At 50.9% G+C, this 230,686-nt stretch carries 195 protein-coding genes, 2 tRNA genes, 3 rRNA genes and 2 pseudogenes (2 of these 202 cut by a window edge); 97 read left to right on the top strand and 105 right to left on the bottom strand.

Annotated elements, in window-relative coordinates; genetic code table 11:
- From atpD to asnC, 12 genes are all read right to left on the bottom strand, one after another.
- Window positions 1-167 carry the start of a F0F1 ATP synthase subunit beta gene (atpD, locus tag DUT67_RS22060; RefSeq protein WP_010681463.1) on the bottom strand. Its footprint begins 1,216 nt before the window's first position, so 167 of the gene's 1,383 nt are visible here — the first part of the coding sequence; its start codon is at window positions 165-167; its stop codon lies off the left edge, out of view.
- A 47-nt stretch (window positions 168-214) separates the two neighbouring features.
- Entirely contained in the window at window positions 215-1,078 is an 864-nt protein-coding gene (gene atpG / locus DUT67_RS22055) for a F0F1 ATP synthase subunit gamma (RefSeq protein ID WP_039307671.1), read from the bottom strand.
- A gap of 52 nt (window positions 1,079-1,130) precedes the next feature.
- Window positions 1,131-2,672, bottom strand: a complete 1,542-nt coding sequence (gene atpA, locus DUT67_RS22050) for a F0F1 ATP synthase subunit alpha (RefSeq protein ID WP_005976551.1) — start codon at window positions 2,670-2,672, stop codon at window positions 1,131-1,133.
- A gap of 12 nt (window positions 2,673-2,684) precedes the next feature.
- On the bottom strand, window positions 2,685-3,218 hold the full coding sequence (gene atpH / locus DUT67_RS22045) for a F0F1 ATP synthase subunit delta (RefSeq protein ID WP_048263437.1): 534 nt from the start codon (window positions 3,216-3,218) through the stop codon (window positions 2,685-2,687).
- Between the two features lie 14 nt (window positions 3,219-3,232).
- Window positions 3,233-3,703: a F0F1 ATP synthase subunit B gene (atpF, locus tag DUT67_RS22040; protein ID WP_010681466.1), complete on the bottom strand. Its 471-nt coding sequence runs from the start codon at window positions 3,701-3,703 to the stop codon at window positions 3,233-3,235.
- Window positions 3,704-3,766: 63 nt separating this feature from the next.
- Window positions 3,767-4,006 (bottom strand): F0F1 ATP synthase subunit C, encoded by a 240-nt coding sequence (gene atpE / locus DUT67_RS22035; protein WP_005976545.1) that lies wholly within the window; start codon window positions 4,004-4,006, stop codon window positions 3,767-3,769.
- A 49-nt stretch (window positions 4,007-4,055) separates the two neighbouring features.
- Window positions 4,056-4,856, bottom strand: coding sequence for a F0F1 ATP synthase subunit A (atpB, locus tag DUT67_RS22030; protein WP_011095970.1), 801 nt, complete (start codon window positions 4,854-4,856; stop codon window positions 4,056-4,058).
- 22 nt (window positions 4,857-4,878) lie between these two features.
- Window positions 4,879-5,262, bottom strand: coding sequence for a F0F1 ATP synthase subunit I (gene atpI / locus DUT67_RS22025; RefSeq protein ID WP_113627205.1), 384 nt, complete (start codon window positions 5,260-5,262; stop codon window positions 4,879-4,881).
- Between the two features lie 622 nt (window positions 5,263-5,884).
- On the bottom strand, window positions 5,885-6,505 hold the full coding sequence (gene rsmG / locus DUT67_RS22020; protein WP_113627206.1) for a 16S rRNA (guanine(527)-N(7))-methyltransferase RsmG: 621 nt from the start codon (window positions 6,503-6,505) through the stop codon (window positions 5,885-5,887).
- 82 nt (window positions 6,506-6,587) lie between these two features.
- Window positions 6,588-8,477 (bottom strand): tRNA uridine-5-carboxymethylaminomethyl(34) synthesis enzyme MnmG, encoded by a 1,890-nt coding sequence (gene mnmG / locus DUT67_RS22015; protein ID WP_113627207.1) that lies wholly within the window; start codon window positions 8,475-8,477, stop codon window positions 6,588-6,590.
- Between the two features lie 391 nt (window positions 8,478-8,868).
- Window positions 8,869-9,312, bottom strand: a complete 444-nt coding sequence (gene mioC / locus DUT67_RS22010) for an FMN-binding protein MioC (RefSeq protein WP_113627208.1) — start codon at window positions 9,310-9,312, stop codon at window positions 8,869-8,871.
- An 88-nt stretch (window positions 9,313-9,400) separates the two neighbouring features.
- Entirely contained in the window at window positions 9,401-9,808 is a 408-nt protein-coding gene (asnC, locus tag DUT67_RS22005) for a transcriptional regulator AsnC (protein WP_231566893.1), read from the bottom strand.
- A gap of 206 nt (window positions 9,809-10,014) precedes the next feature.
- Here asnC and asnA point away from each other — a divergent pair, with 206 nt between their 5' ends.
- Window positions 10,015-11,007, top strand: a complete 993-nt coding sequence (gene asnA / locus DUT67_RS22000) for an aspartate--ammonia ligase (protein WP_039289264.1) — start codon at window positions 10,015-10,017, stop codon at window positions 11,005-11,007.
- On the opposite strand, the gene viaA is transcribed toward asnA, so the two are convergent.
- Both viaA and ravA read right to left on the bottom strand, forming a co-directional pair.
- Window positions 11,004-12,482 carry an ATPase RavA stimulator ViaA gene (viaA, locus tag DUT67_RS21995; RefSeq protein WP_113631821.1) on the bottom strand — a complete coding sequence of 493 codons (1,479 nt, stop codon included), beginning with the start codon at window positions 12,480-12,482 and terminating at the stop codon, window positions 11,004-11,006. The genes asnA and viaA overlap by 4 nt on opposite strands.
- A 5-nt stretch (window positions 12,483-12,487) precedes the next feature.
- The gene (ravA, locus tag DUT67_RS21990; RefSeq protein ID WP_039297256.1) at window positions 12,488-13,987 is read right to left on the bottom strand and encodes an ATPase RavA; all 1,500 of its coding nucleotides are present in this window, start codon (window positions 13,985-13,987) and stop codon (window positions 12,488-12,490) included.
- Window positions 13,988-14,322: 335 nt separating this feature from the next.
- Here ravA and kup point away from each other — a divergent pair, with 335 nt between their 5' ends.
- Window positions 14,323-16,191 carry a low affinity potassium transporter Kup gene (kup, locus tag DUT67_RS21985; protein WP_047710005.1) on the top strand — a complete coding sequence of 623 codons (1,869 nt, stop codon included), beginning with the start codon at window positions 14,323-14,325 and terminating at the stop codon, window positions 16,189-16,191.
- A gap of 173 nt (window positions 16,192-16,364) precedes the next feature.
- On the opposite strand, the gene qseC is transcribed toward kup, so the two are convergent.
- Both qseC and qseB read right to left on the bottom strand, forming a co-directional pair.
- A complete protein-coding gene (gene qseC, locus DUT67_RS21980) occupies window positions 16,365-17,714 on the bottom strand; it encodes a quorum sensing histidine kinase QseC (RefSeq protein WP_113631820.1) in 1,350 nt (449 codons plus the stop codon).
- Window positions 17,711-18,373, bottom strand: coding sequence for a quorum sensing response regulator transcription factor QseB (gene qseB, locus DUT67_RS21975; RefSeq protein ID WP_113627213.1), 663 nt, complete (start codon window positions 18,371-18,373; stop codon window positions 17,711-17,713). The genes qseC and qseB overlap by 4 nt, the downstream gene beginning before the upstream one ends.
- Window positions 18,374-18,617: 244 nt before the next feature.
- Here qseB and DUT67_RS21970 point away from each other — a divergent pair, with 244 nt between their 5' ends.
- The 11 genes from DUT67_RS21970 (at window position 18,618) to rrf (ending at window position 30,728) form a co-directional block, all read left to right on the top strand.
- The gene (locus DUT67_RS21970) at window positions 18,618-19,013 is read left to right on the top strand and encodes a YgiW/YdeI family stress tolerance OB fold protein (RefSeq protein ID WP_113627214.1); all 396 of its coding nucleotides are present in this window, start codon (window positions 18,618-18,620) and stop codon (window positions 19,011-19,013) included.
- A gap of 328 nt (window positions 19,014-19,341) precedes the next feature.
- On the top strand, window positions 19,342-19,761 hold the full coding sequence (rbsD, locus tag DUT67_RS21965) for a D-ribose pyranase (protein WP_113627215.1): 420 nt from the start codon (window positions 19,342-19,344) through the stop codon (window positions 19,759-19,761).
- 7 nt (window positions 19,762-19,768) lie between these two features.
- Window positions 19,769-21,274, top strand: a complete 1,506-nt coding sequence (gene rbsA, locus DUT67_RS21960; RefSeq protein WP_048263462.1) for a ribose ABC transporter ATP-binding protein RbsA — start codon at window positions 19,769-19,771, stop codon at window positions 21,272-21,274.
- A 7-nt stretch (window positions 21,275-21,281) separates the two neighbouring features.
- The gene (rbsC, locus tag DUT67_RS21955) at window positions 21,282-22,250 is read left to right on the top strand and encodes a ribose ABC transporter permease (RefSeq protein ID WP_113627216.1); all 969 of its coding nucleotides are present in this window, start codon (window positions 21,282-21,284) and stop codon (window positions 22,248-22,250) included.
- Window positions 22,251-22,275: 25 nt separating this feature from the next.
- Window positions 22,276-23,163: a ribose ABC transporter substrate-binding protein RbsB gene (gene rbsB, locus DUT67_RS21950; protein ID WP_005976509.1), complete on the top strand. Its 888-nt coding sequence runs from the start codon at window positions 22,276-22,278 to the stop codon at window positions 23,161-23,163.
- A gap of 71 nt (window positions 23,164-23,234) precedes the next feature.
- A complete protein-coding gene (gene rbsK / locus DUT67_RS21945; protein ID WP_113627217.1) occupies window positions 23,235-24,161 on the top strand; it encodes a ribokinase in 927 nt (308 codons plus the stop codon).
- A gap of 3 nt (window positions 24,162-24,164) precedes the next feature.
- On the top strand, window positions 24,165-25,160 hold the full coding sequence (rbsR, locus tag DUT67_RS21940; protein WP_189339477.1) for a ribose operon transcriptional repressor RbsR: 996 nt from the start codon (window positions 24,165-24,167) through the stop codon (window positions 25,158-25,160).
- Window positions 25,161-25,588: 428 nt separating this feature from the next.
- A 16S ribosomal RNA gene (locus DUT67_RS21935) occupies window positions 25,589-27,131 on the top strand.
- A 142-nt stretch (window positions 27,132-27,273) separates the two neighbouring features.
- A tRNA-Glu gene (locus DUT67_RS21930) sits at window positions 27,274-27,349 on the top strand.
- 228 nt (window positions 27,350-27,577) lie between these two features.
- Window positions 27,578-30,483: ribosomal RNA gene (locus tag DUT67_RS21925) — 23S ribosomal RNA — on the top strand.
- 129 nt (window positions 30,484-30,612) lie between these two features.
- Window positions 30,613-30,728: ribosomal RNA gene (rrf, locus tag DUT67_RS21920) — 5S ribosomal RNA — on the top strand.
- Together the 16S, 23S and 5S rRNA genes with 1 tRNA gene alongside form the textbook arrangement of a ribosomal RNA operon.
- Before the next feature lie 208 nt (window positions 30,729-30,936).
- Here the strand turns inward: rrf and mobB are convergent.
- Both mobB and mobA read right to left on the bottom strand, forming a co-directional pair.
- Window positions 30,937-31,458, bottom strand: a complete 522-nt coding sequence (mobB, locus tag DUT67_RS21915; protein WP_113626046.1) for a molybdopterin-guanine dinucleotide biosynthesis protein MobB — start codon at window positions 31,456-31,458, stop codon at window positions 30,937-30,939.
- Window positions 31,448-32,026 carry a molybdenum cofactor guanylyltransferase MobA gene (gene mobA, locus DUT67_RS21910; RefSeq protein WP_113626045.1) on the bottom strand — a complete coding sequence of 193 codons (579 nt, stop codon included), beginning with the start codon at window positions 32,024-32,026 and terminating at the stop codon, window positions 31,448-31,450. Before mobA ends, mobB begins: the two co-directional genes overlap by 11 nt.
- A gap of 213 nt (window positions 32,027-32,239) precedes the next feature.
- Between mobA and DUT67_RS21905 the strand changes: the two genes are divergently transcribed.
- The 4 genes from DUT67_RS21905 (at window position 32,240) to polA (ending at window position 37,390) form a co-directional block, all read left to right on the top strand.
- Window positions 32,240-32,509 (top strand): YihD family protein, encoded by a 270-nt coding sequence (locus DUT67_RS21905; protein ID WP_048258094.1) that lies wholly within the window; start codon window positions 32,240-32,242, stop codon window positions 32,507-32,509.
- Window positions 32,510-32,587: 78 nt separating this feature from the next.
- Entirely contained in the window at window positions 32,588-33,574 is a 987-nt protein-coding gene (locus DUT67_RS21900) for a serine/threonine protein kinase (protein ID WP_113626044.1), read from the top strand.
- Window positions 33,575-33,598: 24 nt separating this feature from the next.
- Entirely contained in the window at window positions 33,599-34,222 is a 624-nt protein-coding gene (gene dsbA / locus DUT67_RS21895) for a thiol:disulfide interchange protein DsbA (protein ID WP_048258096.1), read from the top strand.
- Between the two features lie 378 nt (window positions 34,223-34,600).
- Window positions 34,601-37,390, top strand: a complete 2,790-nt coding sequence (gene polA / locus DUT67_RS21890) for a DNA polymerase I (RefSeq protein ID WP_113626043.1) — start codon at window positions 34,601-34,603, stop codon at window positions 37,388-37,390.
- Between the two features lie 418 nt (window positions 37,391-37,808).
- Here the strand turns inward: polA and yihA are convergent, their stop codons facing one another.
- On the bottom strand, window positions 37,809-38,444 hold the full coding sequence (gene yihA / locus DUT67_RS21885; RefSeq protein ID WP_072061979.1) for a ribosome biogenesis GTP-binding protein YihA/YsxC: 636 nt from the start codon (window positions 38,442-38,444) through the stop codon (window positions 37,809-37,811).
- Window positions 38,445-38,647: 203 nt separating this feature from the next.
- Here yihA and yihI point away from each other — a divergent pair, with 203 nt between their 5' ends.
- Complete coding sequence (gene yihI / locus DUT67_RS21880) at window positions 38,648-39,202, top strand: Der GTPase-activating protein YihI (protein ID WP_113626042.1); 555 nt, start codon at window positions 38,648-38,650, stop codon at window positions 39,200-39,202.
- Window positions 39,203-39,524: 322 nt separating this feature from the next.
- On the top strand, window positions 39,525-40,898 hold the full coding sequence (gene hemN / locus DUT67_RS21875; RefSeq protein WP_113626041.1) for an oxygen-independent coproporphyrinogen III oxidase: 1,374 nt from the start codon (window positions 39,525-39,527) through the stop codon (window positions 40,896-40,898).
- Window positions 40,899-40,956: 58 nt separating this feature from the next.
- Here hemN and DUT67_RS21870 read toward each other — a convergent pair whose 3' ends face one another.
- The 4 genes from DUT67_RS21870 to glnA all read right to left on the bottom strand — a co-directional run bounded on the left by DUT67_RS21870 (window position 40,957) and on the right by glnA (window position 45,307).
- Window positions 40,957-41,079, bottom strand: a complete 123-nt coding sequence (locus DUT67_RS21870) for a YshB family small membrane protein (protein WP_010298130.1) — start codon at window positions 41,077-41,079, stop codon at window positions 40,957-40,959.
- 143 nt (window positions 41,080-41,222) lie between these two features.
- Complete coding sequence (gene glnG / locus DUT67_RS21865; protein ID WP_048258102.1) at window positions 41,223-42,635, bottom strand: nitrogen regulation protein NR(I); 1,413 nt, start codon at window positions 42,633-42,635, stop codon at window positions 41,223-41,225.
- An 8-nt stretch (window positions 42,636-42,643) separates the two neighbouring features.
- Window positions 42,644-43,693 carry a nitrogen regulation protein NR(II) gene (glnL, locus tag DUT67_RS21860; RefSeq protein ID WP_010281649.1) on the bottom strand — a complete coding sequence of 350 codons (1,050 nt, stop codon included), beginning with the start codon at window positions 43,691-43,693 and terminating at the stop codon, window positions 42,644-42,646.
- Between the two features lie 204 nt (window positions 43,694-43,897).
- Window positions 43,898-45,307: a glutamate--ammonia ligase gene (gene glnA / locus DUT67_RS21855; RefSeq protein ID WP_048258103.1), complete on the bottom strand. Its 1,410-nt coding sequence runs from the start codon at window positions 45,305-45,307 to the stop codon at window positions 43,898-43,900.
- A 369-nt stretch (window positions 45,308-45,676) separates the two neighbouring features.
- Between glnA and typA the strand changes: the two genes are divergently transcribed.
- The 4 genes from typA to fabY all read left to right on the top strand — a co-directional run bounded on the left by typA (window position 45,677) and on the right by fabY (window position 49,855).
- Complete coding sequence (gene typA / locus DUT67_RS21850) at window positions 45,677-47,500, top strand: ribosome-dependent GTPase TypA (protein WP_048258105.1); 1,824 nt, start codon at window positions 45,677-45,679, stop codon at window positions 47,498-47,500.
- A 161-nt stretch (window positions 47,501-47,661) separates the two neighbouring features.
- On the top strand, window positions 47,662-48,273 hold the full coding sequence (gene yihX, locus DUT67_RS21845) for a glucose-1-phosphatase (protein ID WP_113626040.1): 612 nt from the start codon (window positions 47,662-47,664) through the stop codon (window positions 48,271-48,273).
- Window positions 48,274-48,337: 64 nt separating this feature from the next.
- Window positions 48,338-48,775: a D-aminoacyl-tRNA deacylase gene (gene dtd, locus DUT67_RS21840; protein WP_113626039.1), complete on the top strand. Its 438-nt coding sequence runs from the start codon at window positions 48,338-48,340 to the stop codon at window positions 48,773-48,775.
- Window positions 48,776-48,913: 138 nt separating this feature from the next.
- Window positions 48,914-49,855 carry a fatty acid biosynthesis protein FabY gene (gene fabY / locus DUT67_RS21835; protein WP_113626038.1) on the top strand — a complete coding sequence of 314 codons (942 nt, stop codon included), beginning with the start codon at window positions 48,914-48,916 and terminating at the stop codon, window positions 49,853-49,855.
- Between the two features lie 309 nt (window positions 49,856-50,164).
- On the opposite strand, the gene DUT67_RS21830 is transcribed toward fabY, so the two are convergent.
- The 7 genes from DUT67_RS21830 to gmk form a co-directional block, all read right to left on the bottom strand.
- Window positions 50,165-51,856, bottom strand: a complete 1,692-nt coding sequence (locus DUT67_RS21830; RefSeq protein ID WP_113626037.1) for an AsmA family protein — start codon at window positions 51,854-51,856, stop codon at window positions 50,165-50,167.
- Window positions 51,857-52,013: 157 nt separating this feature from the next.
- Window positions 52,014-53,402: an NCS2 family protein gene (locus DUT67_RS21825; protein ID WP_113632077.1), complete on the bottom strand. Its 1,389-nt coding sequence runs from the start codon at window positions 53,400-53,402 to the stop codon at window positions 52,014-52,016.
- Between the two features lie 166 nt (window positions 53,403-53,568).
- A complete protein-coding gene (gene recG, locus DUT67_RS21820; RefSeq protein ID WP_113626049.1) occupies window positions 53,569-55,650 on the bottom strand; it encodes an ATP-dependent DNA helicase RecG in 2,082 nt (693 codons plus the stop codon).
- Complete coding sequence (gene trmH, locus DUT67_RS21815) at window positions 55,650-56,342, bottom strand: tRNA (guanosine(18)-2'-O)-methyltransferase TrmH (RefSeq protein ID WP_113626035.1); 693 nt, start codon at window positions 56,340-56,342, stop codon at window positions 55,650-55,652. The genes recG and trmH overlap by 1 nt, the downstream gene beginning before the upstream one ends.
- A 5-nt stretch (window positions 56,343-56,347) precedes the next feature.
- Window positions 56,348-58,447 (bottom strand): bifunctional GTP diphosphokinase/guanosine-3',5'-bis pyrophosphate 3'-pyrophosphohydrolase, encoded by a 2,100-nt coding sequence (gene spoT, locus DUT67_RS21810; RefSeq protein ID WP_048258114.1) that lies wholly within the window; start codon window positions 58,445-58,447, stop codon window positions 56,348-56,350.
- An 18-nt stretch (window positions 58,448-58,465) separates the two neighbouring features.
- A complete protein-coding gene (rpoZ, locus tag DUT67_RS21805; RefSeq protein WP_011091685.1) occupies window positions 58,466-58,741 on the bottom strand; it encodes a DNA-directed RNA polymerase subunit omega in 276 nt (91 codons plus the stop codon).
- A gap of 53 nt (window positions 58,742-58,794) precedes the next feature.
- Window positions 58,795-59,418 carry a guanylate kinase gene (gene gmk, locus DUT67_RS21800; protein WP_048258116.1) on the bottom strand — a complete coding sequence of 208 codons (624 nt, stop codon included), beginning with the start codon at window positions 59,416-59,418 and terminating at the stop codon, window positions 58,795-58,797.
- A gap of 443 nt (window positions 59,419-59,861) precedes the next feature.
- Between gmk and ligB the strand changes: the two genes are divergently transcribed.
- From ligB to DUT67_RS21780, 4 genes are all read left to right on the top strand, one after another.
- On the top strand, window positions 59,862-61,553 hold the full coding sequence (ligB, locus tag DUT67_RS21795; RefSeq protein WP_113626034.1) for an NAD-dependent DNA ligase LigB: 1,692 nt from the start codon (window positions 59,862-59,864) through the stop codon (window positions 61,551-61,553).
- Window positions 61,554-61,809: 256 nt separating this feature from the next.
- Window positions 61,810-63,492, top strand: coding sequence for a kdo(2)-lipid A phosphoethanolamine 7''-transferase (gene eptB, locus DUT67_RS21790; RefSeq protein WP_113626033.1), 1,683 nt, complete (start codon window positions 61,810-61,812; stop codon window positions 63,490-63,492).
- A gap of 254 nt (window positions 63,493-63,746) precedes the next feature.
- Window positions 63,747-63,823 (top strand) — tRNA-Pro (locus DUT67_RS21785).
- Window positions 63,824-64,239: 416 nt separating this feature from the next.
- Window positions 64,240-64,764 carry an Ail/Lom family outer membrane beta-barrel protein gene (locus tag DUT67_RS21780; protein ID WP_048258290.1) on the top strand — a complete coding sequence of 175 codons (525 nt, stop codon included), beginning with the start codon at window positions 64,240-64,242 and terminating at the stop codon, window positions 64,762-64,764.
- 43 nt (window positions 64,765-64,807) lie between these two features.
- Here the strand turns inward: DUT67_RS21780 and DUT67_RS21775 are convergent, their stop codons facing one another.
- Window positions 64,808-66,412, bottom strand: coding sequence for an EAL domain-containing protein (locus DUT67_RS21775; protein WP_048258120.1), 1,605 nt, complete (start codon window positions 66,410-66,412; stop codon window positions 64,808-64,810).
- 92 nt (window positions 66,413-66,504) lie between these two features.
- On the bottom strand, window positions 66,505-67,704 hold the full coding sequence (locus DUT67_RS21770; RefSeq protein WP_048258122.1) for an NAD(P)/FAD-dependent oxidoreductase: 1,200 nt from the start codon (window positions 67,702-67,704) through the stop codon (window positions 66,505-66,507).
- A gap of 278 nt (window positions 67,705-67,982) precedes the next feature.
- On the opposite strand from DUT67_RS21770, the gene pitA reads away from it, so the two are divergent.
- Window positions 67,983-69,488 carry an inorganic phosphate transporter PitA gene (gene pitA / locus DUT67_RS21765; RefSeq protein ID WP_048258124.1) on the top strand — a complete coding sequence of 502 codons (1,506 nt, stop codon included), beginning with the start codon at window positions 67,983-67,985 and terminating at the stop codon, window positions 69,486-69,488.
- Between the two features lie 78 nt (window positions 69,489-69,566).
- On the opposite strand, the gene uspB is transcribed toward pitA, so the two are convergent.
- The gene (uspB, locus tag DUT67_RS21760) at window positions 69,567-69,902 is read right to left on the bottom strand and encodes a universal stress protein UspB (protein ID WP_048258126.1); all 336 of its coding nucleotides are present in this window, start codon (window positions 69,900-69,902) and stop codon (window positions 69,567-69,569) included.
- A 529-nt stretch (window positions 69,903-70,431) separates the two neighbouring features.
- Here uspB and uspA point away from each other — a divergent pair.
- The 3 genes from uspA to DUT67_RS21745 all read left to right on the top strand — a co-directional run bounded on the left by uspA (window position 70,432) and on the right by DUT67_RS21745 (window position 74,050).
- Complete coding sequence (uspA, locus tag DUT67_RS21755) at window positions 70,432-70,869, top strand: universal stress protein UspA (RefSeq protein WP_011091695.1); 438 nt, start codon at window positions 70,432-70,434, stop codon at window positions 70,867-70,869.
- 292 nt (window positions 70,870-71,161) lie between these two features.
- Window positions 71,162-72,505: an NADP-specific glutamate dehydrogenase gene (gene gdhA / locus DUT67_RS21750; protein ID WP_048258129.1), complete on the top strand. Its 1,344-nt coding sequence runs from the start codon at window positions 71,162-71,164 to the stop codon at window positions 72,503-72,505.
- Window positions 72,506-72,736: 231 nt separating this feature from the next.
- On the top strand, window positions 72,737-74,050 hold the full coding sequence (locus DUT67_RS21745; protein ID WP_113626032.1) for an FAD-binding oxidoreductase: 1,314 nt from the start codon (window positions 72,737-72,739) through the stop codon (window positions 74,048-74,050).
- Window positions 74,051-74,056: 6 nt separating this feature from the next.
- On the opposite strand, the gene DUT67_RS21740 is transcribed toward DUT67_RS21745, so the two are convergent.
- The 3 genes from DUT67_RS21740 to prlC form a co-directional block, all read right to left on the bottom strand.
- On the bottom strand, window positions 74,057-75,952 hold the full coding sequence (locus DUT67_RS21740; protein ID WP_048258131.1) for a bifunctional UDP-sugar hydrolase/5'-nucleotidase: 1,896 nt from the start codon (window positions 75,950-75,952) through the stop codon (window positions 74,057-74,059).
- Between the two features lie 141 nt (window positions 75,953-76,093).
- A complete protein-coding gene (gene rsmJ, locus DUT67_RS21735; RefSeq protein ID WP_113626030.1) occupies window positions 76,094-76,840 on the bottom strand; it encodes a 16S rRNA (guanine(1516)-N(2))-methyltransferase RsmJ in 747 nt (248 codons plus the stop codon).
- The gene (gene prlC / locus DUT67_RS21730) at window positions 76,837-78,879 is read right to left on the bottom strand and encodes an oligopeptidase A (protein ID WP_113626029.1); all 2,043 of its coding nucleotides are present in this window, start codon (window positions 78,877-78,879) and stop codon (window positions 76,837-76,839) included. The genes rsmJ and prlC overlap by 4 nt, the downstream gene beginning before the upstream one ends.
- Before the next feature lie 321 nt (window positions 78,880-79,200).
- Here prlC and DUT67_RS21725 point away from each other — a divergent pair, with 321 nt between their 5' ends.
- The 4 genes from DUT67_RS21725 (at window position 79,201) to DUT67_RS21710 (ending at window position 84,453) form a co-directional block, all read left to right on the top strand.
- Entirely contained in the window at window positions 79,201-81,750 is a 2,550-nt protein-coding gene (locus tag DUT67_RS21725) for a TonB-dependent hemoglobin/transferrin/lactoferrin family receptor (protein WP_113626028.1), read from the top strand.
- 181 nt (window positions 81,751-81,931) lie between these two features.
- On the top strand, window positions 81,932-82,444 hold the full coding sequence (locus tag DUT67_RS21720) for a sigma-70 family RNA polymerase sigma factor (protein WP_113626027.1): 513 nt from the start codon (window positions 81,932-81,934) through the stop codon (window positions 82,442-82,444).
- Window positions 82,441-83,430, top strand: a complete 990-nt coding sequence (locus DUT67_RS21715; protein WP_113626026.1) for a FecR domain-containing protein — start codon at window positions 82,441-82,443, stop codon at window positions 83,428-83,430. Before DUT67_RS21720 ends, DUT67_RS21715 begins: the two co-directional genes overlap by 4 nt.
- A gap of 201 nt (window positions 83,431-83,631) precedes the next feature.
- A complete protein-coding gene (locus tag DUT67_RS21710; RefSeq protein ID WP_113632462.1) occupies window positions 83,632-84,453 on the top strand; it encodes an energy transducer TonB in 822 nt (273 codons plus the stop codon).
- A 10-nt stretch (window positions 84,454-84,463) separates the two neighbouring features.
- On the opposite strand, the gene DUT67_RS21705 is transcribed toward DUT67_RS21710, so the two are convergent.
- On the bottom strand, window positions 84,464-84,757 hold the full coding sequence (locus tag DUT67_RS21705) for a DUF2623 domain-containing protein (protein WP_005968196.1): 294 nt from the start codon (window positions 84,755-84,757) through the stop codon (window positions 84,464-84,466).
- 208 nt (window positions 84,758-84,965) lie between these two features.
- Between DUT67_RS21705 and DUT67_RS21700 the strand changes: the two genes are divergently transcribed.
- Window positions 84,966-86,657 carry a molecular chaperone HscC gene (locus DUT67_RS21700; RefSeq protein ID WP_113626024.1) on the top strand — a complete coding sequence of 564 codons (1,692 nt, stop codon included), beginning with the start codon at window positions 84,966-84,968 and terminating at the stop codon, window positions 86,655-86,657.
- Between the two features lie 167 nt (window positions 86,658-86,824).
- Here DUT67_RS21700 and DUT67_RS21695 read toward each other — a convergent pair whose 3' ends face one another.
- Together DUT67_RS21695 and DUT67_RS21690 are read right to left on the bottom strand one after the other, a co-directional pair.
- On the bottom strand, window positions 86,825-89,554 hold the full coding sequence (locus DUT67_RS21695; RefSeq protein WP_113626022.1) for a J domain-containing protein: 2,730 nt from the start codon (window positions 89,552-89,554) through the stop codon (window positions 86,825-86,827).
- Window positions 89,554-90,258 carry a DUF1266 domain-containing protein gene (locus DUT67_RS21690; protein ID WP_223254620.1) on the bottom strand — a complete coding sequence of 235 codons (705 nt, stop codon included), beginning with the start codon at window positions 90,256-90,258 and terminating at the stop codon, window positions 89,554-89,556. Before DUT67_RS21690 ends, DUT67_RS21695 begins: the two co-directional genes overlap by 1 nt.
- Window positions 90,259-90,500: 242 nt before the next feature.
- Here DUT67_RS21690 and DUT67_RS21685 point away from each other — a divergent pair, with 242 nt between their 5' ends.
- Both DUT67_RS21685 and gorA read left to right on the top strand, forming a co-directional pair.
- The gene (locus DUT67_RS21685) at window positions 90,501-91,343 is read left to right on the top strand and encodes a 23S rRNA (adenine(2030)-N(6))-methyltransferase RlmJ (protein ID WP_113626020.1); all 843 of its coding nucleotides are present in this window, start codon (window positions 90,501-90,503) and stop codon (window positions 91,341-91,343) included.
- 128 nt (window positions 91,344-91,471) lie between these two features.
- A complete protein-coding gene (gene gorA, locus DUT67_RS21680; RefSeq protein ID WP_113632461.1) occupies window positions 91,472-92,824 on the top strand; it encodes a glutathione-disulfide reductase in 1,353 nt (450 codons plus the stop codon).
- Window positions 92,825-92,926: 102 nt separating this feature from the next.
- On the opposite strand, the gene DUT67_RS21675 is transcribed toward gorA, so the two are convergent.
- Both DUT67_RS21675 and DUT67_RS21670 read right to left on the bottom strand, forming a co-directional pair.
- Window positions 92,927-93,214, bottom strand: coding sequence for a type II toxin-antitoxin system RelE/ParE family toxin (locus DUT67_RS21675; RefSeq protein ID WP_011091708.1), 288 nt, complete (start codon window positions 93,212-93,214; stop codon window positions 92,927-92,929).
- A complete protein-coding gene (locus tag DUT67_RS21670; RefSeq protein WP_048258146.1) occupies window positions 93,211-93,462 on the bottom strand; it encodes a type II toxin-antitoxin system Phd/YefM family antitoxin in 252 nt (83 codons plus the stop codon). The genes DUT67_RS21675 and DUT67_RS21670 overlap by 4 nt, the downstream gene beginning before the upstream one ends.
- A gap of 255 nt (window positions 93,463-93,717) precedes the next feature.
- Here DUT67_RS21670 and DUT67_RS21665 point away from each other — a divergent pair, with 255 nt between their 5' ends.
- Window positions 93,718-94,623: a siderophore-interacting protein gene (locus tag DUT67_RS21665; RefSeq protein WP_113632460.1), complete on the top strand. Its 906-nt coding sequence runs from the start codon at window positions 93,718-93,720 to the stop codon at window positions 94,621-94,623.
- A 34-nt stretch (window positions 94,624-94,657) separates the two neighbouring features.
- Here the strand turns inward: DUT67_RS21665 and dsbG are convergent, their stop codons facing one another.
- Window positions 94,658-95,413, bottom strand: coding sequence for a thiol:disulfide interchange protein DsbG (dsbG, locus tag DUT67_RS21660; RefSeq protein ID WP_113632459.1), 756 nt, complete (start codon window positions 95,411-95,413; stop codon window positions 94,658-94,660).
- Between the two features lie 219 nt (window positions 95,414-95,632).
- Between dsbG and DUT67_RS21655 the strand changes: the two genes are divergently transcribed.
- Entirely contained in the window at window positions 95,633-96,256 is a 624-nt protein-coding gene (locus tag DUT67_RS21655; RefSeq protein ID WP_113632458.1) for a LysE family translocator, read from the top strand.
- 60 nt (window positions 96,257-96,316) lie between these two features.
- On the opposite strand, the gene DUT67_RS21650 is transcribed toward DUT67_RS21655, so the two are convergent.
- The 4 genes from DUT67_RS21650 to DUT67_RS21635 all read right to left on the bottom strand — a co-directional run bounded on the left by DUT67_RS21650 (window position 96,317) and on the right by DUT67_RS21635 (window position 98,985).
- Window positions 96,317-97,357: a type II toxin-antitoxin system HipA family toxin gene (locus DUT67_RS21650; RefSeq protein ID WP_113632457.1), complete on the bottom strand. Its 1,041-nt coding sequence runs from the start codon at window positions 97,355-97,357 to the stop codon at window positions 96,317-96,319.
- The gene (locus tag DUT67_RS21645; protein ID WP_113632456.1) at window positions 97,354-97,668 is read right to left on the bottom strand and encodes a HipA N-terminal domain-containing protein; all 315 of its coding nucleotides are present in this window, start codon (window positions 97,666-97,668) and stop codon (window positions 97,354-97,356) included. The genes DUT67_RS21650 and DUT67_RS21645 overlap by 4 nt, the downstream gene beginning before the upstream one ends.
- A complete protein-coding gene (locus DUT67_RS21640; RefSeq protein WP_048258153.1) occupies window positions 97,653-97,979 on the bottom strand; it encodes a helix-turn-helix domain-containing protein in 327 nt (108 codons plus the stop codon). Before DUT67_RS21640 ends, DUT67_RS21645 begins: the two co-directional genes overlap by 16 nt.
- A 133-nt stretch (window positions 97,980-98,112) precedes the next feature.
- A complete protein-coding gene (locus DUT67_RS21635; RefSeq protein ID WP_113632455.1) occupies window positions 98,113-98,985 on the bottom strand; it encodes a LysR family transcriptional regulator in 873 nt (290 codons plus the stop codon).
- A 99-nt stretch (window positions 98,986-99,084) separates the two neighbouring features.
- Between DUT67_RS21635 and DUT67_RS21630 the strand changes: the two genes are divergently transcribed.
- On the top strand, window positions 99,085-99,597 hold the full coding sequence (locus tag DUT67_RS21630) for a phenolic acid decarboxylase (protein ID WP_189339523.1): 513 nt from the start codon (window positions 99,085-99,087) through the stop codon (window positions 99,595-99,597).
- A 56-nt stretch (window positions 99,598-99,653) separates the two neighbouring features.
- Here the strand turns inward: DUT67_RS21630 and DUT67_RS21625 are convergent, their stop codons facing one another.
- The 7 genes from DUT67_RS21625 to ghrB all read right to left on the bottom strand — a co-directional run bounded on the left by DUT67_RS21625 (window position 99,654) and on the right by ghrB (window position 108,230).
- A complete protein-coding gene (locus tag DUT67_RS21625; protein ID WP_113632453.1) occupies window positions 99,654-100,787 on the bottom strand; it encodes an alkylhydroperoxidase domain protein in 1,134 nt (377 codons plus the stop codon).
- On the bottom strand, window positions 100,784-101,818 hold the full coding sequence (locus DUT67_RS21620) for a putative FMN-dependent luciferase-like monooxygenase (RefSeq protein WP_113632452.1): 1,035 nt from the start codon (window positions 101,816-101,818) through the stop codon (window positions 100,784-100,786). The genes DUT67_RS21625 and DUT67_RS21620 overlap by 4 nt, the downstream gene beginning before the upstream one ends.
- A 1-nt stretch (window position 101,819) precedes the next feature.
- A complete protein-coding gene (locus DUT67_RS21615; protein ID WP_113632451.1) occupies window positions 101,820-103,517 on the bottom strand; it encodes an ABC transporter ATP-binding protein in 1,698 nt (565 codons plus the stop codon).
- The gene (locus DUT67_RS21610; RefSeq protein ID WP_113632450.1) at window positions 103,514-104,374 is read right to left on the bottom strand and encodes an ABC transporter permease; all 861 of its coding nucleotides are present in this window, start codon (window positions 104,372-104,374) and stop codon (window positions 103,514-103,516) included. The genes DUT67_RS21615 and DUT67_RS21610 overlap by 4 nt, the downstream gene beginning before the upstream one ends.
- Window positions 104,371-105,315: an ABC transporter permease gene (locus tag DUT67_RS21605; RefSeq protein WP_113632449.1), complete on the bottom strand. Its 945-nt coding sequence runs from the start codon at window positions 105,313-105,315 to the stop codon at window positions 104,371-104,373. The genes DUT67_RS21610 and DUT67_RS21605 overlap by 4 nt, the downstream gene beginning before the upstream one ends.
- A gap of 22 nt (window positions 105,316-105,337) precedes the next feature.
- A complete protein-coding gene (locus DUT67_RS21600; protein WP_113632448.1) occupies window positions 105,338-106,975 on the bottom strand; it encodes a TIGR04028 family ABC transporter substrate-binding protein in 1,638 nt (545 codons plus the stop codon).
- 292 nt (window positions 106,976-107,267) lie between these two features.
- Window positions 107,268-108,230, bottom strand: coding sequence for a glyoxylate/hydroxypyruvate reductase GhrB (ghrB, locus tag DUT67_RS21595; RefSeq protein ID WP_113632465.1), 963 nt, complete (start codon window positions 108,228-108,230; stop codon window positions 107,268-107,270).
- A gap of 352 nt (window positions 108,231-108,582) precedes the next feature.
- On the opposite strand from ghrB, the gene DUT67_RS21590 reads away from it, so the two are divergent.
- A complete protein-coding gene (locus DUT67_RS21590) occupies window positions 108,583-110,544 on the top strand; it encodes a methyl-accepting chemotaxis protein (protein ID WP_113632447.1) in 1,962 nt (653 codons plus the stop codon).
- A 55-nt stretch (window positions 110,545-110,599) separates the two neighbouring features.
- Here the strand turns inward: DUT67_RS21590 and DUT67_RS21585 are convergent, their stop codons facing one another.
- Together DUT67_RS21585 and DUT67_RS21580 are read right to left on the bottom strand one after the other, a co-directional pair.
- Window positions 110,600-111,043, bottom strand: coding sequence for an N-acetyltransferase (locus DUT67_RS21585; protein ID WP_048258164.1), 444 nt, complete (start codon window positions 111,041-111,043; stop codon window positions 110,600-110,602).
- Window positions 111,040-111,603 carry a DNA-3-methyladenine glycosylase I gene (locus DUT67_RS21580; RefSeq protein WP_048258165.1) on the bottom strand — a complete coding sequence of 188 codons (564 nt, stop codon included), beginning with the start codon at window positions 111,601-111,603 and terminating at the stop codon, window positions 111,040-111,042. The genes DUT67_RS21585 and DUT67_RS21580 overlap by 4 nt, the downstream gene beginning before the upstream one ends.
- Before the next feature lie 290 nt (window positions 111,604-111,893).
- On the opposite strand from DUT67_RS21580, the gene DUT67_RS21575 reads away from it, so the two are divergent.
- The 8 genes from DUT67_RS21575 (at window position 111,894) to DUT67_RS21540 (ending at window position 121,560) form a co-directional block, all read left to right on the top strand.
- Window positions 111,894-112,700: a sulfite exporter TauE/SafE family protein gene (locus tag DUT67_RS21575; protein ID WP_113632446.1), complete on the top strand. Its 807-nt coding sequence runs from the start codon at window positions 111,894-111,896 to the stop codon at window positions 112,698-112,700.
- A 126-nt stretch (window positions 112,701-112,826) separates the two neighbouring features.
- The gene (gene glyQ / locus DUT67_RS21570) at window positions 112,827-113,741 is read left to right on the top strand and encodes a glycine--tRNA ligase subunit alpha (RefSeq protein ID WP_048258168.1); all 915 of its coding nucleotides are present in this window, start codon (window positions 112,827-112,829) and stop codon (window positions 113,739-113,741) included.
- Window positions 113,742-113,750: 9 nt separating this feature from the next.
- On the top strand, window positions 113,751-115,820 hold the full coding sequence (gene glyS / locus DUT67_RS21565; protein WP_113632445.1) for a glycine--tRNA ligase subunit beta: 2,070 nt from the start codon (window positions 113,751-113,753) through the stop codon (window positions 115,818-115,820).
- Window positions 115,821-116,113: 293 nt separating this feature from the next.
- Window positions 116,114-116,818, top strand: coding sequence for a DUF3053 domain-containing protein (locus DUT67_RS21560; protein ID WP_113632444.1), 705 nt, complete (start codon window positions 116,114-116,116; stop codon window positions 116,816-116,818).
- Window positions 116,819-117,243: 425 nt separating this feature from the next.
- On the top strand, window positions 117,244-119,151 hold the full coding sequence (locus DUT67_RS21555) for a PTS mannitol transporter subunit IICBA (RefSeq protein WP_113632443.1): 1,908 nt from the start codon (window positions 117,244-117,246) through the stop codon (window positions 119,149-119,151).
- Between the two features lie 61 nt (window positions 119,152-119,212).
- A complete protein-coding gene (locus DUT67_RS21550; RefSeq protein WP_113632442.1) occupies window positions 119,213-120,361 on the top strand; it encodes a mannitol-1-phosphate 5-dehydrogenase in 1,149 nt (382 codons plus the stop codon).
- 99 nt (window positions 120,362-120,460) lie between these two features.
- Window positions 120,461-121,039: an MltR family transcriptional regulator gene (locus DUT67_RS21545; RefSeq protein ID WP_086935234.1), complete on the top strand. Its 579-nt coding sequence runs from the start codon at window positions 120,461-120,463 to the stop codon at window positions 121,037-121,039.
- Between the two features lie 158 nt (window positions 121,040-121,197).
- On the top strand, window positions 121,198-121,560 hold the full coding sequence (locus DUT67_RS21540) for a YibL family ribosome-associated protein (RefSeq protein WP_011091733.1): 363 nt from the start codon (window positions 121,198-121,200) through the stop codon (window positions 121,558-121,560).
- 109 nt (window positions 121,561-121,669) lie between these two features.
- On the opposite strand, the gene DUT67_RS21535 is transcribed toward DUT67_RS21540, so the two are convergent.
- The 3 genes from DUT67_RS21535 to fdhD all read right to left on the bottom strand — a co-directional run bounded on the left by DUT67_RS21535 (window position 121,670) and on the right by fdhD (window position 125,659).
- On the bottom strand, window positions 121,670-123,562 hold the full coding sequence (locus DUT67_RS21535) for a methyl-accepting chemotaxis protein (RefSeq protein WP_011091734.1): 1,893 nt from the start codon (window positions 123,560-123,562) through the stop codon (window positions 121,670-121,672).
- 377 nt (window positions 123,563-123,939) lie between these two features.
- Window positions 123,940-124,566 (bottom strand): superoxide dismutase [Mn], encoded by a 627-nt coding sequence (gene sodA, locus DUT67_RS21530; protein ID WP_039296485.1) that lies wholly within the window; start codon window positions 124,564-124,566, stop codon window positions 123,940-123,942.
- A gap of 259 nt (window positions 124,567-124,825) precedes the next feature.
- On the bottom strand, window positions 124,826-125,659 hold the full coding sequence (fdhD, locus tag DUT67_RS21525; protein WP_039294607.1) for a formate dehydrogenase accessory sulfurtransferase FdhD: 834 nt from the start codon (window positions 125,657-125,659) through the stop codon (window positions 124,826-124,828).
- A gap of 270 nt (window positions 125,660-125,929) precedes the next feature.
- On the opposite strand from fdhD, the gene DUT67_RS21520 reads away from it, so the two are divergent.
- Complete coding sequence (locus DUT67_RS21520; protein ID WP_113632441.1) at window positions 125,930-127,465, top strand: aldehyde dehydrogenase family protein; 1,536 nt, start codon at window positions 125,930-125,932, stop codon at window positions 127,463-127,465.
- 207 nt (window positions 127,466-127,672) lie between these two features.
- Window positions 127,673-128,665: an acyltransferase gene (locus tag DUT67_RS21515; RefSeq protein WP_113632440.1), complete on the top strand. Its 993-nt coding sequence runs from the start codon at window positions 127,673-127,675 to the stop codon at window positions 128,663-128,665.
- Between the two features lie 30 nt (window positions 128,666-128,695).
- On the opposite strand, the gene xylB is transcribed toward DUT67_RS21515, so the two are convergent.
- Complete coding sequence (gene xylB, locus DUT67_RS21510; protein ID WP_113632439.1) at window positions 128,696-130,153, bottom strand: xylulokinase; 1,458 nt, start codon at window positions 130,151-130,153, stop codon at window positions 128,696-128,698.
- A gap of 66 nt (window positions 130,154-130,219) precedes the next feature.
- Entirely contained in the window at window positions 130,220-131,539 is a 1,320-nt protein-coding gene (gene xylA / locus DUT67_RS21505) for a xylose isomerase (protein WP_113625996.1), read from the bottom strand.
- 476 nt (window positions 131,540-132,015) lie between these two features.
- Here xylA and xylF point away from each other — a divergent pair, with 476 nt between their 5' ends.
- The 4 genes from xylF (at window position 132,016) to xylR (ending at window position 137,160) form a co-directional block, all read left to right on the top strand.
- Window positions 132,016-133,011: a D-xylose ABC transporter substrate-binding protein gene (gene xylF / locus DUT67_RS21500; protein WP_048258294.1), complete on the top strand. Its 996-nt coding sequence runs from the start codon at window positions 132,016-132,018 to the stop codon at window positions 133,009-133,011.
- 135 nt (window positions 133,012-133,146) lie between these two features.
- A complete protein-coding gene (locus tag DUT67_RS21495) occupies window positions 133,147-134,688 on the top strand; it encodes a xylose ABC transporter ATP-binding protein (protein ID WP_048258185.1) in 1,542 nt (513 codons plus the stop codon).
- Window positions 134,689-134,716: 28 nt separating this feature from the next.
- Window positions 134,717-135,847, top strand: coding sequence for a xylose ABC transporter permease XylH (xylH, locus tag DUT67_RS21490; RefSeq protein WP_086935235.1), 1,131 nt, complete (start codon window positions 134,717-134,719; stop codon window positions 135,845-135,847).
- 134 nt (window positions 135,848-135,981) lie between these two features.
- Complete coding sequence (gene xylR / locus DUT67_RS21485; RefSeq protein WP_048258186.1) at window positions 135,982-137,160, top strand: D-xylose utilization transcriptional activator XylR; 1,179 nt, start codon at window positions 135,982-135,984, stop codon at window positions 137,158-137,160.
- An 83-nt stretch (window positions 137,161-137,243) separates the two neighbouring features.
- Here the strand turns inward: xylR and DUT67_RS21480 are convergent, their stop codons facing one another.
- Window positions 137,244-137,819, bottom strand: a complete 576-nt coding sequence (locus tag DUT67_RS21480) for a DJ-1/PfpI family protein (protein WP_048258187.1) — start codon at window positions 137,817-137,819, stop codon at window positions 137,244-137,246.
- A gap of 537 nt (window positions 137,820-138,356) precedes the next feature.
- Here DUT67_RS21480 and argG point away from each other — a divergent pair.
- Together argG and DUT67_RS21470 are read left to right on the top strand one after the other, a co-directional pair.
- A complete protein-coding gene (argG, locus tag DUT67_RS21475; RefSeq protein ID WP_048258188.1) occupies window positions 138,357-139,703 on the top strand; it encodes an argininosuccinate synthase in 1,347 nt (448 codons plus the stop codon).
- A gap of 256 nt (window positions 139,704-139,959) precedes the next feature.
- Window positions 139,960-140,613: an acyl-homoserine-lactone synthase gene (locus tag DUT67_RS21470; RefSeq protein WP_113625991.1), complete on the top strand. Its 654-nt coding sequence runs from the start codon at window positions 139,960-139,962 to the stop codon at window positions 140,611-140,613.
- Here the strand turns inward: DUT67_RS21470 and DUT67_RS21465 are convergent.
- The 3 genes from DUT67_RS21465 to DUT67_RS21455 all read right to left on the bottom strand — a co-directional run bounded on the left by DUT67_RS21465 (window position 140,591) and on the right by DUT67_RS21455 (window position 143,282).
- Window positions 140,591-141,328: a LuxR family transcriptional regulator gene (locus DUT67_RS21465; protein ID WP_113625990.1), complete on the bottom strand. Its 738-nt coding sequence runs from the start codon at window positions 141,326-141,328 to the stop codon at window positions 140,591-140,593. The two genes, DUT67_RS21470 and DUT67_RS21465, sit on opposite strands and share 23 nt — an antisense overlap.
- A gap of 353 nt (window positions 141,329-141,681) precedes the next feature.
- Window positions 141,682-142,911, bottom strand: a complete 1,230-nt coding sequence (gene pemB / locus DUT67_RS21460; RefSeq protein ID WP_113632438.1) for a pectinesterase PemB — start codon at window positions 142,909-142,911, stop codon at window positions 141,682-141,684.
- 29 nt (window positions 142,912-142,940) lie between these two features.
- The gene (locus DUT67_RS21455) at window positions 142,941-143,282 is read right to left on the bottom strand and encodes a GlpM family protein (protein ID WP_048258194.1); all 342 of its coding nucleotides are present in this window, start codon (window positions 143,280-143,282) and stop codon (window positions 142,941-142,943) included.
- A 326-nt stretch (window positions 143,283-143,608) separates the two neighbouring features.
- On the opposite strand from DUT67_RS21455, the gene DUT67_RS21450 reads away from it, so the two are divergent.
- From DUT67_RS21450 to DUT67_RS21390, 13 genes and pseudogenes are all read left to right on the top strand, one after another.
- The gene (locus DUT67_RS21450) at window positions 143,609-144,622 is read left to right on the top strand and encodes a 3-oxoacyl-[acyl-carrier-protein] synthase III C-terminal domain-containing protein (RefSeq protein ID WP_048258195.1); all 1,014 of its coding nucleotides are present in this window, start codon (window positions 143,609-143,611) and stop codon (window positions 144,620-144,622) included.
- Window positions 144,619-145,647 (top strand): NAD(P)-dependent oxidoreductase, encoded by a 1,029-nt coding sequence (locus DUT67_RS21445; RefSeq protein WP_101781595.1) that lies wholly within the window; start codon window positions 144,619-144,621, stop codon window positions 145,645-145,647. Before DUT67_RS21450 ends, DUT67_RS21445 begins: the two co-directional genes overlap by 4 nt.
- Window positions 145,640-146,446: an MBL fold metallo-hydrolase gene (locus DUT67_RS21440; RefSeq protein WP_048258198.1), complete on the top strand. Its 807-nt coding sequence runs from the start codon at window positions 145,640-145,642 to the stop codon at window positions 146,444-146,446. Before DUT67_RS21445 ends, DUT67_RS21440 begins: the two co-directional genes overlap by 8 nt.
- Complete coding sequence (locus DUT67_RS21435) at window positions 146,443-147,729, top strand: F390 synthetase-related protein (RefSeq protein ID WP_113632437.1); 1,287 nt, start codon at window positions 146,443-146,445, stop codon at window positions 147,727-147,729. Before DUT67_RS21440 ends, DUT67_RS21435 begins: the two co-directional genes overlap by 4 nt.
- Complete coding sequence (locus DUT67_RS21430) at window positions 147,729-148,382, top strand: phosphatase PAP2 family protein (RefSeq protein ID WP_113632464.1); 654 nt, start codon at window positions 147,729-147,731, stop codon at window positions 148,380-148,382. The genes DUT67_RS21435 and DUT67_RS21430 overlap by 1 nt, the downstream gene beginning before the upstream one ends.
- 4 nt (window positions 148,383-148,386) lie before the next feature.
- The gene (locus DUT67_RS21425) at window positions 148,387-149,502 is read left to right on the top strand and encodes a sterol desaturase family protein (protein WP_113632436.1); all 1,116 of its coding nucleotides are present in this window, start codon (window positions 148,387-148,389) and stop codon (window positions 149,500-149,502) included.
- A 2-nt stretch (window positions 149,503-149,504) separates the two neighbouring features.
- Complete coding sequence (locus DUT67_RS21420; protein ID WP_113632435.1) at window positions 149,505-150,644, top strand: acyl-CoA desaturase; 1,140 nt, start codon at window positions 149,505-149,507, stop codon at window positions 150,642-150,644.
- Window positions 150,644-151,735, top strand: a complete 1,092-nt coding sequence (locus DUT67_RS21415) for an acyl-CoA desaturase (protein WP_113632434.1) — start codon at window positions 150,644-150,646, stop codon at window positions 151,733-151,735. The genes DUT67_RS21420 and DUT67_RS21415 overlap by 1 nt, the downstream gene beginning before the upstream one ends.
- A 66-nt stretch (window positions 151,736-151,801) precedes the next feature.
- Window positions 151,802-152,731: a lysozyme inhibitor LprI family protein gene (locus DUT67_RS21410; protein ID WP_048258206.1), complete on the top strand. Its 930-nt coding sequence runs from the start codon at window positions 151,802-151,804 to the stop codon at window positions 152,729-152,731.
- 289 nt (window positions 152,732-153,020) lie between these two features.
- Window positions 153,021-154,460, top strand: a complete 1,440-nt coding sequence (aldA, locus tag DUT67_RS21405; RefSeq protein ID WP_048258207.1) for an aldehyde dehydrogenase — start codon at window positions 153,021-153,023, stop codon at window positions 154,458-154,460.
- Window positions 154,461-154,533: 73 nt separating this feature from the next.
- Entirely contained in the window at window positions 154,534-155,694 is a 1,161-nt protein-coding gene (gene lldD, locus DUT67_RS21400; RefSeq protein ID WP_048258208.1) for an FMN-dependent L-lactate dehydrogenase LldD, read from the top strand.
- 112 nt (window positions 155,695-155,806) lie between these two features.
- Window positions 155,807-156,296, top strand: a pseudogene (locus DUT67_RS21395) (GrpB family protein).
- Between the two features lie 93 nt (window positions 156,297-156,389).
- Complete coding sequence (locus DUT67_RS21390) at window positions 156,390-157,589, top strand: AI-2E family transporter (protein ID WP_048258209.1); 1,200 nt, start codon at window positions 156,390-156,392, stop codon at window positions 157,587-157,589.
- 64 nt (window positions 157,590-157,653) lie between these two features.
- Here the strand turns inward: DUT67_RS21390 and DUT67_RS21385 are convergent, their stop codons facing one another.
- Entirely contained in the window at window positions 157,654-158,016 is a 363-nt protein-coding gene (locus DUT67_RS21385; protein ID WP_048258211.1) for a DUF596 domain-containing protein, read from the bottom strand.
- A gap of 31 nt (window positions 158,017-158,047) precedes the next feature.
- Window positions 158,048-158,434, bottom strand: a complete 387-nt coding sequence (locus DUT67_RS21380; RefSeq protein WP_189339521.1) for a hypothetical protein — start codon at window positions 158,432-158,434, stop codon at window positions 158,048-158,050.
- 239 nt (window positions 158,435-158,673) lie between these two features.
- On the opposite strand from DUT67_RS21380, the gene DUT67_RS21375 reads away from it, so the two are divergent.
- The gene (locus DUT67_RS21375; RefSeq protein WP_189339520.1) at window positions 158,674-159,219 is read left to right on the top strand and encodes a hypothetical protein; all 546 of its coding nucleotides are present in this window, start codon (window positions 158,674-158,676) and stop codon (window positions 159,217-159,219) included.
- A 51-nt stretch (window positions 159,220-159,270) separates the two neighbouring features.
- Here DUT67_RS21375 and DUT67_RS21370 read toward each other — a convergent pair whose 3' ends face one another.
- Both DUT67_RS21370 and DUT67_RS21365 read right to left on the bottom strand, forming a co-directional pair.
- A complete protein-coding gene (locus DUT67_RS21370; RefSeq protein WP_048258213.1) occupies window positions 159,271-159,828 on the bottom strand; it encodes a hypothetical protein in 558 nt (185 codons plus the stop codon).
- A 182-nt stretch (window positions 159,829-160,010) separates the two neighbouring features.
- Window positions 160,011-160,334: a hypothetical protein gene (locus DUT67_RS21365; RefSeq protein WP_113625977.1), complete on the bottom strand. Its 324-nt coding sequence runs from the start codon at window positions 160,332-160,334 to the stop codon at window positions 160,011-160,013.
- Between the two features lie 518 nt (window positions 160,335-160,852).
- Between DUT67_RS21365 and DUT67_RS21360 the strand changes: the two genes are divergently transcribed.
- A complete protein-coding gene (locus DUT67_RS21360) occupies window positions 160,853-162,460 on the top strand; it encodes a TIGR04141 family sporadically distributed protein (protein ID WP_113632432.1) in 1,608 nt (535 codons plus the stop codon).
- Window positions 162,461-162,895: 435 nt separating this feature from the next.
- Here the strand turns inward: DUT67_RS21360 and DUT67_RS21355 are convergent, their stop codons facing one another.
- The 10 genes from DUT67_RS21355 to ycjG all read right to left on the bottom strand — a co-directional run bounded on the left by DUT67_RS21355 (window position 162,896) and on the right by ycjG (window position 174,249).
- Window positions 162,896-163,759: a YicC/YloC family endoribonuclease gene (locus DUT67_RS21355; RefSeq protein ID WP_048258218.1), complete on the bottom strand. Its 864-nt coding sequence runs from the start codon at window positions 163,757-163,759 to the stop codon at window positions 162,896-162,898.
- A gap of 98 nt (window positions 163,760-163,857) precedes the next feature.
- Window positions 163,858-164,766 carry a LysR family transcriptional regulator gene (locus tag DUT67_RS21350; protein ID WP_011091774.1) on the bottom strand — a complete coding sequence of 303 codons (909 nt, stop codon included), beginning with the start codon at window positions 164,764-164,766 and terminating at the stop codon, window positions 163,858-163,860.
- Window positions 164,767-164,970: 204 nt separating this feature from the next.
- Window positions 164,971-165,918: an isoaspartyl peptidase/L-asparaginase family protein gene (locus tag DUT67_RS21345; protein WP_113632431.1), complete on the bottom strand. Its 948-nt coding sequence runs from the start codon at window positions 165,916-165,918 to the stop codon at window positions 164,971-164,973.
- Between the two features lie 59 nt (window positions 165,919-165,977).
- Window positions 165,978-166,799, bottom strand: coding sequence for a M55 family metallopeptidase (locus tag DUT67_RS21340; protein WP_113632430.1), 822 nt, complete (start codon window positions 166,797-166,799; stop codon window positions 165,978-165,980).
- Between the two features lie 2 nt (window positions 166,800-166,801).
- A complete protein-coding gene (locus DUT67_RS21335) occupies window positions 166,802-167,884 on the bottom strand; it encodes a P1 family peptidase (RefSeq protein WP_113632429.1) in 1,083 nt (360 codons plus the stop codon).
- An 8-nt stretch (window positions 167,885-167,892) separates the two neighbouring features.
- A complete protein-coding gene (locus tag DUT67_RS21330) occupies window positions 167,893-168,792 on the bottom strand; it encodes an ABC transporter permease subunit (protein WP_113632428.1) in 900 nt (299 codons plus the stop codon).
- An 8-nt stretch (window positions 168,793-168,800) separates the two neighbouring features.
- Window positions 168,801-169,721, bottom strand: coding sequence for an ABC transporter permease (locus tag DUT67_RS21325; RefSeq protein WP_113632427.1), 921 nt, complete (start codon window positions 169,719-169,721; stop codon window positions 168,801-168,803).
- Between the two features lie 18 nt (window positions 169,722-169,739).
- The gene (locus tag DUT67_RS21320) at window positions 169,740-171,281 is read right to left on the bottom strand and encodes a glutathione ABC transporter substrate-binding protein (protein ID WP_048258223.1); all 1,542 of its coding nucleotides are present in this window, start codon (window positions 171,279-171,281) and stop codon (window positions 169,740-169,742) included.
- Between the two features lie 86 nt (window positions 171,282-171,367).
- Complete coding sequence (locus DUT67_RS21315) at window positions 171,368-173,239, bottom strand: ABC transporter ATP-binding protein (protein WP_048258297.1); 1,872 nt, start codon at window positions 173,237-173,239, stop codon at window positions 171,368-171,370.
- Between the two features lie 44 nt (window positions 173,240-173,283).
- Window positions 173,284-174,249: an L-Ala-D/L-Glu epimerase gene (gene ycjG / locus DUT67_RS21310; protein WP_173361615.1), complete on the bottom strand. Its 966-nt coding sequence runs from the start codon at window positions 174,247-174,249 to the stop codon at window positions 173,284-173,286.
- A 245-nt stretch (window positions 174,250-174,494) separates the two neighbouring features.
- On the opposite strand from ycjG, the gene rph reads away from it, so the two are divergent.
- Together rph and pyrE are read left to right on the top strand one after the other, a co-directional pair.
- A complete protein-coding gene (rph, locus tag DUT67_RS21305; RefSeq protein ID WP_113632426.1) occupies window positions 174,495-175,211 on the top strand; it encodes a ribonuclease PH in 717 nt (238 codons plus the stop codon).
- Window positions 175,212-175,556: 345 nt separating this feature from the next.
- Window positions 175,557-176,198 carry an orotate phosphoribosyltransferase gene (pyrE, locus tag DUT67_RS21300; protein ID WP_113632424.1) on the top strand — a complete coding sequence of 214 codons (642 nt, stop codon included), beginning with the start codon at window positions 175,557-175,559 and terminating at the stop codon, window positions 176,196-176,198.
- Between the two features lie 401 nt (window positions 176,199-176,599).
- Here the strand turns inward: pyrE and slmA are convergent, their stop codons facing one another.
- From slmA to coaBC, 3 genes are all read right to left on the bottom strand, one after another.
- Window positions 176,600-177,196 (bottom strand): nucleoid occlusion factor SlmA, encoded by a 597-nt coding sequence (gene slmA / locus DUT67_RS21295; protein ID WP_005967978.1) that lies wholly within the window; start codon window positions 177,194-177,196, stop codon window positions 176,600-176,602.
- Between the two features lie 125 nt (window positions 177,197-177,321).
- Window positions 177,322-177,780, bottom strand: coding sequence for a dUTP diphosphatase (gene dut, locus DUT67_RS21290; protein ID WP_010285710.1), 459 nt, complete (start codon window positions 177,778-177,780; stop codon window positions 177,322-177,324).
- Window positions 177,758-179,002, bottom strand: coding sequence for a bifunctional phosphopantothenoylcysteine decarboxylase/phosphopantothenate--cysteine ligase CoaBC (coaBC, locus tag DUT67_RS21285; RefSeq protein ID WP_189339522.1), 1,245 nt, complete (start codon window positions 179,000-179,002; stop codon window positions 177,758-177,760). Before coaBC ends, dut begins: the two co-directional genes overlap by 23 nt.
- 186 nt (window positions 179,003-179,188) lie before the next feature.
- Here coaBC and radC point away from each other — a divergent pair, with 186 nt between their 5' ends.
- The 5 genes from radC to DUT67_RS21260 all read left to right on the top strand — a co-directional run bounded on the left by radC (window position 179,189) and on the right by DUT67_RS21260 (window position 182,577).
- Window positions 179,189-179,854: a DNA repair protein RadC gene (radC, locus tag DUT67_RS21280; RefSeq protein WP_048258224.1), complete on the top strand. Its 666-nt coding sequence runs from the start codon at window positions 179,189-179,191 to the stop codon at window positions 179,852-179,854.
- Between the two features lie 237 nt (window positions 179,855-180,091).
- Entirely contained in the window at window positions 180,092-180,328 is a 237-nt protein-coding gene (gene rpmB / locus DUT67_RS21275; protein WP_005967968.1) for a 50S ribosomal protein L28, read from the top strand.
- Between the two features lie 11 nt (window positions 180,329-180,339).
- Window positions 180,340-180,507 (top strand): 50S ribosomal protein L33, encoded by a 168-nt coding sequence (gene rpmG, locus DUT67_RS21270; protein WP_002208990.1) that lies wholly within the window; start codon window positions 180,340-180,342, stop codon window positions 180,505-180,507.
- 219 nt (window positions 180,508-180,726) lie between these two features.
- Window positions 180,727-181,536 (top strand): bifunctional DNA-formamidopyrimidine glycosylase/DNA-(apurinic or apyrimidinic site) lyase, encoded by an 810-nt coding sequence (gene mutM, locus DUT67_RS21265; protein ID WP_113632423.1) that lies wholly within the window; start codon window positions 180,727-180,729, stop codon window positions 181,534-181,536.
- A 51-nt stretch (window positions 181,537-181,587) separates the two neighbouring features.
- Window positions 181,588-182,577 carry a glycosyltransferase gene (locus tag DUT67_RS21260; protein ID WP_113625969.1) on the top strand — a complete coding sequence of 330 codons (990 nt, stop codon included), beginning with the start codon at window positions 181,588-181,590 and terminating at the stop codon, window positions 182,575-182,577.
- A 5-nt stretch (window positions 182,578-182,582) separates the two neighbouring features.
- Here DUT67_RS21260 and coaD read toward each other — a convergent pair whose 3' ends face one another.
- The 16 genes and pseudogenes from coaD to rfaD all read right to left on the bottom strand — a co-directional run bounded on the left by coaD (window position 182,583) and on the right by rfaD (window position 199,328).
- Window positions 182,583-183,071, bottom strand: coding sequence for a pantetheine-phosphate adenylyltransferase (gene coaD / locus DUT67_RS21255; RefSeq protein WP_113625968.1), 489 nt, complete (start codon window positions 183,069-183,071; stop codon window positions 182,583-182,585).
- Window positions 183,072-183,107: 36 nt separating this feature from the next.
- Window positions 183,108-184,385 carry a lipid IV(A) 3-deoxy-D-manno-octulosonic acid transferase gene (gene waaA / locus DUT67_RS21250; protein WP_048258228.1) on the bottom strand — a complete coding sequence of 426 codons (1,278 nt, stop codon included), beginning with the start codon at window positions 184,383-184,385 and terminating at the stop codon, window positions 183,108-183,110.
- A gap of 226 nt (window positions 184,386-184,611) precedes the next feature.
- Window positions 184,612-185,478, bottom strand: coding sequence for a glycosyltransferase family 32 protein (locus tag DUT67_RS21245; protein WP_113625966.1), 867 nt, complete (start codon window positions 185,476-185,478; stop codon window positions 184,612-184,614).
- A gap of 71 nt (window positions 185,479-185,549) precedes the next feature.
- Complete coding sequence (locus DUT67_RS21240) at window positions 185,550-186,314, bottom strand: glycosyltransferase family 2 protein (protein WP_113625965.1); 765 nt, start codon at window positions 186,312-186,314, stop codon at window positions 185,550-185,552.
- Window positions 186,315-186,835: 521 nt separating this feature from the next.
- On the bottom strand, window positions 186,836-187,957 hold the full coding sequence (locus tag DUT67_RS21235) for a DegT/DnrJ/EryC1/StrS aminotransferase family protein (RefSeq protein WP_113625964.1): 1,122 nt from the start codon (window positions 187,955-187,957) through the stop codon (window positions 186,836-186,838).
- Between the two features lie 139 nt (window positions 187,958-188,096).
- Window positions 188,097-188,398, bottom strand: a pseudogene (locus DUT67_RS21230) (helix-turn-helix domain-containing protein); the annotation flags it as partial.
- A gap of 50 nt (window positions 188,399-188,448) precedes the next feature.
- Entirely contained in the window at window positions 188,449-189,369 is a 921-nt protein-coding gene (locus tag DUT67_RS21225) for a WavQ (protein ID WP_113625963.1), read from the bottom strand.
- Window positions 189,370-189,399: 30 nt separating this feature from the next.
- The gene (locus DUT67_RS21220; protein WP_145962307.1) at window positions 189,400-190,281 is read right to left on the bottom strand and encodes a hypothetical protein; all 882 of its coding nucleotides are present in this window, start codon (window positions 190,279-190,281) and stop codon (window positions 189,400-189,402) included.
- A gap of 108 nt (window positions 190,282-190,389) precedes the next feature.
- Entirely contained in the window at window positions 190,390-191,391 is a 1,002-nt protein-coding gene (locus DUT67_RS21215) for a glycosyltransferase (RefSeq protein ID WP_189339519.1), read from the bottom strand.
- 44 nt (window positions 191,392-191,435) lie between these two features.
- Complete coding sequence (gene waaO, locus DUT67_RS21210) at window positions 191,436-192,455, bottom strand: lipopolysaccharide 3-alpha-galactosyltransferase (protein WP_113625960.1); 1,020 nt, start codon at window positions 192,453-192,455, stop codon at window positions 191,436-191,438.
- Between the two features lie 73 nt (window positions 192,456-192,528).
- Window positions 192,529-193,653, bottom strand: a complete 1,125-nt coding sequence (locus DUT67_RS21205) for a glycosyltransferase family 4 protein (RefSeq protein WP_113632422.1) — start codon at window positions 193,651-193,653, stop codon at window positions 192,529-192,531.
- Complete coding sequence (gene rfaQ, locus DUT67_RS21200; RefSeq protein ID WP_113632421.1) at window positions 193,650-194,720, bottom strand: lipopolysaccharide core heptosyltransferase RfaQ; 1,071 nt, start codon at window positions 194,718-194,720, stop codon at window positions 193,650-193,652. The genes DUT67_RS21205 and rfaQ overlap by 4 nt, the downstream gene beginning before the upstream one ends.
- 216 nt (window positions 194,721-194,936) lie before the next feature.
- A complete protein-coding gene (locus DUT67_RS21195; protein WP_189339518.1) occupies window positions 194,937-196,190 on the bottom strand; it encodes an O-antigen ligase in 1,254 nt (417 codons plus the stop codon).
- Window positions 196,191-196,354: 164 nt separating this feature from the next.
- Window positions 196,355-197,326: a lipopolysaccharide heptosyltransferase RfaC gene (gene rfaC, locus DUT67_RS21190; protein WP_113632419.1), complete on the bottom strand. Its 972-nt coding sequence runs from the start codon at window positions 197,324-197,326 to the stop codon at window positions 196,355-196,357.
- Window positions 197,323-198,372 carry an ADP-heptose--LPS heptosyltransferase RfaF gene (rfaF, locus tag DUT67_RS21185; RefSeq protein WP_113632418.1) on the bottom strand — a complete coding sequence of 350 codons (1,050 nt, stop codon included), beginning with the start codon at window positions 198,370-198,372 and terminating at the stop codon, window positions 197,323-197,325. The genes rfaC and rfaF overlap by 4 nt, the downstream gene beginning before the upstream one ends.
- 23 nt (window positions 198,373-198,395) lie before the next feature.
- The gene (rfaD, locus tag DUT67_RS21180) at window positions 198,396-199,328 is read right to left on the bottom strand and encodes an ADP-glyceromanno-heptose 6-epimerase (RefSeq protein WP_113632417.1); all 933 of its coding nucleotides are present in this window, start codon (window positions 199,326-199,328) and stop codon (window positions 198,396-198,398) included.
- Window positions 199,329-199,570: 242 nt separating this feature from the next.
- On the opposite strand from rfaD, the gene DUT67_RS21175 reads away from it, so the two are divergent.
- Both DUT67_RS21175 and tdh read left to right on the top strand, forming a co-directional pair.
- Window positions 199,571-200,767, top strand: coding sequence for a glycine C-acetyltransferase (locus DUT67_RS21175; protein ID WP_113632416.1), 1,197 nt, complete (start codon window positions 199,571-199,573; stop codon window positions 200,765-200,767).
- 10 nt (window positions 200,768-200,777) lie between these two features.
- Complete coding sequence (tdh, locus tag DUT67_RS21170) at window positions 200,778-201,809, top strand: L-threonine 3-dehydrogenase (protein ID WP_113625952.1); 1,032 nt, start codon at window positions 200,778-200,780, stop codon at window positions 201,807-201,809.
- Between the two features lie 38 nt (window positions 201,810-201,847).
- On the opposite strand, the gene DUT67_RS21165 is transcribed toward tdh, so the two are convergent.
- On the bottom strand, window positions 201,848-202,795 hold the full coding sequence (locus DUT67_RS21165; RefSeq protein ID WP_113625951.1) for a divergent polysaccharide deacetylase family protein: 948 nt from the start codon (window positions 202,793-202,795) through the stop codon (window positions 201,848-201,850).
- A gap of 2 nt (window positions 202,796-202,797) precedes the next feature.
- Entirely contained in the window at window positions 202,798-204,099 is a 1,302-nt protein-coding gene (envC, locus tag DUT67_RS21160) for a murein hydrolase activator EnvC (RefSeq protein ID WP_113625950.1), read from the bottom strand.
- Between the two features lie 244 nt (window positions 204,100-204,343).
- Here envC and DUT67_RS21155 point away from each other — a divergent pair, with 244 nt between their 5' ends.
- The 6 genes from DUT67_RS21155 to DUT67_RS21130 all read left to right on the top strand — a co-directional run bounded on the left by DUT67_RS21155 (window position 204,344) and on the right by DUT67_RS21130 (window position 209,524).
- The gene (locus tag DUT67_RS21155) at window positions 204,344-204,775 is read left to right on the top strand and encodes a rhodanese-like domain-containing protein (protein WP_048258245.1); all 432 of its coding nucleotides are present in this window, start codon (window positions 204,344-204,346) and stop codon (window positions 204,773-204,775) included.
- Window positions 204,776-204,962: 187 nt separating this feature from the next.
- Window positions 204,963-205,439 (top strand): protein-export chaperone SecB, encoded by a 477-nt coding sequence (secB, locus tag DUT67_RS21150; RefSeq protein WP_011091811.1) that lies wholly within the window; start codon window positions 204,963-204,965, stop codon window positions 205,437-205,439.
- Window positions 205,439-206,458, top strand: a complete 1,020-nt coding sequence (gene gpsA, locus DUT67_RS21145) for an NAD(P)H-dependent glycerol-3-phosphate dehydrogenase (RefSeq protein WP_048258246.1) — start codon at window positions 205,439-205,441, stop codon at window positions 206,456-206,458. The genes secB and gpsA overlap by 1 nt, the downstream gene beginning before the upstream one ends.
- 140 nt (window positions 206,459-206,598) lie before the next feature.
- The gene (cysE, locus tag DUT67_RS21140) at window positions 206,599-207,420 is read left to right on the top strand and encodes a serine O-acetyltransferase (protein WP_048258247.1); all 822 of its coding nucleotides are present in this window, start codon (window positions 206,599-206,601) and stop codon (window positions 207,418-207,420) included.
- A gap of 314 nt (window positions 207,421-207,734) precedes the next feature.
- The gene (gene pagP, locus DUT67_RS21135; protein WP_113632415.1) at window positions 207,735-208,388 is read left to right on the top strand and encodes a lipid IV(A) palmitoyltransferase PagP; all 654 of its coding nucleotides are present in this window, start codon (window positions 207,735-207,737) and stop codon (window positions 208,386-208,388) included.
- Between the two features lie 236 nt (window positions 208,389-208,624).
- Window positions 208,625-209,524, top strand: coding sequence for a carboxylate/amino acid/amine transporter (locus DUT67_RS21130; protein ID WP_113632463.1), 900 nt, complete (start codon window positions 208,625-208,627; stop codon window positions 209,522-209,524).
- Here the strand turns inward: DUT67_RS21130 and metR are convergent.
- Entirely contained in the window at window positions 209,430-210,365 is a 936-nt protein-coding gene (metR, locus tag DUT67_RS21125) for an HTH-type transcriptional regulator MetR (protein ID WP_113625947.1), read from the bottom strand. The two genes, DUT67_RS21130 and metR, sit on opposite strands and share 95 nt — an antisense overlap.
- 104 nt (window positions 210,366-210,469) lie before the next feature.
- Between metR and metE the strand changes: the two genes are divergently transcribed.
- The 3 genes from metE to DUT67_RS21110 all read left to right on the top strand — a co-directional run bounded on the left by metE (window position 210,470) and on the right by DUT67_RS21110 (window position 217,264).
- Entirely contained in the window at window positions 210,470-212,734 is a 2,265-nt protein-coding gene (gene metE, locus DUT67_RS21120; protein ID WP_113632414.1) for a 5-methyltetrahydropteroyltriglutamate--homocysteine S-methyltransferase, read from the top strand.
- A gap of 547 nt (window positions 212,735-213,281) precedes the next feature.
- A complete protein-coding gene (locus DUT67_RS21115; protein ID WP_048258252.1) occupies window positions 213,282-214,916 on the top strand; it encodes a methyl-accepting chemotaxis protein in 1,635 nt (544 codons plus the stop codon).
- Between the two features lie 686 nt (window positions 214,917-215,602).
- Window positions 215,603-217,264 (top strand): methyl-accepting chemotaxis protein, encoded by a 1,662-nt coding sequence (locus DUT67_RS21110; RefSeq protein WP_113632413.1) that lies wholly within the window; start codon window positions 215,603-215,605, stop codon window positions 217,262-217,264.
- Window positions 217,265-217,353: 89 nt separating this feature from the next.
- Here the strand turns inward: DUT67_RS21110 and DUT67_RS21105 are convergent, their stop codons facing one another.
- On the bottom strand, window positions 217,354-218,181 hold the full coding sequence (locus DUT67_RS21105; protein WP_113625944.1) for a dienelactone hydrolase family protein: 828 nt from the start codon (window positions 218,179-218,181) through the stop codon (window positions 217,354-217,356).
- A 334-nt stretch (window positions 218,182-218,515) separates the two neighbouring features.
- Here DUT67_RS21105 and udp point away from each other — a divergent pair, with 334 nt between their 5' ends.
- Window positions 218,516-219,286, top strand: a complete 771-nt coding sequence (udp, locus tag DUT67_RS21100; RefSeq protein WP_015842159.1) for a uridine phosphorylase — start codon at window positions 218,516-218,518, stop codon at window positions 219,284-219,286.
- A 149-nt stretch (window positions 219,287-219,435) separates the two neighbouring features.
- Window positions 219,436-220,218: a tyrosine-protein phosphatase gene (locus DUT67_RS21095; RefSeq protein ID WP_113632412.1), complete on the top strand. Its 783-nt coding sequence runs from the start codon at window positions 219,436-219,438 to the stop codon at window positions 220,216-220,218.
- A gap of 69 nt (window positions 220,219-220,287) precedes the next feature.
- Here the strand turns inward: DUT67_RS21095 and ppc are convergent, their stop codons facing one another.
- Both ppc and DUT67_RS21085 read right to left on the bottom strand, forming a co-directional pair.
- Entirely contained in the window at window positions 220,288-222,927 is a 2,640-nt protein-coding gene (gene ppc / locus DUT67_RS21090) for a phosphoenolpyruvate carboxylase (RefSeq protein WP_113632411.1), read from the bottom strand.
- 368 nt (window positions 222,928-223,295) lie between these two features.
- On the bottom strand, window positions 223,296-224,669 hold the full coding sequence (locus DUT67_RS21085) for a PTS transporter subunit EIIC (protein ID WP_048258261.1): 1,374 nt from the start codon (window positions 224,667-224,669) through the stop codon (window positions 223,296-223,298).
- Between the two features lie 321 nt (window positions 224,670-224,990).
- On the opposite strand from DUT67_RS21085, the gene DUT67_RS21080 reads away from it, so the two are divergent.
- The gene (locus DUT67_RS21080; RefSeq protein WP_048258262.1) at window positions 224,991-226,190 is read left to right on the top strand and encodes a starvation-sensing protein RspA; all 1,200 of its coding nucleotides are present in this window, start codon (window positions 224,991-224,993) and stop codon (window positions 226,188-226,190) included.
- A 5-nt stretch (window positions 226,191-226,195) separates the two neighbouring features.
- Here DUT67_RS21080 and DUT67_RS21075 read toward each other — a convergent pair whose 3' ends face one another.
- Together DUT67_RS21075 and argE are read right to left on the bottom strand one after the other, a co-directional pair.
- Window positions 226,196-226,909 (bottom strand): GntR family transcriptional regulator, encoded by a 714-nt coding sequence (locus DUT67_RS21075; protein WP_048258267.1) that lies wholly within the window; start codon window positions 226,907-226,909, stop codon window positions 226,196-226,198.
- A gap of 54 nt (window positions 226,910-226,963) precedes the next feature.
- Complete coding sequence (gene argE / locus DUT67_RS21070) at window positions 226,964-228,115, bottom strand: acetylornithine deacetylase (protein WP_131701677.1); 1,152 nt, start codon at window positions 228,113-228,115, stop codon at window positions 226,964-226,966.
- A 202-nt stretch (window positions 228,116-228,317) separates the two neighbouring features.
- On the opposite strand from argE, the gene argC reads away from it, so the two are divergent.
- The 3 genes from argC to argH form a co-directional block, all read left to right on the top strand.
- Complete coding sequence (gene argC, locus DUT67_RS21065; RefSeq protein ID WP_113632410.1) at window positions 228,318-229,322, top strand: N-acetyl-gamma-glutamyl-phosphate reductase; 1,005 nt, start codon at window positions 228,318-228,320, stop codon at window positions 229,320-229,322.
- A gap of 37 nt (window positions 229,323-229,359) precedes the next feature.
- Complete coding sequence (gene argB / locus DUT67_RS21060) at window positions 229,360-230,133, top strand: acetylglutamate kinase (RefSeq protein ID WP_048258270.1); 774 nt, start codon at window positions 229,360-229,362, stop codon at window positions 230,131-230,133.
- 62 nt (window positions 230,134-230,195) lie between these two features.
- A protein-coding gene (argH, locus tag DUT67_RS21055) for an argininosuccinate lyase (RefSeq protein ID WP_113632409.1) crosses the window boundary here: on the top strand, window positions 230,196-230,686 show its 5' end (the start). It continues 883 nt past the right edge of the window; only the first 491 of its 1,374 coding nucleotides appear in the window; its start codon is at window positions 230,196-230,198; its stop codon lies beyond the right edge, outside the window.

Raw genomic sequence — 230,686 nt, 5'->3', positions numbered from 1 at the left:
GCGATACAACGAACAATGCCGCCGCCCAACTGCTGCTGTACTTCCAGCACCAGTTTCTCAGCGCCGTTCTCTACCTCAAGCGCATCGTACACCTTCGGTACGGCATCTTGCGGGAACTCGACGTCCACCACGGCGCCGATTACCTGGATAATCTTTCCAGTAGCCATCTTGAATCCTCTACGTAATTCGACAATACGTAATTCGTAAACCTGCTTTAAACCGCGGAGGCTCCCCCGACGATTTCGGTGAGTTCCTGGGTAATGCTGGCCTGACGAGCCTTGTTGTATACCAACTGAAGCTCTTTGATCAGGCTACCGCCGTTATCAGTCGCGGCTTTCATCGCAACCATTCGCGCGGCCTGTTCACTAGCCAGATTTTCTACGACGCCCTGATAAACCTGAGATTCTACATAACGGCGCAGCAGGGTATCCAGCAGCGACTTAGGATCGGGTTCATACAGGTAATCCCAGGCTTTCTTCTTCAACTCACTGTCATCTGAAGGCGGTAACGGTAACACTTGAACAACAAGCGGTTCCTGAGACATGGTATTGATAAACTTGTTGCTTACGATATACAGCTTGTCCAGACGACCTTCGTCATAGGCTTGCAGCATAACTTTAACCGGGCCGATCAATTCTGATACGGAAGGGTTATCCCCCATACCGGTAACCTGAGCAACAATATTTCCGCCTACCGAACCGAAGAAAGAAGCCGCTTTGGAACCAATGAGCGCTAAATCAGTTTCAACGCCTTTGTCGCTCCAGGATTTCATATCAGCCAGCAGTTTTTTGAACAGGTTAATGTTCAAACCACCACACAAGCCACGGTCAGTAGACACCACCAAATACCCAACGCGCTTAACGTCGCGTTCTTCCAGGTACGGGTGTTTATATTCCAGATTTCCTAACGCAAGGTGACCAATCACATTGCGTATGGTTTCAGCATAAGGACGGCTGGCCGCCATACGATCCTGCGATTTACGCATTTTGGAAGCGGCGACCATTTCCATTGCTTTGGTGATCTTCTGCGTATTTTGGACGCTTGCGATCTTACTACGTATCTCTTTTGCGCCGGCCATCTTTGCTTCTCCTCAAAGCCTTGCGGCCTGCTTTACAGCAGGCCACCGGGCGTTACCAGGACTGGGTTGCCTTAAAAGTATCGAGGATGCCTTTAAACTTGCCCTCGATCTCATCGTTATAAGCGCCAGTCTGGTCGATTTGTTGCAGAAGTTCGCCATGCTCACGGTCAGCGTAAGCCAGCAGAGCCGCTTCAAAGCTACCGACTTTCGACAGCTCAACATCTTCCAGATAACCACGTTCCGCCGCAAACAGAACCAGAGACTGCTGTGCGACAGACATCGGCGCATACTGTTTCTGTTTCAACAGCTCGGTCACTTTCTGACCGTGGCTCAATTGCTTACGGGTTGCATCATCAAGATCGGAAGCGAACTGAGAGAACGCTGCCAGCTCACGGTACTGTGCCAGCGCGGTACGAATACCACCGGACAGTTTTTTCATGATCTTGGTCTGTGCTGCACCACCCACACGGGATACGGAGATCCCTGGGTTAACCGCAGGACGAATACCGGCGTTAAACAGGTTGGATTCCAGGAAGATCTGACCATCGGTAATCGAAATTACGTTAGTCGGAACGAACGCAGAAACGTCACCTGCTTGCGTTTCGATGATTGGCAGAGCCGTCAACGAACCGGTTTTCCCTTTCACTTCACCCTTGGTGAATGCTTCAACGTAATCGGCGTTAACGCGCGATGCACGCTCCAGCAAACGGGAGTGGAGGTAGAAAACGTCACCAGGATAGGCTTCACGACCTGGTGGACGACGAAGCAGCAGAGAAATCTGACGATAAGCAACGGCCTGTTTGGACAGGTCATCATAAATAATCAGTGCATCTTCACCACGGTCACGGAAATACTCACCCATCGCACAACCGGCATACGGTGCCAGATATTGCAGAGCAGCAGATTCAGACGCAGTAGCGACGACGACTATGGTATTTTCCAGTGCACCATGCTCTTCCAGTTTACGCACCACGTTAGAAATAGTGGAGGCTTTCTGGCCGATAGCAACGTACACACATTTGATACCGGAATCACGCTGGTTGATGATGGCATCGATGGCCAGCGCGGTTTTACCCGTCTGACGGTCACCGATAATCAGCTCACGCTGACCACGACCAATTGGAATCATGGCGTCAACAGACTTATAGCCCGTCTGTACCGGCTCATCAACGGACTGACGTTCGATAACGCCAGGCGCAATCGCTTCAACCGCAGAGAAACCGTCGTGATCCAGTGCGCCTTTACCGTCAATCGGTGCGCCCAGCGTGTTGACCACACGACCAAGCAGGCCGCGGCCAACTGGAACTTCAAGAATACGGCCGGTGCATTTTACTTTCATGCCTTCAGCCAGATCCGCATACGGCCCCATTACTACCGCACCAACGGAGTCGCGCTCCAGGTTCAGTGCGATTGCATAACGGTTACCCGGCAGAGAGATCATCTCCCCCTGCATCACGTCTGCCAGACCGTGGACGCGGATGATTCCGTCACTGACGGAAACAATAGTACCTTCATTGTGAGCTTCGCTCACCACATTGAACTGAGCAATGCGCTGCTTGATCAGTTCGCTGATTTCGGTGGAATTCAGTTGCATGCTCCAGTCCCCTTAAGACTGCAAGACGTCTGCCAGACGTTCCAGACGACCGCGAATGCTGCCATCTATCACCATATCGCCCGCGCGAATAACCACACCGGCCATGACAGACTTATCAATTTTGCAATTCAGCTTCACTTTGCGTGACAGACGTTTTTCCATAGCAGCAGCGATCTTAGATAGCTGCTGCTCATTCAACGTGTTGGCAGAAATCACATCGACGTCAACCGTCGATTCTAATGCTGCCCGCAGTTGAATAAATTGTTCCAGTACTTCAGTAAGTACCGGTAAACGTCCGTTCTCGGCCATCACCTTAATCAGGTTCTGACCGGCTTCATCAAGTTGATCACCACAAACGGCAATAAACGTTTTCGCCAGCTCAATCGGCGCTACCGCACCAGAAAGCAATTCGGCAATTTGCTCATTGCGCGCTACTTCGGCCGAAAACGCCAGCATGTTATGCCAGCGATCCAAGGCCTGATTCTCAACCGCAAAGTCAAAAGCTGCTTTGGCGTAGGGGCGAGCTACCGTGACAAATTCAGACATCAGCCCCTCCCTCCTTACAGTTCAGCGACCAGTTTATCAACGATGTCGCTGTTAGCAGCTTCATCCACGGAACGTTCAATAATTTTCTCGGCACCGGCAATTGCCAATACGGCAACTTGCTTACGCAGCTCTTCACGAGCACGTTTACGTTCGGCTTCGATTTCAGCCTGCGCCTGCGCCACAATCTTGTTACGTTCAGCTTCCGCTTCAGCTTTCGCCTCATCCAGGATCTGAGCACGGCGTTTGTTCGCCTGCTCAATGATAACCTGAGCATCCGCTTTGGCTTTCTTCAGTTGATCTGTCGCATTGGCCTGAGCCAAGTTCAAATCTTTTTTGGCACGTTCAGCAGAAGCCAGACCGTCAGCAATTTCTTTCTGACGTTTCTCGATGGCTGCCATCATCGGCGGCCATACATACTTCATGCAGAACCAGACAAACAGGACGAACGCAATGGCCTGGCCGAGGATTGTTGCATTAATATTCACAGCACAATGCCTCTTTCAAAGTTAAATAAGTTGATGTTTTAACCTCAGCAGAAAACATTCTGCTTAGGCCACCGCAAACATCACATACAGCCCCAGACCAACAGCGATCATCGGGATGGCGTCAACCAGACCCATGACGATAAAGAACTGTGTACGCAGTAAAGGAATCAGGTCAGGCTGACGAGCAGCACCTTCCAAGAATTTACCACCCAGAATGCCGATACCGATCGCAGCACCGATCGCCGCCAAACCCATCATTAACGCGGCAGCCATGTACAGCAGATCCACACTCAGGTTTTCCATGACAGTCTCCAGTTTGTTTCAGTTAAAAACGTTATTTGTTGAAAGAAAATCAATGCTCTTCAGATGCCATCGAGAGATAAACAACCGTCAGAACCATGAAAATAAAAGCCTGAAGCGTAATAATCAAAATGTGGAAAATAGCCCAAGGCACATTTAACAGCCATTGTGACCACCACGGCAACAGACCGGCAATCAGGATGAAGATCAACTCACCCGCATACATATTGCCAAACAGTCGCAAGCCTAAGGAAATAGGTTTGGACAGCAGGCTGACACCTTCAAGAATCAGGTTGATAGGAATAAATACTGGATGGTTGAACGGCTGCATGGTCAGTTCTTTAACAAAACCGCCGAGACCTTTCATTTTGATGCTGTAGAACAGAACCAGGATAAACACCCCAAGCGCCATCGACAACGTGATGTTCACGTCAGCCGTCGGCACAGCACGCAGATAAGCATGCGCTGGGTCGTACCCTAGCAGGCTGTAGACGCCCGCCCAGAGTTGTGGCAACAGATCGATAGGCAGCAGGTCCATCATATTCATCAGGAAAACCCAGACGAAAATGGTCAGCGCCAGAGGAGCAATCAGTTTACTTTTGCCATGGAACATATCGCGTACAGTGCCATCAACGAAACCGATAAGCAGTTCGACGGCAGTTTGCAATTTACCTGGCACACCGCTAGTCGCACGTTTAGCTACGCGGTGAAAGATAACCAGAAAGAGGATCCCAAGAGCGATGGAGAAAAACATCGAATCGACGTTGATCGACCAAAAACCCGTCCCTACCTGCAAATGGTGCAAGTGGTGACTGATATACTCTTGCGGAGTAGAGATTTCTCCAGCAGCCATGATGTCTCTTACCCTTTTGTTGTTAATTACGGTAACGATTAATTACGGCCGGTGCCACGATCTGCATAACCAGCACCGATAAATAAGTCAGGCCAAGCGGAAAGAATGCCGCTTTAAACACGCCTAACGCCACCACTAACAGTGCAATGGTGATAAATACCTTAAGCGCCTCGCCAATCGCGAACGACCAGGCTACACGTCCATCAGCAGGCTTGTGTGACTGATGACGCAAGGCAAACAGCACAAACAAGACATTCGGCAACCAGGCTGCCAATCCTCCGCCTAATGCAGAAGCAGCAGCGTTGGCGCTATTGAGGCTGAAAACAGCACTCAACAAAGCAAAAGTCACTAACTGTAGCAACAGCAGCCTTAAGGCTACTTTTCCGCTGTAAAGGGATACAGGCATGACGTTTGCTCTCTCCGTACCTTTTCAGAGGTATACCGAATGACGTATAAAACTGCCTTTACACCACTGAGTCAAGCAGCAAAAAACGAGCAAATTATACGGGTCATACCTGCGAATTCAATCGATAAGTAGCGAAAAGGTGAACAATTATTTAAATTTCTTTCTGAAGCCCCATTTTTGCTAACAATCATTCTTGTTCATACCTAGTGTAATTAATTTCTAAAGCCCTCTAATCTGTGATACGCCTCACACAAAAGGCTTTACGACTATTTATAACAGAACGTGTTTTTTTTTGTCTTTAGCAAAATAAGCTATTTATTTTATTTAACTTCAATAAGTTATAAAAAAAACCATTCAAAAAATGCAACAAACAACCTTTCAACTACCTATTGACATTATTGATATCGTTTTTTTACTCAATTAACACAAAAATAACTAATTTTTGATGCCGATGATTTATTTTCGCTCGTTATTATTCAGCGCGAAAGTAAAAGAACAGTGCTGAAAAAACCAAGATGTAAAATTTCAGTGATCGCAATGCGATCTGAAACGATGCCCCCCATAATGGGGCGGCAGGCTGACACGCAATATTTAGTTATAATTTTTTTGATAAAAAACAAAATTAGTTTGGTTTAAGCACGACCAAATGACGTTCACCTTCCAGATCGGGAACAGATAAACGGACAACCTGATCCAATAAAACACCTTGTGGCAAGGATGACAATTCATCCTGTGGAAGGACACCTTTGAGGGCATAAAACCGCCCTGTCGTCTTAGCGGGAAGATGATTACACCAGCTAATCATCTCCTGCAACGAGGCGAATGCTCGGCTGATCACGCCATCAAAAGGGGGCTCTGCCGGAAACGCTTCAACGCGACTCTGTACCGGCATGATGTTCTCAAGTTGCAGTTCATGCTGAACCTGACGCAGGAAGCGCACACGCTTACCTAAGCTATCCAGCAAAGTAAAATGCGATTCAGGGCGGACAATCGCCAACGGAATTCCCGGCAATCCAGGCCCCGTTCCCACATCGATAAAACGCTGTCCGTGTAAATGTGGCTCAACCACGATACTGTCCATGATATGGCGGACAAGCATTTGCTGTGGATCGCGTACAGACGTCAGGTTATAAGCTTTGTTCCACTTATTCAGCATATCAACATACTGTATCAGAAGATTTTTTTGCTTATCTGAAATCACAATGCCAGCCGCATTTAGCAGATTATCGAGTGTGTTGCGCACAATAAGATCCCGATGAAAAAGATGAGGTTAATAATAAAAATAGCCGGATAACCGACTATTTAGGGGATGATTTTATCTTAAATCAGGCGCTGCGGCGCAGCAGACCCTGTTTTTTAAGCCAGATCAGTAGAATTGAGATTGCTGCTGGTGTAATGCCAGAAATACGCGAGGCCTGGCCGATAGACGACGGTTTGTGATCGTTCAGCTTGGCAATAACCTCGTTGGACAGCCCATTCACCTGCTTGTAATCCAAATCGGCAGGCAGCAGCGCATTTTCATTACGCAACTGTTTCTCAATTTCATCCTGCTGACGGGCAATATACCCTTCGTATTTGACCTGAATTTCAACCTGTTCAGCAGCCTGCTCGTCGGTTAATCCCGGGGCAAACAGTGGTAGCGCAGTGAGCTGAACGTAATCCACTTCAGGGCGACGTAGCAGCTCTTCACCGTTAGCTTCACGCGACAACGGCGTTTTCAGCAATGAATTGACCTGATCTAGCTGCTCAGACTGCGGGTGAACGTGAATGTCACGCAGGCGCTGACGCTCTTTCTCAATGTTCTCGAGCTTCTCGTTGAAACGTGCCCAGCGATTATCGTCGACCATCCCCAGCTCACGACCCATTTCTGTCAAACGCAGATCGGCGTTATCTTCGCGTAGCATCAGACGGTATTCAGCACGTGACGTAAACATGCGGTAGGGTTCTTTCGTACCCAACGTACAAAGATCGTCAACCAGCACGCCGAGATAGGCTTGATCGCGGCGCGGTGACCAGCCTTCCTTGTCGGCAGACAGGCGAGCTGCATTCAGGCCAGCCAGCATGCCCTGTGCGGCCGCTTCCTCATACCCCGTAGTGCCGTTGATTTGCCCGGCAAAGAACAGGCCATGAATAAATTTGTTTTCCAGCGTAGGTTTCAGATCGCGAGGATCGAAGAAATCGTACTCAATTGCATATCCAGGGCGAACGATACGCGCATTTTCCATTCCTGCCATTGAGCGAACAATTTGCCACTGGACGTCAAACGGCAAACTTGTCGAGATCCCGTTTGGATAAATTTCGTTACTGGTCAGTCCTTCAGGTTCGAGAAAGATCTGATGCGTGTTTCGATCGGCAAAACGCATGACTTTGTCTTCGATCGAGGGGCAATAACGCGGCCCGATCCCTTCGATGATCCCGGCATACATCGGGCTACGATCCAGATTATTTCGGATCACATCATGCGTTTTCTCATTGGTATGCGTGATGTAGCACGGCATCTGTGCAGGATGCTGGCCTGCATTCCCCAGGAATGAGAAAACTGGCATTGGGTTATCACCGTGCTGTTGTGCCAGCACGCTAAAATCAATCGTTCTGGCATCAATACGTGGTGGTGTACCCGTTTTCAGGCGGTTGACGCGTAGAGGCAGTTCACGCAGGCGACGGGCTAGCGGAATGGAAGGCGGATCGCCTGCACGCCCACCGCTGTAGTTATCCAGCCCGATGTGAATTTTTCCGTCAAGGAAAGTGCCTACCGTTAACACCACGGCTTTCGCACGAAATTTTAGTCCCATCTGGGTAACCGCGCCGACGACACGATCGTTTTCCACAATCAGATCGTCAACGGCCTGCTGGAAGATCGTTAAATTTGGCTGATTCTCCAGTGCGGTGCGAATAGCCTGACGATAGAGCACGCGATCCGCTTGTGCGCGTGTCGCTCTGACAGCTGGGCCTTTACTGCTGTTTAGTATCCTAAACTGTATACCTGCCTGATCGACGGCACGTGCCATCAACCCTCCCATGGCATCGATCTCTTTAACCAGATGGCCTTTTCCAATACCGCCGATCGCCGGGTTACAAGACATTTGTCCCAGCGTATCAATATTGTGCGTGAGTAAAAGCGTCTGTTGGCCCATTCGGGCAGAAGCCATCGCCGCTTCTGTTCCGGCATGACCGCCACCGATCACGATGACGTCAAATGGATCTGGATAAAACATGGTACTGCTCCTCGCATTATTGCGAATGATTAGTGGCGAACGATCGTTATTTGCCCTGGGGTGGGGGATTCTACTCAACTTTGAGCCAACGACCAAGTCCGTTGGATCCTCGTTAATTAAAGAAAGATCTTTTTATTTAAAGATCTCTTTATTAGATCTCTTATTAGGATCGTCATTTTGTGTGGATAAGTGATTATTCATATTAAAGATCAAGAGAATGGAGCTGATCCTTACCTGTGAATGATCGGTGATCCTAGCCAGTATAAGCTGGGATCATAATGCGGAGTTATACACAGGACAAAAAACATACTTGGGTTGTTATTGGGATAACTACTGGTTTTACACCTGAATTAAGCATAGTTATCCACATTCAACTGCCGAATATTTAATCTTATTTGAGTAAATTAACCCACGATCCTAGCCATTCTTCTGCTGGATCTTCTGGAATCTGATGCTGCGTGATGTCGATCTCAAGGATTTCACCGATCCTTTTAGCCCCCAATTGGGCTAGTAGACGATCCGCTGTTTGGATCGCGCCACAGAACGTGTCGTACTCTTTACTACCGATCCCTATCGCACCAAAATTCACCTGAGAAAGATCGGGCTTTTGCTGTTCCAACTGTTCAAACAGCGCTTTTAGGTTGTCAGGGAACTCCCCTGCGCCGTGTGTCGATGTTACCACCAGCCATATACCGCTTTCGGGAAGTGCATCGAGCGTAGGACCATGCAGAATTTCAGTGGAGAAATCATCCTTTTCTAGCAGTTCAGCCAAATGCTCTGCTACATATTCGGCGCTGCCAAGGGTACTGCCACTGATTAAGGTAATGTCTGCCATAGTGATCCATCCGATAAAAGACGGGACATTGTACGCTGTGATCTGGCTGGGATCTACCTGTGGATAATATGGGTATAGGAAAAAAGCATTACGGTGCGATCGTCCGCATAATGGGGTTTTGCAGGGAGATCAGTGTTTCGGTGGACTGAATTTCATCAATTGTTTGGATCTTGTTGATAAGTACGTGTTGCAGCGCCTCGATCGAACGACACATGACCTTAATAAAAATACTGTAATGCCCGGTGGTGTAGTAGGCCTCGACCACTTCTTCCAGATTGTTTAGCTTTTCCAGCGCGGAGGGATAATCTTTGGCGCTTTTCAGAATGATGCCGATAAAGCAGCACACGTCATAGCCCAACTGTTTTGGATTCACGTCCAGACGCGTGCCGATAATGATGCCCGCCTGTTTCATTTTTTCCACCCGAACGTGGATCGTTCCTGGACTGACGGAAAACTGTTTCGCCAGTTCGGCATAAGGGGTGCGCGCATTTTCCATTAAGGCGGAAAGAATGCCGCGATCGAGATTATCGATCTGATAAATTTCTGCCACTTTGAGCCTCCTATTTTATCGAATAATGATTTTATACCGCTATAAAATGACGGATTAAAAGCACAAGTGCAATTTATCCATAAGATTATTGAATGACTAGCGGTTTTTATTGCTTAATGAACAACTAAATACGATGAATAAGAGACGCGGCAATGAAAAAGCAGTACATCGAAAAGCAACAGCAAATCAGCTTCGTTAAATCTTTCTTCTCCAGTCAACTGGAGCAGCTTCTGGGATTGATTGAAGTCCAGGCACCGATTCTCAGCCGTATCGGCGATGGCACACAGGATAACTTGTCTGGTACAGAAAAAGCGGTGCAGGTTAAGGTTAAAGCCCTACCGGATGCCACATTTGAAGTGGTGCACTCACTGGCAAAATGGAAGCGTAAAACGCTGGGCGCGTATGATTTTAGCTTCGGTGAAGGCATTTATACCCACATGAAGGCGCTGCGTCCGGACGAAGATCGCCTGAGCCCGATCCACTCGGTTTATGTCGATCAGTGGGATTGGGAGCGCGTGATGGGGGATGGTGAGCGCAATGCCGAGTATCTGAAATCGACGGTCACGCGTATTTATCAGGGTATTAAAGCGACTGAGGCTGCGGTACATCAGGCGTTTGGCATTCAGCCTTTCCTGCCGGAACAAATTCATTTTGTGCATACCGAAACGTTGCTAAAGCGCTATCCCGATCTGGATGCTAAAGGGCGTGAGCGAGCTATCGCTAAAGAGCTGGGCGCCGTCTTCCTGATTGGTATTGGCGGTAAGCTGTCCAGCGGACACTCTCACGATGTACGTGCACCTGATTATGATGACTGGACGACGCCAGGTGAGCAGGAATTAGCAGGTTTGAACGGTGATATCGTCGTGTGGAACCCGGTTCTTAACGATGCGTTTGAGATTTCATCCATGGGGATCCGCGTGGATGCCGAAGCGCTGACACGCCAACTGGCACTGACGCAAGATGAAGAACGTCTGAAGCTGGAATGGCATCAGGCGCTGCTGCGCGGTGAGATGCCACAAACGATCGGTGGGGGAATCGGTCAGTCTCGCCTTGTCATGCTGTTGCTGCAATTGCCGCACATTGGTCAGGTTCAGTGCGGTGTATGGCCACAGCCGCTGCGTGAGTCAGTTTCCGGCCTGCTTTAATAAGCCTTGCCGTGCTGCCAGCGGCGCATTAAACGGCTTTTTAACCCGGTATCAAAGCGCCAGATATGGTCAAAGATGTGCATGATGCCGGGTTTGCCATGATCGGACATCGCTACAGCATGAAAACGATGCTGTAGCTGCTTCTGACGGCTTTTCACCTTATTCACCACTTCATCCGGCAATCGCTGGGCAATAAAATCCGAAATTACCACGGCATCGGCATCATGCCAGAGTGAATCGTCCATCTTATCCAACAACGCTGACAGACAGGCGCTCATATCCGTGCCACCGCGGAAGGACTGGCTGAGAAAACGTATTGCCTGCTCTAATCCGTCCTCAGACGTCAGCTCATACTTCACCACGCCGGTAGAAAACAGCATGATGTAGCAACGGCGGTTATCAGCGAGCGCGATACGCATTAGCGCCAGACAGAAGGCTTTGGCGCAGCGTTCATTAAAACCACCCATAGAACCTGACGTATCAACGCAGACAATAAACGGGCCACGCGGCTGCTGTTCGTTTTGTTGATGAACAACAGGGCGCTCGGTGACTTTCTCGCGCCAGCTCTCACCCTGTAAACGATAGGTCAGCAATCGATGTTCCAGCAGGCGGCGATAAAATTCGAATTCCAGTTCGCTGATGCCCAGAGTCACCAGCTCCGTCGGCATCAAACGCAAGATATCGTCGCTCTGATGCACGCCGCTCACCTGCTCAGGTACGGTGGCCGGTTCTCGTACCCTTACCCTGAAAGCTTCTTGTGGTGCTTCCTGCGTAAGGATGGATTTGGTCTCCCGGCTGCGCCCCAGACGTTCCGCCAACTTCTGTAATGCAGGCTGGCGTTGCAGGAAAGCGCCGAAATCCAGTAATGGACGGGGATCGGTGTGAATACGCTGTGCAGCGCTAAGATCCCATAACCGACCTGCCGCGTTTTCATTTTCGGCCAAAATCGGTTCGAGTTTGCCACTCAGTGTCAGGCGTTGTTGCAGTTCATCCAGCAGGATTTCCCGCTCTTGATCCATCAATTGCTGATGCAGAGAAACGGTTTGCAGTGTCAGGCTCAGCCGCCAGCGCTGAAGAAAGAGCGCATGGAGCCCACTTGTTATCTTCTGCCCTAAAGTGCTCTCTGGAGAGGTAATAAGCTGTGACGCCTGCGTCAGAAACGGCGATTCCACGTTGTTTAGCGTATCCATAATCGCAGGAAGGCGTGTCTGAAAGGCCTGATTGTCGACCGATTGTGAACGTTGGTAGCAGCTAAATTCCCTTTCCAGCTCTGGCGGTACCTGCGTGGTGCGCAGGCGCTGCTTTAAAGTTTCTTTCCAGTGAGGGAGATCGTTGAGTAACGCGGATTTCAGGCTGGGATATTTTTCAAAGAAGAAAGCGAGCTGCGGTGTCGCCAGCAGCGTGACGACAAGATCGTCCAGCAGCTCGTTTTCATCGATAGACAGCAGCATTTCCAGTGATTCCAGCGTGATCATCGGCGTTAGTCCTGTTGCTCTGATTGCTGAATCTGCTCGGCGACCTGTTGCAGGCTGGCTTCTATTTTAGCTAGCCATTCACCAGGGACGAACAGGCAAGGCTGATGCTGGCTGAATAAGCGACGCTGTTCGCGAAGCTGCATATTTAGCTTTTCATATTCATCGGTAATTTCGGCAGGAAGCGCACAGTCGCGTTTTTCTGGCAGAGAAAGAATCGAGGATTGCAGGCTGATGTCGCGAATAGCCAGATGCTGTCTATCATCCACCAGCAGATCGAGACGTTGGGTAAAGCCAATGCCGTTGAGCTTACCTCGGATTTCCCCACCTTTTTGCAGCCAGCCTTGCAGGGCATTTTTCTCAATGATCAGGTGGTTGACTTCGATATCGTGCAGGATCAGCGGGCGTTGCAGCACCAGATCCAATGTTTCAGCGGCGATCGTGTCAGGCAAGCTGTAGTGAAATTTTCGGCCCAGGAAGTGCCCTTGTTTCTCTACTGAAAATGCCTGCAATTCACTTTGTTCACGCTGGTATTGCTGACGTTTGGTATTCACCTGCTGAAGACGGAACAGCAGGCTTTTTTGCTGATAAGCATGCTCGGTAATCAACAGCTCAAGCTGGCGTTCGATGAGCGTCAACGTGCTTTGGTCATGCCAGAGGCAGTCTTTCAGCAAAATAATATCAACAGGCGTGATGGCATCCCGACCGCAAAAAAATGCGCTGGCCTGAAGCAGACGCAGGGCTTTTTTCCAGCGTCGATCGGAAATGTAGGGCGCTTGTTCCAGCGCATCTAACTGTTGGCGCAGCGTGTAAATTAGCTCGAAGCCCACTTCTGGCAGCGCGACGTGCTCAATGTCTTTCTGCCACTGTTGGTACTCTTCATTGCTGACGCTGAGAGCGGGTGGAACGGGGTTATCGCGATCGCTACTGTTATTCACGAGCAGCGCCCGAAAATTCTGTTTTTCCTGTACCCGATCGAGCCATAGACGGATGAGCATCCGGTCATAGAGTGCTTCCAGACCACCATCTGCCTCCGGTAGTTCATTCGAGGCCGCGACCAGCAGGCGCATGGGGATGGTGTCTTCGCTGTTGCCATTACGGAAACGTCGTTCGTTAATGGCCGTCAGCAGGGTGTTCAAAATAGCGGGGCCTGCTTTCCAGATTTCATCCAGAAACACGATCTCGGCTTCCGGCAGATAACCGGCGGTCAGGCGCTGGTAGCGGCCTTCATCTTTCAGTGCCTGAATAGAAAGGGGACCGAAGACTTCTTCCGGAGTGGAGAAGCGGGTCATCAGGTACTCGAATGCGTTCGCATGACTAAAAGCGAACTTAAGGCGCCGGGCGATCATACTTTTGGCTATACCTGGTGGCCCTAGCAGAAAAACGCTTTCTCCACTTAGTGCTGCCAGCAGACAGAGGCGAATAGCGTGCTGTCTTTCGTAGAGCCCATGTTCTAGCGCATGGCTGAGACGAGAAATTCTTTCAGCCAATGCCGCAGTTTGACGCATAATTAATCCGTTAGTCCCATGATGTGATGTACTGAAATCGTTTATTTTTGAACCTGACTGCTTTACTGAAAGCGGTGCCTAAGAAAAACCCTACTTTCAGAAAGACAATAGTAATAATAAACGGCAGATCACAGATTTTTATTAGAATACTTTTACGGATTATTACACCCTAACGGGGTCGGTAAGCAATAAACGACCTTTTACAGGATGTTTCGTGTACGGGGCTCGCACGATAAAAATGGGTTTTCATCCTGATTTGTGCATACTGTGCGCTTTTGGACGAGTTGCTGTGAATGACGCACTTCGCGGACTGATTAATAACAGAAGATAGGTTTATGAGCTCAGAACATAAACGTTCGCTTCCGGCTGTCACGCTGGCGGCCATCGGGGTGGTTTATGGAGATATAGGAACCAGCCCTCTTTATACGCTAAGGGAATGTTTATCCGGGCAGTTTGGTTTTGGGGTCGAGCCTGATTCGGTCTTTGGCTTTCTTTCACTGATCTTTTGGCTATTGGTCCTCGTTGTTTCGCTGAAATACCTGACCTACGTGATGCGTGCAGACAACGCCGGTGAAGGTGGCATTCTCACATTAATGTCGCTGGCTGGGCGTCATACCTCCGACCGCATGACGTCCGTGCTGGTCATCATGGGGTTGATCGGCGGCAGCTTCTTTTATGGGGAAGTGGTCATCACGCCGGCTATCTCGGTGATGTCGGCGATGGAAGGGCTGGAAATCGCTGCGCCGTCGATGGACAGCTATATCGTTCCGCTATCGATTGTCGTTCTGACTTTACTGTTTATCATTCAAAAGCACGGTACCGGCAGCGTCGGCAAGCTGTTTGCGCCCGTGATGCTGATTTGGTTTTTGACGCTCGGCATACTGGGTGCGCGCAGTATTATCGCTAACCCCGAAGTCTTGCAGGCGTTGAATCCGATGTACGCCGTTCGCTTCTTTATCGAATATAAAGCGGTGTCGTTCTTCGCTTTGGGGGCGGTGGTGCTTGCCATTACCGGGGTCGAAGCGCTGTATGCCGATATGGGTCACTTCGGTAAATTCCCGATTCGTCTGGCCTGGTTTACGGTGGTGCTGCCGTCGCTGGTATTAAATTACTTCGGACAGGGCGCGCTGTTATTAAAGAACCCCGAGGCGATCAAAAACCCGTTCTTCCTGCTGGCGCCAGATTGGGCGCTGATTCCACTGATGGTGCTGGCCACGCTGGCGACAATTATTGCCTCGCAGGCCGTCATTTCAGGCGTTTTCTCCCTGACGCGTCAGGCGGTGCGGCTGGGCTATTTGCCGCCGATGCGTATCGTACACACGTCAGATATGGAATCTGGTCAGATTTATATTCCCGCCATTAACTGGATGCTTTATATCGCGGTTGTCATCGTGATTGTCAGCTTTGAGCATTCGAGTAATTTGGCTGCGGCTTACGGTATTGCGGTAACGGGCACGATGGTGATTACCAGCATTCTGTTCTGTACGGTTGCGGTGAAGAATTGGCTTTGGCATCGCTATCTGGCGTGGGTTTTGCTGGCTGGCCTGTTGATTATCGACGTGCCGATGTTTTTGGCAAACGTGGTCAAGATTCTGTCCGGTGGCTGGCTGCCGCTGGCGCTTGGCATGGTGATGTTTATTATCATGACGACGTGGAAAAGTGAACGTTTCAGGCTGCTGCGTCGGTTGCATGAGCATGGCAATTCGCTGGATGCCATGATTGCATCATTGGAGAAATCGCCGCCGACGCGAGTTCCAGGCACGGCAGTGTATTTCTCACGTGCCACTCGTGTGATCCCGTTCGCGCTGCTGCATAACCTCAAACATAACAAGATCCTGCACGAACGCGTGGTGCTGTTGACCATGCGAACGGAGGATGCACCTTATGTGCTGAATGCCCGGCGAGTGACGGTTGAGCAGCTTTCTCCGACGTTCTGGCGCGTGATCGCCAACTATGGCTGGCGTGAGACGCCGGATGTAGAAGAGGTCTTTCAGCGTTGTTGGCAGGAAGGATTAACCTGCCAGATGATGGAAACGTCTTTCTTTATGTCCAATGAGTCGCTGATTATCGGTGAACGGCCGTGGTATCTGCGCTTGCGCGGTAAGCTGTTTATGATGCTCAGCCGCAATGCGCTGCGGGCAGCGGATCAGTTTGAAATACCGCCGAACAGGCTGATTGAGTTGGGGATTCAGGTCGAGATTTAAGCGAATCCAATATATGAAGTTATGTTGGGATGAGATCGAGATATACGGTCGACCACGGGGCGAGGTGTCCCTGCGGGAACCTCATCCCCGTGTTTCCCTAATAACAAGCAGCGATTCGCTGTCTATTGGGAAAGCCGTATCGTCTAGTGATTTAACGATAGAGAGAATAATCGTTACCAGCTAACCGATACAATCAGCCCGCCTTCGGGCTGATTGGTGAACGTAACCCGCATGTTATGCAGCGTGGCGATGTTGTTCACGATGGAAATTCCCAGACCGCTGCCGGATTTTTCCTGCCCCGGTGGGCGATAAAAACGCTCGCCGATTCTTGCCAACGCTTCATCGCTGATGCCCGATCCGTTATCGGTGACCTTAAAGCCTCGCTCTGTCAGCGTCAGGCTTACTGTTCCCCCTTCATGGCTGTAACGAATGGCGTTATCTAGCAGATTACGTATCAGCAGGGCGAGCAGCAGCGGATGGCCCTGCCGGATGACGGGGATATCTGGTAAGTCCAGCGTCAGCTCGATACCTGCGGTTTGTGCCGTGTGGTAATGCGCGATCACCGCCTGTTGCAGTAATTCATTGAACTGAACGGGCTGCATCCCCTCGGGATGCGATTCGGCATCCAGCCGCGACAGCGTCAAGAGCTGATCCACCAGTCGGGTGGCGCGATCGATACTTTTATCCAGATTCATTAATGCATGGCGACGCATGGCCTCATCGTCATGCGCTAACTGCGCGACTTCGGTTTGAACTTTCAATGCTGCCAGCGGGCTACGCAGTTCGTGAGCGGCATCGGAGGTAAAGCGACGCTCGCGAGTTAACATATCGCTTATGCGGGAAAACAAGATATTCAGCGCATTGACCAGCGGGCGCACTTCCTGTGGGATGTGCTGCGTCGCCAGCGGTGTGCTGTCGTCGGGGGAGCGTAACTGAAGCTCAGCGGCAATACGTTTTAGTGGCGAGAGCTCACGTGTCACTAGCCAGAAAAGCAGTGCCAGCATGATAGGCAGCGCAAACAACCAGGGCATCAGGTTGGTTTTTACAATATCCAGCGTCATATCCTGACGGTATTCCCATTCCTGACCCACAGCAATCACGTAACGATCATCCTGCGTCGTCAGCCAGACGATACGCCACGCGTCGTTATCATCGCGCAGTTTTCCGTCGGTGAAGCCGTTGCGTTTATAGTCAAAAATGAAATCTTTGCCGTTATCGCCATCGTTCAACACCATTTTCCCGTCGTGGGTAAAAATGGCGAAGGCCAGCGCATCATCATCCTGCTTGCCTCGGTTTTTATGTACCAGATTTTTGGTTTTGGGCAGAGAAGCTGATGGGATCCGCAATTCATCGGGACTCATGGTGGCAAGACGCTTGGCAAACAGCATTTGCTGAGTATCAAACAACTCATTGATGTTATGACGTGTCTGATACCACGAAAGCAGACTGGCGACACTCCAGCAAATTAATGTCAGCAGCGCAAAGCCCGCAATCAGGCGTAAGCGCAGACTGAGTCGGTTCATGGTGCATCTCCCAGAATATAGCCAACGCCATGCACGGTACGGATAAACCCGCTGCCCAGTTTTTTGCGCAAGTGGTGGATATGGACTTCTACCGCATTGCTGGAGACATCATCATCCCAGCCGTAGAGCTTTTCTTCCAACTGCGCCCGCGTGAGCACGCGGCTCGGATTGAGCAAGAACAATTCCAACAGCGCCAGCTCGCGGGATTTTAGTATCAACGGCTCACCGTTAAGCGTGACGCTTCGTGAGCCAGGCTCAAGGGAAACCGCGCCATGCGTTAATGCGGGCTGGAGTTGACCGTGACGGCGACGAATCAGCGCCTGCAGGCGAGCGGCCACTTCAGTTAGCGCAAAAGGCTTACATAAATAATCATCCGCTCCCTGCTGCAACCCTTCCACGCGTTGTTCCAGCGCATCGCGTGCGGTCAGAATCAGTACCGGTTCGTCATGTCCAGCCTGACGCCACTGGCGCAGGATATCCATGCCGTCCATACCCGGCAGGCTGAGATCGAGCACCACTGCATCATAAGGGGCGGCCTTCAACGCGGCGGCGCCTGCTTTACCTTCCGTAAACCAGTCAATATTAAAGCCCAGTTTGATCAACCCAACTTTTAGGCCATCACCGATCAGGCGATCGTCTTCGATTAACAATACTCTCATGGCTGCCTCGCAAGGGATGTGCCGCTGTCGCGTTTGCGCCTTTTCAGGTTTTATACGAAATCGGGGGACGACGTGTACAGGACAAATCGCTGAAACCGGACGATTTCGGCAATATAAAAAAATAAAAAGGTAAAAGCTGAGTCCTTAAGATTCTGTTAAGAACGGTTTGTTTTAATCCTTCCCGAAGACCGATTACTCCCGCAGGTTGACTGCGAAACGACAGGCAAAATAAGGAAGGAATACTATGAAAAAAGCAGCTGCGTTATTTGCCATTACCGCTCTGGTTTCTGCACCCGTGTTTGCCGCACAAAGCGGCGGTGGTTTCGTCAATCCAGAAACGCCTGCGGTTGCCACACATAAAGGGGGATTCATCGATCCGCAGAACTCCCTCACGACGGTAGATAAGGCGAAAGATCTGCGTGACGATAGTTGGGTTACGCTGAGTGGTAATATTGAAAAACGGATCGGTGATGAGAACTATCTGTTCCGTGATTCCACAGGCACGATGGAAGTTGAAATCGATCATAAGCGCTGGAATGGTCAGATGGTTTCGCCCACGGATAAAGTAGAAATTCAGGGTGAGTTGGATAAAGACTTCAATTCTGTCGAACTGGATGTGAAGCAGGTCCGTAAACTCTAATACGCTATCTTCAATTCTCTCGTGGCGGGCGATTGCCCGCCCTTTCTCTATTTATCACCCTTCTCTCTCTGTCATTCTTTACGGCTACCTGTGCGTTGGCTACGCTTGTTCATCCAAATGATCGATGTGATTAAGCTCACTAGATACCTTTCTTTGCCATCTTCCTGAAACGTGAATTATCTAGAGTAGATAACCGCGTTATCTTGTCTTTATTTTTTGTTAGCGAAACGTTTCGATAGCGATCACATTTTTTTTATTTCTTCGTTGCCTTTCCCACTTCTTTTTCTAGAATGTTGTTAGCGAAACGTTTCGCTGGTGGGGTGAGAAGATGAAAAAAGCAGCATTATTGAATTCAGATATTTCTTCCGTGATTGCTCGGCTGGGGCACACCGATAGTCTTGTTATTGGTGATGCTGGTTTACCGATTCCTGAAACGACAACCCGTATCGACCTGGCGTTGACGCACAATGTGCCAACGTTTTTGCAGGTGGTTAATGTTGTCACCAGCGAAATGCAGGTTGAGGCCGCTATTCTGGCGGAAGAGATTATTGAAAAGAACCCCGCCGTCCATGACGCATTACTCGATCAATTGAAGCAACTTGAACAGCATCAGGGAAACTCAATTGCATTGCACTATGTCAGCCATGAAGAATTTAAAACCCAAAGCGGTAAAAGCCGGGCCATCATTCGCAGCGGAGAGTGCTCTCCGTATGCCAATGTCATCCTTTGTGCTGGCGTAACGTTCTGAGGCATCAATGCAACCTTTACTGCAACTACAAGGCATCACGAAATCTTTTCCCGGCGTTAAAGCGCTTTCCGGTGCGGCACTCAATGTTTATCCGGGAAAAGTGATGGCGCTGGTGGGCGAGAACGGTGCGGGCAAGTCCACCATGATGAAAGTCCTGACCGGGATCTATCGTAAAGATGCCGGCAGTATCCATTTTCTGGGGCAAGAGGTGGATTTCAACGGGCCGAAAGCGTCTCAGGAAGCAGGTATCGGTATTATTCATCAGGAACTTAACCTGATTCCCCAGCTCACGATTGCCGAGAATATCTTCCTCGGTCGTGAATTTACCAACCGTTTCGGCCGTATCGACTGGAATAAGATGTATGCGGAAGCCGATAAACTGCTGAAGCGCCTTAATCTGCGCTATGACAGCCGCCGTATGGTGGGGGATTTATCGATTGGCGATCAGCAAATGGTGGAAATTGCCAAGGTGCTGAGCTTTGAATCGAAAGTCATCATCATGGACGAACCCACCGATGCTTTGACGGATACCGAAACGGCTTCGTTATTCAGTGTGATCAAAGAGCTGCAATCTCAGGGATGCGGCATTGTCTATATTTCCCACCGCCTGAAAGAAATCTTTGAAATCTGTGATGACATTACCGTTTTCCGCGATGGTCAGTTTATCGGCGAACGCCCGGTGAGCGACTTGGAGGAAGACACGCTGATTGAAATGATGGTGGGCCGCAAGCTTGAAGATCAGTACCCGCGCTCGAATAAAGCGCCGGGAGAGGTTCGCCTCAACGTGCAGAACCTGTCTGGGCCGGGCGTTGACAGCGTCAGCTTTACCGTACGTAAAGGTGAGATTCTGGGCGTTGCAGGGTTGATGGGCGCAGGCCGTACTGAACTGATGAAGATTCTCTACGGCGCACTGCCACGAACGGGCGGCAATGTAACGCTTGATGGCCGCGACGTGGTGACGCGTAAACCGCAGGATGGCTTGGCGAACGGCATCGTTTACATTTCTGAAGACCGTAAGCGTGATGGTCTGGTTTTGGGCATGTCGGTAAAAGAAAATATGTCGTTAACCGCACTGCGCTATTTCAGCCATGCGGGCGGTCGTCTCAAGCACGCTGAAGAGCAACTGACGGTCGCCGACTTTATTCGCCTGTTCAACGTTAAAACGCCTTCAATGGAACAGCCTATCGGCCTGCTTTCCGGTGGCAATCAGCAAAAAGTAGCGATTGCCCGTGGCCTGATGACGCGCCCCAATGTTTTGATCCTCGATGAACCGACGCGTGGTGTTGACGTAGGGGCGAAAAAAGAAATTTACCAGTTAATCAATCAATTCAAAGAAGAAGGGCTGAGCATCATATTGGTGTCATCCGAAATGCCCGAAGTCTTGGGAATGAGCGATCGCATCATCGTGATGCACGAAGGGCGCTTGAGCGGTGATTTCCCGATTGAGCAAGCAACCCAGGAAGCACTGATGGCTGCGGCCGTTGGTAAGCAATACGGCGCAAAGCAGGAGTAAGTCAGACATGAGTTCTCAATCTATCGCGGCAAAACGCTGGTTCAGCAAAGAGTGGTTACTGGAGCAGAAATCGCTGATCGCGCTCCTGATCCTGATTGCAGTTGTTTCCGCCCTGAGCCCTAACTTTTTCACCCTGAATAACCTGTTCAATATTCTCCAGCAGACGTCAGTGAATGCCATTATGGCCGTCGGCATGACGCTGGTGATACTGACCTCGGGAATCGATTTGTCGGTAGGTTCACTGCTGGCGCTGACGGGTGCCGTCGCGGCTTCCATCGTTGGGCTTGAAGTGAATGCGTTGGTGGCTGTGTTTGGTGCCTTGGCGCTGGGTGCGCTGATTGGCGCAGGCACGGGGGTTATCGTTTCGAAAGGTAAAGTGCAGGCATTTATCGCCACGCTGGTCATGATGCTGTTGCTGCGCGGCGTGACGATGGTCTATACCAACGGTAGCCCGGTGAATACTGGCTTTTCCGACGTCGCAGATGCTTTTGGCTGGTTTGGCATTGGCCGTCCGCTGGGTATTCCTACGCCAATCTGGATTATGGCTATCGTGTTCGCTGCGGCCTGGTACATGCTGCACCATACGCGTCTGGGTCGTTATATCTATGCGCTGGGTGGCAACGAGTCTGCAACCCGCTTATCCGGCATCAGCGTTGATAAAATCAAGATTATTGTTTATTCCCTGTGTGGGCTGCTGTCTGCCCTGGCGGGAATTATTGAAGTCGCACGTTTGTCCTCTGCACAGCCTACGGCGGGTACAGGGTATGAGCTGGATGCTATCGCGGCTGTAGTATTGGGCGGCACCAGTCTGGCCGGGGGTAAAGGGCGTATCGTTGGCACGTTGATCGGCGCACTTATCCTTGGTTTCCTCAACAACGGACTGAATTTATTAGGTGTTTCTTCTTACTACCAAATGATCGTCAAAGCAGTCGTCATTTTGCTGGCGGTTCTGGTAGATAACAAAAGCAGTAAATAACCTTCATTCACACAGGAATTGAGTTATGAATATGAAAAAGCTGGCTACTCTGGTTTCCGCTGTTGCGCTGAGCGCGACTGTCAGTGCTAATGCCTTGGCCAAAGATACGGTTGCTCTGGTGGTTTCTACGCTGAATAACCCGTTCTTTGTTTCCATGAAAGAGGGTGCGCAGAAAGAAGCTGACAAACTGGGCTATGAGCTGATTGTGCTGGATTCCCAGAATAACCCTGCGAAAGAACTGGCTAACGTTCAGGATTTGACGGTACGTGGCACCAAAGTATTGCTGATTAACCCGACGGATTCAGATGCGGTAGGCAATGCAATCAAAATGGCCAATCAGGCAAAAATTCCGGTTATTACGCTGGATCGCGTCGCTAGCAGCGGTGAAGTGGTGAGCCACGTTGCTTCTGATAACGCCTTCGGCGGTAAAGTAGCCGGTGACTTCATTGCCAAGAAATTGGGTGAAGGTGCCAAGGTCATTCAGTTGGAAGGGATTGCTGGAACCTCTGCCGCGCGTGAGCGTGGGGCGGGTTTCATGAAATCTGCTGAGAAAAATAAATTCGCTATGCTGGCCAGCCAGCCTGCTGACTTCGATCGTACTAAAGGGTTGAACGTGATGCAGAACCTGCTGACCGCACACCCTGACGTTCAGGCGGTATTTGCTCAGAACGATGAAATGGCATTAGGCGCCCTGCGTGCACTGCAAACTGCAGGAAAAACAGATGTGCTGGTTGTTGGTTTTGACGGTACTCAGGATGGCGTGAAGGCCGTTGAGTCAGGCAAGCTGGCAGCAACAGTGGCTCAGCGCCCAGACCAGATCGGCGTAATCGGTATCGAAACAGCTGCTAAAGTGCTGAAAGGTGAAAAAACTCAGGCCATCATTCCGGTTGACCTGAAGCTGGTAGCAAAATAAGTAAAGAATAAAGCAGGGCTCGCGCCACCCGTTTGTGGTGGCGCATTATTAACGTAGCGGGATTCGACATAATGAAAACGGGTAAGCTGGTGGTGCTGGGCAGTATTAATGCTGACCATATTCTCAATCTTGAGCAATTTCCCCGCCCGGGCGAAACGGTGATCGGTGAGCAATATAGTGTCGCTTTCGGTGGGAAGGGCGCTAATCAGGCCGTTGCCGCTGGCCGAAGTGGTGCGGATATCGCCTTTATTGCCTGCGTCGGAGAAGATGATATCGGTTCCCGTATTCGTCAGCAGTTATCCAAGGACAATATTGATGTTTCCGCCGTTGAGGCTATCTCCGGGGAAACGACCGGCGTTGCGCTGATTTTTGTTAACGCTGAAGCTGAGAACATGATCGCGATTAACGCAGGCGCGAATGCGGCGGTGACGCCTGATTATCTTTATCGTCATCAGCAACACATTATTGATGCTTCCGCGTTGCTGATGCAGCTTGAGTCGCCGTTGGAAACCGTTATCGCTGCAGCCAAATTGGCGCATGAACACCAAACAAAGGTGATTCTTAACCCCGCCCCTGCTCGTGAACTGCCTGATGAACTGTTATCGCTGGTCGATATGATCACGCCGAATGAAACCGAAGCACAGTTCCTGACGGGAATTACCGTTGAGACGGAAGAGGATGCTGCTCGCGCAGCACAGACTCTTCATGACAAAGGTATCGAAACGGTTCTGATTACATTGGGTAGCCGCGGCGTATGGGTGAGTGAAAATGGTCAAGGGCAACGTATTCCAGGTTATCGCGTAAAAGCCGTGGACACGATCGCTGCCGGAGATACCTTTAATGGTGCGTTGGTTACCGCGTTGTTGGAAAACCGGGCAATGTCTTCAGCTGTGAAATTTGCTCATGCTGCCGCAGCGATTGCGGTAACTCGCCGAGGTGCTCAACCTTCTGTCCCATGGCGTGAAGAGATCGACGCATTTTTGCAAGCTCAGGAGTGATCTTTGGCCACCATGAAAGATGTCGCCCGTTTGGCGGGCGTTTCTACTTCTACTGTATCTCACGTCATTAATAACAATCGATTCGTCAGCGATGCAATTCGCGAAAAGGTAATGAAGGCCGTTGAGGATCTCAACTATGCGCCGTCTGCGCTGGCCAGAAGTCTGAAAATCAATCAGACCCGTACTATTGGCATGTTGCTCACCGCTAGTAATAACCCGTTTTATGCCGAAGTGGTACGTGGCGTCGAACGCTGCTGTTATGAGCGGGGCTATAGCCTGATTTTGTGCAACACCGAAGGCGATCGCGACAGAATGAGTCATAGCCTTGAAACGTTGCTGCAAAAGCGGGTCGACGGCGTATTGCTGATGTGCACGGAAAGCCATCGCCCCTTGCCTGAAATGATGAGCCGCTATCCTTCTATACCTATGGTCATGATGGATTGGGCACCCTTTGAAGGCGCTATTGATGTTATTAAAGATAACTCTTTGCTCGGCGGTGAAATCGCCACCAATTACCTCATCTCTCGTGGTTATAAAAAGATAGCCTGCATTGCGGGTCCTAAAGATAAGACGACAGCCTATAACCGGCTGGAGGGCTATCGACAGGCGATGCAACTCGCTGGGCTATTTGTTCCTGCTAACTATGAAATTTTCGGTGATTTTGAATTTGAAGCCGGCTATCGCGCTATGCAGCAGCTATTAGCACTGGAAGATAAACCTGAAGCCGTGTTCACCAGTAACGATGCAATGGCCGTCGGCGTTTATCACGCACTTTATCAGGCTGGGCTTTCAATCCCTCAAGATATGGCGGTTATTGGCTACGATGATATTGAGCTGGCCCGCTATATGTCTCCACCTCTCACTACGGTTCATCAACCGAAGGATGAGCTCGGCGAATTGGCGGTTGATACACTGTTATATCGTCTGGAACACCCTAACTCTGAACCTAATGTGTTGGTGCTAACGCCAGAATTAATGGTACGTCAGTCCGTTCGGTAATATTTTGGCTAAGAAAACGCTGAAAAATCCGGCATAACGCTGTCTTTTACTGCGCTTTGCTGAAGAAATCCCCACTCGATAATTATTTTGCATTTAGCGCTTGTCAGCCGCCGAGAAGTCCCTATAATGCGCATCCACTGACACGGCAACAGCGACACGCGGTTGTGGTGACAGGAAAAAGATTTAATGAAGGCGGTCAGTAATGACTTGACTTTAAAGCGGATTAGCATAGTATATGCAGCCCGCGCCACCGAAGAAGTGGCACTGCTCTTTAACAATATAATCAGACAATCTGTGTGGGCACTCACAAGACCGTATCTTAACGATATAAAAAGTCTTGAAGAGTGAACAACAGTGAAATTCATTACGAATAAACAGTTTTAATTCTTTGAGCATCGCTGACGAGTTCAGCAAATCAAACAAATCTTAAATTGAAGAGTTTGATCATGGCTCAGATTGAACGCTGGCGGCAGGCCTAACACATGCAAGTCGAGCGGTAGCACAGAAGAGCTTGCTCTTCGGGTGACGAGCGGCGGACGGGTGAGTAATGTCTGGGAAACTGCCTGATGGAGGGGGATAACTACTGGAAACGGTAGCTAATACCGCATAACGTCTTCGGACCAAAGAGGGGGACCTTCGGGCCTCTTGCCATCAGATGTGCCCAGATGGGATTAGCTAGTAGGCGGGGTAATGGCCCACCTAGGCGACGATCCCTAGCTGGTCTGAGAGGATGACCAGCCACACTGGAACTGAGACACGGTCCAGACTCCTACGGGAGGCAGCAGTGGGGAATATTGCACAATGGGCGCAAGCCTGATGCAGCCATGCCGCGTGTGTGAAGAAGGCCTTCGGGTTGTAAAGCACTTTCAGCGGGGAGGAAGGCAGTAAGGTTAATAACCTTGCTGATTGACGTTACCCGCAGAAGAAGCACCGGCTAACTCCGTGCCAGCAGCCGCGGTAATACGGAGGGTGCAAGCGTTAATCGGAATGACTGGGCGTAAAGCGCACGCAGGCGGTCTGTTAAGTTGGATGTGAAATCCCCGGGCTTAACCTGGGAACTGCATTCAAAACTGACAGGCTAGAGTCTTGTAGAGGGGGGTAGAATTCCAGGTGTAGCGGTGAAATGCGTAGAGATCTGGAGGAATACCGGTGGCGAAGGCGGCCCCCTGGACAAAGACTGACGCTCAGGTGCGAAAGCGTGGGGAGCAAACAGGATTAGATACCCTGGTAGTCCACGCTGTAAACGATGTCGACTTGGAGGTTGTGCCCTTGAGGCGTGGCTTCCGGAGCTAACGCGTTAAGTCGACCGCCTGGGGAGTACGGCCGCAAGGTTAAAACTCAAATGAATTGACGGGGGCCCGCACAAGCGGTGGAGCATGTGGTTTAATTCGATGCAACGCGAAGAACCTTACCTACTCTTGACATCCAGAGAATTTGCTAGAGATAGCTTAGTGCCTTCGGGAACTCTGAGACAGGTGCTGCATGGCTGTCGTCAGCTCGTGTTGTGAAATGTTGGGTTAAGTCCCGCAACGAGCGCAACCCTTATCCTTTGTTGCCAGCGCGTAATGGCGGGAACTCAAAGGAGACTGCCGGTGATAAACCGGAGGAAGGTGGGGATGACGTCAAGTCATCATGGCCCTTACGAGTAGGGCTACACACGTGCTACAATGGCGTATACAAAGAGAAGCGACCTCGCGAGAGCAAGCGGACCTCATAAAGTACGTCGTAGTCCGGATTGGAGTCTGCAACTCGACTCCATGAAGTCGGAATCGCTAGTAATCGTAGATCAGAATGCTACGGTGAATACGTTCCCGGGCCTTGTACACACCGCCCGTCACACCATGGGAGTGGGTTGCAAAAGAAGTAGGTAGCTTAACCTTCGGGAGGGCGCTTACCACTTTGTGATTCATGACTGGGGTGAAGTCGTAACAAGGTAACCGTAGGGGAACCTGCGGTTGGATCACCTCCTTACCAAAAAAAGATGTGTGTTACGTGAAGTGCTCACACAGATTGTCTGATGAAAATACTGAGCAAGCGCACCTGTTGATGTCATGAGTGTAGACTCATGCTGACGCGATAGTGCCGGATTTTTAATTCGGTACGGATTTTTCGTGTCCCCATCGTCTAGAGGCCTAGGACACTGCCCTTTCACGGCTGTAACAGGGGTTCGAATCCCCTTGGGGACGCCAATCCGATAATGAGTGAAAGACATTATCACCAAATATCTTAAAGATGATTCTTTGGAGTCATGTTTACGATATTGCTCTTTAACAATCTGGAACAAGCTGAAAATTGAAACATGACAGCTGAACATACAGGACTGCCTTCGGGTAGGTCGTGATGAGTCAGTCTGTCAATGAGTCTCTCAAATAATCGCAGCGCGATGATGAATCGAAAGAAACATCTTCGGGTTGTGAGGTTAAGCGACTAAGCGTACACGGTGGATGCCTAGGCAGTCAGAGGCGATGAAGGGCGTGCTAATCTGCGATAAGCGTCGGTAAGCTGATATGAAGCGTTATACCCGACGATACCCGAATGGGGAAACCCAATGTGTTTCGACACATTATCATGACATGAATACATAGTGTCATGAGGCGAACCGGGGGAACTGAAACATCTCAGTACCCCGAGGAAAAGAAATCAACCGAGATTCCCCTAGTAGCGGCGAGCGAACGGGGAGGAGCCCAGAACCTGAATCAGTTTGTGTGTTAGTGGAAGCGTCTGGAAAGTCGCACAGTAAAGGGTGATAGTCCCGTACACAAAAATGCACAAGTTGTGAGTTCGATGAGTAGGGCGGGACACGTGACATCCTGTCTGAATATGGGGGGACCATCCTCCAAGGCTAAATACTCCTGACTGACCGATAGTGAACCAGTACCGTGAGGGAAAGGCGAAAAGAACCCCGGCGAGGGGAGTGAAATAGAACCTGAAACCGTGTACGTACAAGCAGTGGGAGCCTACTAGTTGGGTGACTGCGTACCTTTTGTATAATGGGTCAGCGACTTATATTCTGTAGCAAGGTTAACCGTATAGGGGAGCCGCAGGGAAACCGAGTCTTAACTGGGCGTTAAGTTGCAGGGTATAGACCCGAAACCCGGTGATCTAGCCATGGGCAGGTTGAAGGTTGGGTAACACTAACTGGAGGACCGAACCGACTAATGTTGAAAAATTAGCGGATGACTTGTGGCTGGGGGTGAAAGGCCAATCAAACCGGGAGATAGCTGGTTCTCCCCGAAAGCTATTTAGGTAGCGCCTCGTGAACTCATCTTCGGGGGTAGAGCACTGTTTCGGCTAGGGGGTCATCCCGACTTACCAACCCGATGCAAACTACGAATACCGAAGAATGTTATCACGGGAGACACACGGCGGGTGCTAACGTTCGTCGTGAAGAGGGAAACAACCCAGACCGCCAGCTAAGGTCCCAAAGTCATGGTTAAGTGGGAAACGATGTGGGAAGGCACAGACAGCCAGGATGTTGGCTTAGAAGCAGCCATCATTTAAAGAAAGCGTAATAGCTCACTGGTCGAGTCGGCCTGCGCGGAAGATGTAACGGGGCTAAACCATGCACCGAAGCTGCGGCAGCGACACTTAGGTGTTGTTGGGTAGGGGAGCGTTCTGTAAGCCGTTGAAGGTGGCCTGTGAGGGTTGCTGGAGGTATCAGAAGTGCGAATGCTGACATAAGTAACGATAATGCGGGTGAAAAACCCGCACGCCGGAAGACCAAGGGTTCCTGTCCAACGTTAATCGGGGCAGGGTGAGTCGACCCCTAAGGCGAGGCTGAAAAGCGTAGTCGATGGGAAACAGGTTAATATTCCTGTACTCGGTGTTACTGCGAAGGGGGGACGGAGAAAGCTAGGTTATCCGGGCGACGGTTGTCCCGGTTTAAGCGTGAAGGTGGATGACTTAGGTAAATCCGGGTCATTGTTAACACTGAGGCGTGATGACGAGTCACTACGGTGATGAAGTAACCGATGCTACGCTTCCAGGAAAAGCCTCTAAGCTCCAGGTAACATCAAATCGTACCCCAAACCGACACAGGTGGTCAGGTAGAGAATACTCAGGCGCTTGAGAGAACTCGGGTGAAGGAACTAGGCAAAATGGTGCCGTAACTTCGGGAGAAGGCACGCTCCTGTCGGTGAAGTCCCTTGCGGATGGAGCTGGCGGGAGTCGCAGATACCAGCTGGCTGCAACTGTTTAATAAAAACACAGCACTGTGCAAACACGAAAGTGGACGTATACGGTGTGACGCCTGCCCGGTGCCGGAAGGTTAATTGATGGGGTCAGCCGCAAGGCGAAGCTCTTGATCGAAGCCCCGGTAAACGGCGGCCGTAACTATAACGGTCCTAAGGTAGCGAAATTCCTTGTCGGGTAAGTTCCGACCTGCACGAATGGCGTAATGATGGCCAGGCTGTCTCCACCCGAGACTCAGTGAAATTGAACTCGCTGTGAAGATGCAGTGTACCCGCGGCAAGACGGAAAGACCCCGTGAACCTTTACTATAGCTTGACACTGAACCTTGAGCCTTGATGTGTAGGATAGGTGGGAGGCTTTGAAGCGAGGACGCCAGTTCTTGTGGAGCCAACCTTGAAATACCACCCTTTAATGTTTGATGTTCTAACGTAGACCCGTAATCCGGGTTGCGGACAGTGTCTGGTGGGTAGTTTGACTGGGGCGGTCTCCTCCCAAAGAGTAACGGAGGAGCACGAAGGTTAGCTAATCCTGGTCGGACATCAGGAGGTTAGTGCAAAGGCATAAGCTAGCTTGACTGCGAGAGTGACAGCTCGAGCAGGTGCGAAAGCAGGTCTTAGTGATCCGGTGGTTCTGAATGGAAGGGCCATCGCTCAACGGATAAAAGGTACTCCGGGGATAACAGGCTGATACCGCCCAAGAGTTCATATCGACGGCGGTGTTTGGCACCTCGATGTCGGCTCATCACATCCTGGGGCTGAAGTAGGTCCCAAGGGTATGGCTGTTCGCCATTTAAAGTGGTACGCGAGCTGGGTTTAGAACGTCGTGAGACAGTTCGGTCCCTATCTGCCGTGGGCGTTGGAAGATTGAGAGGGGTTGCTCCTAGTACGAGAGGACCGGAGTGAACGCACCACTGGTGTACGGGTTGTGATGCCAATTGCATTGCCCGGTAGCTAAGTGCGGAAGAGATAACCGCTGAAAGCATCTAAGCGGGAAACTTGCCTCGAGATGAGTCTTCCCTGGGCACTAGATGCCCCTGAAGGGCCGTTGAAGACGACGACGTAGATAGGCTGGGTGTGTAAGCGTAGCGATACGTTGAGCTAACCAGTACTAATGACCCGAGAGGCTTAACCTTACAACACCGAAGATGTTTTGGTGTGATGAAAGACTCATATAAAACGAAATTCAGCTTGTTCAAAGATTGGTTCTGATGGTTGTGCGAGCGCGTAAGCAGTGCATAACGGTTGGGATGAAACAGAATTTGCCTGGCGGCGATAGCGCGGTGGTCCCACCTGACCCCATGCCGAACTCAGAAGTGAAACGCCGTAGCGCCGATGGTAGTGTGGGGTCTCCCCATGTGAGAGTAGGGAACTGCCAGGCATCAAATACGTGGAAAGCCTCTGTCGAAAGACAGGGGCTTTTTGCTATGCGGAATCTGGGGGGATGGGAGAGCATATCTACGTATCTCTGTCGCTACCCACTAATAGAATGATGCTACGCGACGCAAGAATGGTTTTTGGGGACGCGGACGTTGTTTTCTGCCCGATATTACTCCAATGATGCGGTATGAATTACAGTCTGCTCCGCACTATAGACGGCCATTTTGAAGCCATTGATGAATAAAGCTAGCCACCTGCTCTGGTTGATTGATATCAAGCACTGGAAGTATGGTGTCTATCTCTGAATCAGCTGCAATTGCGATGACATGTTCATCGATCAAATCACTTAACTTTCTGCCCAACGATTGACGAAATAAGGCTATTTTAGCGATCTTTTCGTGTTTAAAACCCTCAATTAGTACCAGATCGAGAGTTGAAGCATCCATTTTACCTGCCAGATCGTAAAGATTGGGTTCTCCCTGTTCAGGCGTTTCCGTCATCAATGCCCACCTTTGGCTGCTGGCAACAATAGTTTGCGCAGCTCCCGCCTTACGTAACTCGTAGCTGTCTTTACCTGGTGTATCAATATCCATCTGATGATGCGTATGTTTAATTAATCCGATTCGGATACCCTGATTAGCTAGCAGAGGAATGACGTGCTTAAGTAATGTTGTTTTGCCTGTACCGCTGTAGGCGACAATAGCGAGCAAAGGTAGATGATCAGAACTCACTGTGTTGATCCTCCCAGTTGGATAAATCCTCAGGCGAATTCAAATTGTGAAAGGCTTCAGGTTGATCGTTAAATGAAACAGTTTTTGCTCCGACCTGTTCCATAAATAGCATTAACTTACGGTTTCCGAGATGCAGATAAGCTTCCAGCCGTTCAATAAGGTTCTTATTGATTAAGAGTAATGTGGGATGCGGACGTTCTCCGTCTGTGGCATAAGCTGCGTTTGCTTCCCCCCGCGCTTGCCACAAACGGTGTACTAGGTCGAGGGGGAGTGCTGGGACATCGCAAGGGACGAATACTACCCACTCGGATGCTGAGGCATGTAACCCACTTAGGATACCCGCTAGTGGGCCTAGAAAGTTTGCATCAGAGTCACTAATAATTCGGCATCCGCTTTGTTCATACACATCCTGGTTGCGGTTAGCGCTGATGATGACCTCGTCGACCTGTGTTTTAAGCCGAGATAAGACATGCAGATATAGCGGTACACCCTTCAGTGCTATCAGACCTTTATCATGTCCGCCCATGCGTGTTGCACGTCCGCCCGCGAGAATAACGCCTGTAATCATTTCACTTCCCAATTATCTATTCCCACTTTTCTCTGTACCGAAAGCTTGTGAGGAAGAAACCATACGTTATTCTCTAAAAACTTTCACAGAAGACCAAGTTCTTTCCTCATGTGCGCAAGGCTGTTATTTTTATCGCTATATGCTCAACATTGCTCAAGCTGTTTTCTACTTCTTGAAATTTATTGAGTACAAATCGTTTTTAAGGAGAAAAAAATGAAATGTCATCGTGTTAATGAGCTGATTGAACTCTTGCATCCAGCCTGGCAAAAAGAGCCCGATTTAAACCTGGTGCAATTTTTACAAAACCTTGCACAGGAGGCGGGGTTCCAGGGGCAGTTAAATGAACTGACAGATGATATCCTTATTTACCATCTAAAAATGCGTGATTCAGATAAAGAACAAGTCATTCCCGGTCTGAAGAAAGACTACGAGGAAGATTTCAAAACAGCATTGCTTCGTGCCCGTGGGGTTATTAAAGACTAGTGGAAAGGAATAACACGTTCATGATGCTAACTATTGCACGCGTATATCTTATGTCGCCTCTGACCATTTGTGGCCGCGATGAATAGTTCGGTATTTAATTTCCAGACGCTATTCCCAGATCTGATCGTGGATGCTTTGCTGGATGTTGGGTTGCGCGTTGATTCCGGCCTGACGGCATTAAACAGCTATGAAAACCGGGTATATCAGTTTGCGGATGAAGATCGTAAACGATTCGTAGTGAAATTTTATCGCCCGGAACGGTGGAGCGAGTCACAGATTCAGGAAGAGCATATTTTCGCCCTGCAGTTGGCAGAAGATGAAGTCCCTATTGTCGCCCCAGTCTCGCTTAATGGGCAGACATTGAACGTCTATGAAGGATTTCATTTTGCTGTATTCCCCAGCGTGGGTGGACGGCAGTATGAAATGGATAATGAAGATCAGTTAGAGTGGGTTGGTCGTTTTCTCGGACGGATTCACCAGGCGGGGCAGAAATCGTTATTCACCGAGCGCCCGACGATAGGGGTAAATGAATATCTGCATGAGCCTTATCGGCTGTTGGAGACATGTCCGCTAATACCGAAAATACATCGACATAGTTTTTTACAGGCAACCCGTCAACTGATTGATACAGTTGAAACTTATTGGCACAGCGACTGGCGGCCACTGCGTCTACATGGGGATTGTCACCCAGGAAATATTTTGTGGCGTGATGGCCCTCTGTTTGTTGATTTGGATGATGCTCGCAATGGTCCGGCAATACAGGATTTATGGATGCTGTTGCACGGCGACCGTCGTGAACAACGCATTCAATTGGATATCTTGTTAGAAGCCTATAGCGAATTTGCGGATTTTCAGGAGAAAGAACTCGCGCTGATTGAACCTCTTCGTGCTATGCGGCAGGTTTATTATCTGGCTTGGGTTGCGCGTCGTTGGGAAGACCCTGCTTTTCCGAAAAACTTCCCCTGGATGACGGATGCCGATTTTTGGTTGAAGCAAACGGCAATATTTATTGGGCAAACTCAGCTGTTGCAGGAGCCCCCTCTACAGCTAATGCCAATGTACTGAAATTAAATGGAGAGAGTTAAATTTATGAAAAAGTTATGGCTTGCGCTGATTGGCGTTGTTCTGGCATTTAGTGCTTCTGCTGCAGAATTTTCTGACGGTAAGCAATATGTAGAATTAGATAAACCAGCAACTCAAGAGCCTCAGGTTCTTGAGTTTTTCTCATTCTATTGCCCGCACTGTTATCAATTTGAACAGGTTTATCATGTTCCAGATGCAGTAAAAAAGGCACTGCCAGAAGGGGTGAAGATGACACGTTATCACGTGGATTTCTTGGGCCCATTGGGTAAAAACCTGACGCAGGCTTGGGCTGTTGCTATGGCGCTGGGCGTAGAAGATAAAGTTACTCCTCTGATGTTTGATGCTGTTCAGAAAACCCAGACCGTACAAAAACCAGAAGATATTCGCGCTGTTTTTGTAAAAGCAGGCGTGACTGCAGAAGAGTTTGATAATGCGCTGAATAGTTTTGTGGTGAAATCTCTGGTTGCCCAGCAGGAAAAAGCGGCTGCAGATTTACAATTACGCGGCGTTCCGGCCATGTTCGTTAACGGTAAATATATGATCAAGAATGATGGTCTTGATACCAGTTCAATGGACGGATATGTAAAACAGTACGCTGATGTGGTGAAATTCCTCATTACCAAAAAGTAATCATTTAATAAGTCATGCGGGTAAAACCGCATGGCTTTATACCTTCCCGCGGTTCACCCTCTTATCTTTTATATCTCGCCACACCACAATATCTATTTATCTCTTTGTTTATATCCACAAATGGGATGACGGATTACTGTGTCTCTAAAACAAACACTTTATATTATAACTTAATGAAATTTATGAATATAAAAAAACAAACCAAGAGAATAATAGAAATTAGTAATTAAACAGATAAAACTATTCACAAAGTTATCCACAGGAGGATCTTGCGAGGATCCATGCAAAATCAGCCAATATCTTACGTTAAGGATCGTCTCTTTCCCTGACCTATGGCATGCTTAGCGCTATGACAGACCACAACGATCATGGCAGGCTATGGCTCAGATTGCAGAAAACCCTTTAATACTGGTAGACGGTTCATCCTATTTGTATCGTGCTTATCATGCTTTCCCTCCGTTAACAAACAGCGCGGGAGAAGCAACCGGTGCAATGTATGGCGTACTGAATATGCTACGCAGTTTGTTGCTGCAATATCATCCCAGCCACGTTGCCGTTGTTTTTGATGCGAAAGGGAAAACGTTTCGCGACGAGTTGTTCGAAAACTATAAGGCTCATCGCCCACCGATGCCGGAGGATCTACGCGAGCAGATTGAGCCTCTGCATAATATGGTGAAAGCGATGGGGCTACCGCTTCTGGCGGTTTCTGGCGTAGAAGCAGACGATGTGATTGGCACGCTCGCCGTGCAGGCGGAAAAAGCGGGCAAGTCGGTGCTGATTAGTACTGGCGATAAAGATATGGCGCAGTTGGTGACGCCAAGCGTGACGCTCATTAATACCATGAACAACACGATTCTTGGCCCACAGGAAGTGTGTGATAAGTACGGTATTCCTCCTGAACTGATTATTGATTTCCTCGCGCTGATGGGGGATGCATCGGATAACATTCCCGGTGTACCTGGTGTGGGGGAGAAAACTGCACAGGCGTTATTACAAGGGCTTGGTGGGCTGGATTCGCTCTATGCTAACCTTGATAGAATTGCTGAGCTTTCCTTCCGTGGTGCGAAAACCATGGCACCGAAACTGGAACAGCATAAAGAAGTGGCCTACCTCTCTTATCAGCTTGCTACCATTAAAACGGATGTTGAGCTGGAGCTCAGCTGCGATCAGCTTACCGTCAACGAGCTGGATGTGGATGAACTGCATCGCCTCTTTTCCCGTTATGAATTTAAACGCTGGTTATCAGATATTGAATCAGGTACCTGGATGCAGGGTAAAAAGAGCAGCCAGCCTGTTCAGACGGTGAGTAATGCGGTGGTCGAGCAGTCGGTTGAAGAAGACAGCACGCCTACGCTTTCTGCCGATGGTTATGTCACGATTCTTGATGAAAAAACGCTGTTGGATTGGATTGAGCGTATAAAACAGGCTGAGGTTTTCGCTTTCGATACGGAAACTGACGGGCTGGATACGCTTACCGCCAATCTGATTGGTCTGTCATTTTCGATTAAGCCAGGCGAAGCGGCTTATTTGCCATTGGCTCATGATTATCTGGATGCGCCTGAGCAGTTGGATCGCGCCCAGGTATTGGCATTATTCAAACCGCTCCTAGAAGACGAGAAACTGCTTAAGATTGGTCAGAATCTCAAATTTGATAAGGGCGTGATGCAGCGGTATGACATCGATTTACGCGGCATCGCGTTTGATACCATGCTGGAATCTTATGTGCTCGACAGCGTTGCGGGTCGTCACGATATGGATAGCTTGGCCGAGCGCTATCTGAAACACAAAACCATTACCTTTGAAGAGATTGCAGGTAAGGGGAAAAATCAGCTGACGTTTAATCAGATCGCACTGGAACAGGCTGGGCCTTATGCGGCTGAGGATGCTGACGTTACGCTGCATCTACACCAGACGCTATGGGGGAAACTCCAGCCGCATGCCGATCTGTGTCAGGTCTTCCAGACCATCGATATGCCATTGGTTCCGGTTTTATCCCGCATCGAACGTACTGGCGTGCTGATCGATCCCGCAATTCTGGCAGAACACTCAAAAGAACTAACAACGCGTCTGGCTGAGCTGGAAACACAAGCGTATGAGCTGGCTGGCGAAGAATTCAACCTCTCGTCGACCAAACAGCTACAGGGCATTCTTTATGAAAAGCAAAAGCTGCCGATTCTGAAGAAAACGCCAAAGGGCGCACCGTCAACGAATGAGGAAGTGCTGGCTGAGTTGGCGCTGGATTACCCTCTGCCTAAGCTGATTCTGGAATATCGTGGCTTAGCCAAGCTGAAATCTACTTACACCGATAAGCTGCCGCTGATGATCAATCCGGCCACGAAGCGCGTGCATACCTCTTATCATCAGGCTGTTACTGCAACCGGACGCTTGTCTTCCAGCGACCCTAACCTGCAAAACATCCCGGTGCGTAATGATGAGGGACGCCGTATTCGTCAGGCATTCATTGCGCCTAAAGACTATAGCATTGTTGCGGCTGACTACTCGCAAATCGAACTGCGTATTATGGCGCATCTATCGGGTGATGAAGGGTTGTTGAATGCGTTCGCAAACGGGCTGGATATCCACCGAGCAACGGCGTCAGAAGTGTTTGGCATCGCATTGGATAAGGTGACGTCAGAACAGCGTCGTAGCGCAAAAGCGATCAACTTCGGTCTGATCTACGGTATGAGTGCATTTGGTTTGTCACGTCAGTTGAATATTCCCCGTAGCGAATCACAGAAGTACATGAACCTGTATTTTGAGCGCTATCCAGGCGTGCAGGATTACATGGAGCGGACGCGGCAACAGGCCGCGGAGCATGGCTATGTGTCCACATTGGATGGTCGTCGTCTCTACCTGCCTGATATCCATTCGCGTAATGCGATGGCGCGTAAAGGCGCGGAGCGTGCGGCGATTAACGCCCCGATGCAGGGGACGGCAGCTGATATTATCAAGAAAGCGATGATCGCAATTGATGAGTGGCTACAGAAAGATGCACCGTTGGTGAAGATGATCATGCAGGTTCACGATGAGTTGGTTTTCGAGATTCACGATTCGGTTATTGAAGAATCCATTAGTAAAATCAAGATATTAATGGAAGGCTGTATGCAATTAAATGTTCCGCTGCAGGTAGATATAGGTACAGGCATGAATTGGGATCAAGCGCATTAATGGCCGATTCTTGTGCTATTTCTGTAATTAAATAACAGTATTGTGTGACCTGGTTTAACTTTGTGTAATCGATAACCATTTTGTATGAAAGTAAACAACAAAAAAGCCTTTGTTCCCGCGAAAAAATAGGGTAGAGTTAACGATGTAGGGTACAGAGGTAAGATGTTCTATCTTTCAGACCTTTTACTTCACGTAATCGGATTTGGCTGAATATTAGCCGCCCCGCTCAGTTTTGAGCGGGGCGTTTTTTATGGGCTTTATCCAGGTTTTTTTTACCCGCAAAAATGCCGGCGACAGCGTGGCAGACAGCAACGTGTTAGCACTATTTCGGGTGTGAAAAGAACGTCTCTGGTGGGGGATCGTCGAGGGAAAGTGATGACGTGATGCGAGTTATGATACTCTGCACCACGCGAAAGGATTATTCAGCGTCTTGCTCTTCTTCAACGTGTTGCAACGTGCTGAACCAGTTATCCAATTTCTGCTGTAGTTTATCTACGCCGATTTTTTTCAGTGACGAAAATGCCTCGACCTGAATATCACCCATAAATGGCGCGACAGCTTCGCGAACCATATGCAACTGCGTCTTACGTGCGCCTGAAGCCAGCTTATCGGCTTTGGTCAGCAGTACTAAGACCGGAAGTTCGACATCGACTGCCCACTGAATCATTTGCTGATCGAGATCTTTCAGCGGATGACGAATATCCATCAGCACAACCAGACCCTTCAGGCTGTTACGCTTTTGCAGGTATTCACCGAGCGCACGTTGCCATTTGATCTTCATTTGCTCCGGTACTTCGGCATAGCCGTAGCCGGGAAGGTCGACTAAACGCACGCCGTCAGCTACCTGAAACAGGTTGATCAACTGGGTACGACCCGGTGTTTTACTGGTTCGTGCTAGGCTCTTCTGGTTGGTCAACGTGTTCAGCGCGCTGGATTTTCCGGCGTTAGAGCGCCCAGCAAAGGCCACTTCAATACCGCTATCTGTTGCCAGATGGCGAATATCCGGGGCGCTGATGATAAAACGCGTCATGTGGTAGTTATATTGCTGGGTCACGATGGTTATCTCTATCTGGATCTCTGTCTGGTTGGGGATTATACCTGTAACTGACAATAAAGGCGGCTTTATCTGCCTCGAAATGCAACGGGTGAGTGTGAAAAGAAAAGCTCAGCCGTCTGATGTGGGCGCTTTTTTCTTACGCAGCTTTCTGCTAGATTCCGCCGCACTTCCCTTATATCTGTGTACCTGAGAACAACATTATGAACCGACCTGTCAAAGGGACTGCCGATAAGGCAGGAAAACCTAAAGTAAAAAGAAAAACCCGCGAAGAGCTGGAACGTGAAGCGCGGGATCGGAAAAGAGATAAAAAACATCGTGGCCATGCAGCGGGTAGCCGGACTCAGGAAAAATCGTCTACCGATCAGAATTCTGGCCAACGTAAAGTCGCCGATCCACGTATCGGCAGCAAAAAGCCTGTACAGCTTGGCGTATTGGATAGCGCTATCGCTAAACCGAAGCCTAAGTTGAAGCCTTCTGAGCCTGTGGAAAAAGTCGTTGCTGCCAAGCCAGCAATGTCTCCGGAAGAAGAGCTGGAAATGTTAGAAAATGATGCGCGTCTGGATGCATTGTTGGATCGTCTGGATAGCGGTGAAACGCTGAGCGCCAAAGATCAATCATGGGTTGATGAAACGCTGGATCGTATCGATATCCTGATGGAAGAGCTTGGAATCGAGCTGGGTGATGATGACGAAGAAGAGCAACAGGAAGACATGTTGCAGCTTTTAAAACGTAATAACCCGAAAGACGCGCTCTAATCAATGAAATGGCTGTTTCTGTTCCTGATATTGCTGGTGGCGTTTTATCTGCTCTGTCTGTTCAGTAAACTATGGCTATTGTCGAAGCGTAAGCACCGATTGCATCGCGCCCTGTTTAACGGGCGCGTGAATCAGGTTCGACGCCCAAGACAAAAACGCAGGGAGCGTTTTTGAACGTCACAACGTGACGGCCCTTTAGGGTGAGTCTCAAGGATGAGACGAGTAACAAAACGCAGGGAGCGTTTCTGAACGCCATTTTTTTGGTGATCTGAAGGAGGGGAAGGATAACCCACCGAGTAAAAACTGGAAGGAGTGAGCGAATATGTCGATACCGTCCGTTGACTGGGATCTGGCCCTGATTCAAAAATATAACTATTCTGGGCCGCGTTATACATCATATCCCACAGCGTTAGAATTCAGTGAAGCTTACGATGAGCCTGCATTTCAGCATGCCATCGCCCGTTATCCGGCGCGACCGCTGTCGTTGTATATCCACATCCCTTTTTGTCATCGGCTGTGCTATTTCTGCGGCTGTAATAAGCTGGTTACGCGCCAGCAGCATAAAGCCGATGAATACCTTGATGTGCTAGAGCAGGAAATTCGCCAGCGTGCACCGCTATTCGTTGGACGAACGGTGACGCAATTGCATTGGGGCGGCGGTACGCCAACCTACCTGAATAAAATACAAATTAGCCGGCTAATGTCGCTGTTGCGCGAGCTGTTCTCTTTTTCTGAGCAGGCTGAGCTGTCGCTTGAAGTTGACCCGAGAGAAATTGAACTGGACGTCCTCGATCATCTGCGTGCTGAAGGGTTTAACCGTCTTAGCATGGGTGTGCAGGATTTTAATAAAGACGTTCAGAAGCTGGTTAACCGTGAGCAGGATGAAGACTTTATTTTTGCCCTCATTGAGCGGGCGAAGGCGCTTGGTTTCACCTCCACCAATATTGATTTGATTTACGGTCTGCCTAAACAAACGCCAGAAAGCTTCGCTTTTACGCTACAGCGCGTTGCGGAATTAAATCCGCATCGGCTTAGCGTTTTTAACTATGCGCATTTGCCCAGCCTGTTTGCGGCACAGCGCAAGATTAAAGACGCGGATTTACCGAGCGCGGAGCAAAAGCTGGATATTCTGCAACAGACGATTGGCTCGCTGACGCAGTCGGGCTATCAGTTTATCGGTATGGATCACTTTGCTTGCCCGGATGATGAGCTGGCGGTGGCGCAGCGGGAAGGGAAGCTGCATCGCAATTTCCAGGGCTATACGACGCAGGGCGATAGCGATCTTCTTGGTATGGGCGTTTCGGCGATTAGTATGATCGGTGATAGCTATGCCCAGAACCAGAAAGAGCTGAAGCAGTATTATGCGCAGGTTAAAGACAAAGGAAATGGTCTGTGGCGTGGGTTACAGCTGACGCGTGATGACTGTCTCCGTCGCGATGTGATTAAGACGCTGATTTGTAATTTCCAACTCAGCTATGCGCCCATTGAAGCGGAATATGCTATCGATTTTAAAACCTACTTTGCGCAGGATTTAGCGTTACTGGCACCGCTGGTGGCTGATGGGTTAGTCGATAGTCAGGAAGACGGGCTAGTGGTAACGCCGAAAGGACGTTTGCTGATCCGCAATATCTGTATGTGTTTTGATGTTTATTTACGTAGCAAGCTCAGAATGCAGCAATTTTCCCGCGTGATTTAACCAAAAAAACAGCCAGTCGATGTTAGTACCGGCTGGCTGTTCTCAAACGTTTATAGGATCAACTAAAGAAGTTAATCAGTGCAGCACACAAAACGGCGGCAATAGCAGCCTGCGGCGAATGACTTGCCGCGGAGCCAATTTCAGCGCCATGTGTTGCTGCAGAAATCAATGAGTCCAGCATGGTGTTCCTCCCGAATCAGCGACACGATCATACTGCTGACTCGAGGCAAGTAAAGGACAAATTAATGACAATTTCGTGCGCCAGATTGTATTTTTTATCACCAGTTTGTTTATTAACAATTGAGTAATAAAAAAGCAATCTCGCTACTCCATTCCCAGCTCTTTTAGTTTACGCGTTAGGGTATTTCTGCCCCATCCCAGTAGCCTTGCGGCTTCCTGTTTATGGCCCTGCGTGTGCCGTAATGCTGTCGTAAGCAGTGTTCTTTCCATTTCTGGCTGTGCTTCCGCTAGCAGATTTTGATGACCGGAACGCAGCGCACGATCGGCCCATTGTGCCAATAGCGTGGCCCAACTGTCTGGCAAGATATGCACAGTAGAATCGGGTGCAGTGGTCTCGAATAGTTCCGGCGGCAGATCCTGAATCAGCACCTCTTGACCGGCAGCCATGACCGTCAACCAGCGGCAGGTGTTCTCCAATTGACGAACGTTGCCAGGCCACGGTAAACGCGTTAGTGCGGTTTCCGCTTCTGGGTGTAGATTCTTCGGCTCGACGCCCAGCTCTTTGGCCGTTGCCTGCAAGAAATAACGCGCCAGACGGGGAATATCTTCCCGACGTTCACGCAGTGGCGGCAGATGAACGCGGATCACATTCAGGCGGTGAAACAGGTCATCACGGAATTTGCCTTCTTGCACGCGTTGTTCAAGATTTTGGTGCGTTGCCGCGATAATGCGGACATCCACTTTTACCGCTGCATAGCCGCCAACGCGATAAAACTGCCCGTCGGCCAATACGCGCAACAAGCGTGTTTGCACGTCTAGCGGCATATCGCCGATTTCATCCAGAAACAGCGTACCGCCATCGGCCTGCTCAAAGCGGCCCTGACGAATTTGGTTTGCGCCCGTAAATGCGCCTTTCTCATGACCAAACAATTCCGATTCGATCAGATCCTTGGGAATTGCCGCCATATTCAGGGCGATAAAAGGGGCTTTGGTGCGTGGACTATGGCGATGCAGGGCATGTGCCACCAGTTCTTTACCCGTTCCCGATTCGCCGTTAATCAGCACGCTGATCGATGAGCGAGACAGACGACCGATGATGCGAAAGACATCCTGCATCGCAGGTGCTTCGCCGATGATGTCCGTTGTCGGGCCATTGATCGGCTGGTTGCGTACCGGCTGCTGCTGCTCCAGATAATGGCTGATTGCACGCTCAACTAGCGCGACGGCTTCATCAATATCAAACGGTTTTGGCAAATAGTCGAACGCACCCTGTTGGTAAGCACTGACGGCGGCATCCAGATCGGAATGTGCCGTCATAATGATGACCGGGAGCATCGGGTGGCGCTGTTTGATTTGCTGTAAAAGCGCTAATCCATCCATCCCTGGCATGCGGATGTCGGACAGCAGAACGTCGGGTGTTTGTGTTGTTAGCGCATGCAACACCTGATTTCCGTTCTCAAATGTTGCGCAGGTTAAACCCGCACCAGCAAGCGCGCGCTCCAGCACCCAACGGATGGAGCTATCGTCATCGACAATCCAGACTATCCCTCGTTGCATTGTGAACCTCACTGGCGAATGGGCAGGTAAACCGAGAATTCGGTGTGTCCTGGCCAACTGTTAAATTCAATTTTACCGGAGTGTTGGTCGATAAGACTGCGGGCGATGGAAAGCCCTAAACCGGTTCCCCCTTCGCGTCCGCTCACCATCGGGTAAAACAGGGTGTCCTGTAGCTGAGCGGGTACGCCAGGGCCGTCATCTTCCACGTCAATGCGTGCGGCGAGACGATAGCGCACGCCGTGCAAAGTAAGCTGGAAAGCCGTGCGGGTACGTATCGTAATCGTCCCGCCTTCCTCGCCCAGCGCCTGTAGCGCATTGCGGGTAATATTCAGCAGTACCTGTTCAATCTGGTCGGGATCGTGCGTCAACTCTGGCAAGCTGGGGTCATAGTCTTTCACCAGCGTCACGTTATCTGGCTTTTCCAGCGAGACAAGTTGGCAAACGCGTTCGGCGACCTGATGGATGCTTTGGGTAACGTGCAGGCCAGGCTGCTGTGGCCCGAGCAGGCGATCAACCAGATTACGCAGACGATCAGCTTGTTCGATAATGACTTTGGTATATTCCGTCAATGCTGGGTCGGGCAATGCTTTGGCAAGCAGCTGTGCAGCACCGCGCAATCCGCCAAGCGGATTTTTTATCTCATGCGCCAAGCCCCGGACCAAATCACGGGCGGCCTGCTGTTGTGCATGTTGAAGCTGTTCCTGACTAAGACGGCGCTGATTATCCATCGGTGCCATTTCCAGTAGGATAAAATCGTTTTGTACCCGCTGAGCGGTGAGCGACATGATGTGCGCTTTACCATCCACGACGAGCGTGACTTCGTTATCCGTAAAACCTTGCCCTGAATCCAGACTTTCACGCAGCAAATCGACATTCAGAGAAAAATATCCCAGCAAATCGGGCAGCGGTGTGCCGGATAATTTACGCGAGCTTTGTGCCAATAATTGCTGTGCTGCCGGGTTGGAATAGTGAATCGCCAGATCGTTATCCAGCAATAAGATGCTGTTTATAAGGGAATTTAGGATCTGCCCAGCATCGGGCAGCGTGCCTGTTGCCATAACGCAGACTCCCGCACCAGCATGGTGCATTGTAGTGTGGATGATGGATGTTACGTCGCAACGGCCAATGCCGGTGGTGAAAAAAGCCCATCCGAAGATGGGCTGAAGCGTTTCCACGGCAACAAGAACAAACTTCTTAGTATTCTGTTGTTTATCGGTCATGGTTGGGTTTCAGCACACCCAACCACGCCAAGGCAGAGATTATTAAACGCTGTAGTACAGTTCGAACTCAACTGGGTGCGGCGTCATACGAACGCGGTCAATCTCTGGTTTACGCAGTTCGATATATGCTTCGATAGCGTCGTCAGTGAATACGCCACCACGGGTCAGGAACTCGCGGTCTTCGTTCAGTGCAGCCAGGGCCTCGTCCAGAGAACCTGCAACTTTTGGAATCTCTGCTTCTTCTTCCGGCGGCAGGTCGTACAAGTTTTTGTCCATTGCATCGCCAGGGTGGATTTTGTTGATGATGCCGTCGAGGCCAGCCATCAGCAGTGCAGCGAAGCACAGGTACGGGTTAGCTGCTGGGTCTGGGAAGCGCGCTTCAATACGACGTGCTTTCGGGCTAGCAACCACTGGGATACGGATTGAAGCAGAACGGTTACGGGCAGAGTAAGCCAGCATAACAGGAGCTTCGTAGCCTGGGACCAGACGCTTGTAAGAGTTGGTGGTTGGGTTTGCCAAGGCGTTGATGGCTTTAGCGTGCTTGATAACACCACCGATGTAGAACAGAGCCATTTCAGACAGGCCGCCGTATTTGTCACCAGCGAACAGGTTAGTACCGTCTTTAGACAGAGACATGTGGCAGTGCATACCAGAACCGTTATCACCGAACATTGGTTTTGGCATGAAGGTCGCTGTTTTACCGTAGGCGTGAGCCACGTTATGCACGACATATTTGTAGATCTGAATTTCGTCAGCTTTTTTGGTCATGGTGTTGAAGCGAGTAGCCACTTCGTTTTGACCAGCGGTAGCCACTTCGTGGTGGTGAGCTTCAACAACCAGACCCATTTGCTCCATGGTCAGACACATAGCAGAACGGATGTCCTGTGATGAATCGACTGGTGGAACTGGGAAGTAGCCGCCTTTCAGACCTGGACGGTGACCTTTGTTACCGCCTTCGTAGGCTTTACCGGAGTTCCAGTAAGCTTCGACATCGTCGATAGCAACGTGAGAACCGGAAGTGCTGCTGCCGAAACGGATGTCATCAAACAGGAAGAACTCTGGCTCAGGCCCGAACAGTACAGTATCGGCGATGCCGGAAGAACGCAGGAAATCTTCCGCACGTTTCGCGATAGAACGCGGGTCACGGTCGTAGCCCTGCATGGTGCCTGGCTCAAGGATGTCACAACGAATGATCAGCGTGGAATCTTCGAAGAACGGATCGATCATCGCGGTGCTAGCATCAGGCATCAGAACCATGTCTGACTCGTTAATACCTTTCCAGCCGCCAATCGAGGAACCATCAAACATTTTACCTTCTTCGAAGAAGTCGGCATTGACTTGATGAGCCGGAATGGTGACGTGCTGCTCTTTACCTTTAGTATCAGTGAAGCGTAAATCAACAAACTTCACTTCGTGCTCATTCAGCATCGTCAAAACATGTTCTGCGGACATACTTGGTTCTCCCGATTGGTCATTTATCGTCGTGGAACGAATATCGTTGTGGATTGATGTTGTTGCCGTGAGTAGACTAAAGCTAAAAGTGTGCCAACTTTTTAAATGTGTGCAATGTGTTGCTCCTTGGGGCTTTCTCACGTAAACCCACTGCACCATTATAGTCTAAAGCACCAAAATGGTGCTCCATATGTGAATTATTGCACTTATTTGGTGCATTCATGTTCGCTTGTAGCGCTTTTGCACCGTGAAAGGGATCACAAAGCAGGCAGCTCTAGGTTGTTTATCATAGATGCTTGTGATCTTGTTTAGTCCCTCGATTAATACGTGTACAATAGCGCGCTATTTCTAAATGCCTGAGGCAAAGCTGTGATCGAAAATTTGCGTAACATCGCCATTATTGCGCACGTTGACCATGGGAAAACCACCCTGGTTGACAAGCTGTTGCAACAATCCGGAACGTTCGGTGAACGTGTCGAAGCAACTGAGCGTGTAATGGACTCCAACGATTTGGAGAAAGAGCGTGGAATTACCATCCTCGCAAAAAATACCGCCATTAATTGGAAAGACTACCGTATTAACATCGTAGATACCCCGGGACACGCCGACTTCGGCGGCGAGGTTGAGCGTGTAATGTCGATGGTTGACTCGGTACTGCTGGTTGTTGATGCGATGGATGGCCCTATGCCTCAAACGCGTTTCGTGACCAAAAAAGCGTTTGCCAACGGTCTGAAACCAATTGTGGTTATCAACAAAGTTGACCGTCCTGGTGCGCGTCCTGACTGGGTTGTCGATCAGGTATTCGACCTGTTCGTGAACCTGGATGCGACCGACGAGCAACTGGATTTCCCTATCATTTATGCTTCTGCGCTGAATGGTATCGCGGGTCTCGACCATAACGAGATGGCGGAAGATATGACTCCGCTGTATCAGGCTATTGTCGATCACGTTTCTCCGCCTCAGGTTGAGATGGATGCGCCGTTCCAGATGCAGATTTCTCAGCTGGACTACAACAACTATGTTGGCGTTATCGGTATCGGCCGTATCAAGCGCGGTAAAGTTAAGCCTAACCAACAAGTGACTATTGTTGATAGCGAAGGCAAATCTCGTAACGGTAAAGTAGGTAAAGTTCTGACTCACCTGGGTCTGGAGCGTATCGACGCAACTGAAGCGGAAGCGGGCGATATCATCGCGATTACCGGTCTGGGCGAGCTGAACATTTCCGACACTATCTGCGATCCGCAGAATGTCGAAGCGCTGCCAGCACTGAGCGTCGATGAACCTACCGTTACCATGTTCTTCAACGTCAACACTTCACCATTCTGCGGTAAAGAAGGTAAGTATGTGACGTCGCGCCAGATTCTGGAGCGTCTGAACAAAGAGCTGGTGCATAACGTTGCCCTGCGCGTTGACGAAACCGAAGACGCCGATGCGTTCCGCGTTTCTGGCCGTGGTGAATTGCACCTGTCAGTTCTGATCGAAAACATGCGTCGTGAAGGCTTTGAACTGGCCGTATCACGTCCGAAGGTTATTAACCGTATTATTGACGGTCGTAACCAAGAGCCGTTTGAAAACGTTACGCTGGACATCGAAGAACAGCACCAGGGTTCAGTCATGCAAGCCATGGGTGAGCGTAAAGGTGATGTGAAAGACATGATCCCAGATGGCAAGGGTCGTATCCGTCTGGATTACCTGATCCCTGCTCGTGGTTTGATCGGTTTCCGTACCGAATTCATGACCATGACGTCTGGTACTGGTCTGCTGTACTCCACTTTCAGCCACTACGATGACGTGCGTCAGGGTGAAATTGGCCAACGTCAGAACGGTGTACTGGTCTCTAACGGTCAGGGTAAAGCGGTTGCGTTTGCACTGTTCAGCCTGCAAGACCGCGGTAAGCTGTTCCTCGGACACGGTGCAGAAGTGTATGAAGGCCAGATCATCGGTATTCACTCACGTTCTAACGATCTGACCGTAAACTGTCTGACCGGTAAGAAACTGACCAACATGCGTGCATCAGGTACTGATGAAGCAACCACACTGGTTCCGGCTATCAAAATGTCTCTGGAACAAGCGCTGGAGTTCATTGATGATGACGAATTGGTTGAAGTTACGCCGCAGTCTGTTCGTATTCGTAAACGTCACCTGACCGAAAACGATCGTAAGCGCGCGAGCCGCGGCAGCAAAGACGTCTAATTTCAGACCGATTTGTATTGTCACGCAACAGGGCACCTTCGGGTGCCCTGAATTTTATGCGCTTTCTTCCACTTTAACCTTTCCTTATATTTCCTCCCTGTTCAGTTTCGCCATTTCCCGCTACAGTGAAAATCCTACGATTGCGTCAGGAGGTGGCTGCCATGCTGTATATCTTTGATTTGGGTAATGTCGTCATTGATATTGATTTCAAAAGAGTATTGGGCGTCTGGAGTAATCTGAGCAGCGCACCGCTCGCGACGTTGCAAGAGCGCTTTGTCATGGGAGAAGCGTTTGAACAGCATGAACGGGGTGAAATCAGCGATGAAGAGTTTGCCACCAGACTGTGTCAGGAAATGGGCATCGCCCTGAGCTTCGAGCAATTCACCGCGGGCTGGCAGGCTATTTTTGTCGCGTTGCGCCCTGAGGTTATCGACATCATGCAGCGCCTGCGTCAGGAAGGGCACCGTGTGGTAATTCTGTCGAATACCAACCGCCTCCATTGTTCACACTGGCCTGCATTATTCCCAGAAGTGGGAGCCACGGCTGACAGGATCTATCTGTCTCAAGACATTGGATTACGTAAGCCGGAATTGGCGATTTATCACTATGTCCTGACGCAAGAAGGCGTTACGCCAGATCAGGCCGTATTTTTTGACGATAATTCCGCGAATGTCGATGCTGCACAAAGCCTGGGAATTCACAGCATTCTGGTGACCAATCGTCAGGTGGTGCCAGATTTTTTCGCTATGCAGGCGACGACGGCCAAAGCATGATTTATATCGCAGGAGCGGACACAGCCCCTATTGGGAATGATAACATCAGGAGTAGTTGGGTTTTATGATTGCGCTAATTCAGCGGGTATCCAGCGCCAGCGTTACGGTAGAAGGCAATATCATTGGGGAAATCGATAAGGGTTTGCTGATATTTCTGGGTGTTGAGCAAGGCGATGACGAGCAAAAAGCCACGCGACTCTGCGAGCGCGTGTTGGGTTACCGGATATTCGGTGACGATGACGGGAAAATGAACCTCAATGTGCGTCAGGCTGGCGGAAATGTGCTGGTGGTTTCTCAATTTACGTTGGTGGCTGATACGCAGCGTGGCATGCGACCAGGTTTTTCCCGTGGTGCGCATCCCTCAGAGGCCGATCGCCTCTACCAGTATTTTGTCGGGCAATGTCGTGAGCAAGGCGTTCATACGGAAACGGGGCAGTTTGCCGCGGATATGAAAGTGGCATTGGTGAATGATGGCCCTGTGACGTTTTGGCTGCAAACATAATGTGGCTACAGGCAGAGTGTGGCTACCGCCGTATTGTAAAAAGCATCATTGTCGTTGCCGTTCCGTGTATAAGTTTGTCAGCGGTTTGATCTTATGAACCATGGTGCAATAAAGCATCATCGGCATTGAGGAAGGGTTATGTATCATCTGAGAGTACCTGAAAGCGCAGAAGAACTGGATGCGTACTATCAATTTCGCTGGGAAATGCTGCGTAAACCTCTACACCAGCCGTTAGGCTCTGAGCGTGATGCCTATGATGCTTTGGCACATCACCAAATCGTAGTCGATGAACAGGGGAAGCTGGTCGCGATTGGGCGTCTTTCTATTAATGCGGATAATGAGGCGGCAATCCGCTTTCTAGCCGTTCATCCCGATCTGCGAGGGAAAGGGCTGGGAACACTGCTTGCGATGACTCTGGAGTCTGTCGCGCGCCAGGAAGGCGTCAAGCGCGTAGTCTGTAGCGCTCGCGAAGACGCAATGGACTTCTTCTCCAAGCTAGGTTTTGTTAATCAGGGAGAGATTTTAGCGCCACAAACGACGCCAGTACGGCACTTCCTGATGATCAAACCGGTGGCGACGCTAGATGATATTCTGCATCGTGCTGACTGGTGCGGACAACTGCAACAGGCCTGGTACGATCATATCCCGCTGAGTGAAAAAATGGGTGTGCGGATAAGCCAGTACACTGGGAAAAAATTTATCACCACCATGCCTGAAGCGGGTAATCAGAACCCGCATCACACGCTTTTTGCTGGCAGCATGTTTTCTCTCGCAACGCTCACAGGTTGGGGATTGATCTGGCTGTTGCTGCGTGAACAGCACCTTGGCGGAACCATTATTCTTGCGGACGCGCATATTCGTTACAGTACGCCAGTCAGTGGCCGACCGAGTGCCATTGCCGATTTGGGGTCGCTGAGTGGCGATCTGGATCGTCTTGCGCGTGGGCGTAAAGCTCGTGTGCAGTTAAACGTAGAGCTGTTCGGTGATGACAATAAAGGGGCGCTATTTGAGGGTGTTTACATCGTGCTGCCTGCTCAGCCGGATGCGCCATTAGAAGAGGGTGGATCGGAAGTCGATTAACCCACAGCAGCTTATTATGACGCTCTTCCCATCCGTACATCACGCTTCGCGCTAACCAGCAGTACCTCGTGATATCTGCATCTCGTCTTAGTAAACCCTGTGATTTTCACGGGGTTTACCCTAATGCCGATCATTTAAGGATCGAGATACCGGGTGCTACCACGGTGCGAGGCATCCCTGCGGGAGCCTCATCACCGTGCTTCCCCCTAAAACTATACTTAAGTGGTTAGCATGAGGGTTTACCCTGTTCTCTCAGCAGGCTATGACACTGTGGATGTTTTGCTCATCCGTATTTCGAAAACGTAATATTTATGGCGTTTCCGTGACCGTACCCTGATGCATTTGCTGCCTGATAGGATGGTCGTTGCTATCCACGCCTTGCAGCGTACCGTTTAACGTCGGCTTCAGCGGCGTATCGGCCGCAAGCCGCCCATTTAACTGTAATTGCAAATTCGTGTTGCCTGTCGGCGCAGTTGCGGGTTCTGGCCATCCCCAACGCGTCAGAACATCCAGCGGTACGGCGCGTCCTGTAAACGACAGGCAGAAATTACGAGCGGGTTGCTGATTGATGGTCGCCTTGGCATCCAGCATACCATTTTGCGTAAATGCGCTAAGTTCGTTAATGGCGATCTGATTATCGTCGGCTACCAGTGCCATCGAGGGGCGGCGCACATCGACTTTATTGAACGTCGCATCGCTGGCATTAAGATTCAACGATCCGGTCCACATTCCCCACTGGTGATTACGAGCCAGCAGTAAATCGCTGCCGTAGCCATCCAATGCGGTTAGCTGGAAAGGAAAATCTGGGTTGATATCGATTAGCAAGTTACGATTTGCCGTGAATTTTCGCACATTCACTTCTGACAGCCATGATGGTAGCGTCGCTTGCCAGCGCTGGCGCCAGTCGCCGGGGAGCGTGTATTCCATCCCTGCGACAACAAATTCATTCAGCTGTAGACGGCGATTATTACGTTGCCAATTGCCATTGGTTCGCAGTAGACCGCCTTCCCAGCGGGTAGAGAACTGCTTGATGTTAACGCCTGCCGGTGACAAATCCAGATTCACGATAGGGTCGATAAGATGCATGTTGCCGTTCACAATATCGGTGGCATTGAATGACAGCGTACCCCCTTCGCTCTCCCAGTCATTCTGCTTAAACGTGACATTTTGCAGTGCGACATCCAGATCGATAAATGCCCATCCTGGCCCTTCAATACGAGCATCAATCAGGTCAAAGCGGTTAACCGTAACAGAAGGAAGCTCGGTGACGGGTTGCCAGAAGGCTTCCGGCGTTCTCTGCGTTTGCAAACGAACATTGCTGAGCCGTAGGCTACCGATCTGCCAGCTACCATCTTCTGCGCGGCTGGCGTTGCCTGTTAGCTGCCCTTGAGCGACATCAGCGCCGAAATTGCTCAGAATCAGCTGGTTGTGGTTGATTTCGCCCTGCACCAATACCTGGCTGGCGGGAATATCGTTGAGTTCGAGTGAACGGGCGCTGAGCTGGAACTGCCCTTGTTTGCCCAGTAGATAACCCGCTTCGGGCTGCCACGGCATCATTCCGCCATTTATCTGCTGACCATTCAGACGCCAATCGCCATCCTTTGCCTGCAGTGCCATTGTACGCAGCTGTAGCACATCGGCTTCGATAGGGAGCGTGGCGGCCTGTGAGGACAGGTTTAGTGTTCCGCCTTCCAGTTCCAGGCTAGCGAAATGGCGTGGCTCGGTAATTTGGCGCGCGCTAAATCCGGCTGAAACCTGCTTTGCCGTGAGCGTCGGTGGCTGGTTTTTTTGGCCAAAACTGACATCGGTGAGTTGGATATGATCGACCGTTGACCAGTCGTGATTAATTTTGCCCAGTGACAACTGGTAGTCGGTATTTTGGTTTACCCAATTACTCACCCAGCCTGCCGCCCAACTGGTTTGCAGTAATACATATACGACCACCAGCGCTAAAAAGGCTAGCAGTAGTAGGGTCAGCAATAATTTCCCGATAAATTTCATCGTGTCAGTCCATGCCAATCGTCAGGGAGAACTGTTCTTATGCCGCAATTTCCCTGAAGGCTCAATAGGTAATGCTGTTACAGACAGTAAAAAGCGAGCGGTGTTGCATCACCGCTCGCTTTTACATGAACTGAACAGGAATTATTGCGTGCTGGCGCTATTTTTCTTCGTGTGGGAAGACCATATTCAGCACGATAGCCGTAATCCCGCCAGCGGCAATACCGGAAGACAGCAATGTTTTAATCCAATCCGGTGCGAATTGCAGAATCAATGGCTGCTGTGATACACCAAGACCGACAGCCAGTGACAGCGCAATAATCATGATAGCGCGACGGTTCAGCGGCTCACGGGACACAATGCGCACTCCGGATGCCGCGATCGTACCAAACATCACGATAGTCGCACCGCCCAGAACAGGCTCTGGAATATGCTGTACAAATCCGCTAACGGCAGGGAATAGCCCCAGAGCGATCAGCATCAGCGAAACTACAAAACCGACATAGCGGCTGGCAACACCGGTAAGCTGGATAACGCCGTTATTCTGGCCGAAGCATGAGTTGGGGAAGGTATTGAACACGGCAGACAGGCACGAGTTCAGGCCATTAGCCAACACGCCGCCTTTTAAGCGTTTCATGTACAGCGGGCCTCTGACTGGCTGCTCTGAAACGTCAGAGGTAGCGGTGATGTCACCGATGGTTTCTAACGACGTCACCATGAAAATCAGCATCAGCGGGATTAACAGGTTCCAATCAAAGCCTAAACCGTAATACAGCGGTGTGGGCACCATGATGATTGTATCGTGTGGCGCAGGCGCGCTTTCCGGCAGCATTCCCATCAACCAGGCACCCAGATAACCCACCGCCATGGCAATTACCAGCGACGCGACGCGAAGGTAGGGATTACGCTGGCGGTTAAGCAGAATGATCACCACTAACACCGCACCCGCTAATAGCAGGTTCTTGGGTGCGCCGAAGGTGTTATTACCCATTGCGGCATAGCCGCCGCCGATAGAGGTCAGGCCGACCTGAATCAACGACAGACCAATGATCATCACCACAATACCGGAAACCAGCGGGGTAATGATACGGCGAGTTAAATGCAGGAAGCGTGAAAGAATGATTTCGGTGAAGGAAGCAACCATCAGCGTACCGAACAGTGCTGCCATCATCGTGGGAACATCTGCTCCACCGTTCTTCAGCGCCAGCCCACCCATAATCAGCGGCGTCACGAAGTTAAAGCTGGTGCCCTGAATAGACAGCAGACCAGAACCGACTGGGCCCCAAGTTTTAATTTGTAGAATAGAGGCCAGACCGGAAGCGAAAAGCGACATGCTGATTATTCGCTGTGTATCCTGAGCGGGTAAACCTAATGCCTGACAGATCAGTAGCGCGGGGGTAATCACCGCAACAAACATGGCAAGCAGATGCTGGCTGGCGGCAAACAGCGTCTGCGGCAGCGGCGGCCTGTCTTCAAGACGATAGATGAGTTCACTGCGCTGAGGTGCGGTAGCGGCTTCGGTTTGGGACGTTTCCGTGGTGGTAGTCATGATGTAAGTTGGCGTTCCTGAAACGACAAAGAGCGCATTTTAATGATCTCTTTGTCGAAAGCAAACGTTTGCTAACTCATCTTTTCGATATGAATTTTGTCTGATGAGTAAGACCTTATTATTTAAAGGGATACTTTTAGTAAAAATGAAGAATACTGTGCCGTGATTAGGCGTTGGTGTAGCGGGCGCGCTCTGGTAGCCAGCGTTCGATGAGCGCAATGGCATGCTCGGGATAGTGCTCATGCAGATGGCGGGCAACGCGCTGCACTTGTGGAATCAGTTCCTGATCGCGCAGGAGATCGGCCACCTTGAACTCGGCATTGCCTGTCTGCCGCGTACCTAATAATTCACCCGGCCCGCGAATCTCCAGATCGCGTTGAGCGATGACAAAGCCATCATTGCTATCGCGTAGAACCTGAAGCCGTTTTTGTGCAGTCTTGCTCATTGGCGTTTTGTAGAGCAGCACGCAGTGAGATGCAATCGCACCACGTCCGACGCGCCCGCGCAATTGGTGCAGCTGTGCCAGACCCAGACGCTCTGGGTTTTCAATGATCATCAGGCTGGCATTCGGTACATCCACACCGACCTCGATGACGGTTGTCGCCACAAGCAGTTGCAGTTCACCCTGTTTGAAGGCCTGCATTACCGCCAGCTTTTCCTGTGCTTTCATGCGACCGTGAACCAATCCAACCTTGAGATTTGGCAAAGCAGCCTTCAGCTCTTCGCTGGTGGCTTCTGCGGCCTGCGCTTCCAAGAGGTCAGATTCTTCAATTAGCGTACAGACCCAGTAAGCTTGCCGACCTTCCTGCTGACAGGCGCTATTTACCCGTTCGATGATGTCGCTGCGGCGTGAATCTGGTATGGCGACGGTGGTGACAGGGGTTCTACCCGGCGGCAGCTCATCAATGACAGAGGTATCGAGATCGGCATAAGCCGTCATCGCTAACGTACGGGGAATGGGTGTCGCGGTCATAATCAGTTGATGGGGATGAAAACCCTGTTCTTCACCTTTCTCCCAGAGCGCCAGTCGTTGATGAACGCCAAAGCGATGCTGTTCATCGATGATGACCAATGCCAGTCCGTTGAATTTCACCTGTTGCTGGAAGATAGCGTGGGTCCCAACAACCATGGAAACCTGACCGCTGGCGATGGCGTCCTGCTGTGCCTGACGCGCTTTTCCTTTTTGTTTGCCAGCCAGCCAGCCGACTTCAAGCCCTAATGGTTCGAACCACTGGCGGAAATTATGGGCGTGCTGTTCGGCCAATAGCTCTGTTGGTGCCATCAGTGCGACCTGTTTACCGCTGGCAATGGCACGTAATGCGGCCAATGCGGCGACCAGCGTTTTCCCTGACCCCACATCGCCTTGTACCAGACGCATCATCGGGAAATCTTTCGCCATATCCGTTTCAATCTCAGCTACGACACGATCTTGCGCCTGCGTGGGTGTGAACGGTAGGGCGGCGAGCAGTTGCTGTTTCAGACTGTCCTTTGTCGGTAGCGGCGACGCTTTATGTCGCTGTTCCCCTGCCCGCACGGCGAGCATACTCAGATTATGCGCCAGCAGTTCTTCCATAATTAGCCGCTGCTGTGCTGGGTGTTTCCCATGCTCAAGCTCGCTGAGTTGCATATCCGGTGGGGGGCGATGTAACGTGCGCAGCGCATCCGGCAGGCTAATGAGCGATCGGCTTAGTGATTCAGGCAGTAACTCATCGATGTGGTTTGCGGCGAGCAGCTCCAGCGCCTGATCGGTAAGTTTGCGGAGTGTCGCCTGGCGAATTCCCTCTGTGGAGGGGTAAACCGGTGTGAGCGATTCCTGTAGCTCAACCTGCGTGCTATCTCCCTGAACACGGTATTCAGGATGGATGATTTCCGCGCCGATTTTGCCACGCTTGATTTCGCCATAAGCGGTAACACGTTGTCCCGGCGCGAGGCTGTTTTTCATCGCTGCGCTGAAATTGAAAAAACGCATGGTCAGCAGACCGCTGCCGTCGCTGATTTGGCAGGTCAACATACGGCGGCTGCCAAAGGTGATGTCGTTGCGTAGGATTTCACCTTCCACGGTGGCATACATACCGGGAAGGAGGTCGCCAATCGGATAAAGGTGCGTGCGGTCTTCGTAGCGTAAAGGCAAGTGCAGCAGGAGATCCTGTACGGTTTCCAGCCCGAGTCGGGCGAGTTTTGCTGCCTGACTGGCACCCACGCCAGCAAGTGTGCTCAGCGGTTGGGTGTTTAGCAGGCGGCCTTTCATCAGCACTCTGACGATTGCATCGCGGCCCACCACGGGGTATCCGCTACAATCTGACCCTGATGGTCAATATAAGGCCGAGGCAGCCCTTTACGTTTTGCAACTCGCGCGAGTACCGGATAGCCCCCTTCAAACAGCAGGCGCTGCTGCTCTTCTTCATCCAGTGGGCTGTCTTCACGCTGATACATGCCAGCGTTCTGGCGCTGGCGCTGTGCTTCATACAGGATCAACGCAGAGGCCACGGAGACATTCAGAGACTGCACCATGCCGGTCATCGGTATGATGATATCTCTATCTGCTAGTTTGAGCGCTTCAGCAGTAATTCCGGTTTTTTCTTGTCCGAGCAGAATACAGGTCGGGCGGGTGTAATCAATTTCCCGAAAATCGACCGCGTGTTCAGACAAATTGGTCGCCAGAACCTGCATCCCCTCATTCTTCAGGTGGCCGACCGCATCATGTATGGTGCGATGGGTTTTAACTTCTACCCAACTATTACTGCCCGCGGCGGAGGAAACCAGCGTTTTCATTCGGCTGGTGGGCCAAATTGCATGAACCTGATGTACGCCGACGGCATCCGCAGTACGGATAACGGCAGAAATGTTATGGGGTTTATGCACCTGCTCCATGCAAACCGTCAGATCGGGCTGACGACAGTTCAGCATTTCTTTTATGCGGGCATAACGTTGAGGGGTCATGACGATTAATTTCGGTTACGGTTAACTTTGATAACATCCGGCATCACGCGAATTTTACGCATAATGTTGGCCAGATGAACGCGGTCGAGGGTGGTGAGGCGGATAAAAGCGCTGTATACGCGGCCGTCCCTCTCTTCCGTATTGATGCTCTGAATATTAGAGTTCGCGGCGTTGATCGCTGCCGTCAGATTCGCGAGTGCGCCCTGATGGTTGAACATATCCACTTTGATTTCGGCGATGAACTCTTGTTCCGTCACTTTATCCCATTCGACTGCCATGAATTTTTCAGGTTCTTTCTGATAGCCGCGAATGTTGCGACAGGATTCATGGTGAATCACCAGCCCTTTACCGGGGCTGACGTGGGCAATGATCGGATCGCCTGGGATGGGGCGACAGCATTTGGCAAAGGAGAGCATTACGCCATCGGCGCCTTTGATCGGAAGCTTGCGTAACCCGGTAGTTCCCAGTTCAGATTGCTCATTCAGCAGATTTTTTGCCACAACGACGCTCATGGCATTACCCATACCAACTTCGGCCATCAGATCGTCCAGCGTAGCGAGCTTCATGCGCTCAAGCTCAAGCTGAATCGACTTTTCAGGGATATCGGAAAGTTTGCGGCCGTTGCCTAATGCGTGGTTCAGTAAACGACGTCCGAGGCTCACGGAATCATCACGCTTGAGGTTTTTCAGCATCTGACGAATTTTGGAACGCGCTCTGGAGCTAACCACAAAGTTAAGCCACGCGGCATTCGGTCTGGCACCCGGTGCGGTAATGATTTCAACGGTTTGGCCGCTGGTGAGCGATTGTGACAGCGGATAAGGCTGACGGTCAACGCGCGCGCCGACGCAGGCGTGGCCGATATCGGTGTGGACCGCGTAAGCGAAATCGACAGGCGTCGCGCCTGCGGGGAGTTCTACAATGCGGCCTTCCGGCGTAAAGACGTACATCTCGTCAGGGAATAGATCGGACTTAACGCTTTCGATAAATTCAAATGAGCTACCGGCGCTTTGCTGGAGTTCTAGCAGGCTTTGCATCCAGCGCTGCGCGCGTACCTGTGCGGTGGTGCTGCTCTCGCCTTCTTTATAAGCCCAGTGCGCGGCAACACCCATTTCCGCCATTTGATCCATGTCATCGGTGCGAATTTGTACTTCGACCGGCACGCCGTGTGGGCCAATTAGAGACGTATGCAGTGATTGATAGCCGTTAGCTTTGGGAATGGCGATATAATCTTTCACTCGGCCCGGACGTGGCTTATACAGGCTGTGAACCTGACCGAGCACGCGATAGCAGGTGTCCAACTCTTTGACGATGACCCGAAACGCGTAGATATCCATGATGGAGTGAAAACGCTGTTCTTTCAGGTGCATTTTGCAGTAGATAGAGTACAGGTGTTTTTCACGACCACTGACGCGGCAGGCAATCCCCGCTTCCGTCAAGCGCCCTTCGATTTCCGTCAGGATTTTCTGAATCATTTCCTTGCGGTTACCGCGCGCAGCCTTAACGACCTCTTTAATTACGCGATAACGATTCGGATACAGTGCCTCAAAGCCCAGTTCTTCCAACTCGGTTTTGAGGTGATGGATACCCAGTCGGTGTGCCAGCGGGCTGTATATTTCCAGCGTTTCGCGGGCAATGCGGCGACGTTTGTCTGGGCGTAATGACCCCAGCGTGCGCATGTTATGGGTACGGTCTGCAAGTTTGATCAGGATGACGCGAATATCTTGCACCATCGCCATGATCATTTTGCGAAAGTTTTCAGCCTGCGCTTCTTTCTTATCGCGGAACTTTAGTTTGTCCAGCTTGGAAACACCCTCTACCAGTTCAGCAACGCTTTTACCAAAAAGCTGTTCCATGTCCTGATAGGTGGCGGGGGTGTCCTCTATAACATCATGCAGCAGTGCTGCCATCAGCGTTTCGTAATCGAGACGCATCTCCGCCAGAATACAGGCGACGGCAACAGGGTGTGTGATATATGGTTCACCGCTGGAGCGAGTCTGCCCCTCGTGAGCATCACGTGCAACCAAATAAGCCTGCTGTAAACGTTTGATCTGATCTTCGGGAAGATAACGTTGAATCAGCAGATTAAGGCTTTCAAAAATGTACAAGGGCGACTCGTGGTGTGATTAACGGCGGCCTTCAGCAATTGCGGTGACCGCTTGAATCTCTGCGGCTTCCTGCTCTTGCTGTTCCTGACGGTCACGAACATCCAGAATCTGGTTGTTGATCAGACCGTCTTCGATCTCACGCAGTGCGATCACGGTGTACTTATCGTTTTCTTCAGGAACCAACGGATCTTTGCCGCCAGTCTGGAGTTGACGGGCGCGACGAGCAGCGACCAACACCAGGTCAAAACGGTTACCAATTTTCTCTACAGCGTCTTGAACAGTTACGCGTGCCATAATGTGCTACTCCACAGGAAATAAAATGACTGGGCATCATACTGAAAGAGGCGTCAGTCTGCCAATAGTTTGGTGATTAATGCATCATGCCGAACCTTTTGTCTGCTCAAACGCAGACGTTCGGCGCGAATAATGGTTTTCAGATCGAGCAGCGCCAGATCGAAATCATCATTCACAATCAGGTAATCATACTCGCCGTAATGCGTCATTTCAGCCACGGCCTGCGACATCCGGCGGGCAATGACCTCATCGCTGTCTTGTCCACGACCACGTAGACGGCGAGCCAGTTCTTCTTTTGACGGCGGCAGAATGAAAATACTGCGCGCGTGCGGCATTTTGGCGCGGATTTGCTGGGCACCCTGCCAGTCGATATCCAGAAAAACATCAACGCCTGTCGCTAATACCTGCTCAATTGCTGGTCGGGATGTACCGTAGTAATTACCGAAGACTTCAGCGTGCTCCAGGAACTCACTATCCTGAATCATACGTTTGAATTCATCGACTTCGACGAAGAAATAGTGTTCGCCGTGGTTTTCTCCCGGTCGTTTCGCTCGTGTGGTATGCGAAATCGATACCTGAGTGTCGTAAAGCGGCTGCGTTTTTAATAATGCCTGAATCAGGCTGGATTTCCCGGCCCCACTGGGAGCAGAAACGATATATAACGTGCCTTGAGCCATAATGAAGTTTATTTACGTTACGATGGTGGATGTTGATATACCCGTTATACTTCAAGCTACATGTGCGTTGGCTTCCTCGCTCACCCCAGTCACTTACTTGAGTAAGCTCTTGGGGACTCACTGTGTCGCCGCCTTCCTGCAACTCGAATTATTTAGGGTATATGCAGCAGGGACATGCGCATTTCTCCGCATTATACACGCCAATGTGCCATCAGTCGCGCTACGATAAATTCTCCGCAGATTGTTTTTCCGTTATGCCATCGGGCAAATCTTTTTCCAGTGTTTCTTTTTTAGAATGCGAAGCATATTCCTGTCTTTCTTGTCGGGGTTGCAAACGATAAATCATCTTGCGGCGCGCTTGGCATTTCTCTTTTTCTCGCCTCGTATTTTCCCCTCCGTTGCTATGTACTGCGGCCATTCGCTAATGGATGGCTGGAGGTTCTATGTGGCTCAGGAACAGCGTCTTTTTAATTATCATTGTTGCTGGTGGTATCAGCAGTCTCCCTGCTGCGGCCAGAGCGTGTCCCGACTGGGATAACACACGTTCGATCAAGGAAATTGATGTATTACGTCAGCAGTTAGAACAGTGGGATGACGTGTATTACACCGAAGGGAAAAGCCCGATAGAGGATGATGTTTATGATCAACTGCGGGAACAGTTAAACCAGTGGATGGGCTGCTTTCAGCCTCAAAACGTGATTCCCGCTCGGTTACCCGATAATGGTAAGCAGCCTCATCCTGTTGCTCATACGGGATTGAAAAAATTGTCTGACCGCGGGCGGTTGGTGCAATGGATCACACAGCGTGAGGATTTATGGATTCAGCCAAAAGTTGATGGTGTGGCCGTCACACTGGTCTATCAGCACGGCAAGCTTGTGTCTGCGGTTAGCCGAGGCAACGGCCTGCAAGGTGAGAATTGGACCGAAAAGGTTCGCCTGATTCCAGAAATTCCTCATTTATTAGACGGCGCACCTTCCTCATTGGTATTACAAGGGGAGCTTTTCCTGAAGATGACCGATCATCAGCAGCACACTCAGGGCGGCGTTAATGCACGCTCGACGGTGGCAGGAGAAATGCGTCGTCATCAGCCATCCCCTGTGTTGGCGCAGATTGGCCTGTTTGTTTGGGAATGGCCGGATGGCCCACAAGCGATGCTCGAACGGCTGAAAAAATTGAAGGAAATGGGGTTTGCCATGACAGCAGACTATACCCATGCCATTACGTCATTCGCCGATGCTGAGAAATGGCGTCATCAGTGGTATCACAGCCCACTACCTTTTGTGACGGATGGTGTGGTTATCCGCCAGACTAAAGAACCGCAGGGGCGCTATTGGCGTAACACCTCGGCCGACTGGGCGATCGCATGGAAATATCCGCCTGTTCATCAGGTTGCGGAAGTCACCGATGTTGCATTTTCTGTCGGACGTACAGGTAAGATCGCCGTGGTGTTGAAGCTTAGTCCTTTGAAATTGGATGATAAATCGGTCAGTCGAGTGAATGTGGGTTCGCTGTCTCGTTGGAAGCAATGGGATGTGTTGCCCGGCGATCGGGTAAGTGTCAGCCTGGCCGGGCAGGGGATTCCACGTTTGGATAATGTAGTATGGCGTGGGACTGAACGGCCCATCATCGTTTCGCCTGATGAACATAATTTCCATGCTTTTAGCTGTTTTCATTATAGTGTAATTTGCCAACAGCAATTTCTGGCGCGCTTAGTCTGGTTGAGTGGCGAACACGGTTTAAATCTGGCGGGAATGCGTGACGGGATGTGGCTACGCTTGATGCAACATGATTTACTGGGGGATGTGCTGTCGTGGTTATCTCTGACCGAGCCACAGCTTAATGCCATCAACGGTATGGGTGATAAGCGGGCGCGAGATATTTACACGAGTTTCCAGTCGGCACGACAGAAGTCGCTATCCCATTGGCTACTTGCACTGGGCATTCCTGTTCCTCGTTCGGCAATTAATGCATTGGATAATGTGGATTGGGTGGCATTACAGCAACGGACGGCGCAACAATGGCGGCAGTTCTCGGGCATTGGGGAACGACGTGCAGAAGAGATTATGGCGTTCCTGAATCACCCCATCGTGGTGGAATTAATTGCCCGGTTGGATCGTGAGGGAATACATAGATAAGCAACGGTGGTTTTTCAGTAAATATTGGAATCGCACTTTTTATTTTTTAGTAGTTCCATTCACATAAAAGGACAATTTTTTTCTGTTTCCCCTGCTTAATCATAAGTAAAATTTACCAATTAAACGGTGTGAGCCTATTTGCTGTTTACGATATAAAAATGCCTGAGAGTCTGATTATTTCCGTTGAACTCAGACATAGGGATGTTGTCGTATAGCTTCAGATAATAAGAAAGGTTTTGTTGGAGCACTTGTCATAATGAAGTTTGTAGCATCTTTTTCGCAACCCAAGTTATCGTTTGTCCTGGCAGTTTATATTGGCCTTTTTCTCAATATCTCAGTGTATTACCGTCGGTTTGATTATTTTTCACTCTCTGCTGGTAGCCAGGTTCCAACATTCATTCCCGCTCTTGTCGAATTGACTGCGAGTATCTTATTCACCTTTTTCCTGATGAGGATCATTTCTCTCGGGGGACGTCGTTTTTATCGAGTTATTGCTTCTTTCTTAGTGCTGATTTCCGTTGCTGCAAGCTATTACATGACGTTTTTTAATGTCGTGATCGGCTATGGGATTATTGCAGCGGTCATGACCACGGATATTGATCTTTCTAAAGAAGTTATTGGTTTTCGTTTTTTCCTGTGGATGCTGTTGGTAAGTGCGCTGCCGCTGTTTTTGATCTGGAAAAACTCGCTGCGTCATACGCTGATCGAGCAGCTTAAATCACCAGGAAAGCGTTTGATTCCTCTTTTGGTTCTTGTGGCTGTCGTTGCGTTGGTTTGGATGCCGCTTCGCTATATGGATAACATTCAGGCAGTGTCCGAGCGAGAATCCAATGTGGATTTGCCCAGCTATGGTGGCGTCGTGGCTCACTCGTATCTGCCTTCTAACTGGTTATCCGCATTAGGGTTATTTGCGTATACCAAGTTTGACGAGAGCCTGGACTCTTCTAATCTTTTCGATCCAGCTCAGCATTTTACCTACGTCCCGCCGAAAGGCATTGACGATACCTACGTGGTTTTCATTATTGGTGAAACAACCCGCTGGGATCACATGGGGCTATTAGGCTACGAAAGAGATACGACGCCGAAGCTGTCAAAAGAAAAGAATCTGGTCGCATTCCGTGGCCAATCGTGTGATACCTCAACCAAGCTTTCCATGCGTTGTATGTTTGTGCGAGAAGGCGGTACGGAAGACAACCCGCAGCGAACGCTGAAAGAACAGAATGTCTTTGCCGTAATGAAAGAGTTGGGCTTTACCTCCGAGCTGTTTGCTATGCAAAGTGAGGTGTGGTTTTACAATAGCATTGAAGCGAACAACTATTCTTTCCGCGAAATGATTGCATCAGAGAAGCACAATGACGGCAAATCAGTGCAAGATATGTTGCTGGTTGATGAGGTCAAGGAATCGCTGGCACGCTACCCTAAAGGCAAGCATCTGATTGTGCTGCATACCAAGGGTTCTCACTACCTGTATTCCATGCGGTATCCACGCAGCTATGCGCGCTATCAGCCAGAGTGTATGGGCGTTGATGCATCCTGTACGCGTGATCAGCTGATTAATGCTTTTGATAATAGCGTGCTCTATACCGATAGCTTTATTGATAGCGTGATCGATCAGGTTCGGGATAAGAAAGCTATTGTGTTTTATGCTTCCGATCATGGTGAGTCCATCGATGATAACTACCATTTGCATGGTACGCCGCGTCAGATGGCGCCGCCTGAACAGTTCCGTTCACCGATGATGGTATGGACATCAGATAAATTTCTGGCTGACACCGATAATCTGCATGCGTTTGAGCAGTTGAAGGCGCAACAGCGCGTTGGCAAAACACATCGCCATGAAGAGCTGTTTGACACGGTTCTCGGATGTCTGGGATACACGTCGCCTGATGGCGGTATTAACCCTAAAAATAACTGGTGTCAGAAACCCGCTATACCCTAAATAATTCGAGTTTCAGGAAGGCGGCAAGCGAAGGAGTCCCGATGAGCTTACTCAGGTAAGTGATTCGGGTGACTGAACGTCGCCAACGCACATGCAACTTGAAGTATGACGGGTATAATTGACATGAACCACAGACAAGGATGTCGGGTTTCAGGCTGTAAATACAAGGAATGGATACTTTAACAGCAGCCAGAATCCTTTTGCGAAAAAGGTATTGACGCTCTAATAAGGTAGCAGTAATATGCGCCCGCATTCGGCGAGTAGCGCAGCTTGGTAGCGCAACTGGTTTGGGACCAGTGGGTCGGAGGTTCGAATCCTCTCTCGCCGACCAACATTCTTCCCCAGTAACTCATTTTCATTTTTCATCCTGCTTCAACATCGTCTATTCATACCGTTCGTTTCTAAAGTACTCATGTCTAAAACTAGTCATTTATAAAAATACTCCTTCAAAGAACAGGGTTTTTTATCAGTATTCTTTGGCGTTGAGTATTGCCATATTTTCCCAGCGTTTAGTTCGGAATGTTCCCAAAAACAGAGTAAAAAAGTGCGCGTTAATTACCCTGAATGATTCTTATCCTTTTGTTTTTTAATGATTAAAATAATAATTCTTCTCGTTGTTTAAAAATAAGACTGACTTTACCTCGCCGTATTTAAATGTAAGTTTGTGTGCGGCCAACATTCGCGATAGTTATATATTCGCTTTGTTGAAACCGTCTTTTTTATTCAAACATGGAAGATGTTTCGATCATGAAAAAAACAACACTGCTGCTTTCCACTCTGATTGCTTGTGCTATGGGAATGTCTGTTGCTCAGGCGACACAAACGGTGTCCTTGGGTTATGCCCAGGCGAAAGTCGATGATTTTAAAGATCCAAAAGGGATTACGGCCAAATACCATTATCAGGGTGATTCCGCTCTTGGCATTATTGGCTCTTTCACTTATGTGAGCGCGGAACAAACAGAGTATTATCAGAATTCAAGCAATGATGTTTATAAACTGAAATATTATTCACTCATGGCTGGCCCATCTTACCGCTTTAACGAATATGTCAGTGTTTATGGTTTGGCGGGTATTGGCCACGGTAAATCCAGTTGGGAAGAAGGAGATGCTTTCCGTGAATCTGGTAGTGAAAGCAAATCCAGCTTTGCTTACGGCGCTGGTATCCAAATTACGCCAGTAGCCAACTGGGCAATTGATATTGGCTACGAAGGCACAAAAATTTATGAAACGCGTGTAGATAGCTTTAATATTGGCGTCGGTTATCGTTTCTGATTTTCCTGACATAGAAAACCGGTGGACAGGCTTCCGCCGGTTATTACTTATTTTCCCCTTCCACGTTTTTATTGATAAAACTCTCAATCGATTTATTACCATTATAGTGAAGCCAGACATGCAACGATTCATTGTCCATCGGCTTAGCATAAAGGAATCCCTGTATATATTTGACACCGCGCCGCTGTAAATACATGAGTTGCTGTTCGGTTTCCACGCCTTCCGCGATGGATTGAAGCTTGATGCGATGGCTTAAATTAATAATGGCATCAAGAATAGGAGCTTCTTCGTCCGGAGATGAAATCGCACTGACGAATCCCTGATCTATTTTCAGGCAATCCAGCGGAAAATTTTGCAGATAAGAGAGTGAACAGTGGCCAGTGCCAAAGTCATCGATGGCAATCATAAAGCCATCTTCACGCAACTGATGCAGGCGCTGTATGATTTCAGGACCGTTGCTGATGAGGTTACGTTCTGTGAGTTCCAGCGTAATGCTTAATGAATGTGAGGCGACCTTCTCCGCAAAGCGATGTACGTCTGGTACGAAACTTGGATGATGCAAATGCTCGGCTGCAACGTTGAGCCCCAGATGAAATCCGGGTTTCACCTGCCAGCTGGCGATATCGGATGCGACCAGATCAAATAAATGCCGAGTGATGGGGATGATCATACTTTCTGCTTCGGCGGCAGAGATAAATACATCGGGTCTAATCCACTGGCCATTACTGCGCCGCCAACGGAGTAATGTTTCAACGCCAGTGCAGGAGTGCGAATCCGCATCATAGATTGGCTGGTAATATACGGAAAATTCGCCGTTAGCAATGCCTTTACGGATTTCATCGCGGAATAATAATTTACGTTTTTGCCAGTACCACATCGCCGTAGTGAAAAGCAGAGAGAGAATCATTGCCAGTGGCAGAAACGTGAAAAATGCCTGCTTCCAGTTCGTTATTTCCTGAGAGGCGGGGGCGATAATATGGATAGTAATGGGAAAGCGGTCCGATTTGATTTCAAGCGCAGAGGTAGAAAATAAGCCGGCGCGAGGCGCAATTGTCGGGCCAGTTTGAATTGGGTGACCATTATCCATTTGCAGAATGAGTTCATAGCCCCGGATTTGGCTAATCGCAATCATAAGATCAATGAGGTATTGCGCATCGACCATAGCGTAAGCGCCGTAACCCGTGAGGGGCATCTGGACGAAAATCAGCGCTGGGCGTCCTTTTACGTTGTCTGAACCTGCGATCGACAGGCTCCAGCGTTCAGAATAGGTATCCGGCAATGGTTGTTGAATGATGCGGCTTATTGGCGTCAGTGTGCTACCAAAAGTTGAAGAGCAATAGACGTCGGTATTATGAGTCACGCCAATCGCACGAAAGTAAGAAAAAATCGAGCCAAGACGTTGCAGTTCATCGGCAATGACGTTGCAGGGCTGACCATGAAAGTGCTGGAGGCGATCCACCATCTTCCATGCTTGTGTCGAAATATTCTCAGCATGATTCATGGCAATTTGCGCGGTGGATTCCAAATCGCGCTTTACCATTAATCTGGACTCTACAAAAGTGAACAACAATCCGAGCAGCAATGGCAGCATACCTGCGACCAGTAACTGCAACATATTGATCTTATGCTCACTACGTCTGGGACTCATTCACATCTCCTTTCTGGCAGCAGAGGCCTATGTAGAGACGTCCTTTTCTCCGTGAATTCAAGGAGAGCGCTGAATAGTGGTTATTATAGTGCCTATTTGCTGAAAGGCAGAGCCTGCGCGCAGGCCCATGCCGAACTCCAGGCCCATTGGAAATTATAGCCGCCGAGCCAGCCAGTTACATCAACTACTTCACCGATGAAATACAGCCCCGGCACCGCGTTAGCTTCCATGGTTTTGGAGGAGATGGCTCGGGTATCGATGCCGCCGATGGTCACTTCAGCCGTGCGGTAACCTTCTGTGCCGTTTGGCTGAACGCGCCACTGTTGCAGGCTCTGTTCAATCTCTGTTTGCTGTGCGCTGTTGAGCTGTTTCAACGTGACGTCCGGCAATTGTCCTAACGCCTGTAGGCATTCGACCAGTCGTTTAGGTAGCCACTGTGCCAGCGTGTTTTTCAGGCTTTGATTCGGATGAACTGTGCGTTCGTCATTGATAAGCTGGGTGAGATCGCAGTCGGGCAGTAAGTTGATGGTGACGAATTCACCGGCCTGCCAGTAGCTGGAAATCTGCAAAATAGCGGGGCCAGAGAGCCCGCGATGCGTGAACAGGATATTTTCACGGAATATCACGCCGTTTTCTGCGGTGACGATGGTAGGCACAGAGACGCCGGAGAGCGTTTGCAACTGTTCGAGCAAAGGCTTGTGCAGCGTAAAGGGCACTAGCGCAGCGCGGGTTGGGAGTACGTTGATATCAAATTGTGCGGCGAGCTGATAACCGAACGGCGTCGCGCCCAAGCCAGGCATTGACAGGCCGCCGCAGGCAACGACCAGCGATGCGCTTTGGAATGATGTCCCGTTGCTCAGATGGATGGTGAACCGATCGTCAGATTTCTCCACCGAGGTAACTTCGCTGCGCAGACGGAGAGTGACGTTAGCCTGCTCGCACTCAGTTACCAACATGTCCACGATTTGCTGTGCGGAATCATCGCAGAATAGCTGGCCGAGCGTTTTCTCGTGGTAAGCGATGCGGTGGCTGTTGACCAGACTAATGAAATCCCATTGGGTATAACGCGCCAGTGCCGATTTACAAAAGTGAGGATTCTGGGACAGATACGCCGCCGGTTCCGCATACATATTGGTAAAATTGCAGCGACCACCGCCGGACATCAATATTTTCCGGCCAGCCTTCTTGCCGTTATCGAGCAGTAGAACACGCAGCCCGCGTTGTCCTGCCTGTGCGGCACAAAACATGCCTGCTGCACCGGCACCGATGATGACAACGTCAAACTGTTCCACAATGCATTTCTCCGATGAGTGATTTTATCTTCTTGGATTGCCGCAGGCTGATAAACCATGGGGCGGCAAATTGTAGTGATGGTTTGTGTTCGATACCAGCGTAACAATTTGCATAATTTAGTAAAAATATATAATTATTTGATTTTTATTGATTAAGTGGTTTCTCTACCGATCGTCGTCACATTTTAAGTCAAAAAAATGTCATATTTCGCTTTTCCCGACCCCCGCTTGTCACTGATAATGCGCCGCGTTCATGACCACTAAATGGCCTAACGTTTATGCTACATTTATTTGCCGGACTGGATTACTACACCGGCCTGATGTTGATATTGGCTTTGTTGTTTGTACTGATGTACGAAGCCATTAACGGTTTTCACGATACTGCGAATGCCGTTGCCACTGTTATTTATACCCGAGCGATGCGCGCAGAGTTTGCTGTTGTTATGGCGGGTGTCTTTAATTTCTTCGGTGTACTGCTGGGCGGCCTGAGCGTGGCCTATGCGATTGTTCACCTTCTCCCCACGGATTTATTACTGAACGTGAGTTCGGCACACGGTCTGGCGATGGTCTTTTCCATGCTGCTGGCCGCCATTATCTGGAACTTGGGTACCTGGTATTTTGGTATTCCTGCCTCCAGTTCTCACACCCTGATCGGCTCCATTATCGGTATTGGTTTGACCAACGCGCTGTTGACGGATACCTCCGTCGTGGATGCGTTGAACGTGCCGAAAATGATCAGCATTTTCCTGTCGCTGTTGCTATCGCCGATTGTGGGGATGGTGGTCGCAGGCCTGCTGGTGCTAGTACTGCGTCGGTTCTGGAACGACAGTAAAAAACGCAAACGCGTGCATCTGACACCTGTCGATCGCGAGAAGCAGGATGGCAAACGTAAGCCGCCGTTCTGGACGCGTACCGCGCTGATTTTATCGGCGATTGGTGTGAGCTTCTCTCACGGTGCAAACGACGGTCAGAAAGGTATCGGCTTGATTATGCTGGTGCTGATTGGCGTCGCGCCAGCTGGGTTTATTGTCAACATGAACGCATCTGGCTATGACATCAGCCGTACCCGCGACGCGGTTGTCAATTTACAGGAATACTACAAGCAGCATGGTGACGCGCTGACGCACGTTATCGACTTATCTCCACCAGTGATTCCTGCGCCAGAAAGTACGATTCCCGGCAGCGGTCAGAAAGAGTTCCACTGTGACAGTTCACGCGTGATGATCGCGATTGAACGTACACAGGGCCTGCTGAATAACCTGAAAAGTTACGACCAGTTAAACCCTGAGGATCGTAGCAGAGTACGTCGCTTGCTGATGTGCATCGCGGATACGATGGATCGCGTGGTTAAGCTGCCAGAAACGTCGGGTGAAGATAAACGCTACCTGAACAACCTGCGTAAAGACATGCTGCAGACGGTTGAATACGCGCCTCTCTGGATCATCGTCGCGGTTGCATTGGCGCTGTCTCTGGGCACCATGGTGGGCTGGAAACGTGTTGCTGTGACCATCGGTGAGAAGATTGGTAAGAAAGGCATGACCTACGCACAAGGCGTTTCGGCGCAGGTGACGGCGGCTCTATCGATTGGCGTTGCCAGCTATACCGGTATGCCGGTTTCCACCACGCACGTATTATCCTCGGCGGTTGCCGGGACGATGATTGCGGACGGTGGAGGCGTACAGGGTAAAACGATAAAAAGCATTCTGCTGGCTTGGGTATTGACGCTGCCAGTCTCAATGCTGATGTCCGGTACGCTGTACTGGCTGGCGTTGAAGCTGATTTGATTTTGGTAACAGGTTAATCATAAAAAAAGGCGATTCTGTGGGGAATCGCCTTTTTACTTTTTATCGATGTTCATACTGTTAATACCATATCGTCATGGCAATCAGGCTGATGACAATGAGGCCACACAAGGCGGTCGTGAGCAGAAATTGTCCCCGCACCCGCTCACAGCGGCGAATAAATTCAGGGTCGTGATGGTCAAGATAGCGCTGCGTGTAGATATAGCCTACCAGCCTGATTTGCTTGCTTGGCTGACCGTGCGATGTAAAAAAACCTCCTCCATCAACGTATTGGTAAAGCAGCGGGTCACAGTCACGCAAAATCAGCAGTAACACGCGTAATGAAGAATAATACCTCGCCATATTGATGATGCAGACGATACATAAAGCCCAGAAAAGCGCAAATGTACTAATCATGCTTCCCTCCCGGTCGTTCTATTCGTCAGATTTGATGGCCATGTATTCCTGTGGTCCACCTATGACCGATGACAAGCGTTACGATTGTCCGCGACGTTTTTCTGCGACGAATAGTTATGCCACGCGCTTGCGCACGATTTTATTGTCATTTGGGATAGCCAACAGCATCACGGCTAATCCCATTCTTGTTTTCCATCCCAAGGTGCAGCAGACAGGCTCACTACCCCCTACTTGTAGTGTAGAAGAAGAATGTTCGTTTGTGCCAGAGAGGCAGGTGCAATCAGGATGAAGGACGATTTTCGGCGAGGTAATACCCTTTCCGAAAGGAGAAGCTGCGCGATTTAACTGTGAAAAGGAGCGGTTTCTACTACACTTATTAATAGAATTGACAGGTTTGAAAACGGGTTGTGATCGACTGAACAGTCCGATAGCGCGGACGAGTGCTATCTTATAACTCTCTGTTAAGTATTAAACCGGCAGGCGAAATATCTGCTAACCCTTAATTAGTCTTTACGGAAGGAGTCTTATTATGGCTTACAAACACATCCTTATTGCTGTTGACCTTTCTCCAGAAAGCAAAGTGTTAGTGGAAAAAGCCGTTTCAATGGCAAGACCGTACAATGCGAAAGTGTCGTTAATCCACGTCGATGTGAATTACTCCGATCTCTACACGGGGCTTATCGACGTCAATCTGGGAGATATGCAACAGCGCATCTCTGAAGAAACCCAGAATGCGTTGACCGAGTTGTCCCAGAATGCTGGCTATCCTATCAGCGAAACGCTGAGTGGCAGCGGTGATTTAGGGCAAGTGTTGGTTGATGCGATCAAGAAATATGAAGCCGATCTCGTGCTGTGTGGGCACCATCAGGACTTCTGGAGCAAATTGATGTCTTCTGCACGTCAGCTGATTAATACCGTACATGTAGACATGCTCATCGTGCCATTGCGTGATGAGGAAAACGAATAAAAATTAACTTTTTTTGCATTTTTTTTCAGTGATGAAAGGCGCGGCTTTTGGCTGCGCCTTTTGTTATATAACAAAAACTTATGTCGTATTTCTTTCTCAAAACACCCCAAAAAACCCTTCCTATCTCATTGGATTATAACGTTTATCTAAAAAGAAAACGCTTGCTTAAATATCCATCGCCAGTGTTATAGTCCAGAGGACACAACATCATTTTCACCGATCCCACAAGCTTCTACGTGTCTAAAAATTAAAGAAGCAGAAGGGAGCTTATTCGTTCAATCAGGAGCTGTTCATGGCACAAATCGTATCTCTGGCAAGTTTTCTTGATTCTGTTCAACAACGCGATCCGCATCAGCCTGAATTTCTACAGGCCGTTAATGAAGTGCTTTCTACGCTGTGGCCTTTTCTGGAGCAGAACCCTCACTATGCGGATTACAGCCTGCTGGAACGATTGGTAGAACCGGAACGTGTGATTCAGTTTCGCGTGGCGTGGACGGATGACAAAGGTCAGGTACAGGTGAACCGCGCCTGGCGTGTCCAGTTCAGCTCCGCGATCGGCCCGTACAAAGGCGGCATGCGTTTCCATCCGTCCGTTAACCTGTCGATTCTGAAATTCCTTGGATTCGAGCAGACGTTCAAGAATGCGCTGACGACGCTGCCAATGGGCGGCGGCAAAGGGGGTTCAGACTTTAATCCGAAAGGGAAAAGTCAGGGCGAAGTCATGCGTTTCTGTCAGGCACTGATGACGGAGCTGTATCGTCATTTGGGCGCGGATACGGACGTTCCGGCGGGTGACATCGGTGTCGGTGGTCGCGAAGTCGGCTTCATGACCGGCATGATGAAGAAACTGACCAACAACACCGCATGCGTCTTTACCGGCAAAGGGCTGTCGTTTGGCGGCAGTCTGATTCGTCCTGAAGCGACGGGCTACGGCCTGATTTACTTCACCGAAGCGATGCTGAAACGCCACGGTCTGGGCTTCGAAGGTATGCGAGTTGCTGTGTCCGGCTCCGGTAATGTGGCGCAGTACGCGATTGAAAAAGCGATGGAGCTGGGTGCTCGTGTGGTCACGGTATCGGATTCTAACGGCACTGTGGTGGATGAAAACGGGTTTACCCCAGAGAAATTGGCGCTGTTGGAAGAGATTAAAAACAAACGCTATGGCCGCGTGGAAGATTACGCGCGGGAAGCGAAGCTGACCTACCTTGCAGGCAAAACGCCGTGGGAAGTGCCAGTAGATATCGCGCTGCCGTGTGCGACGCAGAATGAGCTGGATCTGCCAGCGGCGCAGACGCTGATTGCTAATGGCGTGAAAGCCGTAGCGGAAGGTGCCAACATGCCAACTACGATTCCAGCGACCGATGCGTTCCTGGATGCGGGCGTGCTGTTTGCACCGGGCAAAGCGGCTAACGCAGGCGGCGTGGCGACATCCGGGCTGGAAATGGCGCAGAACGCGGCACGTTTGGGCTGGAAAGCGGAGAAAGTGGATGCGCGTTTGCATCACATCATGCTGGATATTCACAACGCGTGTGTGCAGTACGGTGGCGAAGATAGCCAGACGAACTACGTGCGCGGTGCCAACGTGGCGGGCTTTGTAAAAGTGGCCGACGCGATGCTGGCGCAGGGCGTTGTTTAACGGATGATGGTTCAACGTATGATGGTTTAACGATAACTGTGTAGCGCATAATGTAGTCAAAGCGCCTGTATTTGCAGGCGCTTTGACTTTTCACTTATTTATCTAAGCGTTAGCGACATTTCTTTCTGGACACCGCTTCCTGCCTTTCTTTATCTTAATCCGCATTGCGTATCGTCGGTATTGTGTTCCTGCCTTCCGGTACAACCCGTTATCTTCAAGGCTTACACCATTGTGAAAATCAAACATCTTCCTTTCGATCAGAATCGTAATGGCTGGTCGGCAGATCTTGTCGATAAACCGAATTATTCGCAGCAGCGGGGGAAAACAACGGCGGATTGGCTGGTGATTGGCGCTGGCTATGCGGGGATCGCCTTTGCCCAGCGTTTGGCTGAACAGCGCCCAGATAAACACATTATCCTGTTGGATGCCGGCGAGATTGGCGACAATGCCTCCGGGCGTAACTCTGGTTTCGTCATCGATTTACCGCATAACATCGGCAGTTCGACGGCGGAGTTAGAAAAGGCTGCTGCTTATCGCCGCCTGTTGCAATCCGGCGTAGCGCACCTGAAAGAGAAAGTGGATCTCCATGCTATCGCGTGTGACTGGAGCGTGGCAGGAAAATATCACTGTGCCGTTAGCTCGACATTCAACGGCCTGATCGATACCTATGTCCGTGAATTGAACGACCTTGGCGAACCCTATCAGCTGGTTGAAAAAGACGAACTTGCTCGTCGCCTTGGAACTTCTTTCTATCAACGCGCTGTGTATACCCCCAATTGTATTCTGCTAAATCCGGCAGCTTTGGTTATCGGGCTGGTGGCGAATCTGCCTAAGAACGTGACGGTTTACGCCCATTCTCCTGCGCTGAATATTGAAACTGGATCGCGCATTCGCGTGGAAACGCCCTATGGTGAGATTCAGGCAGATAAGCTGATGATGGCGATTAACGGCGCGGCACGCGGCCTGCCGTTGTTCAATGGTCGGGTTTTTGCCGTAGCGACCTTCGCGACGCTGACTGAGCCGCTGAATGCGGAACAGATTGCACGGATGGGTGATATGCCAGATTGGGGGCTGACGCCGGTCAATGCGCTAGCCAGTGCGACGCTGCGTTACACGCGCGACCATCGCTTCCTGATTCGGGAGCATGTTAAATTTGCCCCTGAGCTGGTTAATAGTGCAGTAGAAACCGGACGCCACGCGCGTCGACATGCTGCTATTTTTGCCCGCATGTTTCCGCAGTTGAGCGACGTTAAAATGGCGCACACGTGGTCAGGGCTGATTAGCGTAACGCGCAATGGTGCGCCAATTTGGGGGCAGCTAAGCGACAATGTCTACGCCTCTGCTGGCTGTAACGGGGCGGGGCTATCGAAGCAAACCGCCGCCGGACATATTCTGGCGGATCTGGCGTTAGGTGAAGACAACCCGCTGATTAGCGATATGCAATCGCTCGGACAGGCAAACTACCTGCCGCCACGCCCTTTCCTTGATGTGGGCGTGAACGGCTACCTGACGAGCGAACGCTGGAAAGCCCGCAGCGAGAGATAACGCCTGTCAGTTAATCGCCGCGATAATCGTCAGCTGATCGTTCAGCCGCTGCTTGGTCAACGCATTGGTGGTGCTGTCGCGCTGTTGCGTCAGTTCCGCCACGCGTTTCTCCTTTTGCGTTGCATCCGGCAGCATCAACGACTTCACGTTGATGGATTGCACGTTGCTGTAGCGGCCATCGTCTGAGGTCGGTACGCTGATTTTTCCGCTGTTGAGCAGTGATTCGACAATTTTGCGTTCATGTTCATAGCCCTGCAATTCCGCCAGCTTCCAGCGCTGCGGCACCGTACCCTCGTATTGACCTTTTTTCACTTCAGTCAAATAACGGATGGTCAGGTTACGAATCGTGCCCGCCTCTTCGCCATATTCCACTTTGGTATCCGACAGCACTGGGAACTGCATGCCTTCCAGCACGCCGCCTTTCTGCGTCAGGTGACCCATACGGTAGCTGTTCATACCCAGACGAATCGGCATATCGTCGGTAACCGGTGTGCCGTTATTCATTTTCAGGTCGGTAATGCGTTGCCCAGCGGGTTTCGTCAGATCGATGGTGTAGGTCACGCCGTCGAAGAAATCATTGGTGGAATATTTGGAGGCACGACGCTGCGGATTGAAACTGTAAGTCACATCCCCGTCTTGCAGCTGGTTGAAGTAACCCGCTGACCATTCCATGTATTTCTTCAGTTCTTTTCCGGTGAGCTGATAAACCGTGATTTCACCGCCTGCGTATTGATAGTTAAAGGCGATGTCTTTTGCGGCAATGGTGCCGATGTTCAGCTTGGGCCGATCATTATCAATTTGCAGTGCGATAACCTGCGCTTTAGGCGCGTAATAGCGGCTGGCTTCCTGGAACAGGGCGCTGATACCTGTGTCCTGTACGTGTACCTGAGGAATGCCTTTTACGGCATCTTGTGGTACCAGATCGTGCTCCATAAGCTGTGCAATCGGACGGTTGGCATTGGCGCGCAGGGTATTGTGATAAGGCTCGTAGATGTCTTCCATCTTGCGATCAGAATCTACGTCTTTAATCGAATAGGTATAGCTGTCTTTATTAATCAGCACGTATTTGCCGTTCTGTTGCTCAAACTGCAAATCGATGCGCGACAGTGCGCGGCCATATCTGTCCGGTTCGGTGACGATCACGCCATTAATCACCTCTTTATCCACTTTTACGTGCATATGACCCGCGACGATGGCGGCTAATTCAGGGTTAGCGCGAGCAATGTCGCCCACGCCTGTGCCCGGCCGCTGGTTCTCGTTATCGATCCCCATATGGGCGACCAGCACGATGGCATCCACTTTGCCGTGGATTTGCTGGATAACCGTTTTTACTGCCCCGACGGGATCGGTAAAGTTCAGCCCTTTCACGCGGTCAGTGCCTTTGGCGAATTCAGCGGTCATCGGCGTGTCCATACCGATGATGCCAATCTTCACGCCCTGTCGTTCGACTATTTTATAGGCTGGTAAGTAAGGCTTACCGCTCTCCCAAAAAATATTACCCGCCAGCGCGGTGCCATTGAACTGCTCAAGCGAGGTGGAAAGCACGTTTAGTCCGAAATCGAACTCGTGGTTGCCCATCACCCAGACGTCATAATTCAGGGCGTTAAAACCGAGAATCATCGGGCTGGTGTTGTCATTTTTGAAGGTTTCGACAAAGTTGCCCTGAATGGTGTCGCCTGCATCAACCAGAATCACATTTGGCTGCTGCGCACGAACTTTATGTACCTGCGTCGCGATCTGACTCAGGCTGCCAGCCATGTTGGCGGTATCGGTAGCGTAATCCCAGGGAACAAAGGTGCCATGCAGGTCGGATGTACCCAGAATCGTGATATTTACCGGTTCTTGAACGGCCATAGCAGAGGTACTCAAACAAAGCAGAAGTGACAGAAGCGTTTTTTTCATTATGTCATCTTAGTGTAATAAGAACTGATAGCGCGAAATTATGCGATTTGCTTCTCATTTGCGCTACAGACTTTGCAAAAGCGGCATAAGAAATGCGATGCAAGGTGGGTTTTTCACCGCCAACACGTAGCGGCGAGGGATTCAGACGGGAAGATAGAAGTCGAAGCGGTGGCTTTTGGTTTCCAACATAGACTGTGCCGGCACGCCAGCCAGCGGCGGCGCATAGTCTGGACGCTTCACTACGACGCGTTTCTTCGCCAGCGCACGTGCGGGTTCCAGCAGTGCATCGGCGTCGTCATCCGCACCCACCAGTGATTGAAACACTCGCATCTCTTTCTTCACCAGCGCACTCTTTTGTTTGTGCGGGAACATGGGATCGAGATAGACCACATCCGGTGGCGGCGTGATGTCACGCAGCGCAGTCATACTGGATGCGTGTAGCAGCGTGAGCCGTTCCCGTAGCCACGGGCCGATTTCTGCATCCTGATAGCCACGCTGCAACCCGTCGTCCAGCAGTGCCGCAACCACCGGATTGCGTTCTACCATGCGTACGTGGCAACCCAATGCTGCCAGTACAAAAGCATCGCGCCCCAGACCCGCTGTCGCATCCACGACATCCGGCAGGTAACCTTTTTTGATACCAACCGCTTTAGCGACGGCTTCACCGCGTCCGCCGCCAAAGCGACGGCGGTGTGCCATCGGCCCAGCAACAAAATCCACGAAGATAGCACCGAGCTTCGGTTCATCCTGCTTGCGTAATTCCAGACGTTCCGCGGTTAGCACTAGCGCCATCAGCGCATCAGGATCGGAAACTAGCCCCCAGCGCTCAGCCAAAGAAGATAAGGCGCCACTATCGGCGCCTTCTTCTGCGATTAAGCAGATGCTCATCCTTTGATGCCGTAATGCGCGAGCATGGCATCCAACTGAGGTTCACGGCCACGGAAGCGTTTGAACAGCTCCATTGGCTCTTCGGAACCACCGCGAGTCAGGATGTTATCCAGGAATGACTGACCAGTTTCGCGGTTGAAGATACCTTCTTCCTCAAAGCGGGAGTAGGCATCTGCGGCTAGCACGTCGGCCCAGAGATAGCTGTAGTAGCCTGCGGCATAACCGCCCGCGAAGATGTGGCTGAATGCGTGTGGGAAACGACCCCAGCTTGGGCTTGGCACTACGGCTACCTGCGCTTTGATTTCCGCCAGCGTTGGCAGAATCTGTGCGCCTTTCGCAGGGTCAAACTCTGCATGCAGACGGAAATCGAACAGGCCGAATTCCAACTGACGCAGAATGAACAGCGCAGCTTGATAGTTCTTCGCTGCCAGCATTTTCTCCAGCAGTTCCTGCGGCAGCGGTTCGCCGGTTTCGTGGTGGCCGGAGATAAAGGCCAGCGCTTCCGGTTCCCAGCACCAGTTTTCCATAAACTGGCTTGGCAGCTCGACCGCATCCCACGGTACACCGTTGATGCCAGCGACACCGGCGGTATCGATCTGGGTCAGCATGTGGTGCAAGCCGTGGCCGAATTCGTGGAACAGGGTGGTGACTTCATCGTGGGTGAACAGAGCGGGTTTGCCGTTGACCGGACGGTTGAAGTTACAGACCAGATAGGCGACCGGTTTTTGCAGCTCACCGTTACCTTTACGCAGTTTACCCGCGCAGTCGTCCATCCAGGCACCGCCACGTTTGTGTTCACGGGCGTACAAATCGAGGTAGAAGCTGCCGCGCAGTTCGCCGCTTTCATCGAACAGATCGAAGAAGCGAACATCTGGGTGCCACACGTCCACATCGTTACGTTCTTTGGCTGTGATGCCGTAAATGCGTTTAACCACTTCAAACAGGCCATTCACCGCGCGGTTTTCCGGGAAATACGGGCGAAGCTGCTCATCGCTGATGGAATACAGGTGCTGCTTCTGCTGCTCGCTGTAGTAGGTGATATCCCAAGCCTGCAATTCATCCACGCCGAAGTGTTCTTTGGCGAAGGCGCGTAGCTGTGCGAGTTCTTCTTCAGCCTGCGGGCGGGCGCGTTTCGCCAGATCGGTCAGGAAATCTAGAACCTGCTGCGGGTTTTCCGCCATTTTGGTTGCCAGCGACTTGTGCGCGTAGCTGTCGAAACCCAGCAACTGTGCCAGTTCGTGACGCAGCGCCAGCTTCTCCGCCATAATTTCGCTGTTGTCCCACTTGCCTGCGTTTGGCCCCTGATCGGATGCGCGGGTGCCGAACGCGCGGTACATTTCTTCACGTAGAGCCTGATTGGTGCAGTAGGTCATCACCGGCAGATAGCTTGGGATATCCAGCGTTAGCAGCCAGCCATCTTGTTCTTTGGCTTCTGCCTGCGCTTTGGCTGCTGCCAGGGCGCTTTCCGGCATGCCATCCAACTCAGCGACGTCGGTAATCAGTTTGCTCCAGCCCATGGTGGCATCCAGCACGTTGTTGCTGTATTGCGAGCCAAGTTCGGACAGGCGAGCGGAAATTTCACCGTAGCGTTTCTGTTTTTCCGGTGATAGGCCGATGCCGGACAGTTCAAAATCGCGCAGTGCGTTATCAACGGATTTCTTCTGCGCCAGACTCAGCGTGGTGTAGTGTTCGCCGTCACGCAGGCTGCGATAGGCTTGATACAATCCTGCATGTTGACCAACCCAAGTGCTGTGTTCAGACAGCAGCGGCAGACATTGCTCATAAACACCGCGCAGCTCCGGACTGTTCTTCACGGCGTTCAGATGGCTGATAGGGGAAAAAATGCGGCTAAGACGATCGTCGCTGTCCGCCAGCGTCTGACACAGATTATCCCATGTGAACGGCCCCGCTTGCGCGACCACACGCTCTACCGTCTCGCGGCATTCATCCAGCGCAGATTTCACTGCTGGGACAATATCTTCCGTTTTAATGCTGGAGAACGGGGGCAGAGTAAATGAGGTCAGTAATGGATTCGTCATGGTGCCGTCCTGATAATTGTGGGTGATCTCGTTGCCGGTAAGTGGAATCTGTTGAAGAGAGACCGGCAAGGCGGATATCTATTGCGGGTTAATTACTAAGATGAGGTCAAGTGTAGTGAAAATCAATGGTAGAGGCGGCTCTCCTCGTGACCAAAGGTGCGTTTTCCCGTCATCAATCAGTCCTGTGCGTTACCTCGATGCGGTCATTAACACCGTGCTAAAGGCATTTCTCTGAAAAATTTTGCTATTTTTCTGCCCGATTTTGTTTTTCGCGTGACCTACCTGATGTGTCTTTTTTTTCAATATTTCAGGGGAATGACAATGGCGATAAACAATCATAATGGTGGGTGCATCGTGCATAAACCCGCCTTGGCGGTCGCGCGGGCAGTCCGGTTGGCACTGTCTGGCGTATTGATCTTAAGTGTCGGAACGGTCGGCTCGGCGCTGGCGGCGGAAACTGCTGCAACTGCCGCGGCACCGACAATGGCATTTTCCATTCCGGCCGGGTCGTTAGGAGCCACGTTGCAGGCTGTTGCCAGCCGCGCCAATGTCATTCTCACGTTTTCTCCCGACCAAACACAGAATAAAACCAGCGGGAGCGTGCAGGGAACCTACACCGTTCAGGCAGCCTTTGCGGCCGCACTGGCGGGAACCGGACTGAATGCGGTGCAGACGGCCACGGGTTATCGGCTGGAGTCCACGCTTGCTGCCGAGGGAAGTGACGGCAGCCTGATGATCCCAACGCTCTCGGTTGTCGGCGGCACATCGGACAGCGCCGCTGCCGGACGTTCCGTGTTACGCCAGGCTGATGTCGATCGCGTACAAGCCGACAATATTGCCAGCCTGCTGGATAAACTTCCCGGCGTGTCGATGGCCGGTTCTCCTCGACCGGGTGGGCAGAGCCTGAACATCTGGGGCATGGGCGACATGGAAGACGTCAAAGTTGTTCTGGACGGTGCGCCAAAAGGCTTTGAGAAATACCGCCAAGGCTCGGTGTTCATTGAACCGGAGCTGATTAAGCGTATCGACGTCGATAAAGGGCCGCATGATATTCGCAGCGGTAATGGCGGCTTCGGTGGCACCATTCATGTTGATACCAAAGACGCCAGCGATCTGCTCATGCCGGGAGAAAATTTCGGTGGGATGGCCAAGTACAGCTATCACACCAACGATCGACAAAATATCTACAGCGGTGCGCTGTATGGCCGCACGGAAGAGGGGATGGCTGATGGCCTGCTCTACATGAGCAAGCGTGATGGCGACAACATCGAACGTCCTGATGGTACGCGCTTTGTCTACTCGACCAGCGACATGGCGTCCTATTTACTGAAAACCAACATTTATCTGACGGATTCCCAGACGTTGACGCTCTCCGCTATGCGCTCCGAATCTGATGGCTGGCAGCCATTTGCCGCTAAGCGTGACGATATGGCGGCACCCACACAAAGGGAAGTTGACCTCTACGGCTGGGAAGAGGCTTGGCGACGCAAGCTGGTTTACCGCAATCAGGTCGATAAAAACTACTCGCTGAAATGGAATATCGCGCCAGCGGATCAGCCGTGGCTGAATCTCACCGCGTCATTTGCCACCTCAAAAACTGAACAGCATGACAGACGTCCTGATTCGGCGTCACAGAGTAGCTATCTGGGATCGCTGGGGAATGAAAGCTGGGTAAGCTATAAAGATCAGCTTGCGGAAGTCAGTAACGAAAGCCTGTTCACTACCGGCCCGCTCGACCATAAGCTGCTGGTGGGTATGCGTTGGCACCAGCATAAGCGCGATACGCTTATTTATTACCCGTCTGGCAAGAATAGCGCCGAGTATAACTATGGTTATTTCCAGCCTTATTACATGCCAGCAGGGGAACAGGAAACCCGCAGCCTGTATGTACAGGACGCGGTAACGCTGGGCAGCGTAACAATTACGCCGGGCGTGCGTTATGACCATGTCACGAATACGGGGAAACCTAACGCTGCGCCACGTTATAACAGCAGCATTCCCGCTGCCGGACATGATTACAGCAGCGTGACCTATACCGGCTGGTCGCCGCGTATTGGCGCACTCTGGAAAGCGACGGACAACCTCTCGCTGTTTGCCGATGCCAGCCGTACCTGGCGCGCGCCTGTTGTCGATGAACAGTATGAAGTGCAGTCTGCGGCGTCCAGCGTGCCGGGAACCAGTCGTAACCTAGAAGTTGAAAGCATTAAAGCATTTCGTCTGGGGGCGATTCTGGACTTCAACAATCTGATGTTGGAAGAAGACAGCCTGCAAATTCGCACCACGCTGTTCCGTAATCGCGGTAAAAACGAAATTTTCTACCGTCGCGGTATCTTGTGTGAAGCACAGACTCAAAGCGGTACGTCATCATCTTGTGGGCAGCCGCTCTCTAACTACCGTAATTTACCGGGTTATACCATTGAAGGGGTCGAGATTGAGTCGTTCTACGACAGCCGTTGGCTATTTGGTAGCCTGTCCTTCTCTTCCATTCGCGGCGAGCGCGATGCTTCTCCGCGTAATCCGTGGGGCAATAAAACCTGGATTGCTGAAATCCCACCAACAACCGCACATGCGACGCTGGGTACCAAAATCCCGCGTCTGGATATGGCTGTAGGCTGGACCGGTGATTTCGTGCGTAAGCAGGATCGCTCGCCTGCCGATGGCGATCCACAGGCTGATATCTGGGCGCTACCGAAAAGCAAAGGCTATGTACTACATGGTCTGTTCGCAAGCTGGCAGCCGCAGACGATAAAAGGGTTTGAAGCGCGTGTGACGGTCGATAACCTGCTGAATACCGATTACTACCCGTATCTGGGCGAATCCGTGTCCGGCGTGGGACGTAACGTGAAAATCAGCGTGTTACAACGCTTCTGATAGCGTCGTACGGGGCGGATAGGATTTCCGCCCTGTTAGTCGGGGCATGTTGCATGGGCGTAATGCAAATTCAGCAAATTTGAATAATTTTCGTTTCAGAACTTGACAGTCAGAGGGAAAAAACATAAATAAGAACGATTATCATTCTTATTGTTTAAATAGCGCTCTGGGGTAAAGTTCGATGGTGAGGAAAGCGACGGCCAGCGTTAATGACTTTGCCCAGCAGCTCTATTTCGATCACCATCGCTGGTTGTATAACTGGCTGCGCCATAAGCTGGATTGTTCCCAGCATGCGGAAGACCTGGCACAGGATACGTTCCTTAGTGTGCTGATGAACCCGGAGCTGCTCACGATTCGCCAGCCGCGCCCGTTTTTGGCCACCGTGGCTCGCCGTTTAGTCGCCAATCATTATCGTCGTAAAAAAATTGAAGATGCCTATCTGGATGTGTTGAGCACGCAGCCGGATGCCTGTATGCCTTCTCCGGAAACGCGTCTTCTTACCCTCGAAATTCTTGAACAGCTTGATGCCGCACTGGATGGTCTACCAGCGCCGGTCAGAGAGGCGTTTCTGCTGGCACATCTCCACGGTATGCGCTACAGCGATATCGCCGAGCGTTTACGCGTTTCCAGTAGTTCTGTGAAACAGTATCTGCAACGCGCCAATCTCCAATGTTTCTTTGCACTACCACTATGAACGATCGCACTTTTTATCGTGACGGACAGGGTCAGCCGATTCAGCCAGACAGCGCGCGTGAAGCGGTGGCGTGGCTGACGCAGCTAATGTCCGACGGCGTCACGGAACAGGATCGCCGCGAGTGGCAGCGTTGGCGGGAAGCTTCGCCGGATAACGAGCTGGCGTGGCAGCATATTGAGTCCGTGTGTGCCAATCTGGGTCAGCTTAACGCGCGGGCGGCACACCAGAGTCTATCGACGCTTAACGGTATGCAGCGCCGCAGCGTACTCAAAGCGCTAGCCATTCTTTGTCTGACCGGAGGGGCTGGCGTGGCTGGATCGCGTACGGATGTGTGGCAGTCGTTTACGGCAGATTATCAGACGCAGGTGGGCGAACAGCGCCATGCGGTATTGGAAGATGGCACGACGCTGCTGCTGAATACGCAGACGGCGCTGAATGTGGCCTACGGTGACGATCTACGCCAGCTCACGCTGATTCGCGGTGAAGTCATGATCGAAACCGGCCAGGCGGAGAAGGCCGCGTTGTATCCGCGTCCTTTCGTTGTGACGACGGCGCAGGGAAAGGTGCAGGCGCTGGGGACGCGCTTCAGCCTGCGGGTGCAGGATGAACACACGCAGGTGGCGGTATATGACGGCGCGGTAAGGCTTCATCCGCAGCAGAACGGTCAGGATGTACAAGTGATAAAAAGCGGACAGACAGCGACGTTCACCACGCAGCGCTGTGGCCAAATAGAGACAGCGAAGGCAGAGCCTGCCTGGGTGAAAGGGCAGTTGCTGGCGAATAATCAGCGTCTGGTGGATTTTATTGATGAACTGAGCCGCTATCGCAGCGGCGTGGTTCGTTGCCAGCCAGAGGTTGAGAGCCTGCGGTTCTCCGGTGTCTTCCCGCTGGCGGATACCGATAATATTTTGGCGGCGCTGGTGGAGGCGCTTCCTGTGCAGGTGCGTTATTTCTCTCGCTACTGGGTTCAGATTGCTGTGCGATAAGATATCCTGTCAAAGCGTAATAACATTACATTTTATGCTGTTTTCACTTTTTTTCTGCCCGATCCCCGTAGCGGAACGACCCACTATTATCGGTTGCCTGTCTTATACCTAACGATGTGATGAAGAACGCATGATGATGTCCTCGGAACCTCATTCATTGAGAATACTACCTCCGTCTTTGCGGCGAGAGGCGGTGTGCTAATGGCCACACAGACGCTGAAATTCAATACGATGCAGCCTGCAACGACAGTACGTTGGGGAAGTGGCTCGCTGCTGGCGTTGGCGCTACACGTGGGGGTGATTGTCTGGATGAGCTACCATGCGCTCGATTCCTCAATTGAAGCGCCACCGCCTGCCATGATGTTGATGGTCGCGGATAGCGTGCAGTCTACGTCCAGCCCTCAGGATGCGCTTGTTGGCCCGCAGCAAACGCTGTCCACGCCGCAAGAGTCGGCAGCTCAACCAGAAAAAATAACGCAAGACGTGCCGCCGCTCGCGCCTGCACCCAAGCCGGTGATTGCGACAGCGCAAAAGGAAAAACCGCAGCCGCAGAAAAAAGTGCAGAAAAAAATGGAAAAACCGGTGCAGGAGACGATGCCGCAGGAAGCGATCGCGCCATCGGAAAAACCGCCAGCCCCTGTTACCAGCGCACCGCTGCCGGGCAGCAGCCAGCACGTCGCTGCGCCGTATAACAGTGATGCCGCGCAAATGCGTAAAGGCGTGGCGGACTGGAGTAGCACACTGTTGGCACATCTGAGCCGCCATAAACGCTATCCGGCTCAGGCCGCACGGCAGCGATTGCAGGGTGTCGCTCAGATTCGTGTGACGTTAGATCGAACCGGAAATGTGCTGGCCGTTTCGTTGGCCAGCAGTAGCGGTGTGACGCCATTGGATGCGGAGTCTGTCGCCTTGCCGAAGCGTGCTCAGCCGCTTCCGGCTCCGCCAGCAGAAGTGATTGGCGATAACGCGCAGCTCACCATCACGATCCCGATTAGCTTCGATTTACGAGAAGCACGCCGCTAGCTGGCATCAACTAGCGCGGCGTGTGTGCATCATAACCAGCATAAAAAAACCGAATCGCGTAAGGGTTGCCTTGTTCAGTAAAGAACTCGGCGACTCTCTCCCGTTCCAGCCCGTAGCGGCGGGATAACAACCCTGCCTCGAAGGCGGCCTGCTGACGGTCGCCTTTGGTTTCCGCCAAGTTATGGGCATACCCGCAAATGTAGCCGCGCCGATAGTCGTAGCAGTAAGGATTAATGTCGTTGGTGGATTTTGGGTTGGCAGATCTCAGCCCCGCGAGGACGCCCCGCTCAAAATGGTTTCCCATGATAATGCTCCGTGAATGATCGCTATATAATAAATAATATAACGCTTGTTTATCACTCACCAGATCTGTTGAAAAATATTCCTGTATTAGCCGCACGCGGTCTTTTCCTGACCAAGATGTATATACTATTGCCCTGCTTGCTGAACGGGCTCGTTGTCTGCGCCTGATGGGCACTCTGAGAATGGAATGGTTAATAAGGAATAACAGCATGATGCACCCGCAAGACGCTTCTCTGGCCATTGGTATCGATCTGGGCACGACGAACAGCCTGATTAGCGTTTGGCAAAATGGCGAGGCTCGCCTGATACCGAATGCCCTGAATGATAATTTCACGCCTTCGGCCGTCAGCATTGATGAAGACGGCAGTATTCTGGTGGGTAAACCTGCGATCTCCCGTTTGACGACGCACCCGCAGGTGTCAGCGTCGCTGTTTAAGCGCTACATGGGAAGCAAGAAAACCTTCAGGCTCGGGGATAAAACGTTCTCTCCCGCTGAGCTGTCGGCCATGGTGCTGAAATCGCTCAAAGCTGATGCGGAAAGTTACCTCGGACACCCCATCAAGGATGTGGTGATCTCGGTGCCAGCCTATTTCAGCGATGAACAGCGTAAGCAGACGCGTTTTGCGGCGGAACTGGCAGAGTTGAATGCGGTTCGCTTAATTAATGAACCCACCGCAGCCTCTATGGCCTACGGCTTACACACGCAGGAGCTGGGGCGTACGCTGGTCTTCGACTTAGGCGGCGGCACTTTCGACGTCAGCGTGCTGGAATACGCCTTTCCGCTGATCGAAGTGCATAGCTCGGCGGGCGACAACTATCTGGGTGGCGAAGATTTCACACAGGCGATAGTGAAAGCCTGCCTGAAAGCGTGGAAGCTTGAAGATTCGGCGATTCCCGCGACGGATCTGGCGCGTCTTTACAGCCAGGCTGAAGCGCTGAAATGCCAGCCCGGTTTTCCCTCTCAATCAAATGAACTGGTATGGCACTGGCGCGAGGAAGACTGGCGCATTGTGTTGGATAATGAAGAGATTGAAGCGGCATGGCTACCGTTGATGAACCGTATTCGTGCACCAATAGAACAAGCGCTACACGATGCTCGTCTGAAGCCAGAGCAGCTAGACCACGTAGTGCTGGTCGGCGGGGCATCAAAGATGTCGGTTATCCAGAAGCTGGTAGTCAGGCTGTTTGGCAAATTACCTTATCAGCATTTGGATGCGGATACCGTGGTTGCCAAAGGCGCGGCGGTGCAGGCTGCCTGTCGGCTACGCGAGCAGGACATCGAAGAAGTCATCCTGACGGACGTTTGCCCGTACACCCTCGGAATCCGAGTCTCTAATGATAAGCAAAACGGCCTGTTTTCCCCGATATTGGAACGCAATACGGTGGTGCCGACTTCGCGAGTAGAGACGTTTTCCACTGGCGCACCCAGTCAGGACAACATCTGCATCGCGATCTATCAGGGCGAAAGCCCTTACGTCGATAACAATGTGTTCATCGATGAGTTCACTATGCCGATAAAAGCGAAATCTTATAAGCAATCCATTGAGGTGCGTTTCAGCTATGACATCAATGGGCTGCTGGAAGTGGATGTTAACCTACCGGATAGCGGCGATAACTTCACGAAAGTCATCGATCGCAGCCCGACGGGGCTGAGCGTCGATCAACAACAGAAAAGCCATCAGAAACTGCAAACGCTGAAGATTCATCCCAGAGATAATCTGATGAACCGTAATCTGCTGGCACGGCTGGAAAAGGCCTGGGCACAAACGCGTCTGGAAGAGCGGGAGCAGATCGGCTTCTGGCTACGTGACTTTGAACAGGCACTGGCCGGACAATATGCACCGGTGATTGATGAAGCGCGGCAGCGGATTGAGCAGTATCTGGATGAGGTCTCCCGCTAAATATACCCGTCATCTTTCAAGCTGCAGGTGTGTTGGCTTCCCTTACTCACCCCAGTCACTTACTTGAGTAAGCTCCTGGAGATTCCTGCGGTTGCCGCCTTCCTGCAACTCGAAATCTATTGGGTATATGCATGCGTGTAATTGCAGTGCCGCCAGAATCATTTTCGTCAGGCTGGCGTGGTGTCCGTTTCGGTTTTCTTGCCGTGTGGCGGCGGCCCGAATTTATTCCAGCGGTTAAGGCTCGGTGTTAGCAAGGGGAGCAGCAGAAATAGCGGTATGAGTAGGGTGAAGAAACTCATCACCCACGGCGTATTGGAGCCGATATCGTTATAGCGCCGACGCGCGGCACTCAGCAGATTACAGACCAGTAGCGCCATCAGCAGCCCTTCGATATACGGCGGTGGTGAACCTATCCAGTCACCTGCCCGGTAGAGGCAATAACTCCCCAGCCCACCTTGTATCAGGAAGCCGAGACGGCCAATTCGTGTGTTGGTGCGCCAAAACTGCCACCAGTAGCTTTTTCTGGCCTGCGGTACGTTGAACTGGCGCTCGCGCCGATCGGTACATTGCAGCAGCACTTTTGCTATCAATTTTAGCGCGATGTCTTCATGCGGATAGGACAGATGTTCGGTCAAAAACCGCTGATCGCTATTATCAAACAGGTACTCGGGGTTCTTCGCACAGCTTTGGATCAATTGGCCGATGAGCGTGACGCGTTTGTCGTCGGAGAGCTGTTTTAATGATTTTCCCAACTCATCCGACTCTTCGATAAAGGCGACACGGATGTCTTCTTCCTGCTGGGTTTCAACGGGGAGAGACGCCAGCCGTTCACGGTGTTGCTCCGCCTGATCCTCTTCTCCCACAAGGGCATAAAACGCGTGGAAAAAGATCTGATAAATCATGGGCGACTTCGCCAGTTCTGCCTGCCAGTGGTCATCCGTAAGATAAAAATGGCTGGCAGCAGACTCGCTGTAAGTCTCACTGCTGCTGAGGTATTCCTCGATAGCGACGGGGAAATTCATCCAACAGTGGTAGTGCCGCGGGTCGGTTAGGTCGAGCTGCTTTTTCAGCGGCGTCACCGCATCGCCATCGCGGGATTCTGCCTTGCGAAAGAGCCGAGAGAGTGAATGTGCTGGGTGGGCTAAGGCCAATTCAGGCAGCACCGACTGACGCGATAAACCCAGACAAGAGGTTGGATCGGTCATCATTAATGCAATCAGAATAGCCTGTCTCAGTTCCTCTCTGGCGCTGAGTTCTTGTGGTTTATCGACCCCTTGCGGCACCAGAGATACATCGCACTGGTAGCGTGCAGAAAGCTCAACCAGACAATCATTGATCGGGTCGATTTCTTCGGTATGGATGCCACTGCTATACAGCTTATTAAGCTGATTCAGCGACAGCGGACGCCATTGTCGCAGCCAGGTTTGTGCTTGCAGCCAGGCGAACGATTTCTGGTTGGTGAACACGCTAGGTAATGTGTCTTCTGACGGCGAATACAGCCACTCTGTGAAGGAATGAATCGCGTCAGAAGTTTCCAGCCAAGATAAGCGTTGTGTCGCTTGGAACTGCAACCCCTGTAAGATCAACGCATACAGCGGTTCGTCAGGTAACGGCTGTGCCAGAATGTCCTGCAATAGGCGCTCATTACCGACGGTTAACATGCTGGCGTGCCAATAAAGGCGATCCTGAATCGCATCCCCGCGATGTAGCAGCAGGTGCTGATAAATGCCCCGCAGATCCTGTTTTCCCAGCTTCCAGCGAGCGTAGCTTTCCGCCATAGGCGACAGCGGCAGTTTCAGCGCTTCTGCCCAGCGAATCAGCTGGTGGGTATTATGCTGAGAAATGAAGAAACGCTGGCGCGGGTCGTCCAGCGCTAACCCTGTCAGAGTCGGTGCTGGCGTGTAGTTCAGCGACTGAACCAGTAAGGGGAACGCATCTGGCCGATGTTGTTTGCACCAGTCCAGCAACCATTTCTCCGCCTGTGCATGGTGAGTTTGCTGATAAAGCGTCAGCCACAGTGTGAAGGCTCGCTCGTCTTCTCCGGTAAGGGAACAGAGACTGGCGCTGAGCGCGAGCCATTCCGCGTCGTCCGGTGTCGCATCCAGTTGTTGCAGGCAGTAATCACGCAGTATGGTGTTGGGAACGCTGGCATGGCTGTGCCAGCGCGCGAGCTTTTGCATCAGCTTCGGGCTGTCAGGCCAATAAATGGCGGTTGGGTTGCGCAGCAGTGTCGCCAGCATAAACGCTGGTCGATTCCAGTACATTCCGTTGGCCTGCTGAAAATAGAAGATGGTTTCCAGCTGTGCGGGCAGACTCAGGTGCGACAACTGGGAAAAATCGAACAGATCCTCATAGCCAAGTGAGTCGAGGAAGTTACGGACATCCTCAACTCCGTCACCGGACAGCTCCCCTTGACGCTGCTGCCAACGCAGGCGATCGGCCAGTGCGCGAACGCAGAGAATTGAGATGCAGGACTCACGCATCAGACGCTGAAGCAGCGGCCAGCGAATACGATCGATGACATCGAAAGCCTGCTGGTTTAGCAACTGGATGTAGCGTTCCCAATACAGTGGAACGAAGCGTTCGCTTGGGTTACTTAACAGCTGTTCAAACGCGGCGACCAGCTCTTCTGTCAGAGGATCGGTGGGGTCGGTGGTTGCCTCTTCGGTTGTTGAAGAGGTGTCGCGCGGTTTGGTGTTAGCGTGTTCTTCATCACCCGACGGCACCGGATTTTTCGCCAGTTTGCAGGCGGTGTCGTACGCCTCGCGCAGCTGTTTGAAGCCATCGGGGTCGGTTTCTGGGTGAAACTGCGGTACTTTTTGACGATAAGCCTGACGGATAACATCCAGATCCTGAGTCGGCTCAATGCCTAATCGCTGCCAGCACAGTGTGTCCATTATAGTTCCGCTTCTGGTAAGGACTCGGGCTTATCCATTTCTATCGGATCAACATCCCAGTCGAGGTCATGAATCGGGCTGTCTGGGTGAGTATAGAGCGTGCCGATTTGGTCAATGTAATCAGGTTTGTGGCTAGCGTTGCTGAAAATGTAGCGCTGGCATTCAGGATCTTCCTCATCCAGGGAGAGCCAATAAGTGCGGCCAATCAAGAATGCAGCGTAATAATTTTCCCAACTGCGGTAATAGTGGCGCGCCCTGTCGGCCAGCCGAGTGTGAATCCACAGATTCTCTTTTTCGCTAATCCAGCCGTTGAGTAATCCGATGCGACTTAGGAAACTCATGCGCCCCAAATCCCAGGCGCGGATCCCACCTTCACCGCATAGCGCGGCCGTTTCGGTCACCAGCGTGAGCGCACCCTGTACGTCTTCAGATTGATTGGCGCAATGCTGCTGCCACTCCGATACCGTCAGGTGATGCCAAAGGTGATAGTAATACGCCAAGCGCTCAGCATGGCCGCCGTCTGTCATATCGTTAATCATTGATATCAGCCCTTCGCGTGAGGTGATACCCCAGCTGTTGCTTAGACTGATGGTTTCGCCGGGTTCGTAGAAGGTAGGCTCGGAGAAACGGGCATCGTACTTGATATTGAGTGCGACCATCGGGGCGGAAAGCGCCATCAGCCAGCGCTGATATTCAGATTCCATCAGAATAACGTCCAATTCCATCACATGTTGCGGGAGATCGTACTTTATGTACCTGAATATCGGTAGCTTTCAATCGAATGAAAAACGGCCATGTTTCACAATTTACTGATTTCAGACGATAAAAATTACTGGTTTGCGCGGCGGCTCGCAGGGTGAAGCGTTTGAAGGGATATTTTCCGCCGCAGACGGTTATACTGTCGGTTAATCGACGTTATTTATAAAAACTTCACCGGAAAGCAAGCATGCTAAGTTACCGCCACAGTTTCCATGCCGGCAATCACGCCGACGTGCTGAAACACACTGTTCAGAGCCTGATCATCACTGCCCTGAAAGAGAAAGAAAAACCTTTCCTGTATCTGGATACCCATGCGGGTGCCGGACGTTATCAGCTTAGCGGCCCGCACGCCGAGCGCACAGGGGAGTATCTGGATGGCATCGCGAAAATCTGGCAGCGTGACGACATTCCGGCTGAACTCGAACCTTACATGCAGGCGGTGCATACCTATAACCACAGTGGACAACTGCGCTATTACCCTGGTTCTCCGCTGATTGCACGCCAGCTACTGCGCGAGTATGACAAACTCCACCTGACCGAGCTGCACCCCAGCGATTTCCCACTGCTGCGCAATGAGTTTCAGAAAGATACGCGCACTAAAGTGTTGCGTGACGATGGTTATCAGCAGCTGAAATCACAGTTGCCGCCGCTTTCTCGTCGGGGATTTGTGCTAATTGACCCACCTTATGAACTGAAGACGGACTATCAGGCCGTGGTCAAAGGCATTAAGGAAGGGCATAAACGCTTTGGCACTGGCGTATTTGCACTGTGGTATCCGGTTGTGCTGCGTCAGAATATCAAACGCATGCTGAAAGAGCTGGAAGCCACGGGCATTCGCAACATTCTGCAAATTGAGTTGGCCGTGCTGCCTGACAGCGATCGCTACGGTATGACGGCGTCCGGCATGATTGTGATTAACCCGCCGTGGAAGCTGGCGGCACAGATGAAGGACATACTGCCGTGGCTGCATAATGTGCTGGTACCGGAAGGCACCGGACATACGTTAGTGGAGCAAATCGTACCGGAGTAATGTGCGCGATTGCTGTGGGCGACGCGGTCGGTTTTTCCTATCGCAACCATAGGCATAACCTTTATTGGACATATGGCTCTGGCGTTACACTCTAGGCAAATTTTATTCACTTAAGCATGGATACACTGATGACCAAACACTATGACTACCTTGCTATTGGCGGCGGCAGCGGCGGTATCGCGTCTATCAACCGCGCGGCGATGTATGGACAAAAATGTGCGTTGATCGAAGCGAAATATCTGGGCGGCACCTGCGTCAACGTCGGCTGTGTGCCGAAGAAAGTGATGTGGCATGCGGCGCAGATTGCCGAAGCGATCCATCAGTACGGCCCAGATTACGGGTTCGATACCACGGTGAACCAGTTTAACTGGGGAACGCTGGTCAAGAACCGTAGTGCCTACATCGATCGTATCCACCAGTCCTACGATAACGTGCTGGGTAAGAATAAGGTCGATGTCATCCACGGTTTTGCTCGTTTTGTCGATGCGCACACGGTGGAAGTGAACGGTGAGAAAATTACGGCTGACCATATCCTGATTGCGACGGGCGGTCGTCCGGTTCACCCTAACATTCCCGGTGCAGAATACGGAATTGATTCCGACGGCTTCTTTGAGCTGGACGCGCTGCCGAAGCGTACCGCTATCGTCGGTGCAGGTTATATCGCAGTGGAGATTGCTGGCGTATTGAACGGATTGGGCTCTGAAACCCACCTGTTTGTGCGTAAACACGCACCGCTGCGCAGCTTTGATCCGCTGATTGTCGATACGCTGGTGGAAGTGATGAACACCGAAGGGCCGACGCTGCATACCGAGTCGATCCCGAAAGCGATAGTGAAGAATGCCGATGGCAGCCTGACGCTAGAGTTGGAAAACGGGCAGTCACAAACCGTCGATTGCCTGATTTGGGCGATTGGTCGTGAACCAGCGACGGATAACCTGAACCTGAGTGTTACCGGCGTGGAACTGAACGACAAAGGTTACATCAATGTCGATAAATTCCAGAACACCGCTGTTTCTGGTATTTACGCCGTGGGCGATAACACGGGTGCCGTCGAACTAACGCCGGTTGCCGTTGCCGCGGGGCGTCGTTTATCCGAGCGTCTGTTTAATAACAAGCCGGACGAGCATCTGGATTACAGCAATATCCCAACCGTCGTCTTCAGCCACCCGCCGATTGGTACCGTCGGGCTGACCGAACCGCAGGCGCGTGAGCAGTACGGCGACGATCAGGTGAAAGTGTATAAATCCGCTTTCACTGCGATGTACACTGCTGTGACGCAGCACCGTCAGCCATGTCGTATGAAGCTGGTCTGCGTGGGTAAAGAGGAAAAAATCGTCGGTATCCACGGCATCGGTTTTGGTATGGATGAAATGCTGCAAGGCTTCGCGGTCGCCGTCAAAATGGGCGCCACCAAGAAAGACTTCGACAACACCGTCGCCATCCACCCGACTGCGTCGGAAGAGTTTGTGACGATGCGGTAATCGTGTAGAGAAGCGGCTCTAATCGCTTTTCTGGAAGACGAAAACATGCTGGTTGAATAGTGAACTATTTAGCCGGCATTTTTTATGCCTAGCCTAACGTCGCTACCTCATTCGCTCACTCGCCAGATGATAAACGCCGCTACGTTCACGCTTGCCTACTGCCACCACGGCGATAATCAATACGTCGTCAATGACTTCATAAACTAAGCGAAAGCCTGACGCCCGGAGCTTTATTTTGTAGCAATCCTTTATCCCTCTTAATTTTGCGGAAGGAATGTGGGGATTTTCGCAGCACTTTTTTAGTTTTTTGGCAAATTGCTGTTGGATGGTTTTATCGAGTTTTAGCCATTCTTTCAGCGCATCTTCCCTGAATTTGACGCTATAGCTCATAGGAAACTATCCAAATCCACGTCAACCAGCGGCTGGTTTTTCCGTTCACCAATCAGCTTAACCAGTTCCTGTTCGTCCAGTGCATCCAGCATTTTTTCGTAGAGATCCGCAGGAATGCAATAAAACGCAGGCTGGTTGCGGTTCAGAATAGCGACAGGTAGGCCATCGCCAGCGTTGACCGTTGCCATCGGGTTCTTTTTCAGTTCACTGACGCTGGCACTGGTATCACTCAATATAATATTCGGCATGGCAGACCTTTAATGACCGGTTAATAGGTCTTTAAAGTAATCAACAAAAGACCTGTTAACAAGTCTTTTGTTGATTTTTTGTACCTGACCAGAGTGGCTTTCTGTACACGCGATGAAGAAAATGCCGCTTTTATCACGGCATTTACCTTAATGGTGATAATGATTATCGTTAGTGTTTTGTTTATGATAAGTTGCGGTAAATGGGTTTGATCCCGCTGACTGATTTTTCCTTACAAAACATACGGCTTTATCACTATGTCTTTAGCTAACCGCACAACGTCTTCAGCCTATCGGTTGTTCAATTTACGTTTAGAGAGTAAGACGCTGCTCTCGCCTTCATTAGCGCGCTGTGTGTTTACCGGCCCAGAAGTGCGCCAGATGAAACTGGATGCGCCGGACCAGCGGATCAAACTGCTGTTCGCCAGTGAAAGCGGCGAATTGACGCCTATGGCAGTGAGCGATACCTGGTATCAGGACTATCTGACGCTGCCGCGTGAGCGTCGTCCGATTCTGCGGACCTATACGCTGCGCTCCGTCTCCCGTGAGTTACAGCAGGCAACGATCGACTTTGTGCTGCACGGCGATACCGGGCCTGCCTCAAGCTGGGCGAGTCATGCCAAGCCGGGCGATGCCCTACAGATCGTCGCGCCCAACGCGGAAGCCGATGGCGACAGCGGTGGCTATGAGTGGGCACCGCACGATGGCGTTGAGCAGGTGTTGTTGATTGCGGATGAAACTGCGCTGCCAGCAGCCATGGGCATTCTTGAACAACTGGCGACCCAGCCTTCCCCGCCGTCGGTACAGGCTTTTTTTGAAGTGCCAAAAGCGGGGGATTGCGTAACGCCTGGCGACTTCCCTTTTGCGCAAATTCACTGGCTGCCGCGTGAGGAAACCAGCAGCATAATATGGGGTGAACGCCTGTTGGCTGCGGTGCAACAAGACGTGAAAATCCCCGCTAGCGCCTGTACCAACCGTGATGATATTGCACAGGAGACGCCCGAAGACGAGCTACTCTGGGAGCGCGCAACGGCGAACCGACCGTTTTATGCCTGGGTCGCGGGAGAATCCTCTGCCATCAAGCGACTGCGCCGCTATCTGCTCGACGAGCGTCACCTCGATAAAGAGACGATCAACTTTATGGCTTACTGGTCGCATCGCTAAGAGAAAACGTCAGGAGGGATATTCCCTCCTGCGTCTATTTCCCCATCATCTCCGCTAACTGCTTTTCATCCGGCAGCCCGACGACCTGCTGTAGCTCATCCTTATCGTTCAGGTAATAGATGGCTGGCGTGACGTTCGCACCCAGTTCATCCATCAGCCGCTGATTAAGCTGAATGCTATTCCAGATATCGCGTGAAGAACTTTCGGGGAACGGAGGCACCGTTTTGCCATTCGATAGCTCATATTCATGCCAGGCTTTGGCTGGATCGCTGGCGGCAAGAATCGCTGCGGCATAACGTCCGCTTTCCGGTTTGATCACGCCGACCAGCAACGTTTGCAGTTGCACTTTTCCTGCTTTCACCCACGGTTGTGCTTGCTGCCAGAACTGTTTGCAGTACGGGCAGAACGGGTCGGCAAATACGATGATTTTACGCGGCGCATCCTTCGACCCTTCGGTGATAAATGGCGCTTGCTGTAATTTCTGCCACATCTCCCGACCGGCAGGAACATATACTTCTTGCTGAATCAGCGCTTCGCTGAGGTTGTTACCGTGTTCATCATACATATAGCCCGAAATGGCATGCTTACCGTCAGGGGTTAAGTAGATAGTCACTCCCACGCCCTGATAACTGCCCAGCCAGCCTTGTACGCCGCCGGGCGCAGTAAACGGCTTAATGATTGTAATACCCTGTTTTTCGATGCTTTTCACCGCGTCCGGCAGGGCATCTTGCGCTAGTGATGATGCGGAAAGCGTCAATAAGGTGAGTGTGAGGATGAAGCGTTTTATCATGGTGTTGCGCCTGTGTCGTGAATCATTGTCTTCCGGATAGCGTAGCGGAAGGTAACCTATCGGGGGAGCTTATTTACGCTTTCTGAATCAAGGCCAAACGGTGACCTGTCGTTATGCGATCTGGCTGAAGAGAGTAGTTGGGGAGGGTCAGGCTCTGCCGTATATTACGTAGAGAATGGTACGTTTTGTGGTTTTCCCCTGTTGGAGTAATGAATTACCGTGACCTTGACCGAATCGCTGATTGCTTTTACGTTTGCCGCGACGTTACTGACCCTGACGCCGGGTTTAGATACCGCGCTGATTCTACGCACCGCTACCGTAGAAGGCAGTAAGAAAGCTTTCCATGCCGCGTTTGGGATTAACGTTGGCTGCCTGATTTGGGGAGCGATGGTGGCGTTTGGTCTGGGAACGCTGATTGCTGCGTCGGAGCTGGCCTATAACATCCTGAAATGGTGCGGTGCGGCTTATCTTTGCTGGTTAGGTCTGCAAATGATCCTGAAACCCAGAACCGAACTGGTGATGACTGCGTCACAAACTACGCCGAAACATCAAAACTGGTTTCTCCGCGGCATGCTGGGTAACGTATTAAATCCGAAAGTCGGTGTGTTCTACGTTTCATTCCTGCCGCAGTTTATCCCCGTTGGTCACTCGGTCGTGCTATGGACTTACCTGCTTGTTCTTATTCATGTCTTTATCGGCACGCTGTGGTCGTCCACGCTGATTGCAGCCACACGCCCGCTGGCGCGTTTTCTGCGTCGTGGCTCGGTGGTTAAATGGATGGATCGAACAACGGGCGTGGTCTTTTTAGCGTTCGCCGCACGTCTGGCGTTCTCGCGGCGGTAAGCTTCGTGCCATTGCGCTGACGTTAGCAGTGATGTGATTAAAGCGTTTGATTACTAATCACTAAATCCGCTTTGCATCGAGAATGCTCATAAGATTCAGACGGTGTCGATAGCACCGCAGCGTTGCGTCAATCGCGTCCGCAGGCATAAAGGAATCCCGATAGGTCGATTCAACGTATTCAGCTTCTTTGATGAGGTCTGCCAGTAACTTCCTAGTGAGGTTTTCACTTAGCCCAATATGCTGACCGAACAGCATGAAATCCATACCAAGGTATTCGCCATATGCGGTTTCAAACCCTGGTGCGAGTACCTCGTCACCTTCTTCTTGCATCAACAGCGGTAATGCCATGAAGCAGGAAGAAAAATAGGCGGGATAAGGGGCGACGGAAACAAAATCATAAATGGGGGCCAGCATGAACTGGCCTGAACATGAATGTATCAGGCCAAAATTACGCAGGTGCATGTCGTTGTTACCCAGCATGTAGGCGTAAGCGATGCGGCGGAACAGATCTATTTTGAAGACAATATTGTCATTAACGTGTTCGCTAAGGAATAACGCCAACCTCTCGTAACTGACGTATTGTCTGCCATCTGCACGTATTTTACCGAATTTTTCACCGATCCCCATCGCACCGTCCAACTGTTCCTGATGGATAGGGTGACCTGTTTTTTCGTCGCGATCGAAACGCTTAATAACGAAAGCAAACTCAGGCTCTTCATCAGTCTTTTCCGGTTTAAAGCGAAGTAATCCGTGTGGTGGGACGGTAAATCCCAGACGCGCCATTAGCGTCATTGTGGCATGTTCGTTTTCTGCCAAATGGGGAAATTCGATCGGTGAGGGTTTGAGAATATATAGCCCTTGATGATCCACGACGGTAAACGTTCGATCTTCTAATACCATCTGAATCTTGGGCTGATAACCAGAAATACTCATGCCTTTCTGCGTTTGTGGCAGGTCGTGCATGAATTGCTGGCGTGTGAAACGTAACGTCGGGGAAGCATGTATTGACCCCGCGAGATGCTTCAACCCTTTACGGCTATAGCCTGTGGCAATTTCTTCTTCATGTGCTAGCGGTGTCAGCAAAATTCGACATCTTGTCATGACTTATCCTCCGCGATCAGTTGTACTGCGCCGATCAGGTTTTTACCGTTTTGGATGAGGATGCCGAATAAATCCTTCTCATCCAGATGTTGAAACTGACTGTACTGTCGCCGGAGCCAGCCTTCGGGGGCTAACGAGGCAAAATAAGGTGGTAATGATTTGCTGCGAAATACTCCGGTCTGTAGCGGTAAGCTCAATGATAGCGGTGGGCCGAGATAGGATTTTTTGTATTCAAACAGATAGCCTTCATCATCCTGACTTAACTGGCCGATATGGACACCGTAAAGATAGACCTTTACCTGACGGCGCACAGTTTTATCCCTAACGCAGAGCAGACGTTATAAACCGTGGCAAATTTCACCTGAGCGGGATCGTTGAATAGGCGTTTTAAGGTGGATATGGATACGCCTGTCTGTAACTCAAGCGTAGAAAGTTCGATGCCCAACGCTTTACGTCGCGTATTTAGCTGAACGCCAAATACATCCAGCGAATGAATGTGGTCTTCCAGCACAACTTCTTTGTTGGAGGCATCGCTACGTGCGAGTTCGTGCCGTAGTTCGTCGATAGCTTCGCTAATGGCGTCGAGCTTTAGTAATGTTGGCGCAGTGGTGGGAGTATTCATAAATGGACTCTATTTTTGAATTTACCTCATTTATGGTTTAAATATAGCCTGTAAATTTTCTTGTTGTCCATATTTAATACTTATTTATATTAATTATTAATATTTGGCTCATTTATGACCCGATTGCCATACATCAGAGCCTATCGAACAGTAGCTCGATGAGCGTCATGATTTCTTTGCTGAGCGGCTGCCCTTTCTCTTCGGCTAACAGATAGAGTGGGGTGGTGCGCCTTTCCCCTTGTTGTAACGGCAATATGTGTAATTCGCCCCGCGTAATGTGCTCTGAAATCCGCGCTTCTGGCAGCCAGCCGTAACCGACCTGATGCAAAACGGCCTGCGTTGCCGCTTCAAATGTTGTGAATGTCCAGCTCTCGGCAGATGCTGGCTGCGGATGTGGGGTTGTTCGCGTCACAATCTCTACGCAAGGGTAGCGAGACAGCGACTCATGACTTAATGGCGTGGGGAGTGAAAAAAGCGGGTGGTGGCTGTGCGCGACCGCGACAAAATCAACGTTCATCAACCATCGCCCAGCGCAGCCGTCGATCTCGCGCTGCGTAATGATATAAATATCTGCATCTCGCGCCTTCAACTGGGCCGACGTTTCATTACGCAGCACCTCAGTTAGGTGGATACGTGTAGCCGGATGCTGCTTCTGAAAGGTGCTAAGCAAGTGGAACAGGCGATCTTTGGGGAAGGTGCTGTCAACCACCAGATTGATGCTAGTCTGCTCACCCATTTTCAGCGAGTGAGCGCGGGCTTCCAGCGCATGAAACGAACGTATTACGGGTCGTGCCTGTGCCAGCAGGCTTTCTCCCTCTGGCGTCAGCTCGGCTTTACGCCCGTTTATCGTGAGTAGCTCGACACCCAGTCGCTCTTGCAGCAGCGAAAGCTGGTAGCTGACCGAAGACTGGCTGCGGTGAAGCGCATTGGCCGCCTGCGTATAGCCGCCCAAATCGATAACTGCCTGAAGTATCTCCCATTGTTCCAGCGTCGTCTTTGCTAGCATCTTTGATATATCTAAATATTGAATGATTTTCCCTGAAAAATAGCGTTATTCATCGAATTAGGAAAGCTATAGAGTGAATTTACACACTTAAGGAGAACTATCATGCCCGCATTTAACCAACACGACCTGAGTCACTTTGTCGGGAAACATCTGGTATATACCTACGATAATGGCTGGAATTACGAGCTGTATGTCAAAAATGCCAACACAATAGACTACCGTATTCATAGCGGCATTGTGGGTAACCGTTGGGTGAGGGATCAGCAGGTGCATATCGTGCAGGTCGCTCGCGAGGTGTATAAAATTTCATGGACAGAACCAACGGGAACGGATGTCAGCCTGATTGCGAATATTGCCGATAAGGTCTTCCACGGCACTATCTTCTTCCCACGTTGGATCATCAATAACCCAGAAAAAACGGTGTGTTTCCAGAATGAACATATTGCTGAAATGGAAGCGTATCGCGACGCGGGCCCAGCCTACCCTACTGAAGTGATCGATGAGTTCGCTACCATTACGTTCATCCGCGACTGTGGGGAAAACAATAACGACGTCATCAACTGCCCTGCCAGCGAATTGCCTGCGGATTTCCCTGCTTGCCTGAAAAAATAAACAGCAACAGGCGGCACGGATACTGTGTCGCCTGATTTGCTATCGCATAAGGCCGATTAACTCTCCGGCCAGAACGGTTCGCCTAGCGTAAGCATCAGCCGGTTGGCCCATGAGAAGAAGGCGGCCGACTGCACCACATCGACAATCTCCAGCGTATCTAATCCCTGTTCTTGCAGCTGTTTCACGTCGTTTGCGTTGACCTGCGCGGGCGTGGCGGAAAGGCGAGCCGAAAAATCGATAATCGCCTGCCAGCGTGGGCTTTGGCCGATACTCAAATCGCCACCGGGAACGACATCCAGTAGCCGTTGCACGTCGCTGTCTTGCTTGGAAAGCTGGCTGGCTTTACGGGCATGCACCGAGGCGCAATAGATGCAGCCGTTGACCTTGCTGGTGACGGCGGCAATGAGTTCGCGTTCCTTGCGCGGCAGGCCGCCGGAGGTATAAAAAATCCCTTTATCCGTCAGCGTGCGCTGTTCCAGCACCGGCAAGTTGCGCCCTAAGAGACGGAAATAGTCGGAATCGGTGTGGCCGAAGCGCGCCAGAATCGCCTGCTCGTCGGCATTGAATGCTGCCAGTGGTTTGGGGGAAATCCACGGTTCCCAGCCTAGCTCTGCCTGAGTGAACGCCTGCGGTGTGGATTTGCCGCTGTGCGCCTGCGGCTGGGTATGCCACTGACCGGCGACAGCTGCCTGCGAATGAGGCTGGCTAACGCGATGACCGGCAATCAGGCGATAGCCGCGCAGCAATCGGCTTTGAAAATTCACAAACGCGATGAGTTGCGACAGCGTCACGATGTCGTCTACCGACCAGCCTGCCTGCTCCAGCGCTTTGACGTGTGATGGTTCGGCTTGCACGGGCGTTTGTGTCAGGCGTTCAGCGTGATCTAGCGCCAGCTGTAGCGCTGGTGTCAGCACGGGTTCTGGGAAGTCCGCCAGCCGCTCGGTATAAAAATGCTGTAGTTGCTCATCCTGCTGCCAGCCGCTGATTTTTGTCGCAAACCAGAAGCGCAGCGATAATGGTAATGTCGCGTTGTCGTGTGCTGCGGCATTAAACAGCGCATCGTAGCTTCCCTGGGTGTGGCGAGTTGCCGCTTCACGGGTTTTTCTGGCTGCGGCGAGGGCAGAATCTGGGCTGATGTCGGCTAGTGCATCCAATACGTCATGGGTGTGTAAGGTGTTAGCGTGCGTCATGCAATCTCCTGCCCGAGTGGGCTTTTCTGTTTGACGGCGGGCTTCCAGCCCAAAGCGGGTGCCACCTGAGTGGCAATCAATTCAAGCGAGCGAAGGATCAGCGCATGCGGTGGATCGATGGAATGCACCTGGAATGTCACATCCGTCGCCCGCTCCAGCGAACTGTCTGCCCGAAGCGACGCCGTGACATCCTGCGCAGTGCCAACATGGCTATCGAAGGAGGCGATCAGCGCCTCTATCGAGTCGTGAGGAATTGCGCGGAACGTACCGGAGCGGGCGGCAGAACGATTAAGCCCTTTCTCCGCCAGACTCAACGCCAGTTGACGATCGTCAGCCACGAAGACGCTGCGTGAACTGAGGATACGTGGTACGACGCCAGCAGGCAGCGCAGCCAGATAGGCGTCGATCATCGGGTTTTGCAGGTCAGCGAGCGTGGCGTCTGGAAAATGTTCCGGGCGCGGTTGGGTACGAGATAGCATCAGGCCATCGCCCGCTTTGCCCGCCCGCTCTGCACCCTCGATGGAAAATGTAGCCTGCCAGACACGCTTATCTAAGTGCGGCGCAGCGGGATAGAGCTGATTACCGTCTTCGCTCAGAGCCTCGCCCCGCCATGCGGCGCGCAGCTTCTCCAGATAGCGCCCGAGGATCTGCCCACGCTGCGTGCTGTCGTGACCGAACGCGGCAAATGAGGACGGCGTGCCGCCGGAACCCACGCCGACTTCCAGCCTACCGTTGCTGAGTAAATCGAGCACGGCGGTGTCTTCCGCCACGCGCAGCGGTTCTTCCATTGGCAGCGTAATCACGCCAGTGCCGAGTTGAATGCGTTGAGTGCGTGCCGCGACCAGCGCCAGAAACACTAGCGGTGACGGTAACCCACCTTCATCAGCGTGAAAGTGGTGCTGTGCGACCCAGGCACTGTCGAATCCTAACTGTTCTGCTTTGACGATCTGTTCCGTTGCCAGCCGATAGCGCTGCTGGGCGGAAACGTCATCCAGCAACCGTGTGAAAAATCCCAGACGTTTCGTTGCCATTTTACAGTCCTTGGTTTAGTGCGAATGTGGTTTCAGTATGAATTGGGGATTGGTGTGAACGGGCAAACGCCGGATGATGCTGCCCGGGGATCGCCTCGATAAGTTCACGCGTATAGCGATGCTCGGGCTGAGCGAAGATGCGCTCCACTGGGCCGGATTCAAGCTGCTTGCCGTGGTACAGCACGGAAACGGTATCGGTGATCTGGCGCACTACCGCCAAATCGTGCGAGATGAACACATAGGTCAGCCCCAGAGATTCCTGTAGCTCGGTCAGCAAACGCAGAATCTGCGCTTGCACCGTGACATCCAGTGCGGAAACGGCCTCGTCCAATACCAACACCTGCGGCTCCAGCACCAGTGCTCGTGCGATGGCGACGCGTTGGCGCTGGCCGCCGGACAGCTCACGCGGCTTACGTGACAGCAGCGCTACCGGTAAGGAAACGCGTTCGAACATCTCATGAATTTTTCGCTCCCGTTGCGCGGCGGTATGGCGATTAAAATTGCGCAGCGGCTCCTCGACGATGTCGTACAGCCGCTGCGACGGATCGAGCGAGCCAAAGGGGTTTTGATACACCAACTGAATTTTCTGCCGGAACTGGCGCAGTGCTTCGCCTTTCAGATGAGTGATGTCGGTGCCGTCGATCAGAATGCGTCCGGCGCTGGGATGATGAAACCCGAGCAAGCTGCGTGCCGTGGTGGTTTTACCGGAGCCGGATTCGCCAACAATCGCGTGCGTTGTGCCGCGTGCCACGCTGAAAGAAACGTCATCCACAGCGCGAAAATGCTCGCCTTTACCGCTCGACAGAGGAAAGGTCTGCACCAGATTTTCGACCGAGACAATGATGTCAGATGCATGGCTGCGCGGTGGCCGCGGGGTTGGGTTTAGCGACGGGACGTTCGCCAGCAGCGTGCGAGCATAGTGGCTTGAAGGTGCGCTGAGCACGTCAAGCGTTGGGCCTTGTTCCTGAATGTAGCCGTTCTGAAAGACCAGCAGACGATCGGCTCGTTCAGCGGCCACGCCCAGATCGTGAGTGACGAACAGCACCGCGGTCCCATTCTCGCGCCGTAACTCATCGAGCAGATCGAGAATACGTTTCTGCACCGTGACATCCAGTGCGCTGGTGGGCTCATCGGCAATAATCAAAGCTGGTTTCAGCGCAATCGCAATCGCTATCAATACGCGCTGTTTCATGCCGCCGGACAACTCGTGCGGATACTGCCTCGCCCGCAGTTCCGGCTGACTCAGACCAACGCGCTCCAGCAGCGCCAGCGTTTTCTGGCGGATAGTCTGGCGATCTTCCCGCTGATGAATACGCAGAATCTCATCCACCTGCTCGCCGATAGTCTGCACTGGATTTAGGGAACTGGTGGGATCTTGTGGGATCAGACTGATCTGCGCGCCGCGCACGCTGTCCAGCCGCTTTTGCGACCAGCCGCTGATATCTACACCGTTTAGCCGAATAGCGCCGCGCGTGAGCCTACCATTCTCGGCCAGTAAGCCGATGACGGCCTGCGCGGTGGTGGTCTTGCCTGAACCAGATTCCCCTACCAGCGCCACGACTTCGCCGGGCTGAATATGGAAAGAGACACCTTCCACGACGGTCTGCTCGCGATCGTCGCTGCGGTAGGCAATCGTGACATTCTCCAGAGCCAGTACGGGCACCGCCGCGCTGGTTTGTAAGCTGGCTGACAGGCTCATCGTTCTGTTCTCCTGATCGACTGGCTGATGCGGTTAGCCGACAGCACAACGAGTACAACAATCAGACCGGGGAAGGTGGTTAGCCACCAGGCGGTTGCGATGTAGTTGCGGCCTTCGGCGATGAGCAGCCCCCATTCTGGCGTGGGTGGCGGTGCGCCGTAGCCGAGGAAGCTGAGCGTGGAGATAGCCAGAATCGCGCTGCCGAATTGCAGGGCAGCGAAGGCGAAAACGGTGGTTAATGAATTCGGCAAAATGTGTCGCCACAGCACGCTGAAAAAGGTGCCGCCGCTGCCATAGGCTGCTTCGACATAGTCGCTGTGGCGCACGCGCAATACCTCTGAACGCACCAGTCGGGTAAAGCTGGCGACGGAGGTGACGCCCACGGCAATCGCGGCGTTGACCGTGCCGAAACCCAGCAGAATGATGACGCTCAGCGCCAGCAGCAGGCCGGGGATTGCCAGCAATACATCAATGCTGCGCATAACGACGCTATCCAGCCAGCCGCCAACGGCACCAGCCAAGAGACCGAACAGGCTGCCGAGCACCAGACCCAGCCCGACGGCGATAACTGCGCCAGACAGCGAGTGCACTGCGCCGTAAACGATGCGCGCATAGAGATCGCGTCCTAACTGATCGGTACCGAGCCAGTAGTCGGCGTCAGGTGTTAGCCGCTGGGCACCCGCGATGCCTTCCGTCGGGTTGTAGCTGGTAAACCAGCCGGGAAACAGTGCCCAAAGCGCGACAGTCAGTATCACCAGCCAGGCCAGCAGCAGTCCCGGCTGAAAGGCATAGCGACGCAGAAGCGGTCGCTTACGCAGAAGGGGAAAGGTGATTTTTTCCAGTTGAACGGTAGTCATAGCGTGGCTCCTGGCGTTCTTTTCAGGCGCGGATCGAGAAGGGGATAAAGCAGATCGACGGCCAGATTGACGACAACAAAGGCGGCGGCGGAAATCAGTACGATGGCCTGTAACACGCTGCTGTCTTGATAGTTCACGGCTTCCTGCGTTAACTGTCCGAGCCCGTTACGGCCAAACACGGTTTCGGTAATCAGCGCGCCCGCAATCAGCTCGCCCAACAGTAAACCGGCGATGGTCAGCGTGGGCAGCATGGCGTTACGGGCGATATGCCGCCAGAGCACGCCGCTGCGGCTAGCCCCTTTCGCACGGGCGACGGCAACAAACGGCTGGGTTTGTACCTGATCGATACTGCGCATCAGCACCTGAGCCAGCGGGGCCGAAATCGGTAGCGCCAGTGTGAGAACCGGCAAAATCAGTCCTTCCCATTCGCCGGGGTTAATCACGGGAATCAACCCTAAACGGAAAGAGAAGATCTGAATCAGCACGATGCCGAGCCAGAATGTCGGCACGGAAATAAATAGCGACGGCAGAGATTGCAGTGCGGTTCGCAGCCACTGAAACGGTGTCAGCGTTGATAAGAACGCGAGGGCAAACGCTAATAAACCCGCTGCGATGAAGCCCAGCACGGCGAGCAGTAATGTGGGGGGCAGATTCGCGGCGATAAGCTCAGTGACTGGCACGCCAGCCTGAATAGACAGGCCAAGATCGCCACGCAGTATCTGCGCTATCGCATGAAAATACTGCGTGAGTACTGGCGTATCGGCACCGTAGGACAAACGCAACTGTGCGATCTGCTCGGCGCTTAGGCCAAGCTCTGGGTTTTGAAACTTGATCAGTACGGCATCACCCGGCATCGCCTGAAGCAGGATAAAAGACAGGGTGAATGCCGCCCACAGCACGAGCAGTGCCTGACCGATGCGCAGTGCCAGATATCGGTTCATGATGATGCCTCTCTCTTCTGTGTTACTTATCTAGCCAGGTGTTGTAAAAGCTAGGGCGTCCAACGGCTTCAAACGCGATGCCTTTTGTGGCGGGTGCGCCTGCAAACACCTGCGGTTCTTCAAAAATGGGAATGACGTAGGCTTGATCGATCAGGTAGCCCTGCACTTCCCCGACTAGCGTCAGCCGCTTGCTACGGTCGGTTTCTGCGGCGATGCCATCCAGCAGCGCATTCAGATGCGGGTCAACAAAGTCCTTCACCTTGTCGCTGGAGCCACCTTTTTGCAGCAGGACGTTACGTACCGTCGGGTAATACTGGCTTTTCAGCACATCCGGGTCGGCGCGTCCGACCATCGCGGGTGCCACGCCGGTTTTCAGCGGATCGAGGCTATCCACGGTTTTGCTGCCTGCATCGCCCGCTAACACATTCAGCTTCACGCCGACTTTTGCCCACTGTTGAGAAACCAGTTGCAGGGTTTCTTTGTTCTGCGGCTGCGGCAGTGATTCATAGGCGGTCAGTTCCAGCGTTTTGCCGTCTTTCTGTCGTAATCCTTGGGGACCGGTTTTCCAGCCTGCTTCATCTAACAGTTTGTTGGCCTGTGCAGGATCGAATGTCAGCTTGTTGGCGAGGTCGACATAGCCTGCGGCAGTTTTGGCGAGCGGAGATGTGGCCTGTGGATAGTTGTCAGAGAACAGCGTATCAATGATCTCTTTGGTGTTGGTGGCGTGTAGCAGTGCTTTACGCACGCGGATATCGGCTACCAGCGGGTTATCGGGGCGGAAAACCACGCTGTTATTGACGCCGCGCGTAGGCGGGGCATAAAGGTTGAAGCCCTGACTTTGTACCCGTTTTTCATCATAGGCTTGAATCTGACGAATGAAGTCAGCCTGACCAGAGACTAACGCGCCGATACGCACGCTGTCTTCCGGGGTGACCAGATAGGTAATGCCGTCCAGATAGGCGCGCCCCTGGTGCTTCGATTTAACTGGGGCCCAGTCGTAATCCTTACGGGCAGTCAGCTTCAGTTCGCGTCCCAGTTTCTCGCTGCTCACCACGAAGGGGCCGGAGCCAATAATGTTTTTGGCATTGCCTAACTGATTGAAATTGCGCTCAAGTGTACTGAGAGAAACCAAACCAGAACCGATTGCTGAAGTGCCTTGCAAGAAACCCGGCGAAGGCTTCTTAAAATAAAATTTCACCGTCAACGGATCGATAACTTCACTGCGCAGGTAATTGTTGATGACTTCCGAAACAGGCTGGTTGAGCGCCGTGTTCCCTAGACCGTAAGTATCGAAGTTTTTCGCTACCGCGTTGGCATCCAGCGGCGTGCCATCAGAGAAGCTGACGCCGGGGCGAATCTTGAACGTGTATTCGGTGTTATCCGCGTTGATGGTCCAGGATTCTGCAACCCAGGGTTCGATCTCCAGCGTTTCTGGGTTCTGATACGTCAGTTTATCGGTAATCTGGTTGAGAATGCCGCCGTTCGGATAAAAACCGCCCGCGGGCGTATAGAGATTGGTGTGTGGCTGCTGTTCCAGATAAACCAGTGTGCCGCCGATTTTCGGTGCGTCGTTCGCCGCTTGTACGCTCAGCGCGCTGCCCAGAAGGAGTAGCGAAGCAAAAATAGTGAGTTTCTGATGAGGATGCAAAAAAGTTGCCACGATGATTGTCCCTACATGTGATTATTTTTATTAAGATATTGGTTTGTCAGGTGAATTTTTTGAGCGATTACGTTCTGAAGCGGAAAACGTTAACCGCTCGTTACAGGCGATACTTCCATAGGCGGTAGGAAACAGCAAAGAACAATACTGGCATTGGTTATCCAGTTTTTAGGTAGGGAAAAGCGTGATTTTTAGCGGAAAATAACCGCATTTCGCGTGTGATGATGGGGTTATTAAGTGGGAGATAGTAGCGCTGCGAAAAAATCGTCGCAGCGCTAAGGTCGACTGAGAGTTATTTCAAAACCTGCGGATTCACGCAGTTTTCTTTTACCTGACCGCTCAAGGCGGCAATCAGATTATCGACGGCACAGGCGGCCATATCGTAGCGTGTTTCGTGTGTCGCAGAACCGATATGCGGCAGTGCCACGACGTTGGGTAAATCCAGCAGTGGAGAATCGACAGGTAACGGTTCTTGGACAAAAACATCCAGTCCTGCGCCCTGAATTGTCCCTTTCACCAATGCTTCCGTTAACGCGTCTTCATCCACAACGGCACCACGACCGATATTGATTAAAATAGCGCTGGGCTTCATTTTTGCCAGTTGTTCGCGGCCAATGAGATGGTGAGTTTCCGCCGTCAGCGGCAGTGTGATACAGAGGAAATCAGATTCGGCCAATAGCGTATCGAGATCGCAGTGGCGGGCATTAAAGCGTTCTTCCGCTTCGGCGTGATGACGGCGTGCGTTGTACAGTACCGGCATGCTGAAACCAAAGTGAGCGCGCTGTGCGACGGCCAGACCGATGCGTCCCATCCCCAGAATACCGATGGTTTTATGGTGAACGTCGGTGCCAAACCAGTCGCTGCCAACACCACCTTTCCATTCGCCAGCTTTGACCCGTTCAGCTACTTCCACGACCCGACGCGCACTGGCGAGCATCAGTGCCAGAACGGTATCCGCCACCGTTTCCGTTAGCACGGTCGGGGTATGCATGAGAATCACCCCTTTTTCATTCAGCGCGTCGACGTTAAAGGTGTCATAACCGACAGAAATGGTAGAAGCCGCGCGTAAACGCGGTGCGTGTTGTAGGAAGTCTTTATCGACTTTGCCGCCGGAACCAATGATGCCTTCGGCCGTTGCCAAAGCGGGATGGTCAAGGGCAGGAAAAGCGTCAAGTTCAGTGACGGTGAAGTGTTGGTCTAAACGAGCGCGTAGGTCGTCAGCCACTTTTTTATACAGGATAACGCTAGGTTTCATCACAAACTCCAGCAGATTAAGGAAGTTAACGTAGAAATAGCTCATCGAATAATCGCGTAGCTGGCGAGAGACTGCAAGCGATACCGCCCCCGCATCTGCCCAAGGTTAATCACGATTAATGGGGAATTTGCACGATTGATGTGATGAACGATCGCATACAGACGCTTCACTGCCGCGTGCAGATGGCCTGCATGATTTTCCTTTATGATGGTTTGATTAAAATATTTCCTTTGTGATTTTTATCACTCATTTCTTGATAAAGCATTACTACAAAAAACCGATAACGTTATTTACGGGGATGTTTTTTGACATGGTGATGTTTTAGACATTGGTATTGTTAATGGGGGCGGAAATGCATTTTTTTACCAGGATTATGAGTAATCTCAAGGTTTCTCATAAGCTGTATGGCGGTTTCGGTATTGTCCTGTTGTTGGTAATGATCGCGTCTGGTGTTGGTGCGGTACGATTTTTCATCATTCACGATTTGTATGTTAAAACGACGATTTTGAATGAAATGAATCATTATCTCGATCAGTCAAAAATGGCGAGAGTGAAATATTCATTCACCTTTGCGGATGACAATATCAAGAACCTTAATACCTACATTAGTCAGGCAAATCAGCAAAAAGAAAAAGCGAAAGCGCTAACGTGGGAATCGATTTATCTCTCTGATTTTAATAATCTTGATCAGGATTTTTCGAATTATGATACCGATCTGAATAGCATGAAAGCCGCCGCAAATGCGGTGGTCGAGACGGCAAAGAAAATCAGCCAGATGAATGCCTCTGATGCATTAACGGCATTTATGACCAATCTCCCCGTCGGCGCAGATGAAAATTCGTTGTCTATGCAGAAGGAAGCTCTCTCGCTGCTGTTCCTGAAACTGGTCAACAGTACCTACACCTTACAAAGAGAGAATAGCGAAGCCGCGTTTAATGCACAGAAACAGGTCTATGCCGAATCGAAGACATCCTATGATTCGCTGGCATCATCGGTCAGTAGCGATCGCCGTCGCGTAGTCGATTCGTTTTGGCAAGCATTTGAAAATTATCATCAAACGGCAGAACAGTATTACGCGCGGCTGGGGCAGTTAAAAACCACAGATGTTAAGTTCCGGGCAACCGGAGACAAAATGACGAGCGATATCGGCAGTATTCTGCAAAAGCTTGGCGCGAAGAATGATGACATTATCAATAGCTCCGTACTGCAAACGCTGGTTTTAGGGGCGATTGCCATTGTCTTCGGTCTACTGATCGCATGGTCTGTCACGCGACAAATTACCCGACCGATTATCACCAACTTGAAGCTGGCGGAGCGGATCGCTGGTGGCGATCTCTCTGCGAATGTTACGGTGGAACGGCATGATGAGCTGGGGCAATTAACGGCGGCCATGATGGTGATGACGGAGAAATTACGTCATTTAATGACGGATATTCGTCAGAGCGTGTACAGCGTTGAGAGCGCTTCCGCTGACATTGCATCAGGCAATAATGATTTGTCATCACGTACCGAGCAGCAATCAGCGGCGATTGTAGAAACGGCGGCCAGTATGGAAGAGTTAACGGCCACCGTGAAGAATAACGCCGAGAATGCCCGACATGCCAGCCAGATTGCCGGAGAAGCCTCAACCAATGCCAACCGCGGCGGAGATATTATTAACCGCGTGATTAATACTATGAGCGATATTTCAGGGAGTTCGAAGAAGATCTCTGATATCACGAGTGTCATTAATAGCATCGCTTTCCAGACCAATATTCTGGCATTGAATGCGGCCGTGGAAGCGGCACGAGCCGGTGAGCAAGGGCGCGGATTTGCGGTGGTCGCCAGTGAAGTTCGTAGTCTTGCTCAGCGCAGTTCACAGGCCGCAAAAGAGATTGAAACCCTGATCTCCGAATCGGTTTCTCGCGTGGATGCCGGGACCGAGTTGGTTTCTCGTGCGGGAACGACGATGGATGACATTGTCGCTTCCGTGAGTCGTGTGAATGACATCATGGGGGAAATCTCCTCAGCATCGGATGAGCAGAGTCGTGGTATTGCCCAAATTGGCAGTGCGGTGGCTGAAATGGATACCACTATCCAGCAGAATGCCTCGATGGTGAGCGAATCTTCGGCTGCGGCAAACTCGTTGCAAGAACAAGCGTCGAAGTTGGCAACACTAATGTCGGTTTTCCGCATATCCGATAAGGATGTTGCGGGGCTGGCAAGGCTGCAAGGTTCGAATACCGGTAATCCAAATTCGGGTAATAAGGCTACGGCTCGTCTGCCGACGCTGGCGTCGCGGGATAACGGGAACGATAACTGGACAACGTTCTGATATCCGGTTGAATCGATAGCTCAGAGATGACCCATTGAACCAGAGGGAGCGGGATTTACTGCTCCCTCACCCGTTTTGCCCACTGCATGATCAGCGCAGTCGCTTGCGTATCCTGATTGACGTTCTCCTCAACAATGATGAAACCCTGCTTATGGTAGAACCGGCAGGCGCGCGTATTCTGCTGATACACTTCCAGGCTGAGTAAAGGGAACTGTGCCTGAACATGCTGAATTAGCGCAGCGCCAATCTGTTTGCCGTAATAGTCTTGTTCCACAAATAGCGCACCGATAAACCGCGCTTCCAGCACGCTGATAAAGCCGATAAGGCTTCCTTGCTCTTCATAAACCCAGGTTTGAGACTGGGGGATATAGATTTCACGTACCGCGGTGGCACTTTCTCGCCAGTAATCTTCACGAATGAAGGGATGCGCTAGAATGGTGCTCTTCAACCAGAGCTGCATCAGTGGTTCGAGATCGAGGCCGCGGTAAGGGCGGATCACGAGGTGCTTTCCTGATGACAAAAACAGTCGGTGACATGGTCGTTGACCAATCCACCTGCCTGCATGAAGGCATAACAGATAGTTGAACCAATAAATTTGAAGCCGCGTTTCTTCAAGGCTTTGGACATGGCATCTGAAACGTCAGTTTTAGCTGGGACGTCTGCGAGCGAAGCGGGATGATTGAGACGTGGCTGGTGTTCGACAAAAGACCAAATGAAGTGCGAGAAACTCTCTCCCTGACTTTCCATCTCCACCCACACTTTTGCATTGGTGATGATCGCCTCGATTTTCCCACGGTGGCGGATAATACCGCTGTCCTGCACTAATCGATCTACGTCATCCTGCGTCATTTTCGCCACCTGTTCAGGATTAAACTGGTGAAAGCAACGGCGATAGTTTTCGCGTTTTTTCAGTACGGTGATCCAGGAAAGACCGGCCTGCTGGCCCTCCAGACACAATAGCTCAAAGAGCTTCTGGCTGTCGGTGCAGGGCTTACCCCACTCGTTATCGTGGTAATCCTGATATAAGGTGTCTTGTGTAACCCAGCCGCAGCGTTGCATTCCTTTCTCCTGATTCGGTTGTGCCGTTGGTATTTGGACGCACAGTTCATTGTAATGCGGTCTGCCGCAATGTGGGGAGATCATGACATTCATAGTGCTGTATATGCAACCAGCGTTTTGCGGGCGTGCTCGCAGATATGAAAGGTTATGTGCGGATGGGGCGGAAAGTCGTCGTGGAATCGTGAATAATGCTTTGCCAACAGCTCAGGCTGTTTTATTCGCTCAGGGCTGTTCATTTAGCTCAAGGCTATTCATTGATCATAAGAAAAGCATAAACAGGGGAACAGGGAATGGCAGTGGAGTGGGTAGCAGCCTATCTGACATTAGGTGCGGTAGTGGGTTTTATGGCGGGGTTATTGGGCATCGGCGGTGGCGGCATTATGGTGCCAGTGCTGACGGCGCTATTTGCCGCACAGGGTGTAGATAATACCCATTTGGTGCATCTGGCGTTGGGAACGTCAATGGCGGCGATTGTTGTCACGGCAATTTCCAGTCTGCGCACTCACCATCAGCATCAGGCGGTGCTTTGGCCTGTGGTGGTGCGGATTACACCAGCGATACTGATCGGGACATTCGCCGCTACCTGGCTGGCGACGCTGTTGCCGACGCGGACGCTGGCAATCTTTTTTTCCTGCTTTATGGCCTACGTTTCTCTGCAAATGGTGTTGAATATCAAGCCAAAACCGCAGCGCCAGTTGCCCGGTACGGCTGGTGTTTCGTTCGCAGGGCTGGTGATTGGCAGCATTTCGGCGTTAGTGGCCATCGGTGGTGGGTCGCTCACGGTGCCGTTCCTGACGTGGTGCAACGTGCGTATTCAGCAGGCAATCGGTACGTCGGCAGCGGTCGGGTTACCGATTGCCCTTTCCGGTGCGCTGGGCTACATGATCAACGGTTGGTCGGCGAACGGGCTGCCTGATTACAGTATCGGCTATGTTTCTCTGCCCGCCGTTCTCTTGATTTCTGCCGTCAGTTTCTTCACTGCGCCTGTCGGCGCTCGTCTGGCGCACCGTTTGCCGGTTGCGACGCTGAAAAAGGCCTTTGCGGCATTGTTACTGCTACTGAGTTTGAAGATGTTGCAGACCGTTTTTTCCAGTTGATCTCGGAACTTGAACGATGATGACGGGGATTTGCACTTGTTACCGCATTCTGGCTGTATATCTTGCGGTCAGAGGGTATACTGGCGCATTCCTTATAAATCCACTTGTATCGCGCGCGAATCCAACATGCAAAAGTTTGATACCAAGACCTTCCAGGGCCTGATCCTGACGTTACAGGATTACTGGGCTCGCCAGGGCTGCACCATTGTTCAACCATTGGACATGGAAGTCGGCGCAGGCACTTCACATCCTATGACCTGCCTGCGGGCACTGGGGCCGGAGCCAATGGCCGCCGCCTATGTGCAGCCTTCTCGTCGTCCGACCGATGGACGCTATGGCGAAAATCCGAACCGCTTACAGCACTATTACCAGTTTCAGGTCGTCATTAAGCCATCTCCGGAGAATATTCAGGAGCTGTATCTCGGCTCTCTGAAAGAACTGGGTTTGGATCCGACCATTCACGATATCCGCTTCGTGGAAGACAACTGGGAAAACCCGACGCTGGGTGCTTGGGGCCTGGGTTGGGAAGTCTGGTTGAACGGTATGGAAGTTACGCAGTTTACCTACTTCCAGCAGGTTGGCGGTTTGGAATGTAAACCGGTAACCGGTGAGATCACCTACGGTCTGGAACGTCTGGCGATGTACATTCAGGGCGTTGATAGCGTTTACGATCTGGTCTGGAGCGATGGCCCGTTAGGTAAAACCACCTACGGCGACGTGTTCCATCAAAATGAAGTTGAGCAATCGACCTACAACTTTGAACACGCTGATGTCGATTTCCTGTTCAGCTGTTTCGAGCAATATGAGAAAGAAGCGCAGCATCTGCTGGCGCTGGAAAAACCGCTGCCTTTACCGGCTTACGAACGTATTTTGAAAGCGGCGCACAGCTTTAACCTGCTGGATGCGCGTAAAGCGATCTCGGTTACCGAGCGTCAGCGCTACATTCTGCGTATTCGTACCCTGACCAAAGCGGTTGCGGAAGCCTATTATGCCTCTCGTGAGGCTCTGGGTTTCCCGATGTGTAATAAGAAAGAGAGCTAAGAGGCAGCCATGACTGACAAGACTTTTCTGGTGGAAATTGGCACGGAAGAGCTGCCGCCGAAGGCTCTCCGTAATCTGGCAGAATCCTTTGCCGCTAATTTCACGGCGGAGCTGGATGCCGCCAATCTGGCGCACGGGGACGTAAGCTGGTTTGCTGCGCCACGCCGTCTGGCGCTGAAAGTGGCACGTTTAAGCGCTTCTCAGCCCGATCGTGAAGTAGAAAAACGGGGTCCAGCGATTTCTCAAGCGTTTGATGCTGAAGGGAAGCCAACCAAAGCGGCAGAAGGCTGGGCGCGTGGCTGTGGTATCACCGTTGAGCAGGCTGAACGTTTGACTACCGACAAAGGCGAGTGGCTGCTGTATCGCGCCCATGCTAAAGGTGAGCAGGCGCAGGCGTTGCTGGCTGGTATGGTAAGCACCGCATTATCAAAGCTGCCTATCCCAAAACTGATGCGCTGGAGCGATAAAGAAACCCAGTTTGTCCGTCCGGTGCACACCGTAACCCTGCTACTGGGTGAGGAACTGATCCCCGGTCAGGTATTGGGTATTCACTCTGCTCGTACTATTCGCGGTCACCGCTTTATGGGTGAAGCTGAATTCACGATCGATAACGCCGAACAGTACCCGCAAATTCTGCTGGAACGCGGTAAAGTCGTTGCTGACTACGATACGCGTAAAGCCAAAATCAAAGCCGATGCGGAAGAAGCCGCACGCAAGATTGGCGGTAATGCCGATCTGAGCGACAGCCTGCTGGAAGAGGTTACCTCGCTGGTGGAATGGCCGGTGGTACTGACCGCGAAATTTGAAGAAAAATTCCTCGCCGTGCCGTCCGAAGCGCTGGTTTACACCATGAAAGGTGACCAGAAGTATTTCCCGGTTTACGACAACAGCGGCAATCTGCTGCCTCACTTCATCTTTGTTGCCAATATCGAATCCAAAGATCCACAGCAGATTATCTCCGGTAACGAAAAAGTGGTGCGCCCGCGCTTAGCTGACGCCGAGTTCTTCTTCAATACTGACCGTAAGAAGCGTCTGGAAGATCACCTACCGCGTCTGGAAACCGTCTTATTCCAGCAGCAGTTGGGTTCATTGCGCGACAAAACCGACCGTATTCAGGCACTGGCAGGCTGGGTTGCTGCTCAGATTGGTGCCGATGTGAATCACGCGACGCGTGCGGGTTTGCTGTCCAAGTGTGATTTGATGACCAACATGGTGTTCGAATTCACCGACACGCAGGGCGTGATGGGGATGCACTATGCGCGTCATGATGGTGAAGCGGAAGATGTTGCTGTTGCACTGAATGAACAGTATCAGCCGCGCTTTGCGGGTGATGAACTGCCGTCTTCTGCCGTGGCTTGTGCGTTGGCGATTGCTGACAAAATGGATTCGCTGGCCGGGATTTTTGGCATCGGCCAACATCCAAAAGGCGACAAAGACCCGTTTGCACTGCGTCGTGCTGCCCTCGGTGTGCTGCGCATCATCGTCGAAAAACGTCTGCCGCTCGATTTGCAGATGCTGACCGAAGAAGCTGTGCGTCTGTATGGCACCAAGCTGACTAATACCAAGGCTGTGGATGAGGTGATTGAGTTTATGCTCGGTCGTTTCCGTGCTTGGTATCAGGAAGAAGGCCACAGCGTGGATACCATTCAGGCGGTATTGGCGCGCCGTCCAACTCGTCCGGCTGATTTCGATGCCCGCGTGAAAGCGGTTAGTCACTTCCGTTCGCTGGATGCAGCAGCGGCGCTGGCAGCGGCTAACAAGCGTGTTTCCAACATTCTGGCGAAGTCTACCGATACGCTGAATGAGAGCGTCAATGCGGCTGTATTGAAAGACGCGGCGGAAATTACGCTGGCAACGCACCTTGTCGTGCTGCGTGACAAACTGACACCGCTGTTTGCTGAAGGTCGCTATCAGGAAGCACTGGTTGAGCTGGCCTCACTGCGTGAACCTGTCGATGCATTCTTCGATCAGGTGATGGTAATGGCGGAAGATGAGCAGGTTCGAGTGAACCGCCTGACGCTGCTGAGCCAACTGCGTGAGCTGTTCTTGCAGGTTGCGGATATTTCCGTGCTGCAATAACGGCGATAGCATCACCGTAATCTTAGCCCCCGAATAGGTTCTCCTGTTCGGGGGTTATTTTTTCTGCATTCCAGAACTCCTCATCTTGCTGTTGCAACCCGCATCGAGTGACTACTCCACTGGTAAAATCCTGCTGTCAGGCTTGGCCTTTTTCTGCACAGCCAGCCTGATTCGACTATGCTTATGTCGTAGAAAATCTTGTCATGGAAAATCCGTCGCTAGCGTGTTTCTGTCTGTATAAAGCACGGCTGGCGGGGCAGTAAGCATAACGGGAGTAGGGAATGAGAAGGCTGATGACGTACCGTTCACGCTGGCTGCTGCCAGTTCTGGTTATTCTGGCGGCATTGCAGCTTGCTGCCTGCGGTGACAGCGAAGCCGAGCAGCGGAAGGCATTCATTGCGTTCCTGCAAAGCGTGCAGTCGCAGCAGGATGGGAAACTGCCCGCATTGACGGAAGAGCAAAAGAAGAATTTTGGCAATTTCACCAACGATTACGCGATTTTAACCACCTTTTCTCAGCAGTTTAATCAGGCCGTATCCGGCAGTTTGACGCCGATGCTGGGGCAAATTTCTCGTATTCGCGTCCCTAAAGACTATCTGACACAGCGTGATGCACTGAGGCAATCTGTTGGAACCATGAGCCTGTTGGCGCAGCATGTTCAGACGGCGAAAGCGCAGGCTGACAATGCCCACCGCACATTAAAACAGCCGGAAGAGGTGCAAATTCCTTATGAGCGACTGTATGCGCGGACGGTAATACAGCCGACGAATGCGTTGTTGCCTGCTATTCCGAATGCCACGTCGTTTACACAAAGCCTGATTCAGGTTGGGGATTTCCTTCAAGCTCAGGGCGATCAGGCCGTATTTAACGGTGCATCTGTGCAATTCCGTACGCCACAGCAGGTGGCGCAATATAACGGTATGGTGGCAGCATTGCCGGTTCAGCAGCAAAATTTAATGAATGTGCTCAGAGGGGTAACTGGCACGAACTATCCCTAATTAGCCTCTTTTAGCGAGGCGATCTTAGCGGATAGGTATTCTGGATAAGATGAGTTTGGCAGACGAGAGGGAAAATAAATTGTGATTAACATCACATAAATAAAACAAACAAGCGCCTGTAAAGTGCGATGTAAATCACATATAAGGCGCGGTGTTTGTCTACAAATCTGTTTAGTTTTTCATTTTTAACGGTTTTTTGTGAAGTAAATCACCTATTTGTATCGTTGATGTAGGGTGGTTGTGTGATTTTTGTCACGTTGCTGCCATGAGGTTGCGGTATGAAAACAGCGTGTTAGAGTCCGCGCTGCATACAGTAATAATGACGGAAATATTCTTGTGGTAATCAGTGTTTTTATTGCCACGCCGTCTCACGATAATTACCACGCGCTCTTATTGTCAGCGCGTTTCAATAGGGGTGTGTTTTTATGCTTTCACCAGATATTAAGATCAAAGTTCAAAACTTTGGCCGCTTCCTCAGCAATATGGTGATGCCCAATATTGGCGCATTTATCGCCTGGGGTATTATTACCGCGCTGTTTATCCCCACTGGCTGGATTCCCAATGAAACGTTGGCGAAGCTTGTCGGTCCAATGATCACGTTTTTGCTGCCATTGCTGATTGGTTATACCGGCGGACGCTTGGTATTCGGTGAGCGTGGTGGTGTGGTTGGTGCAATTACGACAATGGGCGTGATCGTTGGGACTGATATCCCGATGTTCCTCGGTGCCATGATTGTAGGCCCGTTGGGCGGCTGGACGATCAAACGTTTTGACCGCATGGTCGACGGTAAAATCAAGAGCGGCTTTGAAATGCTGGTCAACAACTTCTCTGCCGGTATTATCGGTATGTTGTTGGCAATTCTGTCGTTTTTGGCAATTGGTCCGCTGGTTGAAGTCTTCTCTCAGGTGCTGGCCTCCGGCGTTAACCTGATGGTGCAGAACAACCTGTTGCCGTTGACGTCCATCTTCGTTGAACCCGCAAAAATTCTGTTCCTGAATAACGCCATCAACCACGGTATCTTCTCACCGCTGGGCATTCAGCAGGCGACGGAAACCGGCAAATCTATTTTCTTCCTGATCGAAGCGAACCCAGGCCCAGGTATGGGCGTGCTGATGGCTTATATGTTCTTCGGTCGTGGTAACGCGAAAGAATCAGCACCGGGTGCGGCAATTATTCACTTCCTGGGCGGTATTCACGAAATTTACTTCCCTTACGTGCTGATGAATCCACGTCTGATTATCGCGGTGATTCTGGGTGGGATGACTGGCGTGTTTACGCTGAGCGTGTTGGGTGGCGGCTTGGTTTCTCCTGCATCCCCTGGCTCCATTCTGGCCGTGTTGGCGATGACGCCAAAAGGCGCTTACTTCGCTAACCTCGCAGCCATTGCAGCCGCTTTCGCGGTGTCCTTCATTGTGTCAGCGATTTTGCTGAAAAGTACCAAGCAAAAAGAAGAAGACCTAGGCGACGCGACACGCCGCGTGCAGGAAATGAAAGCCTCTTCCAAAGGTGCAGCAACGAGCGCCGGTGTCAGCGGCGACATGAGCACCGTGCGTAAAATCATCGTAGCCTGTGATGCCGGTATGGGTTCTAGCGCGATGGGCGCTGGAGTGCTGCGTAAGAAAGTTCAGGATGCTGGGCTGACCAACATTTCGGTGACTAACAGCGCGATCAATAGTCTGCCGGACGACGTCGATTTAGTCATTACGCACCGCGATCTGACTGAACGTGCGATGCGCCATGCGCCGCAAGCACAGCATATTTCGCTGACCAACTTCCTTGATAGCGGTCTGTATAGCGATCTGGCGGCTCGTCTTGTGGCAGCACAGGGTGCCGCGCAGCCTGAAACTGTCGCGACACCTGCACCCGCTGTAGCAGATGTGCAGACAAACCTGTTCCAACTGGGTGCGGGTAATGTGTTCCTTAATCAGCATGCGACACACAAAGAGCAGGCTATCCGTTTTGCCGGTGAGCAACTGGTAAAAGGCGGCTACGTCGAGCCTGAGTATGTTGAAGCCATGCTGGAACGCGAAAAGCTGACCTCCACTTATCTGGGCGAATCGATTGCCGTGCCACACGGTACGATTGAAGCGAAAGATCGTGTGCTGAAAACGGGCGTTGTCTTCTGCCAATATCCTGAAGGCGTTCGCTTTGGCGATGAAGAAGATGAGGTTGCGCGTCTGGTTATCGGTATTGCTGCCCGCAATAACGAACATATTCAGGTCATCACCAGCCTGACTAACGCGCTGGATGATGATGCCGTCATTGAACGTCTGGCACATACCCAAGATGTTCAGGAAGTACTCGACTTACTCTCTGGTAAAAAGAGTGCCTAATTGATGTGGCTAGAGCCGCCTTCGGGCGGCCTCTTTTTATGTTTTTTTAAGGTTATGTCTCATGAAAGCATTACATTTTGGTGCAGGTAATATCGGCCGTGGATTTATTGGTAAATTGTTGGCGGATGCTAACGTTGAACTGACATTCGCTGACGTCAATCAGCCGCTGTTGGATGCGCTCAACAGCCGTAACAGCTATTCGGTGCGGATTGTCGGTGATAACACTCAAGTTGAGGCCGTCAGAAACGTCAGCGCTGTTCACAGCGGCAGTCAGGATGCCATCGCATTGATCGCCGTGGCCGATCTGGTGACGACCGCTGTGGGACCGCAGATTCTGGAAAAAATCGCCGGCACTATCGCTCAGGGGCTGGTTAAACGTCATGACGACGGCAACACCCGGCCGTTGAACATTATTGCCTGTGAAAATATGGTGCGTGGCACCAGCCAGTTAAAGCAGCATGTGCTGAAACTGCTGCCGGAAGCCCATCAGGAATGGGTTGTCGAGCATGTAGGATTCGTCGATTCCGCCGTGGATCGCATCGTTCCCCCTTCGGAAGCGGGAAGCGACGATGTGTTGGCGGTGACGGTAGAAACCTTCAGCGAATGGATTGTCGATAAAACCCAGTTCTGCGGTGAGCCGCCAGCGATTCCCGGTATGGAACTGACCGACAATCTGATGGCGTTTGTCGAGCGTAAGCTGTTCACGCTTAATACTGGTCATGCGATTACGGCCTACCTCGGCCAGCAGGCTCGTCATCAAACGATCCGTGATGCGATTCTTGACCCGAAAGTCAGAGCCGTGGTCAAAGGCGCAATGGAAGAGAGCGGTGCGGTACTCATCAAACGTTATGGTTTTGATGCGGATAAACATGCCGCCTATATCAACAAAATTCTCAGCCGCTTTGAAAACCCTCATCTGCATGATGATGTGGATCGCGTTGGCCGTCAGCCGCTGCGCAAGCTGAGCGCAGGTGACCGTCTGATCAAGCCGCTGCTCGGAACGCTGGAATACCATTTACCGCATGACAACCTGATTATTGGTATTGCAGCCGCGATGCATTATCGCAGCGAACAGGATCCGCAGGCGCTGGAACTGGCGGAATTAATCCGTACTCTGGGGCCGCAGGCGACGCTGGTGCAAATTTCTGGTCTGGATGCTGACAGCGAGGTTGTCGCGCAAGCAGTGAATGTGTATAACGCCATGCAGTAATCGGCGCGTCTCGTCACAGGGCAGGTGTGGTCTTTTCGACACGGTGTAATGTATACGGGCGACGTCGGGGATCGGATGTCGCCACACCTGCCGGTAAGCATGCTACCGAGATGGGTATGTTGTGCGGATTTAAAGGTACGAGAAGTGACGATGGAAGAAACACAGGCGTTTGAAAACCGAGTTCTGGAAGCGCTGAACTCAGGGAAGACAGTGCGCGACTTTATGCTCTGCGCCGTTGAATTGCTGGCCGAAGCGGCCAGTATCTTGATGTTGCAGGTATTCCGTAAAGACGACTATGCGGTGAAATATGCCGTTGAACCTCTGATGACGGGAACGGGCCCGCTGGGTGACCTTTCCGTGCGCCTGAAACTGATTTATGGTCTGGGGATGATCAGCCGTAAAGAGTATGAAGATGCGGAACTGTTAATGGCGCTGGGCGAAGAGTTGGCGCATGACGATCGGCACTATCGTTTTACCGATGATGAAATTCTGGGGCCCATCGGCGAGTTGCACTGCGTTGCGGCGTTGCCCGCGGAACCGACGTTGCCGCTGGGGGCTGATGCCGATCCGCTTCTGGTGAGTATGCAGCAGCAGCGTTATCAGCAGATGGTGCGTTCCACGCTGGTTTTATCCCTGACCACGTTGATTGCGCAAATCAGTCTGAAAAAGGCGTTTTAACCCCATTCTGCTACATTACACCGCTATACCTGTCAGGCGTTTATACTCGTTATACTTCAAGCTGCATGTGTGTTGGCCGCCTTCACGCAACTCGAATTATTTAGCGTATAGTGTATGCTGTGCCCCGCATTATTCTCCCGTTATATAGGTTATCTTTTATGAAAGAGCAGGAAAAAACAGAGATCAAACTCCTTAGCGACCAGTTGGATAAGCTGACGCATAAGCAGACCACGCTGCTGGCACAAGGTGATGGTGAAGCCATCGCCCTCAATCTGGAGGCCTGCGAGAAGCTAACGGCTGAAATTGAGCGCCTGCGTAACGTGAGAGAACAGAAACTCAGCAAAGAAGCACAGAAATTGGCGAACTTACCTTTCAACCGTGCGATTACTAAAAAAGAGCAGGCTGATATGGGAACGTTGAAGAAAAACGTTCGCGGTTTGGTGATTGTGCATCCGATGACGGCACTCGGGCGTGAGATGGGTTTAAAAGAGATGACAGGCTACGCGCCGAAATCGTTCTGAGGCATTTTCTCTGCACTGGCGGAGGATAGTGATGGACGAGTTATCGTGATGGATTCATTGACAAAGCCCCTGTTTAACAGGGGCTTTGTCGTTTTTATCGTTTTCGATATTAGCGCGGCGCGTGCAGACGATGCGGTTGGTTGTTAAACGCGATACCAGCGGGGGTATCGTCATGCTGTGCGTTGGCCAGACGGAAGACGGAAACCGCCTGCTTCAGCAGTCTTGCCTGCTCTTCCAGCGAGTCGGCGGCGGCAGAGGATTGTTCAACCAACGCGGCGTTCTGCTGAGTGGTGCTATCCATCTCAACAATAGCTTGGCTAACCTGAGTAATTCCTTTGCTTTGCTCATCCGATGCAGTGGCAATTTCACCCATGATGTCATGTACCTGAGTGATAGAGGTGACGATATCGTTCATTGTTTTGCCGGCATTGCCGACCAGCGTTGCACCGCGTGATACCTGATTAACCGATTCAGAAATCAAACCTTCAATTTCTTTCGCAGCCTGTGAACTACGCTGGGCAAGACTACGGACTTCGCTGGCGACAACGGCAAAGCCACGGCCTTGTTCACCGGCGCGCGCGGCTTCCACCGCAGCGTTCAATGCCAGAATGTTAGTCTGGAAGGCGATGCTGTTGATGACGGACGTGATTTCCGCGATACGTTTAGAACTGCTCTCAATCGCGGTCATGGTTTGCACCACCTTATTGACCTGCTCGCCACCCTGTTTGGCGGTTTGGGAAGCGCTGATTGCCAGCTTGTTGGCGTGGTGTGCGTTGTCTGCGTTTTGCTTAACCGTCGCGGTGAGTTGTTCCATGCTGGCGGCGGTTTGTTCAACGGCAGCGGCCTGTTGTTCGGTACGTGACGACAAATCTGTGTTGCCCGCAACGATCTCGCTGGATGCGTTAGAAATCTGGCTGACGCCGACACGAATGTCATCGATCATATTGTGCAGATTGTCGTTCATTTTCGACATCGCACTCATCAACTGGCCCAGCTCGTCTTTACGGGTCGTGTTGATGGACATGGTGAGATCGCCCATCGCGATTTTTTCAGCCATGTTCAATGTATTGCCAAGTGGTGTGGTGATCTGACGTGAAATGAACCAGGAAATCAGCAGACCAAGCAGTAGGGTAATCAGCGCCGCGATACTCATTTGCAGCGTGGCATTGTGAATGTCTGCCTGTGAGGCGGCCAGTTGATCGCTAAGTAGTGATAGGATAACGGCATTCAATTGATCGGCAACAACCCGCATTTGCCCTGCCTGCGCCATTTCTTCTTGATAGGCCGGCATATATGCCAACACCTGTTCTTCATAATTGTTCATGATCGTCATCACCGGTGCCAGCGTTTCACGCTGTTCGGCAGACAGACTCTGATACAGGAAGGTCAATGATGTTTGCGCCGCGTTGATGGAATCCGTTAGTTTTTCTTCGGATTCTTTATTGGTCGAAAGTAATAAACCGCGAACGTGGTAGCGGACGGCAATCAGTTTTTGGTTTAGGTCAGAAAGTAATAATTGCAGAGTGGCGCTGTTATTATCCGTCTTTAATTGGTCATTGAGCTGTTGCAGTGGTTTTTCTGTCGTTGAGATATTCCAGCCTTTTCTTACCGTGTCCTTGGTATTTACTGCATTAATATAACCTTTTTGCTTTTCCTGGTAGCTGGAAATTAACGTAGGGATGCTGGCTATTTTCTTGGCGTCGCTTTCTGGCCAGTTAAATTCTTTTGCTTTTTCAGCGAGCTTGCTGATATTAGAAATATGCTCAATGTTCTTTTTGATATCATCAGGATTATAGGTGGTGCCGTATAATGCGCGGTAATATTTAGCCTGATTAATTTCATCATTGATATCGTTGCTTAAATTAACTTTATCAATACTGTCTTTCAGCGAGCCTATATGCATAATACCCGCACCGGCAATCACCATGGTCATCAGCAGAATCAGGAAAAAGCCTAATCCTAATTTTTTACCGACTTTTAGATTGTCAAAATTCATAGCCATCCCATTCCACCACTATATCGTATTGAGTCAAATTCATTATCCTGATGCACACTTGATTAGCGGTGTTAGCATCTCGGATTACCGCGTGCCAAGCCTATCCCTGCAAAACAACATGATAAAAACCCGCAGTAGATATCGGCACTCTACTCTGAAACTTTACGCGCCGCCCGCTTTTCGGGCTTGAAGCCTGTTCGCTAACAGAAACGGGTAAACGGTGCGAGATCGCGGCTATTCGATCGCGCGGGTCGGTGGGGAACAACGAGGAGATGAACAGAAAATACGAGGTGAAATATAATAAAAAACTGGAATAACACGTTGTTATTCCAGTCTCTATTCAAACGCAGAAGGAGCCTGATGGTATCAGGCATCCAACGGTTTTATTTTTTCGCGCTAGCGAAGCGAGCTGAGGCTTCGTCCCAGTTCAGCACGTTCCAGAATGCTTTAGCGTAATCTGGGCGACGGTTTTGGAATTTCAGGTAGTAAGCGTGCTCCCATACGTCCAGACCGACGATTGGGTAGCCAGAGGTACCAGAAATTGCTTCACCCATCAGCGGGCTGTCTTGGTTTGCAGTAGAGACTACGGCAAGTTTGCCGTCGTCTTTCAGAACCAGCCAAGCCCAGCCAGAACCGAAACGGGTTGCTGCTGCTTGCTCAAATTTTTCTTTAAACGCATCAACGCTGCCGAAATCGCGTTCGATTGCTGCTTTCAGATCGCCAGTCAGCGTAGTACCTAATTTCAGGCCTTTCCAGAACAGGCTGTGGTTAGCGTGGCCACCAGCGTTGTTACGCAGGGCTGCTTTTTTCTCAGCAGGGACTTTATCCAGTTGAGCAATCAGCTCTTCAACAGACAATTTAGCCAGTTCAGGCAGAGATTCCAGCGCTGCATTAGCATTATTGACGTAAGCCTGATGGTGTTTGGAATGGTGAATTTCCATCGTTTCTTTGTCGAAATGCGGTTCCAGTGCGTCATAAGCATAAGGCAGCGATGGCAGTGAATAACTCATGTTTAGCATCTCCATGGTAAAAAAAATGTTACGGCACTGTTCTATGAGTGCCGCGTAAGCAATACGTTCATTATAGTTAATTAAATGATATTGAAAATGATTATTCTCGATCTGCTGTCGGGAGTCAGATTGCTTTACTTCATGATAACAAACGGTTATGTCATTATCGCACTATGTAAAAACAAATTAATCTATACTCGTCATACTTCAAATTGCGTGTGTGTTGACTGGTAGCCACCGCGATCTTGACGGCAATGGCTTACTTGCTCAGACGCTGCGGGTGCGTGTAAATGGTTGCCTGCCCTGGTCGACAAAAACCAACTAGAGTCAGGTTGCAGCGCTGTGCGACGTCAACGGCCAGTGAGGTTGCCGCAGAGACAGCGAACAAGATTTCCACGCCACACATGGCAGATTTTTGTACCATTTCATAGCTGGCTCGGCTGGAAACCAGTGCTGCACCCTGTTGCCACCCCTGTTTTGCTCGGGCACCAAGCAATTTATCCAGCGCAACATGGCGTCCGACATCTTCGCTCCCCCCTGACAGCGTGCCGTCTGGTGCTATCCAACTTGCGGCGTGAGTGCAGCCAGTCACCTGACCGATCTTCTGCACATCGCGCAGTCGCACTAGCGCGTTTTCAAGCTTGCTGAGGGAAAATGTCTGCGTGAACGGCAGAGGTGCAACCGGTTTGCCTATTTCCGCTAGCTGCTCTACGCCACAGACGCCGCAGCCTGTACGGCCATCCATCGATCTGCGTCGTTCTTTTAGACCGGCAAAACGTCGGCTAGAAAGCTCAATTTGAACTTCTATGCCGTTACAGGCGTTCTGTACATCAATACCGTAGATATCTGCGGGTGATTGAATAATGCCTTCAGATAAGGAAAACCCGAGTGCGAACTGCTCCAGTTCCTTCGGTGATGCCATCATAACGACATGCGAGATGCCGTTATAAACCAGCGCCACAGGCACCTCTTCTGCCAGCCAATCAGACTGTGGCTGATGCAGCGAATCGGGATGATAGACCGAATGTTGCGTTGCGCCTTCGAGGACGGCATCCGCTTGTGAATGAACCTCTTTCACCTGAAATACCTGCATGTTAGTAACCATAGAAATTAAAAGTATTATTTCATCGCGCCAGAAGGGATGCGAGTTTTTCTCTAGGAACAGCGAGCGTGCTCGCATAGCAATATGTATTTTTCCTGCAACAGGAAAGAAACTGTGCGTCAACTCGAAGAGTTGCCTTCTTCTCTGGCTGAATCCTGTCGCTAACGCCACACCCCGTATAGGCTTAATGTAGCTGCTTACTGCTTGCCTCTTTTTTCACTGCGGCATGGCCGCTCACTCGGAAATGAAAAGGAGACTGAAATGGCGCACGATAATCTCGAAGGCCGATCCGCATTTGGCGAAGTCGGTTCTCTCGATCTGAAAAAACGCTATGACAATTTTATCGGTGGAGCCTGGGTTCCGCCTGATGCTGGTCAGTATTTTGTCAATTTAACGCCAGTGACAGGCCAGCCGATGTGTGAAGTAGCCAGTTCGTCAACGCGAGATATTGACCACGCGCTGGATGCAGCCCACAAGGCAAAAGCGGAATGGGGTGGCCTATCGGTGCAGGAACGGGCGCTGGTGCTTAACCGTATTGCCGACCGGATGGAACAAAATCTTGAACGGCTAGCGCAGGTGGAAACCTGGGATAACGGTAAGCCGATACGTGAAACCAGCGGGGCGGATGTGCCGTTGGCGATTGACCACTTCCGCTATTTCGCGGCCTGTATCCGGGCACAAGAAGGGGCGATAAGCGAAATTGACGGCGATACTGTGGCTTATCATTTTCATGAGCCCCTCGGCGTTGTCGGGCAAATCATTCCCTGGAACTTCCCGCTGCTGATGGCCTGTTGGAAGATGGCGCCTGCGCTGGCCGCCGGCAACTGTATTGTGTTGAAGCCTGCCAAACTGACGCCGATGTCGGTGCTGATTTTGATGGAGCTGATTCAGGATCTGCTGCCAGCAGGGGTCATTAATGTCGTCAATGGTTCGGGAAGTGAAATTGGTGAATATCTGGCGACGTCAAAACGCGTTGCGAAAGTCGCATTCACTGGGTCAACCGAGGTAGGCCAGCAAATCATGAGCTACGCGGCACAGAATGTGACGCCTGTGACGTTGGAACTGGGTGGCAAATCGCCGAACATCTTCTTTGCCGATGTGATGGATAAAGAAGATAGCTTCTTTGACAAAGCGCTCGAAGGTTTCACGCTGTTTGCTTTCAATCAGGGAGAGGTTTGTACCTGCCCGAGCCGCGCGCTGGTGCAGGAATCTATCTATGATCGCTTTATGGAACGGGCAATCAAGCGCGTTGAGGCTATCCGCATCGGTAACCCGCTGGACAGCAAAACCATGATGGGTGCACAGGTGTCAGCAGGCCAGCTTGACACCATCCTTAACTATATTGATATCGGTAAGAAAGAGGGCGCACGGGTGCTTACGGGCGGTCAGCGTAAGGCGATGCCGGGTGGACTGGCGGAAGGCTACTATCTGGAGCCGACGATATTGTTCGGTAAAAACAGTATGCGCGTCTTCCAGGAGGAAATCTTCGGGCCAGTGTTGGCGGTAACAACGTTCAAGACGATGGAAGATGCGCTAGAGATAGCCAACGATACGGAATACGGTCTGGGCGCTGGCGTATGGAGCCGTAACGGTAACATCGCTTACCGAATGGGACGCGGCATTCAGGCTGGTCGAGTTTGGACCAACTGCTATCACGCTTATCCTGCGCATGCTGCGTTTGGGGGCTACAAGCAATCTGGTATTGGGCGTGAGAACCATAAAATGATGCTGGAACACTATCAGCAAACCAAGTGCCTGTTGGTGAGTTACTCTGATAAGCCGATGGGGTTGTTCTAACCGTATATTTCCTTAAAACCCTGCGCACCTGCCACTGCGGGTGGGTGCGCAGGCGTAGCGTAAATCGATGCGGGCTTTCCGTGTTAATTCGTCCTGAGCACTCAGATTTGCCCGATTGTTAGTCTCTGATTATTGATAGTTGATTGTGTCTGCGCTTAACAACGGCTACGCTGTTTTGAATAGCGCTTTGCTTTCAAGAGGTTGTGCATGACGGATAAGATCGGCTGGATTGATAACCTGCGGGCATTGGCCTGCATGATGGTCGTTCTGATTCATAGTACAACTTACTATATTACTGCGGGTGGCACGCCGGGCGACGGACATTGGGATGTCGCGAATGTCCTGAACTCTGCTTCGCGCGTCTGCGTCCCGTTGTTTTTTATGATCTCAGGCTACTTATTCTTTGGTGAACGCAGTGCAGGGAAAAAACATTTCCTGCGTATCGGTTTATGTCTGCTTTTTTATAGTACGGTCGCGTTGATCTATATTGCGACGCTCACGCCGATTAATGGCTTGAATTCATTACACCATGCGCTGCAAAAACCGATCTTTTATCATTTATGGTTTTTCTACGCCATTATCGTGATTTACCTGCTCTCTCCACTCATTACAATCAAGCCAGTATCGGGCAAATATTTAGCGGTCTTGATTATCTTATTAGCTGTTGTCGCCAACCCTAATACAGGACGGGTGGGGTTTGAAGGCTTTAAATTGCTGCCTGTTAATCTCTATATTTACGGCGATACATTTTATTACGTGCTGTATGCCGCGCTGGGACGCGCGTTAGGTATGTTGGACGTGCCAAAGAAAGTCGTACTGGCGGCTATTCCCTTCTTCATTGCGTGTGTCGCGCTGATTGCGATGGGGACGAAGCATCACACATTATTGAATGACACGTTCACCCAGACGTTTTATATCTACTGTGGCCCGTTAGTTTTCCTGGCTGCGGTCAGCCTTTTGGTCGTATTTAAGCAGTATTTTAGCCAGCGGGTTCTACCCGGTTTTGCAATCATTTCGCGCCATTCGTTGGCGATTTACGGTTTCCACGCGCTGATCATTCACTATCTACGTACGCATGATGTGATGCTGCCTGACCATCCGGTCATCGATATCTTCTCTGTCTTCGCCATCGCGCTGGCGGCCAGCCTGCTGCTTTCGATGGCGCTACAGAAGATTGATGTGCGGCGCTGGGTGAGTTGACTGTTCGCCCAGCTTATCGGACTAACGGTGCTACATCAGCGGACTAAGCTGTTGGTAGAGCGTTTTAAATGTGCGCCTCCGCTCGGCATAGTCTGCGTGGCGCTGGATATTTGGTTGATGGACCTGCTCCAACGGTAGCGGCGGCAAGAGTTCTGCCAGTGGCGTATGGGGATGCATAGCGATTTGTGCCAGACGGGCAGCGCCTAGCGCTGGGCCGACATCGCCTCCCGTGCGGTATTCGAGAGTTTGCCCACTGATATCCGCCAAAATTTGCCGCCAATAGGTGCTACGTGCACCACCACCAATTAGCGTGATGCTATCGGGCTTCAGCCCAGTCATGTGCAGCGCGTCCATCCCGTCAGCAAGTGCAAATCCCACGCCTTCCAGTACCGCTTTTGCCAGTTCTACGCGACCGTGCTGGTGGGTCAGCCCCCAGAATGCGCCTTTAGCATCGGGATTATTGTGCGGCGTACGTTCGCCAGAAAGATAGGGCAAAAACCATACTGGCGTTATCGTGTCATCGGCTGGCATTGAGGCGACTTCCTGCAACAGGGCGGGCACGCTCTCGGCGTGTGTTAGGCGGGCGACCCAATCCAGACAGGACGCCGCGCTTAACATCACGGACATCAGGTGCCAGGTATGTGGCAGTGCATGGCAGAAGCTGTGGACGGCATGCTGCGGGTTGCTAAGAAAGCCGTCGCTGACGGCAAAGTAAACACCGGATGTACCGAGAGACAGCATCGCCTGACCGGTTTGATACAGCCCGACGCCAATCGCGCCTGCTGCGTTATCTCCACCGCCAGCAATAACGGGGATGGTATCCATACCCCAGCGACTGGCGATGTCAGGCCGCAGATAACCGGTAATTTGGCTACCTTCATACAGTGTGGGCATGTGTGCACGAGTCAGCGAGCAGGCTTCCAGTAGAGCGTCACTCCAGTCTCGTTTGGCGACGTCCAACCAAAGGGTTCCTGCCGCATCGGACATATCGCTGGCAAATTCCCCTGTCAGACGCCAGCGGAGATAGTCTTTTGGCAGCAGAACCTTGTCGATTTGGCGAAAGATATCGCTTTCGTTTTCCTGCACCCATTTTAGTTTGGGAGCAGTAAAGCCCGGCATCATCAGGTTGCCGGTAATCTGACGTGATGTAGGCACCAACTGTTCCAGCGTTCGGCATTGCGCCGCGCTACGTCCGTCATTCCAAAGGATCGCAGGTCGCAGCACGTTCTGGTGAGCGTCCAGCAAGGTCGCCCCGTGCATTTGCCCGGTCAACCCCAGCGCTTTCACGGCGCGAAGGCTGTGTGTTGCTGCCAATGCTTGTAGCGCTTGGTCTGTTGCCTGCCACCAGTCCTCAGGCGCTTGCTCCGACCAAAGCGGATGCGGCCGGGAAATGCTCAGCGCGGCGCTATGGCTGGCGATCACCTCTCCTGTTTCATCCAGCAGGATGGCTTTAACACCAGAAGTACCCAGATCAATACCGATATACATAGTCGCTCCTGATAACCTCGTTCTACGGCAGTTTTTTAACCTGCCGTAGCAGGCATGCGTACCGTTTTAGCCAAATAGATGGCGGTTAACCAGATTTTCCAGCAATTCCTGCTGGCCGCTCTGGTGCTGTGGTGCCAGTTGGTGGCTTTCCGCATAGTGGGCGAGCGATTCCAACGACGCGTTACCTTGCAGAATTTGCTGACCCAGCTCTCCGTTCCAGCCCGCATAGCGTTTAGCAACAAGCTGATTGAGCTTATCATCTTCAATCATTCTGGCAGCCGCCTTGAGCGCCAGTGCCATCGTATCCATCGCGCCGATATGAGCATGGAAAAGGTCATAGCGATCGGTGCTCTGGCGACGAACTTTGGCATCAAAATTTAGACCGCCCGTTGTGAAGCCGCCTGCCTTGAGAATTTCATACATGATCAGCGCGTTCTCTTCCACGCTGTTAGGGAACTGATCGGTGTCCCAGCCGAGTTGAGGGTCACCGCGATTGGCATCGACCGATCCGAAAACGCCCAGTGCGACAGCCGTGGCGATTTCATGGTGGAATGAATGCCCAGCGAGCGTCGCGTGGTTGGCTTCCACATTGACTTTAATCTCTTTTTCCAGCCCAAACTGTTTCAGGAAGCCATAAACAGTGGCGACATCGTAATCGTACTGGTGTTTGGTCGGCTCCTGTGGCTTCGGTTCAATGAGCAGCGTGCCCTGAAAACCAATTTTGTGTTTGTGCTCGACGACCATTTGCATGAAGCGGCCAATCTGCTCACGCTCCTGACGCAGGTCGGTATTTAGCAGGGTTTCATACCCTTCGCGCCCGCCCCACAGTACATAGTTTTCACCACCCAGTTTTTTGGTTGCGTTCATTGCCGTGAACACCTGCGTAGCCGCCCAGGCAAATACATCTGGGTCAGGACTGGTGGCCGCGCCTGCGCCATAGCGGGGATTGGTAAAGCAGTTAGCCGTGCCCCACAGTAGCTTCACACCACTAGCCTGCTGCTTTTCCGCCAGCACATCGGTGATGACCGCAAAATTATGCAGATACTCTTTCAGTGAGCTCCCTTCCGGCGCGACATCAACATCATGAAAGCAGTAGTAAGGCACGCTTAGTTTTTGAAAAAATTCGAATGCGATATCCGCTTTGCGCTTCGCCAGCTCCAGCGCGTCGCCTGACTGCTGCCACGGCCGAGCAAAGGAGCCTACACCGAACATATCCGCGCCGTTCCAGCAGAACGTGTGCCAATACGCGACGGCAAAACGTAAATGGTCCGCCATACGTTTACCGAGAATTTCCTGATCGGGATTGTAATGACGAAAGGCGAAGGGATTATTGCTTTGGCTACCTTCATAACGGACTTTTTCGATCTGTTCAAAATAGGCTTGCATCGTTAACTCCTTAGAAACCACCCAGACGGAAGAGACGGGAATGGGATTAATTTTCGGAGTGGATGAACGTTTCCTCAATTACGTTATTTCACACTGAAATTCAGAGAATTATTAAATGTGCGCTGTGTCGCAAAAATAACGGCGTTTTAACCTGAATACGCTTCGCAATGTGTAACAACGTGAGAATGTGACTCGACAATAAAATATGACCCGCATCAAAAAATGGAAATTAAACCAAAAAACATAATTGGAGGATAAAAATCTGTAATTGATGGAGAGATATTTAGCGACAATACTCAGCTGGCTATTGGAGACCTCATACCCGTCATACTTCAAGTTACATGTGCGTTGGCCGCGTTCAGTCACCCGAATCACTTACTTGTGTAAGCTCATCGGGACTCTCTCTCTTGCCGCCTTCCTGTAGCTCGAATTATTTAGGGTATAGCCCTGCATTTTAAATAAAAAGGTACGCTATGATGAAAGTTAAACATTTTTTACTCTCAGCTTGTGCCGTATTCACTTTAGCTTGTCAGCCCGGATTCGCGAAGGACGTTAAAATAGGTATGGCGATTGATGATTTGCGCCTTGAACGCTGGCAGAAAGATCGTGATCTTTTTGTTGAGCAAGCCAAAAAGCAGGGCGCTGATGTTTTTGTTCAATCAGCAAACGGCAATGAAGCTACGCAAATTTCTCAAATAGAAAATATGATCAATCGTGGTGTCGATGTATTAGTTATTATTCCTTATAACGGTCAGGTACTTGGTAACGTTATTGCAGAGGCAAAACGTGAGGGAATAAAAGTTCTTGCTTACGATCGCATGATTAATAATGCGGATGTGGATTTTTATATTTCATTTGATAATGAAAAGGTTGGAGAGCTACAGGCGAAATATCTGGTCGATAAGGTTCCCGGTGGCAACTATTTCTTAATGGGCGGCTCACCCGTCGATAATAATGCGAAGCTGTTTCGTCAGGGGCAAATGAAGGTGCTCACGCCGCTGATTGAGAGCGGAAAAATCAAGGTGGTTGGCGATCAGTGGGTTGATGCCTGGCTACCAGAGAACGCGCTAAAAATTATGGAAAATGCGCTAACGGCGAACAGCAATAAGATTGATGCTGTTGTTGCGTCGAACGATGCCACGGCGGGCGGGGCGATTCAGGCGTTAGCTGCTCAAGGATTAGCAGGGAAAGTGGCTATTTCTGGTCAGGATGCCGACTTGGCGGCAATCAAACGCATTGTGGCTGGGACGCAAACCATGACGGTCTATAAACCGATCAGCAAGCTGGCAAAAGATGCCGCAGATATTGCTGTGGCGCTCGGTTCAGGTAAAGCGCCGGAGTCTAACGCTAAACTAAACAATGGATTGAAAGACATCCCTTCCTTCTTACTGACCCCGATTCCTGTCGATAAATCCAATATTGACTCCACCGTCATTGCTGATGGTTTCCACAAAAAAGCGGATGTGTATTAACGCGCTCCGCAGCCAATACACTCCAAATAATTCGAGTTTCAGGATGTAGGAAAGAGGTTACTGAGCCACGACATGACGTTGTGGCTCGCCACTGTCGCTGACGAGGCCTGAAACACCTGAATCACGGAGGCTACGATGCCGCATCTGTTGGAAATGAAAAACATCACGAAGGCGTTTGGTACGGTGAAAGCCGTCGATAACGTCAGCCTGACGCTGGAGGCTGGTCAGGTCTTGTCGCTGTGCGGCGAGAATGGCTCAGGGAAATCCACCTTAATGAAGGTGTTATGTGCCATCTATCCACATGGTAGCTATGACGGGCAGATTATCTTTTCCGGTGATGAACTGCGTGCCAACCATATCCGTGATACGGAGCAAAAAGGCATCGCGATTATTCATCAGGAACTGGCGCTGGTGAAAGAGATGACGGTGCTGGAGAACATGTTTCTGGGTAATGAGTGGACGCGTTTTGGCGTGATGGATTACGACAATATGTATCTACGCTGCCAGCGCATGTTGGAGCAGGTCAAGCTGGCCGTCGACCCGAATACCAAAGTGGGGGAGCTTGGATTGGGTCAGCAGCAACTGGTGGAAATCGCCAAGGCGCTGAACAAGCAGGTGCGTCTGTTGGTGCTGGATGAGCCAACGGCCTCATTGACCGAACGGGAAACGGGCATCTTGCTGGAGATCATTCAGGATCTGCGCGATCACGGCATCGCCTGTATCTATATTTCTCACAAGCTCAACGAAGTTAAAGCGATTTCCGATGTGATTTGTGTGATTCGCGACGGGAAGCATATTGGTACGCGTCCGGCGGCTGAGCTGAGTGAGGATCAGATCATTGCCATGATGGTAGGGCGTGAACTGACAGAGCTTTATCCCAATGAGCCGCATGTCATTGGTGAAGAGGTGCTGCGCGTGGAACACCTTACCGCCTGGCACCCCGTGAATCGCCATATTCGTCGGGTGGATGATGTGTCGTTTGCTCTGCACCGAGGTGAAATTCTGGGTATTGCCGGGCTGGTTGGGTCAGGGCGTACGGAGACGGTGCAGTGTCTGTTTGGTGCCTATCACGGCCGCTGGCAGGGCGACATATTTGTTGACGGCAAGCAGGTGACTATCAGCAACTGCCAGCAGGCGATGGCACAGGGAATTGCAATGGTGCCTGAGGATCGTAAGAAGGACGGCATCGTCCCGGTGATGAGCGTAGCGCAGAATATGACGCTGGCTGCGCTCGATCAATTCACAGGGGCACTTTCCACGCTGGATGATGCCCGTGAGCAGGACATCATCCGGCAATCGTTAGCGAATCTGAAAGTGAAAACCTCCAGCCCAGAGCTGGCGATTGCTCGGTTAAGCGGCGGCAACCAGCAAAAAGCGGTGCTAGCAAAATGCCTGCTGCTGAACCCCCGTATTCTCATCCTTGATGAACCCACGCGTGGCATTGATATCGGTGCCAAATATGAAATCTATAAGCTCATCAATGCGCTGGTAAAACAGCATATTGCCGTCATCGTGATTTCTTCAGAATTGCCTGAGGTGCTGGGGTTGAGCGATCGGGTGTTGGTGATGCATCAGGGGCGTATCAAAGCGGATTTGATCAATCGTGATTTAACCCAGGAACAGGTTATGGAAGCTGCATTGAGGAGTGAACATCGTGCTGAAAACATCGCAGTCTGAACAACAACATGTCGCCGGATCTGTCTCGATGCTGCAACGGCTGAAAAGCATCAATCTTCAGGTCTACGTGATGATTGCGGCCATCATCGCCATCATGCTCTTTTTCACCTACATGACCGATGGGGCGTACCTCAGCGCGCGTAATCTTTCCAACCTGCTGAGGCAAACGGCAATTACTGGCATTCTGGCCGTCGGTATGGTGTTCGTCATTATTTCCGCCGAGATCGATCTGTCGGTCGGATCGATGATGGGGTTATTGGGTGGTGCGGCGGCTATTTTTGATGTCTGGTTTGGCTGGCCTTTGCCGTTGACCATTGTTGTGACGCTCGCACTGGGATTATTGCTTGGCGCATGGAACGGCTGGTGGGTCGCCTACCGGAAAGTCCCTTCTTTTATCGTGACACTGGCGGGGATGCTGGCTTTTCGCGGCATTCTGATTGGTATTACCAATGGGACAACGGTTTCCCCGACCAGCGAGGCGATGTCGCAGATTGGGCAGAGCTATCTGCCTTCTGGTATCGGTTTTATGTTCGGTGCTATCGGGCTGATGGTGTTTATTGGTTGGCAGTGGCGTCGGCGTAGTAGCCGTGCTCGGTTAGGGTTACCGATCAATCCACCCGCAGGGGATGTCGGCCGCCAGACAGTGACGGCGCTGGTCGTACTGGGGGCGATCTATCTGCTGAATGACTATCGTGGCGTGCCAACGCCGGTTCTGGTGCTGACGCTGTTGATGCTGGGCGGTATTTTTCTGGCGACGCGAACCGCGTTTGGCCGCCGTATCTATGCCGTGGGCGGGAATATCGATGCGGCTCGCTTATCGGGAGTGAACGTCGAACGCACCAAAATGGCGGTGTTCGCCATTAACGGCCTGATGGTCGCGGTCGCCGGGCTGATTCTCAGTTCACGACTGGGGGCGGGGTCGCCATCTGCCGGGAATATTGCTGAGCTGGATGCGATTGCGGCCTGCGTGATTGGTGGAACCAGTCTGGCAGGCGGTATTGGTAGCGTGGCGGGTGCGGTGATGGGGGCATTTATCATGGCGTCGCTGGATAACGGAATGAGCATGTTGGATGTGCCGACGTTCTGGCAATACGTCGTGAAAGGCGGAATCCTGCTCTTGGCGGTGTGGATGGATACCGCTACTAAGCGGCGCGTATGACATGGTTGGGTTAGTCGAGGAAACACGTGACGGCTCGCAATAATCAGCAAATTATTTTGGCCTCTGGGGGCGCTGTGCTATTCAAGAAAGAGGATTTTATTCAAGGAACTTGCGATTAATGAGCGCCGACTACCATGTTTGAGAAACGCTATCGCATCACGCTGTTGTTCAACGCCAATAAAGTGTATGACCGCCAGGTGGTTGAAGGAGTTGGTGAATATTTACAGGCTTCTCAGTGCGACTGGGACATCTTCATCGAAGAGGATTTTCGTTGCCGGATTGATAACATCAAAGAGTGGCTGGGTGATGGCGTGATTGCTGATTTTGACGATGGCGAGATCAAACGGCTACTACAGGATGTGAACGTTCCGTTGGTAGGCGTTGGCGGTTCCTACCATCAGCCGGAGGATTACCCGCCTGTGCACTATATCGCGACAGATAATTATGCACTGGTGGAAAGCGCGTTTATGCACCTTAAAGAGAAAGGTCTGAACCGCTTTGCTTTTTATGGTCTGCCTGCATCGGGCGGGAAAGGCTGGGCGCAGGAGCGGGAGCACGCTTTCCGGCAGTTGGTTGCGGCAGAAAAGTATCAGGGCGTGGTGTATCAGGGAATGGAAACTTCGCCGGATAACTGGCAATACGCGCAAAATAGGCTGGCTGATTGGGTGCAGGGGTTGCCGCCGCAGACGGGAATTATCGCGGTGACGGATTCCCGTGCCCGTCATCTGTTGCAGGTCTGCGAACATCTGAATATTGCCGTACCAGAAAAGCTGTGTGTTATTGGGATCGATAACGAAGATCTGATTCGCTACCTGTCACGCGTCGCGCTCTCGTCGGTGGCGCAAGGCACGCGTCAGATGGGATACCGCGCCGCGAAGCTGCTGCATCAGCTGTTGCTGAATCAGGGGGCTTTGCCGCTGCAACGGATTCTTGTGCCACCGGTTCGAGTGGTTGAACGCCGCTCAACGGACTATCGCTCTGTGCACGATCCTGCTGTTATTCAGGCGATGCACTTTATCCGTTATCACGCCTGTAAAGGGATTAAGGTCGAACAAGTGCTGGATGCTGTGGGGATTTCCCGCTCGAATCTGGAAAAACGCTTCAAAGATGAGGTAGGCCAGACGATTCACGGTGTGATTCACGCGGAAAAATTAGATCGGGCGCGCAACTTGCTGATCTCGACCTCGCTCTCGATTGGTGAAATTTCGCTGATGTGCGGCTATCCTTCGCTGCCCTATTTTTATGCCGTTTTTAAGAAAGGGTATGACATCACGCCGAAAGAGTATCGCGAGCGCTATGGGGAAGGTTATTAAGATTATCCATAAAAGAAGGTCATACGGGCAGATCATGCAGGAAGGCGCGAGTGTGCGCGCCTTATCATTAGGCTGGTGAACGGTTACGCTGGCACGCGCCAGTAATCGTAATCGATGTGTTCAACCTGGAAGTTGGCGTTTTCTTTGTCGCCGGTCAGGCGGGTGGCGATGGTAAAGGCAAAATCGAATGACACGCCCAGTCCCTTACCGCTGATCAGATTGCCGTCTTCGACGACTTTCTCGTTAACATAAACGCCATCGGTCACGTCCTGCCATAAATCCCCAGAACAGACGTAGCGACGGCCTTTCAGCAGCTGGTTACCACCCAGTACGCGTGCGGCTGCGGAGCACAGTGGGCAGATCAATTTTCCCGCGTCGTCATGGCGACGGATAAACTCGACAACCATCGGGTTTGCGGCAAGATTTACCGTTCCCTGTGGGCCGCCGGGAATGACCACGGCATCAAACAGCGTGTCCTGGTTTCTTTCCAGCAGCGCGTCGGCAAACATGCGAATATTGTGATAACTGTGCAGCTCCAGTCTGTCATAGCAGGACAGCATGGTGACTTCTATCTTCATACGGTGCAGTACATCAATCACCATAATCGCTTCTGCTTCTTCAAACCCAGGAGCCAGCAGAACGGCGACTTTCTTAGACATAGCATCTCCAGCAATATGCAAGGGAAGGTGTTAACCGCAAGAGGATAGCAAAAAAATATCGTAAAAATGAAACGATGTTTTATTAATGTCGAGTGGGTCGCGTAAACGATTTTTGCTGCTTAGCTTAAAGAGAAGATGGCGCTATACTTGCTAACTTGGTCGCGAATTCGCCACGAATTTTTTTGCATGAAACCATGACTCTTCTCTTCCTGTCCCGCCAAAAAGATGTTTAAATTATCACTCACTTATTTTGCATAAATATGCATTTGTGAGCGTGTCGATTATTGGTCATCGACTGGCCCGTTTGATGTGATATGTACACAGGGTACGAACGCTCATTAATGTATGGCGTAACATAATGGTGTGGCGGCTAAGCTGATACCCTTAATAATTCGAGTTGCATGCAGGCGGCAATCGCACGAGTCCCCAGGAGCTTACATCGGTAAGTGACTGGGGTGAGTAAGAGAAGCCAACGCACATGCAGCTTGAAGTATAACGGGTATATCACCATAGATCTTTCGAGCAGGGATTACATATATGACAACGATTCTCAAGCATCTTCCGGTTGGTCAGCGTATTGGTATTGCGTTCTCGGGTGGTCTGGATACCAGCGCTGCACTGCTTTGGATGCGTCAAAAAGGCGCGGTTCCTTATGCGTATACCGCAAATCTGGGGCAACCAGACGAGGATGATTACGATGAAATCCCACGTCGTGCTATGGAATACGGCGCAGAAAATGCTCGCCTTATCGATTGCCGTAAGCAACTAGTTGCTGAAGGTATCGCTGCGATTCAGTGTGGCGCATTCCACAATACGACAGCGGGCGTGACCTATTTTAATACCACACCGCTAGGCCGTGCGGTTACCGGCACGATGCTGGTTGCAGCGATGAAAGAAGACGGTGTAAACATCTGGGGCGACGGCAGCACCTATAAAGGCAACGATATCGAGCGTTTCTATCGTTACGGCCTGCTGACCAATGCTGAACTGAAGATTTACAAGCCGTGGCTGGATACCGACTTCATTGATGAGCTGGGCGGCCGTCAGGAGATGTCTGAGTTTATGTCACAGGCAGGGTTCGGCTATAAAATGTCGGCAGAGAAAGCCTATTCCACCGATTCCAATATTCTGGGTGCGACGCACGAAGCGAAGGATCTGGAATTCCTGAACTCCAGCGTCAAAATTGTTAACCCGATTATGGGCGTGAAGTTCTGGGACGAGAACGTTAAGGTTCCGGCAGAAGAAGTGACCATTCGTTTTGAACGTGGTCACCCAGTTGCGCTGAACGGCAAGACCTTTACCGATGATGTTGAACTGATGCTGGAAGCGAACCGCATCGGCGGTCGTCACGGCCTGGGTATGAGTGACCAGATCGAAAATCGCATCATTGAAGCGAAAAGCCGCGGCATCTATGAAGCGCCGGGAATGGCACTGCTGCACATTGCCTATGAGCGTTTGCTCACTGGTATCCACAACGAAGACACCATCGAGCAATACCATGCTAATGGCCGTCAGCTGGGTCGTTTCCTGTATCAGGGACGCTGGTTTGATTCCCAGGCATTGATGCTGCGTGATTCTTCTCAGCGCTGGATCGCCAGTGCCATCACCGGCGAGGTTACGCTGGAACTGCGTCGTGGCAATGATTACTCCATCATGAATACCGTGTCTGACAATCTGACCTATAAGCCAGAACGTTTGACCATGGAGAAAGGCGACTCGGTCTTCTCGCCAGATGACCGTATTGGCCAACTGACCATGCGCAATCTGGACATCACAGACACGCGTGAAAAACTGTTTAACTATGCTGAAACGGGCTTGCTCTCTTCCTCTGCCAGCACGGGCCTGCCGCAGGTAGGTCAATTGCAGGATAAAACAGAGAAATAACGCCAGATTGAATAATATAAACATCCGGAATCGCCTCGCGCTTCCGGATTTTTTTTATCTGTTTATCATATGTTTATATTCGATTTTTTCGCGAATGAACTCTTGCTGACAATCCTGATTGCATCTGTACAACCGCCAAGGAAAACGACAGAATACAATAACAATAAGCCGAGAATTTTGTTAAAAGGCGAAAGAACCTATTGGATGGTGTATCTGTTTTTGTGATGTCTAGCTGAAAATTTTTAATGGAGGAAAAATGTTAGAAATATTCGATGTAAGTTACACACTATTGTCGGAAAAAAAATCGGAAGAATTGTTTACGCTCAGAAAAGAGACGTTCAAAGATCGGCTTAATTGGGCTGTGAAATGTATTAACGGAATGGAAATCGATCAATATGATGATAATAATGCGACCTATCTTTTCGGTGTAGAGGATAATCAGGTCATTTGCAGTTCCCGGTTAATCGAAACAAAATATCCTAATATGATTACCGGTACGTTTTTTCCTTACTTTGATAAAATAGATATTCCCGAAGGAAATTATATTGAGTCGAGCCGTTTTTTTGTAGATAAAGCTCGGTCTAAAACTATTTTAGGCAATACTTATCCCGTTAGTACAATGTTCTTTTTGGCAACGGTGAATTACTCTAGAAGTAAAGGGTATGATGGTGTTTACACAATAGTGAGCCATCCTATGCTCACGATACTAAAACGTTCTGGGTGGAAAATTTCTATTGTGGAACAAGGTATTTCAGAAAAACAGGAAAGGGTTTATCTCCTCTTTTTACCTGTCGATAAAGAAAGTCAGGATGTGCTAGTTCGCCGCATAAACCACAGCCAAGAATTTATTGAAGGTAAGCTACGAGAGTGGCCACTTTCTTTCGAACCTATGACTGAACCGGTCGAATAAGCTGTAGCTCGATGCCAAGTCTGATTGCATGTTTGGCATTTAATACACCGAGTTTTTTTACAACATTGCCGATGTGGAATTTAACAGTGCCGGTTTTAATACCTAATATCAAGGCTATTTCCTGATAGGTTTTTCCCATGCTGGCCCAGTAAAGAATTTCATTTTCTCGTTGAGAGAAAATATCTTTATCACTTGATCTTTCATCCTCTTTGTTTCTAACCATCTCTCTGTAAAGAGAGATGGTTTCTGCATGAATATTCATCAACGTCATCTGTAGTTTATCTTTATTACTCTCAATGACCTCATCAATGTTATTCACATTGGACTCATCAATCATGATAGATAACATAACCAGATTGTTACTGTGGTCATGGAGGACAAAAGTATAGCCGTTAGTGATGTTATGCTCTCTAGACAAGTTAAATATCTTGGACATCTTCAGTTGTGTGCTAACAAGTAGATCTTCGTCCCAAGGGAAAGGTGTGATTTTATTAAGGGCAGCAATGACTACAGGGTCAATATGTTGATAGTTATTAGCTCGGTATATCTCTCTCCACTCGTCGTGGTGATTGGAAATGATAAGAATCTCTGTAGGTTTCTTCTTATTTAATACCATATAGGAATATTTGATATCGCCGTAGTGGCTTAATGCTATATCGAATTGATTTTTTATTATCCTGCTTATAGTTTCGTTGTTGGAGAATAATTGCGACATCTCATGACCTCAGTCTGAAAACTTAACATCCTGTAATAGAAAAAGTATATACCTATACCTATAGGTATATCTATAGGAACCTATACCACTAGACAAAACTATACCTTAGTATAGCTTTTCTTCGGGGTGAAAAAACATACAATCCTAAAAGGTGTAAAGCAAAAGAAATAAACACCGCTCAGGATAAGCGTGATGATTGGCTAACATCAGGGAATGCTAGTTAAGCAAGATTTATCGATAGTATTATAAAAATAAGTTTTTCTCTTATATGGCCTGTACCGTTTTACAGGCCCATCAGGTCTCAATGACGTTAGTTGTGCCAATGTAATGTTTTCATAAGTGGCATCTGCCTTTCATATTATGCTCTCCTTCGCAGCACTCCATGCTCCATCAATATTGTTGTATTCCCACAGTCGATTGAAATGCACATCGTCCAGATTGCGGGTCGAATCCGCGTTACCCGTAAAGGGTCTGGCGGTGGTGGCCGCAGCTCCCCATGGTTGTTCCCTGTCATAGCTAGCGTCAATCGCGCTGTCGCGAATCACTAGCTGACCGTTTGCTGTCAGACCTGGCTGGTATCCGGTTTGCCTTGCCCCTTGATCCCAGGCGCGCCCCAGTTTGGCCCTTCTTTCCCCGCTGAAGCCTTCGTCACCCGTAAAGCGACATTTCACTGCCAAAAAACCATACTGCGCCCACGGCATGCTGTCAGGTGCAAAAACATGAATATCTTTTGCCCCACGGCTGGAAACGGTATGAAAGTGGACGCGATCGAATACCGCGGTCGCCTGACCAAAAACATAATCAACATCACCCTCAATGTAGCTGTCTTTAATGTAGACGCGGCTGTAGCGGTCCGTGACGTACTCGTTGTGGCGATTGCTGGTATTGACGAAAAACGTATCCTGACGCCCGATCAGACGAACCCTTTCAAGCTGCACTTTATCGCCGTCGGTGCGTAACGCCACGGCCTGATGTGCGCGGCTATCTACCGAATCGAGCAATGAATTGACCACCGTCAGGTTCTTCATCTGGAAATTGTTGCTCTGCGACCAGACCACGGCGGCACAAATAGTATCAATCGTCGCGTTCTGCTTTGACGCACAGAGATCGTACAGGTACCAGGCAGGATCGCCGGGCTGATATTCACCGTGCGGGTTCACCGTTTCTCGGTAGGTTTCTGGTGAGAACATCGAATCCAGCGCGAGTTGAATCACCACATCATCCGGTTGTTCTCCCGCCCCAAATAGCGTGAGCGGTGGTGCATCGGCGGGGAGGTAGACCGTGCCGATATAGGTGCCTGGCAGCACTTTAATATCAATACGCGTTCGATCCTGCTGCGTGCGCAGTGCGGCGTTCACTGCCTGTTGGATATGGGCGTGTGTTGCGCCATCGACCCCGACCTGTGGCCCAACAACCCAAGGCGTCGCTGGATCGACCTCAATCGGCATGGGTTGCCAGACGTCAGCCTCAGTCTGGTTATCGTGCCCACGCAGCGTGAAATAGTGTGGGAGCGTGAAGCGATCCGCTTCCTGCGCAGAGAGCACAGGGCGAGAAACCGTGCCGGGATATGTCGTTTTTGTCATTGCACAATCCTAAGATAAGAAGTCAGACGCTAATTCCCCTGATACCACGTCCAGATTTTGACCAGCAAGGCTGCCGACACACTCCAGCACACGACCGCCGCGAGCAACGCCTGTGGCAATTTCATCCACGCGGTAAAGTAATAAAGTGAGATGAGATAAACCAGATAGGGAATAACGGACCAGATGCCAAATAGGATGGTGGTACGTAGTGCGTCCAGCCCGCGCTCGGTGCCCACGATGTAATGCGCGATCAGAGCGAACGTGGGAAATAGCGGCACCAGCCCAGCAATATAATAATTTCGGCTTTTCGCCAATACGCTGATGAGCAATACGATCAGTGCGCCGATAACAGATTTGATAAACAATGACATAAGTATAAGTTCTGGCTTAATTAAGCATCGTGAATGCACAGAGAATAGCGAAAAAGTACCCGTATAGAATAGTGTGACCGCACAGCTTGAGATTTCAATTCGTGGCAATTTCGTTATTCTTAGCAGCAGAATGAATAAATACTGTACGTGATACCCGTCATACTTCGAGCTGCTTGTGCGTTGGCCGCCCTTACTCACCCCAGTCACTTACTTGTGTAAGCTCCTGGGGATTCACGTGGTTGCCGCCTTCACGCAACTCGAATTATTTAGGGTATATGGCACTGTAGGTACGGGTAAAACGATAATGAATCTGAAAAGGATTGATATTGAAGACGCAAAGTCATGCATTTACTAAGGGATTGGTTCCTCTCAAGATTATTTCCACTGGCAGCGCACTTCCTGCGCAGCGGGTGACGTCGGCTGAATTAGATGTGCGATTAAATAAGCCTGCTGGCTATGTCGAAAGCCGTTCGGGAATTATCTATCGCCACCATGCTGATAATCATGCCAGCCAGGCTGAACTCGGTGTGGCGGCGTTAAATGACGCGCTGGCGCGAGGCGTTATTCCACCAGCGTCAATCGATCTGCTGCTATTTGCTTCCGCGATTCCGATTCAGGCGCTGCCTTATAGCGCCAGTCATTTATTAAAGGCATCGTCCCTGCCAAAAGGGACGGCCTGTTTTGATATTAACAGCAGCTGCGTCAGCTTTATTTCCGCCCTTCAGGTGGCCGCAGGGTTGTTAAATACCGGCGCCTATCGGCGCATTGCCATTGTCTCTACCGAACTGGCCTCACGCGGCATTGACTGGGATGACGAAGAATCGTCGCTGATTTTTGGCGATGGGGCCGCCTGTGCCATTGTCGAACGTGGTGACGGTCGTAGCGGGATTGCTGCGTGTCTGCTGGAAACCTACCCGAAGGGCAATGAGCTGTGTCAGATCCGCGCAGGCGGTACGTTGCGTAACCCGCGAGCGGGGATGGAACTGCATGATTTTCTATTCCACATGCAGGGAAAACGGCTATTCAGGCAGGCTTCTGCTTTGATTGAGGGCTATCTGCAACGGCTGCTGGATGCGAGTGGTTTCACGCTTGAGCAGATGGCGGCGGTGGTTCCGCATCAGGCCAGCCACCTGTCGCTGGAGCATATGCGTAAGCGGTTGGCGATTCCGACAGACAGATTGATTGATATTTACCGCTATCACGGTAATCAGGTCGCTGCCTCGATTCCGACGGCGCTGCACCATGCCATCGTGACGCAACGTCTGCCTGAAGGCGAACCCGCGATGCTGGTCGGTACGGCTGCCGGGTTGACGCTGGGCGGAATGGTACTGATTCCATGAAGGTCTTCGTCACTGGCGCAACCAGCGGGTTGGGGCGTAACGCGGTGGAATGGTTGCTTCAGGCTGGGCATCAGGTGCTGGCCTGCGGGCGCGATCGCACGGTGGGGCAACAGCTTGACATGCTGGGTGCGCAGTTTATCTGCATTGATTTGGTCGAAACGTTGGTAGAGCAGTATCGAACGCTGATGACAGGCTGCGATGTCGTCTGGCACTGTGCGGCGAAATCATCGCCGTGGGGTCAATATGATGACTTCTATCAGAATAATACCGAGGTGACGGCGAGACTGGCTGAGGCTGCCGGGCAGTTGGGTATCCCACGTTTTGTCCATATCTCCACGCCTGCGATTTACTTCGATTATCAGCACCACCTGAATATTGATGAAAGCTACCGCGCAGCGCGCTTTGCCAATCACTACGCGCAGACCAAATTTCTGGCGGAAGAACGGCTTCATGCACTGACGTCGCGCTATCCGCAAACCACCTATGTGATCCTGCGTCCGCGTGGCCTGTTTGGTCCGCATGACCGCGTGATTCTGCCGCGCATTTTGGAGCAGATCGCGGTGGGCGGCGGTGTGCTACGGCTCCCGCGCGGCGGCGAGGCGCTGCTGGATCTGACGTTTGTCGGCAACGTGGTGGAAGCGATGGCGCTTGCCAGCCAGCGAGCGGGGTTAGTTTCTGGCTCGACGTACAACATCACCAATCATGAACCCGCACACCTTGCCGATATGCTTGCGCAACTTCTGGTCGGGCAACTGGGGATGCATTATCGCGTCAAAGCGGTGCCGTATCCGCTGTTGCATGCGGTGGCGGGTGGAATGGAGCTGTTATCGCGGTTTAGCCGGAAAGAGCCGCTGTTGACACGCTACAGTGCGGGAACGGTGAATTTCGATATGACGCTCAGCGCGGAAAAAGCGCAGCAAGAGCTGGGCTATCAGCCGCGTTTCTCCCTCCAGCAGGGCATCGAATTAACCGGTAACTGGTTCAATACCCACCTTGCACAGCGGAGTGCTAACGGACATGGCTAATATTTCGACGTTTGAAGTAGGGTACTGCCTGCATCCGGGCTGCATGGCGTTGCGCGGTGCGGGATGGAAGGTGTGCCGTTTTCCGGCGCGGGTCTGGATGCTGGAAAGTCAGGGCAAGCGCTGGCTGTGGGACACCGGTTATGCGCAGCATTTTACCGACGCGACGCGTTCCGGCCTGTTTCAACTGTACCGTAGAATGACGCCGGTGCATTTCGAGACCAAAGACGCGTTGATTCATCAACTAAACGCGCAGGGCATTCAACCTGCCGACATCGACGGCCTGATTATTTCCCATTTTCACGGCGACCATATCGCAGGGCTGCGGGATTTCCCCACTGTGCCGTTTATCTGTTCGGCGCTAGGCTGGCAGCAGACGCGGAATCTGCGTGGTTTCGCGGCCTTGAAGCGAGCGTTTGTGCCTGCGCTGATTCCTGAACATTTTGAGCAGTCACTCCAGTTTGTCGAAAACTTCCCGCTTACCGACCTGCCTGCGGCGCTTGCGCCGTTTACGCAAGGTTATGTGCTGCCGGGGAGTGACAAAGAGATCGTGCTGGTGCCGTTGCCCGGCCATGCAGTCGGGCACCTCGGTGCGTTTGTGCTGACCGAAAACGGCTGGGTGCTGTTGGCAAGCGATGCGGCCTGGTCGCCGCACAGCTATCGCGAAGGCCGCGGGCCGTCGCGCTTGGCGAATCTGGTGATGGACGATCCAAAAGCCTATTACCACACGCTGGATCAACTGCATCAGTTGCATCTGAACGGGCAAGTTGAGATTCGGCTGTGTCACGAGGGCGACCTATGATTCCGCTGATGACGATCTGGCACTATTTGCGTGCCAGACGCCTGAGTTTTCGTACCCGTCAGGCGCTTGAACGCCATCAGCAGCGTCAGCTTTCTCATTTTGCGCGTCGAGTGCTGGCGCGTAGTCCTTATTTTCGTCCTTATTGCCAGCTACCCATCACATCCTGGCCGATGATGGATAAAGCCGTGATGATGGCTGAATTCGATCGGATGAATACCGCCGGACTGAAGCGGGATGACCTGCTTGCCTGCGCGCGTCGTAGCGAGGACGATCGTGACTTTACGCCGAATGTAAACGGGTTCAGCGTCGGGCTGTCGTCCGGAACTTCCGGTCAGCGCGGTCTGTTTGTCGTCAGCCCACGCGAACAGCAGATTTGGGCCGGAGGCATGCTGGCGAAAATGCTGCCTGACGGTTTACGCGCCGGTGAACGCGTGGCGCTGTTTCTGCGGGCGGATAACAACCTTTATCACAGCGTCGATAATCGCTGGCTGAGTCTGTCGTTTTACGATCTCTTCGCGCCGTTTGCCGAACATTTTTCGCGTCTGGAAACGTGGTCGCCGTCGATTATTGTCGCGCCCGCCCAGGTGCTGCGCGAGCTGGCGCTGGCGGTACAGCGCGGTGAATTGCGCCTGTCGGTCAAAAAGGTGATTTCCGTGGCCGAGGTGTTGGAACCGCAGGATAAGCAGCTGTTGCAGCAGGTGTTCGGGCAGGTTGGTGAAGTGTATCAGGCGACGGAAGGTTTTTTGGCATCGACCTGCGAGCATGGCACGCTACACCTCAACGAAGAATTTATTCACATCGAACCACAGTGGCTGGATGACGAACGCTTTACGCCCGTCATTACCGATTTCACTCGCAGCACGCAGCCGATTGTGCGCTATCGGCTGGACGATGTATTAGTGAAGCAAAAAGCGCCCTGCGCGTGTGGTCGGGTGACGATGGCGATTGCCCGTATCGAAGGGCGCAGCGATGACAGCTTGCGGCTGCCGAACAACAGCGGCGAACCTCAGACCGTGTTTGCGGATCTCTGTAGTCGGGTGATCGCCAATGCACTGCCGTTGCATGCAGATTACCGGCTGGTACAGCAGGGAGAAGTGACGCTGCATTTATCCGCTGCCTGTAGCCTGCCGGAGCTGGAAGCTTGCCGGGATAGTCTGGCGCAGCAGTTTGCGTTACAGGGGATTGATACGCAGCAACTACGGTGGCAGTTAACCGCCGGTGAGATCGCACCAGAATTCACGCAAAAGCGCAGACGCATTACCCGCCTGAAGGAGGGATCATGATGCGATTTCCTCAAGGAACGATGCTATTACTACGGCTGAAAGCGCTGCTCTTCGGCTGGGGCTCGGTCGGGGTAGTGTATCAACTGAGCGCGCAGTTTCAGGCGCAGGGAGCCGTGTTACCGCCTTCGATGGTTGATGAATGGATTCCCTTTAGCGCCTCGGCTATCTGGCTGTATCTTTCCTTTTTCATCATCATTCCGCTGTCTTATTTGTTCTGCCCGATTACGCGTTTGGCTGGGTTACGTCGGGCAACGCAGCTTACTGCGTTGATTGCGGGCGCAGTGTACCTAACTTTTCCGACGACGATGGTGTATCCGCAAGTCGTCGGGGACGATTTCTCCGTCCGTCTGCTACAGCTTTTGCAGCGTATCGATTCGCCGCAAAACTGCCTGCCGTCGCTGCACATTGCGCTAACGGTTCTGGCGGTGTGGGCGATGAGCGATAGTCAGCAGAAAGTGAAAACTGGCTTGTATCTTCTATGGGGTGCGGCGATTGCCTTTTCCATCCTGCAACTGCGCCGACACCTGTTCATCGATCTGGTGACCGGGGCGATGCTGGCGGGAATCGTCGGATGGGTCTTTCTACGTAGCCGAGAGACGGTGAAGGCTATTTCCCCATCGACGCTGCCCAACGATAAGCGCCATCAGGAATGAATTCATGATTGATTTAGCATTACCGATAGTCTTCATGCTGGTTGTGGTGATTGGCGAAGCGCTGGTTCTACAGTGGATGCAGCGAGAGAAGGTGAACTGGCATGACGTCGTGTTCAACCTGAATTCAGGGCATATCATGCTGTGGCTCTTTCGCAGCGTGGAAATTTTTTGCTATGGCTATGTCGCGGCGCATTTCAGTTTTGGCTGGGTGGAAACCTGGCCGCCGGTGCTGATGTGGCTGTTCGCGATACTCGCCTGGGATTTCGGTTTTTATTGGCTACACCGCCTGCACCATACTTTTGGCGTACTGTGGGCGGTGCATGTGGTTCATCATCAGGGCGAGCATTTCAATCTGTCGCTGGGCGTGCGTAACTCCTGGTATTCCTCGCTGACCTCGATTCCGTTTTTCCTGATTCTGGCGCTGCTCGGTGTTCCGCTGTACGTGTTCGTCACCGTTTCCATCCTGCATTACAGCGTCCAACTCTTTAACCATAATGCGATGACGCCCAAGCTGGGCTGGCTGGAAAAGGTGTTGGTAACACCAGCACACCATCGCGTACATCATGTGAACGACCGCGCTTACGCCGATAAGAACTTCGGTGGTACCTTCATTTTTTGGGACAAGCTATTTGGCAGCTTTTGTCCGCAGCTACCTGACACGCCTTTCCGCTACGGTGCAGGCAAAGAAGCACCATCGAAAAACCCGTTCTTGGCCAGTAACCTACCTTTTCTGTCGTATCTGAAACTGTCGGTACGCCGTACACGTCAGGCGACGTTTCACTGTACGCCGATGGCGTTAATCGCTGGGGCGATGCTGCTATTTGCGCTGGTGGTGGGCTACGTCTACCTGTATGGCTACGGCTATGATTCTGCCAACCTGTCACAGGCGGCGCTCTTCCTGCTGCTGGTGGCGGGGGCGGTCGCGCTGGGCGGCATTTCTGAAGGGCGACGGTGGGGCATTTACGTCTGGCTGTTGGTGGTACTGTTGTTTCCTGCCGTGTTTCTTATCTATCTGGGCTGGGAAGCGCTCTACTGGAAAATAGCTATGCTGATGTTGGCACTGCACGGGCTGGCAATGATGGTCGGCTGGGGTCAGCGCCCCATTGCCGTGGGGGAATGAAAATGAATGATGCGCTTCCCGCGAAGCTGTACCCCGCGAAGGGTGAACAGGCTTTTCATCGAGCATTACAGCGAGAAACGTCGGCCTATCTTCGTGCTAACCACGATCACCGCTTTGCCGATCGCGGTCAGTTTGTGAAGGCCGGATTACTCTTTTTATGCGGCATCGTCTGTTATGTCCTTTGTTTAGTGCAGCAGGCAGCATGGGCATTCTTCCTGAGCTACTTTGCTTTCATCATGCTGTCGATGTTATTGAATATCATCGTTAATCATGACGCCTCCCATAATACTTTTTTCCGCAATCGAACATTGAACCGCGTGGTCGGGCGAATAGTGACGCTGCCATTAGGCATCGATCCTGACTATTGGCGTTGGCGTCATGTGGACTTCCACCATCTTTATCCGAATGTGGAGCATTACGATCTGGATACGGAAGAGAATGGGGTTTTCCGACAAACGCCTTTTCAGCGCCACCGCTCTTACATGCGTTATCAGCATCTTTACTGGCCGCTGGTGGCCGCGTTCTCGCTCCCCTATATCGCCTGGATCTTTGATTGGGCCGATCGCTTGGGTAAAACGCCCGTGAACGCTCGCGTAGCACAATCAGGCCGAGGTGGGTGGTTGATTTTTATCGGCAGTAAAATCGGCCATATCTTGCTGGTACTGGTTATTCCCATCTTGGTGGGAGGCGCACACGGCATTAGCCCCGGTATCGTGCTGTTAAGCTACGTGTTCGGGCAAATGTTGGCATCGCTATTGGTGGTGTTTTTACTGCTGGGTACGCACTGGGCTGAGGCTGAGTTTTATGCCGTTGCGGATGCAGAGGCCATGCCTCAAGGCTGGTATCAGCATAACTTTGCGACCGCCTGTGACTGGCTACCGACGCCGCGCTGGCTTGGGCACTGGACGGGAGGACTGAATTTACATCTGACGCATCATCTTTTCCCAGGATGGCATCATCGACATTACCCCGCACTCGCCGCTATTTTACGGCGCATTGCCGCCGAGCATGGTATGAATTACCGCTGCATTACCTATCGTGAACTGCTGGATAGCCAGCGTCGGTTTCTAAAATCGATGGGTGAAGGTTACGATCGGCGTACTGCGCAACGTACCGAGCAATCCCGATCAGAGGAAGAATGATGCTCGCACCGTTGAAACCTCTACGTTATGAACAAGGCCGCGATCTGGCATTGCATCGTGCGCTGATGAAGGCGGCAAATGCGTATCTGGCAGAGACGGGCGATCACCGTTTTGCCAATGCGGGGTTTATCGGCAAGATGCTGTTTCTGGTGGCGCTGTGCCTGACGTTTTATGGTTTCAGCCTCCGGCAAACGACGCTCTTGGGTTTTGCTGGCTGCTACTTTGCCTTTATTTTTACCGCCATGTTTCTGGCGGTGAACGTGGTGCATGATGCGTCCCATAACGTCTTTTTCCGGCGGCCGTGGGCGAATCGTCTGCTCAATATTGTGGTGAGTATTCCGCTCGGTATGGATTCCGACTGTTGGCGAGTGCGGCATGTGATTTTTCATCATGCGCACGTGAATGTGCAGCACTACGATCTGGATATCGAAGAGAACGGCGTCTTGCGCCAATCACCCTACCATCGATTTCGCTTTTTTATGCGCGCTCAGCGCTACTACTGGCCAATGGTGGCGTCGCTGACCTTCCCTTGCATCATCTGGTTTTTTGACTGGCTCGATCGCGCGGGGAAAACACAGGTGACGCGCAATATGACGCTTCAGGGTGCAAAGGGCTGGGGTGTTTTCCTGTTATCCAAAGTGCTGCATGCCCTGCTGGCGCTGGTTATTCCCTACTGGATTTTGTCTCCAACCCCCATCAGCGTCGGTTCGCTGTTGTTGGTTTATCTGCTGAGCCAGATGTTGTCGTCGCTGATTTTTGTCGTCCTGATTCTGGGGTCGCACTGGGCAAAAGGGACGTTCTATCAGGCACCGGAAGACGGCCTATTTAAGCATGGTCGCTACCAGCACGTCTTTTCCACCACGGTAGATTGGACTACCCAGCCCGAATGGCTGGGTTACTGGCTGGGGCAGCTCAATATGCACCTGACTCACCATCTTTTCCCCAACTGGAACCACCGGCATTATCCTGCGTTATCGAAAATTATCGCGGACGTTGCCCCGCGTCATGGCATTGAGTATCAGTGCATTACGCTGAAAGATATTTTGGTTGAGCAGCAGCGCTTTCTTAAAAAAATGGGAACAGGACGCTAAAAATAGCCAGTTATCCATTTTTATCAATATGTTATATTTTTATCTGTATTCAAGGAGCGATACTTCATGCGTTATTTATCTCTGGCCGTTTCATCTCTGCTGTTCTTTTTCACCTCGTCCGTCTGGGCGATGGATTGCAGCAAGGCCAGCACAGACACCGAGAAAATGATTTGCGCCAGCAGCCGCTTACAGCAGCTCGATGCGGTATTGAACAAGGCCTATCAGGGTTACGTGAAAAAAGCAGACAAAGCGCAGGCGCGTCAGGAGCAGCGCACGTGGCTGGCCGAACGTGACCGCTGTAAGGATGACGTTTGTCTAGGGAATGAGATGGTTTCCCGTATTCAGGCGCTGTCCGGTAGTGAAAATATCTCCGTGATTACGCAGGCATCAGGCCAGTGGGACTTTATTCTCAGCGTCGCAACGTGCAATCTTGATTCCTCTTATTCAACCTGCGAAGGCCCCGGCACGCTGGATATTTTTAAGAAAGGGAGTGGTGATCTGTTCCAGCGTATCACCATGGAAAACCTGTTCATTGAACTGAACAATAAGGGCGAAGTGACGGCGAATCTGGTCGAGGTCTACGGCGAGAACAACAGCGGGCTGGTGATTGATGACGCTAACTTCGATCACCACGCGGACATCATGCTGCGCAATGGCAATAACGGGGCTTATGGCGGGCCGTCTTACGATGTGTATCTGTTTGATGTGGAAAAGCAGCAGTTCACCCAGAATGCACCGCTGACCGAGTTAGCCAGTTCCAACCTCGGTCTGTTCGATATCGATGAGAAAAGTAAGACTCTCACGACGTTTACCAAAAGCGGCTGCTGCTGGCACCAGTGGTCCACCTACCAGATGGCCAATAATAAGCCGGTCCTGATTGTCGAAACCACGGAAGCCTATTCTGAAGAGAAACAGGCAATGGTCGCCACAACCCGCGAGCTGGTGGGCGGCAAGTGGAAAGTGAAAGAAGAGATAGTGAAAATCGACGAACAGTAGTATTTCCCTGCTTTACAGACAGATGCCGTAGCTGAATACGGCGTCTGCTACCGCCTCGTTTATCCCCGCACTGCCGTTATTCCTCTGTGTTATCCGATACTTTGCAAAAGTGTTACGTCAGGCATTCTCATCATGACTTTTTTGCCACTTGCTAGACTGAGATGGCAGCCATGAAAAGGTAAATGCAGTGCAGATCGCGCAGCATGGCAAAACTTCACAAAAGAGACGTGTTTTTTTAACAACTCGTTTATGCGTTGTATCCCCTTACCCTACTTTGGAGACGCCTGACATGAGCACCACCCAGAAACGTATGTATATCAACGGTGAGTTTGTTGAAAACAGAAGCGGGAAGTGGATTGACGTGGTGAACCCGGCTACCGAGCAGGTCATTTCACAGATCCCAGAAGGCTCCGCTGACGATGCAAAAAGAGCAATTGATGCGGCAGAAGCCGCACAGCCGAGCTGGGAAGCGCTACCTGCGGTTGAACGTGGCGTTTGGCTACACAAGATAGCTGCTGGTATTCGCGAGCGCGAAGCCGAACTGACCGACACCATCATTGCGGAAGGCGGTAAAACCTACGGTCTGGCGCAGACAGAAGTGCTGTTCACCGCCGACTATCTGGACTACATGGCCGAGTGGGCGCGTCGTTACGAAGGCGAAATCATTCAGAGCGACCGACCGAATGAGAATATCTTCGTCTTCCGTAAAGCGATTGGCGTCACGACCGGTATTCTGCCGTGGAACTTCCCCTTCTTCCTGATTGCACGCAAAGCCGCTCCCGCGCTGATTACCGGCAATACCATCGTCATCAAACCGAGCGAGATCACGCCGAATAATGCGGTGATTTTCGCCGAAATCATTCACAAAATTGGCCTGCCGAAAGGCGTCATCAATTTTGTTACCGGCTACGGCCCGACGGTAGGGCAAGAGCTGGCCGGTAACCCGAAAGTAGGCATGGTCAGCCTGACCGGCAGCGTGGCTGCGGGGATTGCCACTATGACGGCGGCGGCGCAGAACGTGACCAAAGTGTCGCTGGAACTGGGTGGTAAAGCGCCAGCCATCGTGATGGACGACGCCGATCTCGATCTGGCCGTTAAAGCGATTGTCAGTTCTCGCGTTATCAACAGTGGGCAGGTGTGTAACTGCGCCGAGCGCGTTTACGTGCAGAAAGGCATTTACGACGACTTTATCACGCGTATTAAAACTGCGATGGAGCAAGTGACCTTCGGCAATACGGCGGAGAAAAAAGCGCTGGATATGGGGCCGTTGATCAGTGCGGCTGCGCTACAGCGTGTGGAAGACAAGGTAGCGAAAGCGGTATCGCAGGGCGCGAAAGTGCTGCTCGGCGGCAAGTCTGAAGGCGGTACGGGGTATTTCTATCCGCCGACGCTGCTGGTAAACGTGATGCAAGAGATGCCAATCATGCACGAAGAGGTGTTTGGCCCGGTGCTGCCAGTGGCGACCTTCGACACGCTGGAAGACGCGATTGCGATGGCGAACGATAGCGAATATGGCCTGACGTCGTCGATCTATACTCAAAACATCAACACCGCGATGAAAGCACTAAAAGGGCTGAAGTTCGGGGAAACCTACATCAACCGTGAGAACTTCGAGGCGATGCAGGGTTTCCATGCGGGTTGGCGTAAATCCGGTGTGGGTGGTGCGGACGGTAAGCACGGCTTGCAGGAATACCTGCAAACGCACGTCGCGTATTTACAGTTTCACTAAAAGACCATTCCTCTTGCGGTCATTCCACTGACCGCAAGAGTGGCACAAACCAGAAGAAGGATGGGAAAGGACGATGATCATCTCTGCTTCAACGGACTATCGTGCGGCGGCGCAGCGTAGGCTGCCGCCGTTTCTTTTTCACTATATTGATGGCGGTGCGTATGGCGAGCACACGCTCAGGCGTAATACCGCCGATTTGGCGGACATCGCGCTGCGTCAGCGCATCCTGAAAAATATGTCCGACCTGAGTCTGGAAACGCAGTTGTTCGGTGAAAAACTGGCGATGCCGGTGGTGCTGGCTCCCGTTGGCCTGACCGGTATGTACGCCAGACGCGGCGAGGTACAGGCGGCTCGTGCGGCGGCACAGAAAGGGATTCCGTTTACCTTATCCACGGTTTCAGTCTGCCCGATTGAGGAAGTGGCACCCGCCATCGATCGCCCGATGTGGTTCCAGCTCTATGTATTAAAAGATCGCGGTTTTATGCGCAATGCGCTGGAGCGTGCGCAGGCCGCGGGTGTGAAAACGCTGGTGTTTACCGTGGATATGCCGACGCCGGGTGCGCGCTATCGTGATGCGCATTCTGGCATGAGCGGGCCGAATGCAGCGGCGCGCCGTATGTTACAGGCCGTGACTCATCTACAATGGGCGTGGGATGTCGGCCTAAACGGTAAACCGCACGATTTGGGGAATGTCTCCGCTTATCGTGGCAAACCCACGACGCTGGAAGACTACATCGGCTGGCTGGCAGCGAATTTCGATCCCTCCATTTCCTGGCAGGATTTGGCATGGATTCGCGAGTTCTGGAAAGGGCCGATGATCATCAAAGGTATCCTCGACCCGGAAGATGCCAAAGAAGCGGTCAGGTTCGGCGCAGACGGCATCGTCGTCTCCAATCACGGCGGTCGCCAACTGGATGGTGTGCTGTCGACAGCACATGCTCTACCTGCCATCGCCGATGCGGTGAAAGGTGATATCACCATTCTGGCAGATTCTGGTATTCGTACCGGGCTGGATGTGGTGCGTATGATTGCACTGGGCGCGGATGGCGTAATGCTCGGACGCGCGTTTGTCTACGCGCTCGCGGCGGCGGGGGAGGCAGGTGTGGTTAATCTGCTGAATCTGATCGAAAAAGAGATGCGTGTGGCGATGACGCTCACCGGTGCCAAATCCATTACTGACATTACCTCTGATTCGCTGGTGCAGGTTACGCAGCGGCGATTGGACGGCCTGTAAGCGCGAATTAGACGGCGGGAGTGATCCTCTCGCCGCGTTTCCTAATGGCCTTTGAACCTTCCCTTGAACGTTGATAACCTGCACGGGATAAAAACGCATTGGGGATCAGTGAATGGGTGGACGAACCATAACCGTGGTGGATTACGATCCCCATTGGGCAACGAATTACGCAACGGCAGCGAAGGCGCTAGGCGAGGTTGTAGTGAGAGTGCATCACATCGGCAGTACGGCCCGTACCGGGGCTACCCGCTAAACCGGTGATTGATATGCTGCTGGAAGTGGTTTCGCTGTCCGGTTTGGACAGGCTGGATCAGGTCATGGTCGATTTGGGCTATCGTCCACGCGGCGAAAATGGGATGGCGGGGCGTCGGTACTACACTAAGGGCGGCGATGAGCGTACTCACCATCTTCACGCTTTTATAGTCGGTGACGCGCACATTCAGCGGCATCTGGCTTTTCGTGATTATCTGCGTGCTAATCCTTCCGTGTGTGCGGAATACGCGGCAATAAAGCGCGCCGCCGCACTGGCATGTGATAACGATTCTGCCGTGTATAGTCAGCTAAAAAATGCCTTTATCGGCACACATGATGTGAACGCATAGTTCCTTCCTCGGCACTCTACGCTTTTTCCTGTATTGCAAATGCCCCACTTCGTTCTATATTTCGAGAGCAGATTGAATGAAGGGGAAATCGTTGTGAATATTAAAGGGCTTACGAAGGGATTCTTCATCCTTATCTTGTTTGTCGTCACACTGGCGTTTTTTGACATATTGGCGCCGTATTATTCCGCCATTTTATGGGCGGCAGTGTTGGCCATTATCTTCCATCCGCTGAAAAGCAAAATTCGGCAAAAATTAAACGATCGTAACGGGTTGGCCTCGCTGCTGACCGTCCTGATCATCTTCCTGATTGTTTTCATTCCATTGGGGATCATTGTTTCCTCGCTGGTGGTTGAAATTAACGGGGTTTACACCCGATTGCAGGATAGCAATACACAATTCCCTGTGGTGCTGGCGGAGCTGCTTCAGCATCTGCCGAAGTGGGCACGGCATTTCCTGACAGAACACAATCTTGATAACGCCGCCAAAATACAGCAAGAGCTTTCTCAGGTAGCGCTGAAAGGCGGGCAATATCTGGCGGGAAGCGTGCTCCTGATTGGCAAAGGAACGTTCACCTTCTTTATTGGTTTCGGGGTGATGCTTTACCTGCTCTTCTTCCTTTTGAAGGACGGTTCCTATCTGGTGAATCTGATTCTGGAATCGCTGCCGCTTTCCACCCATGTTAAACATCACCTGCTGGTGAAGTTTGCCGCGGTATCGCGGGCGACGGTGAAAGGCACTGTGGTTGTGGCGATTGTGCAGGGGACACTGGGCGGTATTGCGTTCTCCATCGCAGGGATAGAAGGTAGCCTGCTGTGGGGCTCGCTGATGGCGTTCCTGTCGCTGATCCCCGCCGTGGGGTCGGCGATTATCTGGGTGCCTGCCGCTATCTTCCTGTTCGCGACGGATATGCTCTGGCAAGCCATCTTCATTGTCGCGTTCTTTGTGCTGGTGATTGGGGTGGTGGACAACATTTTGCGTCCGCTGCTGGTGGGGAAAGACACCAAAATGCCGGATTACCTGATTCTGATCGCCACGTTGGGCGGTATGGAAATCTACGGTATTAACGGTTTTGTGATTGGTCCGCTGATTGCTGCGCTGTTCATCGCCTGCTGGAACATCCTCTCTGGGCGCGATAATCAGGAAAATATTGAAGGTATCAGCGAAGATTTTATCGAAGAAGGGCGTCAGCACCCGAGTATGGCAAAGCAGGAAGAGAGTGAGGTGCTAGAGGGTCAGGTAGTGAAAGGTCAGGCCGCGGAAGGTCAGAGCGTTGAGCGTAAGACCACGGAGTAAGTTTGCTGCTTGTGTTAGTGATATTCGGTCATGAGTAAGAGGGATCGGCGTCGGCGGATTCCTCTTACGTCCAAATCTCTTGCCCCTCGGGCGTGATCCACACGACGCCAGCGGGGGATTTGGCGAAGAACCACAGGCCAAATTCGTCTACATCATCAAATTCATCATCAGAGACGTCAGGTGGAAAGGCGTTGCGAAGTTGATCGACCTGATGCGTTGTTTCGCCCTGCAGATATTCTCCCTTGCTGGCAAGCCTGATTTTTCCTGCGATGATGAGGTGCTCTAGTAGATCGAAAAACAGCGTCTGACGCTGTGCATACGTTCTAGGGTTGCCCCGACACTCCACCGCAATATGTTGCCATATGGCGCCCATCGACAGCCCATATGCGCTGGTCGTGACTGCATCAAAAATGTCGTTGTCGTTCATCTTCCCCCCTGTTTTTCAGAAGCTCACGTTTCTACCGCGCAGGGTCATAGGCATTGACCTCATGGCTCCACGGAATCGCGCGATCGTCAACCGAGACGTGCCATTCACAGTGCGTAAGGGCGCCGCGAATCTCGGATAAACACTGGCACCAGTGTTGTACGCCAACCCAGATTGCTTCTTCCTCGTTGTCGGGAAGTTTAGTTGAACCGGAGAGCACAATCCCCTTCCTGAAGACGTTACCGATTTTCACATTGAGGGCGAAATCAAAGGATTCCCAGTTCAGGCCTGTACCCGTCGTCAGATATTTCTCAATTTGGTCATTAACGGAATGGCGTTGGACGATCTCCTTCACGGCAGATATCTCTTTCTGGCTCAGGGATTTTTTGCGTCGAGCGGTGTAATAGAGCGAAATTGCCATGTTGCCTCGTTTATACCCGTCATACTTCAAGCTGCTTGTGCGTTGGCTGCCCTTACTCACCCCAGTCACTTACTGGTGTAAGCTCCTGGGGATTCGCGCAGTTGCCGCCTTCACGCAACTCGAATTATTTAGGGTATATTAATAGTGTTTAAGGTGAGGAAAATACGGCTTGAATTCTCAAATAAAAAACGGCGTAAAATAATCAGGAAGTTCTGATTTTATAAAGGTAAGGGATGGTTATGTTGGGGAAAATTCTTCTGTTTGGGGTGAGTGCGGCATTACTCAGCGGGTGCTCGGTCGCAACGTACAGCAATAAGCTGGAGGACTATCAGGGAACGGATCGTGTTGGTATGACGTTCGATAACCGTAACCTCGACTATATTCGCGTTTATCCGAATACTGATAGATGCATTAATATCGATGCGCCAGAAAATGGCTACACCAATAACGCGATTGGGTTCCAAACTAAACTCAATAATAAAGAGCTCGGCTTCCCTGAAATTCCCGAAACGCCAACGATGGTTCGTGAATTTTGGGTCAGTGCGAAAAACAATATCGCGGTCAGAATGATTGCAGGCAATGGCGGATTTAGAACCGTAACGTTTAAGCCTGTGGTCGGGAATTACTACTATATCACTGGCGAATTTGCCGGGCCTTATTCGGCACGACGCCTTGAAGTTTATGAAGTGTTCAAGACTGAAAAAGGCTACTACGACCGCCGACTTGTCAAAGATTTGATGCTGAAAAACTGCGGCCAATTCACGTCCAGAATGCAGAAATTTTAATTATTAGGTTTCGGCCAGATACGCCATCTTATCTGGCCGCCTCTACCGTGGTTACGTCAGCTGTTTTCCTGAGAACGTACCGGCATACCAGGCATCCATCACCGATAGCAGATTTTTCACTTCATCAATGGTCAGGCCGTAGAAATCCGCGTTCTCACCGGGCTTAACGACGAGCAGCGGAATATCGGCACGGGTATGCAGATAATCGAACTGATATTGCACTTCTCTGTCGTCGTACAGACTGCCGCCAACGTTTCCGGCTTTGCGTAGCTGGGTAATCTGTTTATCTTTTGCTGCTGGATCTTCCGTCCAAATCAGGAAATCACGCAGTGGTTGCGTCTGCCGTGCAAAATCATCGCGCGTAAAGCCGAAATAGGCATATTCGGTTCTTACCACTAATGCAATTTTGCTCTTATCGTCGGAGATTCTGACGTTAAACGATCGCTTATTCACCATACAGTCGCGGAATTTAGGTTTGTAATCGCAGGCGGAAAGGTTGTCGGTTTCATACACTTCGTAAAGACGCATCGTGGCGTATTTATCGAAGGTAGTGATTGCCTGGCAGCCTGTTAAGGCAAGAAGCATGAAGGGGAGGACGAGATAACGCATGGCGGTTGTTTTTCCCTGTTTTTTTCTGGTGAAGATGTTCCTAAGATGGTACTTAATGGCGGTCTGGTGGATCGATTTGTACTGCGATGATGGGACTATATTCCCATTTTTGATGGGATTGTAGGAATATAGTCCTATTTTGTTGCATGCATCATCGGTCGTTTAGTGCTTCGATGGTTTCGTTATTCAACGGATAATACCGCAGCTTGTTGGTGTGAAATGTACAGATTTTGGGCTTTTTCGTTGATTACCAGCAATGCCGGAATCAAGTGTGCACATGCGTTGAAATAGGCGCTGAGTTGTTGAAGATTTTCCGTGGCAGTTTCTGCCGTCAGTGATTCGCTAATATACTGCAAACCGTGGCATAGCCCTTCAATTGACTTACCAGCGATTGCGCTGAGGTCGTCACGCTGAGCACGGCTAAGGTACTCAATGGGTAGCGAAGCGATCAGGTCTTGGAAAATAGTGATGGAACTCTCGGTAACGGCAGTATTTATGGTGGTCATTGGTGATCCTCCTTGAAAGTCAGTGTCACCAATTGTCGATGCTTTTTACGGGTTCAGATACTACGAGTTCCGTAGCCATTGACTTGGTAGTCATAGAAATTAAAAACGCTCTGAAAAAAGGGTGTCGAGGTAGTTGGTTGAATAGGGTGGAGTTTACTAAAATCTCTTAATTTTAATTAAAAAACACTATAAATTTCAATTTCTTAGTTATATAATTTTTTTAATTAAATTTAATAGTCAATTAAATACCTAAATAGAATTCTTACTTTGGAAAAACAAACAAAGTGGTACTTAAATGAAATTTCTTATATTTATTGGTTAATGTGTTGATAGTAAAGTATTTTTATTGTTTTGAATATTTTGTTATTTGAGGTAAAGTTATTAAAAAATTTTCATAGAAAGAATTGATATTCTATTTCAGCAGGAATTTTTAATATTTAATCGCTAGGGGATATTTTAAACCTTTAACTTCAATTTAAGTTAATTAAATATTTTACACATAGTAGAAAAGAGGTTTTATGTCCAAAAAAATGATGGCTCTTAATATATTATTAGCTGAGAGAAAATATTCTTCTGAGGATTTTACATTTTTCCTTTCTAAGGTATGTAAAGAATATCCACTAAATGGTGTAAAAGGAGTTAAAGGTTCCTGTTTTATAAAAGATGTTAAGGAAAATACTCCAAAATGGAAAGAATTCTTCGAGGGGTTTACTGGTGATAAAATAGATGATCTAATCACTAGGTCCAGTTCGGCTGTGTTGTTAATTAAATCTAAATCAAGGGTGTTTGCTATAACTTTCGGATATGGAAGAAGTTTATTAGAACAATCCTACTTTGTATCGGATTTTGGTATTAAATCAGCACTAAATATGCTGAAGCACGATTCGTTAAGAAGTGTTGATACATTCACCATTGATGACTCCCCTGTGCAAAAAAAAACCCAAGCTTCGCTAGGAACCGAAATATCTATGTTTGGTGTGGATATTTCTAAAGATATTTTAAGATCAGTTACAGGATTACCTTTAGATGGGGTTTCTTTCAAAAACATTTGTGGAGGTGATAATTCCTTACAAGTAAAAATAGAGTTAGAGCCACATGAGTTAGTACGTTACCTCGATGAATGCTTACAACGCTATGGAGGTAAAGAATACTTAGAGCAATTCTCATGGGTAGATAATCTAAAAAAAGTAGGCAAGTCAACTACTATTGATGATCTAGATGCTCTATTGATTAGAATAATAAAATTAAAAAAATATGACGAGATCTCGGTAGTAGTGCCAGAAGTTATGAGTGATGAGGATATAGAGTATTTTAGTTTTACTAGAGCTAAGCATATTATTTCTTATAATATAGATAAATCCATATATTTTAACACTATTGATTTTATAAATTTTGATATCGATAAGCTGAAGAAAGATAAGCTCTTTGCCTTCAATAATCAAGGATCAGAGGTTAAAAATTTCTCAATTTATAAATGCCTCAACCTAGAGATCTCACATAAAAGAAAGAATTATATGTTATTTCTGGGGCAGTGGTTCGAAATTGAAAAGAAATTCTCTGAGTATGTTGAAAAAGAATTAAAAATTATACCTACACATAAAAACCCTTTCCCTGACTTAATAAGGACAACCGATACAACCACAAATAAATGTAAGCTGGAGTCCGAGGGAGATTACAACGAACGCATATGTAAAACTAAAAAATATATTCTCATGGATAGAAAATTAGTAAAAAGTAGTAGAGCTACAACCTCTATAGAATTATGTGACTTAGCTGATGTAAAAAATAAAATTTTAATTCACGCCAAACACCGAAAAGGTGGATCTTCTGGTTTAAGTCATCTCTTTGCACAAGCAAGCGTTGCTTCTGAATTAATTCTTAGCGATGAAGAGTTTAGAAAAGCAGCGAGGGCAGTTATAAAAGAAAATCATGGGAGTACTGCTATGAGTTTGATACCAGCTAAAAAAATAAATAGTAGTGAATTTGAAGTGGTATTATTGATTCTTGGTAGCAATAAAAAAACATTATTAAATGATTTACCTTTTTTCAGTAAGGTAAATTTAATAAATACATATTCAAACTTAACTCAACGAGGATTTAAAGTCTCCGTTGCAGTTGCTGAATAATTATTTTAAAAAAGCAAGTGATAACCCAGCAACGCTGGGTTTCCTCGCTTTGGTATGATGTTTTAAAAAGTCTTTGTCAAGAAATTTTTTTGAAAAAAAACTTCACTATCAAATAATGAAGAATGTGTTCATATTAAAAAAGAGTTAAAGTAAGTAGTTTCTATTAAATGTCGTTTGTATGAAAATTTCACATTGATTATGCCAACTTTTCCATGTCTGTATTTTGTTTATCCAATGAAACATTACATAGTTTCTGGAGTTATTGCTGGTTAGGGATGGCGTTATATAATAAAATTTGAAAGAAGACGATTGATACCAAAATTATAATTCACTTCGAATCGCCTTTCAGTGAATTTTTGTTTGACTTCTTCATATCCGATATAAAAAACGCCCTGAAAACAGGGCGTTGTGGTAGTCGGTGGAGTAGGGTAGAAATCACTCGATGTTTTGAATCTGTTCCCGCATCTGCTCAATCAACACTTTCAACTCAATGGCTGATGCGGTGACGTCGGCGTTGATGGATTTCGAGGCCAGCGTGTTCGATTCGCGGTTGAATTCCTGCATCATGAAGTCGAGGCGGCGGCCGACGGCTTCTTCTTTTTTCAGGATTTTGTAGGTTTCTTTGACGTGAGCGTCGAGGCGGTCGAGTTCTTCGGCGACGTCGACGCGTTGCGCCATCAGCACCAGCTCCTGCTCCAGACGGTTATTTTCCAACTGCACCTGCGCATCTTCCAGCTTGCTTTGCAGGCGTTCGCGCTGCCATAGCAGGACGTTCGGCATCTGGGCACGCACTTTGACGACTTCAGCGCTGACGCCAGCCAGACGCTGTTCGATCAGGGCTTTCAACGCGTTGCCTTCGCTTTCACGGGCGGCGATGAAGTCATCCAGCGCACCTTCCAGTGCTTTCAGCAGCTCAGTGCTGATGGTGTCCAGATCCTGCTCTTCTGCCAACATCACTCCCGGCCAGCGCAGAATATCGACCGGGTTGATTTCACCCTCATCGCTCTGCATTTTGACCCAGTTAGCGGCATTAACCAGCTGTTTAGCCAGTTTTTCGTTCAGGATCAACGCACTTTGTGCACTTGGGTCGAGTTCAAAGCGCAGGTTGCATTCGATTTTGCCGCGTGTCAAACGGGCGCGGATGCGCTCACGGGCGACGGGTTCGAGGCTGCGGAATTGTTCCGGTAAACGAAGATAGGTTTCCAGATAGCGCTGGTTAACGGAACGCAGTTCCCAGGCTGCGCTTCCCCAGTTGCCCTTGATTTCTCGGCGGGCGTAAGCGGTCATGCTGCGAATCATTGGTGCATACCTGTAAAGCAAATGATGGGAAGGATTATAGCGTTGAGTATTGCGCAGGGGATAGGAAAAACCGTCCGTGGCGTGGCGTCTGTCGCGAATCAGGCGGCGTAAAGCAGAGTCTCGTGTTGTCTGGCAATGTCTCGACAGCGGTTTTTCATCATCTGTTTCAGTTGCAGTGTCGCCTGCGATTGTGGGTTGTCGCGGCGGCTGATCAGCGTGACTTCAAAAGGCAGTGGCTGGTCGATAGGGACGATTTTGAGCTGGTCGGCATAGCGGCAAGCGGTGAAGAGATCGACGATACCCGCACCGCCGCCCGCGAGTACCATGTCGGCAATCACCGAGTAGGTTTTGATGTAGAGCGAAGCCGCCGGTTGCAGTGCCTTGTCGCGTAGCGCACGGTGTACCACCTGACCGAGCGGATCCTGATGCTGCATCATCAGCAAGTTATTGTTGCACAACCATTCCAGAGAAACCGGGCCATTTATTGGGCTATTCTTCGGCAGCAGAGCAACCATCGTGGACTGGAACAGCGGTTCTGCCAGTAGCTCGGGTGGTACCTGCTGACCAAAAATCAGCGCAAAATCGAGCTGGTTTTGCAGGATGTTCTGGCACAGCGTGCTGAAGTGTTCGGTGACCAGTTCGACGTTAACCGATGCGGCTTGCTTATGGAATTCCACTAGCGTTGGGGCAACGATCATCTGTCCGAATGCGTGTGCCGCGCCCAGCCGTACTGAGTGTGCTTTACTGGTTTTGATTTGTTCGGTGAGGGAACTGATGCTTTGCAGATGGCTGAAAAGCTCCTGCACTTTCGGTATCAGACGCAGCCCTTCTTCGGTGGCAATCATTCCCTGTGTGCGACGTTCAAACAGGGAGAAACCAAGCTGTTGTTCCGCATGGTTAAGTACCCGGCTGACGTTGGGTTGTGAGACGTTGAGCAACCGGGCAGCACCGCTGATAGTGCCTGCCTGAACAATGGCCTGGAAGATTTCAATATGGCGTAATCGCATGAGTGCAGGCTCCGGCTGACGTTTTCTGATGAACGTCGTATGAGTAATAACCAAAAGGTCTGCAATTATTACGCCAGATTATAAGGCCGCGATGAATGGTCGATAGATAAGCGATGAGGACACTTCGTGCACTATTTTGATGCCCAGTAATGGTGCGGTTGCACCGATATTGGGCGATCTGGTTCTGTTTCGGCTGCTGACAACTTAACGATAGATATCGGCGACGGGTTCTTCGCCCACGTAGCCATAGCCACGGTACATCCCTTCACTGTTGAACGGCAGGGCTATGTTGCCCGCTTTGTCGACGGCAATCATCCCGCCGCTGCCGTCCATCCGCAGTAATTTTTCCATCACCACGCGGTCGCTGGCCTGCTGTAAATTCAGTCCTGCGTATTCCATCAGCGCCGAGACATCATAAGCGGCGACGGCGCGCATAAAGACTTCACCCGTGCCGGTGCAGGAAACTGCGACCGTCTGGTTATTGGCGTAACAGCCTGCGCCGATGATTGGGCTATCACCCACGCGTCCGGCCTGTTTGTTGGTCATGCCGCCCGTCGAGGTTGCCGCTGCGAGGTTACCCGCGCTGTCGAGTGCGACTGCGCCGACGGTGCCGAATTTACGGTCAGGATCGATAGGGTCGTTCTGTCCGTCATGATCGAGGATGACGCGGCCTGAACCCGCCTGCGCATTGTGCAACTGCTGGCGGCGTTCGTCAGTGGAGAAAAATGTAGGTTCAACCCTTTCCAGCCCATGCTGCTGGGCAAACGCTTCTGCGCCATCGGCGGTAAACATCACATGCTGGCTGGCTTCGAGTACGGTGCGCGCTGCCAGAATCGGGTTACGGATGTGGCTGACGCAACTGACTGCGCCGGCATCTAACGTCCGTCCATCCATGATGCTGGCGTCCAGTTCGTGGGTCTCCGCGTGGGTGAACACTGAACCGTGTCCGGCATTGAACAACGGGCACTCTTCCAGCAGGCGGACGGCTTCCGTCACGGCATCCAGCGCGCTGCCGTTTTCAGCCAGAATACGCTGTCCACTGGCGACAATCTCGGACAGTGCTGCCAGATAACGTTGTTCTTTTTCAGCGCTCATGGCCGAGCGGGTCAGCGCACCTGCGCCACCGTGGATCACAATCACGGGTTTCGTCATGCAATAAATTCTCTTTTCAATCGGTTTACGCCCCAGAATAAGGGGCGGAGAGACCGGAATCAGTTTTGCGTTGTCGCCAGATAGGAAAAGGCACCCAGCAGGCTGGTGATTTCGCGCATGCTCTGCGCCGTATAACCGACGGTTATGGCATCCAAACGTTCAACGTTCGGCAGTAGACAGAATAGATCGGCGAGTACCGGTTTTGCCACCATCAGTTCAAGACGGTAGGGCGCTTGAATCCGCGAATTCAATGTACGGTGTGCTTTTTCCACCGCCGCCTTTGCCGCGTCACGAATCACCTGACGTGCTTGTTCGGTGCTGAGGGATTCTGCCGCGTGTTGTGAGATAGCGCGTTTAACGCAGGCATAGTCGGTAGCGGGATAATAGTGGGCAATCCAGCTCTGGAGCGTGTCGTCGCCGCTGACTAGCCAGAGCGGTGTCTTCTGCTCCACACCGGCGGCGGCGTAGATGTCGCTCTCGCCCATGATTTCACCGTTGATGCGCACGCGGTAGAAGGCTCGGCCGTTGATGGTGTGCGACAGCACGCCAAACTCGCCTGCGGCGCTGTGGTAGCCGATGAACATCAGGCCGTCGAACTGCTGCTGTTCCAGCCCTTCGACCATTGAATAGCCGCGTGGCTTGCCTTGCACCAGCCGGGCGCGGGCGTCGATGTTCTCCGCACGTAGGTTAACCATTGCCGCATGGCTGTCGGCGACCACCACTTCTGTTGCGCCACCCGCGAACGCGCCGTCGATGGCGGCATTCACTTCCTGTTCCATAAGGCCACGTGCCAGTTGGTATTCGGCGGTGCCGGGGCTGCACTGTTCCGGGCGCATTACGCCTGCGATCCCTTCGATATCAGCAGAGATAAAAATTTTCATAATCAGTTTCCTACGGGAGAATGTCCTACAGAAGAGAGAGCTGCGGCTAGCTTATCCAACGCCTGTGGCAGCGTCGGGCGATGATGGCCGCGAAAACCGGTAACGGCGTCTGCTTGAAGCATGGCGTCGAGCACGGCGTGTTCGGTCGCATCGGCGGCGGCGCTTAACAGCGGTTCAAGCTGCGCATCCTCCGGCGGTTGCGGTTGTGGGCAGGTGGAGAACGCCACGGCGATGTCGCCGGAACCGTGTCCCCAGTAGCTGCCGAGTCGTCCCAGCCCCGCGCCAGCACGCTTGGCGATGCGCTTTAGCTGACGAGCATCGAGCGGTGCATTTGTCGCCATGATAATGATGATCGATCCGGCGTCCTGTTGCGGTGCGAGTCCCGGCAAAAGGGGCGCGATGGCGTCACCCATCTGTACGCCGTCCAGCGTCAGTGCGGAAAGCGTGCCGAAGTTTGCCAGCACCAGTACGCCGAGCGTGGCGTTTAATTCGGGAATCAGGCGTGATGCTGTGCCGATGCCACCTTTCAGACTAAAGCAACTCATGCCACGTCCAGCACCGATGCTGCCGCGTGCGAAGGTGCTCGTTGCACTCTCCAGCGCGTGCCGCGCCATGTGTTCAGTCACCGCCAGCGCCTGAATGTCGTTCAGCCAGCCGTCGTTGCACTCCAACGCCAGCGGGTTAACCGTCGGCAGCGTGCGGCCCAGTTCAGGATTACGGGAAATTGCGTCGCGCACCAGCGTGGTAAACAGTGTGCCGGTTGCCAGCGTGTTGCTGAGCAGGATGGGCGTTTGCAGCAGCCCCAACTCCTCAATCTGCACCAGTCCAACGGGTTTGGCGAAGCCGTTCAGCACCGCTGCGCCGCAGGGCAGGGGCTGAGTGAACAGGTTTTCTCCGGGCGGCACAATCGCGGTTACGCCGGTTTGCACTTCTCCCGCAGCCAGCGTGCAGTGGCCGACGCGCACGCCTGCCACATCGCTAATGCTGTTATGCGGCCCGCTGGCCGAGCGCGGCGTACCCAGTTGCCGCGTCATTTTCCAGCGTTGTAGCAACAGCGTCTGCTGCTGCTGTTGATAATCGTGCATCGCCTTCCTCAGCTTTTCAGTTTGGGATCGAGCGTATCACGCAGCGCATCCCCAAGCAGGTTAAACGCCAGCACGGTGAAGAAAATCGCCAGACCGGGGAACACGCTAACGTGCCATGCACCCGCCATCATCAGGCTGCGGCTCATCGCCAGAATGTTGCCCCATTCCGGTACGTCCGGCTCTGGACCAAGGCCGATGAAGCTCAGTCCCGCGGCGGTCAGGATGCTGGTGCCGATACGCATGGTGAAATAGACGATCACGTTAGGCAGCGTGCCGGGCAGAATGTGACGCATCAGCACGATGCGATCTGGCGCACCGGCACAGCGTACTGCTTCTACATAGGCCGCCTGTTTCAGCGAAAGGGTGGAGGCACGCACAATACGTGCGAAGACCGGCACGCTGAAAACCGCCACGGCGATAATCACGTTATTCAGGCCTGGGCCGAGGATCGCGACGACCGCAATCGCCAGCAGCATACCGGGGAAGGCGAACAGCACGTCGGAACCGCGCATGATCAGCGTATCCACCCAGCGGCCGTAGTACCCCGCCAGCAGGCCGAGTACGATGCCGACCAGCATTCCCAGCGTGACCGAGAAAATGCCGATATATAACGAGATGCGAGCGCCGTAGATGATACGGCTCATCACATCACGCCCGAGATCGTCGGTGCCCATCCAGTGTGCTGCCGAAGGCGGCGAAGCCAGCGCCATCCAGTCAGGCTCCATCGGGTTCCACGGGGCTAGCCACGGGGCGAAAACTGCGACCAGTACCAGCAGCAGGACGAAGCCGCTGGAAACCAGCGCCATCGGGTTACGGATAAAGACCTGAATGAAATCGCGCCACGGCGACCGTATCGTTTCTTCATCAAGCGTGGCAACGGCCACGACGGGATCGGAAGGGAGGTTCATCGTGTCTCCTAACGTAGGCGAATCGCCGGATTGACCACCGCGTACAGCAGGTCCACCAACAGGTTAATGACAATAAATTCAAACACGAACAGCATCACTAGCGCCTGAATGACCGGCTGATCCTGCGTCTTGATCGATTCAATCAGCAGCCAACCTAGTCCCGGCCAGCTAAACACGCTTTCGACCACAATGGAGCCACCGAGCAGGAAGCCGAATTGCAGCCCGAGCATGGTGATAACCGGGATCAGCGCGTTCCGCATCACGTGTTTCCAGGTGACTAGCCGATTACGCAGCCCTTTGGAGCGGGCGGTGCGCACGTAATCTTCCTGTGCGACTTCCAGAAACGCGGAGCGGGTAAAGCGTGCCATGACGGCGGCTACCGATGCCCCTAGCGTTAGCGCAGGCAGAATGATATCGCTGGGCTTATTAAAGCCGCTGACGGAAAAGACGCCGAATGGCATGGCGACAAACTGAATCAGCAACAGGCCGAGCCAGAACGGCGGCATGGAAATCCCGCCGACCGCGAAGCTCATTAGCGTCCAGTCCTGCCATTTTCCCCGTTTGAGCGCGGAAACCACGCCGATCAGCAGACCAAGCAGAACTGACCAGACAAAGCCCGCCAGCGCCAGCCACATGGTGGGCATGAAACTCTTGCTGATGACGTCGATGACTGGCTGCTGGGTGCGGTACGTCACACCCAGATCGCCGCTGAACAGGCCGCCGAGCCAGTGGACATACTGCTGCGGCAGCGGATCGTTCAACCCTAATTGCTGACGGGCGGTTTCCACCGCTTCAATAGTCGCGTCAGCACCGGCGTAAATACGTGCCGGATCACCCGGCAGCAGTTTGATAAAACCGAACACTAACAGGGAGACCACCAGCAGAACCGGGATCATTTCCAGCAAACGTCGGACGATATAAGCAAACATGGCGTTCTCCCTGACCGATTACTTAAATTCAGCCTGATCGAAGATCAGTGAACCATCTGCCAGCATGTACACGCCATCGAGGTTCTTGGTTTTGCCGACCACGTTGTCCGGCGAACCCAGGAAGACTACAGGCGCATCCTGCCAAATCTGGCGTTGTGCATCAGCGTAAGCGGCGGCACGTTTGTCTGTATCGGCAGTCGCCAACCCAGCGGTAATCGCTTTATCCGTTACCGGATTGCTGTAGTAGGAAACGTTGTAAGCAACCGGAACCCAGGATTCTGTAGCGAACAGTGGACGCAGCGCCCAGTCAGCATCGCCCGTAGATGGCGACCAGCCGTTATAGAACAGGTCAAATTCGGCTTCTTTTGGATCTTTCACGCCAAACAGTTTGGCGTTACGCATCCCTGAATCCATCGGGGTGACGGTAACCTTGATGCCGACCTGTTCTAACTGTTGTTTGAAGAACTGCGCGCTACGGATGTAGTCGGTACGGTTCGTCGTCCACAGTTTCAGGCTCAGGCCGTTGGCGTAGCCCGCTTCTTTCAGCAGCGCCTTGGCTTTCTCTGGGTTATAGGTGTAGTTCGGTGAGCTCTGACGGGCGAAGAACTGCACGTCCGGTGCCATCGCTGAGGAGGCAGGAACGCCCATACCTGCAAAGCCGACTTTCAGCCAGATATCGCGGTTGATGGCGTAGTTAAGTGCCTGACGCACGCGGATATCGTTCAGCGGTGGGCGCAGGTTGTTCATCGCCAGCCAGAACTGATAAATACTTGGGTCGCGCTGAATCGCCAGTTTGCTGTCGTTTTGTACGGTGCCGATCAGATCGGAAGGCAGCGGATACACGGCATCGACCTGGCCGGATTTCAGTGACGCCACGCGAGTGGAATCTTCCGGTGTTGGGTAGAAGGTTACGCTGTCGACTTTCGGCCAGCCTTTCTGCCAGTAGTTGTCGAATTTCACCAGCTTCACGTCTTTACCCTGCTGCCATTCGGTGAACTTGAATGGGCCAGTACCGACTGGATGCACGCGAAGCTGTGCTTCATCTGGGTATTTCTTCAGCGCTTCCGGGCTGTGCATTACGGCCGACGGGTGCGCCAGCGTGTTCACAAAGGCACCGAAGGATTTGTTCAGCTCGATTTTAACCTGCGTTGGCGACAGCACGGTGACGGTTTGCACCATGTTAAACAGGCTGTTGCGCTTTAAGCCTTTGCTCTGATCCGCCAGACGGTCGAGGTTGGCTTTAACGGCATCGGCGTTAAATGGTGTGCCGTCCTGGAAAGTGATGCCTTCACGTAGCGTAACGACAAACTCGGTGGCGGTGTCGTTGCTGGTGTAACCCGTCGCCAGACGCGGCACCAGCTTCATTTTGTTATCGAACTGGAACAGACGCTCGAAGATGCCACTCTGAATGGAGTAGCTTAGCGTGTCCGACGTATCGTGCGGGTCGAGCCCGGTGATATCGGCATAGATGGAAATACGGAGGTCTTGCGCCTGGGCAACAGCAGCCAGACACAGTGAGAGCCCGAGGGCAACGGCGGAGCGGCGAACGAATGGCTTCATGGTTATCTCTCCTGGTCAGCAATGAACGTGTGTTGTGTTTATAAATATGTCGTGTTTTTTACTATTTTTTATAGCTACATCGTATTTCAGGCAGCCGATTCGTTGTCGGCGACCCAGTGCTGCGGCGCAACCTCTCGGTAGCGCGTTTTGGCGACGACCTCGCCTGCTTTACGCAAGGGGGAGGGGATTTCGCTGTCGTCAAACTGGCGTGCGCCGCGACGTGTTGGATCGGCAATCGGAACCGAGGCCAACAGGCGGCGGGTGTACGGATGCTGTGGGTCGTTAAACACCGACTGACGCGGGCCAATCTCCACAATCTGGCCGAGGTACATCACCGCGACGCGGTTGGCGATGCGTTCGACCACCGCCATATCGTGCGAGATGAAAATCCACGACACGCCGGTTTTCTTCTGGAGATCCATCATCAGGTTCACGACCTGCGCCTGAATCGACACATCGAGCGCCGAAACGGCTTCGTCAGCAATAATGACCTGCGGCTGTAACGCCATCGCTCGGGCAATCGCGATGCGCTGACGTTGCCCGCCTGAAAACTCATGCGGATAACGGCGCGCGTGTTCAGGCAGCAGCCCAACGCTTTTGAGCAGCGCCTGCACTTGCGGCGTCGCCTCTTCTAGCGATTTTACCAGCCCGTGCAACAGCAGCGGTTCGGCGATGGTGAAGCCAACCGTCAGACGTGGATTGAGCGAGGCATAGGGGTCTTGAAACACCATCTGCATTTCCCGACGTAGCGGCTGGAAATCACGCTCTTTCATCTGAGAAATTTCGTTGCCCTGAAAATGAATGCTCTCGGCTTCGCTCTGTACCAGACGCAGCAGGGCGCGTCCGGTGGTGGATTTGCCGCAGCCGCTTTCGCCAACGATAGCCAGCGTTTCGCCCGGCCAGACGTTGAAATCGATCTGTTCTACCGCATGAACGTGATGGGTGATGGTGGAGAAAATCCCGCTACGCATGGGGTAATACACGCTCAGCCCGCGAATATCCAACAGCGGCTCGGCGTCATAACGTGCGGTGACCTGCTCACTTTCTTGCGGGTCGGCAGCCTGTCCCAACAGCGGGAAGCGTTTCGGCCACAGGCTATCGCGCATGTCGCCCAGTTTCGGTACGGCGGCCAGCAGCGACTGGGTATAAGGATGTTGCGGTGCAGCGAAAATCTGCTCAACAGTGCCTTGCTCTACGATCTCGCCGCGATACATCACTACCACGCGGTCGGCGATTTCTGCGACCACGCCCATATCGTGGGTGATAAACAGTACTGACATGTCGCTCTGCTGTTGCAGGTCACGCAGTATTTGCAGAATGCGAGCCTGCACGGTGACATCCAGCGCGGTGGTGGGCTCATCGGCAATTAATAGCTGCGGATCGCAGGCCAGCGCCTGAGCAATCATCACACGCTGGCGCATCCCGCCGGACAGTGAGTGCGGGTAGCTTTTCATCACGCGATCGACGTCAGCGATACGCACCTTGTGCAGCAGCTCACGCGCTTTTTTGTCTGCGCTGGCTGCATCACAGATTTTGTGGTCAAGCAGGGCTTCCGTGAGCTGATCGCCGACTTTCAGCACCGGATTGAGTGACGTCATCGGCTCCTGGAAAATCATGGCGAGATCGCGCCCACGCAGCTTACGACGTGCTTCTGCTTTCATACTCAACAGGTCATGCTGCTTGCCGTCGCGTGCGGTGAAACGGAGTGCGCCGCGTTCGATGTTGGCAGAGTCCGCCAGCAGCCCCATCACGGCGAGTGACGTTACTGACTTGCCTGAACCACTTTCGCCGACCACGGCGACCACTTCCCCTTTATTAACGGTAAAGGAAATGCCTTTTAGCGCCTGATGCGTGCCGGAACGGCCGCTAAAGCTGACGCTCAGGTCGTCGATTTCCAGTACAGGTCGGGGGGCGTTACCGGGTGCTGTGGCGGCACCCGCGTGCATGATATCCGTCATGGTCACTCCGGTTGATGGTTTGATGGTTGCTTCGGTTAATAACGTCATAGCCAGATTCGGCCGAGGTTATAGGTCAGATAAGGCGAGCTATCGGCGGCTAGCCAGATTGGGCCGTCGAGATCGACATGCTCGGCATCCGCTGCAACCGGCAGCGCGGCTTCCATTGCCATCGATGAGCCCAGCGTGCAGCCAACCATAATGCGCAGGCCGTGAAAGTGGGCCTCACGCACCATTGCCAGTGCTTCGGTCAACCCGCCGCACTTGTCTAGCTTGATGTTGATCATGTCGTAACGACGGCGCAGCCCGACGATATCACCGCTGTGGCGGCAGCTTTCATCCGCACAGATAGGAATGGGATGGGCGAAACGCTGTAAATCCTCGTCCTTACCGACAGGAAGCGGTTGCTCAATCATCGCGACCTGATAAGGCAGCAGTGCGGTGGACAGGCTATGCAAATCCAGCCCGCTCCAGCTTGCTCTTGCATCGATAATCAATCTGGCATTGGGCGCGGCGGCACGAATAGCGGCGACTTTTTCCAGAATCAGTTCGCGATCCAGTTTGATTTTCAGCAGCAGTGCGCCGTGGGAAACGGCATTGGATGCGGCGGTGGCCATTTTCTCCACGCTGTCGAGCGCCAACGTTTGCGCACAGACCACAGACGTGGGGGGGTGAATGCCAACGCGCTGCCACAGCGTCTGTTTTTCCAAGGCGGTGTTGAGCCGCCACAGCGCGCAGTCCAGCGCATTTCTGGCTGCACCCGGCGATAAATTCTGTTGGAGTTGTTCGATGGTGAGGCCGTTTTCTATCGCCTCACGGATCGCAGAGAGCTGGCGGCATACGCTGTCGGCGGACTCGCCATAATGTGCGGCTGGCGTACACTCGCCTTGTCCAATAAATCCTTTTTCTTCCAACGCGACGCGAATAACGGTAACTGCGTGACGCGTACCGTTCTCAGCCGCCATAGGACGGGCTAGTGGCAGATTGACGGTTTCAATTTGCATATGCCGCATCATGATTTTTTCTCATTCACGCTCAAGGGATGAACGGACTATTTCATGATGCATCATCACTGACGAATACTTGTTTATGAGTAGGGTATAACCTGAGGTTATAGCATAAGGATAAGGTATGACTGGTGAAGAATTAACCGCTAGCGTTGCAAATTTATCGGTACTGGCGCAGGGTAAGATTAGGCAGCGCGCCGCGAAAACCGTATAATGCGCGCCAGTTTTCATTGACCCACCGGAGATGAGCCATGCGCCCAACAGGCCGAAGTGCACAGCAAGTACGCCCCCTTACATTCACCCGTCATTACACGAAACACGCCGAAGGTTCCGTTTTGGTCGAGTTTGGCGACACCAAAGTGTTATGCAATGCCACGGTAGAAGAGGGTGTTCCGCGCTTTCTGAAAGGCCAGGGGCAAGGATGGGTCACTGCCGAATACGGTATGCTGCCACGTGCGACGCACAGCCGTAACTCGCGTGAAGCCGCTAAAGGCAAGCAGGGCGGGCGGACGCTGGAGATTCAGCGCCTGATCGCTCGCTCCCTGCGTGCAGCAATTGATCTGAAAGTCCTTGGCGAATACACCATTACGCTCGATTGCGATGTCTTGCAGGCAGACGGCGGCACGCGTACGGCGTCTATCACCGGTGCCTGCGTGGCGCTGGCGGATGCGCTGAATCAGATGGTTGCCAACGGTAAGCTGAAAAAGAACCCGATGAAAGGCATGGTCGCGGCGGTTTCTGTCGGCATCGTTAAGGGCGAAGCGCTGTGCGATTTGGAATACGTGGAAGATTCTGCGGCTGAAACCGACATGAATGTGGTCATGACTGAAGATGGCCGCATGGTTGAAGTGCAGGGGACCGCCGAAGGTGAGCCGTTCAGCCACGAAGAATTACTCACCCTGCTGGCGCTAGCCCGAGGGGGAATCGATACCATCGTTCAGGCGCAGAAAGCTGCCTTAGCCGATTGATTCTGATAAGCGACCAAATGGTCGCTTTTTTATACCCGTCATACTTCAAGTTGCATGTGCGTTGGCGATACTCGGCCCATCTTGAGCCTCGCCCTAGTAGGCCGCCGCAAGCGGCGTTCAAATCGGCTAAGCCGGTTTGTCCTCGCTCACCCCAGTCACTTACTGGTGTAAGCTCCTGGGGACTCCCTGCGTCGCGCGTTATGCGGCCTTATGGCCTCACCCCTTCGGGGTCAGCGCAAGCGCTGTTCAAAAACGCCTTGCCGTTTTTGTCCTGCAACTCGAATTATTTAGGGTATATATAATGGTCAACAACGTGATTAACCCGTAAAACGAGGAGATGCCGTAATGAAAGCCTACCAGCGCCAGTTTATTGAGTTTGCACTCAGCAAGCAGGTATTGAAGTTCGGCGAATTTACCCTGAAATCCGGGCGCATCAGTCCCTATTTCTTTAACGCCGGGCTGTTTAATACCGGGCGCGACCTGGCCTTGCTGGGGCGCTTTTATGCGGCAGCGTTGGTTGATTCCGGTGTGGAATTCGATCTGCTGTTCGGACCAGCTTACAAAGGGATTCCGATTGCGACTACCGCTGCGGTAGCGCTGGCAGAACACCACGATCGTGATCTGCCTTACTGCTTTAACCGCAAAGAAGCCAAAGACCACGGCGAAGGCGGCAGTTTGGTCGGCAGCCCGTTGCAGGGCCGCGTGATGCTGGTGGATGACGTGATTACAGCAGGGACGGCGATTCGCGAGTCGATGGAGATCATCGGTGCGCACGGTGCGACGCTGGCGGGCGTGATGATTGCATTGGATCGTCAGGAGCGCGGTCGTGCCGATCTGTCTGCGATTCAGGAAGTCGAACGTGACTATCAGTGCAAGGTGATTTCGATTATTACGTTGACGGAGTTGATCGCCTATCTGGCAGAAAAACCAGAGATGGCGGCGCATCTGGATGCGGTGAAAGCCTATCGTGAGCAGTACGGGATTTAACTCGTGAATCAGGGTTCCGCCAGAAATATCTGGCGGAATCTTATCCTCGTCATACTTCAAGCTGCATGTGTGTTGGCTGCGCTACTCGTCCCACTTGCGTGTGCCTCGCCCCGCTGGGGCCGCTGCAAGCAGCGTTCAAATCTGTCTTTGGCAGATTTGTCACTCACCCGAATCACTTACCTGAGTAAGCTCATCGGGATGAAATGAGAGACATCCTGTCTCTCACCGAAGGCCAGCCGTTGGCTAGGCAAATTCGTTCCCGACGAATTTGTCCCTCTCTTGCCGCGTTACGATGCTCATGACTGAGCATCGCCCTAAAGGGTTAACGCTTCGCGCTATTCAAAACGAACACGTTTTGTCCTGCAACTCGAATTATTTAGGGTATAAACTAAGAGGAGCGTTTAGTTCAGCTGTGCGGCCAAAAGCGGCCAGCGGGTGTCAAATTCTTGCGTCGGACGATAGCGGAATTCAGAGCGAATAAAGCGCGACAGCATCCCTTCGCAAAACGCTAACAGTTGGCTGGCCAGCAGCGTTTCATCATGCTGGAAACCTTTTCCGTCGCGTAGCTTATGCTCGCGCAATACCTGACGCAGCTGCGATTCAATACGCTCAAACAGCTGGTTAATACGCCCCTGCAAGCGATCCTGTTCAAACATCAGCGCGTGACCTGTCATGATGCGAGTCAAACCAGGGTTCCGTTCCGCAAATCCTAAAATAAGCAGCAAAATCAGACGAAGACGATTAAACGTTTCTTTTTCATCTTGCAGAATCAGGTTAATGCGAGTGGTCAGGCTATCCTCAATAAATTCAATCAGGCTATCAAACATCCGCGTTTTACTGGGGAAATGCCGATAGAGCGCCGCTTCGGACACGCCGACGTTCGCAGCCAGTTTTGCCGTAGTGATGCGTTGGCTACCGTCGCTGGATTCCAGCATCTGCGCCAGCGCCTGCAAAATTTCCTCGCGGCGATTCCTTTTCGTATTTTCTTTTTCTGCCATGTCTGAAAAGACCCTTGCTAAATATTGGACTGACAAGCACCCAGTAGTGCCACAGTCGCCATTCCCTTTTGGATAGGCGCTGCGGCTTATATGAATTTTTTACACTATGGGGTGGCTGGAGCGCGTTAGCTACGGCCGGAGTGGCCGAAGCCGCCTTCTCCACGTTCGCTGCCGACGAAATCTTCGACCAGATTGAATTCAGCCTGAACGACGGGCACAAAAACCATCTGCGCGATGCGTTCACCCGGTTCAACCGTAAACGTTTGTTGTCCACGGTTCCAAACGGAAACCATCAGTTGCCCCTGGTAGTCTGAATCAATCAGCCCAACCAGATTCCCCAGCACGACACCGTGCTTGTGACCCAATCCAGAGCGAGGAAGGATAACCGCCGCCAGTCCGGTGTCGGCAATATGAATCGCCAGCCCGGTTGGAATAAGGGTCGTTTCCCCTGCTTTGAGTTCAATTGCCTGATCCAGACAAGCACGCAGATCGAGCCCAGCAGAGCCCGGTGTAGCGTAAGTTGGTAACGGAAATTGCTGCCCAACGCGTGGGTCAACAATCTTAACGTCGATTTTTTTCATCATAACGGCTGATAATCTCGTCGATTAATTTTTGGCCAAGAAGACGCTTGTCGCACTGCGGCAACGGCGTGTTTCCACCTTGCCAAAAAAGGTGTAACGCATTGGTTTCACTGTTAAAACCATGCCCGGAAAGAGAGACGTTGTTTGCGCAAATCAGGTCCAGCTTTTTACGTGCCAGTTTTTGCCGAGCGTATTCTTCCACATTCTGGGTTTCGGCAGCAAACCCGACAACATAAGGACGATTTTTCGTCATTGCTGCGACACCGGCGATAATATCTGGATTTTTGACCAGAGTGAGAGTCATTTCATCACCCTGCTGATTCTGTTTTTTAATCTTTTCGTCAGCGATGTGTTTGGCGCGATAGTCTGCCACTGCCGCACAGCCGATAACAATGTGCTGCTGCGCCGCGTGTTCCATCACTGCGTGTTCCATCTCCAGCGCGCTGCCGACATCAATACGCGTGACGCCCTGCGGTGTAGCAAGCGAGACGGGGCCGCTTACCAGTGTGACGTTAGCGCCACGAGCGGCAGCGGCCTGCGCGATAGCAAAGCCCATTTTCCCAGAGCTGTGGTTAGTGATGAAGCGAACTGGGTCCAGCGCTTCTCTCGTCGGCCCGGCGGTGACCAGAATGTTCAGATGTTGCAGATCGTTGATGGCAGAAAAATGACGCAGTGCCAGCCCAACAATGTTCATCGGGTCGATCATGCGGCCCGGCCCAACATCACCACACGCCTGACTGCCGCTTTCTGGCCCCCAGATCGGTAAACCTCGTGCTGCCAGCGTGCGCAAGTTGTCCTGCGTAGGCTCTGCGCGATACATCTGCTGATTCATCGCAGGAACAACGGCGATAGTGGCAGATGTTGCCAGGCAAATAGTGGTCAGCAGGTCGTTCGCCATGCCAGCGGCGACTCGAGCGACCAGGTCGGCGGTGGCCGGGGCAAGAATGACTAAATCAGCCCATTTCCCCAGCTCAATGTGACCCATTGAGGCTTCTGCTGCGGGGTCAAGCAGATCGTCTGATACGGGGTAGCCAGAGACGGCTTGTAGCGTCAGTGGAGTGATGAAAGCTTTAGCGGCAGATGTCATGACAACTCGTACGTCGGCTCCGCCATCGCGCAGGCGCCGCACCAGTTCCGGGCACTTGTACGCCGCGATACCGCCGCTGATACCCAGCACGATCCGTTTGCCGGAGAGTGCATTCAGGCTGGAAAATTCCGTCATCATCATGGTCCGATTGAAAGTCAGAAGAGGCGCCATTTTACCATAATCTTGAGGCCAGATAGGAATCTTAAGGTCGTTGCTGTGGTTTCTCTAAGAAGATTGCGAAGCGCTTCGCAGCCTTTTATCGCCGATATCGTCCTGTTTTTGCGGGCGTGACATGATGCCGTCGAGCGGTACAGGGAGAGACTGATGGGTTGGGAAAAGGGATTGGCACCGCGTGAAAAACTGGTGCGTTTAGGTGCGGAATCACTGACGGATGCCGAACTGTTGGCGATTTTTTTACGCACAGGGTTACCCGGTGTGCATGTGATGCAGTTGGCAGAGAATTTGTTGGCACAGTTTGGGTCGTTATATCAACTGATGACGGCCGAGCAGTCCGCTTTCCATAACGCCAGAGGGGTAGGTATATCAAAATATACGCAAATCAAGGCGATCGCAGAGCTGTCGCGGCGGCTGTTTTTCTCTCGTCTGGCGAAAGAAGATGCCATGCTGAACCCAGAAATGACGGGGCAATATTTGCAGTTGCTATTGTCGCGACGTGAACGCGAGGTCTTCTTAGTTCTGTTTTTAGACAATCAGCATCACGTTATTCGCCATCAGGAGATGTTTGTTGGTACGATTAGCAGTGTGGAAGTGCACCCACGTGAAATTGTGCGTGAAGCGCTAAAGGCGAATGCTGCTGCGCTGATTTTGGCGCATAATCACCCGTCGGGAAAAGCGGAGCCGAGTCAGGCTGACCGTGCGATAACCGAACAGATTGTCAAAGCGTGCCTGTTAATGGAGATCCGCGTGCTCGATCATTTAGTGATTGGGCATGGTGAATACGTTTCTTTTGCCGAGCGCGGTTGGATTTGACAGATATTTCCGCGATCCAATGGGATCTTTAGCTGTTCGGGACTTGAGCACTTACGCTTCAGAGCGTATACTACGCCACCTTTGAGAATCTTGGGTGTGGCGTTAAGAGCCTATCTCAGCAGGTTTATCCTGATGACAGAGTCTTTTCAGTGAAGTTGCTGAGATGGGCTCTAAAGCCTGACGAGGCGGCCAAACCCTATACGAAGCTCGAGCTGATTTGATTTTTGGAGAATAGACATGTCCCGAGTCTGCCAAGTTACTGGCAAGCGTCCGGTGGCCGGGAACAACCGTTCCCACGCACTGAATGCGACCAAACGCCGTTTTCTGCCGAACCTGCATTCACACCGTTTTTGGGTTGAAGGCGAGAAGCGCTTTGTAACACTGCGTGTATCTGCTAAAGGTATGCGTGTTATTGACAAGAAGGGTATTGAGACGGTTTTGGCCGATCTACGTGCCCGTGGTGAAAAGTATTAAGGAACTGAATCATGGCTAAGGGTGTTCGCGAGAAGATCAAGCTTGTTTCTTCTGCTGGTACTGGTCACTTCTATACCACTACGAAGAACAAACGTACTAAGCCGGAAAAATTGGAACTGAAGAAATTCGATCCAGTTGTCCGTCAGCACGTTCTCTACAAAGAAGCTAAAATTAAGTAATTTTTGCTCCTTTATGAAAAACCCAGCCTTGGCTGGGTTTTTTTTTGGCAGTTGTCCGTCAGGCACGTGTCGATTTGTCTTAACTGATTTGTTTTAATCGCTGTGGGTAAAATATGTCAGCGATAGCGTTGTTTCCCTTCGCATCCCCTGTCTTGCGGGTCGTCACTGATGGTATCCTTTTGTTTATGCTAATGTAGCCACCTTTATCAGGAGACGCGCATGCCTGAATTACCTGAGGTTGAAACCAGTCGTCGTGGTATTTCACCGTATCTCGTTGGTCATACCATCCTTTACGCGGAAGTGAGGAACGCGCGCCTGCGCTGGCCAGTATCGGCTGAGATTCTTTCACTGAGCGATGAGCCAGTGCTAAGCGTGCGCCGGCGGGCGAAGTATCTGTTAATTGAACTCACTCGTGGCTGGATTATCGTGCATCTCGGCATGTCTGGTAGCCTGCGGGTGCTGCCGGAATATAGCGAGCCGGAAAAGCACGATCATGTCGATTTGGTGATGGACAGCGGTAAGGTGCTGCGTTACACCGACCCTCGGCGTTTTGGTGCCTGGCTGTGGACGGATAACCTCGAAACCAGCTCGGTATTGGCGCATCTGGGGCCGGAACCGTTAGAGGCGGAATTCTCTGCAGATTACCTTTATCAGGCGTCATGCGGTAAAAAAACAGCAATCAAGCAGTGGATTATGGATAACAAAGTAGTAGTTGGCGTAGGTAATATTTACGCAAGCGAATCGCTGTTTGCTGCGGGCATCCATCCTGACAGAGCTGCCGGATCGTTAAATGAAAACGATGCAGCCATATTGGTGGGCGTGATTAAACAGGTGCTACAGCTTTCGATTGAGCAAGGGGGCACGACGCTGCGTGACTTTTTGCAATCAGACGGTAAACCCGGTTATTTCGCGCAGGAGCTGCGAGTCTATGGCCGTAATGGCGAACCTTGTCGGACATGTGGCACGCCGATAGAAACCGCGAAACACGGGCAGCGCAGTACCTTTTTTTGTCGTCGCTGTCAGCGTTAATACTATTTGCTCAGTTTTTTATCTCAAAAATAGGGTGTTTCAGAGGATATTATGAGTCGTGTGGATATCAGCGTCATTGTTCCTATCTGTAACTGTGAAGAGTACATAGAGCCTCTTTTTTCGTCGTTACTTGCTCAGGCCAATGTCTCTTTCGAAATTATTGCGGTGAATGATGGTTCCACAGATGACAGTCTTGTAAAACTGAATGAGATCGGCAAGTCGGTTACGAACCTGATTATTATCAGTCAAGAAAATAAAGGGCTGTCTGAGGCAAGAAATACAGGTATCCGACACGCCAATGGAGAGTGGATTGCATTTGTTGATGGCGATGACTGGTTGGAAAAAGATACGCTATCAACATGGCTTGAAAAAGCTAAGGAACAACGCCTCGATCTATTGATAGGTAATGGTTTCAAGTTTAATGAAAACCCAGAACAAGAAGTAAAAGAACCAATTCAGACGAAGCAACCATGGGGTGAGGTAATCAGCGGAGATGAGTGGATTATTCGTAGTGTGAAACATAACGAATGGTACCACTTTGCATGGTTGCAGCTAATACGTCGCGATATCATCTCATTGAACAATTTAAGCTTTATTTCAGATATGATGCATGAGGATATTCTATGGACGGCAAATTTAGCGCTGGTAGTTAAACGAGTAGGTTTCTGTGAAAAAGTAGCTTATGGCTATCGAATGGGCAATACGAATTCGATCACAAAATCCGTGTCGGTTGAGAAAATATCACGCAGAGCAAATAGTTATATTGACATCATGCATGGCCTGATTGATCTTGCTAGCCTGAAAAAAGACAACGTTATTTTAAATAAAGCATTAATTCGTCATGCCAATCGAGAGAGTCGTCATTTCTTTGGGCTTTTGCGTAAAAAAATATCATCGCCTGTTATCCGGCAACAGCTAGCTGAAAAATTTATCGCTACGGGTATTGGTGGGAATTTATTCAAGGGAATGACGTCATTTAATGATTTTTGGTATGCCTTGCGTTTTTATTTTACGGTTTACCAATATTCAAAGAAAAAATAACGGTCCTACCGATTCTTTGATAATTTACTTTGTAAGGCGCTAACGATGGCATCGGGTAAGAAGTGCGTTACATCACCGCCGTGACGCGCGACTTCCTTGACCAGAGAAGATGAAATAAACGACCACTCTTCCGATGGCATCAGGAAAACACTTTCTAGTGTAGGCATGAGGTGGTGATTCATTTTTGCGAGCTGGAGTTCATATTCGAAATCGGCAACGGCTCGCAGACCACGCACAAGAATATTCGCTTTTTGCTGCTGCGCGAAGTGCACCATGAGATCGCTAAAACCAATTACCTCGATGTTCGATAAGTGCTGCGTGGCACCCTTTGCCAGCGCGACACGTTCATCCAATGTGAAGAGCGTATTCTTGCTGGGGCTAGCAGCGATGGCCAGTACCACATGATCGAACAGTCGTGATGCACGCGTCAGCAGATCCAAATGACCATTGGTCAATGGATCGAACGTTCCAGGGTAAATCGCTTTGGTTGTCATCACATCAGCCCTTTATTCACAATCTCGGTAACTGCTTCACTGTGTCCGCTGAGGTAAATAAGGCTCCAGTAGCGTTAGCAGCATCTGTAGTGCACCCTGATTTTGGTGTAACACTTCCACAGCGTGTCGACCATAGTAGAGGCGATAGTCTTCGTCAGCGAGCAGTTTTCCCACTTCTCTTCCCAGTGAATCTGCATCGGTCACGGTAATCAACCCGTCGGCCTGATCTAGCTTGTTGCAGATGTCTTTGAAATTGAAAGTATGTGGCCCCATCAATACCGGGATCGCGTGGGCTGCGGCTTCTAACGGATTATGTCCGCCTCGTTCAACCAAACTTCCACCAACAAACGCCAGATCGGCAATGCCGTACAACAGCATCAGCTCGCCCATGGTATCCCCGATAACCACCTGAGTGCTTGCAGAAGGCTGTTCACCGCTGCTGCGTAGCGTGTAGGTAAACCCCAGATTTTCTGCTAATGCCTGGGTGGTGGAGAAACGTTCTGGGTGGCGAGGTACAAGAATCAGTAATAAGTCAGGGTAGGTGGCAAGCAGCTGTCGGTGAGCCGCCAGAACGATCGCTTCTTCACCTTCGTGCGTGCTGGTAGCGATCCACACTGGGCGATGTGGCGCCCATTGTCGACGCAGTGTAATCGCTCGTGCTGCCAACTCTGGCGTTACGGAGATATCAAATTTGAGGCTGCCGGTCACTTTCAGGCTTGAGCGCTTCAGGCCAAGATCGATAAATCGATTCCCGTCTTCCTGATTCTGTGCGGCGACGAGGGTAATGCGCTGCAAAATATGGCGCATGAGTTTGCCGATCTTTTTATAACCCGCCGCAGAGCGCTCTGACAGTCGGGCATTTGCAATAACCAGTGGAATTTCGCGTTTATGCAACTCCGCGATCAGGTTTGGCCAGAGTTCGGTTTCCATAATGATGACGATTTTTGGACGGACCTGATCAAAGAAGCGCTTCAGGGCACAGGGCAAATCATAAGGCAGATAAACGTGATAGACCGTATCGCCAAAAGCGGAACGCACGCGCTCGGAACCGGTCGGTGTCATAGTTGTTACTGTGATCGGCAGATTAGGATAACGATGGCGTAATGCTCTAACCAGAGGGATGGCAGCCAGCGTTTCACCCACTGAGACCGAATGCAGCATGATGCCGTCTGGTTTAACCTTCTCTGCACAAAAACCGTAGCGTTCACCCCAGCGCCGACGATAGGCAGGAGCCTTGCGGCCACGAAGCCACAGGCGAAGCCAAATCAACGGCTGGATGAGGTACAGGATGATGGTGTAGAGAGTTTGTAACATAAGATCTACTGTTATCGGTTATCGCTGGGGGGATTTTATCGGGTTCGTGAGGATAAGGCTATTTGTAAAACGGATGTCGTTTATTCCTCAGCCGATTTTCTTAAAAATCGCTGGCAGATGCGCGCAATGGCGGCAATCATTGAATCTAATACAGGAAACGGACAACCGAACAAGCCAGAAGAGTCAACTATAATCTACACACACCTTACTTATGAGACGTTTGTATCTATTTTGAGTTTTTGCGTAAGATACGTTTCATTTTTCTTATGACACCTTTGCTTTCATTAATAATATTTTTCTTTAGCCGTTGCAAAGGGTAAATAAAAAATAACCATAACCGATAGTATAACCTATCTTTTCCTTCCAGAATAACAATGGAGTCTTTGAGCTTACTGTAGTGGTTTTTGTTAAGCTCTCTTAGTGTCTCTTCAGTAACATTACGGTATTTTAACCCTATGTTACGATGATTTTCTTCATGATGGAAAAATTCAGTTTTATTGATTTTTTCAATGCCAACAGAAAATGGAACGGGGCCTGTCGTATTTAACACGCCTTTCATTCCTACACCATAAATCCAAGGCTTGTAGCGTTTTAACCTATGGACAACTTCGTCTATAGCCGATTTTATATAAGGAGAGGCGGGTACTGAAATTAGGTTCCATTGTTGGTATTCCCCACATTTTAAGAATTCTAACTCTTTATGTAATCCCATATTCCTATCGCAGCCACATTCATTATTATTATCCCAACTGCATAGCAATATTTCACAATCTTCTTTAATGACATTGTCGAGTGGGATTGAACATGAACTTTTAATATCCAAATAAACGCCGCCCTCGATGTAAATCAAAAGATAACGAAATAAATCAGCCTTGGCTGCACCATACTTTGGATCTATATTTAAATAGACACTCAGCATCTCTTTTCCGTAATGTTTGTCTATATATTCAATTATGTTTCTTTCATCGTAGAAAAAATACTCCCATCCTGGATTCATCTCTTTTAGTTTTTCGATGGATTCTAAAATTTCTTTAGGCAAATCATATATGCCTTTAGTGTATACTTGATGAATTTTCTTAGATATTTTCATCATTGCATCGTCCTTGGTGAAAATTTATTTAATAATTTTTTTTATTTTTATATTGAAAGCGTGGCTTTTATTTATTAGTACTTATTACTAAGTGACCATAACTCAGTGTACTTGTTAAATGTATATTGAGCATTAACAAATGCGAGCAGTAATCCTTGTTTTCCATCCAAAAAACCTGCTCTGAAGAGCCAAGTTTTTAAGAATGAAAATATGGAATGAGTAAATATCTCAGAATAGCGGCAGGATATTCCTTTCTCATGACGTTCTCTTGCCCACGCAACAGCATAACGCAACTGTTTTTCCTGGAATATTGAAAAATCACGGCAGGTTAAATGCTTAAGATCTCCGGATAAATATTGAATAGGGGCATTGCCGCAATCCAATGATTCATGCACGTTGTTGTCATTATACTGGTAGTGTTTATTTGCATAGAGTCGGAGTACCTTATCGGGATACCAACCGCTATGTTTCATAAAGCGACCAAGAAAGAGATTTCGCCTCGCGCAGGAGTAGACGACTTTATCGTCTAGATGGGATTGGAGTAACATGCTTTCAATGGATCGGCGCAGTTCAGGGGTAACTCTTTCATCAGCATCAATGAAAAAGACATAGTCTCCGTTAGCATAACTCTGCGCACGCTGCCTTTGCTTGCCGTATCCCGGCCAGTCATCGTGTTGGTAGACTTTTGCACCATATCGATGAGCTATTTCTACCGTAGAATCGGTGCTGCCAGAATCGACGACAATGATTTCATCTGCCCAACTAGCGGATTGCAGGCACTCTTCTATTAATTCTGATTCATTTTTAGTGATTATAAGTATGGATAGATTTTTTCTCAAGGGTAACTCTCTATCAATGTAATAGATCTACATTTTGTAAGTAGGGGAGATTTATTATGATCAACCTACTACTTGGGTTGAATTAATTAGGTATCTGAATTTCTATGTCTGTAACAAAGTCGAAACCTGAGAAATACACATACTTGGATGATTATTTCCTCAAGCACCCAATCATTCATAATCCTGCAGCGTTATTGTGCGAGTTAAGCTTTCGCTGAGTGTGGCGATGTCATAATTATGGCTAGTAGTCTGTAATTTTTTCTTTACCACGGGTATGGGTTACACTTTGTGTTTAGCCAAGTTATAGAGGTAGATTCCTGTTACACAATGAGTTGCTCGTCCTGCTATTCATTTTTTAATGGGATGACAACGATGCTGACACTGAGGTAAGCACTACATGAAACTATAGCGTGGAATCATCAGCACCGGTGCATGCAGCAGTTACTGGAACGGATAAATCAATTTATGAATGCGGTCCCATAAACATCGGCTGAACTAAAATGGAGCGATAATATGCGAAATTATTTAGTATGTGAAAATCTCTTAATTAAACTAGTTATCCTATGTAAATCATCTTTGTTTAGAGCTGGATAAATAGGAAGGCAAATGACTTTTTTAGCGATGGAATTTGCTATTGGAAGATTACTTTCGCTAGCCGATGGCATTCCTCTATACATAGGGAACTCGCTAATTAATGGATAGAAATACCGTCGTGAAAAGATATTGTCATCTTTCATTTTCTCATAGAGCTCATCTCTGCTTAACGGATAATCTTTCTCAACCAATATAGGAAAATATGAATAGTTAGAGATAGCTGTAGGTACGGGGGATATAATATTTATACCTTCTATTTCCTTCAGCTGATTCCGATAAAACTCATCGATCTCTTGGCGTTTTATTATGACATCGTCAATATGTTTTAACTGCAACAGACCGAAAGCAGCATTGATTTCACTCATTTTACCGTTTATACCAGGTGCAACAACGGTTGTTTCATCAATAAAACCAAAATTTTTAAGACGATCTATACGTAGTTTTGTCTTAGCATCTGGAGAAATAATTGCGCCACCTTCAAAAGTGTTAAACACTTTTGTTGCATGGAAACTTAGTACGCTGAGGTCACCATATCTTAAAATACTTCCGCCTTCATCCTCTACTCCAAATGCATGGGCTGCGTCGTAAATAACTCGAAGGTTATAATTATCCGCAATGGATTGTATCGCTGCGGTGTCACAGGTATTACCATAACAGTGAACAGGCATGATGGCTGTTGTTTGTGGAGTAATTGCTGCTTCAATCTTACTCGAATCTAGATTGAGTGTAATAGGGTCAATATCAACAAAAACGGGCTTTAAACCATTCCAAAGCAAAGAGTGTGCGGTAGCAACAAAAGAATAAGGTGTGGTGATAACTTCACCTGAGACCCTCAAAGACTGCAATGCTGTTAATAATGCAATAGTCGCATTATTAAATAATGAAATATATTTCACACCTAAATACTCACATAATGACTCTTCTAATTTCACATGCATTGGGCCACCGTTAGTGAGTATTTTATTATTCCATATCTCTTCTAAATATGGAGTGAATTCACTTAACTTGGGTAAATAGGGTTGAGTTACGAATATGTTTTTATTAGTCATAATGTTTCCAATTTTTCTCATAGCTAATGAAAATAAGATTTTTTTTAATAAAAAACAGGCAATATATCATGTAGATGATATACCCAATAAAGTTAAAGATGTATCCCTGAGCACTTGGAAGTGATCGTGATTTCTGGGCGTGGGTGTGATGGAATAACTTCTGAGATAAGTGGACTAATTAGGCTTGCTGTTTGTTTAACATTAAGCCGACTTGCAGACCCACCATTTTCAGGCTTAAGTTTGCGGGTGTTGACGTAATCGTTAATATGCTGGTTTACCGCACGTTTCGTGCAGACGCAGAGTTTGCGCAATCATCGCAGATGTCTAACCCTCTGAGGCAAGAAGGGCAGCTTTAATGCGATCACAAACACGCTTATCACGACTGGTGTCATGAAAGTATTCAAGTTCAGCTTTCTGTTCGTCGGCGATAAATATCTTCATGCGGGATGAAATCAAGCATCTTCAATGATTGTGGGTATATATGTATTAAATCAATCAAGTTCTCTTTTTTTGAAGAAATCTAGCATTTCACGCACACAGATTTTTACATTGTTTTCTGAGTTTTTATGTTCTGCCTCGATATGCTCAAGAACTTTTTCTTTTGTTTCTGATGCCCATTTCTTCTGTTCTTTTGTTAGCCCGTAACTAATTCCATAGCGCTCCTCTATATTCGGGAACCACTCATCAATAGACTTATTATCTTCGGGAATAACAATAGACTCACACCCACACAAAATTGCAAAAATAGAGTATGCAGTATAATCATCATAACATATAAATTCCTTCGATCTTTTAAATACGTCAGCTGTTTCTTGATGCGTTAATCCATCTAAAAGAATTGAATCTTCACTGTGAACAGGCTTTTGGGGGTTCCCTTTCCTTATCATATGGCAAGATGGAATATCCCTTTCTTTCGGAAGGTTATTTAAATTATAAATATCTAGTGGATGATGGATTACTTTCATTTCATTTTTTGATAAGTAAGAACCTGGATAATGAAAATCATTAATTCCAGAATGAAATTTGAAATATAACTCACCTGGTGAATAATTAATTTCTTTCGTATGATACCCTGGTTGATGTAAGAACCATCTAACAACATTTCTTGCTTTAATTGGATTGCCAGATACGACTTCAGGATAAATAACGATACTTTTTTCGAGACATCTCTTGGAAATAAATCTAATCAATGGAGTATTAAGGTTTTTGTTAGTCCTGTACCTTTTATATAAAAACTTCAATCTTTTTATATGAAATCTAATGCTGTCCATTCTACTGTTGGATTTTTTTTCAAGCATGGGATACATAAAAGCACTTATGCCTATTTCATTCAATATATGACATAGTTTATGTAATACAATAACGCCGCCACTACTGTCAGTGTATTCAGGTGATACAATTATAATTTTCATGTAATTAACTTATGTTATTTTTAGGTGTGTTTAAGCTGTTATTTTTTCTAACATAAAATCTGAAGTGTATTTAAAAATGAATTTACTTTCAAAATGGTTATTGTTTTTAGATAAAAATAAAGGCATTCTTTCATAATCATCATAACCAATAATAAATATCATATCTGAAGAATAAAATTCATATTTTAATATATCTTTATTACTGGTTATTAATTTCTTGTTAAATGCTAAGGCTTCTATAGCTCGTAGTGTCAAACCGCGTTGCGAATGATGGTTTATTTCTATGATAACGTCGCAATTTTTCACCATGGAAATATTTTCATGATAACTTATAGACGTGTTTTTACAAAATTCTGGGTATGAATCGCTTATGTTTTTCTCATCGTAAAGATAAGCATTCATAGTATATTCTGATTTTTTTATGTGTTGGTTAATATCTATTAATATTTCCTCCCGTTCTTTTCTATATTCACCAACGAAAAAACATGATTTTTTTTCTCTTCTTTCTTGGTCATTATTTTTTCTTAATTTTATTACCTCATCAGAGGTAAAAGGTATAAATTGATCTAAAAATTCAAAATTATAATTCTCGCAATCATTTCTGTCGAAACTATAAATTCTATCAAAATAAGGCGCTACCTCTTTTACAAAATCACCATCTTCTTTGAGCCATCTTTTCTTTCTTTTCATTTCGTTTTCAAGATGGAATATTGTATCTCTGATTACTAATATTTTCTTGGCATTAACTTTTTTTATTATATCTAGACACCCTAGTATGCTGTATCCATTACAAACCAGGATGTCGTCTTCTTTTACTTCTCTTAATTTAAAAAATAAATGAATCTTTACAAAGAAAGCATTATTAAAATTAATTTTTTTTAGAAAAATATTTTTTTTTGTAAAATGCTTCATGACATTTCTTTTATGTATCACATGATATTTATCATGAAGCGATTGTAACATGAGTATTTCATACTCAGCATTCCATTCTATAAAAAACACAGTCATAGTTCGTTTTCGCTATCGAATTTGGTTGAATTTCAATCTGCTTAATATACCCTTTATAAATTTATTCTGTTTAAATTCATGCTTTGATTTTTTCTTCCATTGAGCGGCATTAATAGGCGGCAATAATTTTTTATCTTCCCATGTAGATTCAGCATGAGCTACTTGGAAAAATTGTGCCGAAGGGTATGAACTCCATTCATGCCATGGTTTTGTTATGCCAACGTAGTGTATGAATACCGTTTCATTTTTAATTGTTTCCCGATATAAGTTATGTGTTCTGTCGTATAGCTCGCTCTTTAGAGTAAAGATACAGTTAAAGTCTCTAGGCAAGTATATTAAATTCCCAAACAATAATAGATTAAGAGCATCTTGATCTTGATATTTCAATACGCTGTTTTTTTCTGGATCGCTTAATAATGAGATTGATTTTCTTGTGAGATCGTTTTTTTTCCATTCATCCAGGTTCATCAATAGAAATCCTGCATTGAAATAACGACCTTGAATTTTTGAGATACTTAATCTTTTCGCGGCAATAACTTGCATTGCTTCTATATCTGGAACTACTGCTGCAAAATGCTCATCTAGATCAAGTGTTGTAATATGAGAAATAGATCCTTTACATATAATATCCGCATCAAGATAAAGTAATTTATTTATTCTTTCGCTTAAAAAATCAAATATTATAAATCTAAAATAGGTTGATAGTGGCCATGTTTCTGTCGGTAAATTTGAAATGCAATTGGGGTTTGTTAAATAAATATCGATAATAACCCCAAATTTTTTACTTAACTCTGTAGCTCTAGTAGTATATTCGTCATCAATATAATCAGTAAATATGTGAAAATTAAGTTCCTTTTCCTTGTTGTTTATAATTACTGATGTCATTGATATGGCTGCACCAAATAAAAAGTTCTTATCTACACCATAAGCAATATGAAATGATTTTTCTGGTTTAACGTTTTTTTCATTAATGCTAATGTGTTTTTCTATAACTGTTTTTTTATCAAAATACATTTCCATTCTCATTTTTATTAAACTGTCTATGGGAAAAAATACAGCTAGTTTTTAGATAATTTTCTATAAAAATATTTAAGATAGCTAAAAATTCCGGAAAAAACAAAATTGCTATGAAGCTGATGTTTAGCACAATATCTCATATTACTCGTGGTTGTTGCTTGCAGTAAGGGGGACTGATTCCACGGGGATGCTCTTTTGGCATCTAGAAAATACTCCGTGCAAGTGTAATTTTCAGCCCATTTATGCCAGGGCTTTGTTGGCCCAATATAATGAATCATAACCGTGCTATCCGTTATAGGACTGACTGGTTTAGGATTATTAAGTTCATAATTAATGCTATATTGCGTGTTGTGTTTTTTATCAAGCCATATTGTTTTATCTATAAGTAAGATATTTAATATATCTTGATCAAGATAAGATATTTTTGACTTTATTTTCTCATCTGCAAGAAGAGACATGGCCTGTGAACTAATATCGTGTTTTTGCCATTGTGCGAGATTGATGTATAAGAATCCAGCATTAAAATATCCGGCATTGATTCCTGGTTCATCAAGCGCCTTTGCCCGTTTTTCCCACCAAACCTTGCCTTCTTCTGCGACCACTGCCGCAATGTTGTTGTTGAATTCGATACTTAATAGGTCGTGTAATGAGCCTTTGCAAACAATGTCAGCATCGATATAAAGAAGAGTTTCAATTTCTGGGTAAAGTAAATCGGCAATCACAAAGCGAAAATAGGTAGCATAAGACCAATTTTTTGTACTAGGGAGCGATTTCAGCTCATCACAATTTACAATGTAAATATCAATACTTGCATTATATTGAACGCTGAGGTTTTGAAATTTTTTCTCTTCATCATCACTTAATGAGTCGGTGAATATATGAAATGAAAATTTAATGTTAGGGTTGTGGAGCAACATTGATGCTGCTGAAATAGCACAGCCAAACATAAAGTGTTTATCAATACCGTAAGCGACATTTAGCGTATCGGATTCTGAATTTTCCGCTAAGGGGCGAGTAAATGAAACTTTTCTTTTTATAACACCCTGCGATGAAAAATACATAGTTAACTCGGTTATGGCTCTTAAAAATAAATGGGACCAACGCGTTATTTTTGCAACAATATACTGCGTTAGTTTAACGAGCGTTTGCGCTGGTAATTAACTGTGCCGCTTTTTCTGGCAGACTATAAATATCTTCTGTGTCGGCAAAGTGGCGGGCATTTTCTGCCCATTGGTTAAGCGTTTCTGGCTGACTGAGTGCGAGTGATAATGCATGGTTCAGTGCTGTCTGGCTAAAAGGCTCAGGGATGACCTGTCCGGCCTGCGAGCGTTCAATGTAAAAAGCATAACCGCACGCATCGGTAACAAGTATGGGCAACCCAGCCGCGATAGCCTCAAGTAAAACGATGCCAGCGGCCTCCTGATGAGCCGGATGAAGTAACAAGTCTGCGGCCGCCATGAAATCAGGAATATCATCTCGGCCAGAGAAGAAGCGTATTTGGTTAGCGATACCGAGCTGCTCGGCCTGCTGTTGAAACGGTTTTGGATCGTCTTGGCCGACAACCAGTAGTGTTACGCGTCGACGCAGTTCCTGCGGCAGGCTGGCGATAGCCGTCAGACTGCGGCCAACGCCTTTGCGTTTGAAGTCGGAACCAACTTGTAATAGAACAAATCCATTTTCATCCAGTTGGTTCTGCTGACGGAAGCGTGATCGCGTATCTGGAGAGCGCGTGCTGTATTTTCTGTCCAGCGAAATACCCGGCGGTAGCATAAAAAAGCGCTCATCTTGCGTGCCGTAATGCTTCTGAAAATGAGCGATTTGCCGCGGCGTCAGCATCAGCATGCGCGCGTGGCTATTTTTATCGAATACGTTTCGTTCAAGTGCTGCGTAGCCGCGGTAGCGGGGTGTTAGTCGATAAAAGAAGCCTTTTTCCTGAACCGCCTTTTCTGCCGTACATCCTTCAGCGGCATAATAGAAGTCCAGTCCTGGCATTTTGCTAAACCCGACAACGCGGTCGACTGGGTGTTGTTGTAAATGGCGTTGTATCCAGTCAGAAAAACGGCGATGGCGAGTATGATTACCCAGCCCTGAGATGGGCACGAGAACGATGTCGAACCCTTCAGGTTTGTCGCCTTGCCATTCACTCGTGTAAACACGAATGTCGTGGCCTTGTTTTTGGCACGTTAGTGCAATGCTCAGAAAATCCCGCTGTAGCCCGCCGAAAGGAAAGAATTTATAGACGCAGAATGCGATTTTCATTTGGTGTTCTCTTCCTGCGACTCTTGTAGCATTTGCTCAGATGCCTGAATAACCGCTTGTGCAGGAATGCAGGACAAATATTTGACTGTCTGGTCGTAATTCTGTTGGGCTGGCATTTGCTGATATTCACCTGCCCAAATCTGCTTATAGCGGCCGCACCACGGACGCCATAGTTTGTAGTCTGTTGGCCCAAACAGGCACACTAGCGGTGTATTCAGCGCTGCAGCCATATGCATCGGAGCTGAATCCACACCGATATACAACACGGCGTTGTCAATTAACGCGGCCAGTTCCAGAAAACTCGTTTTACCCGCAAAGGTCATATCGGGTTTATGCGTGCAATGTGAGTGAATGTCTCGCACCACGTTTAAATCGTCTTCTGAAGGACCACAGGTCAAAACGACTTCCAGATTTTTTGCTTTAAGGTAGTCAATGACCTGAGCGAATTTGTCGTTGTCCCAGTATTTGTAATATTGGCGAGTCGTGGGTTGAATGACGACGTAGCGTTGCGTTAAAAGTGCAGGATATTGGTTAACAATACTTTGGGCGTCTTCCTGACGATAATGCAGCGATAATGTAGAACATGTATTTGACGCCGGCAGGTTGAGCGGGGTGAGGAGATTAAGATTTTGCTCAACAATGTGCGCGCCTATTGGGGGAACACAGGTGCTGAAAAATGAGCGCCAAATCTTTCCCTTCAGATTATCGCCCCGATCGAGAGCAATACTGTGACATCCCAATGATTTTACCAATAGGGCAATGGGCCACTGATCAGCTAAATTGACGATAAGGTCGTAATTGTTTTGCTTAAGCTGTTGCCTGATTTCTTTGAAATTACGGGCTTTTTCCAAAAGAGTACGGGTCTTTCTTTTGAGACCATAAAGCGCATTTATCTCCGGGTTTGCAGAGAGAATGGGTATCGTATCTTGGTACAGTAATACGTCGATTTTAGCGTCAGGATAATTGGCTTTCAGCGTGCTGATGAGCGGAGTGGTCAGCAGCATATCGCCATGATATCTGAGCTTTACCACGAGAATCCGGTGATAAGGGATGATGCGTTGACTCACTCGTTTTCCTTCATGTAATCAAAAGGTTATTATTTTTTACAGGCACGCTACCGCCCCTGGCTCGACAGCTACCAGTTGACTAAAATGACCCGAAATTTCACGATGATTTGCGGTGTGCAAATTGATATCGCGGTGGTGTTAAAACACATATGGTACTAAAACCCACATCCCTCTCACAGAGGTAAATGCTACTGCCATACGCTAATTATAACAGGGCTAATTCTTTAGCCATTTTCCGGTCAGCGTTGTGCCGAGGCAAAACGCCATAAGCCACGCGATAAGCATGTCTCGTGAATAGAGAATGACATCGCTAAGTCCATACATCAGCAGAGCAAAAAGCAGCGCAGCAGAGAGGTGGCTGCGTAGAACAAAAAATGAAAAATAAAATAAAGAGGCATAGAGCAACACAAGCAATATTGCTCCCGGTAATCCCTTAAGGGAGAAGGCATCAATCACTTCGTTATGCAGATGAACATTCAAAAATTCAACGGCACCCGCTAAGTTCGGTTTTTGTTCTGCTTGTGCAACGATTCGCTCTGCGCGCTGTTCGGCGGACTGCCCCAATAACGCGTCTTCCCCGGCTTCGATACCTGATTGATACATCGCGATTCGTGCACCAACCGAGGTTCTGCTGTTATTCATACTATAGCTGTGTACGTCATTAATCAGATCGTTAATACGCTGATGAATCGTCTCCTGAAAAAGGAATAAGCACAGGAGAAGCGTGGCCGATGATCCGACTAATGCTTTTATAAATAGCGACTTACTGTGCCTGACTTCTGACAATAAAATGGTCGCACCAACAATAGGATAGACGAGTATGGCTGCCCGTGTTTCTGTTAGTAAAATAGCGACAGTCACTAGCAGAAAATGCCCCAGATAGAGGTAATATTTATAAGCAGAATTGAGCTTAAGCAGTGCCTGTGCACTTAAAGCACCGATGAAGGTAAGAAAATAGGCCGCGCTCGTTGCGGTACCAAATACTAATCCAATACGGTGCATTCCACTGAATAATGACTGATAGAACGCGTAGCTCAGCGCGAAAGCACAGATTGCGATGATGTAGAAGAGTGGCTGTCGCTGATTTTTTTGCGAGATATGCAGGACTGTCAGCAGGATGAATGCACCCAGAATACCGGCATGGGCGGATGTCCTGTAGGCGTTATATACATAAGGTAAAAGGCTATCGGGTTGATAATAGTGGTGATACCAAATGAGATTGGTTAAGCCGATAGCCAGCAGGCAAAACGGAATCATTAATAACCGCTTAGCGGCTATTACTGTTCTTAAGTGTGTCACCACATAGAAAACAGATAGTGAACCCGTGAGATAAAAAAGCCACCCGGCAATAATGCTACTAAATGGCATAATAGCTAATGTGAGTAAACAGCCTGGGAAAATCGCTTTCAGTGCGATAGTCGCACTTATACTGGGCGCTTTTCCCAGTTCGTACCTTAATTCATTGAGCATGTATTTGTTCACAGTCGGGAGCGATATTACTCGCCTGATTGCAGGTAATTCTATACCCGTCATACTTCAAGTTGCATATGCGTTGGCCGCGTTCACTCACCCGAATCACTTACTTTTGTAAGCTCATCGGGATTCCTTCCCTTGCCGCCTTCCTGAAACTCGAATTATTTAGGGTATATCAGCATTTCTAATTTCTGATGGACGAGGTTAGCGGGAATTGTCTCCATTTTCTGGCTTTCGGACATTTCTACCACTTGGTTCATCCCATAGCCGCCAATCAGCCCTGGGTCGGTGGGGCCGTATAAGGTGATATTCGGGCGATCCAGTGCCGCCGTCAGGTGGCTAAGCCCAGTATCGACGGAAATAACGGCCTTGGCACCCGCGAGTACCTCTGCGACCTGTTGCAACGTCAGACGCGGTAAGACGTCAACGTGGGGGAAGCCTTCCGCCAACCGTAATGCGCGCTGGTGCTCATGTTCTGCTCCCCAGGGAAGCTTGATGCGTAGTCCACTTGATGCCAATAGCGCAATCAGTTCACGCCAGTGCGCTTCCGGCCAGTGCTTTTCATCACGCGTCGTGGCGTGGAGAAACACCAGATAGCGGTTGGTGTCTTCGGGCGGCTGAGAAAGGAACCGCTGGGCAATCGCATAATCGCCGCGTTCGGTAGGTTTTCTATAGCCCAGACTCGCAGCAAACAGCTCGCGTACGCGCTCGACGGCATGCTGCCGACGGCTTATTGGGTGGCGGTAGTTATAAAACCAGCTGGCCAGCGGCTCACGCGCGCTTTTGCAATCCAATCCGTGCTTCTTTCCGTTGGCGAGTCGCGTCACCAGCAGCGCGCTTTTAATCAGCCCTTGCGCATCAATAACCGCATCATAGCGATACTGGCGTAGCTGGCGTGTGAATTCTGCACGCTCCTGACGTATCGGGGTGCTGAACCAGCTTTTGCGCCAGCGGCGTATTGCGACGGGAATTACGCGAGAAACCGCTGGGTGCCAGCTTGGAACTTGCGCGAAACCTTCTTCAACCACCCAGTCGAACTGGATACCGGGAATAGCTTGCATTGCGTCGGTCAAGGCTGGCAAGGTGTGCAGCACATCGCCCATTGACGACGTTTTCACGATCAGCACTCTCATGCGTCTGCTCCCGGAATGAGATACTTATCCAGTGCGCTGAGTACGCGTTCGGGCTGAATGTCGATCAAACTCTGGTGATAACCTTGCTCAGCATCCCCTTTGCGTACCCGGTGATAACCGGTAATCAGGCGAATCACCTCGGCCTGATGGGACAGCGGCGGGGTAAAGTCAGGGCTGCTCGGACCGTAAAGTGCGACCAGCGGACGATGAAGTGCCGCAGCAACGTGCATAAGCCCAGAATCGTTGCTGACGACAGCGTGGCAGGCGGCAATGAGTACCACTGCCTGTTCCAGCGAGGTTTTCCCCGCCAGATTGGAACAATGCTGTCGGGCGTCTTCCGTCAATCCCTGAAGAATATCGTCACAAGCCGAACGATCATTGGCGGAACCGAACAACGCTATCTGATAGCCGCGCTCAATCAGTGATTGTGCCAATGCAGCATAGTGATAATGCGGCCAGCGTTTGGCGGGGCCAAATTCGGCACCGGGGCAAAAACCGATGAGGGGGCGTTCATTGCTGAAGTTAAAAGCCTGCGTCATGTCCGCAATTTCGGCCTGATTAACCTGTAACTGTGGCCAAAGCAACGGCTGTGGCAGATCCTCGGCACGATGGATACGGCTGCGGTCATAGGCTAACGCGGTATAGCGCTGAACCATCAGCGGGAATGCGGCTTTATCCAGCACGCGTAAGTCGTTCAACAGTCCGTAACGCATTTCGCCGCGCCAGCCTGTGCGCTGCGGAATGTTGGCAAAGAACGGCACTAGCGCTGATTTGAAGGAATTGGGTAGCACGTAAGCGCGGTCATAACCCGCATCGCGCAGCGAGACGCCAAGGCGACGACGCTCGCCCAGCTCCAGTGCACCGTGACCTAGCGGCATGGCTAACGCCTGATTGACTTCCGGCATCCGTGCTAGCAGCGGACGGCACCAAGCTGGTGCCATCACGTCAATGACCGCTTCCGGGTGTTCAGCCTTCAATGTGCGATAAAGGCTGTGCGACATCATCATATCGCCGACCCAGGAAGGGCCGATGACCAAAATTTTCATACCGCTTATAAATCCTTATCCGATTAAACGGTACGGTTCAGCCAGGTCATATATTCCGCTACGCCTTCGGCGACGGTTTTGAACGGCTTATCGTAGCCCGCGGCCCGCAAGTTGGTGAGGTCGGCCTGCGTATAGGCCTGATAGCGGCCTTTCAGCTTCTCAGGGAATTCGATGTATTCCACGCCGCCTTTATTATGGAAGGCCTGTGTGGCGTCCGCGACAGCCTGGAAGGATTCGGCGCGACCAGTACCGCAGTTGAAGATGCCGGAAACACCGTTTTGCCAGAACCACAGGTTGACGGCCGCGACATCACCGACGTAGATGAAGTCACGTTTGAAGCTCTCGCTACCGGAGAACAGCTTCGGATTTTCACCCTGATTAATCTGGTTGTTCAGGTGGAACGCGACGCTTGCCATGCTGCCTTTGTGCCCTTCGCGCGGTCCATAGACGTTGAAATAGCGGAAGCCGCAGATCTGCGATTCCGCTTCCGGCAGAATCTCACGCACGTACTGATCGAACAGGAACTTGGAGTAGCCATAGACGTTCAGAGGCTGCTCGTATTGGCGGTCTTCGATGAAGTTATCGTTACGACCGCCGTAGGTCGCGGCCGAAGAGGCATACAGGAACGGAATACTGCGATCGAGGCAGTAGTGCAGCACATCTTTGGAATACTGATAGTTGTTATCCATCATGTATTTGCCATCCCACTCGGTGGTGGAGGAGCAGGCACCTTCATGGAATACGGCCTCGATATCGCCCAGATCGTCACCCGCAACGATGCTGGCGACGAAATCTTCCTTATCCACGTAATCTGCTATGTCCAGATCGACCAGATTGACGAACTTGGTGCCGTCTTTCAGGTTATCGACAACCAGAATGTCCCGGTAGCCGATGTCATTCAGAGATTTTACGATATTGCTGCCGATAAAACCGGCACCGCCAGTAACGATAATCATGGATGCGACCTTTGTTAATCTTGCCGGTGAGGCACCGCGCCCCACACTGTTTATGACCGCTATAATAGCATTTCATTTTACCGCAAGCAGCCAGAGGTTAATTTATCCCGTGTTGCCCCAACCTTTTTAAGATGATTCAGGTCGTGACGAAGCCTGCATTTTCAGACTGTTTCCCCCGCATTTCTGCCCATATCCGCTAGCTTAAAAACCATAAAGCAATCTTTTTATGGGAGATGGTCGCTATGCCTGCCGCTTTTTATCAACAACTTACTACACAAATCATGGCTGCACGCACCGAAGGCGTGTTTAAGGAAGAGCGAATTATTACCTCTGCGCAGCAGGCTGAGATCGAGGTGACGGACAGCGACCGTCTGCTCAATTTCTGTGCCAATAATTATCTTGGTTTGGCGGACAACCCCGAGTTGATTGCCGCGGCAAAAGCCGGATTGGATAGCCACGGTTTCGGCATGGCATCGGTGCGCTTTATCTGTGGAACACAGGATATCCATAAACAGTTGGAGCGTAAGCTGGCGGGTTTTCTGGGGATGGAGGATGTGATTCTCTATTCCTCCTGCTTTGATGCCAACGGCGGGTTATTTGAAACGCTGATGGGACCAGAGGATGCGATTATTTCCGATGCGCTTAACCACGCCTCGATCATCGACGGAATTCGGCTATCGAAGGCGCGACGCTATCGTTACGCCAATAACGACATGAGCCAACTGGAAGCGCAGTTGCAACTGGCCAGAGCGGAAGGGGCGAAACATATCATGATTGCCACCGACGGCGTTTTCTCGATGGATGGCGTGATTGCAGACTTGAAGGGAATTTGCGACCTAGCGGATCGTTATGATGCGTTAGTGATGGTTGATGATTCCCATGCGGTGGGGTTTGTGGGCGAACAAGGGCGCGGAACGCATGAACACTGCGGGGTGATGGATCGCGTCGATATCATCACTGGCACGTTAGGCAAGGCGCTGGGTGGCGCATCGGGCGGTTATACGGCGGGCAAACGCGAGGTGATCGACTGGCTGCGCCAGCGCTCTCGTCCCTATCTGTTTTCCAACTCTCTCGCGCCTGCCATTGTCACCGCATCGCTCAAGGTGCTTGATCTACTGGAACATGGCGGAGAGCGACGCGATCGCCTGTGGAAAAATGCTCGCCTGTTTCGTGAAAAGATGACTGCGGCAGGGTTCACGCTGGCGGGTGCCGATCATGCCATTATTCCTGTGATGCTGGGCGAGGCACAGCTGGCGCAGGATTTTGCGCAGGCGCTACAGCGGGAAGGCGTTTATGTGGCAGGCTTTTTCTATCCTGTTGTTCCCCTTGGTCAGGCGCGTATTCGTACTCAAATGTCAGCAGCCCATACGCCGCAGCAAATCCAATTCGTCGTCGAGGCTTTTATCCGCGTGGGCAAGCGTCTGGGTGTGATCATCTGAGGAAACTGTCATGAAAGCATTGGCAAAACTGCGGCCGGAAGAAGGTATCTGGATGATGGATGCCCCCACGCCAGAGCTTGGGCATAACGACATCATGATTAAAATCCGCAAAAGCGCGATTTGCGGAACGGATGTGCATATCTATAACTGGGACGAGTGGTCGCAGAAAACCATTCCCGTGCCGATGGTTGTCGGGCATGAGTACGTGGGTGAAATTGTCGCAATTGGTCAGGAGGTTAACGGTTTTCATATTGGCGACCGGGTTTCTGGCGAGGGACATATTACCTGTGGTTACTGCCGCAACTGTCGTGCTGGGAGACGTCACTTATGCCGCAACGCCATCGGCGTCGGGGTAAACCGTCCCGGTTCATTCGCGGAATATCTGGTGATTCCTGCCTACAATGCATTTCGCATTCCCGACAATATTTCTGACGAGTTGGCCGCCATCTTCGACCCTTTTGGTAACGCCGTGCATACCGCACTTTCCTTCGATTTAGTCGGGGAAGATGTGTTGATTGCCGGGGCAGGGCCGATAGGCATGATGGCGGCGGCGGTGTGCCGTCACGTTGGTGCAAGGAATGTCGTGATTACCGATGTGAATGCGTACCGTCTGGAGCTGGCTAGTAAAATGGGGGCAACGCGTGCCGTCAATGTGGTAGATGAAAAGCTGGCTGATGTGATGATGGAACTGGGCATGACCGAAGGGTTTGATATCGGATTAGAGATGTCGGGCGCGCCATCGGCTTTTCGTACGATGTTGAAAGCGATGAACCATGGTGGACGCATTGCCATGCTGGGCATTCCGCATGAGCCGATGTCGATTGACTGGGGCGAGGTGATTTTTAAGGGATTGTTTATCAAAGGTATCTACGGACGGGAAATGTTCGAAACGTGGTACAAAATGTCGGCGCTGATTCAGTCCGGACTGGATTTGTCACCGATTATTACCCACCGCTTTCACATTGATGAGTTTCAAAAAGGGTTCGATGCCATGCGTTCGGGTCAGTCGGGCAAGGTTATTCTCAATTGGGACGAGACATAACCCTGCCGTGGATAACCCGTGCGAACACGCGCCTGAAGTTACGGCTGCTTGTGCGTTTCGGTGTCGGCAGGGGCAATCCAAGTCTGCCAGCGTTGTTTGATAAATAGCACGGGTGCGCTGTCCCGAATGCTGCTACTCACTAATCTGAAGAACACATCGTTCTTCACCGATTCCGGTAGCTGCTTGACCTGACATTGCGGTATGCCGCGGAACGGATTACGCGGATTGGTCGGCTTCTGTGGCTGAGGCTCATAATGCTGCGTAGGCTCATTCAGCAACTGGCTAGGGCGCACTAAGACGATATCGGCATCCAGCGTGGGCAGCATCTGCTGCAAGACGCGGATAGTGGAAGGATGCGGGTGCCCAATAGCGATAGCGGAACCGCTGCGGCGGGCAATCTGCACCGCGCGGGTAAACTGTTTACGAATCTCGACTTCGTTTTGCGAATCATCCAGAAAGACTTTGCGTTTGATGACTTTTACGCCCGTTCCTGCTGCGGCTTGACTCGATTGGCTGCTGCCAATGGTCATACTATCAAGGAAATAGAGCTGGTAGGCGCTGAGTACCTGCATGACTTTTTGCATGCCGGGAAGGCTGGCTGTCATCGCACTGCCCATATGGTTATTCAACCCTACGGCATAAGGTACGTTACTGACCGACTGGCGAATGATGCGCTGAATCTCATCGCTGCTCATGTCTGGGCGTAATGTATCGCGCTCCAGCGGCTGCTTGCTCATCGGTGCCATCGGCAGATGGATCAGTACTTCTCGCCCTTGCTGGTGGGCTTTAGTCGCCATTTCACGGGCGTACGGTGCGTTAGGTAATACAGCGACGGAAATCGCCGTAGGCATCGCCAGAATCTGGTTTTCATTATGTGGGCGATAGCCGAAATCATCGATGACGATAGAAAGTTTTCCGGCCAGTGCCAAAGGCGAAAGTGCGAACAGACTCAATGCCAATAACGGTGTTTTGGTTAAATAAGACAAGACTATCTTCCCAGCCAAGGTTGTGGATTGACCGCCTGACCCTGACGACGGATTTCAAAATACAGTCCGGGCTGGCTCTGCCCGCCGCTGGTGCCGACCAGCGCAATGGATTGACCGGCTTTGACCTGAGCGCCAACGGAAACCAATGCGCTCTGGTTATAGCCGTACAGGCTCATGTCACCTTTACCATGCTGCACAACAACGACCAGCCCGTAGCCCTGTAGCCAGTCGGCCATCAGTACGGTACCGTCGGCGATAGCTTTCACTTCCGTTCCTTCCGGTGCGGTAATCACCAAGCCTTTCCAACGTAGCTCACCCTGTAGTGGCTCGCCGAAACGGTGCTCAATGCGGCCGTTAACTGGCCATATAGCTTGACCTGAAGGCCGCCCTAAACCGCCAGTGCGTGCCATAAGTGAGCGTTCACCTTCAGTCGGTTTGTAGCTACTGCCACTGCGTTTGGCCTGCTCTTCTTTGGCGCGAACCTTGGCAGCCTCGCGAGCTTCTCGTTCAGCGCGAGCTTTTGCTTCTCGCTCGGCACGGGCGATCTGATCGCGCAATCGGGTTTCATTCTGGCGCAGTTCCGTCAACTGCTGCTGATCTTTTTCCAGCGAACTTTCCAGCGTCGACAGCGTTTTCTTCCGATCGGACTGCGCCTGTTCCAGCGTTTGCTGTTGCTGTTGTTGGTCACTTAACAGCGTTTTTTGCTGCGTCTGTTTTTGTTCTAACTGACGTCGTTGATCCGCCAGCTCTACGCGGGTTTGCTGCAAGTCGTTGATGGATTTCTGTCGTGCTTCATTCAGGTAACCAAAGTAGGCGAGGATACGCTCGTTGCGCTGGCTTTCCTCTCCGCTGAGCATGAGTTGCAGTGCGCTGTGCTGTCCTTGTCTGAAAGCGGCATCAAGCTGACGAGAAAGGAGCGTTTGTTGCTTGTGCTGCTGAGATTGCAGTTTTGCGATAGAGGCGCTGAGGCTGGTTAATTCTTTATTTAGCGTGGACAGCGTATTGCGCGTTTCATGCAGTTGGCGACTGGCCTGAGAGATAGACTGCTCCTGCTTCTTCAACTGCTGAACTAATGTACTGCGCTGCTTTTGTTGCGCTTGAACGCTTTTTTCTTTCGCGGCGATATCTTGTTGCAGGGTCTTAAGCTGTGCCTGATTATCTTCCGCCTGGCTGAGCGCGGGCAACAGCAAAACGCCAACGCAGAGCGCGCTGGCGCAGCGGGTGAGCAGCCTTTGTAATGCAGATAACTGGCGATCGGCGCTACATACCACTCGACTCTGTACAAATAACGCGTTTTTACTCATATCGATAAATTATTCCACGATGAACAGCGGCTTACCAGTTGTCTCTTGTCTGATTTCTATTTCCAGACGTGACAAGCATGGCACAAAGGCACGCGTCTATGCGTGTCAATAATAGATAAATGGAAAGCGTGCCGCAGATTCGATACGCTATATTGGCTTACTGGCTGTAATTGCCGTATCGCGCAGGTATACTCAGGAAACTTATATTTTTGTTGCTTAACTGATCCGGGAGCCGTTACACCCCATGCAAGAGATTATGCCATTCGTTAGCAAGAACCCTATTTTAAGCATCGCCTGGGTTGCGCTGTTGGTTGCGGTAATTGTACTTACTGTGAAGAGTAAACTGTCGAACGTGAAAGAAGTGGTTCGTGGTGAAGCGATCCGACTGATTAATAAAGAAGATGCTGTCGTCGTTGATATCCGTAACCGTGACGATTATCGCCGTGGCCATATTGCCAGCGCATTTAACCTGTTGCCGATCGACATTAAAAACGGCAGCGTAGGTGAGCTTGAAAAACATAAGTCGCAGCCGATTATCGTGGTCTGCGCCAACGGTCTCTCTTCACGTGAAGCGGCCGATAATTTGCACAAAGCCGGTTTTGAGCGTGTGCAAGTACTGAAAGATGGTCTGGCTGGCTGGAGCGGTGAGAATCTGCCTTTAGTCCGCGGCAAATAAAACGGTTTGTGGTAAAACTATCCGCATCGTGCCATGTGCAGTAAGTCATTCACAGCCAAAATGGCCACGACTTCGCAGGATAACCGACAGGCTGATTGCAGTACGACAATGACAAAAATGTGCTGACGTCCGCCTACTCATGACGACGGAAGACGTCAAAAAATCTAACAAAAGGGTATTACTTAACATGTCTGAACAAAACAACACAGAAATGGCTTTCCAAATCCAACGTATCTACACCAAAGATATCTCTTTTGAAGCGCCGAAAGCGCCTCAGGTGTTCCAACAGGAATGGCAGCCGGAAGTTAAACTGGATCTGGATACGGCTTCTAGCCAACTGGCTGATGACATCTATGAAGTCGTACTGCGTGTGACCGTAACGGCTTCTCTGGGTGAAGAAACTGCATTTCTGTGTGAAGTTCAGCAAGGTGGTATCTTTACCGTTGGCGGTATTGAAGGGACTCAATTGGCGCACTGCCTGGGTGCTTACTGCCCGAACATTCTGTTCCCTTACGCGCGTGAGTGCATCACCAGCTTGGTTTCTCGCGGTACCTTCCCGCAATTGAACCTGGCTCCGGTTAACTTTGATGCGCTGTTCATGAATTACCTGCAGCAGCAGACCGAGGGTGAAGGTGAAGGCGCTGCGCAGCATCAGGATGCCTGATGAACGCGTCTGACGCTTCCATGACCGTCATCGGTGCCGGTTCATACGGCACCGCATTGGCCATTACGCTGGCGCGTAATGGCCATCGAGTCGTGTTGTGGGGTCACAACCCTACGCACATTCAGGCGTTACAGGCCGCTCGCTGTAATCAGGCATTCCTGCCTGATGTTCCTTTCCCCGATTCGCTACAGTTGGAAACGAATCTGGCGCAGGCGCTCGCTGCCAGCAGAAACGTGCTGGTTGTCGTGCCGAGCCATGTATTCGGTGATGTTTTGCGTCAGTTGAAACCCCATTTGCGTGCCGATGCACGCATCGTGTGGGCGACCAAAGGGCTGGAAGCGGAAACCGGGCGTCTGTTGCAGGATGTCGCACGCGAAGCGTTGGGTGAAACCATCCCGCTAGCGGTGGTATCTGGCCCTACATTTGCCAAAGAATTAGCGGCCGGTATGCCGACGGCTATTGCGCTTGCATCAACGGACAGTGAATTTGCTGATGACCTGCAACGGCTATTGCATTGCGGGAAGAGCTTCCGTGTTTACAGCAACCCGGATTTTATCGGTGTGCAGTTGGGCGGAGCGGTGAAAAACGTCATTGCCATCGGTGCCGGGATGTCTGACGGCATTGGGTTTGGTGCTAATGCACGTACCGCATTGATCACTCGCGGGCTGGCAGAAATGACCCGGCTTGGTGCTGCGCTGGGCGCGGATCCTACTACCTTCATGGGGATGGCTGGGCTTGGCGATCTGGTGCTGACCTGTACTGATAATCAGTCCCGTAACCGACGCTTTGGCATGATGCTGGGGCAGGGAATGGATGTGCAGAGCGCACAGGATAGCATTGGTCAGGTTGTTGAAGGATACCGCAATACGAAAGAAGTATTGGCATTAGCGCAGCGCTACGGCGTTGAAATGCCAATTACGGAGCAACTTTGGCAGGTTCTGTATTGTGGGAAAGATGCTCGAGAAGCGGCGCTGAGCCTGTTGGGGCGCACGCGTAAAGACGAAACCGCCAATTTATAAAACACGTCGTTCTATGCTGGGCTTCCTAATCTTGGAGGCCCATAGTATCTTCATTTTCTTGTGTACGAGCGGCGGGCTAACAAGCCTGTTGTTTGGAACAGATATACGTTGTGATGTGTGGTATCTCGGAGAGTAAGGCAATGTCGACAGAAGAACTGGCACTGGTCTGGACCAATATCAAAGCAGAAGCGCGCAGTCTCGCAGACTGTGAACCGATGTTGGCCAGCTTTTTTCACGCCACATTGCTGAAGCACGAGAATTTGGGTAGCGCACTGAGCTACATGTTGGCGAATAAGTTAGCCAATTCGATTATGCCTGCGATTGCTATTCGTGAGGTGGTTGAAGAAGCCTACAGTGCCGATCCACAGATGATTGTCTCTGCTGCGCGCGATATTCAGGCCGTCTGCCTGCGCGATCCGGCGGTGGATAAATACTCTACGCCGCTGCTCTACCTGAAAGGGTTTCATGCATTACAGGCTTACCGCATTGGCCACTGGCTTTGGTCTCAGGATCGCAAAGCGTTGGCGGTCTATTTCCAGAATCAGATCTCAGTTTCTTTTGGTGTCGATATTCACCCGGCTGCGAGAATCGGCTGTGGGATCATGCTCGATCACGCAACAGGCATTGTGATCGGCGAAACAGCTGTGGTTGAAAATGACGTCTCCATTCTGCAATCCGTTACGCTGGGCGGTACGGGCAAAACCAGCGGCGATCGTCACCCTAAAATTCGTGAAGGCGTGATGATTGGCGCAGGCGCTAAAATCCTGGGGAATATTGAGGTAGGCTGCGGCGCGAAAATTGGCGCTGGTTCTGTCGTATTGCAATCTGTTCCCCCACACACGACGGCGGCAGGGGTTCCGGCCCGTATCGTCGGTCGTCCGGAAAGTGACAAGCCCGCCATGGATATGGATCAGTATTTCAACGGTATCAACCGTGGCTTTGAATACGGCGACGGTATTTGACCCTGCGGCGTTAACGATTCACGCTATTCAAGCTGAGATGGAGGCCGGCATTTTATCTCCATCAGAATATAAACCACCGAGAAATAAGGTGGTTTTTTGTTATTTCGGCTAGGAAACGTCTGAAAGCATCTCTGAACTTACCATCTATTTAGCCACAGTTGCTGTTTATCCCTTCATAATAGGCTGCTTTGATTTCCCCGTTTATATAGGCAGATTACGTAAGTTGAACTATATATTCTGGTAACGATCAGAATAGTTTTGTTCGGATCACTTTTGTTTGAATGGAATCGTGACGCTGTTACAGAGAACCTTATATGTATTTGAAGCGAATTTTAATCACGTCAAGTTTGATTACACTACCCGTTGTTCCTTTTTTAAGCTACGCAGCAGAAAGCATAAATAATGTGGGGATAAATAATACGAGCAGCACGACGAATCTCGCACCCGCTGCGGCTGATGCCAAGGATTCGGCATCGGATAAGCATGAGGAAAGCTGGTGGCAGAAAAGTAAAAATAATCTATCTACGACCTGGAATTCGCCACAGAGCCACGATATCTATATCCCGACCATCACCTGGCATAACCGCTGGACATACGATAAAGAAAAGACCGATAGATATAATGAAAGGCCGTGGGGCGCGGGTTACGGCGTTTCCCGTTTAGATAAGGACGGGGACTGGCACGGGCTTTATATCATGGCGTTTAAAGACTCCTATAACAAATGGGAGCCTATCGGTGGCTACGGCTATGAAAAGCGTTGGCGGCCAACCAGCGATCAGGATTTCCAACTGGGCCTAGGCTTTACGGCGGGTTTCACGATGCGTGATAACTGGAACTATATTCCAATTCCCGTCTTGTTGCCTTTGGCGTCAATAAGCTACAGCAAACTCTCTTTCCAGGCGACTTACATCCCCGGAACATACAATAACGGCAATGTTTTCTTTGCCTGGTTCCGATGGCAGATTTAATTCTTAGGTCACTGAGCCTCTTTTATTTTATAAAAAGAGGCTCTATTTCTTCTGTAATAAAACATATTTATCGGCGCAAATGCTATCTTGGCAAAGGTTATTTAACGCCATGCCTCCTCATTGTTGAGTTTATTTTCTGGTTGTCCATTATTTAACCCAATGTAAACCACATTGACTGAAATTCATTCAGCCATCTCCGCTACAATGGCGCTACTTTTTTCTCAGTGGATGCTGTCGTGCCATTACTTATTATCACCACTATTTTGTGGGCATTTTCATTCAGCCTGATTGGCGAATATCTGGCGGGTCAGGTCGATAGCTGGTTTTCTGCGATGTTCCGTCTGACTGCGGCGGCAGTGGTGTTTTTGCCCTTCTTACGTTGGCGGGGCTACGCGCCGCGCGTCATTTTCCTATACATGTTAGTAGGTGCTTGCCAACTGGGGATCATGTATCTGTTCGTGTTCCAGGCTTACCTGTATCTGACTGTACCTGAGTTTTTACTCTTCACGGTGATGACGCCGCTGTACGTTACGCTGATTTACGATCTGCTTGCTCGGCAGCGCCTGCGCTGGGGCTACGCGATGAGTGCGCTGCTGGCGGTATTCGGGGCGGCGGTGATCCACTATCACGGCGTGAGCGAGCACTTCTGGTGGGGATTCCTGCTGGTGCAGGTGGCTAATGTGTGTTTTGCCGCTGGTCAGGTTGGTTATAAGCGTCTGATGGAGATTCATCCTGTGCCGCAGCACTGCGCGTTTTCCTGGTTTTATCTGGGAGCTGCGATTGTGACGATAGCCGCATGGCTGCTCTTTGGCAATATGGGTAAATTGCCCACCACAACCTTGCAGTGGGGCGTGCTGGCCTGGCTGGGGATTGGTGCTTCTGGTCTTGGTTATTTTATGTGGAACTACGGCGCAACTCAGGTGGATGCCGGAACGCTCAGCATAATGAATAACTTCCACGTGCCAGCCGGTCTACTGGTCAACTTCGCCATCTGGCACAAAACGCCAGACTGGCTGAGCTTTATCGTGGGCACGGCGATCATTACGTCCTCGCTGTGGGTACACCAGCATTGGGTCGTGAAGCGTCCTTTACGAACGGCAAATGATCACAAGCGTGCTGACGCGCCGAACGAGTAAACGCATCAATGACCGGTTGGCGCTGCTCTCCGTCGCGGACAGCGGCGTACAACCGGCTCCAAAGCCCATCCCCCAGCGATTTGGTTACAATTAGCCCTTGGCGTTCAAAGCTTTCCACCACCCAGTGCGGTAGCGCGGCGATGCCCATACGCGCGGCAACCATCTGAATCAACAGCAGCGTATTATCCACGCTTTTCAGCGCAGGGCTGACGCCCGCTGGCTGTAAAAAGTGACGCCAGACGTCCAGCCGTTGCCGCTGTACCGGATAGATCATCAGGGTTTCGGTGCTGAAATCTTCCGGTTCGATTTTTTCTTTTTTTGCCAGTGGGTGTTCGGGAGCCAGTACCAGCCTGACTTCAAAATCAAACAGAGGCGAATAGTGCAGACCGCTGCGCGGCATAATGTCCGAAGTCATGACCAGATCCAGCTCGCCTTGCTGGAGTGCGGGCTGCGGATCGAACGTCACACCCGATTTAAAATCCATCACCACCTGCGGCCAGTGTTGGTGAAATTCGTCTAGCGCAGGCGTCAGCCACTGAATACAGCTGTGACACTCGATTGCCAGACGCAGCATGGTTTGGTGCGGCTCATGGCACGCCTGCAACGCCTGCTGAATTTGCGGTAACACCTGCTCTGCCAACTGCAGCAGAATTTCTCCCTGAGGCGTAAAGCGCAGCGGTTGGCTTTTACGCACGAATAACCTGAACCCAAGGCGCTGTTCCAGATCGCTGAACTGGTGGGATAACGCCGATTGGGTTTGATGAAGTGCAGCGGCAGCGGCGGCTAACGATCCTGTATTGCGCAGTGCTTGCAGCGTTCGCAGGTGTTTAAATTCGATCATGAGAGTCCTTCACAGTGACAGTGAACAAATTGCGCTTGTGCTTACTACAGTACCTGCGGATTATGGATGTGTAAACATCTGGACGGCTAAATGAGGAATTAACGATGGCGATTGTGAATCACACACTGGGTTTTCCGCGCGTTGGACTACGCCGTGAACTGAAAAAAGCACAGGAAAGCTACTGGGCAGGTAGCGCAACACAGGAAGAGTTGCTGACTGTTGGACGCGAGTTGCGTGCACGTCATTGGCAACAACAGAAGGATGCTGGCGTTGATCTGTTGCCAGTGGGTGATTTCGCCTGGTACGACCATGTGCTGACGACAAGTCTGCTGCTGGGTAACGTACCTGCACGTCATCAGAATGAAGACGGCTCTGTCGATCTGGACACGCTGTTCCGCATTGGCCGTGGACGTGCACCAACCGGTCAACCTGCCGCTGCGGCAGAAATGACCAAGTGGTTTAACACGAACTATCACTACATGGTGCCGGAATTCACCAAAGGGCAGCAGTTCAAGCTGACCTGGACGCAGTTGCTGGATGAAGTCGATGAAGCGCTGGCACTGGGTCATAAAATTAAACCTGTTCTGCTAGGCCCAGTTACCTACCTGTGGTTGGGCAAAGTGAAAGGCGAGCAGTTTGACCGTCTGTCGCTGTTGCAGGACATTCTGCCGGTTTACCAGCAGGTGCTGGCTGAATTGGCGAAGCGCGGCATTGAGTGGGTGCAGATCGATGAACCTGCACTGGCGCTGGAACTGCCGCAAGAGTGGCTGGCCGCGTTTAAACCGGCTTACGATGCACTGCAAGGTCAGGTGAAACTGCTGCTGACGACCTATTTCGATAGCGTTAGCCAGAATCTGGAAACGATCAAAGTGCTGCCGGTTCAAGGGCTGCATATCGACTTGGTTCACGGTAAGGATGATGCCGCTACGCTGAGCGCCCAACTGCCGGCCAACTGGACACTGTCTCTGGGTGTGATTAACGGGCGTAACGTATGGCGTGCTGATCTGAGCAGCTGGTTCGAGCGTTTACAACCGCTGGTGGGGACGCGCGATCTGTGGCTGGGGAGTTCATGCTCACTGCTACATAGCCCTATCGATCTGAGCGTAGAAGTCCGTCTGGATGATGAAGTGAAGAGCTGGTTTGCCTTTGCGATTCAGAAATGCGCGGAACTGTCACTGCTGTCTCAGGCACTGAACAGCGGGAACGGTCAGGCACTGGAAGCCTACAGCGCACCGATTCGCGCTCGCCGCACCTCTACTCGTGTGAATAACACGGCCGTTGCGCAGCGTCTGGAGGCCATCACCGCACAGGACAGTCAGCGCCAGAACGTGTATTCGGTGCGTGCCGATGCTCAGCGCGAGCGCTTTAATCTGCCTGCATGGCCGACGACCACGATTGGTTCTTTCCCACAAACTACCGAAATTCGCGGCCTGCGTCTGGATTTCAAACAGGGGCGTCTGGACGGTAATAATTACCGCACCGGTATTGCCGAACACATCAAGCAAGCCGTGGTTGAGCAAGAGCGTCTGGGTCTGGACGTGCTGGTACACGGTGAAGCCGAGCGTAACGACATGGTCGAGTACTTCGGTGAGCATCTGGATGGGTTTGTCTTTACCCAAAATGGTTGGGTGCAGAGCTACGGTTCTCGCTGCGTGAAGCCGCCGGTCATCATTGGTGATGTGAGTCGTCCAGAAGCAATCACCGTTGAATGGGCGAAATACGCACAGTCTCTGACTGACAAGCCGATGAAAGGCATGCTGACAGGTCCGGTGACGATCCTGTGCTGGTCTTTCCCGCGTGAAGACGTCACACGTGAAACCATCGCTAAGCAGATTGCGCTGGCGCTGCGTGATGAAGTTGCCGATTTGGAAGCCGCAGGCATTGGCATCATCCAGATTGACGAACCAGCGCTGCGTGAAGGTCTGCCGCTGCACCGCTCGGATTGGGATGCTTATCTGGCCTGGGCAGTGGATGCCTTCCGTCTGAATGCCGCTGTGGCGAAAGACGATACGCAGATCCATACCCACATGTGTTATTGCGAGTTCAACGACATCATGGATTCTATTGCTGCGCTGGATGCGGACGTGATTACGATTGAAACCTCTCGCTCCGATATGGAGTTGCTGGAGTCGTTTGAAGAGTTCGAATATCCGAATGAAATCGGTCCAGGCGTTTATGATATCCACTCCCCGAACGTTCCGAGCGTGGAATGGATGGAAGCCCTGCTGAAGAAAGCGGCACAGCGTATTCCTGCTGAACGCCTGTGGGTGAACCCGGATTGCGGTCTGAAAACCCGTGGCTGGCCGGAAACGCGTCAGGCTCTGGCAAATATGGTTCAGGCAGCACAGCGTCTGCGTAAAACCCAGTAATATTAATTGCTGATGACATCAGGGAGGTATCGCCTCCCTGATTCTTTTATGCCTTGCTAATAGATAAAATACGCATTATTTCCCATTCCTCCCGATTTTTTATTATTTTCTCTCTTCATTTTTTTTCCTTCCTAAAAATTAACTATATTGTCTTTCCTTTAATAAAATAACTGCGCTATCCCCCTTTTTTTCTGCATCAACTGGTCGGTTATTTTCCAGAAATGAATATTTATCTGCTATCGAGATATCTATTATTCAGCGGGTTTAATCGACATCGCCATAAAGCTAGTGAGCATTGTGCCGATAAGGTAAACGGCATGGCGGCGGCTCAAGATGTACTCATCGATCGAGGTTGCTGTATTTTTTAACGTATTACTTATGTTGAAAGTTCACCTGCAATTACTCCTTAGTGGGTATTTAAAATATACCCATTAAGCATATTTGTTTTCCCGAAAAAAAACGATTAATTGCCACTCCGTGACGTTATTAAACGGACGGTGGCTGTGCGCAGTAGTCATTATTATTTTTTACCTAAAAGGAGTGAGATGTGAATTTAGCGAATTGGCGTATTGGCTATCGATTAGGCGGCGGATTTGCCATCTTGATTCTGATGTTATTTACCGTGAGTATTTTCTCTCTCTCTAAACTGTCCGGCTTTCAGGATGGTGCCAGAGATATCGTCAAAGAGGTTTATCCACAAACGGTGGATGCGAATGACCTCATCGATAACGTGAATGGGCATTTTGTCGCTTATTTGCAGATGATGCTGGTGTCCGGTAAGGAGCAGCGTCAGGGGTATGTCGACCGGATCATGGCATACCGCAAAGAGATTAGCCGCCTGCTTGATAATCTGGAAAGCAATGCCTCAGGAGAGCTTTCTCGTAAACAGGTAGTGACTATCCGCGCGCTTCGTGCCGAGTTCATAACGTCCGGTGACAAAATTATTAGTGATGCGTTGGCGGGTAATAACGACGTCGCTGTAGAAGAATTCAATAGCAACCTGAACGTGATTCAACGCAAATACCGCGAGTCGGTGAAGCAGTTGGTGAATTACCAAAATGACGCGATGAATAATTCTGTCGAGACCATGGCCGAGGTGTATAACAATACCCGAATGATTTTACTGATTATTTTGGCGATGGGCGCTGCATTTGGGGCGCTGATTGCCTGGGCGATTACCCGCAGCGTAACCCGACCAATCGAGCAGGCTTTGCAAGTGGCAGACCGAGTGGCGCAGGGCGACCTGACCTCACGCATCACCGTTACCAGCAAGGATGAAACCGGATTGCTGCTGCAATCGTTGGATCGTATGAACACCAGCCTGAGCTCTATTGTCGGCCAGGTGCGTGATGGGGCGGAAACGATTTCGACGGCGGCATCGCAAATCACGGCAGGGAATCAGGATCTGTCATCGCGCACAGAGGAACAGGCCAGTTCGCTAGAAGAAACGGCAGCCTCGATGGAGCAGTTGGCATCCACCATTAAAAACACGGCGGAAAACACCCAACAGGCGACGGAGATTGCCAATAAGGCCACCGGTGCTGCGCAAAAAAGCGGTGATGTCATGCTTTCTGTGACGCAGAAAATGCGTGGGATACGTGATTCGTCTCAGCGTATGGCGGAGATCATTGGCGTGATTGACGGCATTGCGTTCCAGACCAATATTCTGGCACTGAATGCGGCGGTTGAGGCGGCACGTGCGGGCGAACAAGGGCGTGGTTTTGCAGTAGTGGCGGGGGAAGTGCGTTCACTGGCACAGCGTAGTGCGACTGCCGCACGGGAGATCAAGGACTTAATCGACGATTCCGTGAGCAAAATTCGCGAAGGTATGGATCTTGTCGATACTGCTGAAGAAACAATGGGTGGATTAACGGCTCACGTGAAGGACGTACACGGCATTATCAGTGAGATTTCACAAGCCAGCCGTGAACAGAGCGATGGGATTAACCAGATGAATCTGGCGATTGGACAGATTGATACCACGACCCAGCAAAACGCGGCTCTGGTTGAGGAATCCGCTTCTGCGGCTCTGTCGCTGCAATCGCAGGCTTCTGTTCTGGCAGAGGCGGTGAGCGCGTTTAAAATACAGTCTTATAGCCACGATAGCGCCAGTTCTTATGCGCCGATGCCGATGAGCACGCCAACGCTGTCTCTAGCGCTGATGGGGGCGAAGAAAGCGTAAACTTACCGTAATAATTTGGCCGTGTTGCAACGTGCCGTCTATTCCTGCAGGGGGGCAGTGCCTCCCTGGTTCTGTTATTTCGATAGATAGAGTAAAGACGGCTTTTCCTCTTCTTATTCAGCCTGTTGTCCTTTTTTAAGAAAAATTCTCGTCTCTTTATTTTTAATATCAAACATGTCTGACTATCCTTTTATGTAATTGAGACGTTATTAATGTTAATTATTGGTGGATTAATCTGTGATTTTTCCGATCGAAACTTGATTTCTGATAGTTAAAATCTATTTATTATCTATTTTTGAATGATTTAAACGATCAAATTGTAAAGATAAGAAACAAGTTGCCGATAAAATGAATAACACAGGAACGGCTATGGATGCACGAATACGGAGAGGGAAGGTCATCATCTCACCTCGATAACGTCTCTGCGGTCTTATCAACCGTATTTGTACTACTGTTAGATTTATTGCCACTTTTACACCTCAACATCTGAGGGAAACTATTTGATTTTTGATCGCGCCTCTCATGCTGAGAGCGTGCGTAAAAATGCTTGCCTAAAGGTATCTCTGGTGCGTCAGAGGGAAACCGCTTTTTCCTTCAGATAGCCAGCCATTCTCCGCCCTGTGGTTCCACAAGCTGCGACATGTGCGCAATTGATATTGCTATGCATTACCTAAAAGGAGTGAGACATGAATTTAGCAAACTGGCGTATTGGCTATCGATTGGGAGCGGGATTTGCCATCCTGATTGTGATGTTGTTCGTCGTGAGTATTTTTTCCCTGTCTAAGCTATCCAGCTTTCAGGATGGTGCCAGAAGTATCGTGAAAGATGTCTATCCACAGACGGTAGATGCCAATAATCTCATCGATAATGTCACCAGCATTTTGGTGGCTTATCAGCGACTCATGCTGGTCTCTGATCAGGTGCAAATTCAGACAAACGTCACGCGTGTGAATGAGTTCCGTCAGGAAATTGGTCGTCTGCTGGACAAGCTAGAAAGCCAAACCGTTGAAGAACGTTCGGTCACCCAGCTACGTGCTATCCGCGCGATTCGTACCGAGTTTCTGAAATCTGGCGACAAAATCATTAGCGAAGTCGTGGCGGGCAATCGGGAAGCGGCGATCGAGGAGTTCAACAATAATCTGAACGTGGTACAGCGACAGTACCGTGATGCAGTGAAGCAATTAGTGAATTACCAAGATGATGCGATGGACACCTCCGTTGAAGCTATGGCAGAGGTATACAGTAATACCCGCATGATTCTGTTGCTGATTTTAGCACTGGGTGCCGTATTTGGGGCGTTGATTGCGTGGTCGATCACGCGCAGCGTAACCCGACCGATACAGCAGGCTTTGCAAGTGGCAGATAGAGTGGCGCAGGGCGACCTGACCTCTCGTATCACTGTTACCAGCAAAGATGAAACGGGATTGCTGCTGCAATCGTTGGACCACATGAACACGAGCCTGAGTACGATTGTCGGGCAGGTGCGTGACGGGGCGGAAACGATCTCAAGCGCGGCCTCGCAGATCGCCGCAGGTAATCAGGATCTGTCATCGCGCACCGAAGAGCAGGCCAGCTCACTGGAAGAAACGGCAGCTTCAATGGAGCAGCTGACCTCTACCATTAAAAATACGGCGGAAAACACGCAGCAGGCGACAGACATTGCGAACAAAGCCTCTGGTGCTGCTAAGCAAAGCGGTGACGTCATGGTTTCCGTCACGCAGAAAATGCGTGGGATACGTGATTCATCCCAGCGTATGGCTGAGATCATTGGCGTGATTGACGGCATTGCCTTCCAGACCAATATTCTGGCGCTTAACGCAGCGGTTGAGGCGGCGCGTGCAGGCGAGCAAGGGCGTGGTTTTGCGGTGGTGGCGGGGGAAGTTCGTTCTCTGGCACAGCGCAGTGCGACAGCCGCTCGTGAGATTAAAGATTTGATCGACGACTCCGTGAGCAAAATTCAGGAAGGGATGTCGCTGGTGGATAACGCCGAAGAAACGATGAGCGGCTTAACGGGCTACGTGCGGGATGTGAATGAGATCATCAGCGAAATCTCGCAGGCCAGCCGCGAACAGAGCGACGGGATTAACCAGATGAACCTGGCGGTTGGGCAAATTGATACTACGACCCAGCAGAATGCGGCTCTGGTTGAAGAATCGGCCTCGGCGGCACTTTCCCTGCAAGCACAAGCCTCTGTTCTGGCGGAAGCGGTGAGCACATTTAAACTGCTGTCGTATGGCAACGGCAAAACCACTTCTTACGCATCAGCACCAACGCGTACGCCAGCGCTGTCCTTAGCGCCAGCAGCGGCGAAAGATCAGGGTAACAACGGTGACTGGACGACGTTCTAAGGTTGGCTTTGTAAAACGCTGAAACACAAACGCCACCGTTGTTCGGTGGCGTTTTAGATCGTAGGTAAGAACGAAAACGTGCGATGGTGTTACGCCACACCGTTTTTCTGAAACCACGCCAGCATACGTTGCCAGCCGTCACGAGCGGATTCTTCATGGTAGCTAGGGCGATAATCGGCATGGAAAGCATGCCCGGCATCAGGGTAGACAATAATTTCTGCCGTCGCGTTGGCTGCACGCAGCGCCTGCCGCATGATATCCACTTGTTCTAGCGGAATACTCCCGTCTTTCGCGCCGTATAACCCCAGCACAGGCGCTTCCAATTCTGTTGCGATATCGACAGGATGTTTGGGGCTATTCAGCGTTTTCTCACCGGTAAATTTGCCGTACCAGGCAACGGCGGCTTTGAGCTGCGGATTATGCGCGGCGTAGAGCCAGGTGATGCGCCCGCCCCAACAAAATCCCGTTATCGCCAGCTTACTGGCGTCGCCGCCCTGTTTAATCGCCCAGTTGGCGGTGTGATCGAGATCGGACAGCACCTGCGAGTCAGGAACCTTATGCACCAGCTCGGTCAGGATTTGCTGAATGTCGTTATATTGGCTGGGGTCGCCCTGACGAAAATACAGCTCTGGCGCAATCGCCATATAGCCCTGCTTAGCCAGCCTGCGGCAAACATCCCTAATATGTTGATGAACGCCGAAAATCTCCTGCACCACCAGGACAATAGGGAAGGGCCCGTCATGGTTCGCCGGTCTGGCGATATACGCGGGTAGCTGCTCCCCCTGAGAAGGAATGGTGGTTTCACTGGCAATGATACCGACAGAATCCGTCGTAATGATGGAGAAACTCTGCGGTTCCACTGCTGGGGATAACCCTTGTGGAAGATGTTTGAAGGTCGTCTGTTCATCAGTCTTCATTACGCGCTCTCCTGTTACCAGCCAGCTGGCTTTCATATAAAGAGGGATTTCAGAACATCGATGATAAATACTATCAATGATTAAAGAATCTACACTAGAAGACAATTAATCGGCAAAAATGAATTTCCCACTCGATAAAGAGTGATTCAAGTCACATTTTTTATGTATGTTAATGTCCGTTTCTTTTTTGTAGGTGACTCTCGTCACTTAAAAAAACGTAATGATGCGCTAAAGTCTTTTACTGGACGGACGCTTACAGACTGCGACAAGCAGCATAGATGAGGCGTTCGGCACGATTTCTCTGAATACCCAACTGATTGCCCGGGAGGCAGTTATGTCTACATCTGATGTGTTCCATCTTGGTCTGGTTAAGAACGATTTACAGGGCGCAACGCTGGCTATCGTGCCCGGCGATCCTGAGCGTGTTGAAAAAATTGCTCGCCTGATGGATAACCCGGTACATCTGGCATCACACCGTGAATTTACATCCTGGCGTGCTGAGCTGGACGGCAAAGCGGTGATTGTCTGCTCGACAGGTATTGGTGGGCCGTCAACGTCAATCGCGGTAGAAGAATTGGCACAGCTCGGTATTCGTACTTTCCTGCGTGTTGGCACGACGGGGGCGATTCAGTCCGGCATCAATGTGGGTGATGTACTGGTCACTACCGCAGCCGTCCGTCTTGACGGTGCGAGCTTGCACTTTGCGCCGATGGAGTTCCCAGCCGTTGCTGATTTCGGTTGTACCACTGCGCTGGTGGACGCGGCGAAGGCGTCGGGTGCGGCATTGCACGTAGGCATCACGGCATCTTCCGATACGTTCTATCCTGGTCAAGAACGTTATGACACCTTCTCTGGACGCGTGGTACGTCGCTTCCGCGGTTCGATGGAAGAGTGGCAGAGCATGGGTGTGCTGAACTATGAAATGGAATCAGCCACGTTGCTGACCATGTGTGCCAGCCAAGGGTTAAAAGCGGGCATGATCGCGGGTGTGATCGTGAACCGTACTCAGCAGGAAATTCCAGATGCGGCGACCATGAAGCTGGCCGAAACCACCGTCATCAAGGTGTTGCTGGATGCCACTCGCCGTTTATTAGCGGCTGAATAAGCACAAAAGTTGATGGTATTTTGGGCTGGTCATCGCAGAGGCCAGCCTTTATCCTAATAACTTGTTCTGGTTTATTGGGTTAACCTGCGACGCGCGCTGCGTGTGTAATACGGTTGCCTTGCTCGCCTTTCAACCTCGCAAGGAGATGTATGACCGAACCAACGTTGCTTCATCCCTCTTTATTACCGCTGGACGGCGGAATCAATTTCCGTGATTTAGGCGGCAACCGGGCTGCTGATGGGCGGCTTATCCGACACGGTAAACTTTTTCGCTCCGGCTCGCTGGATCTGCTGAGTCAGGCGGACTGCGAACATCTTGCTGGCGTGCCTATTTCTCATGTCGTGGACTATCGGGATGCCGATGAAATTGCGCAGAAGCCCGATATATTATGGACTGGAGCCAATTATCACGCCTATCCAGCTAATCCATTACGCCACGAAGTGACAGCCAATCTGGATTCGTTGGGATCTGATGTGTTGGCGGCCTTTGATTCCCGAGCGTTTATGTTGGAGCTTTATCGCCGCTTGCCTTTCAATAATTCTGCCTATAAACAGCTGGTGTCGTTGCTATTGCGACCGGATGAGGGCGGGCTGGTGCAGCACTGCGCCGTGGGTAAAGATCGCACGGGTATCGGTTCGGCGCTGGTGATGTTTGCGTTGGGGGCAGATGAGCAAACCGTGATGGAAGATTACCTGCTCACGGACACGACGCTGACGCCATTCCGCCAGCAGCTACTGGCGCATTTGTCGGAAACGCTGAATGAGAAAGCGCTCGGTCAGTTCTCTTATGTGCTCTCAGTGCAGGAAGAATTCATCGTGACGGCGTTGCAGGCGATCTACGAACGACACGGTTCGATCGATAGCTGGCTTGAGGTGGAATACGGTCTGGATAATCGTGCGAGGAATTATTTGCAGGATAAATATCTGGTGTAAGGTTTTTGTTTTAGGCCGGTCAACTGACCGGCCTCTGTTTTGCTGTGTGTAGCTTTGCTACCCGCGTGATTAACCCGTATTACGCATACCTGCTGCGACGCCGGCGATGGTAACCATCAGCGCCAACTCCAGATCGGCATCTGGCTTTTCCTGCTTACGTGAACGATGCAACAGTTCAGCCTGCAACACGTTCAGGGGATCGGTATAGACGTTACGCAGTGCAATCGACTCGGCGATCCACGGCAGATCTGCCATCAGGTGATCGTCGTTGGAGATCGCCAGCACGATCTTGATGTCGGCGGCCAACTGATCGCGCAACTGCTTCCCTAACGGCCACAGCTTCTCTTCTACCAGACGCTGATCGTAATACTCTGCCAGCCACAAGTCGGCTTTGGCGAACACCATTTCCAGCATCCCGATCCGCGTCGAGAAGAACGGCCAGTCGCGGCACATGGTTTCCAACTGCTCCTGCTTGCCGTCATCGACCACTTTCTGTAGCCCAGCTCCGGCACCGAGCCACGCTGGTAGCATCAGACGGTTCTGCGTCCAGGCGAAAATCCACGGGATCGCACGTAGGCTTTCCACACCGCCGTTTGGACGACGCTTAGCCGGACGTGACCCCAATGGCAGTTTACCCAGCTCCAGTTCCGGCGTCGCGGCGCGGAAGTAAGGAACGAAATCCGGGTTCTCACGAACGTATCCGCGGTACATATCGCAGGACACGCGGGACAGTTCATCCATCACATCGTGCCATTCCTGTTTTGGTTCAGGCGGTGGCAGCAGGTTCGCTTCCAGAATTGCACCGGTATACAGCGCCAGGCTGCTGATGGTGACTTCCGGCAGGCCGTATTTAAAGCGGATCATCTCGCCCTGTTCCGTCACGCGTAGGCCACCTTTCAGGCTGCCCGGCGGTTGTGACAACAGCGCGGCATGAGCCGGTGCGCCACCGCGACCGATGGAGCCACCGCGTCCGTGGAACAGCGTCAGTGCGATGCCTGCTTTCTCACAGGTTTTGATCAACGCATCTTGTGCACGGTACTGTGCCCAGGATGCGGCCATTACGCCCGCGTCTTTCGCCGAGTCGGAATAGCCGATCATGACCATCTGCTTGCCCTGGATAAAGCCGCGATACCAGTCGATGTTCAGCAACTGCGTCATGACATCATCGGCGTTGTTCAGGTCGTCCAGTGTTTCAAACAGCGGCGCGACCGGCAGGGCAAACGGGCAACCCGCTTCTTTGAGCAGCAGTTGAACGGCCAGCACGTCGGAAGGCGTGCGCGCCATTGAAATAACGTAAGCGGCAATAGAACCCTGTGGCGCTTTCGCGATCACCCGACAGGTATCCAGCACTTCTTTGGTATCCGCACTCGGTTCCCAGTAGCGCGGCAGTAGCGGGCGTTTGGAACTGAGTTCACGGATCAGGAAGGCTTGCTTATCGGATTCTGACCAGCTTTCATAATCGCCCAGACCCAGATAGCGGGTAATTTCAGCCAGCGCGTCAGTGTGGCGAGTACTTTCCTGACGGACGTCGATGCGCACCAATGGCACACCAAAGCAGCGTACGCGACGCAGCGTATCCAGCAGGCGACCGTCGGCAATGATGCCCATGCCGCAGGTTTTCAGAGATTGGTAGCAGGCGTGGAGCGGTTCCCACAGTTGCTCGTTGGTAATCAGCAAGTCTTTAGGTGGCAGACGTTCCTCGCCCGTCAGGCGTGCTTCCAGATAGCTCAGCGTGCTGCTCAACTGCGAACGCAGTGACTTCATGATGGCACGGTACGGTTCCTGAACCTCGCTGCCACCGGCCCGCTCCAGCAGCTCCGGCGTACATTCGGACATCGACAGCTCGGAAACCAGCACCTGAATATCACGGAGGAACAGATCGGCGGCTTTCCAGCGGCTGAGTAACAGCACATGGCGAGTGACTTCTGCCGTGACGTTTGGGTTACCGTCGCGGTCGCCGCCCATCCAGGAGGTAAAGCGCACGGGGACGGCGTCAACCGGCAGACGGTAGCCGAAAGCCTGTTCCAACTGTTCATCCAGTTCACGTAAGAACGCAGGCACGCCTTCCCACAGGCTGTTTTCCACCACGGCGAAGCCCCATTTGGCTTCATCTACCGGGGTAGGGCGAATTTTGCGGATCTCATCGGTATGCCAGGACTGTGCGATCAGTTGGCGCAGACGGCGCATGACCTGATTGCGCTCATAATCAGCCAGATCGTTGTGATCGAGCTGCTTGAGGCAGGTATTCACTTCTACCAGTTTGTGGATCAGCGTCCGGCGGGTGATCTCGGTCGGGTGTGCGGTCAGCACCAGCTCGATCGACAGCGATTCCACTGCGTCACGGATATCTCGTTCAGTCAGATTTTTACTTTCTTTCAGGCGCTCAAAAGCGTTGGAAAGCTGTGCCGGATTACTCGCCGCTTCACCGTGTGGTGAAATCGTATGATATTGCTCAGCGGTATTGGTCAGGTTAAGGAACTGGCTGAATGCGCGGGCAACGGGCAACAGTTCATCGTTAGACAGGTTTTGCAGTGTGGTCAGCAACTCCTGACGATGCTTTTCATTCCCTGCGCGGGATGACTTTGACAACTTGCGGATTGTTTCGACTTTATCAAGGATGTTTTCACCCAGTGCTTCTTTGATGGTATCGCCGAGTAGTGTGCCGAGCATACTGACGTTACTGCGCATTGCGGAATATTGTTCGTTCATAGTTACCCTGACCATCCCTACCATTTTTGTAAGTTTATTTCACTTGACATATTTTGACGCACTGCCTCCATCTAGCCACGATAAGGCGAGTTCGTCAATTGACGATTCTTTCTTCTCCTTATTCTTTGTACTTGTATTGGTGAGGGTTTGGCAATTTGTGAAATTTAATTACAGCGGCGCGGATATTAGGCTAACTAATATACTCGTCATACTTCAAGTTGCATGTGCGTTGGCTACGTTCAGTCACCCGAATCACTTACCTGAGTAAGCTCATCGGAATTCCTTCGCTTGCCGCCTTCCTGAAACTCGAATTATTTAGAGTAGCGTGGAGAGAAAGAACGCGGGGCGCAGCGGCCCCGCGAGGGCGATTATGACTGCTTAGAGGCTCTGACAACCAGAATGTAGGTCAGAGTAAAGGAAAGTACGATGGCGATCGCCATACCGGAGATGGCATAGCTGAAGTACGGGCCGATATAGGCTGGCAGGCTGAAAATACTCGACAGAATGTAGCCATATAGCCGGACACCGAAGTACGCGATAAAGGCTGAGGCGATGGAGCTGGCAACGGTGGCGGAGATAAACGCTTTTTTATACTTGGTCAGTACGCCGAAGAGTGCAGGTTCGGTAATACCGAGCAGCGCGGAAACCCCAGCAGACAGTACGACAGATTTGTCCTGACGGGTTTTGGCATGGAAGTAAATAGCAAATGTTGCCCCAGCAATCGCCATATTAGCCATACACATCATTGGCATCAGCATATCGAAGCCTTGATTGCTGAAATTTTGCAGCGCAATCGGCGTCATCGCGTGGTGCATGCCAGTCAGGATAGCGACAGGTCGAATCGCACCGACCACGAAACCAGCAAAGATAGACGACACATCGAACAGGCTCTGAATAAACAGTGCCAGCAGTTTGCCGAGATAGATCCCGAATGGCCCGATAACCGTGAGGGACACCAGTGCGGCGATAAACAGCGTCAGCGTTGGCGTAAATACGGTTTTCAGGATCGAAGGCATGATGCGGTCGACCCAACGATGGATATAGCTCAACGCCAGCACGGAGAAAATCACTGGGATGACGCTAGCAGCATAGTTGAACACGGGAATGGGCAGTACTCCCACGAAGTAAAAGGCGCTGACTGCATTAGGGCTATTGCTGGCTAGTGCCTTCGCCGCTTCCATTAGCGACGGGTACATCAGGCAAGCAGCGACAGCCGCTGCCAGATATTCGTTCGTTTTAAATATCCTGGCCGCTGAGATGGCGAGGAAGAAGGGTAGGAAATAGAACACGCCGCTGGCGATCAGATCGATAACGATAACGGTATCGGTTTTGGCAGAGACTACTTTCAAGGCGATCAGCCCTGCCAGCAGCCCTTTGATCATCCCCGCGCCCGCGATAGCAGGCACGATGGGACCAAATACGCCAGAAACCGTATCCATGAACAGCGAAATCAGCCCTTTTTTCTGCTTCGGCGCGTCTGGCTGTGCCGTGGCGGTAGGAGAAAGCTGCGCGTTCAACAGTTCATAATACTCATTGACCTGTGGCCCGATAATAATTTGAAATTGTTCACTTTGGTGTTGTGCACCTAATATCCCGGGCAGGTTTTTGATTGCGTCGGTTTGTACTTTACTTTCATCAATTAAATCAAACCGAAGCCGTGTCATACAGTGCCAGGCTTTATTTATATTATCGTTTCCGCCAACCAGTTTAATGATTGACTGAATAACCTCATTTTTTCCCATGGAATAAACCCCTGCATAGCACTATGTTATTTTTGGTCAAATCATTCCTGCTGATAATAAGAAACTAAAAATAAAAAAACAAACCAATAAAACATGAACTTCATCACATGATTCGGTGTTTAAGGGGTTTTTGTTACCCATAATTAATAATTGGTCTGGTTTTTTGTTTAATTCATTGGTTTTTTCAAACCAAAATAATTCTTTTAACTAAGAGGTTTACAATAAAGGAAAAAATAAGTAGAAAACAAAAAAAGAAACTGATTTTAGACTGTGTTTTTACCGGGCGTGACTATTCCGGTAAACACATCGGAGGATATTTTTGTGTTGCCGACAATCATTACTGACATTGAATGTCTTGTTACCCGCCCTGACCGCCATAATTTGGTGACGGTGGTGGTGCATACGAATAAAAACGTTACAGGTTATGGGTGTGCGACCTTCCAGCAGCGCCCGCTAGCCGTAAAGGCGATGGTGGACGAGTATCTCAAACCGCTGCTATTGGGAAGAGATGCTAACCATATCGAAGATTTGTGGCACATGATGATGGTCAACGCCTATTGGCGTAACGGGCCGGTTATCAACAATGCGGTCGCGGGTGTCGACATGGCGCTGTGGGACATCAAGGGTAAGCTGGCGGATATGCCGCTCTATCACCTGTTTGGTGGGAAATCTCGCGATGCGATTGCCGCATACAGCCATGCTGCCAGCGATACGCTGGATGGACTGTATCAGGAAGTCGAACGGCTTTATGCGCAGGGCTATCGCCATATCCGCTGCCAGTTAGGGTTCTATGGTGGTAATCCCGATGCGCTGCACAGCACGCGGCAGCCAACGGAGGGAGCCTATTACGATCAGGATCAGTACATGGCTAACACGCTTGCCATGTTCCGTGCCCTACGGGAGAAATATGGCGATCGTTTTCACATCCTACATGATGTTCATGAGCGCTTGTTCCCGAATCAGGCAGTGCAGTTCGCCAAAGCAGTAGAAGTTTATCGTCCCTATTTTATCGAAGATATTTTGCCGCCTGCACAAAACGAGTGGCTGGCGCAGATCCGCAGTCAGAGCGCGGTGCCGCTGGCTACGGGAGAGTTGTTTAACAACCCGGCCGAGTGGCAAAATCTGGTGATTAACCGTCAGGTTGATTTCATGCGCTGCCATGTCTCACAAATTGGCGGAATTACGCCAGCGCTGAAGCTGGGTGCATTCTGTCAGAACTTTGGCGTTCGGTTAGCGTGGCACTGTCCGCCGGATATGACGCCCATCGGCGCGGCGGTCAACATCCACCTCAATATCCACCTGCACAACGCCGCGATTCAGGAATTTGTTGCTTACCCGGACAATACCCGCAAGGTCTTCCCGCAGGCGGTCGAACCGGAGAATGGCTATCTGTACCCGATTGAGCGCCCCGGTATTGGCGTTGGTATCGATCTGGACGCGGCGCGGCAGTTCCCCGTGGTGTATCGTCCGCACGAGTGGACGCAGAGTCGCCTGCCAGATGGCACGATGCATACGCCTTGAGTCGCTTACGGCGACTGGCGGAAGGCCAGGTTATCGAGGTTTAAGGGGATGACGTAGGTGCAGGTGTAATCTATATCGATGATATCGCTCGATTCGTACACGCGCCCGCCCTGTAAAATTCCGCGATTAAGAATATGCATCGCCGCCGTGCCTTTCTTGCAGCCCAACAGCTCAGCCTGTGCTTTAGTGACGTTAACCGCCTGATAATGTGTCAGGTAGTGTGAAATCGCATAGCCCTTGCTGAGCACATACTGCTGAATCGAGCCTTCAATAATCTTCTGGCTCATATCCGGGAAATCTGCGGCAGGCATTTTCGATATTTCGATCTGCACCTTGCGGTTATCGACATAACGTAAGCGGCTGAATTCCCAGATGAACGCATTGTCGCTGATAGCAAATACCTGCTGCTCCTCTCGGTTCGGCAGGCGTTTATGTAGGCTAAGCAGGCGGGATGAAATCTGAGTAAATTTCTTTTCGGTAATCGAGTTATAAACCAGCGGGTTGCTGCGCACACCCTGATTAATGAAATTACCCGATCCTTGCACCATATGGATCGCGCCGATGCTGGCGAGCTTCTCCAGCGCCTGACGAATAGTGAAGCGCGATACGCCGTATTCTTCCGCCAACTGGCGTTCCGGCGGCAGCTTTTCCGGGAGTGGATCGGTGTGCTGATAGATTTTGCTCAGTAAATCCTGTGCGATGAAATCTTTCTTTTTCATGAGCTATCTCAAAATGGCCCTGCCAGCGTGGCTGACAGGGCCGCTTTCATCGGGTCAGTGGTGGCAGAAGTGATGAATAACCTGCGAAATCAGTTCCCGCGTCGGTTTGATAAACGCGGTATCAATATATTCATCCGGCTGATGCGCCTGTTCAATCGATCCTGGCCCCAAGACTAGCGTTGGGCACAGCGTCTGAATAAACGGCGCTTCGGTGCAGTAGTTCACAATTTCCGTTTTCGTCCCCAGCAGATTCTCCACGACTGATATCAGACGGTGATCGGGCGGACACTCATAGCCAGGAATCGGCGGATGCAGTTCGCTGATGGTCAACCGACCCGGCCAGCGTTGGCTGACGGGCTCAAGCGCTTCTGACAGCAGTCCGTCGAGATCGTTAAGCGTAATGCCTGGCAGCGGACGGATATCCATATGCAGTTCACAGCAGCCGCAGATACGGTTGGCTGCATCGCCGCCGTGAATGTGGCCGAGGTTCATCGTCGGGTAGGGAATATGGAAAATCGGGTTGTGATAGCGTTCTTGTAAGGTATTGCGCAGCACCAACAGGTGCGAAATCGCTTCGTGCATCAGTTCAATCGCGTTCACGCCGCGCGAAGGATCGCTGGAATGGCCGGACTGCCCCTGAATACGGATCGCATTGGACATATGCCCTTTGTGGGCGCGCACCGGTTGCAGCGAAGTGGGTTCGCCGATGATGGCGCAGTCCGGGCGAATCTGCGTGGATTCGGAGAAATACTTGGCGCCAGCCATTGTCGTTTCTTCATCCGCCGTCGCCAGCACGTAGAGTGGTTTCGTGAGTTTAGTTGGATCGATATCGCGCAGGGCATCCAGAATAAAAGCAAAGAACCCTTTCATATCCGCGGTGCCCAAACCGTACAGCTTGTTGTCGTGTTCCGTCAGCGTGAAGGGGTCGCGCGTCCACCGACCGTCGTCGAACGGAACGGTGTCGGTGTGCCCTGCCAACAATAAGCCACCTTTTCCTTCACCAATCCGCGCCAGCATATTAAATTTATTAAGGGTGCCGGGGACCGGTTGAACTTCAACATGGAAGCCGATATCGCCGAACCAGCCTGCCAGCAGGTTGATTAAGGTATGATTACTTTGATCGAGCGCGCTGTCGGTAGCACTGATGGATGGTGTGGCGATCAATGCCCGATATAGCTCAATAAAAGGGGGTAAATTCATCTTCACTGTTGACAGCCTCTGGTTAGGATAGTATCAATATTCATGCATTTATTTTGAATAAAAATACAATATTGCTCGGCGAAAGGAAACCCAAAGGTACGGCGATGGCGATTCGTCACTTTCACTGAGTTTCGCGGGTGAACAGCGTACCGACGCTGGTGAACCCTGTTACCTGTTCCATAGATAAATAAGAAGGTATACGGATCCCATGCTGAATACGCTGATTGTTGGTGCAAGTGGTTATACCGGCGCTGAGCTTGCGCTCTACCTGAACCGTCACCCACAGATGAACATAACCGCTTTGATGGTTTCTGCGCAAAGTGTCGATGCAGGAAAATTGATTTCTGATTTACATCCGCAGCTCAAAGGCATCATCGATGTACCGGTAAAACCGCTGACCGATGCTGAAGAAGCGGCGAAAGGCGTGGATGTTGTTTTTCTGGCGACCGACCACAAAGTCAGCCACGATCTGGCCCCGATTTTTCTGGCGGCAGGCTGCACTGTTTTTGATTTGTCCGGCGCGTTCCGCGTACAGGATGCTGAATTTTATCGCCGCTATTATGGCTTCGAACATCAGCACACCGACTGGCTGGAAAAAGCGGTTTACGGGCTGGCGGAATGGCGCGCTGAAAGCGTAAAACAGGCACAGCTGATTGCCGTGCCGGGCTGTTATCCGACGGCTGCGCAGCTGGCTCTGAAACCGCTGCTTGATGCTCAACTGCTGAATCCAGCCCAGTGGCCAGTGATTAATGCCGTGAGCGGCGTGAGCGGAGCGGGGCGTAAAGCGTCACTGACCAGTAGCTTCTGTGAAGTCAGCTTGCAACCGTACGGCATTTTCAACCACCGCCATGAGCCTGAAATTTCAACACACCTCGGTACGCCAGTGATCTTCACGCCGCATTTGGGCAACTTTGCCCGTGGCATTCTGGAAACTATCACCTGTCGCCTGCAACCGGGAGTAACCCAGCAGGATGTCGCCGAAGCCTATCACAACGCTTATCACGATAAGCCGCTGGTTCGCTTGTATGATAAAGGCATCCCGGCGCTGAAATCCGTTGTTGGCCTACCGTTCTGCGATATCGGTTTCGCCGTCGACGGTGAGCACCTCATCGTGGTGGCAACCGAAGATAACCTGCTGAAAGGCGCGGCGGCGCAGGCTGTGCAATGCATGAACATTCGTTTTGGTTTCCCTGAAACCCAATCGTTAATTTAATGACTACTGGTCCCGACATTTCGAGGCACGAAGCATAATGAATCCGTTAATTATCAAGTTAGGTGGCGTTTTACTGGATAGTGAAGAAGCGCTGGAGCGTCTGTTCACCGCGCTGGTGGCTTACCGTCAGGAACATCAGCGTCCGCTGGTGATTGTGCACGGCGGTGGCTGTCTGGTGGATGAGCTGATGAAGAAACTGTCGCTGCCTGTTGTGAAGAAAAACGGCCTGCGCGTCACGCCTGCCGATCAGATCGACATCATTACCGGTGCGCTGGCGGGTTCAGCCAACAAGACGCTGCTGTCATGGGCGAAAAAGCACGATATCAACGCAGTGGGCTTGTGCCTGGGCGACGGCGGTAGTACGACGGTAACGCAGTTAGATGAGTCTCTGGGCTTTGTCGGTAAAGCGGAAGCGGGATCGCCTGCGCTGCTGAACACGCTGTTGTCAGCGGGCTATCTGCCTGTTGTTAGCTCCATCGGTATTACGGCGCAGGGCGACCTGATGAACGTCAATGCCGATCAGGCGGCGACGGCGCTGGCGCAAACGCTGGGCGCGGATTTAATTCTGCTGTCTGATGTGAGCGGCATTCTGGATGGTAAAGGCCAGCGTATTGCCGAAATGACGGCGGAGAAAGCCGAGCAACTGATTGCTCAGGGCATCATCACCGACGGCATGATTGTTAAGGTTAACGCCGCGCTGGATGCCGCTCGTGCGCTGGGGCGTCCGGTTGATATCGCCAGTTGGCGTCATGCCGAGCAATTGCCTGCACTGTTTAACGGTGTGGCGATTGGCACGCGTATTCTGGCGTAAGTCGTTTCTGGGTATGGCATGATGCGATACCAACATGAATGATATTTTTAGGAGTAAGGGTTATGGCTTTGTGGGGCGGTCGGTTTAGTCAGGCAGCAGATCAGCGTTTTAAACAATTTAATGACTCACTGCGGTTTGATTACCGTCTGGCGGAACAGGACATCGTTGGTTCGATTGGCTGGTCGAAAGCGCTGGTGACGGTCAATGTGCTCAGCGAGCAGGAACAGCAACAACTGGAACAGGCGCTGAATGCGCTGCTGGTTGAGGTACAAGCCGATCCTGAGATGATCCTGCAAAGCGATGCGGAAGACATTCACAGCTGGGTTGAGCTGCGCCTGATTGAGAAAGTCGGCGATTTAGGTAAGAAATTGCATACCGGTCGTAGCCGTAACGATCAGGTCGCAACCGACCTGAAACTGTGGTGCAAGGCGCAGATTGCAGAGTTGCTGCTGTCAGTACGCCAGCTGCGTCAGGCGCTGGTTACAACGGCGGAAACGAATCAGGATGCGGTGATGCCGGGTTACACCCACTTGCAGCGCGCACAGCCGGTGAC

This window comes from Pectobacterium peruviense (assembly GCF_003312355.2).
GTDB lineage: Bacteria > Pseudomonadota > Gammaproteobacteria > Enterobacterales > Enterobacteriaceae > Pectobacterium > Pectobacterium peruviense.
This window is presented reverse-complemented; position numbering and strand designations above follow the sequence as displayed.

Bases quoted from the DNA above. Each gene is read 5' to 3' on its own strand.
- atpB (WP_011095970.1), bottom strand. From the start codon at position 4,856: ATGGCTGCTGGAGAAATCTCTACTCCGCAAGAGTATATCAGTCACCAC.
- rbsA (WP_048263462.1), top strand. From the start codon at position 19,769: ATGCAACCTTTACTGCAACTACAAGGCATCACGAAATCTTTTCCCGGC.
- tdh (WP_113625952.1), top strand. From the start codon at position 200,778: ATGAAAGCATTGGCAAAACTGCGGCCGGAAGAAGGTATCTGGATGATG.
- DUT67_RS21665 (WP_113632460.1), top strand. From the start codon at position 93,718: ATGTCTTTAGCTAACCGCACAACGTCTTCAGCCTATCGGTTGTTCAAT.
- DUT67_RS21720 (WP_113626027.1), top strand. From the start codon at position 81,932: ATGGTGAGGAAAGCGACGGCCAGCGTTAATGACTTTGCCCAGCAGCTC.
- DUT67_RS21825 (WP_113632077.1), bottom strand. From the start codon at position 53,402: ATGACTACCACCACGGAAACGTCCCAAACCGAAGCCGCTACCGCACCT.
- atpA (WP_005976551.1), bottom strand. From the start codon at position 2,672: ATGCAACTGAATTCCACCGAAATCAGCGAACTGATCAAGCAGCGCATT.
- rbsC (WP_113627216.1), top strand. From the start codon at position 21,282: ATGAGTTCTCAATCTATCGCGGCAAAACGCTGGTTCAGCAAAGAGTGG.
- fabY (WP_113626038.1), top strand. From the start codon at position 48,914: ATGTATCATCTGAGAGTACCTGAAAGCGCAGAAGAACTGGATGCGTAC.
- rph (WP_113632426.1), top strand. From the start codon at position 174,495: ATGCGCCCAACAGGCCGAAGTGCACAGCAAGTACGCCCCCTTACATTC.
- DUT67_RS21650 (WP_113632457.1), bottom strand. From the start codon at position 97,357: ATGACAAGATGTCGAATTTTGCTGACACCGCTAGCACATGAAGAAGAA.
- coaBC (WP_189339522.1), bottom strand. From the start codon at position 179,002: ATGATGACGGAATTTTCCAGCCTGAATGCACTCTCCGGCAAACGGATC.
- xylR (WP_048258186.1), top strand. From the start codon at position 135,982: ATGTTTGAGAAACGCTATCGCATCACGCTGTTGTTCAACGCCAATAAA.
- DUT67_RS21225 (WP_113625963.1), bottom strand. From the start codon at position 189,369: ATGAAAATTATAATTGTATCACCTGAATACACTGACAGTAGTGGCGGC.
- argB (WP_048258270.1), top strand. From the start codon at position 229,360: ATGAATCCGTTAATTATCAAGTTAGGTGGCGTTTTACTGGATAGTGAA.
- hemN (WP_113626041.1), top strand. From the start codon at position 39,525: ATGTCGATACCGTCCGTTGACTGGGATCTGGCCCTGATTCAAAAATAT.
- polA (WP_113626043.1), top strand. From the start codon at position 34,601: ATGGCTCAGATTGCAGAAAACCCTTTAATACTGGTAGACGGTTCATCC.
- DUT67_RS21375 (WP_189339520.1), top strand. From the start codon at position 158,674: ATGTTGGGGAAAATTCTTCTGTTTGGGGTGAGTGCGGCATTACTCAGC.
- DUT67_RS21425 (WP_113632436.1), top strand. From the start codon at position 148,387: ATGATTGATTTAGCATTACCGATAGTCTTCATGCTGGTTGTGGTGATT.
- DUT67_RS21380 (WP_189339521.1), bottom strand. From the start codon at position 158,434: ATGGCAATTTCGCTCTATTACACCGCTCGACGCAAAAAATCCCTGAGC.
- kup (WP_047710005.1), top strand. From the start codon at position 14,323: ATGAGCTCAGAACATAAACGTTCGCTTCCGGCTGTCACGCTGGCGGCC.
- dtd (WP_113626039.1), top strand. From the start codon at position 48,338: ATGATTGCGCTAATTCAGCGGGTATCCAGCGCCAGCGTTACGGTAGAA.
- ligB (WP_113626034.1), top strand. From the start codon at position 59,862: ATGTGGCTCAGGAACAGCGTCTTTTTAATTATCATTGTTGCTGGTGGT.
- xylH (WP_086935235.1), top strand. From the start codon at position 134,717: ATGCTGCAACGGCTGAAAAGCATCAATCTTCAGGTCTACGTGATGATT.
- waaO (WP_113625960.1), bottom strand. From the start codon at position 192,455: ATGTATTTTTCATCGCAGGGTGTTATAAAAAGAAAAGTTTCATTTACT.
- radC (WP_048258224.1), top strand. From the start codon at position 179,189: ATGGGTTGGGAAAAGGGATTGGCACCGCGTGAAAAACTGGTGCGTTTA.
- DUT67_RS21640 (WP_048258153.1), bottom strand. From the start codon at position 97,979: ATGAATACTCCCACCACTGCGCCAACATTACTAAAGCTCGACGCCATT.
- yihI (WP_113626042.1), top strand. From the start codon at position 38,648: ATGAACCGACCTGTCAAAGGGACTGCCGATAAGGCAGGAAAACCTAAA.
- DUT67_RS21320 (WP_048258223.1), bottom strand. From the start codon at position 171,281: ATGAAGCCATTCGTTCGCCGCTCCGCCGTTGCCCTCGGGCTCTCACTG.
- DUT67_RS21220 (WP_145962307.1), bottom strand. From the start codon at position 190,281: ATGAAGCATTTTACAAAAAAAAATATTTTTCTAAAAAAAATTAATTTT.
- DUT67_RS21575 (WP_113632446.1), top strand. From the start codon at position 111,894: ATGGCAGTGGAGTGGGTAGCAGCCTATCTGACATTAGGTGCGGTAGTG.
- DUT67_RS21610 (WP_113632450.1), bottom strand. From the start codon at position 104,374: ATGACTACCGTTCAACTGGAAAAAATCACCTTTCCCCTTCTGCGTAAG.
- qseC (WP_113631820.1), bottom strand. From the start codon at position 17,714: ATGAACCGACTCAGTCTGCGCTTACGCCTGATTGCGGGCTTTGCGCTG.
- DUT67_RS21330 (WP_113632428.1), bottom strand. From the start codon at position 168,792: ATGAACCTCCCTTCCGATCCCGTCGTGGCCGTTGCCACGCTTGATGAA.
- ppc (WP_113632411.1), bottom strand. From the start codon at position 222,927: ATGAACGAACAATATTCCGCAATGCGCAGTAACGTCAGTATGCTCGGC.
- DUT67_RS21480 (WP_048258187.1), bottom strand. From the start codon at position 137,819: ATGTCTAAGAAAGTCGCCGTTCTGCTGGCTCCTGGGTTTGAAGAAGCA.
- DUT67_RS21555 (WP_113632443.1), top strand. From the start codon at position 117,244: ATGCTTTCACCAGATATTAAGATCAAAGTTCAAAACTTTGGCCGCTTC.
- DUT67_RS21590 (WP_113632447.1), top strand. From the start codon at position 108,583: ATGCATTTTTTTACCAGGATTATGAGTAATCTCAAGGTTTCTCATAAG.
- gpsA (WP_048258246.1), top strand. From the start codon at position 205,439: ATGAACGCGTCTGACGCTTCCATGACCGTCATCGGTGCCGGTTCATAC.
- DUT67_RS21245 (WP_113625966.1), bottom strand. From the start codon at position 185,478: ATGATGAAAATATCTAAGAAAATTCATCAAGTATACACTAAAGGCATA.
- coaD (WP_113625968.1), bottom strand. From the start codon at position 183,071: ATGACAACCAAAGCGATTTACCCTGGAACGTTCGATCCATTGACCAAT.
- DUT67_RS21235 (WP_113625964.1), bottom strand. From the start codon at position 187,957: ATGACTAATAAAAACATATTCGTAACTCAACCCTATTTACCCAAGTTA.
- rpoZ (WP_011091685.1), bottom strand. From the start codon at position 58,741: ATGGCACGCGTAACTGTTCAAGACGCTGTAGAGAAAATTGGTAACCGT.
- eptB (WP_113626033.1), top strand. From the start codon at position 61,810: ATGAAGTTTGTAGCATCTTTTTCGCAACCCAAGTTATCGTTTGTCCTG.
- DUT67_RS21675 (WP_011091708.1), bottom strand. From the start codon at position 93,214: ATGAGCTATAGCGTCAAATTCAGGGAAGATGCGCTGAAAGAATGGCTA.
- dut (WP_010285710.1), bottom strand. From the start codon at position 177,780: ATGATGAAAAAAATCGACGTTAAGATTGTTGACCCACGCGTTGGGCAG.
- DUT67_RS21350 (WP_011091774.1), bottom strand. From the start codon at position 164,766: ATGCGATTACGCCATATTGAAATCTTCCAGGCCATTGTTCAGGCAGGC.
- gorA (WP_113632461.1), top strand. From the start codon at position 91,472: ATGACCAAACACTATGACTACCTTGCTATTGGCGGCGGCAGCGGCGGT.
- xylF (WP_048258294.1), top strand. From the start codon at position 132,016: ATGAAAGTTAAACATTTTTTACTCTCAGCTTGTGCCGTATTCACTTTA.
- DUT67_RS21710 (WP_113632462.1), top strand. From the start codon at position 83,632: ATGGCCACACAGACGCTGAAATTCAATACGATGCAGCCTGCAACGACA.
- pyrE (WP_113632424.1), top strand. From the start codon at position 175,557: ATGAAAGCCTACCAGCGCCAGTTTATTGAGTTTGCACTCAGCAAGCAG.
- DUT67_RS21085 (WP_048258261.1), bottom strand. From the start codon at position 224,669: ATGGGAAAAAATGAGGTTATTCAGTCAATCATTAAACTGGTTGGCGGA.
- xylA (WP_113625996.1), bottom strand. From the start codon at position 131,539: ATGCAAGCCTATTTTGAACAGATCGAAAAAGTCCGTTATGAAGGTAGC.
- mioC (WP_113627208.1), bottom strand. From the start codon at position 9,312: ATGGCAGACATTACCTTAATCAGTGGCAGTACCCTTGGCAGCGCCGAA.
- DUT67_RS21370 (WP_048258213.1), bottom strand. From the start codon at position 159,828: ATGCGTTATCTCGTCCTCCCCTTCATGCTTCTTGCCTTAACAGGCTGC.
- ycjG (WP_173361615.1), bottom strand. From the start codon at position 174,249: ATGCGGCATATGCAAATTGAAACCGTCAATCTGCCACTAGCCCGTCCT.
- mnmG (WP_113627207.1), bottom strand. From the start codon at position 8,477: ATGTTTTATCCAGATCCATTTGACGTCATCGTGATCGGTGGCGGTCAT.
- DUT67_RS21970 (WP_113627214.1), top strand. From the start codon at position 18,618: ATGAAAAAAGCAGCTGCGTTATTTGCCATTACCGCTCTGGTTTCTGCA.
- DUT67_RS21580 (WP_048258165.1), bottom strand. From the start codon at position 111,603: ATGCAACGCTGCGGCTGGGTTACACAAGACACCTTATATCAGGATTAC.
- DUT67_RS21515 (WP_113632440.1), top strand. From the start codon at position 127,673: ATGACGGATAAGATCGGCTGGATTGATAACCTGCGGGCATTGGCCTGC.
- DUT67_RS21685 (WP_113626020.1), top strand. From the start codon at position 90,501: ATGCTAAGTTACCGCCACAGTTTCCATGCCGGCAATCACGCCGACGTG.
- DUT67_RS21900 (WP_113626044.1), top strand. From the start codon at position 32,588: ATGAATAGTTCGGTATTTAATTTCCAGACGCTATTCCCAGATCTGATC.
- rsmJ (WP_113626030.1), bottom strand. From the start codon at position 76,840: ATGAGCATCTGCTTAATCGCAGAAGAAGGCGCCGATAGTGGCGCCTTA.
- DUT67_RS21560 (WP_113632444.1), top strand. From the start codon at position 116,114: ATGACGTACCGTTCACGCTGGCTGCTGCCAGTTCTGGTTATTCTGGCG.
- argG (WP_048258188.1), top strand. From the start codon at position 138,357: ATGACAACGATTCTCAAGCATCTTCCGGTTGGTCAGCGTATTGGTATT.
- dsbA (WP_048258096.1), top strand. From the start codon at position 33,599: ATGAAAAAGTTATGGCTTGCGCTGATTGGCGTTGTTCTGGCATTTAGT.
- DUT67_RS21340 (WP_113632430.1), bottom strand. From the start codon at position 166,799: ATGAAAATTTTTATCTCTGCTGATATCGAAGGGATCGCAGGCGTAATG.
- secB (WP_011091811.1), top strand. From the start codon at position 204,963: ATGTCTGAACAAAACAACACAGAAATGGCTTTCCAAATCCAACGTATC.
- DUT67_RS21355 (WP_048258218.1), bottom strand. From the start codon at position 163,759: ATGATTCGCAGCATGACCGCTTACGCCCGCCGAGAAATCAAGGGCAAC.
- sodA (WP_039296485.1), bottom strand. From the start codon at position 124,566: ATGAGTTATTCACTGCCATCGCTGCCTTATGCTTATGACGCACTGGAA.
- fdhD (WP_039294607.1), bottom strand. From the start codon at position 125,659: ATGCAGGTATTTCAGGTGAAAGAGGTTCATTCACAAGCGGATGCCGTC.
- DUT67_RS21325 (WP_113632427.1), bottom strand. From the start codon at position 169,721: ATGTTTGCTTATATCGTCCGACGTTTGCTGGAAATGATCCCGGTTCTG.
- glnL (WP_010281649.1), bottom strand. From the start codon at position 43,693: ATGGCAACAGGCACGCTGCCCGATGCTGGGCAGATCCTAAATTCCCTT.
- waaA (WP_048258228.1), bottom strand. From the start codon at position 184,385: ATGTTACAAACTCTCTACACCATCATCCTGTACCTCATCCAGCCGTTG.
- dsbG (WP_113632459.1), bottom strand. From the start codon at position 95,413: ATGATAAAACGCTTCATCCTCACACTCACCTTATTGACGCTTTCCGCA.
- ghrB (WP_113632465.1), bottom strand. From the start codon at position 108,230: ATGAAACCTAGCGTTATCCTGTATAAAAAAGTGGCTGACGACCTACGC.
- slmA (WP_005967978.1), bottom strand. From the start codon at position 177,196: ATGGCAGAAAAAGAAAATACGAAAAGGAATCGCCGCGAGGAAATTTTG.
- DUT67_RS21260 (WP_113625969.1), top strand. From the start codon at position 181,588: ATGAGTCGTGTGGATATCAGCGTCATTGTTCCTATCTGTAACTGTGAA.
- DUT67_RS21520 (WP_113632441.1), top strand. From the start codon at position 125,930: ATGGCGCACGATAATCTCGAAGGCCGATCCGCATTTGGCGAAGTCGGT.
- metR (WP_113625947.1), bottom strand. From the start codon at position 210,365: ATGATCGAATTTAAACACCTGCGAACGCTGCAAGCACTGCGCAATACA.
- DUT67_RS21435 (WP_113632437.1), top strand. From the start codon at position 146,443: ATGATTCCGCTGATGACGATCTGGCACTATTTGCGTGCCAGACGCCTG.
- pagP (WP_113632415.1), top strand. From the start codon at position 207,735: ATGTATTTGAAGCGAATTTTAATCACGTCAAGTTTGATTACACTACCC.
- glyQ (WP_048258168.1), top strand. From the start codon at position 112,827: ATGCAAAAGTTTGATACCAAGACCTTCCAGGGCCTGATCCTGACGTTA.
- argC (WP_113632410.1), top strand. From the start codon at position 228,318: ATGCTGAATACGCTGATTGTTGGTGCAAGTGGTTATACCGGCGCTGAG.
- yihX (WP_113626040.1), top strand. From the start codon at position 47,662: ATGCTGTATATCTTTGATTTGGGTAATGTCGTCATTGATATTGATTTC.
- gdhA (WP_048258129.1), top strand. From the start codon at position 71,162: ATGGCACAAATCGTATCTCTGGCAAGTTTTCTTGATTCTGTTCAACAA.
- DUT67_RS21550 (WP_113632442.1), top strand. From the start codon at position 119,213: ATGAAAGCATTACATTTTGGTGCAGGTAATATCGGCCGTGGATTTATT.
- DUT67_RS21830 (WP_113626037.1), bottom strand. From the start codon at position 51,856: ATGAAATTTATCGGGAAATTATTGCTGACCCTACTACTGCTAGCCTTT.
- DUT67_RS21620 (WP_113632452.1), bottom strand. From the start codon at position 101,818: ATGGCAACGAAACGTCTGGGATTTTTCACACGGTTGCTGGATGACGTT.
- DUT67_RS21195 (WP_189339518.1), bottom strand. From the start codon at position 196,190: ATGCTCAATGAATTAAGGTACGAACTGGGAAAAGCGCCCAGTATAAGT.
- glnG (WP_048258102.1), bottom strand. From the start codon at position 42,635: ATGCAACGAGGGATAGTCTGGATTGTCGATGACGATAGCTCCATCCGT.
- DUT67_RS21535 (WP_011091734.1), bottom strand. From the start codon at position 123,562: ATGGCTATGAATTTTGACAATCTAAAAGTCGGTAAAAAATTAGGATTA.
- trmH (WP_113626035.1), bottom strand. From the start codon at position 56,342: ATGACCCCTCAACGTTATGCCCGCATAAAAGAAATGCTGAACTGTCGT.
- DUT67_RS21705 (WP_005968196.1), bottom strand. From the start codon at position 84,757: ATGGGAAACCATTTTGAGCGGGGCGTCCTCGCGGGGCTGAGATCTGCC.
- mutM (WP_113632423.1), top strand. From the start codon at position 180,727: ATGCCTGAATTACCTGAGGTTGAAACCAGTCGTCGTGGTATTTCACCG.
- recG (WP_113626049.1), bottom strand. From the start codon at position 55,650: ATGAAAGGCCGCCTGCTAAACACCCAACCGCTGAGCACACTTGCTGGC.
- ravA (WP_039297256.1), bottom strand. From the start codon at position 13,987: ATGCGTCAAACTGCGGCATTGGCTGAAAGAATTTCTCGTCTCAGCCAT.
- DUT67_RS21740 (WP_048258131.1), bottom strand. From the start codon at position 75,952: ATGAAAAAAACGCTTCTGTCACTTCTGCTTTGTTTGAGTACCTCTGCT.
- udp (WP_015842159.1), top strand. From the start codon at position 218,516: ATGTCTACATCTGATGTGTTCCATCTTGGTCTGGTTAAGAACGATTTA.
- DUT67_RS21205 (WP_113632422.1), bottom strand. From the start codon at position 193,653: ATGAAAATCGCATTCTGCGTCTATAAATTCTTTCCTTTCGGCGGGCTA.
- DUT67_RS21540 (WP_011091733.1), top strand. From the start codon at position 121,198: ATGAAAGAGCAGGAAAAAACAGAGATCAAACTCCTTAGCGACCAGTTG.
- qseB (WP_113627213.1), bottom strand. From the start codon at position 18,373: ATGAGAGTATTGTTAATCGAAGACGATCGCCTGATCGGTGATGGCCTA.
- DUT67_RS21905 (WP_048258094.1), top strand. From the start codon at position 32,240: ATGAAATGTCATCGTGTTAATGAGCTGATTGAACTCTTGCATCCAGCC.
- DUT67_RS21605 (WP_113632449.1), bottom strand. From the start codon at position 105,315: ATGAACCGATATCTGGCACTGCGCATCGGTCAGGCACTGCTCGTGCTG.
- DUT67_RS21780 (WP_048258290.1), top strand. From the start codon at position 64,240: ATGAAAAAAACAACACTGCTGCTTTCCACTCTGATTGCTTGTGCTATG.
- pitA (WP_048258124.1), top strand. From the start codon at position 67,983: ATGCTACATTTATTTGCCGGACTGGATTACTACACCGGCCTGATGTTG.
- DUT67_RS21615 (WP_113632451.1), bottom strand. From the start codon at position 103,517: ATGAGCCTGTCAGCCAGCTTACAAACCAGCGCGGCGGTGCCCGTACTG.
- DUT67_RS21725 (WP_113626028.1), top strand. From the start codon at position 79,201: ATGGCGATAAACAATCATAATGGTGGGTGCATCGTGCATAAACCCGCC.
- DUT67_RS21775 (WP_048258120.1), bottom strand. From the start codon at position 66,412: ATGAGTCCCAGACGTAGTGAGCATAAGATCAATATGTTGCAGTTACTG.
- rfaC (WP_113632419.1), bottom strand. From the start codon at position 197,326: ATGAGAGTGCTGATCGTGAAAACGTCGTCAATGGGCGATGTGCTGCAC.
- envC (WP_113625950.1), bottom strand. From the start codon at position 204,099: ATGAGTAAAAACGCGTTATTTGTACAGAGTCGAGTGGTATGTAGCGCC.
- DUT67_RS21545 (WP_086935234.1), top strand. From the start codon at position 120,461: ATGCTACCGAGATGGGTATGTTGTGCGGATTTAAAGGTACGAGAAGTG.
- uspB (WP_048258126.1), bottom strand. From the start codon at position 69,902: ATGATTAGTACATTTGCGCTTTTCTGGGCTTTATGTATCGTCTGCATC.
- rbsK (WP_113627217.1), top strand. From the start codon at position 23,235: ATGAAAACGGGTAAGCTGGTGGTGCTGGGCAGTATTAATGCTGACCAT.
- DUT67_RS21455 (WP_048258194.1), bottom strand. From the start codon at position 143,282: ATGTCATTGTTTATCAAATCTGTTATCGGCGCACTGATCGTATTGCTC.
- gmk (WP_048258116.1), bottom strand. From the start codon at position 59,418: ATGGCTCAAGGCACGTTATATATCGTTTCTGCTCCCAGTGGGGCCGGG.
- viaA (WP_113631821.1), bottom strand. From the start codon at position 12,482: ATGATCACGCTGGAATCACTGGAAATGCTGCTGTCTATCGATGAAAAC.
- DUT67_RS21365 (WP_113625977.1), bottom strand. From the start codon at position 160,334: ATGACCACCATAAATACTGCCGTTACCGAGAGTTCCATCACTATTTTC.
- DUT67_RS21870 (WP_010298130.1), bottom strand. From the start codon at position 41,079: ATGCTGGACTCATTGATTTCTGCAGCAACACATGGCGCTGAAATTGGC.
- DUT67_RS21215 (WP_189339519.1), bottom strand. From the start codon at position 191,391: ATGTATTTTGATAAAAAAACAGTTATAGAAAAACACATTAGCATTAAT.
- DUT67_RS21700 (WP_113626024.1), top strand. From the start codon at position 84,966: ATGATGCACCCGCAAGACGCTTCTCTGGCCATTGGTATCGATCTGGGC.
- glyS (WP_113632445.1), top strand. From the start codon at position 113,751: ATGACTGACAAGACTTTTCTGGTGGAAATTGGCACGGAAGAGCTGCCG.
- DUT67_RS21695 (WP_113626022.1), bottom strand. From the start codon at position 89,554: ATGGACACACTGTGCTGGCAGCGATTAGGCATTGAGCCGACTCAGGAT.
- rfaD (WP_113632417.1), bottom strand. From the start codon at position 199,328: ATGATTATCGTTACTGGCGGTGCCGGTTTTATCGGCAGCAATATCGTA.
- DUT67_RS21410 (WP_048258206.1), top strand. From the start codon at position 151,802: ATGCGTTATTTATCTCTGGCCGTTTCATCTCTGCTGTTCTTTTTCACC.
- xylB (WP_113632439.1), bottom strand. From the start codon at position 130,153: ATGTATATCGGTATTGATCTGGGTACTTCTGGTGTTAAAGCCATCCTG.
- metE (WP_113632414.1), top strand. From the start codon at position 210,470: ATGGCGATTGTGAATCACACACTGGGTTTTCCGCGCGTTGGACTACGC.
- DUT67_RS21625 (WP_113632453.1), bottom strand. From the start codon at position 100,787: ATGACGCACGCTAACACCTTACACACCCATGACGTATTGGATGCACTA.
- DUT67_RS21690 (WP_223254620.1), bottom strand. From the start codon at position 90,258: ATGGAATCTGAATATCAGCGCTGGCTGATGGCGCTTTCCGCCCCGATG.
- cysE (WP_048258247.1), top strand. From the start codon at position 206,599: ATGTCGACAGAAGAACTGGCACTGGTCTGGACCAATATCAAAGCAGAA.
- DUT67_RS21420 (WP_113632435.1), top strand. From the start codon at position 149,505: ATGAATGATGCGCTTCCCGCGAAGCTGTACCCCGCGAAGGGTGAACAG.
- lldD (WP_048258208.1), top strand. From the start codon at position 154,534: ATGATCATCTCTGCTTCAACGGACTATCGTGCGGCGGCGCAGCGTAGG.
- DUT67_RS21110 (WP_113632413.1), top strand. From the start codon at position 215,603: ATGAATTTAGCAAACTGGCGTATTGGCTATCGATTGGGAGCGGGATTT.
- aldA (WP_048258207.1), top strand. From the start codon at position 153,021: ATGAGCACCACCCAGAAACGTATGTATATCAACGGTGAGTTTGTTGAA.
- DUT67_RS21430 (WP_113632464.1), top strand. From the start codon at position 147,729: ATGCGATTTCCTCAAGGAACGATGCTATTACTACGGCTGAAAGCGCTG.
- DUT67_RS21105 (WP_113625944.1), bottom strand. From the start codon at position 218,181: ATGAAGACTGATGAACAGACGACCTTCAAACATCTTCCACAAGGGTTA.
- DUT67_RS21385 (WP_048258211.1), bottom strand. From the start codon at position 158,016: ATGAACGACAACGACATTTTTGATGCAGTCACGACCAGCGCATATGGG.
- DUT67_RS21360 (WP_113632432.1), top strand. From the start codon at position 160,853: ATGTCCAAAAAAATGATGGCTCTTAATATATTATTAGCTGAGAGAAAA.
- uspA (WP_011091695.1), top strand. From the start codon at position 70,432: ATGGCTTACAAACACATCCTTATTGCTGTTGACCTTTCTCCAGAAAGC.
- DUT67_RS21415 (WP_113632434.1), top strand. From the start codon at position 150,644: ATGCTCGCACCGTTGAAACCTCTACGTTATGAACAAGGCCGCGATCTG.
- pemB (WP_113632438.1), bottom strand. From the start codon at position 142,911: ATGACAAAAACGACATATCCCGGCACGGTTTCTCGCCCTGTGCTCTCT.
- glnA (WP_048258103.1), bottom strand. From the start codon at position 45,307: ATGTCCGCAGAACATGTTTTGACGATGCTGAATGAGCACGAAGTGAAG.
- asnA (WP_039289264.1), top strand. From the start codon at position 10,015: ATGAAAAAGCAGTACATCGAAAAGCAACAGCAAATCAGCTTCGTTAAA.
- DUT67_RS21465 (WP_113625990.1), bottom strand. From the start codon at position 141,328: ATGTCGCAATTATTCTCCAACAACGAAACTATAAGCAGGATAATAAAA.
- DUT67_RS21075 (WP_048258267.1), bottom strand. From the start codon at position 226,909: ATGAAAAAGAAAGATTTCATCGCACAGGATTTACTGAGCAAAATCTAT.
- rbsB (WP_005976509.1), top strand. From the start codon at position 22,276: ATGAATATGAAAAAGCTGGCTACTCTGGTTTCCGCTGTTGCGCTGAGC.
- DUT67_RS21470 (WP_113625991.1), top strand. From the start codon at position 139,960: ATGTTAGAAATATTCGATGTAAGTTACACACTATTGTCGGAAAAAAAA.
- DUT67_RS21495 (WP_048258185.1), top strand. From the start codon at position 133,147: ATGCCGCATCTGTTGGAAATGAAAAACATCACGAAGGCGTTTGGTACG.
- atpE (WP_005976545.1), bottom strand. From the start codon at position 4,006: ATGGAAAACCTGAGTGTGGATCTGCTGTACATGGCTGCCGCGTTAATG.
- atpG (WP_039307671.1), bottom strand. From the start codon at position 1,078: ATGGCCGGCGCAAAAGAGATACGTAGTAAGATCGCAAGCGTCCAAAAT.
- DUT67_RS21715 (WP_113626026.1), top strand. From the start codon at position 82,441: ATGAACGATCGCACTTTTTATCGTGACGGACAGGGTCAGCCGATTCAG.
- rpmB (WP_005967968.1), top strand. From the start codon at position 180,092: ATGTCCCGAGTCTGCCAAGTTACTGGCAAGCGTCCGGTGGCCGGGAAC.
- DUT67_RS21670 (WP_048258146.1), bottom strand. From the start codon at position 93,462: ATGCCGAATATTATATTGAGTGATACCAGTGCCAGCGTCAGTGAACTG.
- DUT67_RS21345 (WP_113632431.1), bottom strand. From the start codon at position 165,918: ATGACGAAACCCGTGATTGTGATCCACGGTGGCGCAGGTGCGCTGACC.
- rbsD (WP_113627215.1), top strand. From the start codon at position 19,342: ATGAAAAAAGCAGCATTATTGAATTCAGATATTTCTTCCGTGATTGCT.
- DUT67_RS21635 (WP_113632455.1), bottom strand. From the start codon at position 98,985: ATGCTAGCAAAGACGACGCTGGAACAATGGGAGATACTTCAGGCAGTT.
- DUT67_RS21315 (WP_048258297.1), bottom strand. From the start codon at position 173,239: ATGACGGATATCATGCACGCGGGTGCCGCCACAGCACCCGGTAACGCC.
- atpI (WP_113627205.1), bottom strand. From the start codon at position 5,262: ATGCCTGTATCCCTTTACAGCGGAAAAGTAGCCTTAAGGCTGCTGTTG.
- DUT67_RS21095 (WP_113632412.1), top strand. From the start codon at position 219,436: ATGACCGAACCAACGTTGCTTCATCCCTCTTTATTACCGCTGGACGGC.
- atpH (WP_048263437.1), bottom strand. From the start codon at position 3,218: ATGTCTGAATTTGTCACGGTAGCTCGCCCCTACGCCAAAGCAGCTTTT.
- rfaF (WP_113632418.1), bottom strand. From the start codon at position 198,372: ATGAAAATTTTGGTCATCGGCCCTTCCTGGGTCGGCGATATGATGATG.
- DUT67_RS21175 (WP_113632416.1), top strand. From the start codon at position 199,571: ATGCCTGCCGCTTTTTATCAACAACTTACTACACAAATCATGGCTGCA.
- rpmG (WP_002208990.1), top strand. From the start codon at position 180,340: ATGGCTAAGGGTGTTCGCGAGAAGATCAAGCTTGTTTCTTCTGCTGGT.
- DUT67_RS21445 (WP_101781595.1), top strand. From the start codon at position 144,619: ATGAAGGTCTTCGTCACTGGCGCAACCAGCGGGTTGGGGCGTAACGCG.
- mobA (WP_113626045.1), bottom strand. From the start codon at position 32,026: ATGATTACAGGCGTTATTCTCGCGGGCGGACGTGCAACACGCATGGGC.
- DUT67_RS21440 (WP_048258198.1), top strand. From the start codon at position 145,640: ATGGCTAATATTTCGACGTTTGAAGTAGGGTACTGCCTGCATCCGGGC.
- DUT67_RS21335 (WP_113632429.1), bottom strand. From the start codon at position 167,884: ATGCACGATTATCAACAGCAGCAGCAGACGCTGTTGCTACAACGCTGG.
- DUT67_RS21155 (WP_048258245.1), top strand. From the start codon at position 204,344: ATGCAAGAGATTATGCCATTCGTTAGCAAGAACCCTATTTTAAGCATC.
- prlC (WP_113626029.1), bottom strand. From the start codon at position 78,879: ATGACGAATCCATTACTGACCTCATTTACTCTGCCCCCGTTCTCCAGC.
- asnC (WP_231566893.1), bottom strand. From the start codon at position 9,808: ATGGAAAATGCGCGCACCCCTTATGCCGAACTGGCGAAACAGTTTTCC.